The organism is Paenibacillus sp. JCM 18996 (assembly GCF_055392555.1).
This window is the reverse complement of record NZ_AP043884.1, coordinates 229517-459562: the sequence shown is the minus strand read 5'-3', so window position 1 is coordinate 459562 and position 230046 is coordinate 229517. Positions and strand designations below refer to the sequence as shown.

Here is a 230046-nt window from a genome sequence, read left to right as displayed (position 1 = left end):
AGGCTGCGCCTGGGTCTGCGTGTCTGGCGCGGGTACGGGTTTTGGCGGTTCGGCCGGTGCCGTTGCAGGAGTGGTAGTCTGTGAACCGCCGGTGACGGACTGCTTTTTTGGGATGTAGTAGTCTTCCGGAGTGTCGTTGCCGGAGTTTTTGGGCTGAAGCAGCACCGTCGTTTTCTCGCTTCCCGGGAGCTCGCGGGCCACCAGTGTCCTAGGGTCTTTCGGGTTCGTGTCGGTAAGCATCCGAAAAGCCAAATTGAACACATTGCGCTGGGAGAAAGTGAAGCTCTTCTTGTCCGACTGCAGGTGAGGCATTTCCATGCTCATCATGTCGAAAAAAAACTGGTTCGATACCGAAGCGGCGAGCCCTTTCATCGAAGAGACGGGAGCGCTGCGGGAACTATGGCCTTGGATGTATCCTATGAGGCCGAGTGCGAGAATAAAGAGAAAGGTGCTTATCGAAAGCACGACAAAGGTCCGGCTAAGGGAGCGCAAGGCATTGGCTACGCGTGTGATGCGGCTGACATTAATGGTTACTGCCGTCCATTTCATGATTACGATTTCCTCCTTCGGCGGGCGCGAATTCTGGCAGGATGGAGATCCCGGCGGGTTGGTCCGGCTCTCATCTAGTAATCAATCTATGAACTTTCGGCATTAGCTAGAACAGTATATTGAAACTTTCTGATAGATTTCTTTTCCCATCGATAGAAGCAGGGACTGACGGCGGGGTGAGCAGGGGATACGCCACTCAACGCAGGACTGGGATGCTCCGTTGGCCGTTGGAGACAGGGCATCGACACAGTGAGCATGTTAGAGCACTGGAAATACCGGGAAAATATGCTGATATTTGCTCAGTTTGATTGCCTTCCTATCTATATAAATCGAGAAGATCCCTGGTACGCAAAAATATCGCTGGAATTGGGGGACATCCCTGGAACTGACTCGATGCTGCATGACATAACTTCTGGGGTAACGCTGGGGCTAGGATGCTGCAATTTTCCCGCCCACCAAAAAAGCTGCCGCAAAGGACAGCTCCGCTTAATGCGTATATGCGGAGACGTTGTCGACGTCGACCGCTTCATGCAGTGCGGCATTCAGACCGCTGGCGATAATATTCGAGATGTCTTCGATGAACTGGTCGATTTCCTTGGGCGTCACGAGCAGATCGTGGCCCAACGGGTCCAACACTTCTTTGACCAGCGCGAGCCGCTCTTCTTCCCGCATCGAATCGAGCAGGCCAAGGATACGGTCCGTGTGCCTGGTTTCCTGCCGGAAGTGGTTTTGCATCATTTCAAAGCTGTTGCTGACGATCGTGGATGCATATACCACCGTCGGCACGCCGATAGCTATCACGGGGATGCCGAAAATTTCTTTCGTTATCCCTTTGCGCTTATTGCCGATGCCCGAACCGGGATGAATGCCTGTATCGGCAATTTGGATGGTCGTATTCACTCTTTCGAGCGCCTTCGAAGCCAGCGCATCCACCGCAATAATAAAGTCAGGTCTGGACTTCTCAACAATCCCCTGTACGATTTCGCTGCTCTCGATTCCTGTGATGCCGAGAACGCCTGGGGCTACTGCGCTGACCGGGCGGTAGCCGGGCGCCACCCGTTCCGGCATCAGCTCGAAATAATGGCGGGTGACCATAATATTCTCGACAACAATCGGCCCCAGCGCATCGGGAGTTACGTTCCAGTTGCCCAGACCAATCACCAGCGCCTTGGCTTCTGGAGGAATGTTCAGCTGAATAAGAAACTTTTCAAATTCCTGCGCGAACCTTGTAGCCACTTTGTTCTGCAGCCCGGTGTCCTTAGTCCGTATTCCGGGAACCTCAAAAGTAAGATAGCTGCCCGGCATTTTGCCTATTCTTCTCGCGCCTTCGTCGCTCCTGATCGATATTTTGGTGACTTTAATGCCCTCTTGCTCGTCAACGTCCGTATGTACGCCGGGAATCTCTTCTCCATTAGGCGACGCCAGTTCCCGCGCTTCGAGCGCAAGGTCGGTCCTCACGGAGTAGCGGCTTAAATCCAGTTCCATCGAAAAAACCCCTTTCTCCACTTATTTACTTATTGTGCGAAGGAAAGGAATTCCTTATTCAAAGAGGGACAATGGGTGTGCTATTGATTTTTGCATATTCGCATGGTAGAATACATAAAGTTGTGAAAAAAGAAACGTTGAACGGGAATGACCTTTTTACCTGCGTTTATGCAAACAACGTCTTCTGTGTACGTTCCATGTTTAGGAGGTGAACTTCATGCCAAACATTAAATCCGCGATCAAGAGAGTGAAAGTCAGCGAAAAGCGTCGTCTGCGCAACGCTTCCCAAAAGTCTGCTCTTCGTACAGCTGTAAAATCTTTCGAGACTGCTGCAGCAGGCAATGATGTGGAAACCGCCAAAGCGGCCCTCATCGCTGCAAGCAAGAAGCTGGACAAAGCTGCAACCAAAGGATTAATTCATAAAAATGCGGCTGCCCGCAAAAAATCCCGTCTGGCTAAACAGCTCAACACATTGAACGCTTAATACTTAACGGATAGAATCGATGAGTCCTTGACGAGGACACTGATGTTCGTTGGAGGTAACTGGAAACTGCCGAGAAATTGACGGCAGTTTCTTCTTTTTGTGCCCATATTTCATCGGATTGCCGAGCTGAAACGTGACGGGCTACATAGGCATAACGTACTTTTTTCCGCTAAAGCTATATTTCCCGGAAATTTGCCATGTATAAAGGAGTAGCGTTCCGCTATATCATGCTCATTGTAGGTAAACAGCATGAAAAAGCTGCTTCCGATGAACTTAGCGGAATACCGTTCCTTTATTTTTCTCGGCGCAGGCGAAATCTGGCTGCGGTGGATTTTTGTGTTTACAGCAGCTTCTTACACTCGTTTCGACGGGGTGTGGCCACCTCTGGTGAAACACCGCAAAGCGCTCCTGAGAAGCGCACCGCAGACAAAGCTTCTTCACACGGTGGGTATTACTCAACCTGCCAGACGAAGCAGGAACGCTGAAGCGCGCCCCACACAAAGCTTCTTCACACAGTGAGCATTATTCAACCTGCCAGTCGAAGAAGGAACATCTCGAGGCCGGCCACCTTATCGGTCTGTCCGGTTTTCATTCCGTAATCGAGATCCGCAATCTGGCTCAGAATCGTATAAAGCTTGTCCATTGTATACCTACCGCCCTGCGCCGCGGCCACCTTTACCCCATAAGGATGCACTCCCAGTTGGGATGCGATCTGCTGGTGCGAATAGCTCTGCGACAGCAGCTCCTTCACCTGCAGAATGATGCGGAACTGCCGAGCTATGAGGCTGACGATTTTGATCGGTTCTTCCTTCTGCTTCAGCAGGTCGTGGAATATACCGAACGCCCGGGTTAGGTTCATCTGCACGATATCCTCGATGAGAATAAACACATTCTGCTCCGTGCTGCGAACGACCAGATCATCGATCAGCCCGGGCGTAAGACGGCCGTTTTCTCCCACATATAGAAAGCATTTATCAAGCTCGCCGGCCAAAATCTGCAGACTGCCCCCAGTATACAGAATGATTTGTTCGACAGCTTCATCCGTCATCTCGACGTGTGCCTGATCGGCTTGCACTTTGACCCAATGGGTGAGCTGGTTCGGAGTCAGTGACAGAAAAGGAACGGTGGCATCAGCTTCCTTCAGCGATTTCACGATTTTTTTGCGCTCGTCCAGCTTCTCCGCATCCACCGTGAAAATGATGACGGAATAGTCGACAGGGGCTTTAAGATACTCAGCCAGTTTGTCGATCCGGTGCTCGACCTTGCTGGTATCCTTGGATCCCGTGAAAAACGCTGCCCCGCTCGCGATTACGATTTTGCGCGATACCAGAAAAGGCAGCGTCTCCGCATCCTCGATGACACCTTCCAGTGAGGTCTCCGCCAAATCATATCGGACCACGGCCATATCCTTCTGCTCCGGCTCAACCAGCGCCCCGCATACCGATTCGACAAACTGCCGCATGGTATATTTTTCGGGCCCGTAGCACAAATAAACCGGGGCAACCTTCCCCTTCCCAATCTCCTTCAATACGCTCTTGTAATCCATCCGCAGCTTCAAACCCCTTTATGTGAACTAACCCTTGTACTATACAAATTCCATATATCTACTTTGCCAATTTGTATCCTGTCAATTTCGACTCACCGATTCCTGTCTTCCCGATTTCAATTTACCGATTTCAATCTGACCGATTTCAATCTTGCCAATTACCATGCTGCCAACTTCTATCTTACCAAGGATGAAGAGAATTCGTCAAAGAACAAGCTGCCGTCAATGAAGCAGGCTTGGAAAAGATTAGCGGATTTTAAGTTAGCGTCAGGCAAAGGAGGCTTATGTATCTGACGACCCTTTCCGGGGCGGCATATATTAGCTACGAATAAACCTGAATTGAGGTGACGGTATAACATGCGGGCACGATTAGTACGAGGGAAATTAATAAAAGAAAAAGCTATGCAGAAGCATCGGGTTCTCCGGCGCCACTTGCCCGAAACCCACCCATTCAACACGGCAGTTCTGGCAAAGATGATGAAGCGTTATCGCCTGTTGTTTATCAAGCCTGACAAAGGAAAACAAGGCTACGGGATCGTCAGGTTGAGAAAGCTTCACAAACGAAAAGTGGAACTTTCATGGGACTTGCGGCACAGAATCGTCCACAAACAATCCGTGAGGCAGACTTTGCAAAAAATACTCCGTCCCAAAGGCAACTATCTGATCCAACAAGGCCTCCATTTAGCCAAATATAAAGATCGGCTTATCGATATCCGAGTATACATGCAGAAACCGAATTCCGACTGGCTGATTTCTGGTAAAGTTGTCCGGGTTGGGGCCGCACGGAGGTTTGTCACCAATTACCATCAAGGAGGAAAGCCGAAAACCCTGAAGACCGTGCTGGGTTCCATTTATAAAGATCAACCTGATACGGTGAAAACCATCATTCGTTCCATTGATAACACTTCCACCATCACAGCGAAGGTGCTGGATCGAAATTTTCCGGGAATCCGCCAATTGGGCATTGATATTGCAGTGGATACGGACGGGCGCATCTGGATTATCGAAGCCAATACAAGTCCGGCCTTCTTGACGTTTAAACACCTAAAGAACAAAACCATGTACCATCGCATTCTGAAAAGGTTTCGGTATATCCGTTCCAAATACCGGTGAGCAAGAAGCAAAGAAAAAAATCCAACGGAGGTGCAGAAGACCGTTATGAACATTTCCATCATTGACGCCGAGAATATCAGGCCGCTCCAGGAATGGGTCATCGTGTTGACCGACGAGGAGAGAGACGGGATTGGCCGGATTATTTCCCGGCTCCCACTGTTGGATGTGCGATCCATTGACGATGATACGCTAACGTTGATTCAGTTAGCCGGGCAGCAGCTGACCGAGCGGCTTGTGAAGGCGTTGATCAGTTTCCGCCGGACCCCCAATCCCTATGGCACCTTGTTAATCCGAAACTTGCCCACTGATCCGCAATTGCCTCCCACCCCCTTGGACGGCAGGTTTTGCGCTGAAAAGCATTCTTTTTTCAGTGAATATTGTCTGCTTCTGTTGATGCTGTATTTGGGCGACCCTATCTCTTATGAAGATGAGAAGGAAGGACTGCTCATCCAGAACATCTGTCCGGTGAAAGGCCATGAAAGCCGTCAGGAAAATACAAGCTCCAATTTTTTGAACTTCCACACAGAAGACGGGTTTCACCCGTACCCTCCGGATTATCTTGCGTTGACGGGACTGCGGCCGGACCATGAGAAAGCGGCCAAGACGCTGACGACTTCTATCCGTACCGCTTTGCACCATCTCCCGGGCACCTGCATTTCCTTGTTAAGGCAGCCATTGTACCGCCTCCGCCCTTCTTCATCTTTTCAGATCAACAAGGAAGGGGATTATTCGGTCCAAATGCCCGTTCTGTATGGCAGTTTACTGGAACCGGATATGTGCATCCATTTTACCTCGATGGAAGCGGAGACAGTCGACGCCCTATGGGCTTTGAACACCTTGAAACAGGCGCTGCTCAAGAATGTAGCGGCTTTCCATATACTGCCCGGCGATATGCTGATCATGGACAACAGGATGGCAGCGCATGCCAGAACCTTGTTCAAGCCCCAGTTTGACGGGAGCGACCGCTGGCTGCAGCGGATGTTTGCAATCGTTGATTTCAGGCGGTCGAGCTTCAGCCGCGGAAAGCACAAGCATGTCTGTTCGCCTCTCAGCGTGGAATATTCCAAATAAACTCTATTCGGCAAAGCAAAGGGACCTTATCTTTAAGATAAGGCCCCTTTGCTGCAATTTGATCGAAGTTTGCCTCTCAGCGAGACATCCATCTATATTAACACCGGGAGAAAGGCTCTAGAAACCTTCTTGCCCAGTGGTCTTACGGCATCACCGCGGGGCGGCGACCAGCGTTCCCTTTACTTTACTATACGGCGGACGGCTGCGAAGTGTGCTTGGCGTTTGAAAAAAATCAGGAAATTCTCGCTTCGGTATGCTTTTGCATGTCGATCATGAAAATCCGGGTCGCGGAATCCGAAGTTATAATATAGTACAGCTTAAAATCGTCCGTCCACAGGGATAAAGATACTTTTTCGCCGGCCGACCATTGAAATTTGGAAGAGTACAGTACGAAACCATCCTTGTTTTTGATCAATACCTTCTGGTTCTCCACCGCACCTACATAAAAGCCGTATGGAGAGATCAGTACCGGCTTTGCCGGTTCGGACTGCGAATTGGCCTGGAGCTGCGAACGGTAGGCCGGCGAGGCCAGATCCTTCACGCTGTTAGGCTCCGGCGGTGCTGCCTTCAATGACTGCGGTTCGTCCAAATTATTGAGAGTCTTAGGCGCGATTTCCTTGGAGCCCGCGGAAGGCCTGCCTTGGGCGGTTGCCGGCTCCTGCAGCCCTTGTGCCGGTCCCGCCGCGGCATCGCCCGAATCTCCCGCCGATTGCGTCAGCGGCCTCGACGCCCCTGTTCTCCCGGCAGCTCCTTGGTCGGCCGGTTTCGCAGTGCCCTTGGCGTCCCGTTTGCCGCTATCCGCAGCCGGCGTCCTGCCGCCCTCGGCAGCTGCGGACTTATCCGCTGCAGGAGGGTCGTTCGGTGCCGAACCGATGCCTGACTCGGCGGCAACCGCATTTTCCTGCTCATTGCTCTGCGCTGCCGGTGCTCCGGCACCTGCTGCTTGATTGGATTCAGAGTTTATCCGGACCCCGTCATCCGGTTTGTCCTTACTATGGGAGTCGGCCGACCCGCTCGCTGCGCTGTTGGCGGAACCCGTCAGTTTCGAAGCTTCTTGGGCACTAAAACCGTCCGGCCCCGCCCGTCCGATAATAAAGATACCGAATACGATTCCGGCGGCCACGACTGCGCCCGCTATTTTCCAGGAAATGGATCCCATCCATCTTTGGTGCCACGGCAGCGATGCGGTCGCGCTGTACGCATTTTGGCCGGAAATGCTATCCAAAGCCTCTAATTGAGGCATAATCGAGTCTACTATACTGAATGGCGGCACTACTTTCGGAAGTTCCTCCATATCCCGGGACAGTCGCTGAAGCCGTTCATACAGCTCCGTGCATTCGGGGCACTGCTGCATATGCCGGATCATGGCCAGATGCTCTGAATCCTGAATATCCTGATCCAGATTTCTGTTCATCAGCTCTATCACCTCTTCACAAGTCATCCCCTCACCCCACCTTTCTGATGATCTTGCAGCTTCAACTGTAACTGCTGCCTCCCTCTGAACAAATAAGACTTCACGGTGTTAATGGGCAGATTCAGCGATTCAGCAATCTCCGTATATGAAAAATCCTGAAGATAACGGAGAACAACCACAGCTCGGTGATGGTCAGGCAGGCCTTGTATCGCTTCTTTTATATCTTTAGCCAAAAAAGAGGACATGATCTCATCCTCGACATCCCTCGGCGCGGCAAATATATCATGCTGATCCAAAGAAACCGCCGGCTTATTCTTGCGGAATTTATCTATGCACAGATTGGTCACAATGCGCTGCACCCAGGTCTTAAAGAGAGCTTTTTCCTCGTAAGAGTTGATCTTTGTATATACTTTTATTAAAGCCTCCTGGGCGGCATCCATCGCATCTTGCTCGTGGCCAAGAAAATAGTATGCCGTTCTATAGACGTCCGTTTCAATTTCCCGCAAAAGGGTAATTAGAGCGTCGCGATCGCCCTTTTGAGCAGCTCTGATCAGTTCTTGCGCTACCACTGGGATCCCCCTCTCTTGCACACTCATAGACGGCCTTCAGGCGAAAAATGTTGCTGTTTTATGTAATCTTTTTAAAATTTAATAGTGTTAATAGAATACCAAAAATAAGAGCGACGGTACATACGTGCGATAAACCTGCGGCATTCAAGGCTGGCGGCCGTTTCTAACCTTTGACATCATCCATCCCCCTTGCAAAATTTGTCAACCGTTACTGCTCTACTATATCAAAAAAACCGGCACCCAGGACGGACAATCTGAAAGGAAGCACTGAGCAGTCATGGACCTGTACTATTTCTTTATTGAAAGACGTAAAATTTAAATAAAAAAGGAGTATAATAGAAACAAAAGCGAAAAGGAGGTAAAAAACCATGTACCCGCACAGTTATTCCGGTTCGAGAATTACGATGGGACGCATCTTTCCAGCCCTGTTTTTTAGCTTGATGTTCGCTGCCGCAGGACTGTATGCCGGTCAATATGTACCCCCGGCGTTATTTTTACCGCTCGTGGTCGTCGAACTGGTGATGATCATCGCCGCCGCCTTCATCCGCCGCAGCAGGAGGGTAGGTTACGGTTTTTTGTATGCATTCACGGTGATCTCCGGCATAACCTTATACCCGGCCATCTCGCATTATGTGTCTGCTATGGGCGCTTCCTTGGTGCTGCAGGCGTTTATCGTCACCGTGATCGCCTATGGCGGAGCGGCTCTGTACGCGACCTTCTCCAAAGCGGATTTCAGCTATCTGGGCGGTTTCCTTTTTATTGGGATGCTGGCGTTACTCGGTATGGGAATCGTCAATCTGTTTGTACCGTTCTCCACGGGAGCCCAGTGGGTTTACACATTGCTCGGGATTTTGATTTTTATAGGCTATACGTTATTTGACATATCTCGTGTCACCCGGCATGGCGTTTCGGAAGAAGAAATTCCTTTTATCGTATTGTCTTTGTATTTAAATTTCGTGAATCTGTTCTTGTTTATTTTGAGGCTGTTCGGGTTGAACCTGAAAAGGGATTAAAAAACCGGATAAACGAGCCAAAAGGCCCCTCCTTCGCGCGCCATCGGCAAGGAGGGGCTTTTTCACATTCTTCCTATCAACAACGACAGAAGACCTGCGGCAATCAGCGGACCGACGGGAACCCCGCGGAATAGAGCCACTCCCAGTATCGTCCCGATGAGCAAGCCCGTAGTCACCGTAGGCTGACTCGACATGAGTGAAGCTCCGCGGCCGCCCAGATAAGCGACCAAAATGCCGATCAGAACGGCAAGCAGCGATTTCCACTGAAGAAAGGATTGGCCTAACTCGTGCACACTGATTTTGCCGCTGGCGAGCGGAGCCATAATGCCGACGGTCAGGATGATGATCCCCAGCGTAAGACCGTGCTTTTCCAGCCAAGGAAAAAATTGATGCAGATTGGCGGATCTTAGCAGCAGCAGAAAGACCACGGCTATGGTAATGGACGCGTTGTGGCTCAATACGCCAAGCGCCGCGAACAGAAGCAGGATTAATGAAGCCGTATCGATGTTCGTCATAGGGGATTTCTCCTTAACCTTATTAAATAATCGCCTGTGCCAGCAGCTCGTAAGACCGCACCCGGCTCTCGTAATCGCCAAGCAGGGTGACCGCAAGAAACTCTTCGACGCCAAAAGCACTGCTGAATTCCTCCAGTCTTTACTTCACCTGCTGCGGATCGCCAATAATGGTCTTTTTGCCGGAAAAGGGGCTATTATCTTCTTCCCGCTCTTCCGGCTTGAAAAACGGATTTCCGGAGGAAGCCAGCCGGACCGCCTCTTCCTCTGTTTCTGCGCACACAATGCTTACAGCAATCATCATACGCGGCTCGGCGGTAAGAGGCGAGGGCGCGAACCCGCTTCTGTAGGAGTCCAGTACCTCCTCTCCATTCTTGTCGCTCATAAAATGCCCGAACACATAGCCCGTCCCGAACTGCGACGCGTAAGCGGCGCTTTTGAGATTGGTCCCAAGCATCCACACTTCCGGAGGGATCGGAGGAATCGGCCGCGCCAAGACAGGCTGGCCCTCCAGCTCGTAGCTATTGGCCAATAACTTCAACAGAGCCTGAAGCGAATCCGGCAGGTTTTTCACATTTTCCAGAAAATTGCCGCTGAGTGCCATACTAATATGGGCCGACCCGCCAGGGGCGCGGCCCATCCCCAAATCGATCCGCCCGGGATACAGGGAGGCCAGCAGATGAAACGATTCCGCAACCTTGACCGGCTTGTAATGCGGCAGCAGCACCGCACCCGACCCGAGGCGGATCCGCTCCGTGTGCGCGCCGATGTGGGCAAGCAGCACCTCCGGTGAAGTGCAGGCCAGTCCCGGCATATCGTGATGTTCCGCCACCCAATAGCGGGTATAGCCCAATCTTTCAGCCACTTGCGCCAGCCGGACCGCTTGCTGCAAAGCGGCGGAAGAGCCCGCTCCCTCGAGCACCGGAACAAGATCCAACACGCTTAGCTTCACGCTTGATCAACTCTTCTCTCTATGGAATTATCCCCCAAATGACGTCGCCGCAATCCATTTCTATTAATACCATACTTCTTCGCTTTTGTCCTCACAAGCTGCTTACTTCCACTATAGCAGGTTGCCTTCCGGTGATATAATGAAAAGGATTTCACTACTTTTTTTATTCCAGAAACTGCTATACAATTTAATATGTTCATCACAAAGCGAATCCTCATAGAGAACAGGTGCAGACCAAATCCAATAGGAAATCGGGAGGATGGAACATGAAGTCTACTTATTTGGGAAAATCCGGGCTTAAGGTAAGCCGGTTATGTTTGGGAACGATGAATTTCGGACCGGAGACCGAGGAAAAGGAAGCGTTTAGAATTATGGATGCCGCACTGGATGCGGGGATCAATTTTTTTGATACGGCAAACGTCTATGGCGGAAAAGAGCAAAACGGACGCACGGAAGAAATTATCGGACGTTGGTTCCAGCAGGGCGGAGGCCGCAGGGAGAAGGTTGTCCTGGCTACGAAAGTGTATGGAGATATGAATGACGCGAGTGACGGTCCGAATGCCGAAAGAGGATTGTCCGCTTATAAAATCAGGAGGCATCTCGAAGCTTCGCTCAAACGGCTGCAAACAGACCATATCGAGCTGTATCAAATGCATCACGTAGACCGTAACGTGAGCTGGGACGAGCTGTGGGGCGCGTTCGAGTCCATGGTGAATCAGGGCAAAGTCGGCTATATCGGCTCCAGCAACTTTGCGGGCTGGCATATTGCTGTTGCCCAAGCGGAAGCCAAAGCCCGTCATTTCCTTGGCCTTGTATCCGAGCAGCATCTGTATAATTTGACGGCAAGGCTGCCTGAACTGGAAGTGCTGCCTGCCGCGGAAAAACTCGGCCTTGGCGTCATTCCGTGGAGTCCGCTGGCGGGAGGGCTGCTCGGCCGCAACGCCTTGGCCGGTTCGGGCGCCCGGAGTGCACGTTCCGCCGAGCGGATCGAGAAGCACCGCAGCCAATTGGAGAGATTCGCTGGAGTGTGCAAGGAAATCGGCGAGAAAGAAGACGTCGTCGCCTTGGCATGGGTACTCTCCCATCCGGCCGTCACTGCGCCGATCATCGGACCGAGAACGATCGAGCAGCTGCAGGATTCGCTCCGCGTACCGGAAGTCACGCTTAGCGAAGATACGCTGAAGCAGCTGGACGAGATTTTTCCCGGACCTGGAAAACCCGCTCCTGAGGCCTATGCTTGGTAATCGATTGAAATCTAAGAACCCAAGGGACAACGTTCCCTTGGGTTCTTCTTACGCACGCATACCGTTCCGTTTCCAGGCAATTCTAACCACAGGAGGTGACAATAATGACAGGACGAGACAACAAACCTGATAATGACGGTTCCGCCAGCAACCCGTCTCGGTTGGATCAATTCGGAGACCGGCTTGCTTCCCGGAATGAAGAGGAATTTCTTTCGGCAGCTGAGCAGACATGCGAATCTGAAGACACAGACCGTTAAACCGAATTCTATCAACTGCCTCGCAGGAAAATAAATCCACCTGATAAAAAGTGGATTTATTTTTATTTCATAATATATTCATTGTTTACAATTTCTCATGCAACTTTGCTATAATGACTTAATATGACTATAGACGATAGGGATGGAAGAAAACCAAATGGCATTCGGGATCGACAGAGAAGAACTGACGCAGTGGAAGGACACAGTGACAAAGGGGGAAATCGCGTTTTTGACACACTATTGGCTGGACAAAAGGTTTCCCGGCATCAACACTGTGACAAAAGTCGGCTGCTCGGACCTGGGAAGGCTTTCCCAGTGGTGTGTCTCAAATGGCCTGGACCCCAAGTACATCCACAACCGCCGTCCATTCCCCCATTTTGACCTGATCGGTCCAAAACAAAAGGAAATCCTCATCAAAGAACAATTGTGGGAGCAGCTGCGCAGGTTTAAACTGGTCTAACCCTATTTGTATCTCCCGTATTGCTTGGCAATGGAAAGAATTCGTTTGTACACTCTTTTATCCTTCATCCACTTTATCGGATAAATTTGCGGTCTCGTATTCACTTCCAGAATCCATGTTCTTCCATTCCTATCCAAAGCCACGTCCACACCCAGCTCCCTGAATCCCTTTTTATGACGGTCAAAATTTTGCCCAATGGTGACTCCCAGCCGCTTCAGTGTTCTTTCCCTACGTTTGATCAAGGCGTCTTTAAATCCTGATTTTGACATTGTTGTATGAAAATAGCCAAGTTTACCGCCTTGATGATAGTTTGTAGTGACCTTCTTTGGCTTTCCGATTTTGGTGATAATAGCCGTGCTTACCCATCTTCCCTTATTCGTCTTCTGTACCATGACTCGAGTGTCGAACGGTTTTCCGTCCGTTCTGGCCAGTTGGATTCCCTGCTGGAGCAGAAAGGATCTTCCTTTGGAAAAACGATGCAGCTTCTGGTATAATCCAACCACGGTTGACAAGTGAGATTTTGTTGAATTCAATTGGGTTTGGTATCCTCGCGCTTGTCTCTTGATACGGATGATATCAACACCGCAAGTACCATCCGAAGGCTTAAAATAGATTGTGGAATAAGAGGAAAGCATCGATTTCAAGTTCTTTCTGTTGAACAGCATAGTTCGGGGCACATATTTGCTTAAATTCCTGTGCTTTATGAGCCATTTGGTTTTAACCCATTTGCTTTTCAATCTAGTACTGCTGTACCTGGCCATGAAACACCTCCCGTTTCTTTAAACATACGTAATGCTGCGGGAGCTTGTCACCGCATTTGCCTAAGCAAACCGGGATCCCTGTGATAACCTCCGAAATCATTCCAGCTTCGTTCTTGTTTCTATCCCGCTTCCGGTCACCCTCATCTGCACCCCGCCCTGCCGGTCCGTCCGAAATAGAGCCGCGCCATGCTTCTGAAGCCGATCCACCACTCCCTGACTTGGGTGCCCATAGGAGTTTTTTTCCCCGACGGATATCACGGCCGCAGCCGGATTCCAATATCGGAGCCACTCTTCAGTAGTTGAAGTTTTGGAGCCGTGGTGGGCTACTTTCAAAACATCTATACGGTGTTTAGCAGCAGCGGGTACAGGAGAAGCCACATCGGCGGTAACCCCGGCTTTTTCCCCTAACCCCCTCAAGAGCTCCATCTCCGCAGGTTTTTCCATATCACCAGTGAACAGAAATTTGCTTCCTTTCATTCCCAACAGAAACACGAGCGAAACATTATTTTGTTGATTCAGCGGCTTAATGCCGCCTTTCCCTTCTAACGGATAATAAAAATCAAGCACCGTCTCCGCGCCTTCAGCAAGCCGTATTCCTTTGCCTGCAGGCAGAAGCGGAATCCGCTTGTTCACAGCCGCAGTAAACAGTTTTTCAACGGGGGGAGAAGATTTCAGCGTGCCGTTAAAGACGAACCTGGTCACAGGAAACGTTTGGAGTACAGCCTGCAGCCCTCCCGCATGGTCGTTGTCCTCATGAGTGAGAATGACAGTGTCCAACCTGTGTATGCCGCGCTTTTTCAGCAAAGGTACCACGAGCTTGCGGCCTGCTTCATACGGATCCTTCCTTTGCTTCCACTCCTCGCCGGGCTTGCGGAATACCTGTGTGCCGCCGCCGTCAACAAGAATATGCCTGCCTTCCGGCGTCCGAATGAGTATGCAGTCCCCTTGCCCGACGTCAATAAATTCAACCGTTCCATCCGTATTCCACCGGTCCGGAGTATAGCCGTAAAACAGCAGCAGAAATGTGCACGACACAGAAACCGGCAGCAGCCAGGCACTGAAAAATCGCGACTCCCGGTCACAACCGGCGTAGATTAAGTATATAAAAACATAATACAGCGCGATCCACAAAACAGTGGGTGCAGGCCAAATGGAGGTAAACTCAGTCCAGCCGCTCAGCCGCTCCACGGCGTAGAATATGCCGGAATTCACCTGAGCGACGGCCCATCCCAGCCATTGGCCAACGGTGACGGAAACAAAACCTGTGAGCAGAGCCGCGGTTCCGGCAGGCAGAACAGCCGCGCTGAAAACGGGCACAAACAGCAGATTGGCGGGCAGTGAAAGCAGAGAGAAAGAGTTAAAATAATAAATCGTAATCGGAAAAGAAAGCAGCTGCGCCACAATCGTAACGGATAAAGCCCCGTTCAACGTGCGGTTGGCTACGGGCAGCAGCCTGCTCATCCTGGGGACGCCGATAATAATGCCGACGGTGACCAAGTAGGAGAGCTGGAACGAGATGTCCAGCCAATAGTAAGGATTCCAGACCAGCATCAGCAAAGCTACTGCGGCAGCGATACGGAGCACATCCTTCATCAACCCGCGCCTGGCCAAATAAAGCCCGAGCATAGCCATGATGCCAGCCCTGACGATCGATGGAGAGCCCCCTGTCAACGCAATATAAAACGGTATCGAGCAGATGGCAATCATCATATTGGTTTCTTTGGTCGCCCCCAGCCGACGTGCCACCCACATGAGAGAGCCGACAAACACCGCAACATTGAGCCCGGAGACCGCAAGAATATGGGTTAGACCTAACCGGGAAAACCGGTCAAACAGCGCGGGCTCCACTTCATCCTGCATGCCCAGAAGCATGCTCTTCATAAAGCCCCCCTGCTCCTTGGGGAATACCTGCTCCGTTTTCGCCGCCAAAAGGGTCCTGAAATCGTCATTCCATCTAAGCAGCCGGTTAGAGGAGAAGCTGTCTGAAGACTGGGAAGCTTTCACCTCCTGAGCGCCATTGACGGATAACGTCCAATGAATGCCCTTCAGCCTCAAGTAGCCCCTATAGTCAAAACCGCCAAAATTCCGCGCTTCGGAAGGAAGCTTCAGAGTACCGCCCACCACGGCTTGATCACCTCTTCCCCACTGCGCAGCTAGGGAAACCTCATCCTGGATAAGCAGGCGCACCGAAACCTGTACTTTTTCGTTTAGAGAGTGCATCGATGTCCCGCCCACGCCGGCAGATGTTACCTTCATCACGAACGACGCTTTATCGCCGTCTACACCGACCGGCGAGTCAATTGTGCCTTTTAACTGAACCGGGCTTTCATTGATACTGTTCGCTGCTCCGAAAACGGCGGTAAGCCGGGAAAAGTTGCGGCCGTCATACCAACGGTAGTACAGCAGCGAACTGGCAATGATCATCAAGCTGAGCGACAGGAACAGCAGCCTGCGGTTCATACGGTGACCGATAACAGCCATCAAAGCCGAGAATGCGAAAAAACTCCATGCCCAAATCCAGGGAACATATGCTGCAGCTGCATAACCGCACAACCAAAGAACCGCAGCGCTTACGATGGAAAGATTACGCAATGCAAAGAACCCCCTTTCTTCACGAAAAGAGGTTCTTCCTTCTTTATCCGCATCTAATGGAATTATATAGTATTCACAACATCCGTGCCAGCAGGCGGGCTGTAGCCCACAAGACTTCGGAACTTCATGCCCTTCTGCTCCATCAAGGCCATTACTTTATCGTTGTCTTTCAGATAAGGCCGGTGGTAGACAATTTCCCGGATCCCGCTGTTTGCGAGCATATTGGCGCATGTCCAGCAGGGCTGATCGGTGACATAGACGACAGAGCCTTCGCGGTCCTCTCGGTCGGTAAAAAGAAGCAGATTCTGCTCGGCATGAATGGTACGGATGCATCTCTGCTTCTTCACAATCTCCTCATGGCCGCCTCTGTGTACGATCTCGAATTCCTCCGCAATCATGCAGCCGGCTTCCAAGCAGTCGGGAACTCCCATTGGAGCTCCGTTGTAGGCCGAACCCAGAAGCTTTTTGCCCTGCACCAGCACCGCGCCTACGTGCCTTCGGCCGCATTGGGAGCGAGTGGAAGCCATATAGGCGATATCCATGAAGTAGGTGTCCCAGTCTTTGCGCTGTGTCATGACGAGTCTCCTTTGTGTAAGGAAGGTTTTGTCGAGTCATTTCATTGCTGGCTTGCTTCTATCGCTTGCTTCAAATCAAAAATAATATCGTCAATAGCTTCCGTGCCGATCGATAAACGGATCATGCCCGGCGATACACCGGCTGCGGTCTGCTCGTCTTCCGAAAGCTGCTGGTGCGTCGTGCTGGCCGGATGGATAATCAGCGATTTGGAATCGCCGACATTCGCCAAATGCGAGAACAGCTTCACGGAGTCGATCACTTTGCGTCCCGCTTCCAATCCGCCTTTGATGCCGAACGTCAGGATCGCTCCCTGCCCCTTGGGCATGTATTTCTGTCCCAGCTCAAAACTCGGATGGCTTTCCAGCCCGGCATAATTGACCCATTCCACGGCTTCGTGCCCTTCCAGAAAACGGGCCGTTGCAAGAGCATTGGAGCAGTGCCGTTCCATTCTTAAATGCAGCGTCTCCAGGCCTTGAAGCAGCAGAAACGAGTTAAAAGGCGAAATGGACGCCCCCATATCCCTTAACAGCTGCACGCGGGTTTTTATAATATAAGCGATGGGCCCGACAGCCTCCGTATACACGACGCCATGATAGCTCGGATCTGGCTCGACGAGGCCGGGGAATTTACCCGACGCCTTCCAGTCAAAAACGCCTCCGTCTACGATCACACCGCCAATGGAGGTCCCATGCCCGCCGATAAATTTGGTTGCGGAATGGACCACAATATCCGCTCCGTGCTCAATCGGGCGGCACAAATAGGGGCTTGGGAAGGTGTTGTCCACGATGAGCGGGATGCCGTTCTCATGCGCGATGGCGGCAACGGCGGCAATGTCGAGAACATCCCCCCGAGGGTTGCCGATCGTCTCCGCGTATACCGCTTTCGTCTTCTCATTGATGGCTGAGCGGAAATTTTCGGGATTGCTGGAATCCGCGAATCTCACCGTAATCCCAAGCTTGGGCAGCGTCGTGGAGAACAAATTATACGTACCGCCGTACAAGCTGGATGCGGACACAATTTCGTCTCCGGCACCGGCTATGTTCAGGATGGAATAAGTAATGGCAGCCTGGCCCGAGGCGGCAGCGAGCGCTGCCGGAGCGCCTTCCAAAGCGGCGACCCTTTTCTCGAACACGTCCGTCGTGGGATTCATCAAACGGGTGTAGATGTTGCCGAACTCTTTTAAAGCAAACAGATTGGCCGCATGGTCCGTGTCCCGGAACCCGTAAGATGTGGTCTGGTACAAAGGCACTGCCCTCGACAACGTCGTCGGATCAATTTCCTGTCCGGCGTGCACCGCCAAGGTTTCAAACGACAATTTGCGATCTTCTCCCATTCTGCAATCCTCCCATAACCGGTATATTAGATTGACAAAAGTAAAAATTTTATGTATCGAATACCCAGACAATTTCCATTGTCGCACATTTTTCCGAAAATTTAAAGGTACCGGACAGGTGTTTATGGTTCATTTCTTAAGGCTGTGCTACGGTTATAAAAGGGAGCAGCTTTTCCAGCATTTTGTCGCCGATGCCTTTCACTTCTTTCAGGTCTTCCACGTTGTGGAGCGGGCCGGCTTTAAGCCTGTATTCCACAATCGCTTTCGCTTTGCTTTCGCCGATGCCGGGCAGCTCCTGCAGCTGTTCCACGGTCGCCGTGTTCAGGTTCAGCTTGCGCCTTGGCGCCTCTTTGTTCTTGCTCAAGGGATGATAAGCTTGCTTATCTCCAAGGTAAGGCGGATTACGCACATTTTTCTGTGAATGCTGCGGGAGTTCTGTTTCTTGGGGGTTTGCGCTTCCTTCTGCGGTAACAGGATCCCCAATGACTTCCAGGCTGGCAGATTGGCGATCTTCACCTTGCCCGGCTTGCGGATACCCTGCTTCTGCGCGTTGTTCGGTCTGCGGTTGTCGGGCGCGTTGCACGGGCGGCTGCTTGCCAGTGGCATCTCGACCGTCTGCTGCGGCGGCTTTCGAATTTGTCCCGGCTTGCGTTTCCTCCTTGGCCCCTGCCGGTCCATTCGAATTCTCCAGCAGCTGTTTCATTTCCTGGTTGACGGATTTCCATCCTTTTTCGGGTTTCTCATGTCCCCAGACGCTGAAGCCCACACAACCGGCCAAAACAACCGCAGGCACAACTGCCGGCAGAATCAGTTTCCATTTTAAAGTCAAATTATTATTCTCCTCCTCATATGTTCAGTTTGTTAAAGCTGGTGCTGTGTTTGCTCCTTTTTTCAGCAAGGGTTAGGAATGGAGTGTCCCCTGCAGTCATATAGTTGAAAGAACATAGTTCGGGATTTTCCCGCAAGCAAAAGTATAAAGGAGGGATCATAATGAAGGTCGGATTTATCGGCACGGGCAGCATGGGCAGTATATTGATCGAAGCCTTCATCCAGTCCGGGGCTTTGAACCCCGAGGACATTATTGCAAGCAACAGGACTGCAAGCAAAGTGGAGCGTCTGGCTGCGGCCTATCCGGGCTTACGGACAGCCCCCTCGAATATAGAGATTGTGCCCCAGAGTGGCATCATTTTCCTTTGCGTAAAGCCGGTCGAATATAAAAATGTGCTGGACGAAATCCGCAGCGTTGTGCAGCCGTCCCAAATCGTCATCTCCATTACGAGCCCCGTCTTGATCGAACAGCTGGAGGACCAGCTTCCCTGTAAAATTGTCAAAATGATCCCAAGCATCACCAATTTCGTATTAAGCGGAGCGACCTTATGCATCCACGGCAGCCGGATGTCTGCCAAGGATATCGACCGGGTAGAGAACCTGCTCGGGTATATCAGCGCGCCGATCCGAATTGCGGAGCAGAACACCAGGATCAGTTCCGACCTGTCAAGCTGCGGTCCCGCTTTTCTCGCTTTCTTCCTGCAAAAATTCATCAGCGCAGCCGTGGAAGAAACCGGCATAAGCTATGAAGAAGCGACCCAGCTTGCCAGTGAGATGATCCTCGGAACAGGCAAACTGCTTACAACCGGAGGCTTTACCCCCGCCGCGCTGATGAGGCGTGTCGCCGTGCCCGGCGGCATTACAGCGGAAGGTCTCCGTATGATGGAGCATGAGCTTGACGGGGTTTTTAACCAGCTCGTACGCGCCACACACGCTAAATATGATGAAGAACTGGAAAAAGTGCGGATTAAGCTGTACGGCCATGAAACTAACCCCGCAAAGTAAAGCCTGCCCGGCAACAGAAAAGGGCCTAATTATTACATTAAGCCCTTTCCTGATGTCAGTTTATCCGACTACAATGTTGACCAGCTTGCCTTTGACCGCGATCACTTTGCGCACCGTTTTGCCGCCCATAGCTTCGCGCACCTTATCCAGCTCCAGGGCCAGCGCCTGCATATCCGCTTCATTCATCTCTTTGGACACCATGGCGCGGTCTGCGATTTTGCCGTTTACCTGCACGACGATTTCCACTTCATTATCCACTGTCCATGCTTCGTCGTAGTTTGGCCAAGGCTCGTAGGTGATCGACTCGTTATGGCCGAGCTTCTGCCAAAGCTCCTCAGCAATATGCGGAGCGATCGGGGACAGCATCTGCACGAAATTTTCCATTGCCGCCTTCGGCAGTTCATTTTGCTTATAGGCGTCGTTGACGAAAATCATCAGCTGCGAGATCGCCGTATTGAAGCGCTGCGCTTCGAAATCCTCGGTAATTTTCTTCACGCTGCGGTGCCAGGTCCTCTTGAAAGCATCGTCGCCTTTTGCATCGGCACTGATTTTCTCGTTCAGCCAGCCTTCCTCATTGACGAACAGCCGCCATATCCGGTTCAAGAAACGGTACGAGCCCTCGACGCCGTTCGTATTCCATGGCTTCGTCGCCTCCAGCGGCCCCATGAACATTTCGTACATCCGCAGCGTGTCCGCTCCGTATTCGTTTACGATTTCATCGGGATTCACGACGTTGCCGCGGGATTTGCTCATTTTCTCCATGTTCTCGCCGAGAATCATGCCTTGGTTCACCAGCTTGTGGAACGGCTCCTTCGTCTTGACGATGCCCATATCGTAGAGCACTTTATGCCAGAAACGCGCGTACAGCAGATGCAGCACCGCGTGCTCGGCGCCGCCGATGTAAAGGTCGACAGGCAGCCATTTCTCCTGCAGCTCCCTGGACACGAGCTCCTCCTCGTTGCGGGGGTCGATGAATCGCAGGTAGTACCAGCAGCTTCCCGCCCACTGCGGCATCGTGTTTGTCTCGCGCCGCGCTTTCATGCCGGTTTCCGGATCCACCGTGTTGACCCAGTCCGTCACATTGGCCAGCGGGGACTCGCCCGTTCCGGAAGGCTTGATGTGGTCTACGTCCGGCAGCAGAAGCGGCAGCTGATCTTCAGGCACCGGCTTCATCGTGCCGTCTTCCAGATGCAGGATCGGAATCGGCTCGCCCCAATATCTCTGGCGGCTGAACAGCCAATCTCTAAGGCGGTACGTGACTTTACCGTGCCCTTTGCCGGTTTCTTCAAGCCACTCGATCATCCTGGCGATCGCCGCTTCATTATTCAACCCGTTCACAGGTCCGGAGTTTACATGCTCCCCGTCGCCTGCATAAGCTTCTTCCTGCACATTGCCGCCCTGTACAACTTCCACAATCGGAAGGTCGAACTGCCTGGCGAACTCCCAGTCCCGCTGGTCGTGTCCCGGAACCGCCATAATCGCCCCCGTGCCGTAGCCGGCAAGCACATAATCCGCGATCCAGACCGGGATCCGGCTTCCGTTCACAGGGTTTACCGCATATGCTCCGGTGAATACGCCGGTTTTGTCCTTGGCCAAATCGGTGCGCTCCAGGTCGCTCTTGCGAGCCGCTTTCTCCTGGTAGTCCCGGACTGTGGCTTCCTGCCCGGCGGTTGTTATTTGCGCCACCAGTTCATGCTCCGGGGCCAATACGCAATAAGTCGCTCCGAACAGCGTATCCGGACGGGTAGTGAACACCGCGAGATGGGCGTCGTGGCCATCCAAGGCAAACTTCACTTCGGCGCCGGTCGACTTGCCGATCCAGTTGCGCTGCATATCCTTGATGCTTTCGGACCAGTCCACCTCTTCCAGATCCTCCAGCAGCCTTTCGGCATAATCCGTAATCTTCAGAATCCATTGGCGCATCGGCCTGCGGATGACGGGATGACCGCCGCGCTCGCTTTTTCCGTCGATGACCTCTTCATTCGCCAGAACCGTACCCAGCGCAGGGCACCAGTTGACCGCCACTTCGTCGACATAAGCCAGGCCGCGCTTATACAGCTGCAGAAAAATCCACTGCGTCCATTTGTAATATTCGGGATCGGTCGTGCTGATTTCACGGTCCCAATCGTAGGAGAAGCCCAGAGATTTGATCTGCCGGCGGAAGTTGTTGATGTTCTTCACGGTAATTTCCCGCGGATGCTCCCCGGTGTCCAGCGCATGCTGCTCGGCGGGCAGGCCGAACGCGTCCCAACCCATCGGATGAAGAACGTTGCAGCCTTTCATCCTTTTGTAACGGGAGACGATGTCCGTTGCCGTATACCCTTCCGGATGGCCTACATGCAGCCCTGCCCCGGATGGATAAGGGAACATATCCAAAGCGTAAAACTTCGGAAGGCTGTCGTTATCCAGCACCTTGAACGTCTTGTTCTCTTCCCAATGCTTCTGCCATTTCGGCTCCAATGCTTGCGGGTTATACCCCTGAGTTTCTTTCGCTTGTTGTTCGTGTGACATGTAAAAAGCCTCCTTGCGGCCCATTCTCCGCATCTTCGTATTTCCATGACAACAAAAAAACCCCGCATCGCTAGCGCAACGGCTAGGGACGAGAGGTTTGTTATTCCCGTGGTACCACCCTAGTTAACAGCAGGCGTACTTCGCCCCTGTTCACTCTTTCCCTTAACGCGGGTTTACGATCCGGCTAGCATCCGCTGCCTTCGCGGACGGTCACCTTCTGGCTCCAAGGCGAGTTCGCTTCTTTCGTCTGCCGGTTTCCACCCTTTCCGGCTCTCTGCAAGACGCTCCAAAAGCTACTAATCCTTTTCGTTGCCGTGGTTCATTTGTGTTTCGATTATATGCAAAATAACGGTGCCGTGTCAAGTGCCGTCCGCCTATGTCAGATTCGAATAGAAAAACGACAAGATCGTGCATATATTTTAACACGGCGGTTTCATATACTAGACTTGTGCAATGGAAATCAGGACAGGGGGAGCAACGCAATGTTGAATAAATTGAACGTTACGGTATGGAATGAGCACCGCCATGAAAAGAAGAACGAAAAAGTAAGAGCCGTTTACCCTAACGGGATCCACCAAGCGATCGGTGAAGGGCTGACAGGCGATGTCAATGTCCGCTACGCCACTTTGGACGAGCCCGAACACGGTCTGACCGAAGAGGTGCTGAACAGCACGGATGTGCTGGTCTGGTGGGGCCACACGGCCCACGGCGAAGTTCAGGACGAAATCGTGGAGAAAGTATTCAACCGCGTCATGCATGGAATGGGACTGATCGTGCTGCATTCGGGTCATTTTTCCAAAATTTTCAAAAGACTGATGGGTACTTCCTGCGACCTCAAGTGGAGGGAAGCCGGCGAGAAGGAACGGCTGTGGGTCGTATCCCCGGGCCATCCTATCGCGGAAGGCATAGGAGAATATATCGAGCTGGAGCATGAAGAAATGTACGGGGAGCACTTTGATATTCCGCAGCCGGACGAGCTTGTGTTCGTTTCCTGGTTCGAAGGCGGAGAAGTGTTCCGCAGCGGCTGCACCTACACCAGAGGCCAAGGCAAGATCTTCTACTTCCGTCCGGGCCACGAAACCTATCCGACTTATTTCAATGAGAGCGTTCGCCGCGTGATAGGCAATGCTGTTCAATGGGCCGCGCCCAGCACTCGGGAATATCCGAAGTATGGCAATGCTAAGCCTTTGGAAATCATCAGATCCGAAGATCCTGCAGCGGTGAAGTAAGAGCCAGTCCGATCTGACCGCAAACGTATTAACTCTTTATTTCACTTGAGCCATAATATCGGCCGGTGCGGCTGTTCAAGCTGCATCGGCTTTTCCGGTTTCTAAGGAGTCCGCCGCGTAACGGGATGATCTCAACCGCCTATCTGCGTTCCCGTGGTAGTTTGTCAGCCTATGCATCTAAATAAGTCCCGCTGACATAGCCGTGTAGAGTGTCAATCCATAGCTTCGTTCAAAAGCGCCATGTGGATATGGTCCTGCCATTTGCCGTTGATTTTCAAATATTTGCGCGCCAGCCCCTCCTGCTGGAATCCCAGCTTCTGCACCAGCCGCATAGAAGGCTCATTGCCCGGAATAATGTTCGCTTCAATCCGATGCAGCTTCAGCTCCTGGAAAGCATAATCTATAGCCGCTTGCAGCGCTTCCGTCATATACCCTTGATTGGCTTCGTTCTCATCGATTTTGTAACCCAGATGGCACGATTGAAAGACGCCGCGGACGATGTTCGAAAGTCCTATATTTCCGATCGCTCGGGACATCCCCTCTGCTTTTTTAAACAGCCACCAGCGAACCATCTGCCCGCGGATCATAGCTTCCATTTCCGTCTGCAGAATGTCGGCCTGCACCCCCGCACTAAAAAAGCTTTCTTCCCTCAAAGGTTCCCAGGGCTCCAGAAATTTGCGGTTCCGCCGGTAAAATTCAACCACGACCCGGGTCTCGCTTTCATCAACCGTTTTTAAAATCAGACGTTCCGTCTCCAGGTCCGCACCCTTAACAATCACCGGTATTCCTCCTTCTTTCATAGAAAAACAGGAAACCCTGCCCTTACGAGCAGAGTGAGCCTTCTTATGTACCAGGCTTGTGGCCAGCCATTCATCTTTTTATCGCCGCTACAAAGATGCGTCTGGTATCCTCCGTCGGCCGCTCCCATGTAAAATCCGAATAGCAGAAGGTATCCGTAAACCCTGCTTCCGACAGAGCCGATTTGACCCATTCAAGAGGATAAGCTCTTTGCTGATGGTACTCCACAAATTTGCGGTACCGCTCAGGGGCCGAGGCGTTATCCAACGCGAAAATGGTCAGTGCGTGCTCGATTTCGGTCCTATCCTCATCGTAATCGCAGGTCCATATGTAAGCCAGTCCATCCTCGTCATAGACGAAAGGCTGTTGTTCAAAGTATGACTCCAATTGGACGGCCGCATGCATATCGAACAAAAAAAGCCCTCCCGGCTTCAAGCCGGCATAGACTCGTTCAAAGGCGCTTTTCCAATCCTCTTCTTCCAGCAAATAGTTCAGGCAGTCGCAGAACGAAATAACGCAGTCGGCAGGCTCGCTCCATTCCCATTCTCTCATATCCTGATGCAGCCAGGTGACGGAGCCTTTGAAGGCTTTGCCTGTGAGCCCCCGCAGCCGCTCCGTCTTATCGTGCGCGATCGACAGCATGTCCTCGGAAAGGTCGATTCCGATCACCTGATACCCGGCTTGCGCCAAAGGGATCGCGAGGCTGCCCGTGCCGCATCCCAGATCCACTATGGTGCGGGGCTTTTCGAATTTCGCGAAGCTCTCTTCAGCAAATTTCAGCCACTCCCTGTAAGGCATATCAGCCATCAGACGGTCATAAACATAGGCGAATTGGCGGTACGACATCATTCATCGCCTCCGCCCGTACGCTCTTCTTTCTTCAGATAAGTCCAGCTTCCTTGTTGAGTAACCAGACCTTCCTTCATCAGCTTGCCTAAAGCTCTCTTGAAAGCGGACTTGCTGAAGCCGAACCGCTGCTTGATCAGATCGGCCGGCGTTTCGTCCGAATAAGGCATCGCCTGGTTAGGCCGATCCTTGAGGAAAGCAAGCAGCGTTTCCGCGTCTTCGCCCATGCTGAGCTGTTTGGCCGCCCTCATCGAAAGGTTGACTTTCCCGTCTTCACGTATAAAAATAACCCGGGCCCGCACCTGCTCACCCAAACGGAGCATCCGTGTACGTTCAGTGGAATGAATAAGTCCGATCACCCCGAACCCGACCACTCCTCCGTCGCATACGACGAAGCTGCCCATTTGCAGCGGCTTATAAACACGGCATTCGACCCATTGGTTCAACCAGGACGCAGGAGCTTCGAAACAAAGCGGCACCAGCTCCCGCTCACCGGCCCATCTAGCGATCAAGCGGCCTTGACGGTCATGGTCCATGGTCACGAATACTTTGTCGCCAATGACAGGACGCAATTCCTCGAACTCCGGAACTTCATTTTTTGGCAGCAGCAGGTTCCGTCCCAGCCCCATCTCCAAAAAACAGCCCAACCTGGAATTGACATCGACCACTTCCAGCAGCCCAACCTGTCCCAAGGTGAGAAGTGGCTTTTTCATTGTAGCGGCGAGCCGGTCCTGCGTATCATGGAACAGAAAAACTTCAACCGCGTCGCCCGGTTTGACCGAACCTTCCGCCTCGCTGTAGTGCAGCAGAACATCCTGGCTGCCGTTAGTGAGAAAGTAGCCGTTTGGAGGAACTTCCCTGTCGACTGTCAGCTGTGTTACGCGGCCCGCTTCCAGCTTCATACCCGCTCCACAACCTTCGCGTCGGACCACAAACGCTCGATATTGTAATATTCCCTTTCATCCCTATGGAATACATGAACAACCACGTCGCCGATATCCACAAGCACCCATCTAGCAGTATCGAAGCCTTCTACGCCCCGTACGGTGGCCCCGTTTTTTTCCGCTTGTTTCTTGGCTTCCGAAGCGATTGCCTGAACCTGGGTTTCCGAGTTCCCGTGGCAAATAATATAATAATCCGAGACCAGGGAAATTCCAGTCAGGTTCAGAGTCGTTACATTCATCGCTTTCTTGTCTTCTACCGCATTCACGACAACATTCATTAATTGTTCGGGAGATATGCTCATCAAATTCCTCCTTATAAAAAAATTATGATAGCCGTACACTTACTTTTCCTGCCGGATTTCCATTATAAGGCTGTTTCTCGCCAAAACCGTAAGCGGGTATATTCTTTTTCCATGCTGCAGTAAAAAGCGGATGGTATTATCGAAAGCTGCTATCAAAGCCTGGTTCAAGTCCGCTTCAGCCAGCTGTCTGACCTCGCCCACTCCTGGAAAGTCCCTGCCGGGCTCAATATAATCGGCGAGCCAGAGCACCTTGTCCAGCAGCGTCATGTTCTCGCGTCCGGAGGTGTGATAGCGGATGGCATCCAGCACTTCGCGGTCCTGGATCCCGAAGTCCCGCTCCGCTACAAAAGCGCCCGCTTGCGCATGCCAAAGCTCCTTATCGTATTCAAGCAAGTCAAGCTGCGCCCCGCTGTTTTTGACCGCCTCCGCTTGTTTGCCGACCGGCCAGTATTTGCAGGTATCATGCAGTACCGCGGCGACATCGGCTTTGGAGGGATCCGCTCCGAACCGTTTAGCCAGCTCGGCCGCCGACTCCATTACTCCCAGCGTATGCTGCCATCTTCGTTCCGGCATGTGCCGCTTTACAGCTTCCATCAGCTTTTCACGATTCATATAGACGGTGCTCCTTTATATATTGCCTCACGGGTTCCGAAACTAAATAACGGATTGAGAGACCTTGGGTTAACCGCTCTCTGATCTTCGTGGACGAAATGTCAATCATCGGCATGCCCACAATCGTCACCCGTTCTTCGATAGCTTCTGTGAGGTTGGTCATATCAATGGAATACCCGGGCCGCTGCAGTCCTATAAAATAAATATATTGTATGATTTCATTGATTTTAAACCAGTTCGGCAGAAACTCCACCATATCCGCACCGATTATATAAGCAAAATCGATACCCGGTTCCTGGCTGCACAGAAGCTTGACCGTATTCACCGTGTAGGATGTGCCGCCTTGCCGCAGTTCCAAATCGCATGCCCGGAAGCAAGGATGGTCCTCAATCGCTTTATTCACCATTTCCCAACGTCGGGCAGCAGATGCAGCCGGCAGATGGCTTTTGTGCGGGGGGACATGAGTGGGCATAAACCACACCTCGTCCAGCTTCGCTCCGACTCTCGCCTGCTCCGCGGCCACCAGGTGGCCGTAGTGGATCGGATCGAATGTGCCTCCCATAATCCCAACCTTCATATTACCCTCACCTCAAATCCCCCGAGCCCCGAAAAGCTCTAGCATCGGCAATACTTATTACCCGTAAATCAGGGGAGTTCAATCTGTTTATGGTCTTTTGACTCTTTGTACAGAATAATCGTCTTGCCGATGATCTGGACGAGCTCGGACCCCGAGCCTTCGGCGAGCTGCTCCGCCACTTCGGAACGGTCATCGTCATTATTGCTCAGAATCGACACTTTGATCAGCTCTCTCACTTCAATGGCTTCTTCGATGTGCCGGATCAGATTGTCGTTCACCCCGCCTTTGCCCACCTGGAAAATCGGATCCAAATGATGGGCCAGCGAACGAAGATGCCTTTTTTGCTTGCCTGTCAGACTCATTATGCTTGCTCCTCTGTAAAAGATTGTTCCACGGCTTGCCTCATCGCTTCCACGGGCGCAGGTACACCGGTCCAATACTCGAATGCGTAGGCGCCCTGATAGATGAACATGCCGAAGCCGCTGTGAATCATCGCTCCCCGTTCCTGCGCTTCCCTAAGGAATCGGGTCACCGGGGGATTATAGATAAGATCGCTGGCCGCCATGCCTTCGCGCAGAAGTGCAGTGTCCATTGGAAGCTCGTCAACGGCCGGGTGCATGCCCGCAGATGTTGTATTAATGACAAGGTCGACCCCCTGCATATTGTCTGCAATTTGGTCCAGCCCCATCCCGGCACAATCGCTCAACGATGACAGCTCGTCAGCCAGTTCCACTGCTCTGTCCCTGGTACGGTTGGCGATCCGGATGCAGGCCGGACCTTCTTTAGCCAGGGCGTACGTGATGCCTCTCGACGCTCCCCCGGCTCCGATCACCAGAATATGCTTTCCCGCGAGGGAAATGCCCGTCTCTTCCTTCAGCGAACGCACATATCCAATGCCGTCCGTGTTATATCCGATCAGCCGTCCGCCATCATTGACAATCGTATTGACGGCTCCAATGACGCGTGCTCCTTCGTCGATTTCGTCCAAATACTTCATCACTTCCTCTTTGTGGGGAATCGTGACGTTAATTCCGCGGAAATTCAGCGCCCTAACGCCTTTCACCGCAGCCTCTAAATTGGCGGGAAGCACGTGGAATGCAGCATACAGGCCGTTGATTCCCGTTTCCATAAAAGCCCGATTCAGCATAACCGGCGATTTCGAATGCTTGACCGGATCCCCAAAAACTCCATACATTACCGTGCGGGTGTCTACTTTCCCCATTTTCCCTCGGCTCCCCCCATAAGAAAACCTCTGCCCGAGCCCTTTAAAAAATGAGCGGCCGCGATTTAAAGGCCACCATTCCTGATAAAAAAAGTTTAACGTTAAGAATAACCTAAGCAAACAATTACCTTAGATCAGCGTATCCCTCACGGCTACCTTGATGCCTTTCGGCACATGGACGGCCAGTTCCGCTCCGGCAGTGCTGTTGATTTTGATCCATCCCAGGCCTGAAATAAGGATATCCCGGTTCTGTCCTTTCGGGATAGTAAAAGCGATTCTTATGAGCTTGGGCAGAAGCTCCAACTCCTCCTTGCCCGGCGGCGCCAGCAGCTCCCCCTTATGCTCGTCATACAGCTCGTCCGCCCGCTCCAGCTTGGTGCGGTGTATGGTTAACGCGGTAGCGGTGTAGCAGGTAAAAGACTGCCTTTCCCCTTTTATGAAATCGAAACGCGCCAGGCTCCCGAAGAACAGCGTCTGCCCCTCGTTCAGTTGAAAAACAACAGGCTTCATCTCGCGGTCCGGCATGATCGTGTTCAGGCTGCGTTTAGGAACAATCTCCGTCATCCTGTGGGAATAAACAATACCCGGCGTATCGATGATAAATTTGCCGTCGTCCAACGGAATTTTCACCAAATCCAGCGTCGTTCCCGGATAGGGTGAGGTCGTAAGCTCGGAATCAAGGTCGCTGTAGTCGCTGATCAGCCGGTTAATTAACGTCGATTTCCCCACATTCGTGGCGCCGACCACATACACGTCTTTGCCCCTGCGGTATCGGGCTATGTCATCGATCACCCGCTCGAATCCCATGTTTCGCTTTGCGCTGCACAGCACGATGTCCACAGGCTTCAGCCCGTTCTCTTTGGCCTGTTTCTGGGCCCAGTTCTTCAACCGGTTGAGGTTCGTCGATTTCGGCAGAAGGTCGATTTTGTTGACAACGAGCAGGACGGGATTGCTGCCGACGAATCTGGACAGCCCTGCGATCACGGACCCTTCGAAATCGAATATATCCAGGATATGGACCACTAGGCTGTCTGTGTGCCCCACATGAGTGAGCAGCTTTACGAAGTCCTCTCCGTCCAGCATAATGCCGGACACCTCGTTGTAATTTTTGATGCGGAAACACCTCTGGCAAATGATGGGATCCCGCTCCAGCGCCTTGGCCGGCACATAGCCCAGCCGGTCCGTGTGCTCCGTTTGCAGCTTGACGCCGCAGCCCGCGCAGTTCTGTTCTTGTATCTGTGGTTCCGTCATAAATTCCTCCAGGCTCACTTGTTCTGTTTCATCCACTGAAGCGCAAATTTCTCGATTTTGCGGTTGATTTTGGTCAAAAATCCTTCGTCCCCCAGCGAAATCGGCTGTACAAGAATCGTAAACAACCCCATCAAATTGCCGCCAAGGACGTCCGTCAGCATCTGGTCTCCTACAACGACGACTTGATGAGGCTGCAGATTCATTAATTTCAATGCTTTGTGAAAAGCCGCGTTGGTAGGCTTCCTGGCGCTGTAGATAAAAGCGATGGATAAAGGCGTCGCAAATGTGGATACGCGGCCGTGCCTGTTGTTGGATACGATCACGACTTCGTATTCGAGCTGCTGGACGACTTTCAGCCATTCGATGAGCTCTGGTGTGGCGTGCGGATCTTTCGCGCCTACCAGCGTGTTGTCGAGATCCGTTATAATGCCGCGGATTCCTTGCGCTTTCAAAGCATGCAAATCGATATCAAACACCGTATTGACCTGCTGACGAGGAATCAGCTTATTGAACACACCGTTCACCCCTGTACGTAAGGACATTTTTGACATAAATAGAAGAAAAGAAGCCCCAACCGGAGCCTTCTATTCTGGTTAATCTATAAACTCCAGTTTCACCGAAAAAGGCGCTTCATGCTCTGGCGCAATCCCCTGCCTACTGATGGTACTTCAGACAAACTATACCATACTGCCTCCTTCCTTGCAAAACGCTCCGGAAAAACACGCAAAGCGCTTTTCTCAGGAAGCCTGAAAGAAACGCCTTATGGCGCAGCAGATCGGGCTTATGGGGTCTGACCACCCGCCGTGCAACTCCGCTACATGTTCGTCTTCAATTTATCCACGATACGGGCTGCATGGAGCCAGTCCTGCTCCGTGATGGAAGCATTGCCGTATTTAGCTTTTTCGAACAAAGCGAGCATCTGCTCCAAATCCGCCCTGAGCTGCCTGTTCCCGGCAATCCAGCGCTTCACCGCTTCCCGTACCGTCTCATGCTCTTCGCGGATGTATCCCCTGCTTCGGCTCACGCGCAGCATCTTTTCGCATTCCACAATGACTTTCTGCCTGTAATTGAAAGCTTTTTTCGCGGTAAACCATGCGCCGACAGTGTGCGTGAAGCCGAAGTACCACACTGCCGCTGCCGCAAACGCCGCAAGCACTACCGCCGAAGCCGCATAAATCCAGCCATTGTAGTCGTCTTTCTTCTTCTCCGGGAGAGCGGGAGCGGCAGTGACAGGCTCGGTTTTCATGTCCGCGGCGGGCTCGGAAGGAGCGGTCGTGAGCGGAACCGTAAAACCGGCGGTGGGCTCAAACTGCAGCCAGCCGATGCCTGAGAAATATACCTCCGCCCAGGAATGCGCATCGGAGTTCCGTACCGTGTAATTACCCGGACCTGAGCCCACGGACGCCTGCGGATCCTGGAATTCTCTTGAGTATTGGTCCTGGATCCGCTCCCCAGGCGCGTAGCCCTTCACCCAGCGGGCCGGCAGGCCGACTGAACGTGCCATGACGACCATAGCCGAGGAATAATAATCACAGTAACCCTCCTTGATTTCAAACAGGAAACGGTCTACAAAATCCCTGGAGACTCCTTTGGACAAATCAGGCTTGTTATTGTATGGAAATTTGGTTTTCAAATACTGCTCAAGCGCCTTCGCTTTCTCGTAAGGCGTATCGTAAGGGGAGGTGATGTCCTCAGCCAGCTGTTTTACCCTGACGGGCAGGTCTTGAGGAAGCTGAAGAGCATCGTTGAACTCACCGCGGTTTAACGCATCCATCGGCACCGTCTTCAGGATGTCTTCGTCGATGACGGGAACTTTGGAAACAAGGGTATATTGGTTGATGGGCTCCTTCTTTCTCACCCTAATCTCAGCCTGCCGGGGTACCCACACAAAGCTGTCAAAATTGTCCGTCGTGCTGTTCACACTTTCCAGCCTGCTTATAGGCGACGCTCCGAACAAGACGGGATAAGGATAAGGCTCCTCCCCGGTAAACATAAATGTTTGCTTGACTTCTACCGTTTTCAGCCTTGAGCCTGGCGTGCGGTGATCTCCCGGAAGCACGTTATCCGGCATGATGCCCACGGAAGACGCCCGGCGGTCAAGCAGAGAAGGCTCCCATCCTCTACCAGTGTAGTTGGAACGGGTTTCACCCCGCCAATAGCTTTTATCCGAGGTGCTTACCGTCATTACCGGTGTGTAATCAAAATTAAAGCCGCCGCCGAGCGCCTGGTCGTTGCGGCTGTAACCGGAGCCGGTTTCCTGCTTGGACAGCGGGGCCACTTCATAGCCTTTTCCCGTCGTGAACGCAACTCCCTGGCCCTTCATCGCCCTCCATGCGGAATAGGGATCGGTCAGGAGCGGACGGATTTCGGGCGCCAGCGATCCTGCCACAATAGTAAAGGTGACCAGCGCGGCTACAGGCACGGCAATAGACAAAGGATATTCCGAGAGGGACTGCCAGCCCCGCGGCGCCTTGCGTTTAAGTCCCTGGAAATGGGATACGGCCACAAGGAACAATCCGGAGAACAGGATCATGGCCATCTGCTGCCACAGAATAAGAATGGAAAAAGAATCCCGGACCGCAAACGCCAGCACGCTGACAAGGATAAGGGTATAAATTCTCCATTTTACGCCGACCCACCAGATCGTCAGCAAATAAAGGACACAGGCCACAAGGCCAAACCACAAATAAGGGGTCAAGCCGAGCACATTGGCGGTGACAAAATCCAGGATAGATCGCCCGCTTGGAGAAATCCAGTGAAAATTCAGCAGAGCCGCGGAAATCCAGATCACGGAAGCGACATGAAGAATCCCTCGCAAGCTGTAATGGATAAAAGGGATAATATGAATCAAGAAGGTGATGAGGAGTGTATACTCTACGATCCTGACAGTTTCAGGCAGCCACAGTCCATCCTCTTTGGATATCCAATAAACGAACTGCAGCAGGAAAATGCCGGTGAACAAGGCGGTCAGCCTCCGCTCCCATTCGAAAATAAACAGCCGGCTCCACAGACTATTTCCTTCGTTCATGCGTAACGTCCCCCCAACACTATCGGCAGATCCTGCAGCGAGCGTATCGAATAGCCTGCGATGCCTCTTAAGGCGAGCACCTGCAGCCACTGTTTGTCGCTTGAACTTCCATGCGACAGCCATAAATGGCAAGGATTCATCTGCCGCTGCTTAATCCAGTTTAACGTTTGGAGCATCGCTTCTCCGCGCTGGGGAGAGACGATGGCGACGAACGTGCCCGGCTGCAGGAAAGGCGCCCGGTCTTTCAAAATTTGCAGCGGGGTGCGCGCTCCGTCGGCCTCCACTCCGATAAGGTGGTTCATTACCGTCATTTGACGGGATCCGTTCCTCCGCGGTTCGTGATAAAAATGATCAGAGCCCACCGACAGCAGCCCGAGCGCTAACTCCCTGTTCGTGCTGTATTGGAACATGGATGCAGTGACTGACACCGCAAGCTCAAAAATCTCTCCGTTCATATAGGAGGATTGGGCGCGGTCCAGCAGAAACACGGTTTTGGGCAGGGATTCCCTTTCGAATTCCTTCGATTTCCAGGTACCCGTCTTGGCCGTCGCATTCCAATGGATCCTCGACAACCGGTCGCCATAGATATATTCCCTAACTCCGTTAAGCTGGGTCGTTTCGCGATAAGCCCTTGTCGAGGCGGAATGGTGGCTCGTTCCATTAAGCAGCTGGTGGAGCTGCTTCCATTCCTTGATCGCAACGGTTTGAGGCAGCACGGCTACGGAATAAGGCAGCTCCAAGGCCGCTTTGTGCTGGAACAGTCCAAACACGTCCTCCGTAGAGCATTCCGTCCCCGCAAAATGATAAAATCCCCTGCGAAGCGGAGGAGTCGTATACTCCAGCTCGCCCCTTCTCTTCCAATCCGGGACCAGCGACGCTTCAAAAACACGGGCTTCGCCATTCTTGCGGACCAGACGGTCTTTTACAAAAATATAAGGAATCGGCCAAAAGCCGGGTACTTGCAGGCTCATCCTGACGGTCAGCGAAGTCCCCGCCTCAAGCGCCATCTCGTTATCCGGAAGAGCGATCTCCCTCACGGCCTGGGTCTTTTTGATGCCGCTCCATTTGCCCAGAAGCAGGTAGACGCTGAGGATGGTCACAATCGCAAACAGAACGGACGCCATTTTTCCACCCTGGAACAATAAAAAACAAAGCGAGCTAAAAAATACAGCCAGTACGATCCAAAACTGCGGGGTGAATTTTTCCCTCTCTGACAAAGAATCCAATATATAGCTTCTCATAGGATCACTTCTCCAATCGGACGGGCACTTTCACCTGCTGGAAGATCGATTGCAGAACAGAAGGAACGGTAGCTCCTTCCATACGCGCTTCGGAATGAAGCAGCATCCGATGGCCGAAGACGCTGGGCGCCAAAAATTTGATGTCGTCCGGAATGACGTAATCCCTGTTCTGGATGAAAGCATAGGCTTTTGCGGCGTGCACCAGAGCCAGAGTGGCCCGCGGGCTGACCCCGAGATAGATGGAAGTGTGTTCTCTAGTTCTTCGGGCTATGGATACAAGATAAGAGGCGATAGCGTCGTCCAGGTGAACTTCCTTCACTTTTTGCTGTGCGGCAAGAATTTCGCGCGTATCCGCGACGGGCTCGAGACTTTCCAGCGGATGCGCCTTTCTTTGCGAGAAAATCATCTCTTTCTCCGTGGCTTCATCGGGGTAGCCGAGACTTATCTTCATCATAAAACGGTCCAGCTGAGCCTCCGGCAGAGTGTAGGTTCCCTCAAAATCTATCGGATTCTGCGTCGCCAAAAGCAGAAACGGAGACGGCAGTACATGCGTCTCTCCGTCTACCGTAATATGGCTCTCTTCCATCGCTTCCAGCAGGGCGGATTGCGTCTTTGTCGTGGCCCTATTGATCTCGTCGGCGAGCAGTATATTGGTCATTACCGGACCCGGGCGGAAAATAAAGGCCTCCGTCTTGGGATGATATATGGAAACCCCGGTGATATCGGTAGGAAGCAGGTCAGGATTGCACTGTATACGGCGGTATTCGCCTTGGATCGATTTTGCAAGCGCTTTGATCAGGACGGTCTTCCCGGTTCCGGGTACATCTTCAAGCAGCACATGACCTCCGGCGAGCAGAGCGGTTAAAAGCAGGGTAATCTCTTCGGATTTGCCCAGAATGCACGATTGCAAATTATTTTTCAGCAGCTGTATCATTTGAAGTTCCTGTTTTACGGTGGCGGTCATTCCGTTCCCTCCTGTATATCCTGCTAAGTCTCTCAACCTGTAAAAAAGTTGGATAGACATAATACCATTTTACAAGAATGAAAAAAAGGAGTATAGATGTAAAAATTATCAAATTGTTTGTGAACTTCCACAGGTGGAATGATCAATTTCGCCGGGATGTAAAAAGGTCCCGTGGGCGGGTGGGGTTGGGCGGCGGCGGTAGGGACGGGGAGGAGGCGGAGCGCGGAAGCGATCATGGAGGAGACCAGGCAGTGGCATCGGTGGGGGGAAGCGAGGCCGGGGACGGGGCGGGGATTTGGGCGGGGATGTTTGCGTGGCGGAACCCGGCAGCGGCGGTGGATAAGGCGGGACGGTGGTAAATGGAGGAACTGGGAGCGTGACCTGCGGAAGCGGGGCCCGAGACAGCGACAAAAGAGCCTGAGCGCCGGTTTGAAAACGCTTTAGCGTGCAATAATGAGATCATTCAAACAAGCCTTCTCTCCCGGGAAATACCTCATTAGCGGCATTTTTTTCTTTATTCCCGGGAAATAATCCGAAATAGTCGGGAAATAACCGCGCTTTTGCGGTAATTGTTCACGAGTGACCAAGTGGCACTTTTTTCGCCTTCACACGAATTATTGGACCTTTCCTCCAGTATGAGCTTCCTGCTCATACAGTAAACTCAGGTGTTGCGAATGTACAAGCTCAGGTGCCACGAATATGATTGGCTTCAGCTCAATAAATTCCATGCTTCCTCCTACCGAGTGAGAAGGCCACAGGGTGCCGCTCTCTCAGCCCTTCGGCTTAGCAACCAGCGAAGCCAAAAAAGAGAAAATAATGGCCGCCGATATCCCCGCCGAGGTCACCTCGAAAATGCCGGTTATAATTCCGATCCATCCGTGCACCCTCAGCTCCGTCAGCGCACCGTGCACCAAAGAGCTGCCGAAGCTAGTAATCGGAACAGTTGCCCCGGCCCCTGCGAACTTCACCAACGGATCGTACAAACCGACCCCATCTAGGACCGCGCCGGTCACAACCAAAGCGCACATCGTATGGGCCGGCGTCATTTTTCCCACGTCCATCATGAGCTGGCCGATCACACAGATAACTCCTCCAACCAGAAACGCCCACAAAAAAATCATCCCAGTTCACCTCCAATGCCAATTTATACTCGTTCGCGCAACGGGCGTACTCTTCGCCAGCTGATCGCCTTGCCCTATAAATCCCTTGCGCAGTGCAGGGCATTCTCTCCCCTATCACATTGCCGGACAATCCCATGCGCAGTGCATGGCATGTTCTCCCCCGTCACCTTGCCCGACAATCCCATGCGCAGTGCACGGTACGCTTTCCCCTGCTGATCACCATTTGCCTGAATCACGTTAATGCCCGCCTCCGGCGAAGGAAACTCCTATAAGCGTAAGAATCAGGTGAATAATCCCGATGAAAAATGCCGCAACCGTCCCGAACACAATGACCGAACCCGCCAGCTTAAACATATTGCTTGCAGCTCCGAGCACAAGGCCCTCGCTTCGATGCTCAAGCGCCGCGGAACTCATGGAGTTGGCAAAGCCCGTAACCGGAACGGCCGTCCCCGCCCCCGCCCACTGCGCGATTTTATCGTAAACTCCCAAGGACGTTAACAGCACCGAAACGAACACGAGTACCGCCACTGTCGGGTTGCCTGCCGTTTTTTCAGTGAAATTGAAATACTTCATAAAAAACTCCATCAGCGCCTGGCCAACCAGGCAAATCGTCCCGCCAACCAGAAAAGCTATGGCGCAGTTGCGCAGTACCGGCCTTGCAGGCTCTCTTTCTTTGGCCAGCTCTTGATATTGCTGCTGTACAGGAGACATTTTTTTCGTTTTCGTTGCCATGCTGCCCATTCCTTTGCAAATTATTGGCGTCGCACTATAAACAACCGTGGCTCACTGGTGACGACGTGCCGCGTTGTTCGTGTTCCCAGTCGGGCCTTATATCCAGAAGCTTCCACAAGGCGCACGCCTGGCGGCGAGCTGAGGCCGGGAAGCCGACCTTGATTCCAAATCGCCGCAACTTCCCACGGTGCAAACAATAAGTAAAGTATCTGCCAAAAAGTGACGGGATATTTACACAGGAATATTGGCAAATATTAGTTTTTCGCATGCCGATGCAATGCGTACCGGTTAACCGGCCTGCCTACCCCGCCGTACAGAATATCCAGTACCACCTGGTCCGATTTCTCCAATTACTCCAGATATCTGCGGGACGGACAGGAGAATACGACATCCAACATCTATACGAAGCGGCTCTATCAGGTGCAAAAATATATGACAGTCTCCAACCACGGTTATTTGGGATATGCGGTCATCGTCAACAAAAAGTTCTGGCTCAGCCTGCCCCCGGATGTTCAAGCCGAGCTTCGCGCAGCAATGGACGAAACGACCGTCTGGATGAAAGAGCTGGCCACCTCGATGAACGAATCCCAATTAAACGAGCTGAAAAAAATTCCCGGCCTGCAGATTCACGTTCTGACTCCGGAAGAGCGGCGTGCTTGGATGAAGTCGCTCGATCCGATGTACGACCAGTATAAATCGGCAATAGGCGCTCCTTTGGTGGAGAAAATCAAGGAACTCCGCGCAAAGTATCTGGACAGCGGCAGCTGAGCGAGAGGAATTAAGACCAAAACAACCTAAAAGAACTTTATGACCTTATACTTGCGCTATCGAAAGCGTTTTCATATAATAGACACAATTAAATCCGATTTAAAGCGTTTACAAAATGAAAGAGGTGTCTTTATGAGAATCAATTTTCGAAATCTGACCGTGCAGGTCCTCACCGCCATTCTGCTGGGTATAGCCGTCGGGTATTTTTTTCCGGCTTTCGGAGAGCAGCTCAAGGTACTGGGAGATATTTTCGTCAAGCTGATTAAAATGCTCATTGCTCCGATCGTATTTTTTACTGTAGTGGGCGGGATCTCCGGGATGGGAGATATGAAAAAAGTAGGCCGGATCGGCGGAAAAGCTCTCATTTACTTTGAGCTCGTGACCACCTTCGCCCTGGCGATCGGAATCATCGTCGTTAACCTGGTGGGGCCCGGACACGGCATCAACACAGCGGGAGCCAAAGGCGACGTCACCAAATTCACCAAGGCGGCCGCGGAATCCAGCCACGGGTTCATCGACTTCGTGTCGGGCATTATACCGGACAACGTCGTGGGAGCTATGGCCAAGGGCGAGCTTCTGCCGATTCTTTTCTTTGCCGTGCTGTTCGGCCTGTCCATGGCCGCTATGGGGGAAAACGCCAAGCCGGTCGTTTCTTTCTTCGACAAGCTGACCGAGGCTTTCTTCGGCATCGTTAACATGATCATGAAAGTGTCTCCTGTCGCCGCATTCGGAGCAATGTCATACACGATCGGAAAATTTGGCATCGGCTCGCTGTTCTCGTTGGGAAAGCTGATGGGCTCCGTTTACCTGACCATGGCTTTGTTCATCTTCGTCGTACTGGGAACTATTGCCAAGATATACGGCTTCAGCATTATTAAATTCCTGAAATACATCAAGGAAGAAATTCTTCTAGTGCTGGGTACGTCTTCATCCGAATCCGCCCTCCCAAGATTAATGGAGAAGCTGGAAAAATACGGGTGTTCGAAATCCGTGGTCGGCTTGGTCGTTCCCACCGGCTACTCGTTCAACCTGGACGGCACATCGATTTATCTTTCCATGGCTGCAATGTTCATCGCCCAAGCATTCGGCATCGACCTTTCGATCGGGCAGCAGCTCACCCTGCTCGGCGCCCTGATGCTTACATCCAAAGGCGCTGCAGGCGTGACAGGTTCCGGTTTCATTACGCTGGCCGCAACGTTGGCCGCTTTCCCGATGATTCCGGTGGCGGGCATAGCACTTCTGCTGGGTGTCGACCGTTTCATGTCCGAAGCCCGCGCGATCACGAACCTGATCGGAAACGGAGTCGCTACGGTCGTCATCTCCAAGATGGAAAATGAATTCCATCCAGAGCGGCAGCCGCAAGCAGCAGGACAGAAAGGTGCGGTTTCCACAGGCTCGGCTAAGGGTGCAGCGGTGTAACGGTGTAACATAACGACCAGAAATCCACAGAATAAGTACCACAAACGGGGCTATTCGGTAAGATCCGAGCTTGACAGCGCATCAAGCTGTCTAGCTCCCTCTTGCAATCAACTCAATTAAGCGGGCCTCGCCCCTTCATCCAGCCTGACAGCATTCAGCGGCCCCCACGTCAAGCGGGCGAAGCCGCGTCAACCGTACCGCTGCCGCCCAGCTCATGGAACAGCTGAACGAGCTTGAGGTGCTTGCGGAGAGATTTTTCATGGATCAGGTTCAGCTTGCCGTTCTCCATCGCGCCGAACAGCGAGACCATCGTCTCGTCCTCATGGCTCCAATCGAAATTATCCAGCATCCACAGGCTCGAAGTCCAGCCCTCGTTGTAAATATCGTTGATGAACAGGAAGCCGTGCGCATACAGCGCCAGGCTCTCCTGCATGACCCGGCTCGCCGAAGTGTATTGTGCCAGTCCCGGCTGCTCCGGCATCGAAGGCAGAACCGTGTTGAAGAACTGGTGCAGCATTTCCACATACATGGAAGGGTCTTTGCGGATTTTGCGCATCAGCTCGTAGGATGGCTGCATTTTGCCTGAGAAAAGCATGCACGCCGTGGAATACAGCCAGCTGAAGCATGTAAAGTTGCGGTTGAACGACGTGAGGTTGCTGCGTTTTTCGACGCCGGCCGCTTTCAGGAAAATATTGTGCTCAACCACCTGCTGAATGACCAGATTGAGCGGGTCGGTAGAGTCGAACGAATGGCCCAGCTCTTTACTCACCAGCTGCACCTTCGAATTAATATCGCCGAACAGCTGCTTCTCTTCCTCTTCGCTTAGGCCGATGTAAATTTGCACCGCGAGCTTCGTTTCCATCACCTTCAGACGCCGCTTTTCCAGCTGCTCCAACATGCCGCTCACCTGCTCCAGCTCTTCGACAATGGCCATGCTGTCCGGAAATTTGCGTCTTTTGATCTTCAGCGTGGCGGCGGTCCTTTCGTACCGGCGCACTTCCTTCTGCAGCTGCTCGTTCACATAGCCCAGAGCCAGGATGCGGTGCTGCCCGTCGAGGATGCTGAGCTTGGAACCATGCCTCAAATAGAGGCGCTCGTCATCCCTGCCCAGGGAGCTCACATCCCGAAGAGAAAGAGTAACCGGCCCGAAGAACACATGGTCAAGCTCTCTTTCCTGCAAATATTTTGCAATCTTCCTGCGCTGGCCCGAGCTCAATTTGCGCTGAACCATCGGATCGATTTTCGTATAGTTGAGCAGGTCCTGCACTCTCAAAGAAACCGTAGTCAGGCCGAATTTTCCGCAGAAAGGATGAATGGCCATATTTAACTCCAAACCGTCCATCAACCGACATCCTCCTTATTGCCGATAAGCAGCATTTGATTTTCGTTATAAAATTCCTTCACGAACTGATAGGCTTTGGTGATTCTGGATCTTCTGGGCAGCCTGTCCTTCTCGTCCCCGGTGTAAATCGAATCCCAATCGATATGCTGCAAAATTTTCATCGTGTGGCCGAGGCTGTAGCGGTTGAACTTGCCTGTCTTGGTTGCTTCCTCATGGAAAAACAGCGCCAGCGCAATCTGCACATTTTCACTCCAGCACAGCTCGCCCTTCGCAGGTTCGGGCATATAAGCCAGCAGCTGGTCAAAGTAAAAGGAACCCAGCCGCACATGATCATCCACTTCCTCCTGGGTAAAATGAAACCCGTTGTTCCTTGCAGCGGACTTCATCCTGCCTTCGAACAGCGCCACCAGAATTTCCACAAGCAGATGATAAGAGAACAGAAATTCAGGCGATTTGCCCCGTTCGGAGTACATATCCACGGAAAGCAGTTTGACGGAAGGGTCGTTCTCTGCCAGCTGCGTGCCCATGACATGGTAGAATCTCCGCTGATCCCGCAGTACCGCCAGGTTGCCGCCGATTTTTCTCGGGAGTTTATTGATATCGGAGAACAGCTGCCGCTCCTGGCGCGCATCGATATCCAGATAAATCATGACGGACACCGGAAACTCATAAAGCATACGCAGCTTTTCCGTGATCTCTTCCATTTTGTCGTATTCCCTCCGGTCTTTGGCTCGTGCCATCAGGCTCTGGAACGTTTCCATCAAGCGCTGAAAAGCGGCCAAACGGTGCTGTCCGTCCACAACGTACAATTTCTCGATCGGCTGAAGGCGGAGGGTTCCCTTGTCCACGTCATACACGCCGGCGCCTCTGGCGGACAGGATGATCCCTGGAAAAAACACCGGCTGCTTATGCTCCAGATACAGCATGATGTAATCCATCAGCTTCGATAAATTCCGCGGAATAATCGCACGCTGCACCTCCAGGTCCACTTCGTACATGGTAAAAAGCTTGCTCATCGGCAGGGTGGCGGAAATGGTCTTTTGCCCGAAGGTGTCGGCTATCTCTCCCGGAATCTCTACGAAAGACGTGCTCTTCTGTTGAGACAACAGCTCGGATAAAGAGTTAACGGAGTCCATCTTTTATTCCCCTTTCGCTTATCAAAAATTGGAAAATGCTTTTTCACCTAGTACTGTCCGTTTCCAGAGTGAAACATACCTGCGGGGTGCGGGAGTTCCCAACGAAATTCATAGCTTTTGTAAAAAAATCTCATACTAGGGAAAAATGATTTTTCAGTCAGGAAGGGATCGAATGATTTGGCACAACTGGTCTTTGGACCGCATCGTTATTCTTTTTGTAGGATTGGCCTACGCTTTTATCGGGCTGCAGGTTTGGTTCTCCCACTATCGGCAAAATTTTCACCATAAAATCATGTACGTTCCGGTGATCGAAGCTCCTCTCTTTTGTTTGGCGGCGGTTTTGACAGCGTTGTCGAATGCCCCCTGGCTGTACTATACAACCCTTGTACTGCTTATTGTCGGGGTGTTCAGCGGCCTGGTGGGTTTTTACCGTCATTTCAAAGGCGTCGGAGTGCGTGTCGGAGGCTACGAGCTGAGGAATTTCCTCATCGGCCCCCCGGTGATCCTCCCGCTTATATTTAGTGCGATGGGCGTGCTGGGATTGATCGCATACTGTTGGAGGCAGCCATGAACCATTCGACGCATTATCCCAGCTACAATGTGTTAAAAGAGCAGGACGAGTGGGACCCTCATACCCGCCGAATTGTGCTTTCAAGGCTGATCGGCGGCCAGGAGATTCAACTGCAGCTTGTGACCTCGGATGAATTGAGGACTCTAAGGGCCGTATGCGAGCTTCTCGTGGATGACGACAGGCCGGAGGTGCTGGATTATGTGCTGTATCACATCGACAGGTCGCTCATTAATCCCGCAGGCGAGGGCCAGCGCAAGCCTGGTGTTCCCCCGGCCGCTGAACTGATCAGAACGGGCCTGCGCAGTATGGATCTGTGGGCGGCGAACCGTCACGGGTGCCATTTCAAAAACATGGAGCCCGAGCATCGCAAGCTTCTGCTTGAGCAGTTGAGCCAGGGCCAGGCGGAGCCCGCTTCCCTATGGAACGTTCCGCAGCAGGAGCTGTTCCGCAAGCTGGTGAGTCTTACATTGGAGAGCTACTGCTCCCACCCTGCAATCTGGTCCGAGATTGGCTATGGCGGGCCCGCCTATCCACGAGGATATATAAGGGAATCGGTGAAAGAGCCGGATCCCTGGGAGGCGAAAAAAGAATGATGAGATGGAAACGCATGGATGAAGAGGTCGACGTTGTCATCGTCGGAGCGGGCGCTGCAGGAGGCGTGCTGGCCAAAGAGCTGAGCGAGGCCGGCTTCAGTGTGGTGATTCTGGACGCGGGCCCGATGCGGGATCCGCAGAAGGATTTTGCCAGCGATGAATTGAGTATGAAGGAGCTCGGATGGCTGGACACCCGGATTGTCGACGGGAACGATCCGCTGACGATGGGGCATAACAACTCAGGACGAGGCATAGGCGGCGGGACGCTGCATTTCACGGGCGTATTTCTCCGTTTTCACGAAAATGATTTCCGTGTGCGCACCGTCGACGGAGTAGGCGAAGATTGGCCGATCACGTACCGGGACCTTGAACCTTACTACGATAAAATCGAGAAAGATATCGCCGTGTCCGGGCCAAAACATTTTCCGTGGGGCAGCTTCAACGGACCTTATCCGTATCCCGAAAGGCACCCGCTAAGCCCGAACGCCAATATGTTCCAGAAAGCGTGCGAGAAGCTCGGCATCCGCTCCGTTACTTCGCCGCTCGCCATTCTGTCGGCGCCTTTCGAGGACCGGCCTCCCTGCATCAACCGGGGATTTTGCAATCAGGGATGCATGCCAAACTCCAAGTACAGCTCCCTGATCGTCCATATACCCAAGGCTATAAAAGCGGGAGCGGTCGTACTACCGGACTGCATGGTGACGCAAATTGTGATGGGCAAGGACGGACGGGCCCGAGGTGTGGAATTCATCCATGGAGGCGTCACCTACAGCCAACAAGCGAAGCTGGTAATCGTGTCCGCCTACTGCGTAGAGACTCCAAGGCTGCTGCTCAATTCCGCTACGGCGCAGTTTCCCGACGGCCTGGCCAACTCCAGCGGCTGGGTAGGCAAAGCATTCATGACTCACAGCTCTCACGATGTCTATGCGAAATTCAACGAAGAAATTCGTTTGTATAAAGGAACCCCCGTGCTGGCGACCACGCAGGAGTTTTATGCGACGTCCAAGGATCGCGGCTTCGTTCGCGGATATACGCTTCATGCACATGGGACGCGCCCGGTCGCTTTTGCGGAAGGCATTTCCAAAGCGAAAGAAGGCCCGGTCTGGGGACCAAAGCTGCGCCAGACTCTAATCGACTATAACCATTATGGGCGGGTAACGATGGTCGGGGAAGTGCTGCCGAACGAGAACAACCGGGTAACGCTCGCGGACGAGAAGGACTCTTTCGGCCTCCCTCGTGCGAAGGTTACCTTCAGCTTCGGCGACAACGATCTGAAGCTGATCGATCATGCGGTCGAATCGATGCGTTCGATTCTTAAAGCAGGCGGCGGGACGCCTGAATTCACCGTGCCGGACACCGCCCATCTGATGGGCGGGTGCCGTATGGGCAGCGATCCGCAGGCGTCAGTGGTCAACTCGTACGGACAAACCCATGACATTGACAATTTGTTTGTCTGCGACGCCAGCATCTTCGTTACTTCCGGAGGCGGAAATCCAACCAACACCGTGATGGCCTTGGCGGCCAGAACAGCGGATTATATCAAGCAAAAGGCAAGACAGAAAGAGCTTTGAAGGTCGCAGCATGCCCACCATATGTCCACCGCCGGTTCGCCTGCATGCCCTCGGGTTTTGATGCAGCCGGCTGGTTTGTTCAAGATTACTGAGCCGTTCACCTGCCGGTTGCTATCATGTGACATTCCTGCCTTCCTCGTTGTCAACGCATACCCTTGCCCCGCCGCTTCAGCGGGATTAAAATAAGAGAGAAATTACCATCTGCTTCCTCACCAACCGGCAGCGCCGGCGCAAAAGGAGAATGGAATATGGCAATCGTTGAAATTACTGTAGTTCCCATCGGAACGGCTACTACCAGTTTGAGCGGCTATGTCGCAGATCTGGTCAAAGAACTCGAATCGGCCAAGGGGTCGATCAAATATGAATTGACCTCCATGAGTACTATAATTGAAGGTTCGTTGGACGACGTGTTCGCCGTCATACGCAGGCTGCATGAGGTTCCCTTCGCAAACGGCGCCGCCCGCGTCTCCACCTCGATCAAGATCGACGACCGAAGGGACAAATCCTCCTCCATGGAGCAGAAATTGAAGTCGGTATCGGACAAGCTGCATCAGTTAAGAGACAATTGACGCCCGCAACAGGCATATTTCGTTAATCCCTATGGACAATAATCGGGATCGTATTTCAGGTTTGGAGGGAATCGAATTGACGAAAAAGAATAACAACAATACCCAAAACACCGCGAATTCTACAAGGAATGCCGCTGAGACAGGTGAGCCCAACACTGCAAACGCAGTGGCCCACGGCGGCAAATTCGGAAGCGACCAGACTCTCTCCGAAAACTTGACCGAGTCCACCGAGGACAAGCAATAACCACACTCGATCTTCGGCGCCAAAGTGCAACAAGTGAAACAAAATGTACGACGTGCACCAAAGGCGCCAAGTGCACCACGCCACCAAGTGCACACGCAGACCACGCGCACCACCTACATTAAGTACACCACGTGACCACCTACATCGAGTGCACCACGTGCACCTCGCATAAAGACCCGATGGGGTCTTTATTGTGTTTAATCTCCCGTTATGACAGCTCCGCTGATCCTGCCTCCTTCTCTCACTAACCATTCACCTGTCTCCCAATCCGTTGGCCTCTGTTCATTGCGATAATAAAGGTCCACTCGAATTGATAGAGACTCGCGCCACGGGGAATCAATAGTCACACTCCGAAAAATTTTGTTCAACAACATGTCCGTTCACACGGACGTACAGATCAGTCATTGAAAAAACGTTTCCTGCCCAGACAGTATCCTCTGTGTCCAAACACTCTTTTTCCAAATACGGCACATTCTCCTCTAATACAATTTTATTTGAAATGGATAATCTTCCACATATCACTTCAATTGGCACCGGTGTGTTTAAAACAATTTGAGGATCGGCCACGTTGCCAGTTCGAAGGATTGCCGGAATGAACAGGAAACGTCTGGATGAGGCCGGGATAAACGATGAAGGTATTGATCACGATCGGCATGAGGAGTATGATGTATCTATTGTGTTTTTTTCTTTGAAAGGAGAATTGAAAACTTCATGAATGAACTGTCAAGGGCAAAATCATTTGGCCTCATATCCTTCCTTGTTGTAGTGTGGGGAGCTTGCTGGCCGATTTATAAAATAGCTCTGGATTACACACCGCCTCTTCTGTTCGCCGGAATGCGCACCGTGCTGGGGGGCTTGCTGCTCGCTGTTTTGTTGTTTCCGAGAAGAAACCTTATCCGCTGGAGACAAAACTGGCCGGTTTACGTGATCTCCTCCGTGTTCAATGTCATATTATTTTACGGGCTGCAGACGGTCGGTTTAATATCCATGCCCTCAGGCTTGTTCTCTGTTCTGGTCTACCTTCAACCCGTACTTGTCGGCATATTCGCCTGGATGTGGCTGGGAGAGCCGATGACGCCCGCCAAAATTATCGGGTTGATCATCGGCTTCCTCGGTGTCGCAACGGTCAGTGCAGGCGGCTTCACCGGCCACATTGCCGCTGCGGGAATCATACTTGCCTTGATCACCGGCATCAGTTGGGCGCTCGGCACCGTCTATGTCAAAAAAGTAAGCGGCCGCGTCGATTCCCTTTGGCTTGTGGCGTTTCAATGCTTCCTAGGGGGGATGGTGCTCACGGCGGCCGGATCCTTCTCGGAAAAATGGACAGCCATCGTCTGGAACGCTCCCTACTTATTCGGCCTTATTTTTGGCATAGTCGTCGGTATTTCGGCTTCCTGGGCAGTCTATTTCAAGCTTGTCAATTCAGGCGATGCCAGCAAGGTTGCATCCTATACTTTTCTCGTTCCGCTGATCGCTGTATTTACCGGTACCTTATTCCTCAAGGAGCCTTTTACGATCAACTTGGTGATAGGGCTTTTCCTGATCGGGTTCAGTATCTATCTGGTGAACCAGAAGTCCTCAGAGCAGAAGCAAATTGAAAAAATGATGAATTTAAAGAAAGAATACAGATAAGCTCGGGCTATCAACGTTCATGGAAAACGACTTTGCATTTTCAACTAAAAAGGTTATGCTTAATGCAAGGGGTGAATTCCAATGGCAAAAAGCGGCTCACGGAAAAAGCGGGATAAACAGGCGAGGCAAAAAGGATATAACATTGATGCAATGAAGCGTGGCGGCCAAAACCTTCAAATTGACATGTTGACCCGAATGACAAAAACAAAGATCGGCAAAGCCGCCCAAAACAAACACAAAAAGCGCATCTTCTCCGAGTTCGATAAGGAGACGGCGCTTTTTAATTTGGTTTTCATCCTGCCCGTAACATTCACCCGTCCAGCCCCCGGCGGTCCTCGCTGTGCGTGAAATTCCTATTCATGAGCCCAACCGCAAAGCGCCGTAACCAAACCAACTAATACTGTATACCTAGTTTTCCTCTTACAATTAGAATAACTGCCACAAAAAAATATTTTTTATTTTGTAAAAGGGACTATTTTACTAGTTCTATAGTCTATAATAAAAAATGTTGAAACATCTTTGGGAGGCAAAAATTGGCATGCTTATTTCCACTGGACATGAAAAAGATAATTTATTAGATTTTTTTCCAGCCTGGATGTCACAAGAAATGTACGATACTACTTTCTCTTTTATCGAGTCTCTTACTGAAAAAGATGTGTCTCTTCTAGCACATTCAAACAATGTAGCTAATTATGCGATGATGATTTCCTGTGAATTGGATGGATCGACGGAGGAATGCTTCAAATATTATTTGGGGGGCCTGCTGCACGATGTCGGGAAACTGGGAATACCGGAATCCATTTTATTCAAACCGTCCAGGCTGACTGAAGAAGAGTATGACATTATCAAGAAACACCCTCAAAGCGGCCATGACACTTTAAAGAACTGCGACGTGTTCAAGGAACATCATCAAATACTGGACATAGTTCTTTATCACCATGAAAGATTTGACGGCAGCGGCTATCCGATGAAACTCAAGGGTGAACAAATCCCGCTCGCCGCCAGAATATTGGCCATTGCCGATTCCTTTGACGCCATGACCACGCCGCGTATTTACCGTAAGGAAAGAGATATGGAGTACGCTGTGAATCAAATAAGCGAAAATATGGGAACCCAGTTTGATCCGGAAATTGCAGATGTGTTTTTGAATGTAATTGCCAGAGAAAAAAATAAACCTCCCGCTTTGCAATTCCAAACATTGGAGTGTATGAAAAATGGAAAAATGGAATGCCGTTCCTAGCCTGAAAGAACTTCATATTCAACCAGGTCATACAGTCGATGAGCAAGAATCATTAGGGGATTTTGTAGATAAGATAAAAGCGCAAAAATCGTCGAACCGCACATATGTTGTCATGAGCGGCACGAAGCCGGTCGGAATTATCCGCAGTGTGGATATGTTTCGTTTGTTAGGGACACTGTATGGCGTAGCATTGAATTATAAAAAGCGGTTAAACGAGGTGATGTATTCCAATATTCTCATAGTCGACTGGACTATGAAGGTAGATGAAATGTCAAGACAAGCCATGGCCAGAACCTATGAAGATATCTATGATGACATTGTAGTAACCCGGGACGAGCAGTTTATCGGTGTCATACCCGTGTATGAACTGCTGACTTTCATGACTGAATATAAGCTTAAAGAAGCAGTGCAGCAAAACCCTTTAACCGGGCTTCCGGGAAACGAGCGTATTCATGATTACCTCATTTTCAAAATTGAACAGAAAGAGCCGTTTTCCATCATTTATACAGATGTAGACCATTTTAAATCTTATAATGACGTATACGGATTCAAATACGGTGACGACGTTCTCAAATGGGTCGGCAGGATTCTTACCTCATTTCATTTTTCCGACCAGTTCGTTGGACATATCGGCGGAGATGATTTTGTCACATGTGTTTCCCCGAATCATTCAGAGCAATATTGTAAAAAGGTAATTGAAGTGTTCGAAATCGAGAAAAAGCATTTTTATTCCGCTGAAGATTATTCAAATAATTATATCCAATCTTTGGACAGGGACCATAAAATCAGGAACTTTCCGCTTATAAGTTTATCCATGGCGATTTTGAATATTTCCTCAGATAAAACCATAGAGCTTTCCGAGATTTCACGAACAGCCGCCAAATTTAAAAAGCACGCAAAGCAAATACAGGGAAGCAATTATATCAAGGTCCCGGAAACTTACACTGTCAGTCAATAAGGGCTCTTTCATATAAAATACACCTTAAGGCCGTCCGCAGCGCACTTAAGCCGCAGTATTTTTTATTGCGGCTTTTCGCTTGCAATTTCGCCCATATCTTCTGCCGTTACATTGCCGATATGAAACGCAGCAAGCTGCCGGCGAAAACGGCGGCAGCTTGCTGCGTCAATCTTATGCTAATCGCAATCCTTGTTGGCAAACAAAACGCTTATGAAACAACTACGGACGGCTTTAACCCATTTTAAAAGGGCAGCGTTAGATCCGGGAGGTAGCGCACCAAACGTTCCTGCCATGCTCCCTGGTGATAGGACTCGTGGGCGACCATTGAAAGCTCTTCCACCCATCCGAACGACCAAGCGTTCTTCGGCAAGTCGGGCCAATGCTGAGTCACCTTGGTGTCGCCGTCCATCAGCCGTCCGCGGTACAATGCGATATCCAGCAGCTTGGCAGCCTCATCACGCCGGATAAAACCGTCGGCATAGAATTTGCCGTCCTCCCGTCCTTCGAGGTAGCCGAGGGCTCTCGCGGTAGCGATATCCTCCCTCGCCCAGTGGTACCTGGTATCCTCGAAATTGTCCAGCTGAACCGCGTGGATTCCGCGAATCCGCAGCAGCAGCACGGACAACTCGGCGCGGGTGATCGGCGTATCGGGGCGGAACTGACCGTTGCTGCCGTTCATCCAGCCCGCTTGGGACACCTTTTGAATGTAAGATCGGGCCCAATGGTTTGACGGAACATCCGTGAAGGATCGGTCGGACGGCTTCTCGGCGAGATGCTCCAGGCGGGATACGATGGCCGCGGTCTCTGCGCGAGTCAACAGCCCGTTCGGATGAAAGCCTCCATCAGGATAACCGTTGAAGGCCGGCTGATGAATTTCCGTTCCCACTTTCACGCGCACCGCCGGCGTTTGCACGACTGCGCCATTGTTATCGCCGTCATCGCCCTCGCACGAGACATCGATCCAATTGCCGAATGCTGCGTCGCCTTTTACTTTCAGGTTAAAATGAATGACACCCGCGCTGCCGGCCGCAACCTCTTGTAAATTCCACTGCAGCACCCGCGCTTTAGCGTCCCACACTCCGCCCCCGCTTTCCTCAATGTCAACCTGCTCGGAAATTTTTACTTTCAGCCAAGCTTTATTCAAGCTTTTCTTTTTGACGTTGTGGTATAAAATGTGGTACGAGACGGTGCCCTTTGGGGTGGCGGCCTCCTGATCGGCAATACACTGCACGTCAAATTTGTCGTACTTGCCGGACCTGTCAGAATCGTCATCGTTCTTGTGGCTGCCTTCATGTTCGTTACGGTTTTCCTGCCTGTCACGGTAGCCATGATCATCATCGGCCAACGCGCGGCCAACGGGGGATGCGAGGAAGCAGGTGCCTGCAAGCAAAACCGCCAATCCGACAGACAGACCCTTTCGAAGCAAACTCACTATGCTCATCACTCCTTCATTTTCAGAGATACATGAACATACATATGAGCTTTGCCCGTGTTTTATGAGCCTGCAGTCAAGGGACCTCTTCCATTTAGCTCATAGCCCCGAAAATCCATTAGCCCGCTCCTCGGCTGCATGTTTGTGTTTACCATATAAAAGAGGCTGTCCGAAGACAGCCCCATAAGGATTAGTTCATTTTGCGGCGCATCCACATCAGAGAAGCACCCAGAAGAATAAAGAGCAGAGCTAATACATAAGTTCCGACCGGCATGGATTCGCCGGTTTGCGGCAGCGAGTTGACCGCGGATACCTGTTCGTTCAATGCGGGAGCTGCGGCATCGGAAGGGCTCATGTTCATATCGGCCGGGCCCATGACCGCGCTCACTGGAGCACTTGCTGTCTCTACCCCTGGAGTGACTCCCGTTTCGGTTGGGGTGCTGCTGTTGTCCTGAGGACCCATGACTCCGCTCACTGGAGCTGCAGCCGTTGACCCATTATTGGAACCGGTGTCATTATTCGTTGCAGGTCCAGGGATGGTCTCCAGGTTAGGTCCCGCCGTGCTGCTTGGAGCCATCACTGCGGGTAATACGCTAACCAGTGCAGGGCTTGAGCTGCCAGTGTTGTTCGTAGCGGGCAGGACAGTGTATCCGATGCTGCCTGTGTTACCACTGTTTCCGCTGTCGCTGGAACTAGAGCTGCTGTCACTTGGAGCTGACACGGAAGTGACAGGCGTTGGAGCCGGTGCCGGTGTTACAGGTGTGCTGCTGCCGGCGTTGTTTTGGTCTTTCTCCACCGTCTTCGATTCAATCAGGACGCCGTTCACATATAGTTCAATGACCGCACCTGCAGCCAGCTTGGTTGGGAAGTTCAGTTCTCCGTTAGCGTCTACAGTTACATTACCGGTCATTTCCGTGCCTTTGACCTTCCATATCAAACTGAATTTTTCGTTGGCTTTATTCTGCACGTGCCAGATTTGCTGACCTTTCTCGTCTAATTTCAGGAAAGCAAGAACCACAAGTTTGTTTGCCGTTGTGCATACCTCTTCGTTAGCCAAAGAGATCTTTTGGCCTCCCGGCAGGGTTGCGACCAGCATGTTGCTTCCTTCAACATTCGCTGTCACGAGAATCTCTTCACCGGCTTTAATCTTGCTTGTTCCTTTTTGCGCGGTTCCTTCGATTATCCAGTCCAATGTGATTTCAGCCTTCTCGTTGTTTTTCAGCTTCCAGGTTCTGTGAAGGGCCGGGAGATCGGAGCATACTTTACTGATTTCTACAGGAGCAGCCGCTGGAACTTTGCACTTCTCCATATTATCTACTTTGTATGCTTTTAGCAGATTGCCCGGATGTCCATAATCCTTATTCAGATGCTCGATGACAGCGCCTTTGTAGAAGTCCAATTGAAACGGGCCGCAGTCAGGGAGTTTAACGTAGACATCATGCTCGCCTTCGCCATAAAAAGCTGTCGTATTGTCAACAACCGTCTGCAAGTCGTAAGGCTTCCCGTCTTTCTGCACCTCAGTGCCTGCGGGATACTGATAGCTGGTGAAGCTCATCTGCACACATGACCCCTGGTCCACATTAAAATGAACTTTTGCTTTACCGCTCTGGTCTTTGTCTGTTACACTGATAGTGACACTGTTGACATGATCGAGTCCGTCGTTCTTGGGAACGGTGCACACCGCCGGTGCTTTGGGTCCTCCTGTTACTTGGCCGTTAGAGGAAGGCCCTGCCACCGCAAATTTTTTCTCCCAACCTGCCGCCTTGATCAAGGCATCGATTGTACCTGCTTTCCATTTCCCCTCTATTTCATACCATAATTCCAGCTCGCCCGAGTTATCCAGGCCATCGTAATCCAATTCGATTTCCTGTTCCTCGACATTGGATGCTTTGCTTGACTTAGGCAGCACAATGACGTTTCCTTTAGTGCTTCCTTTAGCTACCACCTTGGCGTCAGAGCACAAACCGAGATGGATTTTGCCAGCAGGACGGCTTTTATCAAGCTTTACAAAGTAGGCGAAACGCGTTTTATTCTCGGCTTCGATGTAATTGGAGTTCTTGAATTCAATCGAAGATTCGTTATCAAGCCCCCCGTAAGTAGCATCGGTTACGGATTTGTTTACCAATGCCGTGCCCTTGTTTTCCGCGAAGATGGTCGAAGCAAAGCTGAAGAAGGCCAGAATACAAGCAAGCAGCATCGAGAGGGGACGCCGGTACGATGTTTTCATACATACACCTCGTTTATCATATTTTATTTTGAAAGAACAGTACTGCAAAAGCAGACGGCGTCGCGGCACTTACAGGCCTACCAGCTAGGACCGGGCTTCTAATCCGCTCACATAGGTCCTTCCCCCTCTTCCCCAATGTATGTAACTGCAGATCCTGAAACAGGGACTAACCGCCCTGAATTCGAGCCTGCGTAGGAAGGTATTACCAATCTCCTGAGATTGTATTAAACACGATTACACTGTTTTAAACCATTCGTTTTTTTAAAATTTTTCCGGGATGAAGATTAAGGGCTATCTTACCAGAAGCAGCGGCTTTTAGTAGGATAGCCCTAAGGCCATGGCACCAATTTAACAATACCTCAACAATACCTTTGGATAATATTAACATCACTCCTTGGGTTCAAATGGTACGATGACGTCAGACGAGCTGCCCTGCTTGTCTGAGATTACTCATTTCTAAGGAGGTAGAAGACATGTTGTTGAGGTTAGGCATTCACAACAAGATCGCACGCATGATACTGTTGCTCACTCTCGTCCTTGGTCTTACACAATCCTGGTACATCTCGCCCACGGCAAAAGCGCAAGTAGCGAATTATGTAGTGGTAAGCGAAATTTACGGCGGTGGCGGCAACAGCGGCGCAACATTCAAAAATGACTTTGTCGAACTGTATAATCCTACCCTTCAATCCGTTTCATTGGCTGGCTGGTCAGTCCAGTATGCATCTGCGGCAGGAACGACATGGAGCGTCACCAAGCTCAGCGGAAACATCCCCGCCCACGGTTACTACTTGGTTCAACTGGCTGCAGGCAGCGGAGGAACAGCAAGCCTTCCGCAAGCGGACGCGACCGGAACCACCAACCTGTCGGCGACCGCCGGAAAGGTCGCCCTTGTCAACAAAACTACGGCGATATCAGGAAAAAGCGATCCCGGCGTTATCGATTTCGTCGGGTATGGAAGCACCGCCAGCGCCTTTGAAGGAACCGCTCCCGCAAAGGCCCCAAGCAATACCACAAGCGTCGAACGCAAAAATAATGAAGGCATGGACCCTAACGGAGCAGGCGCCGGCAAAGGCAACGGGTGGGACACGAACGATAACGCAAGCGACTTTGTAGTCAGCCCGCCAAATCCGCAAAACTCCAGCAGCCCGGCAGAACCGGTTTCCGGCACTCCGGCTCCGGCTCCAACCCCGGCTCCGACGGCTTCCTGTGTGAAGGGCTCTAACGGAATTTCACATATGATTTACGAAATACAGGGGACCGGGGATGTTTCTCCTGTGGTGAATCAGAATGTCGTAACGTGCGGAACGGTCTATGCGATCGAACAAAACGGATATTGGATGCAAAACCCTAATCCGGATCAAGATCCTCGCACTTCCGAAGGAATTTACGTTTACCGGGGCACATCCGGCACAGCCGGGGTACATCCGGGGGACATTGTCACTCAAGCCGGACAAGTGACCGAGTACTACGGTCTGACCGAGCTGTCGGCAACGGGCTCCAACCCGAATGTGCTGGGAACCGGGCCGCTGCCTGCGCCTTTTGAAATTACGCCCCAGTCCGTGCCGGATCTCGCTTCTTTAGAGCACTTGGAAGGTATGCGTGTGCTGGTGCCGTCGGCGACAGTGGTCGCAGGCAGTAACCAGTACGGCGAAACGTTTGCAGTTGCCGGCACAAATGTGACGAGCCGGGTGAGCCGAAAAGATACGACAACACCGTTGTTCAAGTTTAAAGATGCTTTCGGCAATAAAATTGACAACGCGTCCACCTTCGACCAAATAACCGGAAATCCCACAGGCCCTTTAAGCTACACATACGACAGCTATGCGGTTCTATGGCAGGACGGAGCGGCCACGGTGAAGGACACCGGCAACACGCAGAACTCCCTGGCAGCCGGCACCGCAGCTCAATTGACAACAGCTTCTTTCAATGTCGAGAATTATTTCAATGCCGGCTCCCTGGTTTCGCCGAACGATCCGAATTCGGTCGTAACACAGCAGCAGTTTGATACCAAAACGGCCAAGCTTTCTTTCGCCATCCGTCAATCGCTCGGCAGCCCTGATGTGGTGGCTCTGCAAGAGGTTGAAAATTTGACGGCACTGAATTCCCTGATCGCTAAAATCAAGGCTGACGGGGGTCCCGCTTACAGCGGCTATCTGATTGAAGGCAACGATTCACGCGGAATCAACGTCGCTTATATTGTAAAGCAAGGTCTTTCTGTGCTTGGCGCCGAACAATCCGGGAAAACAGCGACTACCGGCTTAAGCGGCTGCGGCCCTTCGGGCACCGACCTTCTTTTCAGCAGACCGCCGCTCACTCTGCACGTTCAAAGGGCGAATGGGGAACAAGTCTCATTGATCAACAACCATTTCAAATCCCGAGGCGGAACCGACCCTTTGAATAACGAATTCCGCGGCTGCCGGAACGAACAAGCCTCTTATGTTGCAAATCTGGCGAATCAGGAGGCTGCCCGTGCGGGATCTCCTAGCGTGATCGTGCTGGGGGACCTGAATTCCTTCGAGGATGAAGAGGACTTGGGCATTCTGCAAACTCAGGCAGGGCTGACCAACCTGGTTTCCAATATTCCCGCAGGCCGTGACTTTAGCTATATCTATAAAGGCAAAGCCCAATTCCTTGATCACATCCTGGTAAGAGGGGCATTATCCACCAAGCATTCCAGTACGGACTCAGCCAAAATCGATCCGGATTTTCCAATGATACATTTGAATGATGCAACCACGCCTCTCCACGTTTCGGACCATGATCCGATTCGCTCGACATTCAATTAGAGGACTACGGCAGTAACCGTTATCTCCGGCCCCTTAAGGCTGGTAAAAAAGGACCGTCAGGAACAGATCATCCTGACGGTCCTTTTTGGTGCTAAAGTTTGTGCTGGGAGGGAATGAGTATTCCCTGTTCTCTCTCACCTGTGCTAATCTTCTATTCTGGTCCCATCCTCGTTGTATAAATAAAAGCCCCTGCCCGTCTTCCTGCCCAATGTGCCGGCCTCTACCATCTTCACAAGCAGCGGACAGGGGCGATACTTGGAATCGTGGAAGCCATCATAGAGCCCATGCATCGTGGCGAGAAGCGTATCCAGACCGACAAAATCGGCTAAAGCGATCGGTCCCATCGGATGGTTGGAACCCATTTTCATCGCCGTATCAATATCGTCAGGCGCCACGCCTTCCATCACCAGAAAAATCGCTTCGTTCATCATAGGCACCAGCACGCGGTTCACGATAAACCCCGGGTAATCCTTGCATTGTACAGGGGTCTTTCCTATAGCTGCGGCGAATTCCATCATCGTTTCAAACGTCTGGTTGGAGGTAAGCAGTCCCGGTGTGACTTCCAGCAGCCTCATCCTCGGCACGGGATAAAAAAAATGGGCGCCTATCACCTGCTCGGGCCGGCGTGTGACCGCCCCTAATGCGGAAACCGACAGGCCTGAGGTGTTCGACGCCAGTATTGCTTCCGGTCCCGCGGCTTCGTCCAGCTGCTTGAAAACCTTCTTCTTCAGCTCCAAATTTTCCGGAACGGCTTCAATTACAAGATCGGCGCCAGCCAAGGCATACATATCGTCAGCTGCGCTTATCCTGCCTAATGCCGCGCCCGCCCGGTCCACCGTCATTGTTCCTTTTTCCACCCTCCGTGCCAGCAACCGTCTGATATTCGCGAGGCCTTTCTCCAGCTGTTCACCGGAAATGTCCACCCAGATTACTTCATAATCCGCCTCAGCAACGACCTGCGCGATTCCCGAACCCATCAATCCTGCGCCGACCACTCCCACTTTGCGTATTTGCATCTTTACAATCTCCTTCGTTATAGATAAAATAGCTCCCCTGACTCGGTTTATTGCAATCCAACCGCTTCAGCCAGCAATTCCACCAAATGCACCGCGCGAACCTTATCCTGCAGCCCTTCCCTTTGGATCCCCAAGTTCATCTGCATCAGACAGCCCGGGTTGGTCGTAACCACCAGAGAGGCTTTGGTGTCCTTCACATGGACCATTTTGCCGTCCAGAATTTTCATCGACTCGTCAAAATTGACGATATTATAGATTCCGGCGGAACCGCAGCACAATTCGGCATTTTGCATTTCCCTAAGCTGAATCCCGGCAATTTGCTTGATCAGTTGAAGAGGCGGCTGTTTCACCTTCTGAACATTACTTAGATGGCAGGAGCGCTGGTAAGTGACCGTGCAGTCCATCTCCTTCTTCCACTGCAGCCGTTCGCCGAACACCAAAATCTCGCTGATGTCCCTGGACCTGCCGACAAATTGGAGCGCCCGGCGGTGCCAATCGGGATCGCCCGCGAACAGGTGGGCATATTCCATAAGCATGGCACCGCAGCCGCCGGCGTTGTTCACGACAAAATCAAACGGTTCCCGCTCAAACGCTTCAATGTTCTGTTTGGCCAGGCGGACCGCCGTCTCCTTCTCTCCCGCATGCATGTGCAGCGCCCCGCAGCAGGTTTGGTTCGCGGCAACGACAACCTCGCATCCGGCCAAACTGAGCAGTTCCACAGAGAGCCTGTTGATCCGATGAAAAAAGGCATCCATCACGCAGCCCTGGAAAAAAGCCACCTTGTATTTTCTCCTTCCGGACGGCTGAAGTCTCGCAGGAGAAGCCTTTCGCTCCCGGGGCGAAGGCACATCCGGAAGAACCGCCTCAAAATCGCCCAAATGCCAGGGCAGCGCCTTCATGATTCCGGATTGGCGCGCCAGCCTGCGCAGTCCGCTTTTTTGGTAAGACCACATCAGATTCCCGATGCGCCGCATCCGCTTTGGCTGTGGAAACAGCTGCTCGAATACCATTTTTCGAATAAATTTCACAGGTTTGGAGTAGGTTTTGCGCTGTTCCAGCGTTTGCTTGGCTCCTTCGAGGATCGCGCCGTATTCCACCCCTGTCGGACAGGCCACCTCGCAGGCGCGGCATCCCAAGCACAGATCTATCGGTTCCTGCAGTTGGGAAAGATCGCTTAACTTTCCTTCGGCAGCCATTTTGACCAGGTTGATTCTTCCCCGGGGCGAGTGGGTTTCTTTTTCCATCGTAAGATAAGTGGGGCATACGGGGAGGCAGTAGCCGCACTGCACGCAGCTAAATGTTTTGTCGTAATTCAACGATTTCTGCAGCTGCTTCAGGTCGGCGCTCATTCCGTCAGCACCAGCCTTTGGCCGGGTTCAGGGAAAATTTTGCCCGGATTTAAAATGTTATTGGGATCCCACGCCTGTTTGATCCGCTTCATCATATCCAGTCCGGCGGCTCCGAGCTCCATCTCCATGAACGGCGCCTTCATCGTGCCGATCCCATGCTCGCCGGATAACGTTCCTCCCAACTCTACGGCGGCCTGGAAAATTTCCGCCACCGCCTGCTCCACCCGCTTCATTTCATCCGCATCCCGCTTATCCGCAATAATATTCGGATGCAGATTGCCGTCCCCTGCGTGTCCGAACACCACAAGATGGACATCGTATTTGTCCCTGATTTGCCGCAAACGCTCAAACATCGCCGGAATCCGGCTTCGCGGCACCGTGGCATCCTCCGATATTTTCGTAGGCTTGATCTTGACAATCGCCGGAGACACCAGCTTGCGGGCTTTCCATAACTCTTCCTTTTCCGCCGGCGATTTCGCGATGCGAATATCCCTGGCCCCCGCCTCGCGGCAGATTTCGCCGATCTGATGAATTTCATCAATGACCGCCTTGGGATGGCCATCCACCTCGATCAGCAGGATTGCCTCCGCGTCGACGGGCAGATTCGAAGGCTGGTAATTTTCGACGGCGACGATAGAGGCTTGATCCATCAGCTCCATTTTGGCAGGCAGAATCCCGGAAGTAAGCACCTTCGAAATGGCCCGGCCCGAGTCGAGCAAATCGTCGAAAATCGCCATCATCGTCTCGGAAGCCGGAGGCAGGGGAATCAACCTGAGGATGGCCTCCGTAATAACGGCCAATGTGCCCTCCGAGCCGACGATCAGCTTGGTCAAATCATAACCGGTCACATTTTTTACGGTACGCCCGCCGGTCCGGATGATTTCTCCCTCAGGAGTTACGACCTCAAGGCCAATCACATAATCCTTGGTCACGCCATACTTTAATCCGCGCGGTCCGCCGGAATTTTCGGCCAAATTGCCGCCAATCGTAGACACGTGGGAACTGCTCGGATCGGGCGGATACATCAGTCCCCGCTTCTCCGCCTCCCGGTGGATTTGAGAAGTCAGCACCCCGGGGGAGACGATAGCGATGAGATCATCCGTATCGATGACGAGCTTGTGGTTCATCTTCGAAAGGTCGAGCACAATGCCTCCCTTGACAGGCAGCGGACCACCGCTTAAACTGGTGGACTGCCCCCGCGGGCAAACGGGAATAAGCTCGCGGTTTGCCAATTTGACGATTTGGGATACCTCCTCCGTTGTACGCGGCTGCACCACAATGTCGGGCATATACGTGCCAAAGGAAGCGTCAAAAGAATAGCTGGCCAAATCTCTTTCTTCAGTCAGTACTCTGGAAGGTTCAAAGATCCCGCTGATTTGCTCGATGATCCGTTGGTCCAGCAACGGTAATCCCTCCTCTCGTTAAGCATTTTATAGTTCAAGCCGCCCCCCGGCTCCGAATGTGAGCTCCACGGATCCCTCCATGATTTCAATTTTGGAATCGTCTCGTATCTGCTGTAACACCGCTTCGGACACCCACATTTCATCGAGATGAAGCGTATTGTGTATGATAATGAGCTCCAGGGAGGAAGGTTCGGCTAATCTTAGCGTGGCCACAGCGTTCTCGATAAGCTCTTTATCGGTATCAAAAGTCATGGGAACCGCTGCACGGACAACCAGCCCGGAGGTCATGCAGTTTAAATAAGTAGCTTCGCGATCGATCCTGGAAACCAGGCGTTTCGTTGTAAAATCCGCCAGGCCGACCCCTGTCGCGTTACCATGGGAAGGCTCGGAAAGGTCGAGGACACCCAGATATTGGATGGCAGGTTCCGCAGGTTCAGGAACACCTTGTATGCGCAGCCGTCCGATGATATTCGTGTCCATTCCGGTGCCGCTGTAGTTTTTGCCCATTTCCTTCACGATGCACAAATGCAGCCTCTTCACCGGCAGCTTCGGCATGTAAGACTTGGCAAACGCAAGCAGCTCCTTTTCCCGCTCCCAAAGGTCGGGCTTGGGTATCCCTTCGATATGGGCGGTCTCCTCGTATTCATTCTCAACAATCGCGATACCGCCGATAATTGGGACTTGCTCCAGAATGACGCCGGCAATCGCCGGAATGGCCGCAGCCATTTGCCCGACTCCCAGGCTGTGGACCATCGAAGCTCCCTTCGCCCTTCCCATGCCTACGGCCATCATTTTCATGATCCCGCTCTCATAATCCCCGCGAAAAGAAGTATGGGGTTTAATGCGGTTAACGACAATGACCCCATCTGACGCCATGGCTTCCTCGGCACAAAACACCGGCAGTCCTTCAATTCCGTTGGTTGTACAGCCAAGCAGCCGGACCTCGTCTGAACAGGAGACGGGAACACCCACTCGGTCAGGGGTAATTCCCAGGCTCTCCAATATCTCCTGCTGCCCGTCAGGCTCGCCCCTTCCGTGGCTCCCCATGCAGGCGAACAGAAAGGGCTGCAGCTCACGGCTTTTGAGCTGGGCGACGAGCGACGCGAGAATAGGCACAATGTTGGTAATGCCGCGGCTTCCTGCCGTTATCCCTATCCTTGAGCCGGGCGCAAGATTGGCTCGGTCCGGAGGGAGCAGCCGGTTAACAGCCTGCTCGACCCCGGCTTCCACACTTGCCGGCTGCGACCTGGCAAACTTTTGCTTAATCCGATAGACCGGGGGTAAAACACCCAACTAACGTCCCCTCCTAGATCGTAATCGACATGAATTTCGTTTCCAGGAAGCATTCGATACCTTCTTTCCCGCCCTCGCGGCCTATGCCGCTTTCCTTGAATCCGCCGAACGGCGCCTGCGCCGTGGAAGGAGTTCCATCATTGATACCGACAATGCCGTATTCAAGCTTTTCCCCGACCCTTATTGCCCGTGACAGAGATTCGGTAAACAGATAGGCGGCTAACCCGTAAACTGAATCGTTGGCAAATCGAACGGCTTCTTCTTCTGTCTTGAATGTAACTACCGGCGCAACCGGACCGAAGGTCTCCTCCCGCATTATGCGCATTTCGGCAGTTACGCCGGCCAGGATCGTAGGCTGATAGAAATAGCCGGCATCCTCCTCATCCGAGCGATGGAACCCTTCTCCCCCGCAGACGAGCTGAGCTCCTTTGTTCAGGGCATCCCGGACATGCTCGTGTACTTTTTCATAACCGGCCTTGTCAATCAGCGGCCCGACATTCGTTCCAGCCTCCAAGCCGTTGCCCAGCTTCAATGCCTTAACTTCCTCATTAAATGCTTTGACAAACCGGTCAGCCACGCCTTCCTGCACGAAAATACGGTTGGCGCAAATGCAGGTTTGGCCAGCATTGCGAAATTTGGAGGCGATAACTCCCTTTACGGCGCTTTCAACGTCAGCATCATCGAAAACAAGGAACGGCGCGTGGCCGCCGAGCTCCAGAGATATATTTTTCACCGTGTCGGCCGCCTGCTTCATGAGCAGCTTTCCGACCTCCGTCGAACCCGTGAACGTAATCTTTCTGACCCGGGAATCCTGCATAAAAGCCCGCCCGATTTGAACCGCGTCGCCCGTCACTAGATTGGCTGCGCCTTTAGGAAAACCGGCTTGTTCCAGCAGTTCAAATAATTTCACCGCCGTCAAGGGAGTTTGCTCCGCAGGCTTCAGAATACATGTACAGCCTGCCGCAAGCGCCGGAGCAATCTTTCTCGTCACCATCGCCGCCGGAAAGTTCCAGGGCGTAATCGCGGCCACAACCCCAAGAGGCTGTCTCAATACAACAATTCGTTTGTTTCTGGCTGACGCCGGAATCGTGTCGCCGTATACCCGCTTCGCTTCTTCAGCATACCACTCGATAAATTTGGCTCCGTAGCTGATCTCTCCTTTGGCTTCGGCCAGCGGCTTCCCCTGCTCCATCGTCAGCGTTGCCGCCAATTCGTCCAAATTTTGCATAATCAACTGGTACCATCTCATCATATAACCGTAACGTTCCTCCGCAGTATATACGGACCATTCCGCAAAAGCATTGTGCGCAGCTCCAATCGCCCGCTCGGCTTCGGCAAATCCCCCATTCGGCACACTGCCCACAAGCTCTCCTGTGGCGGGATTGAGGACCGCAATATAATCTCCGTTATCCGGCTTCACCCAAGCACCGTCAATAAACATCAATGAATTCGCAATCCCGGTATTCGTTGCCATAAGCTCCTCACCCTTTTTCAATAAATTTGACGGTACAAAGCAGTGATATCCTCGATCCGTGTCATCCGCGGATTTACTTTGACGTTCCCGCTCTTCATGGCGTCTTCGGCCATGTCCGGAATGGCTCTTTCGTACTCTTCCTTATTGATTCCCAGCTCCGAGATCGACTTCGGAATTCCGATATCATGCGCAAGCTGTTTGACCAGGTCCACAGATTTGTAAGCTTTCTCGAGCGTATTTCCCGATACGGAAGGGTCCATTGCTTCGGCTATCCGGGCAAATTTATCGGGGCACGCAAGCAGATTGAATTCCATAATGACAGGAAGCAAGATGCCGTTAGCCACACCGTGGGCAATCCCAAAAAAGGCGCTCAGCGGATGGCTGATCGCATGGGCGTTGCCGAGCCGTGTATTGTTAAAAGCAAGTCCGGCGTTCAAACTGGCCAGCAGCATTTTCTCCCTGGCTTCCATGTTCTCCCCATGATAAACAGCCTGCCGCAGGTTTCCGCTAATCAGCTTCATCGCATCCAGGGCGAGAAGCTCCGAATAATGGAAGGCCGCAAGCGACGTATACGATTCGACCGCATGGACAAGCGCGTCGATACCTGTCGCTGCCGTAATTTTTGCCGGAGCCGTAACCGTAAGCTTCGGATCGACCACGGCCCATTTGGCCGCAACCCGTACCCCGCCAACTGTCAGCTTGTAATTTCGTTCCGTGTCCGTTATCACGGTAAAAGAAGTCACTTCGCTCCCAGTGCCGGAAGTAGTGGGAATGGCCAAAAGCGGGGTAACTGGCTTCGAAAAGGTGTCGATCCCCTCATACTGCACGATTGAGCCGCCATTCGCATGAATGACGCCAACGGCCTTAGCCACATCAATCGGGCTTCCGCCGCCTGCGCCGATAATGAGATCCGCGTTCAGATTGCGGCATATCTCCACTGCTTTATCCACTGTCCGAACGGACGGATTAGGCTCGACTTCGTCAAAAACTTCATAATTCACCTTGGACAATTGGTTTGTAACCGCATGGATCACTCCGGAGTTCACGATGCCTTTATCGGTAATGACCAATACATTTGCAGCCCCGTTGTCGGCCACAAGCTCGGAAACCTTCTCAACAGCGCCAATTCCCCATATAATTTCCGTCACATTCTTGATAACAGATAACATCGGCCCGCCAGCTCCCCCTCTATTTGCTTACAATCGAAATGGGTGTATGAAAAAATTCATTGGCTATCCCCATCGGCCCGTCCCGGAAAATTCTCGAATCCATTGTTTTCAAGTCGCCGCATATGACAGGTTCAAAGTCCATCAAGCGCAAAATATCCTGTTCCAGGTCGATTCCGGGTGCGATTTCGGTGAGCACCAAACCTTCCTTTCTCAGTTCAAATACGGCCCTCTCCGTAACAAAAATGACCGGCTGGCCCTTGTGCCTCGCATAGCGGCCGCTGAAGGTAATCTGGTTCACCCGGTTCAGAAACTTCTTCGCTTTCCCTTCCGTCACAATCCGCAGACGCCCGTTTTCGATCTCCGCTTCCAGCCCGCCCGCAGTAAAGGCTGCGCAGTAAACCACTTTTTTGGCCGGGTGCGTAATATCGATAAATCCGCCGCAGCCAACCGTCTTCGTGCCGAATTTACTGACGTTCACATTGCCTTCTTGATCCGCCTCGGCAAGCCCCATAAATGTGACGTCAACTCCGCTGCCGTTGTAGTAGTCAAACTGGCAGCCATGCTCGATGATGGCTTCCGCGTTTTTGGTAATGCCGAAATCGATGCCCCCTTGGGGGATCCCTCCGATGACCCCGGATTCGATCGTTAAGGTGATCGCCTGGTTTATCCCCTCTTCGTTCGCGATCGGGCCCACCACATCCCCGGGGATGCCCGTCCCCAAATTCACCACCGCCTCCGGGAACAGCTCCATCACCGCGCGGCGTCCAATGACCTTGCGGATGCTGAGAGGCAGCGGTTTGCTTGCGGATTCAGGGATCCTGGCATCACCGGAGAACACCGGATCGAAAAAGTAAGAAGCAGACTGCCGATGCTCTTCCTCCGCATTTTCCGCCACAATGATTCCGTCCACATAAATACCCGGAATGACAACTTGTTTCGGATGCAAGGTACCCTTTTCCGCCAAATATTTGACCTGCACGAACACTTTGCCGCCATTCGCCTTTGCCGCTTGGGCCATAGAGATGGCCTCCAGCTTGACGGCCTCCTCCTCCATCGTCACGTTCCCTTTTTCATCTGCCGTTGTACCCCGGATGACCGCTACATCCACCGGTTGGCTTTTATAAAACAGATACTCTTCGCCATGCAGCTGCAAAACTTCGACAATATCCCCGCTTTGCCTCGCGCGCTCGTTAATCTTGCCGCCCTCCACTCGTGGATCGATAAACGTACCAAGGCCGACTTTGGAGAAGTTGCCCGGTTTGCCTGACGCCATGGCGCGAAAAAGATGCACAAGCTGCCCCTGCGGAAGACAGTAAGCTTCCACTTCATTGCTGTGGATAAGCTCGCCCCACCTCGGAGCCAGCCCCCAGTGCGACCCGATGATCCGCTTGATCAGCCCCGGGCGGGCCAGACGCTGGATGCCGTTTATCCTGTCGCTTTGGCCGGCTCCGTGAAGCAGTGTCAAATTCCGCGGGTAGCCGGTTTCAAGGAAGCTGCGCTCGATTTCATTCAAAATCGTCCCGCAGGCTCCCATTAAAGTAAATCCTACGGTGGCGAGCGTCGCTCCTTCTTTTAAATACGGAAGTACATCCTTTGCCTTTACCGCTTTATGCATAGCCCTCACCACCCCTGCTGAACCGTTTTTCTTTTTACCATGATGGTTTGAATCCCTTCTTGTGTGACCGTACCGTCCTGATTGACCAATTGCACAAAAAAATGAATGATTCCGCGATCCGGCTTGCTTTTGCTTTCTATTTTCTCCTGTACCGAAACCATCCCGTGCACCGTATCCCCGAAAAAAATAGGGGCGGTGAATTTCCATTTATCTACGTTAAGCAAGGCAATTCCGGTGCCGTCAAACAATCCCAGGCGAAACATGAGACCATGACAGATAGACAATCCCAACAAGCCTTGGGCGAGCCGCTTGCCGAACGGGCTGTTCCTCGCAAACTCTTCGCTCGTATGCAGTTCATTCATATCCCCCGACATAGCGGAAAAATAAACGACATCCGTTTCCGTGACAGTGCGCGAAGGAGTGCGAAAGCTTTGTCCCACTTCATATTCATCGAAAAAAATTCCTGGCATCTGAACCGGACTCTCCTTCCATCACTTTAATGAAAGCCTAGATACGCGGCCTTAACTTCGGGATCCATCATTAACTCATTGCTCGAACCCGAAATGTTAATCGATCCGTTCTCCAGCACGTAGCCCCGATCGGCAATCGATAACGCGACAGGCACGTTCTGCTCGACGACCAGCATAGCCATATCTGTAGTTTTGTGAATTTCTCCAAGCTTTTCATACATCTGTTCCACAATAATGGGCGCAAGGCCTGACGAAGGCTCATCCAAAATAAGCAGCTTGGGCTTGAGCATTAATCCGCGGGCTACAGCCACCATTTGCTGCTCCCCGCCGGACATCGTTCCCGCCAGCTGGTCTTTTCGTTCCGCAAGACGCGGGAATAAGCTGAAGACATATTCGAGGCTCTCTTTGCGGTGGGCTTTGGCCTGCTTCCCGTAGGAACCCAGAACCAAATTATCCAGCACTGTCATTTCCGTGAACACTCTGCGTCCTTCCGGTACATGAGCGACAGCCATGTTGGCAATTTCGTATGCATGCCTGCCGGCCAGACTGTTTCCATCAAATTGAATACTACCCTGATGCGGGGCCAGCAGACCGCATATAGTTTTGAGCAGCGTGGTCTTTCCCGCCCCATTGCTGCCTACAATGGCGACGCATTCACCGCGTTTTACATTCAATGTGATTCCCTGGAGAGCTTTAATCGCGCCGTAAGATACATGCAGATTTTCAACTTTAAGCATGCTGTGCAAACCCCTTCCCCAAATAAGCCTCCATTACGGCAGGATTGCTCATGACCTCTTTCGGCACTCCTTCCGCCAGCTTGGAACCGAAGTTCAAGACGACGACTCTGTCGGAGATGGCGTTGATTACTTTCATGACGTGCTCTATGACCACGAGCGTTATCCCTGCATCTTTGACCTTCCAAATCAATTGGATCGCCTCTTCCACTTCAATGGAGTTTAGTCCGGCCAAAGCTTCGTCGAGCAATAGCAAAACCGGCTTCGTGGCCAGACTCCTGGCGAATTCCAGTCTCCGCTGGTCAATGATGGACAATGTCCGCGCCACAGAGTGAGCCTTACTGCCCAGGCCGACAAAATCCACCATTTCCATCGCTTCCCGCTCGGCGGCACGGGTGTTCGAAGTGTTCAAAAAGGCGCCGACCATCACGTTCTGCAGCACACTCATTTCCCCGAATGGGCGTGTCACCTGAAAGGTGCGGCTGAGCCCTTTTTTGCAGATCTCGTTCGGAGACAGTCCGGTGATGTTCCTGCCGTTTAGCTGGACTTGCCCTGTGTCCGGAATGTAGACGCCGGTGATGAGGTTGAAGGTCGTGGATTTGCCCGCTCCGTTAGGTCCGATGACGCCGAGAATCTCGCCTTTGTTCACATGAAAAGTCAAATCGTTGACGGCGAGGAGACCGCGAAACCGCTTGGTTAACTTGTTCACCTGCAAAATCGGCTGGCTCATTTACCGGTCGCCTCCTTTTGTCGATTTTCCGCCGGGGAGAATAGCAAGAAGCTTATTGTACAGTCTTGTCAGCGGTCCGATTAATCCGTTCGGTAGAAGAATGACCACCACCACCAAAATAATGCCGTACAGGATATAATTGATTCCTTGAACGGAGCCGAATCCCAATAAGTCGGTTATGGAAATCGCGATCTCAATGAAAGGCTTCATAATAATGGCGCCGATCACGGGGCCCATCACAGTACCCAGTCCGCCGATGATGGATACCATGGCAAACTCCACGGACATCGGAACGTCAAACACCGCTTTGGGTTCAATAAAATACATGTACTGCGCATACAGTGTCCCGGCCAGAGACATGGTAAAAGCGCTGATCGCCAGCGCGATATGCTTCACACGCGGGCTATTCACACCGACAGCCATAGCCGCCTGATCGTCCTGCCCCATGGCTACCATATAGTAACCCAGCCGCGAACGCTCGATTTTTTTCACAAGAAAGAGCATTCCTACCAGGAACGCGAGAAAAATATAAAAATAAGGCAGTTTATCGGAAAACTGGAGCATCAGGAAGGAGTCTGCAAAAGGAACCGAGATGCCTTCCGCCCCGCCGGTGAAGCCCCGGAATTTCGTAACCAGCAATAGAGCGACCTGAGAGAACACAATCGTAGCGATCGCAAAGTAATGTCCTCTTAATCTCATCAGACTCATTCCCATCACATAACCGACAATAACGGAAAAGATCCCTCCGACAAACATCCCGATCCATGGACTTATATGCAGCTTGGTCAGCAGCAGCGTTGAAGTGTAGGCGCCAATCCCGAAGAAGAGAGCGTGCCCGATGGAAACCTGCCTGGCGTATCCGCCAAAAATATTCCACGAAATTCCGGCAATCGAAAACAGCAGAATCATGTTGAGGATATTTTGGTAATATTCGTTCACGGCAAGCGGGGCCAAAGCGAATAAAGTCAGTGCGAAGACAGGCACATACACCTTGGGCTCAGTAAGAGAAAAAGCACCCAAACCGGCCGACTCGGCGAGCTTCACCGTCCCGCCTGGTTTCACCGGCATCGCATCATTTAACTGTTTTTGTTGGACATTCATATCAGGCCGCTCCCTTTGAAGAAAATAACCCGTTAGGCTTGATGATCAGTACAATAAGGAAAAGGATAAACGCTGCCAGAAGCCCGGAGTTTGCGCTAATATACTGGACGCCGAACGATTCGGCGACACCCAGGATCAGGCCGCCGACAAAAGCGCCCTTTAAATTCCCGAGCCCGCCAAGAATGACAACAATGTAGGCCATAAGTCCAAAGTGCGCCCCGGCGAGCGGCTGCACATACTGGAAAGTGGCTATCGCGGTACCCGCTGCGCCCGTGAGCGCCGCCGAGATGCCTGCTGCAATCAAAAAGATCCGGTTCGTATTTATGCCCATCAGCATTGCGGTTTCCCGGTCCAATCTGGCCGCCTTCATCGCTTTGCCCAAATCCGTCCTGGAAAGGAACAGGAACAGAAGCGCAGCGAGCACGATCGACAGGACGAAAGCTGCCAGCATATTCACCGGAATTACCAACTGCCCAAGCTTCAATACTTTTTCTCTCCAGCCAAAATTGATTGAACGCGTCGTGGATCCGAATACCATCAAGGCACCATTTTGCAGAACCAGCTGCATTCCTACGGTCAAAAATATTTGCGTCAGCGGAGGCGCTTTCATAATATGGGCGAATAAATATTTTTGGATGATTACCCCGACCAGGAACATTGCGGGAACAGATACCAATAACGTGATGAGCGGATCCATTCCGCTGAACACCCAGGCCCAGTAGGAAGTGTACATTCCCAGCATGACAAACTCGCCATGGGCAAAATTTACAATATCGACCACTCCGAACAGCAAGGTTAAACCGATACTGATCAGAGCGTAAATCCCGCCGATTAAAAGTCCGTTAATCAGCACCTGCAGGAATAAATCCATGACTTCACCGCCTATTGTTAGTTCGGATTGTAATAGGGAGCGGAGAAACTCCACTCCCGTTGCCAGCTTTCGGTTACTTGAATTCCGCCTTGGCGTCTTCCTTCGGGTACACGGTTTTAGGTATGCCGTCCTGCCACTGAATCATGACCGGATGCACATTCTTGTTCCAGCCGGTTTGGTCGAATTCAATATTGCCGCCAGGCATGATATTTCCCTTATCTCCTTCTTTTAATTGAAGGGAAGCCAATGCGTCACGGATTTTCTGAGGCTCCGCCGATGCGGCTTTTTCAATCGCCTGTGCGATCACCCATGTCGCCGAATAGGCTTCGCCGGAATGTTCAGTGATGAACTCGCCGTTCTTTTCCTTATAACGCTTGGCCACATCCTCGATCCCCGGCTTGTTCACGTCCAGGTTCCAGGAGGCCACGGATACTACCCCTTCCGCGTTTTTGCCTAATTCATTGTAAAACTCAGGCATCAAATACCCGGCTCCGCCGCCCACTGTCGTAATATTGACGCCAAGCTGCTTGATCGTCTTTTGAATCAGGATCGCGTCCTGCAGGTAGGATACCGGGAACAAAATTTCCGCTCCGGTTGATTTGATCTTATTTACAAGAGGGGAAGCGTCTGCGAAGTTGGCCTGGTACGGCTCGGAAAGCACAACATCAAGCCCGAGTTCCTTCGCGGTCTTGATCAGTCCTTCGGAAGTGGAAGTGCCGTAGCTGGTTTCCTCGAATACAATCGCCACTTTTGGCTTTTTGCCCAGCCTCTCCACAAGGTATTTCTTGGCGAATTCTACCTGGGTACGTCCGAACATAGAACCTTTGGGGGAGACCTGGAACAAGTACTTCATTCCACGGGAGGTTAAATTGTCTGAAATTGAAGCGGTTACAAAAGGAATTTTAGCTCTCTCGGCCACCTCGGATGTAACAAGGGACAGCGAGCTGTTGTAGTCTCCGGTTATAGCCGACACCTTTTTGTTCTGGATCAGACGCTCCGTTGCGGATTTCGCCGTTTCCGGCTTGTCGCTTGGATCAACGATTTCCAGTTTGATTTTGGCGCCGCCAAGCGATTTGATGCCTCCTGCGGCATTGATGTCATCAGCCGCCAATTGAACCGCTTTCAAAGCTGCGCCGCCCAGACGCGCCAAGCTGGCCGACGTAGGATAAAGAACGCCTACCACCACTTCATCCACTTTACTGCTTTTTCCTCCGGCCGTTTTCTCGCCTGCTCCCTGCTTGGCCGAACCTTTATCGCTGCATGCCGTGAGGCTGAGTGCCAGCACTCCGGAAAGCGCGGCCGCCGTAAATTTGTTAGCCCAACCTTTCATTTAGAACCCTCCCTGAATTGTGATCTATTTGATTTTTATTAGATTGGGACTCAAGATGCATAAGGCCCAAATAATAAATGCGTTCATCCATCAGCTTGAGATTGGGAGAAACCGCCGGAACGAATTCCATCTGCTCAAGCACATCCCTCTTCAAGTCGATCCCCGGTGCGATCTCAATTAATTCCAGGCCTTTATGCGTCAACTGCAGGACCGCTCTTTCCGTTACAAAAAGAACCGGTTGGTTACGCTCTGCCGCGAATTTTCCATTGAACGTTATCTGCTGGACGTTGCCGACAAATTTTTTAAATCTGCCCTCCTGCCTGATCCGCAACCTGCCGTTTTCAACCGCTATTTCGAGTCCGCCGGAGGTGAAGGTCGAGCAAAAAATCACTTTTTTGGCGGTTTGGGTAATATCGATAAAGCCTCCGCAGCCCGGGGCGCGATGCCCGAACTTGCTTACATTGACATTTCCTTCACAGTCGATTTCGGCGGCTCCCATAAAAGTGGCGTCCACTCCGCAGCCATTGTAATAGTCAAATTGGTACGCATTGTCGATGATCGCCTCGGCATTCCTGGTTACCCCGAAATCCCCGCCTCCGACTGCAATACCGCCTATGGCTCCCACCTCGATCGACAGCGACACCTTGCCGTCCATTCTTTCCTCGCCAATGATGGGGCCAATCGCATCCCCCGGAATCCCCACGCCGAGGTTCACAGTATCCCCTGTGTTCATTTCCATTACCGCTCTTCTGCCAATCAGCTTCCTCATATCCAGGCCGGTCATTTCGCGGACAACGCTTTGAGGCTGTTTGATTTTTCCCAAAATATGCGGATCATAATACACCGACGAGGTCATTCGATGATTTTCCGCCGGATTCTCACATACGACGACTTCGTCGACGAAGATCCTTGGGACCGCTACATCCTTCGCCTGCAAGGAATTCCCCCGCACAATCCTCTTCACTTGAAAAATGACTCTGCCGCCGCATGCTTTCACAGCCTGGACAGCGGACATGACCTCCAATTTCGCGCATTCGTCCTCCATTGTGATATTGCCGTATTCATCAGCCGCAGTTCCTCTGCCTATATATAAATCGAAGGAGAGGCTCGGATAAAAGAGATAGTCCTTACCATTGAGTTGATGATACTGAACCGTTTCGAAACCGCTGTCAATAGCCTTCTGGTTCATCTTCCCCCCTTCCAGCCTGGGATCCACAAAGGTCGAAAGTCCGATGGTGGAGAGAACTCCCGGCTTCCCGGAAGCGGCTGCCTTGTACATGGAGAGGATCTGGCCCATCGGAAGGCAGAAAGCTTCGACTTTATTCTGCTTTATTAAATTTTCCAGTTTGGGCGACAGCCCCCAGTGGGTTCCTATAATTCTCTTTAACAGCGGAACATGGGCAAAATGCTCCATCCCGCGCACAGTGTCGCTTTGGCCGGCTGAATGCACGAAAGTCAGATCTCTGGGCGTACCGGTTTCGAGAAAGCGCTCTTCGATTTTTTGATAAATTTCCTCCGCCACGCCGACCAAACTAAAGCCGGTTGTCAGCAGACTTGTGTTATCCTTTATGCTGGCCGCCACTTCCGATGCGGTAGAAATTTTTACCTTTTGAGTCAAAGCACCATGCCACCTCCAACATTGATCACTTCGCCGGTGATATAGGAAGCGGAATCCGATGCCAGGAAAGCGATCAGGTTGGCCACATCCTCGGGATCGCCGGCTCGGCCCATAGGAATTTTGGAAACCATCAAATCCCATACTTTTTCAGGCACTCCGCGCGTCATATCGGTATCGATAAATCCCGGACAAATGGCGTTTACGGTCACGTTATATTTTGCCAGCTCCCGGGCCGCCGTCTTCGTCAAACCGACAACGCCGGCTTTGGACGCCGCATAGTTTGCCTGCCCGATATTGCCCAGCCAGCTGGCCGAGGAAATGTTGATAATCCGTCCGCCTTTTTGTTCTCTCATTTTTATACTGGCAGGCTGCATCGTATTGAAAGTACCCGTCAGATTCACGCTGAGAACGTCATCCCACTGCTGGCGCTCCATTTTGTGCAGCATACCATCCCGATTGATTCCGGCGTTATTGACAAGAATGTCCAGCCTGCCGCGTTTTTCGGCGGTTTGTTCAATTAAGCTGCGGGCCGCATCGGTGTCGGCGACATTAAGGACGAAATAGTCGGCATCCAATCCTTTCTCTCGCAGTTCGTTCACCGTTGCGGCAGCGATTTCTTCACTGATATCGCAAATGGTTACCCCGGCACCGAGTTCGGCAAGCTTCGTCGCGATCGCTTTTCCTATTCCTCTGCCGGAACCCGTTACAATGGCTGACTTCCCGGATAAATTGATCATTGCGTTCATTCCTTCACTGGTTTGATTTAAGCCCTTTCAAAAATCGTCGCGATCCCTTGCCCGCCGCCAATGCACATTGTAACAACCCCGTATTTGGAAGCACGTCTCTCCATCTCGGCCAATAGCTTCACCGTAAGGATACAGCCTGTTGCTCCAATCGGGTGCCCCAACGCGATGGCGCCGCCGTTCACATTGACTTTGAGCGGGTCGATATCCAGATCCTTGATTACAGCCACCGACTGAGAAGCAAACGCCTCGTTAAGCTCCATCAAATCGATATCGTTCAAAGTAAGACCGGCTTTCTGCAGCACTTTCTTCACTGCCGGCGCAGGCGCGAAGCCCATAATTTCAGGGTCCACGCCAGCCACCGCCTGTTCACGCACATAGGCCAGCGGCTTTAAGCCTAACTCCCGTGCCTTGTCGGCGCTCATCACGACGACGGCTGCGGCGGCATCATTGATCCCGGATGAATTTCCCGCCGTCACCGTGCCTCCATCTTGAAAAGCCGGCTTGAGAGCCGCCAGCTTCTCTAAAGTGGTTCCTCTCCTCGGATGTTCATCGGTGTCAAACACAATCGTTTCGCCTCTGCGCTGCGGAATTTCAACCGGAACGATTTCGTACTTAAACTTTCCGCCGTCTATCGCTGCAATCGCTTTGTTCTGGCTTTCAAAGGCGAATCGGTCCTGTTCTTCCCGGGTTACGTTAAAGCGCTTACTAACGGTTTCTGCCGTAATGCCCATGGGATAATTGCCAAACGGGTCGGTAAGGGCGGTCAACAGTCCGTCTTCCAATTGGGAATGTCCGTATCTGTAGCCATATCGCGCTTTCCGGACGTAGTACGGAAGTTGATCCATATTTTCCGTGCCCGCGGCCACAATAATATCCGCTTCTCCGGCACGAATGGCTTGAGCGGCATTATTGATCGCCTGCAGGCCGGACCCGCATAAGCGGTTCACGCTGTAGGCATTGCTGTGGCTGGGCAATCCGGCTCGGAGCGCGCACATCCTGGCGATAAAAGCGCTTTCAGCAATCTGTCCGACACATCCGACGATGACATCCTCAACCAATTCCGGGGCAACCGCGGCTCGGTTTACGGCCTCCTTTATGGCGATTGCGCCCAAATCCGCCGCATGAATATCCTTCAACGCGCCGCCAAAAGTGCCTATCGCGGTACGAGCCGCGCCTGCGATCACAACATCCTTCATCCTTGTTCCCTCCACAAAGTTTAATTCGCTTTTTACAGTCTGCGACAGACCGGTTCAGGTTGGACTGCCGCAGCTTTCGCGTACTACCAGCGACGGAGTTAATATAATTTGCTTATGCTGGTCCTCATTGTTGTCCTCGATCATTTGCAAAAGAAACTCCATCGCATGCTTTCCCATCTCATAAGTGGGGTGTGAAATGGTAGACAAAGGCACGATAAAATTTTCCGAAAACGGGTTGTTATCGTTTCCCATCACGGCGATTTCATCAGGCACCCGGACACCGGACTCCCTTAACGCCTTGATCGCGCCGAACGCCACGAGGTCACTCGCAGCGCAAATCGCATCCGGCAGCTCCTTCACTCGGCTCAACAGCTGCCGCACAAGCGCATAACCGGATTCCTGGGAATAATCCCCGTGGAAAACTAACGAATCGTCGATCGTCAGCCCGTTTTGGTTCATTCCGCTGACGAAGCCTTCCCATCTTTCCTTCGCTGTGGAAATACGTTGATCCCCGGCAAAGTAGGCTATCCTCTTATGTCCCAGCGAAGCTAAATGCTTGACCGCCAGCTCGGTTGTAAGCGGATTGTTGATGCCGACGTAATTTTTATCGTAAGCAGGAGGCTTCCGGTTAAGCAGCACATATTTTAAACCGGTCTTTTCCACCTGCAGTAAATCCTCTTGATTCGAAATATTGGCTAAAAGCAGCCCATCCACCCGCTTCTCGACCATTAGGTCCAAATAATTGAGAAAGCGCCGATGTTCGTCTGAAGTATTGCAGAGAATAAGGCTGAAGTTATTTTTAATGGCGGCATCGTCCATACCTTTGACCATCGACGGATAGTACGGATTTAAAATATCTGTCATAATCAATCCCAAAGTATGGGTACTTTTCATTTTGAGGCTTCTCGCCACCGCATTGGGCCGGTAATTCAATTCCTCAATCGCTTTCCGGACCCGTTCAGTGAGCTCCGGGCTGACATAAGCGGATTTATTGATCACAGCCGATACTGTGGCGATGGAAGTGCCGGCTCTCTTGGAGATATCCTTCATCGTTACCATAGCTGACTCCTCCGTGAAACGCTTAGCTAAACGTTTAGCTGTAACGGCTAAAAAAATCGATCAGAAGCATCGAAAAGTAAAGTTTCCTCAAAAAGCAACCTGTGATTCTAATCGAAATTTCTTCAGCGAAACGTTTAGTTGTGCTTTGTTGTTAATTATAAAAAACAATTTCTTAATTAGCAACAATTTTTTCTAATCTTCAGAAATCTCTTCACTCACATCTGCAAGCTGTGCCTGGCTTGGCTTTTTTTAATACGATCGAAATTTTTGATAATTGGCTTATCCCCGGCATTTAGTTATTTATACAGGCAAGAATGCTGTTTTGAGATCATATCCTTAGGTAAAACAAAAGGAAGGGATGATTTACTTGTCTTATAGTTACAGCCATCCGCATCATCATCACTATCCTCACTACCCGTATTATCCTTATTATCCGTATTATCCTTATTATCCGTATCCTTATTATCCGTACTATCCGTATTACCCTCCTTACTATCCATACCCACCTTACTACGGCGGCTATCCTTATTCTCCATATCCTTACGGCGGAGCATCTCAATATGGCGCACAGCATCAAAGCGGACAACGGGAGCAATAGCAATTCTTTAAAGGAGATTGGGCTCTAAATCCGGTCTCCTTTTCTTTTTTTGACAAGTTTAAGTTTGAAAAAAGGTATACCTGTGAGCGCATCAAAAGCTGCCTCTACCCAATATCTCCGTGATGCTCTCATCAAAAGCTGCGTCTGCGCCTATGATTTGAAACGCTTACTTAATACTTATTTCATCTCTAACGTTTTAATTCTTCTACCAGATTAGGGGGAACCTCATCTTTGACAGCCTTCACTAAATTTTGCGCCGCGAGCATGGCCATATCAAATCGTGTCTTCTCCGTAGCAGACCCGATATGCGGGAGGGCCACAACGTTAGGCAGCTTTAAAAGAGGGTTATTCGGTTCCACAGGTTCGTGCTCGAAAACATCGAGACCGGCTCCGCCAATGTCCCCTTTTTTCAATGCGTCAATGAGTGCCTCCTCATCCACCGTTTGACCCCGGGAAGCATTGATAAAGATCGCTGTTTTTTTCATCAGCGCCAGTTCCTCTCGGCCAATTAAATGGACGGTTTCCGCTGTCAATGGGGTCATCAGCACGACAAAATCAGACTCCTGAAGGAGATCCTGCAAGGTTCGGTACTTCACACCCAGGCTTTGCTCTGCCGCCATTTTTCTTGTCCGGTTAAAGTAAGCGACATCCATACTAAAGCCAAATTTTGCGCGCCTTGCTACCGCCTCCCCGATCCTTCCCATGCCGATAATGCCGAGTCTAGTATGATGAACATCCATGCCAAACAGGTGATTGTCGCTTCCCGTCTGCCACTTTCCATCCTTCACATAACGGTCGAGCTCCGGTATCCTTCTTGCTGCAGCCAAGATCAGTCCAAAGACGAGATCCGCCACTGTTTCATCCAATACGGCAGGAGTATTCGTCCCGATAACCCCTCTGGCCTTCATGGCGGCTATGTCGAAATTATTGTAGCCAACAGACACATTGCTGACGATTTTTAACTTGGGCGCAAGATCTAAAAGTTCTTGATCGATTTTACCGCCAGAGATTAAAAGTCCATCCACATCTGAAAGTTCTGCCAACAACTGACTGCGAGGAATCGCTTCTTCCGAATCCCATTTTCGGTAATCACAATGCTCTCCTATGTAGTCTTCCACTTCCTTTGGAATTGGCTTTGCCAGGAAAACTTTAGGTTTCATCCTGAATTTGTCTCCTTTGCGCATAACAGGTTTTTGAAAAGCCATTATCCAAAGGAGAGGCAATGACCCTTCCTTTGGACAACAGAAGCAGGTGATCCGGTTATGCTTTTATAAACACAGTCTTGATCGAAGTGAAGAATTCGATGGCCGCCTGTCCCTGTTCGCGAGAATGGGAGCTCGATTGCTTCATCCCGCCGAATGGCGCTTGCAGTTCCACACCGGCGGATTCGGCATTAACGCGCACGAGGCCTGCGTCCATTTCATTGATAAAGGAAAGCATATGGCCGATATTCCGCGTAAAAATGGATGCGCTGAGTCCGTATTTTACATCGTTGGCTACGGCTAAGGCTTCCTCAAACGAATCGACCTTGATCAGTGCCAGCACAGGGCCGAAAATCTCTTCCTGGGCAATGGCCATATGAGGCTTCACGTCTTCAAACACTGTAGGGTTAACATAAAATCCATGTTCCAACCCGTCGCGCTGAGGTCTGTCCCCGCCATAAAGCAGTGTCGCTCCTTCGCTTCGTCCCTTTTCGATATAAGAGAGCACCGTGTTCAACTGGTTCTCACTCGCACATGGCCCCATCCATGTATCTCCGCCCAGTCCATCGCCCACTGTCAACGATTTCACTTTCGCCAGCAATTTTTGTTTAAATTGTTCATATACCTCGCTTTGCACAATGACACGGCTTGTAGCTGTGCATTTCTGGCCCGTTGAACGAAGGCCCCCGTTGATCGTTGCCTCCACAGCCAGATCCAGATCGGCGTCGGCCGCTACGATGACCGGATTTTTCCCTCCCATTTCAAGCTGGTACTTGGCTCCGCGGGCGAGAGCGCCCTGTCCGACCTGCTTGCCTACCGTATCGGATCCGGTAAACGTGATTCCGTTGATGCCCGGATGGTCTATAATGCCTTGGCCGATTACAGAGCCGTTGCCTGTTACCATATTGACCACGCCTGCAGGGAGTCCCGCCTCATTCATACATTCCACTACTTTTGCAGCGGTGACAGCCGTATCCTGTGCAGGTTTGAAAACGACGGTGTTCCCGTAAATGAGGGCAGGAGCCATTTTCCAGACGGGAATCGCGACAGGGAAGTTCCAGGGAGTAATGACGCCAACCACTCCGAGCGGGGCGCGGGCTGTAAACATCAGCGCTTCACTGTCGGAAGAAGGAATGACATCTCCCGTTTTACGCAGCCCTTCCCCCGCATAATACCGCAGAATAGCTACGCCCCGGGCGGTCTCTCCTTTCGATTCGGCGAAGGTTTTACCCATTTCCCTAGTCATCGACTCGGCAATTTCATCGAGACGCTTTTCCAGGACATTTGCGATTTTATACAGATACTCTCCTCTGGCAGCGCCGGACAATTTTTTCCACTGCATGTGGGCTTTTTTCGCGGCTGCAACCGCATGGTCCAGGTCTTCCTTGCCCGATTTCTGTATATAGCCGACAATTTCATTTTTGTTCGCCGGATTGATGCTGGCGTCCACTTTACCCGTTGAGGCAGCCATCCATTCTCCATTGATATAGTTCAAATAGGTTTTTACCGCTGTAGTTTGGTTCATCGTTTATCCGCTCCTTTTTCTGTAAGTTTTGATTTTGATTAAAACGTTGGGCCAATCCGCCAAATCCCAAAATCGTGCTGCTTCAGAATTTCCGCCTTTGTGAGCTTGCCTGATGAAACCAACGCAACCTCGTCAAAAATACGCCGGCCCACCGCCTCAATCGTTTCGACTCCTTGTATAATCGTTCCGGCGTTCAGGTCCATATTGTCATTCATTTTCTCAAACATAGCCGTATTCGTGGCGATCTTGATGACCGGCGCAATCGGCGAGCCCGTAGGGGTGCCTCTGCCGCTCGTAAACAGGACAACCTGGGCTCCTCCAGCAACCATTCCGGTTAACTGCTCGATATCGTGCCCGGGCGTATCCATCCAGACTAAACCTTTTTTGGTGGGAGGCTGCGAATAATCGATCAACTCCTGCAGAGGCCTGCTTCCGGCTTTGCCCACGGCGCCGAGGGATTTTTCCTCCAAAGAGCTGATTCCGCCTTTAATGTTGCCTGGACTCGGATTGCCTGTACGGATATCCACCCCCATTGAAAAAGCGCGGTTTTCCATCGCGTGGATGACCTCGTAAACCCGTTTGGCCACTTTCTCATCGGCGGCACGGTTGGCAAGCAGATGCTCGGCCCCAATCAGCTCGGTCGTCTCGGCCAGGATTGCCGTACCCCCGGCATCGACAATCATGTCGCTTACCACTCCTACGGCTGGATTGGCCGACAGGCCTGAACAAGCGTCCGACCCGCCGCATTCAGTACCAACGATCAATTCGCTGATATCGCAAATTTCTCTCATCTCTGCTGAAGCGTCCTGCACCATTCGGGCGGCGATTTTGGCTCCCTGTGCGATTGCCATCAGCGTCCCGCCATGGTCCTGAATCGAAACCAGCTCCACGGGTTTACCGGATTTTGCGATTTCTGCGGCCACGCTTCTTCCTTGGTGCGTTTCGCAGCCCAGCCCCAATACCACAACTCCGTACACATTCGGATTGTTCCCCAGCCCCACATAGGTCCGAAACGTTTGGTCATAATCGACCCCGACCTGTGCACAGCCATGCTGATGTATAAAGGACACCGTTCCGTGCACCAATTCCGTAATTTGCCTGGCCGCCTGGGTTGCGCAAATAATGGTAGGCAGGATCAAAACATGATTTCTGACACCCACACGTCCGTCGGACCGTCTATATCCCCAGAACTTGCCGCTACTTAGCTTGGACACCGAGATCACCTCTTCCTCTTTTTCCTTCAAGGTTGTGCACATGGACATGCTCACCTGGCGCAATATCCGTTACCGCAACTCCAATCACTTCGCCGTACTTGAGAATATCCTCACCCTGCCGTATGGGCCTGACCGCAAACTTGTGGCCGAAATCAATCGCATCCTGCAAAATAACTGTTAATTCCTGCTCCTGACAGGCGACCGTGAGCTCTGTGCCGGCCGGTATATTGATCAGCGCCGTGGCCACTTTATCCTGCGGCTTCATCATCACCGTTTTATAAACCGAATCCATTGGCTACAACCTCTTTCTTACAGGATTATTCAGCACTCCGATATCGGAGATCTCAATTTCAATCCGGTCGCCGTCAAGAAGTGTAAACTCGTTTGGCGGAACGATACATGTGCCCGTGAGCAGGACCGTGCCATCGAAAATTTCATTATCCCGCGTCAGATATGAAACGAGCTCATCGAATTTTCTTTTTAACTGGCTTGTGCTCGCCGTCCCTTCGACTACTTTTTCTTCATTGCGGTAAATACGGCAGGCGATTTGGAACCGGTACGGGTCCGCCACCGACTCCGCCAAACGAATAGCCGGTCCTATTGAGCAGGAATTTTTCCACATTTTTGCTTGTGGCAGATAAAGCGGATTCTCGCCCTCAATATCGCGGCAGCTCATATCATTGCCGGCGGTGTAGCCGACAATTTGCCCGTCTTTGCCGAGGACAAGGCCAAGCTCCGGCTCCGGAATCTGCCAGTTTGAATCGGATCGCAAATAAACCTCCTGATTCGGGCCTACCGTTCTTGCAGCAGTAGATTTGAAGAAAATCTCAGGCCGATCGGCGCTGTATACTTTATCGTAAAAGGTGGTCGCGTCCAGCTTGCCTTCTGTCGCCTCGTAATTTCTGGCATCCCTGCTTTTTTCATAGGTTACGCCTGCCGCCCATACTTCAGGAGCGTCAATCGGCGCAAGCAGGTTCAGGTCCTGCAGTGCCGCTTCGAGCGGAGCTGCCTTGTCAATGATGTCTTCAACCAAAGCTAAAGGAGTGGTCTTCTCCTCTTCCGCCTCATCAATGAGCTTCATAAAATCCCGCTGCGGCAGCGGATAAACCTTCTCGTCATCCGTTAAAGCCGCAAGCTGTGGAGCAGTGCCTTCGCTTGAAAATCGAATAATACGCATAATGGAAGCTCTCCTTTTCTAAAGCGCTGAATGTACTTCGGCTGATGATGGATTGACCGGAACGGCTAAACCCGGCGCCCCTTTTTCAGATGTTTTAAGATGCGGAGCATAGCGCTTGATCATATCCAGACCGATTCGCGCGCGCCGTACGCGTTCTTTGCATAAAGCGATTGAGGTTGCCTCCAGATGGGTTCCCGACGGATAAATGTTGGGGGAATTCCGCAGGCCGAATTTAATGTAAACCGGCGCAGCTACCCGGATGATTTCCGGAATTTCATAATGACGGATAAAACCGCCCACATCATCGGGAACTTCCACATAAATATCAATCGGGATATCCACCGCCTGTCGAATGGCAGCAAGACGCGAAAGGGTGAGATCCGTCGGCACATTATAGGTGCCCGCTCCGATGCTCTCCATTAAACGAATGGAAACCGGATTGGACTGAGCCATTTGGACCGAAATTTTCACCACCAAATCGTTTGGCAACTCGCCTGATTTTTTGAACTCATTCACAAGCCACAGCAGACCTTCATCCGCCACCAGGATGCTGCGGATCCCAAAGCTGCAGGCTCTCTTGACATCCTCAATCGAATAAACCAATTGATCCATACCCTGAACCCTTAGACCGGCAATCTTGCCTGCGCTTGCCCAGGGCATTGCGGTGACATCCCAGGTTCCGCGAGGACCGACAAATAAGCTGACCTCCAAATTCTCTCTTCTGCCGATGGCAGCCATCTGCTGCAGTTCTTCGTCGGTCAGCAGCATAATACCGCTGCCTTGGGAAATGCGGTGAATGTAAACCTCGTACTGCCCGCAGGCCTCCAGCAGAGCTTCAAAAGAGGCGGGCCCTTCTACGCTAGGCAGTTCTACACGATACTGGGCTCCATCGGGAAATGTTTTGTGAGAAGTCGGAAGATCATGGCAGTCCCCTCGCGGAAAACCTAATTTTTCTATTGCGTCACGCGTACTTTCCATACTGTTCCCCCCTAATTTATTTTGCTTGCTGCCGGAGAAAATTTTACATCTGTTTTATAATCATGGACCGCTTCTTCATAGACTGGCATCGGCACCACTCCGTTGGCTGCGTCCGTATGTCCCGCCAAACGGTTGCTCGCCGCCACCAGACGGACGCGTTGCCGAATCGTATGAAGTCTTGATTCGCCAAGGTTCTGTCTTTCCACCCTGACACAGTCAAAGCTGAACTGCAGTATCCCTTCGCGAAATGCGCTCTCATCCAGGAACTGGATCTCCCGTTCACGCAGGTTGAGATAAAGGAGGTCTCCTGTGAGCAAATAGAGAATTCCGCCCCCTTCTCTCGCTTCCGGTGTCATGTGCCCGACTGCGGCTCCATAGGTGACGCCCGAATAACGGCCGTCGCTGACCAAGGTGGCCAGCCGTTTCAGCTTGCGGTTGGCGTTGATATGCTGCATCGGCGTAAACATCTCGGGCATTCCAAAAGCGGCCGGTCCCTGGCCCGATACAACCACCGATATTTTCATCGCGCCCGTCTCCGCCATACGATCGAACAGCTCTTCATACTGCGCGTCTTTCCAAGCTTCGAAGTCGGCCGGCGCATTCTGCTTGAGAACCGCGAGCAGGTTTTCATGCTTGAAGCTTTTCCCCTGTTTCAGCTTCTCCAGCAGCTGCGAATCCAGCAAACCGCGATTGGCGTCATCTTCATTGTCATAATAGAGTACGAACGCCGCCTTTTTATCGAATTCATCCAATTGCTGCGACGTCATTCCGCTTATTTTGACCACTGCGCTTTCAAAGAAATTGCCTGTTATGACATCCACTCCACTGAAGGGCCGGCGAGGCCGCGAAAGAATAATCGGGTTTTCCGTCACAAGTTCAGCCGACAGCCGGTCCGGATCGACCAATCGTTCACGCCAGGCCGTTCCGGTCACTGTGGGCGCGTCGACATCCATCGGAACTCCATTTTGCATAAGCTCATAAAACAAGGTTTCCATCCCTCTGCTTGTGCTATTGCAGCACTGCATCGCAAGCGCAAAGATGTCCCGCCCTTCGGTAAGGCTGTAATTAAACAAATCGGGAATCGGATGCTCGCGCTGAATTTGGTTCACGTCCCACAAGCTAAATTTATAACCCCCATACAGCATGGCTGCCACCATGTGCATCATTAAGTTGGTGGAACCTCCCGAGGCGCTGTGAATCCGGATTGCGTTTTTGATATTGGCTGCCATTATGTTCGCTGCGCCGTAGACCGGATCGTTGATCATCCCGACCAGGCAGTCCAGCGCTTGATTGACCTGCTCCTGGTTCGGGGGTGAAGTCAAAAGCTCCATAGCGGGATGCACCAAACCCATCCCGGCGACCAGATGACGGGAGCTGTTCCCCGTACCGTTAAAAGCACAGACGCCGCCTTGCCCGTCACAGGTGGCAACCGCCAATCGTTTTTCATAGTCTTTATGTGCCGCCTTCGTGATGATTCCCCTTTCCGCCGCCCGTTCCAACACACCCTGAAAAGCCGTATTGGAAGAGCACTGCAGAATGTAAGCCATCGCATCCCTCAAATCATAGGCGATATCGGCGGCACCCTGCCGCTCGGCACTTATAGCCACATTTTCAAGCTCGGCAAACAAGGCTGCGGGAATGATTCCGCCCTGAAGTACATGAGCGGGAGCGAATGTCGCAAAAAAAGGCGCTTCTCCCCGGTACCGACGGATGCGGTCCAGATGAACCATGGCGCTGACGACGCCAAGCGGCTGCTTGTCGCAGCCTTGAATGACGAAAGCCCCGTGGTAGCTGTGCGCTTCGATCTGGTTGACCGCCATTTCGGCCACCGCGTTGCGGCTCTGCAGGGAATAGCTCATTCCCTGATTGCTTTGCGCCGTCCCGTCGCACATGACAGGTGTCGAGAAATAGAACGGGACTCCGCCGTTCTGCCAAATCCGGATGGCCGCCCGGGCCGAAGTTTGAAAATCCATAATATGGGCGGGATGGTCTGAAGATCCTCCGATAATCGCAATCCGCGGAGCGTTCTCTTCCAGACGGTTATATATTTCGTCAAGGGTCCAGTCCGGGGCCGGGCCTTCATAACCCGGACCTAAAATTTGCTTGGAACGATCGAGCAGGCCTGCCACACAAATCGGTTCATTGGCTTTCCCCTGCACGTTGTCCCGGTACGGATTGACCCTGTTTTCAATGGCCGGATACTTTATTGGCATTTTTCGATTTTCCCCTCTTAAATCAAGTCGGTTTTTACCATTTCACTACGCTTGACGGTTCCGACAAAATTTCAATGTACTTCCGGTCCTTCGCCTCCGGCAGCAAGCTTTCTGATATCCAAATTTCTTTCAGATGAAGCGTATTGTGAATGCGGACCAGACGGACATGATGCAGGTCGAATGCGTTGCAGGTTTTGATCGCCGCTTTCACCGCCAGCTCCGCTGTATCAAGAAACATCGGAACCTTCACAACCGACATGACCGTGCTGGTCAAAGCGTTCGCATAGCCTTTTTCCCAATCTATCGCTTCAAAAGCCTCTCTTGTCGTCACATCGGCCATGCCCAGTCCGTTCGCGTTCCCATGTGTTTTATCCGTTAATCCCAGGACAACGATCCTTGCGATTTCCGGGCCCCCGCTCGCATAAGGCGTCGCATAACGGCCCGTAATGTTCGGATCCATTCCATCGCCTGAAATGTCTTTGCCAATCTCATCGACAACCAATACATCAATGGGATCCAGCAATAATTTGGGCATCAAAGCCTTTGCTTCGAGCAGCAGCTGCGGTTCGGCCTCCTCAAGCTTCTCAGCGGGGACGGCGGCGATTTTCGCCGTCCGGTCATAAGCGTTCTCAAGTATCCCCAATCCGAAAATGACAGGCACCTTCGACAACACCGCTTTAGCCATCTCCGGTACATGTTCAGCCATGTATTTGAAGCTGTACGCGTGAGCGGCTTCCGCGCCCTTTTGCTTTCCGAGGCCGATGGTGATCATTTTCATCAGTCCGCTTTCCACCGGCCCGCGAAAAGCCGTATGAGGCTTGATCCGATTGATCACAATGACCTTATCCGCTTCATAGGCATGTTTGTCGGTGTAAACGGGAAGACCGTTCGGCAGCCTTCCGACTTCTGCCACTTCCATGCTGGAGAGGATCGGAGCCCCTGTAAAAGCTTCTGTCACACCGAGCTGCTCCAATACTTCCTTCTGCCCTTCCGCCGTTGCTCCGCCATGGCTGCCCATGGCCGGCACAATGAACGGCGCACCGCCCCTGGATTTCACAAGACCGGCTGCTTCCCTCGTTATGACCGCAATATCGGCAACACCGCGGCTTCCTACGGCAATCGCCACGCGGTCGCCTTCATTAATACGGGACAAAACATCCGCATCTCTGACGGCCTGATGGACGGCTCCGGCAACATCCTGTATTTCCGGCGCGTCGAATTTCTGGTGGACTTTAACCATACGCGGCAGCGGAACGCCTTGAAGCAATTCTTCAATAATATTCACCAGCGAACCTCCATTTCCGGTCTGTTTCTCCGTGGTATATATGCGGCTTAAGAATAGGCCGGTACAATATATCTTTTCTCGGGCTCATTCTCCTGCAGCTGCACTTTGTTCTTCACTTGTTTATTGACCAAATATTTAGGATACTCTCCGTGGAGCAGTACATCGGCAATACCCATAGCCGCCTTGAAGCGCATTTCTGCGGCGGATTCTTCCGAATACCAAGCAACATGCGGAGTAAGAATCACATTTTCCATGGAAAGCAGCGGATGATCCGGCCGGATCGGCTCTTTTTCCAGAACATCCAGGGCTGCGCCCGCAATAACTCCGTCAGTGAGCGCTTCGACCAACGCATGCTCGTCAATCACCGGTCCACGGGAGGTGTTAATGATAACCGCTTCTTTTTTCATCAGCGCGAATTGATCCCTGCCCATCATTCCCTGGGTCGATTTCGTCAGCGGGGCGTGAACGGAGATGATGTCCGACTGCATGCACAATTGTTCCAAACTGACAAGCTTGACCCCCTTTTGCTCGGCTGTATCTTCAGATACAAACGGATCATAGGCGATGACCTCCAGTCCTAACGGCTTGACCTTTTCGTTCAATGACTGTGGAATCATTCCGAATCCCACTAAGCCGAGAACCCGTCCTCTCAAACGATAAATGGGCCGCGTCACCTTGAAATCCCAACCTCCGTTCTTCACACAGCTGTTGGCCAGCGCGACTTTACGGGTCCAGCTAAGCAATAAAGCCAGCGCATGATCCGCCACTTCATCTTTACAGTAATCCGGTACGTTGGCCACGCAAATGCCTTTTTCCGTAGCCGCTTCCATATCCACAGTGTCGACGCCTACTCCATAACGTGTAATGACCTTGCAGTTTTCCAGTGCGGCAATCACTTTGCCGTTCAGCGGCGCGTACTGGTTAATTATGGCGTCAGCGTTGCGGCAGGCTGCAATGACTTCCTCTTCAGTGCGGCACTGTGCCGGTAGGAACTCGATTTCATCGTGTCGCAAAACCTCTTCTTCATAACGCAAATCCGGATATTCCCAATCGGTGACGACAACTTTCCACTTTTTCATCTAAGAAGCCTCCTGTGTCAAATATTCATATCGGCATAAAAGCATTTGCGCTGTTCCCGCTTTAACCGCCTAAATACGCGGCTTTCACTTCCGGGTTGGTGCTCAATCGTTCGGCAGTATCCTCCAGTACAATCCTTCCGTTTGCGAGCACATAGCCGCGGTCAGCAATCTCCAGAGCCATTGCCGCATTTTGTTCGACCAGAAGAATCGTCGTCCCCTGCCGTTTAATTTCTTCCAGGGCGGCGAACACCTGATCAACCAGCAGCGGAGACAAACCCAGAGAAGGTTCATCCAGCAGCAGCACTGTCGGACGAGCCATTAAAGCCCGGCCGATCGCTACCATCTGCTGTTCTCCGCCGCTCATACTCCAGCCGAGCTGTTGGTCTCTTGTACGCAGGACGGGAAAAAGCTCATAGACACGTTCAAGGTCCTGATCGAACTTTTCCCTCCTTCTTCGCCACGCCACCGTTCCCAGCTCGAGATTTTCCCGGACAGTCAGGCCCGGAAAAATTCTCCGTCCTTCCGGCACATGGGCAATCCCCATTCGAACAATCTCATCCGGAGGATTGTTCTCCAGGCCTTTGCTGCTGAGCTTGACCGATCCTTGATGCGCTTTATGCAGACCGGAGATCACGCGGAGCGTGGTGGTCTTACCGGCCCCATTGTTCCCGAGAAGAGTGACCAATTCGCCTTCCTTTACTTCCAGTGTAATCCGGTGTAAAACTTCCGTAGCTCCGTAGGAGGTCGTAACGTCAGTGAGCTGCAGCATGGCTTCTCCCCCTCCCTAAATACGCCTCGATAACAGTCGGATGATTCCTGATTTCGTCCGGCGTTCCTTCTGCGATTACGCGCCCAAAGTTCAGGACCGTTATCCGCTCCGCCAAACTCATGATGAGACGCATGTCATGCTCGATTAACAGCACTGTCACTCCCCGGCCCGGAAGAGATCTGATAAACCGTTCCAGCTCATCGCTTTCTGTGGCGTTGAGGCCGGCTGCAGGCTCGTCAAGCAGCAGTAATTTCGGTTTGGCAATAAGAGAACGGGCAACCTCAAGCCATTTTTGCTTGCCGTAAGGAAGCGTTCGAGCCGGCCGGTCGCGGAATTCCCATAATCCCACTTCCTGCAGCATCTGTTCCGCCGCTTCTTGAGCCTGTTTTTGCGCCGAGCGATGCCCGGATGTGCGGAATAAACAAGCAAGGAAGGAATCATTTATTTGGTTGTGTAATCCGATTAACACATTCTCCATCACGGTCAAATCGCGAAATAACCGTAAGTTTTGAAAAGTCCGGGAGATACCGAGCTGGGATAATTCCGCGGAACCTCTCCCCTGCACCTCTTGGTTCTCAAAGATCAAGCTGCCTGAGGTTGCCCGGTAAAATCCGCTGATGACATTGATAAGCGTTGATTTTCCCGCTCCGTTCGGTCCGATTAGTGCGTGGAGGCGGCCCTCCTCTATCTTCATCGAAACATCACCGACCGCGGTTAATCCTCCAAATTTCATGGTTATGCTTCGTGTCTCCAACAAATTCATGTAACCTCCTCCCCTTTCGAAGACAATACCGTTTTCGCCTTTTTCGTTTCAAAGGGACCGCGTCGTTTCTTATCTCGCCAGGTTTGCAGCATGGGCACGATGCCTCTAGGCATGAACAGCACCGCGAAAAATATTCCGAGACCGTAAATCGCCATATAATATTCCTTGATAAAACGCAGCCACTCCGGCAAAAATGTCAGCAAAGCGCCGCCCACCACAGGACCTAACAAAGTTCCCGAGCCCCCGATCAAGATCATGCTGAACAAGACGATCGATTGATCGAAGGAAAACGTGTCAGGGCTGATATAGTTGGAAAATTGAGCGTACAACGCGCCCGCAAGCCCCCCGTAAACTGCGCTCAGCACAAACGCAAACACCTTCGTACGCGTCAAATTCACCCCGGCGCTGCTTGCCGCGATTTCATCTTCGCGAATGGCCAAAAAGCTGCGTCCCAGCTTCGAGCGTAAAATATTTCGCTGGAACAAGAACAGCAGACCGGCTACCGCCATGGCGATATAATAGAAGGAAATGGGCTGATCGGCTTTCCATGATCCGATTTGAATGCCGGGAATTCCATTGATGCCTACGGCTCCATGGGTGACAGCATTCCAGTTCATCAATATCATTTGCAAAACGACCGTGAATCCGATCGTGGCCATAGCCAAATAGTGCCCTTTAAGCCTCAGGGAAGGAATTCCCAGAATAACCCCGAAAACCGCGGATATGACGATCACAGCAATCCATGTTAGTATAGGCGGCCAGCCGTAATCGACCGTCAATATAGCCGTTGTATAAGCTCCGATGCCTAAAAATGCCGCCTGCGCGAAAGAAATATAACCTGTAAATCCATAGATAAAGTTAATGCCCATCGCCGCGATAATATAGATAACAGCCAATACCAGTACCTGAATATAGTAGCTGTTGGGCATGATCCACGGTAAACAGAGAGAGACGGCAATCCCTGACAAAATAAGTGCAGTTCGACGATTCATTGCTTCCCCTCCCCCTATACCTTATCCGCAATCCGTTCCCGGAAGATGCCTTCGGGGCGAAACGCCAGGAATAGAATTAGAATGAAAAATGTGAAGGCGTCTTTGTACACCGAAGAAATGTACCCCGCTCCGACGGTTTCCAATACGCCGAGCATCAACCCGCCCAGAATCGCTCCCCGCACACTGTTGAATCCGCCGATGATGGCCGCCGCAAACGCCTTAAGTGACAAAGTGGCTCCCATATCCGCCGAAACAAAGTAAATCGGAGCTACCAAAACGCCAGCAATCGCCGTTAAAGCCGCACTATACATGAAGGTGAACGATACCATACGGTTAACCCGGATCCCCATTAAAGAGGAAGCTTCCTGGTCCTGCGCTGTAGCCCGCATCATTTTCCCAATCATGCTACGATTAAAAAATATTCCCTGGAGAACGACTAAAATCAGGGTGACGGTTAGGATCACAATGTTTTGCGGCAGAACATAAACTCCAAATATATTCAAAGCATTTTCACCGAATAGTGACGGAAATGTTGTAGGCTGCGGCCCCCAAATAATTCGCGCTATATTTTTCAGAAACAAACTAATCCCTATGGTAGCGATTACAATAGTGATGAACGGCTTGTCGCGCAGCGGATGAAAGACGGTTCGTTGAAAAAGCCAGCCAAACAAAATCATCACAGCGATGGCAATAAGATAAGCAAAAATGAGCGGAGTGTGAAAAGCGACTGAAGCGGTAACGGCAAAGTAAGCGCCAAGCATAACCCATTCCCCTTGCGAAAAATTGACGACGTTCACTGCATTGGAAACAAGCACGAAACCGAGGGCCACTAGCGCATAAATTGCGCCCATGGCCAACCCGTTTATCAATAATTGCGGCAGCATAGGATTTCCTCCTGTTCTTGTGGCCTTACTTTGATTTAATGGTATCTATCAATTTCAGATGATCGGCGTCTTCAAGCTGCACGATAACCACTTGCCGTGCGCCGTCTCCACTCTTGGAATAATCGAAATCATTGGCAACGCCATGATAGCCGGTAATCTTATGCATTTCGTCGGCAATGCTTTGAGGGGATATATCCTTGGACTTTTTCAACGCTTCAGCCAGCATATACACTCCATCGTATGAAGCCACTGCGTGAAAATCCGGTAAACGGTTAAATTTGCTCTTGTATTTCTTCACCCACTCTTGAGCTTTGGGATCCGGGTTTTCATTAGGCACCGTGTCAACGACGACATATACCCCTTTGACAGCATCCCCGGCAAGGGCGGTTGTGGCCGGCGCTGCCATTCCCGGTGAACCGACGAGGGGCAGATTCAGCCCAAGCTGACGATTTTGCTTCATCAGGGTGGCGGATTGTTGTGGATGTCCCCAGTCGATAATCGCTTCGGCCCCTTTGTTTTTCAAGTTGGTCAATTGAGCCGACAAATCTTTATCTTGCGAATTATAGGCTTCATTTCCAACTACGGTTGCTCCGAGCGAAGTGAGCGTGTCTTGAATAATCTTCGTCCCTCCTGTTCCGAACTCGTCCGTATCATGAGTAATCCCGATCTTCTTCTTATTAAGCTTTTCTACTGCGAATTTTGCCGCTGCCGAGGCGGCTATGGAATCGTCGGGACGCAATCTGAAGTACCAGGAGGATTCCGATGTGAGCTTGGGGTTGGTTCCTTCGACAAGTACAGGAATTTTGGCCTTGTTCACAATGGATGCGACTGCAAGAAGCTGTGTTGAAAGATCCGGGCCCATAATTGCGACTACTTTATCACTGTTCACCATTTTGTTGAAGGCATTCACCGCTGTCGGATTGGTATTGGCGGAATCTTCCTTCACAATTTCAATCTTACGTCCATTTATCCCTCCATTTGCGTTAATCTCCTCAACGGCCATGCCTGCCCCTTCCTGCAAATACTGGCCGACGATCGTATACTCGCCGGTCAAAGCCGTCACAAGACCGACACGGATGGGACCTCCCCCGCCTGATGACGAATTCGCACAACCTGATAGAGTGAGAGCAACTGCCAATGTGGCCGGAACGGCCCATTTTAACCACTTTTTCATTGAAAGACCTCCTGATTTTTGTTTTTATTTGGATTTTCCATAAAACCGTTTTCCAAAACAGGGAATTTCATTCATGGGGTGAGAAAAATTTTCGCCTTGTTCACATTACCTTTTACCAGATCCTGAAATGACTGTTGACCATCCTCGAGAGAGCGGATTTCCGACCATTCCGTTTCGTCAATTTTGCCGTCGATCAACAGCTGAAGCGCGCTGTGAAAATCTTCAGCCTCATAACAAAAGGAACCCAATATACTGATCTCACTGCGAATGCAGACATTAATCGGAATTTGAGTTTCGTTGATGCCCAGACCGATATTCATAATCGTGCCGCCCGGATTAACCAGCTCCAAAGCCGCCTGCCGTGTAGCTTGGTACCCCGCCGCGTCGATCACCACATCAATGCCCGATGGGCCCATAGATTCTTTGATCTTCTGTATGTATCCATCCCTCACCGGACTGATCGTTCCGTAAGCTCCCAAACGCTCCGGCGTCTTTAGCCGCTCTTCATTCAAATCTACCACTACCACCCGTGAGGCCCCCAAAATCCGGGCGACAAGGAAGCTTAAGAGACCGATAGTCCCCGCCCCGAAAACAACGACATTGGAAAAAGGATGGTTTGCCATTGCCCGTCGGACGGCTCTTAGAGAACAGGCCAGCGGCTCTGTCAGAGAAGCTCTGTAAGGGTTGAGCGAGTCAGGTATGATATGAATGGAGGATGCCGGAACGCTGACATAGTCAGCGAATGCTCCGGGACGATGGATGCCGATGATGGACCGTTCCTTGCAAAGCTGAACCAATCCTTTTCGGCAGAAGGCGCAAATTCCGCATGAAGATAAAGGATTCACTACCGTCTTTTGTCCTTTCAACAGACCTTCCACTTGTGAGCCGACACCTTCGATGGTTCCGCTAAATTCATGTCCCATTACAAGAGGCGGGAATCGAAGGCTGTTGTGGCCAAGGTAACCCTCAAGCTCTGAGCCGCAAATACCCGCCGCATCTACCTTGAGCAGCACTTCATCCTGCAAAATCTCCGGCTCAGCCGACTGTTGGATTTCCATCCATTCCGGTTTCGTCCATACCAAACTCTTCAATTCACTCATCCCTTCTTCACTCTCGAAAATGGTTGTTTCCTTCAAAATGTTACCGCTTTCATAACTTTGGGAGGAGTTGACCTCCGGCTTTCATTCTACAGCGTTTTTGTTGAAATACCACATGATATGGTCCCTGAATTCCGCCTTTGCCTCTTCCACATTCCCTTTTTCAAGCGCGATAATGAGCCTTTCATGGGTGCCGTAGGCGAGTCTTCCGTCTTCAGTGGTGCTTGGATGCATATAAGCGATAAAACGGCGAATGTGCCCATTCAGCATATGCCATATTCTGTTGTATACGGAAATTTGTCCCCACTCGATGATTTTCCAGTGAAATTCCACGTCAACAGCGGAGAGTGCCGCATAGTCCTGCGGCTCGCTGTTCGTCTTCATTCTTTCCGCTATATCGTACAGCTCACCAATGTGCCGCTTCGTTAATGTAGGTAAAATAATCCCGACTACATTGGCTTCAATTTCCGCTCTCAGCGAATACATGTGGAAAATCTCGGAATGATTGATATCCGCTGCAAAGGCTCCTTTGTATTTGATGGATTTGACCAGCCCCTCCTCTTCCAGCCCTCTCAGCGCTTCCCGCACGGGCACTTGACTGGTCCCGAAATTTTTGGCGATTTCCGTTTCGATGATTCGTTCTCCCGGTTTCAATTCATTCGAAATAATAGCGTTGCGGATCTCTTGTTTTACTTTGTCTTTCAAAGAAGATAAGGATGTGTGTTCCAAAATGTTCACTGTGTTCTCCTTCTCAGTTTTCAACTTGAGTTGTTGTATTATATATGATGCCTATGATTATATATTACTAAGTACATTATATATAACATGGAAACAGCCAGTCAATCTTAATTTTGGTAACGCATTCATTTTTTAGAAATCAGGCTTATGGTAACTTTATTAAAGCATTAATGCTCCCTCCAGGGATCTCATCGTATCATAGATGCTTATCATTCTTCTCTTTGAAAAATGGTTTATGCTACAATGGACACAGCAAATATCCGTTATACAGGAAGGTATCCGCTGATGAGCATAAGGTTAACAAAAAATTCGTTGAAACAATGGTGCGGCCCCTATGCTTATCAAAAAGGCGAACGATTATGCCGCACGAATAAGATTCATTTTACACGATTTGATGCCGAAACAAATGAATATACAGCCGAAGTGAACGGCACCGACGGTCATGAGGTTCAACTTACGTTTGACTGGGACGGCAAGCCAAAAGCGCAATGTACGTGCCCCAGCCTTAGTTCATTCGAAACCTTTTGCCAGCATATTGCCGCTGTTCTGATCCGTCTATATGACATACAACAAGCCGGCGAATCGCCCGCGCCATTGAATCCTGCCAACGTGCAGCCCGGAGAAACTCCCGAAAGTATTGAACATGTCCCCATCGCCGAGCGCATTCTCGGACTATTCGACGATAAGCCCATACGCCCCATCCACAATAGGACACTTGCGGAAACGAGAACGCCTCTTGCAGTGGAATTCATTCTTAAACTCCTGGCCTTCAACAAAAAGACCGCCCTGTTCGGCATAGAGGTTAAGGTCGGCCCCAAAGCATTATATTTTGTGCGCAATATCGCTTCCTTTTTGGATCAGCTTGTACGGGGGGAAGGCTACCCTCTCTCACCGAAGTTCAGCTACGATCCCGAACTCCACAGCTTTTCGAGAGAAAACGAAGCCGTCCTCCGAGCTTTATTCGAAATCGTTCAGGACCGTGCCGCCTATCGCCAAACGGATCGCTTGCAGCCGAATTACGCCTCCATTATGAGCGGCGACCGCACGCTGCTGGTTCCGCCGCAGGCATGGACAGGTCTGCTTCATTTGCTGACGCAAGCGCCGAAGGTTACTATTATGGATGGGGACAATAAATATGACGGCATTTGCCTATCCGATGAAACTTTGCCTCTGCGCTTCGAGTTCAATGAAACGAGCTTAGAAGGCTATTCTTTGCTTGTTCACGGTCTTGAGCAGATTACAGTTATGGAGTCTTATGGAATGGCGTTCCTTGAGGGGAGACTGCTCCCGCTTCCGGAGAAACAAGCCAAGCGGCTTTCAGAACTAAAGGCGATCCTCGACGAATCGGATGCGCAGGACATTCCAATTCATGGCGGTCAAATCGAATCTTTTATAGAAAAAGTAGTGCCCGGCTTCATGAAGCTGGGCAGCGTCAATATCGCCCCGGCCATCACCGAGCGTGTCACGCAATCCCCTCTTGAAGCGAAGCTGTATCTGGACCGGGTGGGCAATCGTCTTCTCGCCGCCATTGAATTTCAATATGATGAAGTCGTGATTAATCCTTTGGAGGACAGACGGAAGCAGCAGGGCTCTCATTGTATTATCATCCGGGACCTCGAGCAGGAACAGCGGATCATCGAAGCGATTGAACAAAACCCTTTTACAAAAACGGAATCAGGATACTTCATGGGGGACGAAGAAGCGGAGTTCGACTTCCTATATACGGCCCTCCCGCAGCTGGAGAAACTGATGAAGGTCTACGCAACGACGGCGGTAAAACTCCGGGTGCAAAAATCGGATACGATGCCGAAGGTCAGTGTGCAGGTATCTGCGGCTGAGCAAATGAACTGGCTCGAATTTCATTTCAACATGGGTTGGATTCCGGAAACCGAGATTCGCAATCTTATAAAATCGTTGGAGGAAAAGCGAAGATATTATCGCCTGCCGAACGGTTCCTTATTGCCGCTCGACAGCGCCGAGCTTCAGGACCTGTCCAGGTTCCTGGAGGACACCGGACTTCTCTACACGGATATTTTGGCATCGAAGATCAGTATCCCTTTGGTCCGCGGGCTTCATTTGGTCGATCACGATTTCAGTGTTTTGAAGCTCGACAAGCCAGTTCGCCAGCTCCTTGACAACCTGCGAAATCCGGACAATCTCGACTTTCCGATCCCTGCTCATCTCACGAATGTGCTGCGGGATTATCAAAAGCTTGGCTATCAATGGTTGAAGACGCTTGGTCATTACGGGTTCGGCGGCATTTTGGCGGATGACATGGGACTGGGAAAGACCCTGCAAAGCATTGCATTCATCTGTTCCGTGCTGCCGGAGATTCGGCAGCGGCGCATCCCTGCACTCGTGATCTCGCCGGGGTCGCTTGTGTACAATTGGCGCAATGAGCTGAGGAAATTTGCACCGGGCATTCGTGTACTGATTGCGGACGGCAGTCAAACCGAGCGTGCAGAGAAAATGCAAAGGCTGGCGGATGCTGACGTTGTGCTTACGTCATACCCGCTCTTGCTGCGGGATGTGGGCCTCTATGCCAAGCATTCGTTCCACACCCTCATCCTTGATGAGGCTCAAGCCTTCAAAAACCATACGACGCAGACAGCCCAGGCTGTCAAATCGATCCAAGCCGGTTACCGATTCGCTTTGACCGGAACCCCTGTCGAGAATCGTCTGGAAGAATTGTGGTCGATCTTCGACATCGTCTTCCCGGCATTATTCCAGGATCGCAAAACGTTCGGAAACTTGACGCGGAAAGAGGTGTCCAAACGGGCGCGGCCTTTTATGCTCCGCAGGTGGAAGAGCGATGTACTGCAAGATCTGCCGGACAAAATGGAGTCGATCAAGCCTACCGAGCTGCTTCCGGAACAAAAGAAATTGTATGTCGCTTATTTGGCCAAGCTTCAGCAGGAAACCTTAAAGCATCTAAGCGTAGACGGTTATCAAAAGAGCCGTATCAAAATCTTGGCCGGTCTCACCCGGCTTAGACAAATTTGCTGTCATCCCGCCCTGTTTATCGATGGATACCAGGGAAGCTCTGCGAAGCTTACGCAGCTGATGGAAATCGTGGAAGAGTGCCTGGCCAACCGGAAACGCATGCTGATCTTCTCTCAATTCACGCAGATGCTGCGCCTCATTGGTAAAGCACTGAGCGATCAAGGAATTCCATTTTTTTATCTGGACGGTTCCACCCCAACCCGCGAGCGCGTCGAGTTATGTGGCCGGTTTAACGAAGGCGAAATGGATGTTTTCCTCATTTCCTTGAAGGCAGGGGGAACCGGTTTGAATTTGACGGGAGCGGATACCGTTGTCCTATATGATTTGTGGTGGAACCCTGCAGTCGAGCAGCAAGCCGCCGACCGCGCCCATCGCATGGGGCAAAAAAACGTCGTCCAAGTGATCCGCCTCATTACCCAAGGGACAATGGAGGAAAAAATGTACGAGCTCCAGCACAAAAAGAAACACCTGATCGACGAAGTGATTGGCCCCGATCAGGAGACGGCGATATCTACCCTAACCGAACAAGAGCTTCGCGAAATCTTGATGATATAAACGGAACAGAATCACCCTTCGGGTGAGCGGATATCCTAGAAATGGAAACGGTCATATCTACATATTGGATTTATCAGGAAATTATCCCTGTATTTAGGTACGTTCACCAAGCAGGAGACATTTCCCACACATTAACGGGAGTTGTCGAGCCATCCCGCACAGATCGCACTTCATACGATAAACAACCGCTGCGGGCTCCGGGTCGGTTGTTTTATCGTATCAGGATGATTTGAAAGGTGCTATACCTCACTTCAGAGGCATTGAGTTGCATGATTGGCCATTTGTTAGCTGTTGATTTCGGAGACGATCAAAATTATGGGCAGTCCGGGGAGAGTACGTGTTCATATAGTAAAGGTATGGAGGTGAGCTCATTTCTATATGAAGCGATTTGGCATTTTACAGTCGGCTTTTCCCGCAAGCGGATCTAAATTATCCGCAGTCTCATCCTATGTCCCGGCAAAAACGTGGAGAATGTTTCATTTGGCGGGACGAAAAAGCGGTTTACAGGTTATTTTTTTTCGCTCGGAGGATGTGGCTTTCAGCAGACGCAGGGTACATGCTTGGTCCTGCTCTTCAAAGAACGGGATGTCTGGCTGGAAACGCGGCTGGCATCCGCTTCCCCATGTGTTATATGAGAATTACCCGGTAGGAGTGAAAGGGTCAGGCGCTGGAGCAAAAGCGGTCAAGCGGATGTTCAGCCGGCTTGGCATTCCGGTGTTTAACCCGGTTTTCTTCAATAAAGCGGACCTGCAGACTCTTTTGAGCCGTAGTGCGGCAGTACGTCCTTACCTGCCCGCAACCAAAATTGCCGCCAAGGTTTCGGATGTCGCCGGCTTCTTGAAAAAATACGGTGTCGTATATCTCAAACCCGTTGATGGATACCAAGGAAGCGGCATCTTGGAAATCCGCCTGCTTTCCCACGGCCGAATCCGGTTGAAATCTGACAAATTCAAGGCAAACCAACCTTTATTGCAGATTTATTCTCGAGCCAAGTTTAATTCTTTTACAGCCAAACTTCTTAAGAAGAGAAAGTACATCGTCCAGCGGGGCTTAATGCTATTGAAAAAAGGAGGCAGCAAAATCGACTTTCGAGTAGTTGTCCACAGGGGAGCCGACGGAAAGTGGCATTCTGCCGGAATCAGGCCCAAGCTGGGAAGGGCGGGATCCATAGTAACCAACAGCCATGCCGGAGGTTCAAAGACAACCTGGAGGAAGCTTGAGCGTTGGGCGCGTCAGACCCGGACTCCTTTGCCGACGGCCTCGCAGCTTGTGCGGCCGGCTATTATAGCGTCCAAGTATTTAACTAAGATCAGGCCTACACTCAGTCATCTCGGAATCGATGTCGCAGTAGACAGCAGGAAACGAATCTACCTGTTGGATTTAAACATCGTGCCGGGCCGCGATCTGCTGACACCCGCTATGCTTAGGCGCGTCACGGCTCTTACAACCGGTTTCGCCCGCTATTTGGCTGACAAGTATAACACTTAATTCCCTCCTGTTAACTAAATGGACTCATAGAAAGAATCGCCGGCGGGGCTGCTGTGAAACTTATCTTTTGATTCAGGCGCCGTGCTTTTATATATCAAGAAAAATACCGCCGCAGCGAAGCACAGCACAAACAACATAAAAAATCGTTTGGAAGGAAGCTTTGCTCTCCTTTCCGGCGAACTCTTCAACCATTTCCACGCACACACTGGCAAAGAAGGCGAATGAAATCCCGTCAAAAAGCTGAATGGCCAGCACGGCATATACATTGTGGCTCTAATAAATCACCAGGCATTTGATCGCGTAAAACAGAGCCGAAACAGACAAAATGTAAAATCTGCCTATTCTATCGCCCACCTTTGCCGCAATCCAGAACATCGGCACCTCGATAATTGCGGCTACCGAGTAAGCGATCCCGCTCCAGCTCTTTTCAAATCCCGACTCTTTGAAATAGAGTGGGCAGGGACGTAAAATTGATGGACGACGACATAGTGAGCAAAAAAAACAAATACCGACAAAAATCATGAACGGTTTGTTCCACAGCACCTGCCGGGTCTGGTCGAACAAGGTCAGCTTGGGCGGGGAAGCCTCTGTTTTCGAAAAAAAAAACAACGTGATCAGCACAAATACATTGATGATTAAATACGAAAAAAAGCTGGATGTAGCGCTTATTCCCTTTTCGGTCAAAAATAGGCTCATGTACGGAGAAAACGAGGATAACGCCAGGTAATACAAAAAATAATACACATTTAAATTTTTCATCCTGTAACTTTTTCCTTGGATAATCTCGTTTCCGTGTAAAGTATGGCAAGAATGACCGATAGTGCTGCGATGACAAGCGCTATAGGGATGAAAAAGATATCAGGGGAAATCCCCTGAATGAAAGTCGGCAGCAAATAACCGATCAAAGCCGCCGTTTGTGAGATAAAAACGTACAGACTGGCTCCGAATCCCGAATAATTGATAAACATGCGCTGCACGTATCCCATCGCAACTCCGTAAAGGATGGAAACAGACAAGGAATATACGGGCTGCACCGCAAAAAATAAAGGAATCGGAGAGGCTGCCGCATAAACCGAATAGGTGACGAGCGCGCAGATGCCTCCTATAACAATGACCCTTATACTGCCGTACTTCGCCGCCCAATAACCGGAAAGCGTCATAAACAGCAGCTCAAAGACAGCTTGGGCGCTCCATAGATAGGACATTAGCTGCGGCTTCCCAAACATCGCGTTGAACACAAGAGGCAAATATAATCCGCGAATCGCGTCCGCGCAAGAGAGCATGAGGAGCGCGATCAGCATAATCAATGAAAACGGTTCGCCTTTTTTGGCGGCCGCAGCTGCGGCGGTTCCCTTCACTTCCCTGTAAAACAGCAGGAGCAGAATCAATCCCGCGTACCCTATGAGATTCCCCCAAAGGACGCCATGAAATCCGGTTAACAGAAAAATATTCGCTCCAAGCAGCAGTCCTGTAAAAAAACCGACACTAAACCCGGCACGAAGCCAGAGCAGCGCGATTTCGAGAATGGATTCCGCCCATTTCGTGAAATGATTGCGGGCCATGGCGAAAATCTGCCCCATGATCAATCCGGAAGGGGCAGTTGCAATTGACATGCCGATAAGCGCACCGGCATAATCGCCGGCATGCATATAAACGATGAGCCCGGTGATGCAAAGCGCGGCCGCAGCGATGGGAAGCGTTTTCTTGTCCTTCATCCTGTCACTTATAATACCGACGGACAACGTAATTACCATATTCAAGAATAGCGAGACGGAGAAAATAGACGCGATTTGTCCCTTGGACAAATCAAGCTGGTCCCGCATATAAACCGCATTCATCGGCGCCAGTATGCCCGTGCCGATGCCATAGATAAACATGGCGAGCAGCAGAGTGCCCGCTCCCTTCACTCCCAAGAATACCTTGATATCCGCTGCTAATCGCATAACGCGCTGCCTTTCGACATGCTAGATTTCATTCCAAATCCGCTTTGCATTGTCCAGACTGATTTTTGTGCCTGTTTTGCAGTCTTCCATCCCCTCGAATTCAATGGAGATATATCCGTCGTAACCGGACTGCTTAACCTGCCTCACGACTTCCCATATATCTATGTCTCCCTGGCCGACAATAGCGCCTCTTAAATAATTGCCGCTCGCTGTAGGGAACCAGCCCTGCCCCGGATTCCGGTTAGACTTCCGGAGGTAGAAATCTTTAAAATGCACCATCGAGGCAATCGGCAGATTCTTCTTTACAGCGGAGACGGAATCTTCGTCGACGCACATAAAATTGCCGATATCAATTGTAGTGCGGTAGTTTGGCCGGTCCACCATGTGGACGAGTCTTTGGACACGGTCGCTTGCTTGTACGAGGTAGCCGTGATTCTCCACGCTCGTAGTGATCCCGTACTGCGCCGCATAATCGGCGATTCTCCTGCAGGCCTCAGCCATCCGTCCCAGGTCCGCCTCGAATTGAAGGATCGAGGTATCGGCAATGGGCCGGGAGCCCGCGTCATGACGCATCAGCTTTACACCCAATTGAGCGGCAATATCCACTTGCTTCATCACTCGGCTGATTTCGTTCTCGTATTCGGCTTCATCCTGCACAAGAAAATTGGCGCCTATAGCGTAATTGGAGATATCAAGGCCCACATCGGCTGCTTTTTGGCGGATCGCTTCGATCAGTTCCGGGTTTTCTACAAGATCGAAACCAAGCGGAACGATTTCCACATGTTCGCCGCCAATATCGGCAATCCATTGTACAACATCGACAATTGACATCTCGTTTGCTTTCAATGCCTGGTACAAACTGTAAGAACTGACTCCGAGCTTCATCTTCATTCACCATCTTTCAAATATTGTGCAAAGGTAAGGTGGATCCCCACATCATGCGCCGGGTGCGATGCTGCCCACGCCGCTGACTCTTTGGCCGATGCGCAGGGCATCATTTGTAGCGGATGAGATTACATTTTCGGCGAATAATGCTGAATTCCTTCACTCGTCGCGTGGCACATTCCAAAATCGTCGGCGTTGACCAGTATAATGCGGTCATTTGAACTGTATCCAAGCGCTTGCGAGAGTTAATGCAGGCTCCCCCCAATATTTATCCTTTTGAACCGGTGATTACGATGCCTTGAATAAAATACTTCTGCGCAAAGAAGAACAGCAGCAGCGGAGGCAGCACGGCTACAATGGAGGCGGCCATCAGCAGGTTCCAGGGTGTGGCCGAATAAGCTGCGGTAAAATTTGACAACCCTAGCGAAAGCGGGTATTTTTCTCCTGTGCTCAGATAAATAAGCGGTCCCATCAGGTCATTCCAGCGGTACATGAACTCCAGAATGGCTGCGGTTGCGAGAGATGGAATGGAAAGCGGAAGAATGATGCGAAAGAACAGCGTGAAGTAACTTCCTCCGTCGATTTTGACCGCCTCGTCCAGATCCTTCGACAACCCCATATAAAACTGCCTTAACAGAAAAATAATAAATGCGCTGCCCCCAAAAGCGGGAATAATCAGCGGCAAATAAGAATCGACCCAGTCAAACTTGTTGAAAAGCAAGTACTGCGGAATCATCGTCACCTGGGGAGGGATCATCATCGTACTCAGCACGAGAGCGAACAGGATAACACTTCCTCTGGCTCGCAGCCTTGCAAAACCGAAGGCCACGAGGGACGAGCTGAGAGTTACGGCAAAAACCGTAATGGCAGTGTAGCTGACTGTATTCCAAATGTAGCTTGCGAGCGGAACATCGTGAAAAACCTGAGCGTAGTTCGCCCATTTGAATGGTGAAGGAATCCACGTCATCGGCAGCTTATGGACATCGCCGAGATCTTTCAGCGAAGTCGTTATCATCCAGAACAGCGGGAAGGCAAACAGCAGCAATCCGATCAACAAAAAAGCGTATACGAAGATTTTCCCCACTGAACTCAGTTCTCCGTGAGAAACCCTGCCACTTTTAAACATACGAAATCCTCCTAACGTTTATTGTCGTACTCGTAGTAAACCAGCCTTCTGGAAATCCATAACGAAAACAGGGTTAAAGCAAACACGATGATGAACAGGATCCATGCCTGCGCTGAAGCGTAGCCCATCCTGAACTGGGCGAAGGCCGTATTAAACAGATAAAGGACATAGAAGTACGAATTCCAATCCGGCCCGCCTTTGGTAATAACGTAGGCCTGGGTGAACACCTGGAATGAAGAAATCAGCCCAATGATCGCATTGAACAAAATAACCGGGGAAATCAGCGGAACGGTAATGCTGAAAAACTTCTTCATCCTGCCCGCCCCGTCAATGGATGCGGACTCATAAAGATCCGTCGGCAAGCTCTGGAGACTGGCAAGGAAGATCACCATCGTTCCGCCGATAGAGGTCAGATGCATCAGCGTCATCGAAGGGACAACCGTTGAAGCTTTGGTGAACCAGCCCGGCCCCTTGATACCGAACCATTGGTACAATAACGAGTTAACAACGCCGAAGTCCGGATTCAACAGCCAGGACCACAGGAAGGAAACGGCGACACCGGATATAATGGAAGGAGTATAGTATAAGGTTCTGAAAAGCGCTTGACCTTTAATTTTCTGGTTCAGCAGAACCGCAAGCAAGAGCGAAGTAACGATGGTAAAAGGCACGGTAAGAACCGCATAATAAGAAGTGACGGAAAGCGATTTGTAAAACAGCTTGTCCTGGAACAAATCGGAGTAATTGCCCAACCCGATCCACTGAGGGCTGTCGACGACATTATAATTCGTGAAGCTTAAAAACAGGGAAGCCAGTATCGGTCCGCCCGTAAACAATAAAAACCCGATCACCCATGGCGATATGAAAATCCAGAACGCGCGTTCCTCCCGCACCGTCTCCCTGCTTCTTTTTTTTGTCTGCCGAACTGCCGTTGCTGCCGCCGTGTTTGGGGATACATTAACCATACTCAATTATTTCACCTCTCTTTTTAAAATGGTTTCCCTTGGAATGCACCAAGGGAAACGTCCGCAGTATCATATTGTTTACTTATTTAAGATTCAGGGACCGAAGGTTTTTGTCAATCTCCTTAAGCCCATCGTCCACGGATTTCTGTCCGTTCCATACGCCGCTTATTGTCTGGTTGATGGTGTTGCCGATGACCGCGAATTTATCGATCAGGTGGTTGTCCGCCTCGCGGCCGAGCTTCACCGCGCCTTCGTTCAGGCTCTTTATTTCTTCAACCTTCATCCCTGTCTTGTCCGACATCTGCTTGTACCACTGATCGGCGAGTGTAGTGTCCGCAGGGGTGGCTAAAGTTTTTTCCATAAATTTCTTGCCGCCGTTTTTCGGATCGACCAGGTATTTGATGAATTCCCAGGATTCCTTCGGATGCTTGCTCTTCGCGCTGATGTTCCAAGGGTCGACGAACAGCGGAACTTTACGTCCTTCGTGATAAGGAATCGGCGCCACGCCCCATTTGAACTTCGCCGATTGGTAAGTCCAGAAGCCCCATCCTCCGTTGATTACCATCGCCACTTTACCCGTCAGGAACGGATCTCCGATCGCCGCAACCGCGTCCACTGTAGTCTGGTTCGGAGACACTTTGTGTTTGTTGATCAGATCGGCGTTAAATTGAATCGCCTCTTTGTTGGCAGGGTTGGCGAGCACGGCCGGCTCGCCCATGACGGCTGATGTATACGCTTCCGGTTTGAAGAAGTCACCGCCGAATCCCCAGGATTGAAGGTTAGGGCTCATGCTGTTGCGGACGCCAAACACCTGTTTATCGGCGTCGCCGACATCGTGGGTTAATTTCTGGGCGATTCCCAGCATCTTCTGATAATCCCAGGATTGGTCGTTCCAGTCTGTCGTCGGATAAGGAATGCCCGCTTTATCGAAAAGCTCCTTGTTGTAGTAAAGGAAGCTGCCGATACTGAGCATTGGTATTCCGTAAGTTTTGCCTTCGATGGTATAGATATCCATAATGCGTTTATTTATCGTTCCAAGCGCAGCCGCATCCGATTGCACGAAGGAAGTCAAATCAAGCAAGGCGCCCATTTTCATGTAGCTCGCAAATCCGGAGTTAGCCCAGTTGGCCGACCACACGTCAGGGACTTTACCGCTTGAAATCATTGTAGTCAATCTCTGGTCGATCTCGGCCTGAGGAATTTGCTCCAACTTTACCGTTATATTCGGATTGGCCTCCTGGAAGCCCTTAATCATCTCTTTTTCCCAGTCGACCATGTTCGGGTCCGTCCTGACAAGCCACGTAAGCTCAACTTTCCCTTTGCTCTTGTTATCCTCACCTGTCACGCCGCCGCCGGATTTGTTGCCGGAACAACCATATAAAACTGTCGATAAAGTGAAAATCACCATCAAAATCAAGGCCGCTGTTCTTCTCGTTCTTGTCAAATTCAAGACCTCCATTTTTTATAAAATGATCCAGACAGATTGCCAACCGCTTTCCGTGCGAAAGAGATGCCCGCCCTCCTTTTATCACTTTACGGTAACAATTTTTTAATTGTAACCGCTTACTTTTTATTATATTTGTAAAATATTTCTTGCCTATACTGTAAAATTAATGGTTATCTAAAAAATTTAAACGAGTTTATTGAAATCCCGATATTCCGATGGGACGGTGCCTGTAATTTTTTTGAATAGATTCGAAAAATATTTGTACTCTTTGTAACCCACACGTTCCGCAATTTCATACACAAGATCGTTCGTTGTGACAAGCAGCTCTTTCGCTTTCTCGATCCGGTATTCATTTAAATATTCGTTATAGGTTTTACCGGTCTCCTGTTTAAAAATAAGGCTGAAGTAATTCGGAGTCACCTTGATCATCTCGGCAAGTTCGGAGGCTTTCAGTTCCTGGTCATAGTGCTCGTGTATATAATTCTTCACTCTCTCCATAATCCACCGGTTTTTTCCTATATTAAGCTGCTTGGAAAACTGGTGCAGCGCAAGCAGTTCCTCCACAAACAGCTGCTGCAAAGAAGCGAATGAATTATAAACCTGCAGATCGATCGTGGAAAAATAAGAGTCCCTTTCATCCAGGTCTTTCATATGGTCGCGGAGCCTTCGGTATACCAGCATCTTGATTTCATTACAGATTTGATAAGCATCGGACAGCATGAATTTCCTGCATCGGAATACCGCGAACAATTCCTCGACGGCCTGGCTTAATTCGTTAGCTTTTTGCTGAAAAAAACAATCAAGCAGCTTCTTTTCCTGCTCCTTGGGATATTTCCGGTCCGCAGCGTGTGCCTGCATATTTGTCTTTAAAATGAAGTTTTCTTCTGTGGCATGGCATTGCCGTTTCAGAAGCCCGACCAGACGGGGGAACGCCTCCCGAATGTGCCTGAGCTCAGTCAGCGTATCGGATACGACCCAATTCAAGCAAAATCCGCACTGCACGATCACCGGATTGCTGACATCTGTCAGCCCGATCTGGCCGTTTGAAACAGGGCTGCCGTCTTTGTGAAAGATGACCGTAAGCAGCATATTCTGGTGGATGAACGAAGACAGCACCGAAATTTGGCGTGTTCGTAAATTCTGCTCTATCCGCTGCTTCCAAAATGTCCTGATATTCTCCTTATCCGTGCGGTTTTTATTCTTCATAAGCAGGCCGTATTCCAGAATTTCGCTCAGCACAATTCGAAAGTTCGCGGCGCAGCTGATACACCGCAAATCCCGGAATATATCTTCGCCTAAGTCGATTCCCATCATTTGATTTGAAATCAGTTTCATTTCATATATGATTCTCTGTTCGTTTTCTTTCTCAATCTCCTGTCTAAGCTTGCTTACCAGCTCCATTAATTCATCGACTTCAACCGGCTTCAAAAGGTAATCCCGGACTCCGAACCTAAGCGCCTTCCGGACATAATCAAACTCTTCGTATCCGCTCATCATAATCATTCTCACGGGAGGCTTCCTTTGGGCCAGAACCTCAGCCAACTGGAGCCCGTCCATTGACGGCATACGAACGTCGGTTAGCACGATATCTACCGGAGTCTGCTCCATGAGCTGCAGTGCCTGCTCCCCGCCGTAGGCTTCCCCTACGATTTCGGCGCCTATCTCTTCCCAAGGGAGAGTAAACCTTAAACCTCTGGTTATGGTCGGTTCGTCGTCAACAATCAGGATCCTAACGTTCATGCAGTTCATTCTCCTTTTCGATGAAATGGCTGAGCTCCTGCTCCGAGCGAATAATGGGGACGGTAATCCGTACCCGTACTCCTTCGCCTTCCCGTGAGAAGATTTGCAAGCCGTATCCAGGCCCGAACAGCAAAGCTATCCGTTCCCGGATATTGCGTAAAGCAAACCCGCTTTGGGTGCTGCGGCTTATGTCAGTTTCAATCGTGTGCGGCGGTATGCCTTTTCCGTTGTCCGTCACATCGATGCATATGTTGCCGTCTTCCGTGCAGCAACGGATATCGATGAGGCCCGGTTGATCCATTCCCTGAAATCCATGCAGAATACTGTTCTCCACAATGGGCTGCAGTATTTTTTTCAGCACAAGCGCATCTCCGATTTTTTCATCCATGGATATGGTGTACTTTAAGCCGTGGCCCAAACGCTTTTCCTGCAGGATCAAGTAGCTCCTTACGTAATTGAGCTCTTCGCTCAAAGGGATGAGCAGCTTTCCTCTGCTTAAGCTGATACGGAACAGCCTGGATAACGCTTCGATCAGCCGGCTGGTTTCCGATGCCTTCTCCATCCTGGCGGTCCAGCGTATCATATCCAAAGTGTTATAAAGAAAATGGGGATCGATTTGGTTTTGCAGCGCTTTCAATTCAGATTCCCTTTGTTTGATTTCCAGCGTGTACTTCGTATCGATCAGCCGCCGGATCGTGGCAAGCATGCTGTTGAACCTCATGCCGAGTATTCCGATGTCATCTTTGTTCAATACGTTTACCTTGATATTAAAATTCCCCCGTTCGACCTGCCTTGTCAACCTTATCAATTCCAGAATAGGACGTATGATAAAATAGTAGAATCCGATTAACGCGGCCAATCCCAGGATCAGCGAAACAAGGATCATAGTCTTGACGGAGGTGCGGATGCTCTCCAGATTTTTGGAGATTGCATTCTCCTCGACCGTTGCCACTATGAACCAATCCGGACGCTCGATTTTGCGAATAACTGCAAGATAACCTCCGCTGCTGCCCGCATAAGTGAAATAATGGTTATTGGACACCACTTTCTGCAGTAAAGCAGGATCGTTGTAGTAAGTGCCCAGTAAAAATTTGTCTTTATGCGACAGGATCACACCTTTGCGATTTATTATGAATACCGACCCGCTTGAACGGGGAATGCCCTGCGCACTGATCGTGGAGGCGATAAAATCCTCGTTCAGACGGATCCTGACCAGCCCTATGTTCCTCGATATCTCATTGATGTCATTGATCTGGCGGAGCAGTGATATCACATGTTTCCGGTCTCCGGTCCATAAGCTTCTCATCGTATACGCTTCGCTCCACACTATCCCTCCGTACGCCTCGCCGGCGGCTTGTTTCCATGCGCTTTCGTCGCCTTCCATCTGCTCGCCGATGCTGGTGCTGACCCCGTTGATTCCCTGCAGCTCGATCGAATTAATGTATCTTTTGGAAACGGCATGGAACGCGCTGAAGGCGTTAACGTGGTCTTCCAGGCTTTTAACTTCCATAGGATTTTCTTTCGATTCATTGGAAGCGGTTAAAAATTTACGGAACTGTTCGTCATAAATCATAAAAGAGGAGATATCCTCGACATTCTGTATTACGGACGAAACGTTTTGTGAAAGCGTATCCAAAATTCTTTCTGTAGATACCACCGCCTGTTCCTTCAGAATATTGTTGATTTGCACTAAAACGGTTACGCCAAGCACGGGCACAGGGATGACTACCAGGATAAAAAATATAAAGAAGGATTTCCACTTTAAACTCCAGTCTTTGAAACGAAACCACCTTGTCATGGCTTTCTTTCCCCTTAACGACGGTGTACTATATCCATCCCATCTAGTTTTTGTTGAATTCTCTCAGCCACATGTTCCGCAGTTTCACCGGGATTCAAGGTCATCTCCTGCAGCGCATTATTGATGGCGTCCGCGAGCTCGGAAGGAAGGACAGCGTCATACACCGGAGAAATTCCGCCGCCGGCTATCGAAATCATTTTTTTAAAAGATTCGTTCGTGTCTTCCGGCACGGAGATTGTGGCAGGCACCAAAGTATTCCTCGTGATCAGTTCTTTATAAGTCTCTTCATTAGCCATGTGGCGGATAAATTGATAAGCAGCTTGCTTTTTTTCCCCGGTCAGATTCTCATTTAAAGCGATGCCCTGCCCTGTCACTCCCGAAACGCTCGCCGGATCTCCTTTTCCATCCTTCACAGAGGGGAAAATGGCGATTCCTAAGTGACGGTCTTTGGGAAAATGCTGCAAAAGCTTGGGAAGCGCCCAGGAGCCCTCGACAAACATGGCGGCCTTCCCTTTTATGAAAATTTCCTCCTGCTGTGTATTGTTTATACTGTTCATGTCCTGGTTGAAGGCTTGCAGATCGGTCAGCTCCCTAATTGTTGATAACGCTTTCACAAAATCGGCATCGGTGAACTTCTTTTCGCCTTGCAGTATCTTCGTCAAGAAGTCGTCCCCTGTATACCGGCTGGCGATGGTCGACAAATAGCAGGATTGAAGCACCCATTTCCCTGTATTGCCCAGCGCGATAGGGGTGACACCCATATTGTGAAGCGCCGATATCATCTTGATAAAGTGGTCGTATGTCGCAGGGAATTGATCGTAACCCGCTTTCTCGAGAATGTCTTTGTCGTAATAGATGAAGGAAGTATAGCTTATTACCTCGGGAATGGCGTACTGATTTCCGTTTACAGCGTAATCCGTCATATTCTGTTCCGGGATCAGCTTATCTCTGTACTCCATGGCAAGATCGTCAATAGGCTTCACGACTTTTCCATCCGCCAGCGGCCTCAGTTCCGCACCGGGCCAAACTACAAACAAATCGGGCAGCTGCTTCCCGGCACCCGCTGCCCTCACCTTCACCTTGTATTGGTCATGCGGTATGGCTTCGACATTAATGGTGACATTTTTATGCGTCTGCTCAAATTCCTTGATCCGTTTGTACATGACTTCCTGCCAAGGCTCATTGTGGACCCAGGTATTCCAAAAGGTCAGTCTGATTTGTCCCTCCTGGTTCCCGTCGATGTTTCCTGCCATACCGGCAGACTTATCATTTACGCTGAAAGTTTTAAAGCCTGCCGCCAGTCCGAGACCGAGGCCCAGGGATAACAGCGACAGCACAGCCAGCTTTGACATCCGCATCTTTTTCATGCAATCCCCACACCAGTCAGCTTTTTTAAAATTCAACGCGTCATTACAAAAAATTGCATTAATATGATATTTCCGGAACCCATTCGCTATAAAGTGATAGGTTTTGTTAAATTATAACATACCTTTCAACAAAATATGGTTAAATCTGTCACTCCGAGTGGTGAAAAACACTCATTCCGCGGTCTCTTGAGACAAGTCTCCAAGCCCTTCTTTAATTCCCTGACCGGCAAGGTCATCCTTTTCAAACAAACGCTAAAATCAAAACAGCCGCCGGCTTTCGAAGCCCGGCGGCCGTCCCATATTTCCTTACTTGACCTCGTTCAGACGCTCTTCCAGACGGTCCCAAGTTTCGGTGATGCCCTGCAGCATGCCCATGTCCATGACGGTTTTGAGGTCCTCCGCGGACACATATTCAGCACGGTTGACCAGCTTTGTCCTGCCGCCCAGATCAATGAATTCCAGCTTGATCCCGGTCGACGGCATGGTCTCGTTCGTATTGCCTTCTGCATCCGAGAAGTAATCGCTGTAAACGATCGTCTCAGGCTCTACAATTTCCTTATAAACGCCTTTGCCCCAAGATTCCATACCGTAAAATTCACCTTGGTTCTGATCGACGCACTTCATGCAGTAGTGCCAAACACCGCCAGGCCGGAAATCGACGCTGCAAACAGGAAGCTCCCAGCCCCTCGGTCCCCACCAACGCTTAAGATGCTCAGGCTCTTGAAACATCTTGAACACGAGATCGCGTGGGGCATCGAAAACGCGCTCCAGCACCAACACGCGATCGTCCTCTACCCTCGAAACCATTGCATTGTCTGACATTGTAATTCCTCCTTCAGCCATTTGAATGTTCTTGTAATTTCTTTTTGTTTTGCAGTTCCAGCAAGTAGTCATCCAGATTATCGAATCTGTCTTCCATGACGCGCCGGAAGCACTTCACCCAAGAACCCAGCGCTTGAAAGGGCTCGGGCCGGAGCTTGTAAATCCGGCGGGGTTACGACTTCCTATCAATGGGAATTCGCTTATCCGCAGCTTCGCGCTGCCGTAGGGCACAAGTTCCAATTCTGTCACCGGCTGTCCTTCCGTATTGGGATTAAGTGGCGGGGTGCCCGCATTGTTCCCCTCCATTCTCCAATCTCGAACCAGCTTGCCGGCTGCCTTCAGGCGAACGGGCGCATGGACTGCGTCAAACGGCTGGTAAGGCACTTCCGCCACTACCGGTTCAAATGCGGTATCGGACAGCAGACCATATTTCCATGGAGAGGCCGGATAGATCTCCCAGTCATGGAATTTGTCGCGCTGCTTTAACAGCTGCCAGTTCTCTTTCACCGGAAGCGCATAAACCAGCGGGCCCCGTTCTACGCTGACGGCAAATAAATTATGGGAGTTTGTGCGCACTTCCATTGGCAAATTAAGCAGAATGGCGTCACCGTTATTCCACTCGCGCTCGATTTTGGCGTAGCCATCCGCCGCTTCCAAAGCCGTGGTCTCCCCGTTTACCAATAAGCTCGGAGCAGCGCACCACTCAGGTATCCGCAGCGAAATCGCGAAACGCTCCTGACGATTCAGCGACACGCTTATGTTCACTTCATCGCGGAACGGATACTCGCCGCCTACCTGCAGCTCTGCCGCTGCGCCGGAACCGACCTTCGTCCGTACGGTGCAAGGAGCGTAGGAAACCGCCGCCAGACCCCCTTTTCCATCGCTCATCCACAGGTGTGAAGCGAGCTTCGGCCAGCCCTGGTGCATATTCGCCGTACAGCAGCCGAAGTTCGGCTCCAGGCCGAAGAGGTTCGCTTCCGGTCCGTTGCTCCAATTCCGCGGTGCGACATTGCACACGATCTGGTTGACCTGCTGGTCGTACTGATGGGATGTCCAATCCGCGGAGATAGCTGCCGGCAGCGCGTTAAACGCGACCTTCTCCAAAATATCGCCGAATCGTCCTTCGCCGAAGATCCGGACCAGGTTTTCCATTGTGAACATATATTCCACCACGGCACATAGTTCGACCCCTTGGCTCGGATGGGTGCCGGACAGCCATTCGTCGCCCGAGAACATGCCATGGGCCTGCCCATGATAGGTCATCAGGCTGTCGATGCCGCGATAAACGGCGTCCTTTTCCCTAGGGTCGCCGGACAGTTGAAACTTTACGCCCGGCGTTTTCAAACCCATCGCCACATTGACAACGTGGGTCCTCCAATCCCACTGTTCGACTTTGCGCCAGAAGGGGAAGTCATGGAAAATATCGGTCCAGTCGGTCGTTTGTTCCGCTATAATTTGCGCCAGTTCAAGCAAACAGCTTTCCTTTGTGCGGTTATACAGCCACATTACGCACAGCAGCATTTCCGCACCCCGCGCTTTCGCCCAGCCTGTTAGAGGCCGCTCCTCGATCATGGACGAGACAAAGCGGAAATATTTGCTCAGGAACGGAACAATCCGCTCGTCGCCTGTAGCTTCCTCGTACTGCATCAGCACTTTGAGCATGATCATGTAATGCCACCAGTCCTGATTCTTGTCGACATCGTTGTTGACGGTTTCAATCCGTACCGGTCCAAAGTTTCCGTTCTCCTGCTGGCTGGAAAGGCTCCACTCGATCCACCGGTTCGCCTTGGCGATTAACCGCTCGTCTTCCAGCAAATACGCGAGAGGCAGCAGCCCGTCCAGATAATAGGGCCCTCTTTCCCAGCTTTCTCCGCTGCCGCCGATCCACCCGTTATCCGGCCCTACATCCGCCCAATGCTCCTCCAAATGCCCGGTTAGTCCGTCCGCCTGGATACGGAGCTGGTTTTTCAGCCATCCGGCGGGCTTGATGCCCCCTAATGGAAGCGCTTCAAATACAGTTTGCTGCAGATTCATTTTCGTCACTCCTATACGGTTTTTATTATCTAACAACATAAGCTACCCTTTGATGCCAGTCAAGGTAATTCCTTCGACAAAGTATCTCGAATTTCACTATTTTCACAATACATTGTGCCTCGTAGTACCCCATCAGTGTCTTGCGCACACGCAAAATTACTCTATCCAACGGTGCTCCGCGTAAAGCAATCTCAAACCCTCCTGAAGCCATCTTTTCTGTTCGCGATTGAGCAGCGGGTAGGTATTTTGGAAATCCAGCTCATCTTTCGGCCGAGAATCTTTGGATTTATAAAGCAAAGCGATTTCCGGACTTAAAAAGGGGATGCCCTGGTCCGACCTCATGATGATTTGACCAACTGTCCTGCGGATTCTATGGTCTCTCCGGAACAGCCAATACTCGCCGTCAGATTCGTTCAGCAGAATCTCTAACTTTTCATACGATTTTTCCGCATAGGTTTCATGGATTGGAGGCTGCAATATTTGTCCTTTTTGCCACTGCTCTACGTTTCCGTTTATAACCTTCCCAAAGCTCCAGCCGTTTAAATATTCCTGCAGTTTACTCTGGTCTTTTCGAAATACCGCAATTTCGATATCATCGTGAGTCCTGGTGGTTTCGCCTATAAAAAGGTCTATAGACCATCCCCCGGCTATTGCCCAAGGTCTGTCAAAATCGTTCATTACTGCATGGACCGCACTGCACTTCTCCATAACGATCCCCTCCGCTGCAACAGTTTCAGTTCAAAGTTATTCTATCCCTGCGCTGCAATATCCTTCCCGTGCGTCGCAATGGCCAGCATAAAAAAAGCATCCATTTATGCCCATAAAGGGTTAAGGATGCTTTTTGTTGCAATATGGTGTCAGGATTTTATAAATGCCTGTGCAATCACGGCTTCACTCCGTAAACTTCCCAAAATAAACCGGATTTGTAAAAGCGATCATTGTAGAGCATTCATGGAAGGTACCATACAGCTGCGCCCTGAGCCACAACAGGCCTTTAGTGTCGATGAGGCAGCTAATAGCAGTGTCGTCTGCGGACAGGCTGCATTCTCCTATGACGCCTTTGTTGCTCACAAGCTCCACTCGAAGAGTCTGCTTGGGCATTGTCCAACTGCCTTTCCTCACGTTCGAATCCAGCTCAATAATGACGCTGGCGCTGCCGGATAACTCCTTGCCTGATACCGGAACGGTTTGGCCCAAGCCGTAGGTCTCGCCGGAAATTTGAATTGAGCAGAGCAGAAGCGGCCCCATGCTGAGGCTGACTCTCCCTTTACGGATGGCGTCCACCGCAGCCTGTTCCATATCCACAGCTGCCAGTTCCTCATCGATGCCAAGGAAGCTTGCCGCAGCCGGATCGTCGTTCGGTTTGGAATTATGCCAATCCCTCCCGGAAGAGGCGGGAATGCGGCAGCCTTGATTGAGCAAATCCGTCCACATGGCAAAAGTGGGAGCATTATGGTTGCGGATCGGCGGAAACAGCGAATGCCACACTTCTATATAGTCAATGTCGTTCCAATCGGAGATGGCATACTCCCAGTGGCAGCCCGTGCAGATCGGACTTCCCATTCTAAATGGATGTGCGATTCCGACAATGCCGCCTTGACGGTGGACCCGTTCAATCCCCTTATGTATGTCGTCAGGTCCCAAATCGCGCCACTCCGCATATTCCCGGAGCCCAAGCGTGACCATATGCCCGTAAAATGTAGTCCATTCCAGACCTCGGATAATGGCGATGCCGGTTTCCTGCTGCACCTCATCCCGGTCGGCCAATCCGGACATCGTATTGTGGTCGGTCAAAGCAATGCCTTGCAAACCAAGCTTCTTCGCCTCCAGCGCCATCTCCATCAGACTGTGGCGGCCGTCGCTGTGCGGTGTATGTGTATGCAGCTCATAAGGCAGCCATTTCATAGCGTTCCCTCCCCTTCCCACACCTGCAGCTCATAATCGCAAGTCTCGGTGACGATGCAGTGTACGCTGAGCGTTATTTTCCACATACCCGAAATAACCGGTCCACGTTCCAGACCCGGAGAAGCTTCCTGCTCGGACAGAATGTAGCGCTGATCGGGATTATGGCGATGGCCGGAGCCGCGAAATCCCTGAGGGTCATCTAAAGACAGCGTGATCAGATTGTTGAGCGGAAGATAGGACTCCCATTTATCCCGATAAACCGGCAAAAGATGCGGTTCGACGTAGGCCGCAAGACTTTCGAGCACAAGCTCCTTCGATTTCTCCGCATCCTCCAGCACCTTGGGCGAATATGCAAAATGCGCATGCAGCTCCGTGACTCCTTCCGGAATATAGAAGCTGTAGGTAATATGTGTTTTTGAGCAGACCGGAGACAGCTCGCCCTTTACCTTCAATAGAGTGTTCATGCAATCACCTCAAACCTCATCTGACGGCTTGATAAAGTCGTCGAATTCTTGATCGTCAAATTATTATACAGTTCGGTTTCGACGTGTCTTTCAGATTATGCTGAACCGGACACCCTATTGTCAATATCGTTTACCATTTCTTTAAACAGCTTCCCGGAAGGCCGGATCAATCATTGACCACTATCGCTTCTACTCAATTGTCGCAATTTTACACTCCTTTCGTCGTGTCTCTTGATTACGCCGGCTGGCCCAAGACTATATAATAGGGGCGTATGGCACTAAAATCTTTTCCCTTGCGGGATGGAGGTAAACACGGATGAAATCAACTGTAAAAGTGGGTATTATCGGCAGCGGGGGCATCGCCCGTTTCCATGCCAAAGCATACAAGGAGATTCCGGGTGTGGAGATTGCGGCGGTCGCGGATGTAGTGCCGGGTAAAGCGGCGCAGTTCATTGCGGAACAGGAGCTAACAGGAGCCCAAGCCTTCGAAGACCATAACAAATTATTGGAGCTTGATCTGGATGGTGTAAGCGTATGCACCCCTAATATCGCTCACCATCGGGCTAGCGTTGACGCGCTCCAGGCGGGTAAGCATGTGCTGGTGGAGAAGCCGCTCGCGGTGACGTTGGGCCAGGGACTCGAAATGGTACAAGCCTCCAAGCGTACGGGAAAAATGCTAAGCGTCGGCTTCCAGCCCCGCTATGACCCGAATATGGTCGCCATCAAAGAGATCGTCCAATCCGGCCAGCTGGGAAAAGTGTACTATGTCGAAACCGGAGGCGGACGGCGCAGAGGAATGCCGGGAGGCACCTTCATCCGTAAGGAGCTCGCAGGCGCGGGAGCAATTGCCGATATCGGCTGCTATTCGCTGGACATGGCTCTCAACGCTCTCGGCTACCCGAAGCCTCTGACCGTGTCGGCGGTCACCTCCAACCATTTCGGCACCAACCCGAAATACCATAAGGAAGCGGCAGGATTTGAGGTGGAAGATTTTGGGGCGGCTTTGATCCGTCTCGAGGGCGACATTACTCTTCATTTCAAAATATCCTGGGCCATGCATATGGACACACTCGGCGCAACTATGTTCCTCGGTACGGATGCAGGACTCAAGGTTACGACACCGGACACCGGAAGCCCGTGGAACGGGGTTTGGGACGGCGGCGTCGGTTCGATTACCCTGTTCCACGACGAGGAAGACAAGCACGCTCACCGAAGCATTCCGGTCATCGAGCATGAGGTGGACCGTTTCTTCGAGAAGGTCAAAGCTTTTGTGATTGCCATTCAGGAAGACCGGCCCGCTCCGATTCCGGCAGAGCAAATTTTGATCAACCAGGCGATCATCGACGGCATTCTCCGGTCTTCGGAAGCCCGGCGAGAGGTGGAAATCCTCATTCCCGACCTGCTGTAAACAGACCAAGGCGGTTCCGCTTATTGCGCGGAGCCGCCTTTATTTAGCTTGTTTGCCGTACAATGTTATCGTTCAGCTTAACCTTGAGCCCCTTTTTCTCGCCTAATTGTATTTGGTCAAGTGCCCTCTCCGCCCTTCCATGCATAACATGGGGTGTAGTTTGAAACAGAGAGGAGAAACAAAAATGACTCAACAACAAACTTCTATATTGGAAAACGCGGAGACTGCCGACTTTAACCGCTCGATGCAGATTTACACTTACCCGCAGTACGGATATCAAACTTACGGGTATCACCCTTACGGATATCACGCATACGGGTACCACCCTTACGGAGGATACCACACATATGGATATCATCCGTACTATCATCATTACCCTCACCATCATCACGGACACCACTACGGTCATCACTACGGATACCAGTACGGCCAGCGCTAAAAAATGAGACAGACGGCAAACATCCTGATACACAAAAAGTGTACAGGGATGTTTTTTGCCGTGCCGAGTCTCTAAACAATCTGATATTTCGGCTTCGCTTTGTCAAAATGGGGATTTTCACCGCAAACCATCAGTCCCATTCCCCAATCTATATGTGTGCTCACCGTTGGAAAATCGGAAGGGTCACGATATTGGAACAGCACATTTCTGCGGGTGCGGAGGCTTCGGTTGCTGGCTGATCCGTGCACCGTCAAATAGTTAAAGAACAGCACGTCTCCCGCCGATGCCGGACAAGGAGTGCCCATAGAAATAGGGTATTCCTTATGGTTTAAGTAGTGCGTTCCCACATGCGGCAGAGACCCTTGTTTGTGGGATTCCGGTATTACGCAGAGGCAGCCGTTTTCTTCATCCGCATCGTCCAAATGCACGCTGGCGGCCAGCATCGTATGATTCTCATGCGGAAAATACGGATAATCCTGGTGCATCGGGAACGCCGCCCCATTCTCCGGAGGCTTTACCAGCATTTTGGAATGATGCAGTTGAACGTTGGGTCCGATGATTTGAGAGAGCACCGCTGTCATGTTAGGATGCGCCAACGCTCTTGTAAATGCCGCATCGTGATAATGCACATCATGGAAGCCTTTGAGCACTAGTTTCTTCATTTCTTCCGGAGGAAGGTAGTCGCCCTGCCAGGTATGATTGTGGTCCATCTTTGCCCTGGCCGCGCGCTGAATGATTTTTTCGACCGCATTGCGCATCTCTTCCACCTCTTGCCGGTTAAAGACCCCTTTTACCAGCAAATAGCCTTGATCTTTGTAAAAAGCCGCATCTTCCGATGTAATCATGTGCCAAGCCTCCTGTCGATATTATTCTTTTCAACTCCATATGCCTTGATTATAATGGTACACAGAGTGATCCGTCTTTGGCCGGGAAGGCCAAGTTTTTGTCCGAATCCGCCACATGGAGCAGGAGGCTAGACGATGTACAGATTGGAAGAAAGCAAAGCGAGATTAAACCGCCACGCTGTTTTGCTGGAATCCGGCGGAATCACGTTCCGCGTCAATTATTGGGGAGGAATGCACAAGCTGACTTACAATCCGGTGCACAAACATTCATCGTTTGAGATTTGTTATGTGGTGGACGGAGACGGAACCTATTTGGACGATGGACGTGTGTACCATTTGCACAAAGGGACGCTGTTTTGCTCAAGGCCCGGGATTGCTCACCAAATCAGGAGCGGGGAAGGGTTGTTTTTGCTGTGGGTTGATTTTGAGGTCGATGAATCGAGGTCTTCACCTGAATATGTAGACCGGTTTGTGTCACTGGCAGGGCGCTCGAAAGTTTGCGTCAATGAAGGAGACGGCTCTTCCACTGCTTCTCTATGGCGGTCACTGCTTATACCCGAACAGGAAGGTTGGGCGGTGGACACGGAATTTTTGCCTGTACTCGCCCATACGCTGCTGGTTTCGTTCCTCGGTTTATTTTTAAATGAAAAACAATCCCTTACTACTGACCAGCTGCGCCCCAACCTGATTCTGCAGCGCGCGAAATCTTTTATAAGGGATAATTTCGACAAGCAACTGTCGCTGGGCATGATTGCGCAATACCTTAATGTGTCGGAGCGTCATCTTTCCCGATTGTTCTCGGAGGGCATCAACGAAAGCTTCATCACTTTTATCCGGAAAGAACGAGTACGGCAGGCGGCATTTCTGTTACAAACAACCGACCTTTCGATAAAAGAAATCGCCGAAGCCACAGGGTTTGGCACCGTGCATTATTTTACGCGAGTATTCGCCGCCGAAAAAAAGGTGCCTCCCGGCCGTTTCAGAGGCAGCCTGGATGCCTGACGCACTGCATACCCAAACTGCCTCAACCCCTGCCGACATCCCATCCAGCCGAAAACAAAACTCCGGGCCAAAAACAGGGATGCCTGTTTTCGGGCCGGAGCTTTTCGCTGCAAAGCTTATTGGTGCACGGTGACAATGCGCGCCAAAAGTGGCGAGTTTAAAACTGAAAGCACAGATAACTCAAAGTTCCTAAATCGTAGCTCCGATGGATAATTTTCGCCGTGCTGCTTGGGTCCCCGCTCCCCATGGCGATAAACAGCGGCACAAAATGCTCCTTGGTCGGCACCGCTTTTCGCGCGTCGGGAGCAAGCTCCTCGTAACGGAACAGGGAATTCAGATCCTTATTTTGGATTTTCTCAATCAGCCAATCGTCAAAACCTTCCGCCCAGGGCTCCGGCTTCGACCTCTCTCCCCAATTAAGCATACGCAAATTATGAACTGTCACACCGCTGCCGATGACGAGAATATCCTCTTCGCCCAGCCCCTGCAGGGAGGCCCCGATTTTGTACTGCTCGCTTGGAGCGAGAAAAGGATTCACCGAAATCTGCACAACCGGAATATCAGCACTGGGGAAAATTCTGCTCAGAAGTGTCCAGGATCCGTGGTCCAAACCTCTGGAAGTGTCCTCCCTCACCGTAATGCCGTTGTTCTCGAGCCGCTCTTTCACCAGCGATGCCACCCTTTTTGAACCTTTCACAGGGTATTTCTTAGCATACAGCTCGGGCGGGAAGCCTCCGAAGTCGTAGATCGTATCATAAATATCGTCCCTGGAAGAAATAGTAACCACGTCGCTCTCCCAATGGGCTGTAAAAATAACGATAGCGTTGGGATGCAGATGTTCTCCGAATTTTGCAAGAAAACGGGTATATTCTGTATCTTCGATCGCAATCATAGGAGATCCGTGAGCGAGAAATAACGATGGAATCATAATTTATATCACCCTTTTAAAATAATATATACTTACATTAAGTAAGCTAAATATAGCATTTATACGGCAGTCAAGTCAAGTGTTACGTTTGTGCTAGATTTTGTTCTCTTATGCAAAAAGCCGTATTCATAGGATGTCTCCTTTTTGTATACAGCATACGTGAAAACTGCTACAACGGCCCTTTGCCAACTTGTTAATCCCAGGCCATTTTTGAATAACAAAATCGGCAACAACCTTCGTAAAATAAGTTTTATTCTGGATCCCTTAAGAGAAACAGCGGCAGTCTGGGATGATAAAATAAAGTCCTAGACTGCCGCCGCTACGTATGAAGGTCTGCATTTCTCGCTGTTGTCACCAAGCTCTTCCTGCGGAGTAGCTCATCTTATGAGCGGAAGGTAAACTTTCCAGCGATACCTGCTCTTGCGAGCACAAGGTATACCTTACTCCAAACAAAAAAGCCACCTAACTGGCGGCTCGATGAACGGGGCTGTTCCTTCCCATTATTGTCTCGACTAATCGTGACTCTTCCCTCCCTCACAATCTCTCGACTCAATGGGACTCATCTAAGCGGCACTCTATTGCAGCATAAAACAATTCCACCCATTGCCGATACGACCATGTATTATCCCCGTTCGACCAACAAAGCGACTCCTTGTCCTCCCCCGATGCACAGCGCAGCCACGCCTAACCTGCCATCCCGTTTAGCGAGCTCGTGCAGCAGCGTAACGAGAATGCGTGCGCCGCTCGCTCCGATGGGATGGCCAAGAGCGATCGCGCCGCCGTTGACATTCAGCTTATGCTGCGGAATGCCGAGGTCCCGTCCCACGGCAAGCGATTGCGCCGCAAACGCTTCGTTTAACTCGAATAAGTCAATCTCATCGAGGGAAACACCGGTTTTCTGCAGCAGTTTGCGCACTGCATCGACGGGGCCGAGCCCCATAACCGCCGGATCCAATGCGGAGTTGGCGTAGCCTCGAATCCGGACGAGCGGCTTGATCCCAAGCTCGTCCGCCTTCTCCGCCTGCATGATAACAAGCGCCGCCGCCCCGTCATTGATGCCGGAGGAGTTGCCAGCTGTGACCGTTCCGTCCCCCCGGAAGGCTGAACGAAGCGTGCCTAACCCTTCCGCCGTTGTTCCGGCCCGCGGAAACTCGTCCGTGTCGAACAACAGCGGGTCGCCTTTCTTCTGCGGGATGGGCACCGGAACGATTTCATCCTTAAAACGGCTCGAAGCCGCAGCCTGCTCCGCTTTTTGCTGGCTCCAAGCCGCGAATTCATCCTGCTCGGACCGTGCAATATTGCAGCGTTCAGCCACATTCTCTGCCGTGACACCCATATGGATGCCGCACTCTGCGCACCATAACCCGTCGCGGATCATGGAATCCACCATTTTCGTATCTCCCATGCGCAGGCCCGAACGGGCGCCTTCAAGCAGATACGGCGCCCGGCTCATGTTTTCCATACCTCCGGCCACCACGATATCAGCGTCACCCAAACGTACGGCCTGCGCCGCGAGCATAACGGCTTTCAGCCCGGAGCCGCACACTTTATTGATGGTCATCGCGGGAACCGTGTGGCTAAAGCCGCTTTTCAGCCAAGATTGCCTTGCCGGATTTTGGCCCAAGCCCGCCTGCAGTACGTTGCCCATAATCACTTCATCCACTTGACCCTCTTTCACATTAGCCCGCTTCAAAGCTTCTTGAATCACAATGCTCCCCAGCTCTACAGCCGAGACTCCCGAAAGCGAGCCTTGAAAGCTTCCGATGGCGGTACGGGCGCCGCTCACAATAACAGCCTCCTTATTCATGGGAACCTCCTTATTTCGCGAATTTACTTGGGCATGCTTAACGCGCTGCTGACCGTGAACCGGGCCTCTGTTTTGTCCCGGACTTCTTCCACAGTAACCTCAGGCTGCAGTTCGATCAAAACCATTCCGCTTTCTGTAAAGTCAAAAACAGACAAATCGGTAATCAGCCGATGTACCACACCTTTACCGGTAAGCGGCAGGGTGCACTGTTTTTTTACTTTCGATTCGCCGTATTTGTTCATATGCTCCATAATCACGACAATGCGCTTGGCCCCGTTTACCAAATCCATGGCGCCTCCCATGCCTTTGACCATTTTGCCGGGGATCATCCAGTTGGCCAGGTCGCCGTTCTCCGCAACCTCCATGCCGCCGAGAATCGCCAGATCGATATGGCCGCCCCGGATCATGGCAAACGATTCTGCGCTGTCGAAGTAGCAGGCTCCTTGCACAGCCGTCACCGTCTCCTTGCCCGCGTTGATCAAATCCGGATCCTCCGATCCTTCATACGGATAAGGGCCGATGCCCAGCAAACCGTTCTCCGACTGCAGCATGACGTTCATATCATTGGAAATCTCATCCGCTACCAAGGTAGGCATTCCGATGCCCAGGTTGACATACATGCCGTCCCCAATTTCCTTCACAGCCCGTTTGACGATCTTTGTCCTGTAATCATTCATTGTCATCCCTCCTCAAACAGTGACGGGGCGCACCGTGCGTCGCTCTATCCGCTTCTGGTAGCTGACACCCTTTACAACCCGCTGTACATAGATGCCCGGTGTGTGGATTTCATCCGGATCAAGCTCCCCGGCTTGTACAATTTCCTCCGCTTCCGCAATCGTAATTTTGCCTGCGGTCGCGGCAAGCGGGTTGAAATTTCGCGAAGTTTTACGGTACACGAGATTGCCGAACGGGTCCGCCTTCCACGCTTTGACCAAAGCAAAATCGCCGGCAATCCCTCTTTCCATCACATAACTGCGGCCATCAAACGTCTTGTGTTCCTTTCCTTCAGCTACCGAAGTCCCCACCCCAGCAGCCGTGTAAAATGCCGGAATGCCCGCTCCGCCGGCACGGATCCTTTCCGCCAGCGTCCCTTGGGGCACGAGCTCCACTTCCAATTCACCGCTGAGAAACTGCTTCTCGAACGTTTTGTTTTCACCGACATAAGAGGAAATCATCTTTCTGATCTGTTTATTCGCAAGCAGCAGGCCAAGGCCACAGTCGTCGACGCCGCAATTATTGCTCACCACGGTCAATTCCTTTGTACCCCGGCTCCTAAGCGCAGCGATCAAATTCTCCGGAATGCCGCACAGCCCGAAGCCGCCGACGATAAGATCAGCTCCATCCCGGATATCGCTCACGGCTTCCTCCATCGAATGAAATACCTTGCTCATGCTCTTTCCCTCCTTCACCCTTTTAAAAAAGCGGAACACTCCGTGGTGGTGCGGCACGGCGGGTGGTCAGACGCCGTTGTTCTCCAAGCACACCCTCAATAGCCGCGTCCCGCCAAATACTTCCAAGAGCCCGCTTATTGAGCGGTGTACCCGCCGTCGATCATCAGCGACGCGCCAGTGACGCCCTTCAGCTTGTCGCTTGCTACCAGCATCGCGAATTCGGTGATCTCCTCTACAGAGAGGAGGCGCTTCTGCGGAACCATCGGATAAATCACTTCCTCCAGCACGCCTTCCAACGGCACATTGCGTGTTTTCGCCAAATCTTCCAATTGGCCTCGGACTAGAGGCGTATCGACATACCCCGGGCACAGTGCATTTACGGTGATCCCATGGGCCGCGCTTTCCAGCGCCGCAACTTTCGTCAAGCCGATCAGCCCGTGCTTCGCGCTGTTGTAAGCTGCTTTGCCGGCAAATCCGATCACTCCGTTGATCGACGCCATATTGATGATCCGCCCGTAATTTTGCCTTTTCATAATTGGAAAAGCGTGCTTGATGCCGATAAAAGCGCCCGTCAGCATCACCTTCAGCATGAACTCAAATTTATCGACCGGAAAATCCTCTATAGGCGAAACATGCTGCAGCCCCGCGTTATTGACCAATATATCCAGCTTCCCAAATCTCTCCACCGCCGTTTCAACGGCACCCGCGAATTGGCTTTCTTCAGTCACATCGCATTTGACTCCCAAGGCCTGCCAGCCTTCCTGTATCAACTGCTCCGCCGCACTCTTCGCCTTTTCCTCCTGTATATCCGAAATGACTACTTTGGCCCCTTCGCGCGCAAACGTGCGGGCCATTGCAAGGCCGATACCGCTGGCCGCTCCGGTCACCAAAGCTGCTTTGTTATCCAAAAATCCGCCCATAAGGAGAACCTCCGTTGTCAGAATTTAAAGCCACCCCACAAACTAACATGGCCTAGCGGTCACCAATGGGGATGAAAACGTGACACAGCCCTCCGAATCTTTATTCAGATACTTTGCGGGGAGCCCCAACACCTTAAAACAAGGACAGTACGACAGCCACCAATAGGACAGTTATAGTTTTGACTACGGTAATAGCGAAAATATCCTTGTAAGACTGGCGATGCGTCAATCCGGTGATGGCCAGCAGCGTGATGACCGCCCCGTTATGCGGAAGCGTATCCATTCCTCCGGATGCCATGGAAGCGATCCTGTGAAGCAGCTCCGGACTGATTCCAGCCGCCTGGGCCGCAGCCAAATACTGCTTCCCCATCACCTCCAGGGCGATCGACAGCCCTCCGGACGCGGACCCCGTCACTCCCGCGAGAATGTTCACCGAGATGGCTTCCGAGATAAGCGGATGGGAGCTTAAGCCCAGGATCCAGTTCTGGATCGCTTTGAATCCGGGTAAAGTCTTTACCACGTTACCGAATCCCACTTCGGAAGCGGTGTTGAAAATCGCCAGCAGCGATCCCATCGCAGCAGCCGTGAGCCCCGCCGCCAGCTTGTTCTGCACAAGCCGCACATTAATGCACAGTGCGGCAACGATCCCGATGCAAAGCGCAATGATCAGCGCCCAAGACGAGGAGACCGTTTTCACATTAGCGATGTTAAAAGATTTCAAAAGCTCCGCGCTGTACCAATTGTTTACTGTCAGGAAGCCCCTGCTGAGCAGATAGTTGAACACCAGGACCAACAGAAGCGGCAGGACGGATATCCACAGATTCGGATACATTTGGCCGTCCAGTGGTTCGGGTTCGTTCCTGTGCCCTGTTCCATATCCTTCTCCTTCAGCTTCGGCTTGCCTCCGGCGGCGCTCCAGCCACCAAAGCCCTCCGCCAAAAACGAGGATACTGCTGATGATTCCGACAATCGGAGCGGCATAGGAGTCCGTGCCGAAGTAAGCGGTAGGAATAATATTCTGAATTTGCGGAGTCCCGGGCAGGGCATCCATCGTAACGGTAAACGCCCCCAGCGCAATCGTGCCGGGTATCAACCGTTTGGGCACATTCGCTTCGCGAAAGATCGCCACGGCGAACGGGTACACCGCAAACGCTACCACAAACAGCGATACGCCCCCGTAAGTGAGCACCATACAGGCCAGAACGACGGAAAGGATCGCCTGCCTTGATCCAAGCGCCTTGACGATGCTTTGGGCGATCGAAGAAGCCGCGCCATTCATTTCCATGACTTTGCCGAAAATCGCTCCGAGCAAGAAGATCGGAAAGAAGCTTTTGATATAATTCGCCGCATTTACCATGTACGTTTCCGTATAGCTCGGCATTAAAGCGTTCCCTGAGATCACGACCGCCAGCAGAGTGAAAATAGGAGCAAACACAATCACCGGAAAACCCCGATAAGCAAAAAACATGAGCAATCCCAGCGCAATAACAATGGCTAACACTTGAATAACCATCATACACTTCTCCTCTTTTCCCCATGGAAGATGTTAAACCGAGAAAAAAATGTAAGCACTTTCAATTTTCAGTTTACAACGGGACCTCAGAGAGGTAAAATTCATTCATCGAATAGTTGATATGAAAAAATATTATGGTCTGGGGGTGGTATATTTTGGATTTACGAAACCTGCAGTACATGCTTGAGGTTGCCAAACAGAAAAATTTCACTAAAGCGGCCGAAATCCTGCACCTGACCCAACCCACTCTGAGCAAAATGGTCAAAAGTCTTGAAGACGAGCTGGGTATCACCATATTCGACCGTTCGGGAAAACAGGTGAAGCTGACCGATGCGGGTGCGGCCGCCGTCCAGCAAATCCAGCAGATCATACAGGCGGTCAATGACTTGTATATAACTCTCGATGACATTTCCAATTTAAAAACAGGAATGATCACCATCGGGCTTCCCCCGGTCATAAGTTCGGTCTTTTTCCCTCGTATGATTGCAAAGTTCCAAAAAGAATATCCCCACATCGATTTTCAAATCATCGAAGAGGGGGCGAAAAAAATTGAGCAATTAATTATGGACGGCAGCATCGATCTCGGTGTTGTCGTTTCTCCTGTGGAACAACCCTGCTTTGATACCCTGCCCTTCCTTCATCAAAGGCTTTTTCTCATAGTCCATCAATCGCATCGCTTGGCAAATGAGCAGTCGGTGCCGCTGCTTGAGCTTAAAGCTGAGCCGTTTATTTTGTTTGCCAAAGGCTTTGCCGTCCGCCATCATGTCCTGCAGACCTGCAGCGCATTGGGCTTTGAACCAGCCATCGCTTATGAAAGCTCTCAATGGGACCTTCTGGTGGAGATGGTCAGCGCCAATCTGGGCGTTTCCTTCCTGCCGGAGTCGATCTGCTCCAAAATCGTCAATTCGGATGTGACCATCGTGCCGGTGACGGATCCGTCTATTCCCTGGAGTTTAGCCGTAATATGGAACAAAGAAAGATATGTTTCCTACGCGATGCGCGAATTCCTCAGATTTGTGCGGCTCACTTCCGGCCTTTAAATCTCAAGAAATCCCCCCTGCGCCGCATTATCTCCTAGCGAAATCCGGATCCGGAGGCCGCTCCTTAATTACCTTCTTTTACAAACTGTTCGATGCGGTTTTTGATCGAGTCGCGCACCGCGCGGAACCGGGCCATAATTTCCTCTTCCGTTCCCGTTGCTTTTGCCGGATCATCGAAGCCCCAATGCCACTTGGTTACATACTTGCTGGAGATCACCGGACAGTGCTCATCTGCATGGCCGCAAAGCGTAATCACGTAATCGGCACGGTTTAGAATATCCGGATCGATCACATTGGACGTGTGGCTGCTGATATCGACACCAACTTCTTTCATAACTTGAACGGCGCGGGGATTTAAGCCGTGTGCCTCAAGACCGGCGCTTTTTACTTTATATTTGCCCCTTCCCAGCGCTTTTAAAAATCCGTCCGCAATCTGGCTTCTGCAGGAGTTTCCTGTGCACAAAAAATAAACTAAAGGCTTTTTTTCCATGTTCTCTCTCCATTCCATTTTATGAAATCATTTTCAGCCAAAGATAAAGCCCGATTAGCGTAATAAACAAAGTCGGTACGGTCAGCAAAATTCCGGTTTTAAAATAGCTGCCCCAGGTGATTTTGACATTCTTCCGGGAAAGCACGTGAAGCCACAGCAGCGTTGCGAGCGAGCCGATCGGCGTTATTTTGGGACCCAGATCGCTGCCGATGACATTCGCATAAACGAGCGCTTCGCGGATGGCGCCTTCGGTGTGTGCCCCTTTTATGGCTAAAGCGTCAATCATCACGGTAGGCATATTGTTCATGATCGAAGACAGGATCGCAGCGATATATCCCATGCCGATAGCCGAGGCAAACAATCCTTGGTCGGCGACCTTCCGGATGAGCGTACCCAACATATCTGTGAGCCCTACATTACGAAGCCCATAGACAACGACATACATCCCGATGGAAAACACGACAACCGCCCAAGGTGCTTCCTTTATAATCTTTCTTGTTTCAATGACATTGCTTCCACGAGCGGCGAGAATAAACACGATTGCTGCAGCACCGGCAATAAAGGACACAGGCACATGAATAAATTCACTCACCACGTAAGCCGCGAGCAGAACGGCCAAAATCACCCAAGACAAATTGAATAATTTGATGTCCTTGATCGCTTCGTGAGGTTTCTTGAGCTGGGAGAAGTCATAATGGCCCGGAATGCTTTTGCGGAAAAATAAATAAAGCACAAGCAAGCTCGCAGCCAGCGAAAACAGGTTTGGAATGATCATCCGGCTGGCGTATTGCACAAATCCGATGCCGAAATAATCGGCCGATACGATGTTAACCAGGTTGCTGACGATGAGCGGCAGAGAAGTGGTATCCGCAATAAAGCCGCTTGCCATAATAAAAGGCAAAATCATTCGGTCATCAAATTTCAGAGCGCGCACCATGGCAAGAACGATCGGCGTTAAAATTAACGCGGCCCCGTCGTTTGCGAAAAACGCGGCTACTGCGGCGCCGAGTAAAACGACGTACACAAACATCAGCCTGCCGTTTCCTCTTGCCAGACGGGCCATATGTAAAGCCGCCCATTCAAAAAATCCTACTTCATCAAGAATCAGAGAAATGAGGATAATGGCTACAAACGCGAGCGTTGCGTTCCATACAATACCGGTTACCGTTCCAACGTCTTGAAAAGACACTACACCAAAGATAAGGGCCAGAATGGCTCCGCCCATTGCCGGCCAGCCGATGTTCAGCCCTTTTGGCTGCCAGATTACAAACGTAAGTGTAATCAGAAAAATGATAAAAGCGATGATTGTCATACTTCCTCCTTAACTTAGCAGCAGCTTCCTTTTATCGCACCGATCTGTTCTTTCATTGATGGCAAATGCTCATAAATACATTGGATATAAGGCTTATCCGTTACATTCAGCGAATAATAGACCCACTGCCCTTTTCGTTTCTCGTTGACCAGCCCGGCTGATTTTAATTTGCGAAGATGCTGGCTGGCATTGGGCTGGGACATGCCTGTGATTTCTGTAATGTCGCAGACACACAGCTCCTGTTCCTTTAATAGAGCAATGATGGACAGCCTGGTTTTGTCCGCTAACAATTTAAACGCCTCAGCCATGTCTGGTATGCGGTCCTCCATATGTATTCACCTCCTTGCCATAATATCATAAAATAAATATATAACAATTCAATTATATAATCAATGGTTTATTCTTATAAAATATTTTATCTCCTGCTGGAACAATTCAGTATAACACACCAAATTTATTAATTATGACATAATATTTTGAGAAAAACATTTTATAAAACATACTATTTGTTGTATACTTATAAAAGCAGGTCCTATTATTTTCGGATGGGGGAATGTATGAATGGAAAGAGAATTGGCGTTGGAGATCGTACGGGTAACCGAAATAGCTGCTCTCGCATCCGCAAGATGGATGGGCCGAGGGGACAAGCATTCGGCTGATGGAGCGGCCACTGCGGCGATGAGAGCCATGTTCGACTCGGTGTCCGTAAAAGGCACCGTCGTGATCGGCGAAGGCGAAATGGACGAAGCACCCATGCTTTACATAGGCGAAGAGGTCGGCAATCTGCAGGGACCCGAGGTGGACATCGCCGTCGATCCGCTGGAAGGCACCGAATTGGTGGCCAAGGGACTGAACAACGCGCTCGCCGTCATCGCTGTCGCAGGCAAAGGCAATCTTCTGCACGCGCCCGATATGTATATGGAAAAGCTGGCCGTGGGTCCTGCGCTGGCAGGCAAGCTCAGTCTCACCGATCGGCTTGAAACCACGCTGCATAAAGCAGCAGAACATTTGAATAAAAACATCGCCGACCTTACCGTGATGATCCTAGACCGGGAAAGGCACCGTAATTCCATCGAAACACTCCGCCGCGTGGGTGTCCGCATCAAGTTCCTCAGCGACGGCGATGTGGCCGGCGCGATGGCCCCCGCGTTCCCCGAATCGGGGATCGATCTCTATGTCGGTTCCGGCGGGGCCCCGGAAGGCGTACTGGCCGCTGCGGCTTTATGCTGCCTGGGCGGCGAGCTGCAGGGCCGTCTGATGCCCACGGATGAGGCGGAGTTCAATCGCTGCCTCGGCATGGGCATCGACGATCCGCACAAAGTGCTTACGATGCGGGATATGATCGGCAGCGAAGATGTGATCTTCGCGGCAACCGGCATCACTCCCGGCGATTTTCTGGACGGCGTGATGTATTTGCCCGGCCAGAGAGCGGAGACGCATTCCATCGTCATGCGGGCGAAAACAAAGACGATCCGTTTTATCAAAACGAACCATTACCTGCCTAATAAAACTCTATTGATAAATTCCGAACAGAGAAAAGAAGAGTTAGTGAAAGTACCAGTGTAACGCAGAGCACATAACGGCTTTGCAATCATTCAAACGCGGCACGCCGGATTTCCTGGCGAGCCGCGTTGTTTTATAACTGTTTGCCGATCTCCGGATTAGCCGCGTTTTAGTCTGGCAGTGCCTGTGAAAGAAGGCCGGTTATCTGAGCACCTAAATTCCAACAGCGTTTTGCAGCCGTTCACTGAAAAGCATTGTCCCGTAATAAACTTGGCGCTTTCCGAAGCTTCCTTGGTAATGTCGAATCGTACCGCAAAAGCTTTCGCACAGGCATATTCAGGCCCCACGGCCAGAACAATTGGGACTATTGGGCGCTGCAGATCTGACATTATAAGTGGTCCAATATGATGCCTGCGGTCTCCTCTATCGCTTTGTCAGTGACGTTGATGGACGGGCAGCCGAGCTGCTTGATCAGATTCTGCGCATACTCAAGCTCTTCCACGATCCGCTCCAGTCTCGCATACTTCGCGCCATAGGGAAGCCCCACCGCTTTGATGCGTTCCGTTCGGATTCTGAGCAGCTGCTCGGCGTCCATCGTCAGGCCGATGATTTTGCGCGGGGATACCTGAAACAGCTCCTTGGGGAGCCTTACTTCCGGTACCAGCGGCAGATTGGCCACCTTGTAGCCTTTGTGCGCGAGAAAAATGCTGAGCGGCGTCTTGGAGGTGCGGGACACGCCGATGAGAATGATATGCGCCTGCAGCATCCCGCTGGTTTCCCTGCCGTCGTCGCATTTGACGGCGAATTCAATCGCCTCGACCCGGCGGAAATAGTCGTCGTCCATGCGGTGGAGAAGGCCCGGCTCCCGTTTGGGAAAATTATTGAACGTATCGATGACCGCCTGCATCATCGGACCCATGATGTCCACGGCACGAACGCCGAGGCGGACCGACTCCTCCTTCATCATTTCCCGCAGCTCGGGCTGCACAAGCGTGTAAGCGACAAAACCTCCCGCCCCTGCCACCTCTTCCATAATCAGCCGAATCTCATCCTCATTTTTGATATGCGCAATCCTTTTGATCCTGAACTGTTGCGCGTCGAACTGACGGATCGTTGCGCGGACGACGGATTCCGCCGTTTCGCCGACGGAGTCCGAACAGACCGTGATCGTATGCTGCTGCCCTTCAATCAACTGGATTCCTCCTAAACCTTCAAATCTGTGCATCGTTGCCAAGCTCAAGCAAAATTCTGGTCATAGTCGTCTTCGTGATTCGGCCCACTACTTCCGGGTGCCCGTCATCCGATGGCGACACGACGGGAAGACTGTCCACCTGATGCTGGATCATCCGGCGTCCGGCCTCAAGCACCGGATCGTCCGCAGTCACTGTGACAATATTCGGTTGGCGGGTCATCACGAAGCTGACCAGCATCGAAGATGCGGCCGGGTTGCCAAGCGTAACCTTAAGCAAATCCTTGCGGGATACGACGCCGACCAATCCGCCTTGCGCATCGGCTACGGTCAAGCTGCCGACATCCTCAAGAAAAAGAGCGACGACCGCATCGTTCACAGTCGCCGTCTCCCTGATTACAACCGGCATAGATTGGTAGTCCTTCACCTTAAGCTCCCTTAACGCGTCAAGCCTTTGTCCCCGGGAGGCCACCGCTTTTCCGAGAAAATAACCGACCTTCGGCTTGGCGTCTATATAACCCAACATAACCAGCACGGCCAAATCGGACCGGATGGTGGGCCGGCTCAGACCGAGAAATTCCGCGATCTGCTCGCCTGTCACCGGCGCATGGCGCTTGACCAATTCCACGATTTCCATCTGGCGGGGTGTCAATTCGATAGCCGTTCCCTCCCGTAAACATAATTGTCCATTTATCATATAATGTTTCGGACAAAAACGCCAGAATCCTGCTTGGATTAGGCCGGCTCAGCCTGCAACAGCCACATTGAAAAAGGTTCGGGCGCTCAGACAGCAGCTTTATCCGCTTCCAATCGGGCCGGCTCTGCCGTTCCGATCGCCAGCTGCGCCTGTGCCGCAGCGATTCGGGCGAGCGGCACGCGGTACGGGGAGCAGCTGACATAATCCAGGCCCGCCACATGGCAGAAAAAGATCGATTCCCTGTCGCCGCCGTGCTCGCCGCACACGCCGGTTTTTAGTCCCGGCTTCACCAGCCGCGCCCGCGTAACCGCCCACTCAATCAACAGTCCTACGCCATCGCTGTCCAGCACCTGGAACGGATTGGACGGCAGCAGCTTGCTGTCCACATAATGGCTCAGGAATTTGCCCTCCGCGTCGTCACGGCTGTACCCGTACGTCATCTGCGTCAAATCGTTGGTTCCGAAGGAGAAAAAGTCAGCGTGCTTCGCGATCCGGTCGGCGGTCAAAGCCGCCCGCGGCACCTCTATCATTGTCCCAACCTTGTAAGCAACCGAACCTTTCATACTGCCAAGCACCCTCTCCGCTGTCCGGTCAACGAGCTCACGCATGATCCTCAGCTCGTTCTCATGACCCACGAGCGGGATCATGATCTCCACAAATACCCGGATACCGTCCTGAATGCAGGTGAGAGCCGCATTGAAAATCGCTTCCGCCTGCATCTCGTAAATCTCGGGGAAGACGATGCCAAGCCGGCAGCCGCGCTGGCCGAGCATCGGATTCGCCTCATGGAGGGCACGCGCCTTGCGCAGCAGCTGCCCCACCGCCTCCCGCTCTTCGACGGGACTCTCGGGATTAAGGCCCAACCGGATATGCCGCTGCTGCAGCTCCTCCAAATTCGGGAGAAACTCATGCAGAGGAGGATCCAGCAGCCTGATCGTCACCGGCAGCCCGTCCATGGCTCTGAACATGCCCTCGAAGTCGGCCTGCTGCATCGGCAGCAGCTTGTGCAGGGCCTTCCGACGGTCTGTGTCGTTCTCGGCGAGAATCATCGCCTGCACCACCGGCAGCCGCTCGGCCGACATGAACATATGCTCCGTCCGGCACAGGCCGATACCCTGGGCGCCGAGCTCGCGGGCCTTCCGCGCGTCCTCCGGATTGTCGGCGTTCGCCATGACGCCGAGACGGCGCACGCCGTCTGCCCAGTCCAGCAGCTGCAGCAGCTCAGGCGACAGCTCGGCCTCCTTAAGCGGCACGACGCCGCGGATCACCCGGCCGGTCGCGCCGTCGATGGAGATCCAGTCGCCTTCGCGCACAGTCTCGCCGCGTGCGCTGAATTCGCGGCGCTCCTGCTGGACGCGCAGCTCCTCGCAGCCGCAGACGCACGGCTTTCCCATGCCGCGCGCCACCACCGCCGCGTGGCTGGTCATGCCGCCGCGGCTTGTGAGGACACCCTCGGCGGCAAACACGCCGTGGATGTCCTCCGGAGTCGTCTCCGCGCGCACGAGGATGACGCGTTTGCCCGCGCGGGCCCATTCCTCCGCGAGGTCGGCGGTGAACACAGCCTGCCCCGAGGCTGCGCCCGGCGAAGCCGGCAGTCCGGCCGCGAGCACGTCGAGCTCCGCCTCGGTGTCAATCGCAGGGTGCAGCAGCTGGTCGAGGTGGGTCACCTCCATCCTCTGCAGCGCCTCCTCCCTGCTTATCACTCCTTCCCGCACAAGCTCGACGGCGATTTTCATCGCGGCCTGGGCGGTGCGTTTGCCGCTGCGCGTTTGCAGGATATACAGTTTACCCCGCTCCACGGTGAATTCGATATCCTGCATATCCTTGTAGTGGACCTCAAGCTGTTCAGCCGTGTTGGCCAGGCTGCGGTAAACTTCAGGCATCTCCCCGCCCAGCTCCGAAACCGGAAGCGGCGTACGGACTCCCGCTACGACATCTTCTCCCTGGGCGTTCGTCAAATATTCGCCGAACAGCTTCTTTTCGCCAGTGGAAGGATTGCGCGTAAATACGACCCCCGTTCCGCAGTCGTCACCCATATTGCCGAACACCATCGACTGGATATTGACCGCGGTGCCCTGCTCATCCGGAATACGGTGAACCTTGCGGTACACCTTCGCCCGCTGGTTGTTCCAGGAACGGAATACCGCTTCCACCGCCAGCTCGAGCTGCTCGGAAACCTTTTGCGGAAATTCCTTGCCGGCCAGCCTGCGTGTCACGCTTTTATATTGAACGATCAGTTCCTCCCAGCCATCCGCCGGTACGTCCCTGTCCTGCGCCCAACCGTTCTCCGATTTCATTTTATGGAGGTGCTGTTCGTAATGCATCGAATCCACACCGAACACAACATTTGCGAACATTTGGATGAGCCTTCTGTAGCAGTCAAAAGCAAACCGGCGGTTGCCCGTCATCCGCGCCAAACCCTCCACCGTTTCGTCGTTCAGCCCCAGGTTAAGGATCGTATCCATCATACCGGGCATGGACGTCACGGAGCCGGAGCGGACAGACACGAGCAGAGGATCCTTTGTATCTCCGAAACGCTGTCCCTTGGCGGATTCAAGTCTACGCATCGCGTCCTCTACCTGTGCAAACAGACCGACCGGCAAGCTGCCTCCCGTGGCGTAGTAAGCGCGGCAGGCGTCCGTGGTCACTGTAAAACCCGGCGGCACAGGCAGCCTGGCTTTGGTCATCTCCGCCAGATTGGCCCCTTTTCCGCCCAGCAGTTCCTTCATCGTTTGATCGCCCTCTGAAAAATGAACCACCCATTGTTTTACGCTCATTTTATTCCGCCTCCGTCCGCTCAGTCTTGCCGCAGTTCTCTTGCCCGCAGCTGCTGTAAAAAACGATCACACGATTGGTATCAAGTTCATCTATAAAACCGCCACAGTCGCGGCAAAGGATGGTACCCAATTTCGGTAAACGGCTGTCTTGTTCCTTCATCACACTCGTTAGTTGAATAATGCTACTCTGTTCCATGCGGCATTCTCTCCTTTTTGAGTTTGACTCGCGACCAGGTTCATCAAATCCGCAACCCGGGAAGCATAAGCCCATTCATTGTCATACCACGCTAAAATTTTCACCTGGTCTCCCGATGCCATCAGCGATAATCCGTCCACAACGGCCGATTTGCTGTGGCCGATATAATCGGACGAAACAAGGGGTTCCTCGCTGTATCCCACGTAGCGGGCAAATTCGCCTGTCACGGCTTCCTGGAAAACCGCCTTCACCTCATCGGCCGTCACGCTGCGTCCCAGCTGCAGAGTCATATCGGCCAAAGACACGTCCGGTGTCGGCACCCGCAGCGATATTCCCTGCATCACCGGCGCCAAATGCGGAAGGATATCCCGCAGCGCTTTTCCTACCCCTGTCGTTGTCGGAATGATGGACTGCGTGCAGGAGCGGGCTCTCCGCAAATCGGCATGAGGATTATCGAGATGTTTCTGGTCGTTTGTATAAGCGTGCACAGTGGTCATCCAGCCGCTGCGGACGGTGAAAGCGTCGTCAATAATTTTCAGCACCGGCGCCACACAGTTGGTCGTACAAGAAGCGGCGGACAACAACTTGTGCCGCTCAGGGTCGTAACGGCCGTCGTTCACTCCCATCACGACCGTGAGATCCATCCCGCTGCCCGGCGCCGTTATGATGACGCTGGAAGCTCCGGCCTCCAAATGCTTTTCCGCGCCCTGCTTGTTGTTGAATTTGCCTGTGGCGTCAATGACAAGGTCTACGCCCAGTGCCTCCCACGGCAGTCTGGAGGGATCCCGCTCCGCCAATACGGCGATGCGGCGTCCATTTATCGTTAGAGAATCGATGCCGTCCTCGATATCCGCGTCCCACATTCCGTGAATCGTGTCGTATTTCAGCAAGTGCGCTATCGTAGACGCGGGGTAAGGGCTATTGACCGCTTTTATCTCCGCTTCGGCACTTCCGCCTGCACAAATGGACCTTATCAGCAGCCTGCCTATCCTTCCCAACCCGCTTATACCGACTGAGCAGCTCATACAAGACCTCCTTCGATGATTTTCTTCTCATATAATACATACCATATATTTTATTATGACACAATATATAATCGATATGATTTTATAATATACACTTTAATTGCCACAAAATCGTCAAAAATACGCATAATTCCAACCCGCCATCTCAGAGGTTCCTCACTACCTTAATGCCGCGGCAAAACGGCAGCTCACAGCAAAAATGACGCACAAATTGGCAGCAATTTGATACGTCATTTTGTTTTAATATGATGTTATTGTTATTCAGGATTGTTGGGATACTCTGTTTTGAGTAAAGACATAACATTTAGAGACTCGTACTTGTCACCGTTTTTTTATACAATCTCTCAGCGTACCTTCCAAAACAAATCCAACCGTTTCATACACATACAAACTACTGCCAAGCAGAGGTAACTTATCTGTTTTTAAATGAAAGAGATTTCAATGAAGGCAGGTAACTCTTCCCTGCTTCCCATACCCCTTAAGAAGATGAGGTTTTTGATTTGCGCTTTAACCTTAGTACGAGGATTTGTCTGATCACAAAATAACATAAGACAGCTAAAACCCCTCCGATAATAACTGCTCCTAGCAACAATTCAGCGTCTTTGTGTAACACTCCTCTAGCCCAAGCCCACTTATGCGCATGCGGATCGAAGTTTTCATGGAGCATACTCTTTCCAATTTTTAATTCCAATGGCGCTAATGGAATGTATACAATCTTAGTAAAGAAATAGCCTACTAATGCTGAGGTCAGACTAAATTTCAACCACTTGACTACAGCGATCATTAGTATAAAAGCAATTCCTGCCGTTGGTATGGTCAACATTTCCGAAATTACCCCGATAGCAAAGCTCATTGCTACTGAATGTGGTCCTGCAGGGTCATTGAGCAATTCGTGCCATTTACTTGCAATCTTTGTCTTCAACTTAATTATAAAATTCTTCATATGCCACCACTCTCATCGCTTTTTATATAAACATAGCATACCCAGACTAGTGCTCATTAAGTAATATCGGATTTCTGGGGATTGTAGTTATACTCTCTCATGGTTGATTCCATGGCTCTTCCGTTTCAGGATACAAAAAAGAGACCCACTTCAACGGGCTGCAGGTCTAAATTGTGGGTAACTTTGTTATATACCATTTTGAAAAATCGTTAAGTTTGAAAGTGGTATACTATAAAAAAAGTGGTGGAATACGAGCATAACCACGGCGTTTCCGTCGAAGCAGAACTAGGAACCGTCGGAGGGCAAGAAGATGATGTTGTAGGAAAAGGCATCATTTGCGCAAACCCGGGCGATTGCGCACGGGCTCGTCAAGCTCACAGGCATTGATTGCCTCGCTCCAGCTCTTGGCTCTGTGCACGGACCCTATAAAGGGGGGCCAAAGCTTGGATTTAAGGAAATGGAACAAAGCCATTAAAGAAGTCGTTACCGGAAAGATTCGGGAATTCGGATCAAACGGAAAAGCGTAACAAAAAAGGGCCTCAGTCGCAGAGAGCACTGCAAAAAAGATTTTTGAAAAATACTGCTGATTTAGGGAATACATAAATGTCTCCCTGACCTCCGAACGAGCCTTAGAATCAAAGAGGCTCGTTTCCTTTTGGTCATGTAGTTGTTCTTGCCAATCGGATTAGACTTTGCTTTCGAAGAAGTAACATAAGAATTCCTTGGATAATATGCACAGACATGGGAATAATTATATCGATATCAATTTATTTTTTAAGGAGCAGCTATCGATGATAAGCACCCGCGAATTGAAAGGACAGATCGATGAATTAGCGCAGCAACTCCAATTTATAACGGATCAGTTGGACCAAATTAAACAATCTCTTAAGAACCAAGAAAGCAACAATGATAACGAAAACCAATCATCGAGCGGAAATAATAATAATCAAAGCGGGAATAACGGCAACCAAATTTCTGGAATCGCTAATGATTTTTTAAAGTTAAAAGGTTTAACGAGTGAATTAGAAAAAAAATTGCAGCAGTATAAATCAAGTCAAACAGGTAAATCTTCCGGTTCAAACCTCACAGAGGATGATGTGATTCATTTAATCCTAGGTATGATGAATGGAATGATTGACTGGACTTTAGATTATGTATCCACGCAAGGTCAAAACCAAAATCAAAATCAAAACCAAAGTCAAAATCAAAACCAAAGTCAAAATCAAAACCAAAGTCAAAACCAAAGCCAAAGTCAAAACAATATTTTTATCAAAGCCATTAAACGCAAGAAATCCCAACAGTAAAACAAAAACACCATTATTCCTTTCTCAGGTGCGGTTATTTGTCATGCTCTTTTACCCGTATAGCACCCCCATCCGTTCATCAACAGATTCATCTTTGCTCTTTATTCAGTTGGAGAAAAGTGGGAGCAATTTTTCCAGAATGCTTCCTTGATCGATTTTATCGAGATGGTTCTTTATGGCAAAACGTATTACCATCTATATTTTATTTTCATCAACGCTCAGCTATATATCCTGTTTCCGGTTCTATTATGGTTCTTACAACGAAACCCTCGCATGACAAGGCATCTCTTCTGGATCGGTGTTATGCTGCAGTGGGCATTTGTACTCTATAATCATTACAGCTTGCATTACTCGGATAAAGGGCAGTTGGCCATCAGCTTTATTTCTTATTACTTTTTGGGCGCATTTGTCGGCATCTATTACCATACGCTTAAAGATTGGATTTTTGTTATGTAGAGTAAATTGTTTTCGCAAAAAGCGCGGCTCTGGATACCGCTTTGGATCTTATGGATCGCTTCAAGCTTAGGAGATGTGAACCTATGGTATCAAAGTCGTGTGAATGATGTAAGCGGAAACTCGTTAACATACGAGTGCTACTGGTTTTTTCATACATTTACTTCACCGTTGATTTTGCTTCAAATAGCGAGTGCGGCAAATGGGAAATTTACGACGTGGTGCTGGGGGACTGGCGACAAATTGGTGAGGATGAGCGAAGAAAGGCAGTGAAGATGTTGGACGCATATGACGCCATCGGGAAGCATGAGCCAAAAAAGAGAGCAGACGATTCGAAGGTGATCATTTTTCCAAACCGGTGATGAACTTGGTGGACAAGCTGAAGAATAATCCAATGGGTACGACGTTCGAAATTGAGCGTCGTTTCTTCTTGTATATCTTTTTAAACTTTGTTGCTGATAAGCTTGTTAATTTAGCAGGAGACTAAACTCAAAACCGCATGCCTAAAATCCAAGTAGTGTTCAAAATATCATTCACTTGTACCACTGCATACTCCTAGTTGCTTTTCTTATGGTAGGAAATAGGATAACATAAGACTACAAATAATTATCGCCGGGGGCTTCGTGATGAAACTTAGTCAAATTACCTTACACAACGTCAAAAGCTTCAAAGAATCGACTGTAGTTAACTTTAATGAACAATTTAACATTTTGATTGGTCCGAATGGCGGTGGTAAAAAGCAATTTGCTGGATATTGTAACGATCGTTATGAGGCATTTCTTGTTAAAAGGTTATATCATCGTTCCCAATAGCGATATAAGGGGAGCGTTTTTTTTCCTTCAGAACACGAAATTGTTGACGAACCAGAAGTGCATTTGCATCCAAAGTGGCAGTCGGTGTTGATTGAACTGTTTTTAGAGCTTGCAAGGGAGACGGGCAACCAATTCGTCATATCAACTCATTCTCCGGCATTCATTAATGAACGAACGCTAAATGACGTCATCAGAGTGTTTAGGGACGATCAGAATGCAAGTCATGTTGCTCATTTTCAAGCCGAGTCTGTCGTAGGAACGAAAGATTTGTTGCATATCATCAACAGTACGAACAATGAAAAAATGTTTTTCGCTGATAAGGTCGTTTTGGTTGAAGGAATTTCAGATCGGTTGATATTCCAGAAAATGATCAAAGTGTTGCTGAAAGAGTACAAAATAAATAAAATCATCGAAGTGATTGACGTAGCAGGTAAAATTAATTTGCAAAAATATCGGGATTTCCTTAATATGCTCGGCACCGAAAATTGGATCGTCACAGATCCTGATTATGTGAATCAGATCGGGGATAACACGCTCAAAAGCCTTTTTGTCACAAATGAACGTAAAATTGATGAGAACGTGCTTAAAGATGTTAGAAGCGTGGATGGTGCAACACTGACCGAAAAACTTGAACGAGCGCTTACAAGTGGTCAACTAGAAGAACTTCGGGTTCTTTGGGAGTACATTAAGAGCTTCCGTCGTAAACTTCAACCTGACATGACAGAGGGACAAAAAAACTTACTTCAATCATTCATAACAAGAGAGGAAGAGGATCGCATCTTCATTCTGGAGTATGGTGATATCGAGGACTATTTACCGGAACCTTATGGAAAAAAAGACGTAAATAACGTTATTCAATTAACACGAGATGATGATTTTCGAGCATGGATTTGTAATGAGGACGACATAAAGATGAGAGCAATTAAACGAATAGCGGAACGGATAATGCTCAGTGTAGAAAATCGTACAGTGGCAGAGGAGCCGCTGCAACCTGTTACTGTGGGAACAGCCAATTAAGCAACAAAGAAAATTATCGCATTTGAAGCCGAAATTGGTGAAAAATCGAAAAGGCGAACTTGAAAAAGTGCGACACGGTGTCAAAGCACAGATGCAGAAAGAAACGGTTCATCAATAAGAAAAGCAGGTGCTGTCGAAGCCACGTCCTTAGGGCAATCGTCAATGGCATCAATGACCGGAAGGAGAGCCGTGTCAAGCCGTTGATGGACGAACTAGGCGCAGTCCAGACCCGAGTCCAGGAGATTCAGGCAAAAAAGCTCAAGTACTTGGAACTATATGAATTGGACGATTTTGATCGAAAGCTCTTTTCCGATCGGCTTGCAGAACTTGAAGCCGAACTTGATCGGCTTTATGGCCGAAAGTCCGAACTGGAATACGAACTGAACATCGACCATTCGCAAACCGTCTCCTTCGAGCAAGTACAGTCATTGATTGGGCGCTTCGAGTACCTACTTCGATTTTCGTCCTTCGACCAGCGCAAGACGCTGCTGCACCTCATCATTCAGAATATCACCCTGAACGACAAGCGTCAGATTGACAAGATCGAGATGGTCTTCGACGAGACAACCGAACAGCATTTTTTAAGCCTAGCCCCTTCCGCTGAAAGCCAAGCGGAAGGGGCTTTCCCTTTTTGCGGGAAAGCCATGAGGCTCAATCATAGGCTCGTCGTCTGCATTTAACGGGGATAATCCATCCCTGCCGATCAAGTCAGTTGCCTCCGACTTGGGTGTTTACTCAGCTAACGTTATCCGTTAACAATATTTCGATAGTAAAATGGACAAAAACCCCAATTAACCGAATATTAATTTCTATTATGGAAACTATAAACTTAGTTGGGGGGGAATTTGTCATGCTTTATATCCTTCATATTGTTTTAGCATCAGCCTACGTCGGCTGGTTATTGAAATCAAAGAGATTAACATGGAGTTCTTTTGTAAATATCTTTGTTCTCGCTTTGCTGGTCGTAGATATTACCGAGATCATTTTTAATTTATTACTGGGCCTATATAAATTCCCAACGAGCCTTTTGTCCGACCCCGTTCGTGACAACTTTTTAGGCATTTTATTTACTGATTCCATCATTTTGCCGTTAACTGCTGTATTATTCTGTTATCATGTTATGAATCACCCTTGGAAAACAGCTCTGACTTGGGCATCCGTCATGACTTTCTTGGAATGGGTTTATCTAAGACTGGAATTCTTGAGATACTACAATTGGTCTGTTGTATATTCCGCTTTGTTTTATTTAGTGGGATTTGCATTCTTCTCACGTTTGGCCAATGTGTATATCCATAGCCCCTCGAAAGTACCCTACTTTATTAGATTGACTTGCTTTGCCTATACTGCATTAGCGCTGCCTGGTGCAATTCCCGATGTATTATTCAATCTTCACCAATGGCGCCCTGGACTTCTATCAAGTCCTTCTTCAGATGATAGAATCACGGATTTAGGTTCCAGCTTCATTCTTGCTCTAATTATAGGAATGGTAATATCCAGAATAGCTACCCCGTTTAAAATAATTTCGTTTGCACTGCTAGTTTGTTTGACCCTTTTATGTGCTTTCTACTCCTATAGTCAAGGTTGGTTAATCTACAACCAATGGAACCATACCCTTACCGTTATTAGATATTTAATTCCATACCTGGTCCTTTTCTGGTATGACAGATGGCAAGCAAATTTAAAATGAATGCGATTGAATGGTGGGAGTTGAATGGCACGGCTTGCTTGACTGTTCATTCTCTACAGCAATTTTAGACTAAGTTGTATAAACTGTTCCACATTACTGCCCGTTGAGCGATCAACGCATCTGTTCAAAAATTCCTGAATTTCGTGAAGAAGTAAAAGGAGCAGCAGCGGCAGCTCCTTTATTGTTTGTATGGGGTCAATGTAAACGTTAATAGCCCCAAACCTATCATTGTACTGGAGCTGTAATAGACTTATGCCGCTCTTCCGGCGTGGCATCCTTCAAGTCGCGTTCAATGGCGAAGAGCGCATTGCAATACGCCAGCCGCTGACCCGCCGCCGTATCCGATTGCCCTTTCGTCTCGGGCGAGGCTTTTAACGCTTCGTCGTACTTGCGCCGAGCATGCGCCCAGCATCCGACTAGTGTAACACCAGCAACTTTGTGGTAGCCTGGATAGCCGTCCACATGTAGATACCCCTTAAAGCCGGTTAAGAATTTCCGGGGATGTTCGCCGCCCCGTGTCATCTGGTAGTCATAAAGCACCGCCGGCGATACACATCGACCGGTCGGGTAGAGCCACAAATAGGATGTGGATTCTGCCGATCTTCCCGGTTCACGTAGCACCTGCAGCGTCGTCTCATCTGCATGCAGCGTCTCCTGCTTGAGCAAATACGCCTTTATGGCATCGACCATGGGAGACAGCCACTGCTCCGCTCCGTATATCATCCAGTTCGCCATCGTTTGCCGTGACAATGTAAAGCCCAAACGTGCAAACTGCTGCTCCTGTCGATAAAGCGGCAAGCTGTCCACGTACTTCTGGCACATGATATGCGCCAGAACTGACGGCGAAGCGATGCTTCCCGGATAGACGGGTTTCGGCATCGGAGCCGTAACGATAGGTGTCTGAATGTCTTCACGCTCACAATGGCGGCAGGAATAGATCTGCCGCACATGTCGGATGACCTTGACTTGAGGTGGCACGATGGCGATCTCGCTTCGAGTCTCGGTGCTCATCTCATGAAGTGCGCCGCCACAGCACGAGCAGACCTGATCCTTCTCACTGAGCTCATAGGTCACGGTCTCGATCGGCAAACGTTCCAGATCCGCTTCGCGCTTGCCGGTCGATTTTCTGCGTTCGTAAGTTACTTGCTCCGTCGGCGGCTCTTGCCCTTTAGGCGTTGCAAGTACCTCGGCTTCGTTGAATAGATTCAGCTCCAATTGATTGGGGCTCGTCTTCTCGCTTGATGCACCGAAGCGTTTTTGTTGCGCAAGACGGAACTGCTCCTCGTACCATTTGAGCTTGGCTGTAAGCTCTGCAATTTGCTGCGTCTGATTGGTTTCGCTATTCCAGTTGTTGGATTGTCGTTAAGGTATCCGCTCTATTTTCCATACCATATAGATTCGGTGAATGTCACTTTATCCCTGCCAGGAGGTATGGCGATACCGCGAACATTTGCTTTAAACGACCGTTTCAGCCGTAACTTTCGGGTGTGCCTGGCGCTGGCGAAGCGAAAGTCCATCGAGTAGCCAGCGAAGCTCGCGGGAGGAGATGGTTACTATGCCCGCGCTCGTGGTCGGCCATTGAAATGTACCGCGTTCAAGACGGCGGTAAAACAGCCAGAACCCGTTGTGCTCCCAATACAAAATCTTGAGTTTGTTCCACTCACGATTGCAAAACACGAACAAGCTCGGCGAATAGGGATTGAGCTCGAAGCCTTCCTGCACGATGGCAGCTAATCCGTCGATGGACTTGCGCAGATCGGTTGATCCAGATGCGAGATAGATGTGCTGGACGCTGGATAATGTTAGCATGGCGCTTCCAGAGCTTGCACGACTTCTCATAGCAGCCATGGGTCAAAGCCAGGATGGATCTCTATATGAACTGAACCGATACTAACGACAAGGGAAGAGGTGGGAATGGTAGATTGGATGGGATCGGTAACCGTTAGCGGCATCCAGTGATTAAAAAGAGTTCCAACCTCGGAAGGGATTGATTTTAGTTTGCGGAGCCAATACTTCAACTGCTCTTTTTTAACATGATGGACATCGCACCACGCTGACATTGTAAACCCGCTCGTTTTGTAATCCGCTATACGGGCTGTCCATTCTTGGTGATGCTGTTCTTTAGTAATCATAAGGCAACCTCCGATTGGATTAGGTTGCTCTCATTTTCTCATGTATATTTGAGGGCTTGATGTTTGACGCTTACCAAATAGCAAACTTATTGTATCGAAATCTACATGCGAAGATCGTCAATGCAATCATGAATCTTGGCGTTTCTTCTTTTGGAGTTTATATTATACATGCAGCGGTTCTCTTCTATTACTTCCGTTTACCAATCAACCACACGTCAGCCACTTACTATTCATACGATGCGGAAGGTTATGCCTTCACTCTTCTCTTGTGATGGGTAATTGTAGGATTGGCTCAGGTGCCTCGTCCAAATACATCTCTGCTTCTTTGAGTGTAAAGCCTCGTGAACCCATTTTAACGACTTGGTTTTCATCTTCCGTCAACGCCATAGTTCGGATATTTCCTGTCATTACTTAACCTCCTTGTGGCTAGGAATACCTTTGTTTACCCGAATAAGAGTAAACTGTAAAGGTAAAATTTCTTTTTCAGAGATATTTTTACAATCCGATTTAAACAGTCTATACATAACGCGTGGAGGGAATACATCATTTGTTTGTACAACTTAGTTCCTATCGCTTTTTTTATTCATGTTATTTCATGACTGATCAATAATTCTTCCTATCTGTGTTCCTTCGTTCGGAGCTCAACCGGCAAGCCAATCAATAGGACGTTTCGAAATGATGGCAAGTATAGTGGATTAAAATGGAATCCTGCCAAGTCTATGTCCTTTACTCTTCTCCCCTTATAAGCGGCAGTGTGCAGCAGCGGAAAGATCCTCCTGATTTAATGATTTCCGAAATATCCACTTCAATCACTTCGTAGCCTCTACGGTGAAGTTCTTTATTTACCTCTTCATTAACAGGCAAACTAAAAACTTTCTTGCTGCCTAATGACAATACATTCGTTCCCATTTTAAATTGTTCGGTCTTATTCACCTCAATTAGTTCATAACGTGCGGCTAATCGGTCTAAGTCTTCTTGGTGGAGAGCCGGCGAGAAGACGAGCGCTTCCGTTGGAGACAGCACATTAAACACACAATCCAGATGCAGGTAGGAACGTTCAATCGGTATAGTCACCACTTCGTACTCTGGTATGTATTGCATTAAATTATGTACCGCATTCTGCGAGGTTCGGCCGCTGATCCCGACAAAAACGGTATTCCGGTCAATCATCACGTCTCCGCCTTCGATACTGTCCCGTTGTAAGTTATAAAAAGGGTAATTATGTTCATTGAGCCATTTAATTAATATATTGTCTTCGCCTTGTCTGATTCCGCGGCCCATGTGAGACACAAATAACTTCTGTCCCAGTGTAAAACCAATATCTCTGGTAAACACCTGCTCGGGATATTCTTCTACATGAGGCAGGAGCAGGGCTTCGATGCCCTGGTCTGACAAAGCTTTGCGAAATTCACGATGCTGCTTTACCGCCAGCTTTTTATCTATATTGTCCTCCGCATAATGCCTTTGCGTTTCATTGATAATTTCACTTATTTCCATATACTGAGGTTCACACAAGAGTACTTTGTACAGCGAATGATATTCGGTGGCGCAGTACAGTCCGTTTCCTTGCTGCATTTTATATGCCATGATTCCGCCCCCAATTAAGGTTGTTTATGGGGAGTATTCCCATTCAAGCGGATCATATTAACAATATACATTGATTCGTTTTTCATTCCCTTAAATATGGAAATATCTGAAATTTATTAGTCGTGAGCAAAGGTCATAGGATGGCAATAGTTAAGGAATGGGGATCGACATCGCCCAAGAAAACCATGTGGCGCGAGCCGTGCATTTCCGCGGCATTGTGCTTGGTGAACCCCTCTTGTTTCCAAATGACGAGGACGGATTTCGCTCTCTTCTCCAATGGATCCGGAACCTGCATGCTATTTACCAACTAACCGACGCTGTTTTCGTCCATATCGATTACCACTACACACTTCTATTTCTTAATGCTTCCCTGTCAACATTTTGTGGCGGTTGTTCCATCCACCTGTTGTCAATCATCAATTTAACGCCATCATTTGCATACTGGAGTATTTCAGCAACAAGTCTTGTGTAATGTCCTCCTAAATCCTTTCTAAGGCTTGCCCCAATGGCGGTCCCATAACCCGCAACACTAAGGGCATTTAAACTATTGATTTGAAACATCATTAACTTATCTGAAAATGGGGCATCAATGGATTGTGAAATTGTTGAATCCCATGTGGTTGGCAATGGCACCCCATCTTCAATTAAAATCTGTCTAAACACTGTCTCATGCTTTGCAGCTATCTCCGTACCTCTCTCCAAATATCTTCTCACTTCAGATGATTTAGCTGTTTGGGAAAAGCCTGTGATAAAAGTTCTGCCAATGGAGTTTGTTTCCGTATTTTTCGAAATATGAGTTAGTTCAATAACAGTCAAAGGTCGGTGTTTGCCGATTAATCCTGATAAAAATGATTCACTTTGAAGGTATTCAGCTTTTTCCATTGGAGGTAAGGTAGGTGAACGGACAAATGCTCCCTTCTTTAGAAGTAAATCACAAGCATCATTGTAAAGTTTCATAAACATTTCTGAAGTTTTTGAAATCCAATCTCTTACATCTTTCCGTGCCAATACTTCGAGCAAAGCTGCCGCAGCCGCAGTTCCAGCAGCAGCCATGTATTTTATGTATCTAATGGTAAACAAATCTGAATATAATCGACCCGCTTTTAAGTTCACATCTTCTTGTGTGAATCCAAAAGGTATTGCATGATTTTCTTTTTCAAAGATTTGTTTTACTTCGTTTACAACAAAATTGCAATTTGTTAAAGCTGTTTGAATAATTTCTGTAGAATCTGCATCTTCATTAACAGTGGCAAAATGCTGAACTATACAATAAGCCATTGAATTTTGCATATATGCACTCCATAATGCTGCAATTTCTGATGATATAAGTTTTGGGTTATGTTCCATTTGTTGCTTAGTTCTCCTTATATGATTTTTTTTTAGTATTTACAGGAATAATTGAAAATATTATTCTCTATAGAGATCTTTATTTGGTAATAATCCTTTTTATAATCGTTATGTGCCACAACACTTTTTATAAAAGTTAATATCCAATCCAATCAAATCCATCTGATACCTTACTGCCCGATTATTGAACAAAATTCAAACTGTTCCATTTTAACCTGAATCGTTATTCTTTCGTATTCCTTCGGGTACGTTCTGCAAAACTCGTTATTTCAACAAATGAAAAAGGAGCCGTCGCAGAAAGCCCCTCAACTATCGTTTTCCGAAATAAGAATTAGAACTAACGCATTTACTTTACACGGCTTCCAGGAACTCCTAATCAATTACGCCAACCACATCTTCGGATATCAAACGGACTTGTTCCGTTGCTCTCGACAACTTCCCTGTTTATGGATAAAGCCATTGGCGCCAGTTCTTGCATACGATTTGCAATTCGATCAAAAAGGTGAGGATGCTCACAAATCAGCCGTTGAAGCAAGAATGTTCCATATCCTATATGCCGGGATTCGTCTTTCTTAAGATAATCGATTCCCTTCATTAGCCCTGGCATTTTTCCCATCTTATTCAGACCTTGATAAAAGGACCAATACCCAGTTTCAGCCAGAACTCCCTCTACGAACATATTGTATAAGACTGACGCATCGGCTAAAGCTTCTGGTGTATGGTCAACTAATAATCGGTTCATGGTTTCAGGCAATATCTCATAAAAAATCTTGCGGTACGTAGGTACATGATACTTAGAAATTTCATCGTTAATACCTAGGACATTCAAGACGATGCGGAAAAATTCCGTATGTTTCGCTTCTTCAAACAGGAATGTAGTGAGATACAGTTCTTCCTCGAGTCTTCCTTCTTTTGCAATAGTCATAACAAGCGGTAATAAATCGATGGTGACTGCTTCTTCTCCTGCTTGGAACTGGGATAACAGACGCAGCGTTCCTATACGCTGTGATTCAGTCAACGTTGTCCAATCCAAAACATCTTGTTTGAAATCTATGTCTTTCGGATCCCAGATCCCAAATTTTTTCGCCTTTTGAAACAAACGATAAGGCAAAGCATCCTCACGCAGTGAACGGGTTGTTGTTGTGAATTGTTCATGTTTCATATACTGTACCTCCATTGTTTGATCTAAATCGTTCGAGTCGTAAACTTTGTTAGAAGAATTGCTCGTTTAAAACATCCTTCGATTGAATATCCATATTATAACATTTACAGTTGACAAAGATACCTAATTTTAATAACATCTAATTAGACAATAATTTAATTAAAGGAGGACCAAAATGCCTGACCATCCCGCAAACACGCTGACCAAAAACGAAAAGCTGCAGAAATCCGTGCTGCGCAATTTTTTCACAGAGCATGGTCGTTTGAAGAACCTTCCTTCACAATTGAAAAAAAAGTTAATCGTCCTCGAGCATCTCACAAACCAACTGGAGCCCAACAAACCGTATGCAGAAAAAGAAATGAACGAATTTATCAAAGCCTTTCACGAAGACTACGCCACGATCCGCAGGGAACTGTTTATCCACCGGTTCGTCAACCGAGACAAGGAAATATATGAAGTGAATACCCGCAATGAATGGAGAGACTGGGCAAGCCTAAGATAAAATTCAGTTAAATTGAAACCTTCAATTGGCTCCACTCCCTGCACATTTTGACCGAAGTGAAAACTTATATTAAGCTATAATTAGACTGTTATATATTCATGTAATCAACGGAGGGTTTTGTATCCAACTCGATAAAATCGTAAATTACCATAAAGCACTGGCCGATCCGACACGCATACGGATACTGATTCTGCTTGCCGACGGAGAAATGCACGGACAGGCGTTAGCGGAAAAGCTAGGCGTGTCGCCCCCAACGATTACCCATCATGCGATGAAACTTAGAGAAGCGAGTCTAATCAACGAAAGAAGAGAAAAGAACACGATCTATTTCTCTCTTAATGACTATTTTTTGAAGCAGAATGCTAAAGCGACAGCCGATCTGATTTTCAAAGAAACGAGTGTCAAAGAAGAACAGCTGCAAACAGAGAACAACGAGAAGCTTAAACTGTCCGTATTGAATTCCTTCTTCTCTGCCGACGGCAAGTTGAAGCGCATTCCCAGCCAATATAAGAAAAAGCTGATGGTATTGGAACAGCTGGCCGCAAAGCTGGAAAAGGGAAAGCAGTACACGGAAAAAGAGATCAACGAATTTATCAAGCAGTACCACGAAGATTTTGCAACGATACGCCGTGAATTCATCATGCAGCATTACATGTACCGTGAGAAGGAAGTATATGAACTGAATCCGAAGGAAATGTGGGCAAAATGGGAAGAGCTGTAACTCGCGTTAAAATAGAGCTGCAACTATGACATAAATCAATCTCATTATTCTAAAAAAAAAAGCACACACTATCCGCGGAGGCATAATAACTCCTTGGATAATATGCACAGAAATGGGTAAACGGCATTTACGACTTCTTGAAGATGATCAAACGGATTCTTGTGCAACTGTGATGCGCAGGAGAAAAAAGGCAGCAAGCTGGCTGCCCTTTCGAGATGTTTATAACCATGCCAAGAACTACGTGAACCCAGCGCTAGATAACTTCGAGATCGTCTTGCTTGGGAAGTTCGGGATATACAGCGTGCGGCTCCGCCTGATACCAATAAGCAACCGAAGCAATGTCATCCTGAAGCGGCAAATATCTTCCCCCTGAGCGCCAGCCGAGCGCCTGAATCGTGACGCGTAAATCTTCCCCGAAACGGATCGGATCCATAATATGCCATCGGTACATGCCAAAGCGCTGCTGGCTCCTGTACAGACCATCCGGCTTTATCACCTGGTGTAACCCCAGGAAGGCTGTAGAATACAGACCGTATTCACCTTTAGGCTGTTCGAAGTTCCACGCACCGCCGAAATAGTCTTCCGTACCTGTGCCGGAAATCGTGGGAAATTCCTTATCCCCGTCCATGTAGAACTTGATTTCCCCTTCGCCCCACCAGCCGGTGCTGTTTACCTGCCAAGCCAGGTATGTACCGACGTAATGTCCCTTGCCCTTCACGCCGTCCAGGATAGTATGGACCTCCTTATACTGCACAGGATTGCTGCGCCGCCATTGGGCATGGAAATATGCAGTTTCTTCTACTGCATCAGTCAGTGAATAATCAATTTGGAAATACAGGACGGCATCGTCAGCAGAACGATTCTCTACGGTCACCTTCGCCTCTTGCCGGAAAGGCATCACCCAATAGCTGTTCATGCCGCCCGCGGGATTCACAGCAATCGGCAGCGAGTTTACATTGCTCCGCTCACACCATCCGTTACAGAAGAAGTCGCCGAGCGGCACCTCCACCGAAGGATCCGATTCCTTATCCCAATAAATACGTACAATCAAGCTTCTCCACTTATCGGGTTGGGTGGTCATCCAAATATGCTGAATAACACCCGGACCATCGATCTCGGCTAACGTGAAATTTGTGCCGGATTTAATCATTATGGAAGGCGATACCTTCCAGCCTATGCCGAGGTCGCGGGCGCAGGCTGCACCGGTTCCTTCGTTCGCCATCGCAGCCTTCCCCTTCTCGCCTGTAAAATTTTCTGCGCTGATCGATCTTGACCTCGCATTTGAAAGCTTTGTTAACGCACCGAGCCCCATGTCCAAACTATCAAAATTCGCCATCCTGTGTTCCGCCTCCTCACTTTTTCAAGCAACATAGAGGTTATTTTCGACATTTAACAAATATTTCCTCTTTACTTAATCTGGAAAATGATTGAAATTTTCAAAATTTTCAGTACGACAAAAGGATACTCCTTATCCGCTTTTTTCCAGAAAATCTGCTACAATTACATCAGAAAGGCTCTTGTCATTTAGTGTAGGAGGAATGCTCATGTCCGTGCTGCGTTGGGGAATTTTGGGATGCGCGCAGATTGCCGCTAAAGCGTTTATTCCGTCGGTTCGTGCATCGGACCTCAATGAGATCGTTGCTGTGGCAAGCCGAGATCAAGCGAAAGCCAGGACGTTCGCTGATGCCAATGGCATCCCGGCCGCCTATGGCAGCTATATGGAGCTGTTAACTGACACGAGCGTCGATGCGGTTTACATTCCGCTGCCGAACCACATGCATGAGGAGTGGACGATCCACGCTGCTTTCGCAGGCAAACATGTGCTTGTTGAGAAACCGATGGCGCTAACGGAGCGTCAAGCGGTACATATGGTACAGGCTTGCGAACAGTCCGGTGTCAAACTGCAGGAAAATGTTATGTACCGCCACCATCCACGCTATGACCGGGTGAAAGAGATTATCCGATCCGGCGACATCGGTACGGTTAGGGCCGTCAATGGCGTCTTTACGTCTGACCGTTCCGTCATGCAGGGGGACTTCCGCTTCCGGCAGGAAATGGGCGGCGGCAGCCTCTATGACATTGGCTGCTACTTGTTCAGCGCCGCCCGCTATGTGCTTGATGAGGAGCCGATTGCCGTCACAACGCAGGCTTTGTTTTCGTTAGAGCATGGCGGCGTCGATATGATGGCCTCGGGCATCCTGGAATTCCCTGGCGATGTGGGGATGACGTTCCAATGCGGCCTGTGGGCTGAATTCGCCAATAAGCTGGAAATCCGCGGCACGCATGGCGCGATCTGCTTGCCTTCGGCATTCTCGCTCCGAGGCGATCTGAGCCCCGACGTAGCGGTGACCGTGCGCGGCGAAACGAGGATCGAGCCGTTCGAGCGCGGCAACCAGCAGCTCCTGCTGTTAAACCGGTTCGCAAGGGCGGTGCTTTTTGGTGAAACGGAGCCGTTCAGCCCTTGGGACGGAGTGCGTAATATGAAAGTAATCGATGCCAGCCTGGACTCTGCGCGCGGGCGGAAACGGGTGGAAATCCTATCTCCTCACTGAGCTCAAATAGTGGTTAAAAACCGGGAATCCCCGCTTCGACCGCTTTGTTGATCGTAATGGACAATTCTTTCGGATTAATCGCTGAAAGCGCGATACCGGCGGGTTTTCTGGCGATAATCTGCTCCAGTACCGTAAATCAATTAAGCCGCCCGGCACTTGTGATCCAGGCAGCTTACTGAATAAATCAACCGGCTCTCTCTTAGCCTTCTTATTTCACAGCTTTCAAATGGAACCAGGTGCTTGCGTAATCGCCGCGCAGGGAAGGAACCGTCAGGCCGAGGTACATGAGACGGTCGCCGCCAAAACGGTCCGCGTCATCTCCCAGTGTGTAATCATAGTCCGGGTTCAATCCTTTCAAGCGAATCCGGCTGAACGGTGCGTTGGGCCCTGCCAATACCCGGAAATAGAAGACGAGAGCTTCCGCTTTGTCCTCAGAAACAAACATCCAGGCAGTTTCATTCCCGTCAAACGGGCTTTTCAGGCGGTACAGGTCGCCCTTCTGCACCAGCATGCGGAATTCCTTGTACACGGCGACCTGCGCCTTGACGATTTCCTTTTCTTCGTCGGTGAAACGGGTCAAATCCAGCTCATAGCCGAAGTTACCGGACATGGCGACATCCCCGCGCGTGGCAAGCGGCGTCATGCGATGCACTTGATGATTGGGCACAGCCGAGACATGGGCTCCCATAGTGCTGACCGGATACACCAGACTTGTGCCGTACTGTATCTTCAGCCGTTCGATGGCGTCCGTATCATCGCTTGTCCAGGTCTGAGGCATATAGTACAGCATGCCCGGATCAAACCGCCCGCCGCCGCCGGAGCAGCTTTCGAACAAAATATGCGGGAACTTCGCCGTCAGGCGTTCCAGCAGCTCATATAATCCCAGCATATAACGGTGCGCGGTCTCCGATTGACGCTCCGCCGGTGTTGCGGCTGACCCGATTTCCGTCATATTGCGGTTCATATCCCACTTCACATACGAGATCGGTGCGCTGGAAAACACGTCGCTCAGCTTCCGGAACAGGTAGTCGCGGACATCCTGTCTTGAATAATCGAGCACCAGCTGGTTGCGCGCTTCCGTGCGGCGCCTGTTCGGCACATGCAGGCACCAATCCGGATGCTCGCGGTATAAATCGCTGTCCGGAGAAATCATCTCCGGTTCAACCCACAGGCCGAACTGCAGGCCAAGCCGGTTGACCCGCTGCGCCAAATCTTCCAGCCCGTCAGGGAGCTTGCTGCGGTCAACCACCCAATCTCCCAGGGAGTTTGTGTCGTCGTCCCTTTTTCCAAACCAGCCGTCATCCAAAACGAACAACTCAATGCCCAAATCCGCCGCGGCCTTCGCGATCGCTTCGATTTTTTCCGCATTGAATTGAAAATAAGTCGCCTCCCAGTTGTTGACCAGGATAGGCCGCTCGCGGTCCCGGTGAATGCCTCTGCACAATCGGGTGCGGTACAAACGGTGATAAGTCCTCGACATTCCACCGAGTCCTTCCGGGGAGTACACGAGCACCGCTTCCGGGGTTTGAAAGCTTTCTCCGGGAGCAAGCTGCCAGGAAAAATCAAAAGGATTGATCCCGACGGACAGACGGGTGGAATCAAACTGGTCCACTTCCGCTTCCATCAGGAAGCTGCCGCTGTATACCAGACTAAATCCATACACCTCTCCCTGGTCCTCATCCGCGTTAGGACGGAGCAGCGCAGCGAACGGATTCAGCTGATGGCTGCTGGAGCCCCTTCTGCTTTCTATTCTTGTCCCTCCAGGTCCTAATGGCCTTCTCTGCACATGCCTCTCTCTAGCCCAGGCTCCCGACAGATATAGAAACTCGTAATCCGCATCGGGAAAATCAACAGTCGCGCTTAACGCACGCGCCAGACGGACAGGCTGTTTGCCCTTGTGGACAAAACGCGTCGAACGGGCGACAGCGCTGAAATCTTCAAATACCGTGTAGCTGAGGATGACCGTAAGACCGGTATAAGCATCCGTGAGCTCCAGTTCCAATGTCTGCGCTTCCCGGTCAGATTCAGCGTACACTGCAGGCAGCCCCTCAAGTTCGGGTTTCCCGTCTATAATTCGGTGGCCCGTATATTGCAGTTCGGTGATCCTGCTTCCGTCCTCCAACCGGACCTGATAAGCCGGGTGCCTGAAATCGCTGGTGCCATATTGCGGATATTCCTGCGGCAGCGTGTCCAGGGAGATGCTTTTGACGTCCGGCAGCGGGTTGGGGCAAAAGGAGGTGCGCTCGATAAATTGCAAGATGCTGCTCAAATTCCCGTCATGGCGGAGCTTTTTACCCCAATAAGCATGTGCCGGGAACCCTCTCACCAGTTGAATTACGTAGCTCATGTCTTTTGATTGAAGATGAAACAAGCCTTCTGCTTCTTCATAGTAAATCGCCATAATCGCAGCTCCTTTAAAGTTTTTATTTTAAAAATGTCCTCTTGGTTGTGAAGCGCTTTCATTCAAGGGACAACTGAATGCCCTTTCATTATGAAATTCCCGGTAAACTGCGTTTCAATTGTATTACCATCGGCCAACCCCTTTCAAGATCAAGTTACTTATTCGCCCACACACGTTACTCAGATGGAGAGGCGCTGCCGCCGCAGCTCTCACGGATCTCCAGGCTCGTATCGATCATGACATGAACAGACACTTCTCTCCCTTCAAAACGGTCCAGCAGCATGTTTACCGCCATCTTCCCCATATGCTCGGTGTAGACTTTCACAGTGGTAAGCGGCGGATTCATGTAAGCGGATACTTCAATATCGTCAAAACCGATTATGGCCATCTCTTCCGGGACCTTCACCCCATGCTCATGCAGAGCGCGTATCGCGCCGATGGCCATCGGGTCGCTGCCGATAAAACAGGCGGTAGGGCGATGCGTCTGGTTCAGCATTTTATTCATCATAAGATAACCGCTCGTCGTGGACCAATCCCCGGAATAAACGAATTCAGGTTGAAACAAACCTTTTTCCTGCATGATCCGTTCAAAATAAAATTTTCTGGCTTCAACGATCTCCTGCCCTCTCTTGTCGGGACCAAGTTTGTGAATATACTCTTGCGCGCCGATGAATCCTATTTCTTTATGGCCTAACCGGAAAAGATGTTCAAGCACATCCTCAACCGCCTGTTTAAAATGAATCTTCACAGAGTCGTAGTCTCGGTGAACCAACGGATGGTTTACTAAAACAATACGTTCTTTTTTACTAAATATATTGTCAATTTCCGATACATCGATGGATCCTACAATAATAAGACCGTCCAGCTGCCGAAATGCCGAGAGGTCCACTCTGCCGGCCCGGAACACATGGTCTATCGTAATGCCCAGCTCCTGACAATGCCTTTCAATGCCTTCACGTATAGATAAAAAGTATGGATCCAGCTTTTCTTCGTCCGGCGAGTTCAGTAAAAGCAGACCTATCTGCCTTTGGGACATATGATTCTCTCTCTTCAGCTTCTTCATCCGGGTGGGCTTATACTGCAGCTCTTCCGCTATCGTGAAAATTCTGTCTCTCGTATCCTCGCTGACCGATAATGTCGCGTCATTGTTCAATACCCGCGAGACCGTCGCCGAGGAAACGTTAGCCTGCCGGGCTATATCTTTAATCGTTGCCATCGTGCGATCACCCGATCTTATAGTTAATATATTAACTAAATATGTCCCTATCTTATCAGACGAGATTGGGTTTTACAATACAAAAACAGGATCCCCTTTTACGGCGATCCCGGCCATTTAGACCCCCTCTTGCTTCTTCACATTTCCCTTTTACACAGTCTCCGGCTTTGTGGCACTTTTTGTTTCCTTTTGCCTGTGATGAAGAAGATAATAAATGACCAGCGAGAGAGCGACAACGATTCCTCCGAAAAAATACATCGTATGGTAATCTGTGAGTGCTGCGATGATGCCCAAAACGTATGAGCCTACCCCGTAACCCGAATCAAAGAACGTAAAATAAGTTCCAGTGGCAAGGCCCCGCCGATGCGCAGGAGCAGATTGGACAGCAAGGGTCTGGAAGCTGGGAAGAATGGCGCCGTACCCCAGTCCGATAATCCCTCCCGTAATTAAAAAGACCGGAGCAGTATAAGCCTGGCTGAGCCATATCATACCGACGACGAACAGAATAATGCCGGGATACACGAGTATATGCTCTCCCCGGCGATCGAACAGCCTGCCCGTAAAAGGCCGCGATATGAGAATCATAGCCGCGAATACGATAAAAAAGTAGCTTGCGGTCTGTTCCAAACCGATCGATTTGGCGTAAACGGAAATAAATGTGGAAATCGCCCCGTAAGAAAAAGCCACCACAAAACCGGCCAAAGAAATAGGCACGGCTTTCGGCTCGATATACCTTTTTACGTCCCACGGGCTGAGACTGCTCTTTTTAGGGACATGCTTGGGGATCTCAGTCGAAATACCGCATATAAAGGACAGCAAAGAAAATATCGATACCGTCATGAAAAGCAGGTTAAAATTGGTATGCGCCATAAGTGAAAGACCGAGAAAAGGACCAACGACCATAGCAAGGCTCATGAATAAGCTGAAATAACCGATGCCTTCCCCTTTACGATTATCCGGAATGACTTCAAGCACAATGGCGGAGGTCGCGGTGGCCGCGATACCAAAAGCAATACCATGGATAAAACGCAGCGCCAGAAGCAAATAAAAATCATGGATGATCAGATATAAAACGCTGCAAACTGTAAATAAGACGAGGGAAATGTTCAACAATGCCTTTCTGTTCACTTCGTCCAGCCATTTACCGGTTAAGGGGCGGAATATAACGGCCGCGATTATAAATACTGTCGTGACCAGCCCGATTTCTTGTTTGCTGCCATGTAAATTGTCCAGTACAAAGGACGGCAATGTAACCGCCAATATGTAGAACGTCATAAAAATAAAAAAGCTGCTTATGCTGACCGTTAAAAAGTTGCGGCTCCATAGTGAATCATTCTCCACCCATATCTCTTCTTTCTGATTTAGTTGTTGGCATATAATTGTCGAGACAAATACTTATATTAAGATGTCGAGATAGCTATTCCAGATCCTCCGCTATATTTTCATTGATCCGGGACAAAACCTTTCTAAAAATTTCCAGCTCTTCGCCGGGTATCCCCCTAAGCAGACTTTGTTCGAACAGTTCCTGGATAAAAGGCTTGACTTGATCGTACTGCCTCCTGCCTTTGTCTGTGATGTAGATTAAGAACGATCTCCTGTCTTCACCGTTTAATTGTTTGCGGACCAGCTCTTTACGTTCCAAAATATCTAAAATACGAGTCACAGTAGGGGGGTCTTTATCCGTTCTTTGAGCTGTCTCTTTCTGGCTAATCCCGTCTTGCTCGCACAGCCGTTTCAGCACCGTCCACTGCTCCGGAGTAATATCGAACTGTTTGAGGTGAGCCGACAAAAAGCGGATTATATTGCGGTTCGTTATACTCGTCGGATAGCCGATGGAAGCGTCATGCGAAGCAGTCATTCGAGTCACCTTCCTTTATTTTAATTGCTATAACAATTATATATCTGACAATTTTTATCGTCAATTTAATTGTTATACTATCTATTATTAGACAAAATAATTCTAAATTGTATGCATAAAAAAACTCCTAAAGTCTAAATGCTTTAATGTGTAAAAAAAAGAGAGCAGACGAGAAACTCTCCCGTGTGCTCTCTTTATAGCTGAAGCAGTCTCTGTGAAAGATCAATAGGATGAGGCTGCTTACAAATGAGGACTCCATCATATTATACTTTTTCAAATCGACCTCGAGCTCTCCTCTTTAATCATGGTCCGGATGTAGAAATAACCCATTACAGAACAGAGAAGGAACGTGAAGAAGGCGGTCGCCGCGGCCAGCTGCTTGTCCTGGAATACACTGAAAATTTGCTCCATCGACACGCCCAGCATCTGCGGTGCGTTGGGGCCGATCAGGAAGGGAGCAGTAAACGAGCCGATGACCCCCATAAATGCAAAAGTGACCGCAACGAGCAGCGTTTTGTAAGTGAGGGGCAGAACGAAGCGGAAAAAGATTCTCAGTCCTCCGGCGCCTACGTCCTTCGCGCTTTCGATAATCGCATTAGGGACGGCGGACAGCGCTGAGCCGAGCAGCATCGTCGTAAATGGAATATTAAACCACAAATTGGCGATAATAATCCCTTTCATATCGAAAATAATGCGGGGCATCTCGCCCGCGTTAGCCGCAACCAAAAACCGGGATACCCAACCATGGTTGCCGAGCAGCTGGATCAAGCCGTAGGTGGCGATAACAGACGGAATAAAAATCGGGATCATGTATGTCCTGCGGATCCAGCGGACAGCCGGTCCGTCGTTGAACCTCATGTAAACGGCCAGGGCATAGCTGATGACCAGTACGAGAATGACGGAAATGACGGTTACTTCCAAAGTAAAAATAATGTTGGACCGCATCAGCTTATCGGTGAACAAGTACCTGTAATTGGACAAATCATAGCCGCCTGACTTGTTGGTCAAACTTTCTTTAAATGAAATGACAATCGGAATGACCACAATGACGAACAGTACTAAAAAAGAGGGGATAACCAGAAGCAATCCCAGTATCCCCATTTTCATCTGCTTGCTCATTGGGCGGCAACTTCACTTTGCCAACGTTTGGTCATATCTTTGTCCAGGTCGCCGATATTGAATGAGCGGAAGCCTTGAGCAGCGCCTTTGAATGCATCTTGAACTTCCTTCGGCATATTAGCCAGCTCGATGCCTGGGAAGCCGTGCATTTTATTAACGACAACCGCTTGAGCTTCAGGAGACACTACAAAGTTCAGGAACTTGTTTACCGCATCTTTCTTCTCGGACAGCTTCGGCACCATCAAGTACGTCGGACCTCCGTTGAAGCCCGGCTGTATTTGCTTCATTTTAATTGACTTAGGCAGCTGCCCTTTATCGGTTTGCTCAAGCACCATATCCGACCACGCAGGGATCATATCCACTTCGCCGCTTGCCAGCAGGTCCAGGGTTCCTTGGTTTTTCTTCGGATAAATACCTTTGCCGTAAACGGATTTTCCAAGATCCTTCAGAAGCGCGAAGCCTTGGTCCCACTGCTTCTCTATGCCAGGGTCGGAATTGTGGATCGCCTCTTCGGGCAGTGATTTATAAAGAGTGGTCATTACGAACGAATTTCCGGACCCGCCTGTGGAAGGATCATTGTATGCAAATTTTTGTGGATGCTTGCGGATCCAATCGTACAGCTCGTCCAATGTGTTAGGAACGTCCTTCACTTTGTCGCTGTTGTAAGCCAGTACTACGGCGGAAGAACGGTAAGGTACAGCCATATTGGAAATATCCTTCATCGTTTTCGGATCTACTTTGCTCAGATTTGGAATTTTGTCGGTGCTGAGCGGAGCCCAAATATCATCTTTTTGCCCTTTACTCACGGTAGATACCCCATCTTCATAGAGGTCGATATCCCCAGAGCCTTTGCCTGCTTGCTTGGCGGCCAAAATGCGGTCATAAGTCGGCTGGGCGCCTGTGCCGGAAGGAATGTACACCGGTTTCACCTTCACGTCCGGAGTTTGTTTCTCGAACATCGGGATGATGGTGTCCCACAAATCCTTTACGTTCTGCGAGCCGGTAAAATAAAACGAAAATTCTACAGGCTTGCCGGATGAAGCACTGCCAGCCGCGCTTCCGGAGGGATTGGCGGAATCAGCGCTCTTCCCGGAGTTGCCGCAGCCTGACAGGAAAGCTGCTGTAATGGTCATTACTGACATGAGCGTAATTGCGGTTTTCTTGCGAAACATGGGTAAATTCCTCCTTAAATTTGGTTAAACTTCCTGATATGCTAATGCTTTTGCAAAATTCACTTTAAGCTGCTGCCCTTGTTGCAAATCTTTCACCTGGTCGCGCGGCTGAAATGCCTTGATCGTGCCGTGCTCCTGCAAATCGACGGACACTTCGGCGTAATGCCCAAGAATCATGATTTGCTTGATCGTTCCTCCAAGACCTTGACCCTCTTCGCCATACAAAATGACATCTTCCGGCCGCACCGCAACGGTCACTCCGCCGGAAAGCTTCCTGGAATTCGGGAATGCCAGCTGCCCAACTGTCACCTGCCCGGCTGCCACCACCCCCTTTAAAAAGTTCATTTTGCCGATAAATTGAGCAACGTACAGAGATATCGGCTCATCGTATATTTCCTGGGGGGACGCAATCTGTTCGATATGCCCATGGTTCATAACCACGATGCGGTCGGAGATCGACAGCGCTTCCTCCTGGTCGTGAGTAACGAACACCATCGTCAGGCCGGTATTCGCCTGGATCTCGCGGAGTTCTTCCCTCATCTCGTGGCGAAGCTTGGCGTCCAATGCGGAGAATGGTTCATCCAGCAGCAGGACGGCAGGCTTGAGCAGCAGCGACCTGGCGACCGCGATCCGCTGCTGCTGGCCGCCGGACAGCTCGGTCGGGTATTTCTGCGCAGCAGCGGGCAGACGGACGAGCTCCAATACTTCGGAAACGGCTTTATCAATCTCGGGTTTCTTCATTTTGCGTATTTTCAAGCCGAACGCCAGGTTCTCGTAAACCGTCATATGCGGCCATAGATTATAGCCTTGGAACACCATCGAGGTCGGGCGCTTCTCCGGCGGAGACTTCAGTACACTCTTGCCCTCGATCAGGATATCCCCCGAATCCGGGTCGAGAAAACCGCCGATGCTGCGCAGCACCGTTGTTTTGCCGCATCCGGAAGGGCCAAGCAATGTGATCAGCTCGCCCTTTCGGACATCGAGAGAGATGTCGGAGACGCCATCCCCCGTTTTATAGCGTTTAGTCAGTTGTCGAATCGATAGTTGAATATCCATGCTGACCTCCTTTTTTGGCTGACCGATTACCGTGTTCATTTGATTTGGAACCCGCTCGACATAATATCCGCGCTGACAAAGCGCTGTGCGGCGAGCAGCAGAATAATGGTCGGGGCTGTCAAGATAATCGAAAACACAGCTCCCGCATAGGCCGGATAGTCGGCAATAATCGAGTACATGACGATCGGCATTGTTTTGAAGTTCGGAATGCCGACCAGGAACGTGCCCTGCGCTTCATCCAGCGAATTCAAAAACGTAAAGATGGAAGCCACAAGGATACCGGGCATCGCCATCGGCAGCGTGATGCTGCGGAACACTCGGAAGGGACTCGCTCCAACGTCACGGGCAGATTCTTCCTGCGCGGTATGGACGTTGCGGAACGCAGCCGTGGGGATCCAGGTCATGAACATAAGCACGTTAATGATATGGATCAACACGACCCCGGCCAAAGTGTTCATTAATCCGAGCTTATAGAACAGTACGGCGATCGAGACATACAGCCCCATTTTGGGAAAAGCATGCGTAAGCAGAAAAGAGAACAAGAAGAAGCGGCTGAGCGGAAAACGAATCCGTGCAAACGCGTAAGCGGCGGGAATGCAAAGCACGATCGACAATGCGGTTACTATCGTAGCGATGAGAAACGACAATCCGATCGATTTGGCGATATCCTGCTGCTGGAATACAAATTTCCACCATTTCAACGACCATTCATGCGGCAGCATATCCGGATAGTTCCATTTTCCGGTGAATGCCAATATGGTCAAGTTCAGCAGCGGGCCTAAAAAGAATACAATAAACACAACGAGCACGAGAAATTCGACGATTTTTCGGGGACCTATTGCTTTCAAATACCATCGCATGCGGACTATACGCTCCTTTCAGAAGAGATTATTGGCCTCCGGTCGACTGCCGGACAATCAATTTAGGCTCAAATTCTATTGCTGTGTCCGTGACCGATTCCTGCCGGATGAGCTTGTCCAACATCATAAAAGCGTTTCTGCCCATTTCCTCCATATTTACGCTAACCGTCGTCAAGGAGGGCGAGAACATAGCCGCAAAATCAATATTGTCAAAGCCCATCACTGCTACCTGCGCGGGTATCCGCACGGACCGTTCCAGCAAAAACTTCATCGCGCCGAGAGCTATCATATCATTGGTCGCGAATATGGCGGTATAATTACCCTTTCGAAAATGGTCCCAATGCAGGCTCATCATTGCGTAGCCTTCATCAAACGTAGATGCGGCAGTATACGCGATGGACGAGGACTGAAGCTGCGCCCCTTGCCGTTCCATGAAAAGCTTAAACCCTTTCAGCCTGAGATAATGGCTGCGATGCGTCTGCGGACCGGCGAGAATAAAGACGCCGCTGTGCCCTAACCCGATCAAATGCCCGGCGGCTGTCTGTCCCCCCTGTTCGTCCTTATTGACGATATGGACGACCCCGTCAACTTCTGTCGAGCCGTTCACCATCAGATAAGGGACTCCGAAGTTTTTGATATAATCGATGACATTTTGCTGCAGTCGGCTGATCAGGATCAGGCCGTCGACTCTTTTCTCCAGCATGAAATCCGCCGAACGAAGCGACATCTCATGGTCGGTAGTCACGAATACGGAGTAGTCCAACCCTGCGGCCGCGGTTAGAATCGCGTCGAGAATTTTGCCGTAAAACGGATGGGAAGCGATCGGATGATGCCGCCGGTAAATCAGCACACCGATATTGTGCGTCCGATGTGAAACCATTGCCCTTGCCACCGCGTTCGGCTTATACTGCAGTTCATGAATAATATGAAGCACTTTCTCCCGCGCTTCCGGACTTGTGTATCCTTTGCCGGAGATCACCCTGGAGACCGTCGACTTGGATACTCCGGCGCGGAGAGCGATTTCCTTGATTGTATAACTCATTTTTGTAACCCCATTTCTGGTATGGGACCGTTCCCACATAACTAAAATAACGGTCAAGTGTTATTTGCGTATTAACTCTGTATAAATTAAATGTAAATTCGCACCCATTAACGTCTGCCAGGATTCGACTCATACCTTGAGCGGCCATAAAGGGGTCCACGCCGGAGCGGCCAGCGGGGCAAGTTCGACAGGAGTCGCCTCAGGCGGCGCTGTGGCAAAGCCTTAACCTGAACATTCAAGTGTTTATCCGTGAACAACAAAAAGCCCCGAGCCAAACTGATTCGAGGCTTCAACTACACATTTGTCTTTTATTTAGGTTGTAACAATCGTTCGTTCAAAGAGACCTGATCTGATTCACATATTTGTTGGTTGTTGATTTTGTTTGCTCATCTGATACAATCCGAGCGACACGATCGACGACAGCACAATCGAACCGCCGTAATATGTTGAATTCCTAAAAACAAGTGCCACAACATATCCGCAAGTCCACCAATTAAAAAGACTAAGACCCCAAGAACTCCTATTCCATATCCCCTCGGTATGGACTCTCTCCAAACAATATAGTAATGAGATGATCGAGACGTTTTATTCGATCCAGCCTCCTTTATTAAACAAGACAGATTCCAATAAACCCGCCGGGCAGGCAGGCTCAATAAACCGCTATAGTCACCGCTTCGCCTTATAAAACTCATGGTACAGCTTCATCAGCGCCCGCTTCTCGATCCGCGACACATAGGAGCGCGAAATGCCAAGCTCCTTTGCAATCTCGCGCTGTGTACGCTCCTCGCCCCCGGCTTCGAGGCCGAACCGGCCGACAACGACTTCTTTTTCGCGGTCATCAAGGATATCAAGATTTTTATAGATCTTCGATTTTTCAATTTTAAGCTGCACTTTATCGACAACATCATCGGTTTCCGTGCCCAGAATATCGATTAATGTGATCTCGTTGCCCTCTTTGTCCGTACCGATGGGATCGTGGAGGGAAACGTCCTTGCGGGTCTTTTTCAACGAACGCAAATGCATCAAAATCTCGTTCTCGATACAACGGGCGGCGAAAGTGGCGAGCTTAGTCCCTTTATCGGGGCTGAACGACTCTATCGCCTTGATCAAACCGATCGTTCCGATGGAGATCAGGTCTTCCAGGTCCTCGCCTGTGTTATCGAACTTTTTGACGATATGCGCGACCAAACGAAGATTATGCTCTATAAGCAGGTTACGGGAATGTTGGTTGCCTTGAGCCATCAAATGCAGATGCTTCTCTTCTTCATCCTCGGCTAAAGGTTGGGGAAACGCGTTGTTCTTGACATAGGAGACGAGTAGCAACAGTTCTTTGAAGAATAAGGCGAACGCTGAGAAAAAACCAGGCACTTGTAGGTCACCCCCATGATGTGATTGATACCATTTTATGTGGGCGGGGGCCTAGAAGTGTCTGTACTTACAAAATTACTTTGACATGATATGCACTCATCTGGTCGCACGACGGTTGATTGTAAGCGGGATGCGTCTATTTTAAATTGCGAATTGTGCTTTTGGCGCTCCCGCTATTTCCTGCGAATACATACATCAATCTGGAGGCTCATTCATGAGTCACCCCTGGATCTTTACTGGCTTAATCTCACCATTAGCGTATTCTTTGACGATTTGACCTTTTTCCGTCTTATATATCCGCGATTTCGGTTCTCTACAAATAAGTAATATCTTAAATCCACCTTAATTGAGTGTGCAAATAATACAAATTATCGTGGAAGCCCCAGCCAATCCCCTCCGTATCCGAGACAATTGCGCTAATACGTTCCTCGTAATCGTCGAACAACTCGGCACTTTCATCATCGTTCACTATTTGAATTACATCGGCAAACATCGACTCCATACTGCCTGGAATTGTCTGAACTTGCAAAATTACGTTGGCGGAGTATGCACTTGCCTGGTCGCACGACGGATTACCTGCATAGAATTATTGCAGGAAAAGGAGGCAGCATAATGGATAAAATACATGTCAAAGGCTTCGTGCTTCACTCGCAAAACTCTGACAATGAGCATACCCATAGGGTATATATTACTTCCTGGGACGGCAGGCCGGTCTATCACGTCCATCAGTTCGGAGGGGTTACTTCCTATGACGACGGGCATGTCCATGAATATGCGGGGGTGACGGAAGCGGCTCCTACAGGGGTTCCCCATGTGCACCGTTATCATACGGCCACTTCGGTAAACCACGGGCATACGCATGTTATCCAAGGGGTAACGGGACCCGCCATTGACCTGCCTGAGGGGGGCCATATCCACTATTTTGAAGGATTCACAACTGTGAACGGAATGCGTCCGCATACCCACTACTACAAAGGCACCACGGGAAACGAGCAGTAACGAGCAGCAAAAAAAGCCGGGGAACCGTTTCTAACGGGTTCCGTTTTGAGGTGCAAAAACACTAAATGACATACCAAATGGCGTGCAAATTGACAAACAATTTGACACGCCATTTTTCTTTACATATCAAGGGATTCCGCGATTTTAGCGCTTCAATTGACAGCCAAATGTATAGGTTGATAAAATTATGGAAATAATTTATGTATAACGTCAATTTAGATGTCAATCTGAATGTCATTTGAGATGTCAATTTGTAAGAAAAAGGAGGAGTGCAGCCGATGGACGTGTTTCTAAAGCCCAAACCAAGGCTAGGTACTAAATCAACTTGGATAGTTTCTGAAAAAACAAAGGCTATCGTTAAGCATTATGCTCAATATACGGGTTACACCGAAGACGAAGTCGTCGATAAAGTTCTGTCAAAACTAAAGGACGACCCTGAGTTCATCAAATGGGTCAAAGATAAAAGACGAAACAAACGGGCAATGGCACAAATATTCACTGAATCTGATTCGGAGGAAAGCACTGTTGTCTAAATTAAAACGGCTCACAACTTTAGAGGACAACATAATCGTTGTCGAGCGACCATTATCGGATAGTGAGATAAATTCGCGGTCGAAGGATTATCTCCTGCTACCTCCTCTGAAATTTGCTCATAAATACCGTGATTTGCTGTTTAAGCCAGTTACCATTCATTCGAACGGGGTTTCACATCAAATTCAAATGAACGCTTGTACAAATCCATTTTGTAAGTGGATTGGGCTGCCACAGCAAAAATTTGAGACAATTCCGATGAAACCAAGCCGATATAAACTAAGCGGTAGTCTTAAACACGGTAGTCAGTCCATTGTCTGTAATCCTGATCCAATTCGCCCTGGGGTGGGTATGACATGGGACTGCACAACCCAGCCTTTGTCCAATTGGTCGGTCGCTGAGGAAATAGCTCGTCTTGCGACAATTGACAACGTGCAGGACATGGAACCAAACTACGAATTTCATCGGACTGGCTGCTCGAACAGTTCACTTACGCCCTTCACGTACCCCAATGAGTTCCATAAGAAAGGCAAGAGCAGCGGCAATTCCCAAAAATGGCGGTGCAAAGTCTGCAAAAAGATGACCAACGTGCTTCCTTCGCAGCGTGAATCGTTCGCGTATCATCAGAAACGCAACGATGTACTTTTATCCCTCGCACAATGCCTTGTAAATCGGACGCCCGTCAAGCGTACGTGTGAAATCTTGCAAATCGGTTCCGAAACGTACTATGCCAAGCTGGAGTGGCTTTACAAGAAGTGCTTAGAGTTTCTAGAGCGCCACGAAGCCAAAGCCTTCGCTTCAAAGAAATATGGTGTAATGTGGTTGAACACAGACAAGATGATTTATTTTCTGAATAATGTCCGCAAAAAGGGTCAGGGTTCGATTAGATACGATGATTTGGAGCAAAAACAGTTTGCGACGCACATTGTCGTCACGAGCGACTTGCATACTCGCTATATATTCAGGTCTGACGTTGCGTATGATTGGTTCGTCAATATGGACGACATCGAGAGGGACACAGCGTTATATAAGGACGACCATTTAAACGAATTCGTTCAAAAAAACGCAAGGCTCAGATTTTCTTATGCTCCGCAGCCGCCGACAAGCAACGACACGCAAACTGACGCCCAATACCGCGAAGAGTTGGGCGAATTCAACCGCAGGAAGAAGTACATTGACGGTTTACACGTGAATTCAACGTACACGACCATCGCCCATTTGTGGTGGATAAAACAAATGGTAAAAGCTGATGAATGGCGATTTGTGACCGATGAAGATTACTCCATCATGACCGCCATTAATCGGGTGTTCGCAAGAGAGATTAGGCTATTCGCGGCACATCATTTTCTTTGCAAAATTGACCGCAGCAAAAGTCGTCGAGATGCTTTTAGGGAGAGCCTTAAAGCTAGAAGTAACCTGGTTGCGTGGGGGCAAAGCAACGGATATCACAAGATGTCGCTCAGTAAAATGGCGTTCTTGAAGCTCCGAGAAATGTTCAAAACCCATACGTTTCATGAGCAAGTCAACGTCGGCGGCAAATTTCATTTGCGATGGGCGAAGAACCCGATAGAGCACCCGATGCCGACGCTTGATCAAGGGATTCGATTAGTCGATTGCACTACGGATTTGTCCTCCTATGACCCGAAAGACATTGCGAATATGGTGCTTCAGATTAACGATAAATCTGTAAACGCCTTCTTACAACAAATTCGTCGAAGGATTTCTGTATTGGAAAGACCGTTGGTAACGGCGAGAGGTGACGGCAAAAGCTATATTTACGCCAATTTCAATCCAAAGTATGCTCATTACGCCGAAACCATTCTTCGGACGTATTACAACTTTTGCATGCCATACAAATCGTATGACGGCGTTGAAGCGACTCCTGCACAACGCATCGGGATTGCAGACAGGCAATACACCCTGAAGGATATTGTTTATTTCAAATAGGACAATAACGCTTCTGCCCGAAGTTAACCAAACTTCGGGAAAATTTTAATATATAGGATAATTCCCACACCCTACGAATTAAATCGTAGTATTATCAAGTTATCTAAACTGAGGAGAAGGATGGGAAAGTCAATATGGAAATCAGAACAGAGAGATTAAGTGACTATGACGATGTGTTTGAATTGAATTATTTAGCTTTTGGAAATAGGGAGGATGAGTCTAGGCTTGTCCAAAGAATCAGAACATCCGAAGGATTTATTCCTGAATTGTCGCTAGTCGCAGAAGAAAGCGAGGAAGTAGTCGGTCATGCTTTATTTAGCAAAGCTGAAATTATTGAAAATGAAAAGCAATGCGAGGTTATTGTCCTTGCTCCTATCGCAGTAAAGCCTTCTCATCAGAAAACAGGGATAGGTGGCAAACTAATTCAAGAGGGTTTAAAAAGATGCGCAAATTTGGGGTATGACTTTGTGTTCTTAATCGGACATCCAACGTACTATCCAAAATTTGGATTTAAACCAGCGAGAGAATATGGATTTGACCTGAAGCAATTCAATGTTCCCGACAACGTTTTTATGGTGTTTGCGATATCGGAGAATAAAATTCATGAAATCAAAGGGGAGCTCAGATATCCGAATTCATTCTTTCAGTAACCCATAATTCACACAACCAACTTGTTCCATCATCGGATTGCAATTGCTCAAACGACCGCTGTTTTATAGTTTGTTCAAACGAAAACTACGTTGATAAAAAAGAGTGGCATTTGCCACCCTTTTTTGATTCAAAATCTTGTCAAACCCGTTGTCAATTTTGATGCCATTTCTCCCTCTTGCACCTCAAAACGGAACCCGTTAAACCGTTTCCCTGGCTTTTTTTCTATTGTCTGACTATCCCCAGTACCGTCTCGACAAACAGTGCTCGTTTGCCAGTTTGTAGCTTGCCAAATCCACTATCTCTACGCAGCTCTTCGATTCCGGCGAGTGGATCATCCGGTTGTCCCCGGCGTAAATGCCTACATGGTGGATAGAACCCTTCCCTTCTTCATAAGCAAAAAAAAGCAGATCGCCCGGTTGCAGGTGTTCCTTCTCGATAAGCGCTCCCTGCTTCGCCTGGTCTGAAGCGTCTCTCGGGATGGAGATACCGAAATATCTGTGCATGCTGTACGCAAACCCCGAGCAATCGTAACCATAAGAAGAGACGCCGCCCCACAGGTAAGGCAGGCCCAGAAATCTCGTGCCTTGCTCGACAATTCCATGCCCTATGTGTCTGACAGCAGGCGTGGGAGCAAGAGGGACATCGGTCAGCTCGAGTTCGTGGCTTCCGCGGTCGTTATGTCCTTCTGCAGGCATAGAAGCCAGAGGGCCTTCGCCCCCGATGATTCGGACATCTCCGGTTTGCAAAAAAGCTGCGCCATCCGGTGTTTGCACCTTCACCCAGCCAAGCGCTTCTTCCAGGACCGGCAGCGAGGTAAGGAAGCTCAATTCGATCAACGGCTCCGACGGGCTGCTGTACAACCACGCCTTCTTCGACACCACTTCGACCCGCTTCGCAGCGGATGGGTCAACGTTGGCTTCCGTCCGCTTGGAGCCTGGCGTATATTCCGCTGCTTCGACGAGCTGCCTTCTTGGCACCCAACCGGGATAGCCTGCAGCCTCTTTCCGGGTACCCTGCTCCGGTATAAGCACTTTAACCCAATCCTCCCGCTCTTCGGCGGCAATAACGGAAGTGCCGTACAAAATCTGCGTCTGAACCCGGTTCTCCTCGTACAAATTCAGCTTGTCGTCCACCGTCATCCGCTTCAGCCATTCCGCAATCTGCACCGGATTCAGCAGCGCAGGCACATCCATAGGCCGAGGCGATTCAGGATGGTTCCATACCGTAGCGACGGACACCGCTGCCGTCATGCGCTTGATTCCCCTCATGCTCCCACCCCCGCGTTTTGGCGCTGTGCCATTACGTGAATGCCCAGGACACCGCCCGACAGCTTGTTCAGCGCTGCCAACTGCCTCACTGCTTCCCTACGCTTCATACGCCGCCTCCTTATGCCTCTACACCGGGTTCAGTACATTCCAGCAATTTGTCACGCGTGCTTAATCTTGCTTTGATACCCATCGGAACCGCGATATTCGGGGAGCAGTGGCCGATCTTAAACCCCGCCAGCGTCGGCTTCCCCGCGGAAATAATGTGGTCCCCGATAATTTGCTCCAATGTAAGAGAGGCCCTGCGTTTGTTCGGCTCACAATTGTTAAAATCACAGACGAGAATCCCCGCTGCATCGGCAAATTTGCCCGCCAGGCGCAGTTGGTTCAGCATCCGGTCGAGCCGGTAAGGTTCTTCGTCGATTTCCTCTATAAAAAAGATTTTGCCTCTCGTATCCAGCTCGTACGGAGTTCCGAGAGTGCTTACGAGCAAGGAGAGGTTCCCGCCGACGATGGGGCCAAAGGCTTCTCCTTCCACTAAAGTATCAAGCGGCGATATTTCTTCCGTATAGCGCAGAACGGATGGCTGCATGAGCGTTTCGTAATTTTGAACGGTGAGCGGATGAGGGCTGTCTTGACCCAGATCGATCATCATCGGACCGTGGAAAGTAACCAATCCCGCGTACTTTCCAATCGACGCATGCAAAAAGGTAATGTCGCTATATCCCCAGAAAATTTTCGGGTTGGCCCGTATCATGCCATAGTCAAGCATGTCTGCGATTCTCCCTGTGCCGTAACCCCCGCGCGCGCAGATGATCGCTTTGATCTCGGGATCGGCAAACAAGCCGTTCAACTCCCGTGCTCTCTCCTCATCCGTTCCGGCCAAGTAGCCGTGCTGCTTCGACAAGCTCTCGCCCAGCCGCACCTGCAGCCCCAACTTTACCAAACAAGCTGCAGCCGCTTTCACCTGCTCCCTGTCACCCCAGCTGGCCGGTGCCGTAATGCCTACCGTATCCCCGGGATATAACCGCCGCGGTTTTATCCGTTCATTCATCCAAACCGCCCCTTTCCCGTTTGAAAAAAAGCTAGGAGTGCCCGCTGCGACTCACACCCTCAATTAATCCGGAACTATTTTAAATCGGGCTTGAAGTCCACGTGCATTTTGTACGTTTTCCCCCATCGGGTTCATTATATGCGTCTTTCATCTATTTATCATTTTTTGATTTCTATCTCTAGTATATGGAATATATAATAAGTAAAATTGGTTATCAGGGGAGGTTGAAAGGCAATGGAAAAGGATATCAGATGCCGCAGGATGCACAATAGTCGATGGTTTAGGAAGGATTCTGCCTATTTTGATTTGAATAAACCTGCCCCAACCAATGTCCAATAGCATAACAACATATAGGCCGCCAAAGATGGCAGCCATTTGCTTAACGCAGATAGTTTCTTATACAGCCACTACTTTGCAGCTCATTGATATTCCTTTCCTTCATAGATTACGTATCCGACGGGACTGTGAGTGAAATGAATAACGGGATCTCCTTCGCGGTTATCCGGTGTCAGATATACATGGTTCTCGTCCACATATTCACCTTGCAGTTCGATCGGTTGTCCGACCGCAAGGTCGGGAATTGGTTGTTTAATTCCAAGATGATCCCCGTACCGAATCGCAACGAAAGTTTCTTTCTGCATATCAATGATAGAGCTATCCGCGCCCCGGATCTGAAGTAAGTCCGTGATCTGTACGAATAGATGATGGTGCATGGCACCCTTGGCTTTGGCGTCGGGCAATACTTTTGTGATCTGGGCTTTCACGTGAACAACAGGAGCATGTAGGGATAATGGATGAAGTTGATGACCGTAGGAATCGTTGGTTATTGTGTGTCCGAAATGAGGGTGTTTTTCCAAATGGTGATCATGACGGGAGAGGAAAAATTGATGGTTCATGAGATTACCTCCGGAAATGGATTTCGTACATATTTAATCTTACTATCATGCAGATAAACAATTATAGTAAAATTTCTGTAAACAAGATGTGCAGAATACTCGACACGGCAAAACGTGAAGCAGCGGTGGTCAAAGACGATGTGCAGTTTGGATAATTATATTGGGCAGCTCCATTCAGATGGCGGTTGTGATTTGAAATGCTTTACGGTGTCTCCGACGGAAAGATTGATGTATACCAAGAACCTCTTATTCAACAAGCAGGCCGTTATATTTATAAAGCTTTTATTGATGATTACTTTTATGCCAACTTTGCTGACAGTCCGGCTAAGGTACATATCCCCGCCGAACTTACATACCGATATGGGCGCCGTATTGAAGATGCCAGGCTGTCCGGACTGGAAGCAATGGTGCTGAAGAAAAAGCGAGAGGAAGCAACCAATATAGAGTTCTCGTCAATGTCTCGCCTATTGCCGGCTTTATTTAATTATACCGAAATAGAGAATTATACCGGAGAATCTCCTTACATCAGGGATGCATGGCTTGACGGGATACAAGTGATGGTTGCACGGGAGCAGGAGGGCTCGTCCAAGGGGTTGTACCTGGCCGCTAAGGGAGGGCACAACGATGAAAGCCATAATCTTAAAGACATCGGTCAATTCATCATATATTGTGAAGGCTCCCCGATACGACAGCATCGTTATCGATGAACATCGCGGGAGCATACCCTGATTCTGCCGGGATTAAAAGCTGGATGCGTTCAATAAGTCTCATTCGTGATTCTTACCCATGTATTGAAATCAAGGATAACTTTCAATTGGAACGCGTGACACACGATATCACACTGAGTTTAATTACGCCGCACACACCGCAATTCGAAGGAACGGAAGGCATTGTCTTGCAAGATGAGAATCACCATAAGGTAATAATCCGATACAACGGAGAAATGTTTGTGGCTTCGATCAACAAAATACCGCTTGAGGACGAAAACATGAGAGCAGTTTGGGGAGATCATTTGTATAGAATTAGGCTTAAAACCATTACAGCTGTAGATCAGGGCGAATGTATAATAAAAATAAGCGAGTTTTAGTTGTACGACGGGAAACGATAGCAAAAATGGGTAATCTAATAGTAGCAGTAAAAGCAAAGAGAAAGAAAGGATGGGGAAAGAATGGAACCAAAAGATCTTGAGCAGGAGCTTGCGCAATCTTTAACCGAAGGAGAGCTGGAAAAGCAGGATACCGGAGAAGCTGCCAGACGGCAGCTCCCGGTCAGAACGGAAATCCGTATCCAGGCCAAAATCGATCCGATTGTCGAGGAAACCAGAAAATACCGCTCCATGGCAAAGGAAATCGACCAAAGATACGACCGGTATAAGGAGTGACAGCTCCGTATCCAGTCATCCATTGTACAGTATGCAATCGAACAAGGTTTACATTACGCCTAGGCCGTTTACACCATGTCGGATGCCTTCGCGCGGCCTTTTTTCCGTTCGGTCAGCTTGATCTTTCCCAAGAACAAAGACAGTACCGCACCCAACAGCACAAAGATCAGTCCGTAAAAGAACACGCTGTGCAGCGAGAGGATCATGGCATTTTTCAGCATCGGAACGATCTTCTCGGCAAATGCTGCAGGCATTTGCGAAAGAGTAGCCGGATTGTACAGCAAATTGTAAAGCGCTTGAGGGTTGGTATGAATCATGTCCGTTATCCGGGACGCGATGCCGCTCCCCTGGTCAGGGATTTGCTTTAACAGCGGCTCTATATCTCCTGTCAAGCTGACCGTTGATTTATGGTTAAAGACGGCTCCAAGCACGGTCATCCCGAAGGTTCCCCCGATTTGGCGGAAGAATTGGCTGGACGAAGTCACGATTCCAAGCTCTGATTTGGGGAAAGTTTCCTGCAGTGCAAGCGTCAGGATCGGCATGACGAGCCCCATTCCCGCACCGAGCACCATCATGATCCCGGAGGCCTGCAGTTTGGACGTTTCCATTCCCATAGTGAGCATAAGCAGGAAACCGCCGGCCATTACGGCCATGCCGACCAGCAGCTGAAGCCGGACACCCGCTTTGTATACCAGCAATCCGCCCGCAATACTGAAAACGATCATCGTAATCATGAGCGGCGTCATGACGGTTCCGGATTCGGTTGCACTGACGCCTAGAATGCCCTGCATGAAGAAAGGCACGAACATAATCGCCCCGAACATACCGATGCTCATCAGAAATCCGATCCCGTTGATAACGCTGAACGTCCTGTTCTTGAACAAGCGTACGGGCAGAATAGCTTCCTCCGCTTTCGATTCGATAAACACAAATGCGGTGAGAAAAATAACGGCTGCGGCAAAAAGAGAGACGATCTGCCACGAGTCCCAAGGAAAGTCCTTTCCGCCGAAAGTCAGCGCAAGAAGCAAGGTGACGACCCCGATGACCATAGTCAGCATACCTGCGATATCGAATTTCACCGGACCTGTGGCCTTGTGGGATTGCAATCCCAATGCGATCAGAACGGTGGCCAGAATTCCTACAGGCAGATTAATATAGAACACCCATCTCCAGTCCAGGCTGTCTACGATCCAGCCTCCGATTTGCGGACCGATAATGGAGGACAAGCCGTACAAACCGCCGAATACGCCCTGCCACTTCGCGCGTTCTTTTCCGGTGAACAAGTCCCCGATGATGATCATGGCCATCGGCATCATGACGCCGCCGCCAATTCCCTGCAGGCCGCGGAACAGAATCAATTCCGTCATATTCTGCGACATACCGCAAAGCGCCGAGCCTGCAATAAAAATGATCAGCCCTGTTACATAAACGACTTTACGCCCTATCAGGTCGGCAAGCTTTCCCGCAATGGGGACGACCGTTGTGGAAGCGAGCATATAAGCGGTGGTCAACCAGGTCATTAAGCTCAGTCCGCCCAGCTGTCCTACGATTCTTGGCATCGCCGTACCGACGATCGTCCCGTCCAGCGCGGCGAAAAGCATGGCGATAATAAGGCCGGTGATCAATAACCCTCTGTGCCTTGTGGACCCTTCCGCCTCTTCCCGTAAGTTTGTAAGTTCCTGCATTTTCTCCACTCTCTGCACCTCTTTTATTCTTTTAGTTGAAATTGGGCAATTTTTTCCAGTATCCCAAGAAATTCCTCAATCTGCTCCGGGCTAAATTGGGATAAATGCTGATGGATAGCCTGTTTTCTCATTTCCTGCAGTTTGTCCAGCGCTTCCCTGCCTTCACTGGTAAGCTTCACCAATACGACCCTGCGGTCATTCTCGTCATTCTTTCTTTCGACAAATCCGCGGGCGACCATTCGGTCGATCATAACGGTTATGGCGCTGGGTTTTACCTCGATCTTCTCGGCCAGCCTCGATACTTTGCAGCTTCCGTACTCAGAGATAAGGTAAAGGACATAGAACTGAGGCCCTGTTAAACCGGCATCCATCCTTTCAATCAATTCATGCCCTAGCTTTCGTGCGGTTTGAAACAATGCGTTTTGGAACCTGTCAATGTTCTGCTCCTCTTTGGCATCCATCGCCTTACACCTCTATTGTTATACTGTATAATATTTAAATTGTTTAACAATTAAATAATAACACTATTTTATAAAAAAGCAATATCGGCAAGCAAAAAAAAAAAAACGAATGGATTATCGTCACCAAACCAGTGAGCAATCCACACGTTGAGCAAATCCACACGTTTTTTTGGGCAGCGCTAAACATATTCCAGGATTTCGGGCACCTGCCGTTCCACGTGCTTTTTAATTTCCTCCGCATCACCGAACTGAAGGACAGCTGCAGCCAGTCCCTTCATTTGTTCCTGCTTCAAGCCGCTGATCAAGGCTCTCGTCCTGAGGATAGACCGGGAGCTCATGCTGAATTCATCCAATCCCATCCCTAGCAGAATCGGCACGGCGTGAGGCTGGCCGGCCATTTCGCCGCACATTCCAACCCATTTGCCGTTGTCATGCGCCGCCCGAATGACCCCTTGAATCAAACGCAGCACCGATGGGTTCAAAGCATCATTCAAATGCGACACCTTCTCGTTCATCCGGTCCGCCGCCATCGTATACTGTACCAGATCGTTGGTTCCTATAGAGAAAAAATCGACCTCTTTGGCAAATTGATCTGCGAGCAAAGCCGCAGCAGGGATTTCGATCATAATGCCGGTTTCTATATCGGGAGAGTACTTTATGCCTTCACGGTCTAGCTCCTCCCTGGCCTCCTGCAGCAGAGAGGCGGCTTTGCGCCATTCCGACAAAGTGGCGACCATCGGAAACATGATCTTTATATTCCCGAACGCGCTAGCCCGCAGAATCGCCCGCAGCTGGGTCTTGAACAGCTCCGGCTCTTCCAGGCAGATTCGAATGGCCCTGTAGCCCAGAAAAGGGTTGTCCTCCTTGGCCAGGTTAAGAATGGGCAGCTCCTTGTCTCCTCCTATATCCATCGTCCTGATTACAACCGGGGCTTCGGCTCCGAATTCTTTCACAACTTCAGCATAGCTGCTCAGCTGCTCCTCTTCGGTCGGCAGGGTGTCCCTGCCCATGTACAGAAACTCCGTCCTGAACAAGCCTACCCCTTCCGCCCCGTTCTTTTTGGCGGTTTGGGCGTCCTGACTAGAACCGATATTCGATACCAGCTCTACCTGTTTGCCGTCTGCGGACACCGTTTTCTTACCAAAAAATGGTTGGAATCTCTCGGTAGAGGCATTGTTTTTCGCAACCAGGCTCCGGAAGCGGGCGACCAGTTCCTGATCGGGGTTTACATAGACCTTCCCTTCGTTTCCGTCAATCGCCACGATCTGGCCGTCCGGAATGGAAGCAAGCGAATCGCCTATTCCCGAGACCGCCGGCACTCCCAAGGAGCGGGCCATAATGGCGGAGTGCGATGTTTTGCCCCCGACTTTGGTCACAAATCCCCCGAATACCTCGGGATCCAGCTGGGCGGTCTGGGAAGGCGTCAATTCCTCGGCGATCAGGATGATTTTCTCGTTCCCTGCAGACAATGTCTCCTCCGTCCCGCCGTCAAGATTCCTGATGATCCTTTGGCTCACATCCCGAATGTCGGCTGTCCGCTCGCGCAGGTAAGGATCATCGAGCCCTTCGAGCACTGCGACTACCTCGCCCATCGCTGCGGCCATCGCCGACGCGGCGTCCAGATGTTCCACGGCGATAAGCTCCTGGGCCCGGCCCACAAGCTCGTCATCCTCCAACAGCAGAAGATGTCCCTCCATAATTTCTGCCTCATCCCCGAGCCCTTTGGCGGTGAGGTCCGAAGCGATCCTGCCGATTTCTGCAGCGCTTCTGCTAATCGCCTTCTGAAGCCGTTCCGATTCCGCGCCTGCCTGATCCGCATCGATATATTGCTTCTCTTCTGTACGCACAGCGCTTCGCATCACCTTCGCAATGCCCAAAGCGTAACCGCCGGCGGCTCCGATTCCCTGCAGCAGCAATATCAATTCACTCCTTCAGGGGATTCTTCGGCAAGGGAGATCAGGATCTGCCCCACCGCCTTTTGTGCTTCGTTTTCCTGTTCCCCTTCCGTAACAAGCACAACGGTATCTTTATATTTGGCGGACAGCGCCAGAATACTGACCAGGCTTTTCGCGTTCAGCTGCTTGCCGTCCTTTTCGAAATATACTTTGCAAGGGTAGCTCTTCGCGGTCTCCACAATTTTTTTGGCCGGTCTCACGTGGATCCCCAGCCTGCTTTCAATCACATACTCATTTCTCAAAAAGATCACTCCTGTCGGAAAAAGCTTATTTTAGTTTGTTCATTTCGTCCTTGATCCGTTCGGCCTGCGGCCCGAATATCGCTTGGACCGCTCCGTTCCCTAGACGGATGACACCGGAAGCGCCCAGCTTCTTCAGCTTTGCGTCATCTACGGCCTTATCGTCCTTGACCACCATTCTGAGACGGGTGATGCAGGCGTCAAGGCTGACGATATTATCATGTCCTCCGACCGCCGTGAGTACCTGCTCCGCTTTCTCGGTCATGCCGGCCTTCCCCGCTGCTCCTGCCGCCCGCTTCGAACCTGTTGCTGCAGTTGCTTTCGGCGCATCATCCTGCGGCGCTTCGATCAGTTCATCGTCTTCCCTGCCCGGAGTTTTGATGTCCAGCTTTACAATGAGGAACCGGAACAGCGCGTAATAGACGACGAAGAAAACAAGGCCGACAGGGATGATCCAGAGCGGCTTCGTCGCCAAGGGATAGTTGAGCAAGTAGTCTATCAGCCCTGCGGAGAAGCCGAATCCGTGCCTTACTCCGAGAGCCGCCATAATAAACGCCGATACCCCGGACAGGACCGCATGAATACCGAACAGCAGCGGAGCGACAAACATAAACGCAAACTCCAAAGGCTCCGTAATTCCGGTCAGGAAAGAGGCGAACGCAGTGCCGAGGAAAACGGAGGCGATGGCTTTTCTTTTGTCCGGTTTGGCCGTATGTATTATGGCCAGCGCCGCGCCGGGCAAAGCGAACATCATGATCTGGAAGAATCCGGTCATGAACAGGCCTGCCGTTTTATCTCCGGCGAAGAAACGGGTAAGGTCCCCGTGTACGGTCTTTCCTGTGGCGTCCGTGAAGGAACCGATCTGGAACCAGGCGATGGAATTGAGAATATGATGGAGCCCGAACGGAAGCAGCAGCCTGTTGCCGATCGTATAAATGGCGGCCCCTATTCCGCCCAGCCCGACTATCCAGCGTCCGAATACGTCCAGCGCATTCTGGATAGGTCCCCAGATCAAGCCCAAGATGACGGCTAACACCACCATGCTCAAAGAGGTGATGATGGGCACGAACCTTTTGCCGCTGAAAAATCCCAACCAATCGGGCAGCTGGATATTGTGGTATTTTTTGTACAGATAAGCGGCGAGCAGACCGGCAATGATACCGCCGAGAACCCCCATATCCAGCTTCGCGTCTTTACCCACGAAGGTTGTGAAAGCCGCAGGCACCTTTGCCAGAACATTCACCAGGACCTGGTAGGCGATGACCGCTGCAAGTGCGGCCACCGCATCGCCCGCCAGTCCGATGGCGACCCCGACGGCGAAGATGAGCGGCAGAAAATCGAAAATCGCCGATCCGCCCGCGGCCAGAAACGGAGCGATATAACGGTTCAGAAAAGCGCCAAAAGCCCCTAAATGAAAATCTTTCACGTAGTCGATATTTCCGAACCGCAGCAGTATGGATGCGGCCGGCAGCGTAGCGACGGGAAGCATCAGCGCTTTTCCGATTTTCTGAAGAAAGCCCAACATTTCGCATCATTCCCCTCTAAGCTAATTTGAAGAACAAACTTGGCGATTGGATCAAGCTAGGCAACAAGCTTTGACGATTGGATCAAGCTTAGGCCAATGTCGCCTTCAGAACCACACTGTCTCCGGCCTTGACCGTACCGTAAGAATGTGCGAGTTCGGACACGACATCTTCGCTGGCTATCAATACGGGGGTAATGACCGGATAGCCCGCTTTCTTGATCAGCTCGATATCGAATTCGATCAGCGTCTGCCCTTTTTTCACGGTCTCACCGGTGGCGACGCGGGCGGTGAAGCCTTTTCCGTCCAACGCGACGGTGTTCACTCCGATGTGGATGAGCAACTGAAGCCCGCTTTCGTGCTCAATAATAATCGCATGGTTCGTATGGATCATATGTGCCACTGTCGCGTCAAAAGGAGCGATAACCGTGCCTTCCGCAGGCTCGATAGCCACCCCGTCCCCCATATATTTTTGGGAAAAAGCTTCGTCAGGCACTTTCTCCAGCTGCACGGATTCCCCGGTGATCGGTGCGGTAATTTCAATAACGTTAGCTTTCGTTTTTTTGCCAAACAATTTACCCAGCATCGTATTTTTCTCCTTTATTCTTAGTTGGCACCACGCGCGGCGAGGAACTTTTTGAATTGAGTATACCTGCTCCGCGTCACCGCCCTCGAATTGTCTTAAAATGTTATTATGAAGCAGTTAAGTATAACGTTTCCCCATTGCGCAGCTTTTTATTTTAGATTCTGTTGATCTTTTTGTTCACAAGACGCATGAATATCATTTTTTTTATTGAAAATAAAGCTGTTGTCTACTATGATGTTGATGAAATTGTTTTTTAGATATTAACGCATTTTTTGAAAATCATTTTCAGGAGGATCAGAGTGTCCAGCATTATTAACGCGATTGAAGAAAAATTAGGCACACTGTCCCAAAAGGAACGGAAGCTGGCCGCATCGATTATCGAGCACCCCCGCGAGGTTGTCAGGCTGAACATCACCGATCTGGCCCGGATTTCCGATACAAGTGCCTCTACAGTGTCGCGCTTTTGCAAAAACTTTCATTTTCAGAGCTTCGCCGATTTTAAAATGAAGCTGGCGTCCGAGCTGACTCAGACTCCCGCGCACCCTGCGTCCTATCAAGATATTGTTTCGGGGAATTCGCTGCAGAATATCATTTCCGCAGTCCGCGACAACCATCTCAGGTCCATTACGGAAACGACCGTGCACCTCGATCCGGATACGCTGCAGCAGGCTTTGGACGCGCTCCTGAGGGCCCGGCAGATTGACCTGTACGGCATCTCCGGCTCTGGAATCGCAGCGCGGGACTTCTACCTGAAGCTGGTGCGCATCGGGAAAAGATCCGCCGTTTTCACCGACCCTCACATGCAGATCACTTCGGCCTCAACTTTAACGGAACAGGATGTGGCCTTTGTCATCTCGTATTCGGGGGAAACGCCGGAAGTCATCGATGCAATGGTGTGTGCAAAGGAGCGCGGAGCCACCACCATATCTCTTACGAAATACGGTGCTAACAGGCTCGCCGGGATCGCCGATATCGCTCTCTTCAATTCTTCGTTGGAGGAAGGGATCCGCAGAGGGGATATGGCTTCGAGAATCGCGCAGCTTTATGTGATAGATATTTTGTTCACCGGCATGCTCAGCGGTCAATTCGAGCAATTCGTCCCCCGTCTGGAAGATTCGTTCCAGATGGTGCAGCTTTACCGCAAATCCACGAAGGGCAGGTAATATCCATGCAATTAAGGATTTTTCGAAGCAATCAGGAGCTCAATGAGGCTGGCGCGGACATTGTGTCGGGCCTCATCCAGTTGAGCCGACACTGCGTTCTTGGGTTGGCGACGGGCAGCTCGCCCGTTGGGCTGTATGAAGAGCTGGTGAAAAGCTGCAACCGGGGAATCGTCTCTTTCAAGAACACGACAACGTTTAATTTGGATGAGTATGTGGGGCTGCCGGAGGATCATCCCGAGAGCTACCACACTTATATGAGGGAGCATTTGTTCCGCCATGTGGATTTAGACCCGGAGAGAACCCATATTCCTAACGGCAACGCGCCTGACCTGGAAGCGGAATGCCGCCGGTACAACGAGCTTCTGGAGGCGGCCAGGCAGATTGACCTGCAGATTCTCGGCATAGGGCACAACGGTCATATCGGCTTCAATGAACCCGACCACGCGCTGCTCAGCGGCACGCACATCGTGGATTTGAAGGAGCAGACCCGTAAGGCCAATGCGCGGTTCTTCTCTTCCATCGACGAAGTGCCCAAGCAGGCGCTTACGATGGGAGTCGGCACGATTCTGAAGGCGAAGACGATTTTATTAATCGTCCGCGGGGAAGACAAAGCGGAAATCGTCCACCGGGCGCTGACCGGCCGGATTACGACGGAGATTCCCGCTTCGCTGCTGCAGACCCATCCGCAGCTCATCGTTTACCTAGATTCCGGTGCAGGGAGGTTGTTTAAGCAATGAGTATCCACGATAATACTGTCATCTATAACGCTAAAGTCGTAACCGAGTCCGGCGTGCTTGAGAATGCGTATATCCGGCTTCGCGGCGGGAAAATCTCGGAGATTGGCTCGGTGCAGGACGAGTTCAAGAGCGAAGGGCCCAGCGGCGTGCGCGATGAGCTATGGGATGAGGTGTTGGGCGGAACGCAGGAAGAACTGCATAACGAGGCCAGGATCGACGCCCATCAGGGCTGGGTCATCCCAGGCTTTATCGATGTTCATGTGCATGGCGGATTCGGCCACGATTTTATGAACGCCAATGAAGAAGCGTACGAGGCGATTACCAAGTATCACTCGAAGCATGGCACAACGGGAATAATGGCGACTACGGTGACTGCCTCGCGGGAGGCTATCGAACGGGTCGTTGTCGCCGCTGATTATTTTATGGATAAGGGGTCTCCTTACGCAACTCTGCTCGGAGTCCATTTGGAAGGGCCGTTCATCAGCCCCAAGTGGCCGGGAGCACAAAACCCCAATTATATCGTGCCAGCGCAAATTCCTTGGTTGGAAGATTGGTCGGAAAGATTTCCCGAGCTTATCCGCATTGTGACGTTAGCCCCTGAAACTCCCGGGGCTCTAGATTGCATCGAATGGCTTGATGCCCACGGCATTGTCGCTTCCTGCGGGCACACCGACGCCTCATACGAGGATATCGAACTTGCCGTGTCGAGAGGCTTGAAGCATGCCGTCCATACCTTTAACGCTATGACCGGACTGCATCACCGCAAGCCGGGAACCGCAGGCGCGGTACTTACGGATGACCGCATCAGCGCGGAAGTGATCGCGGACGGACATCACGTGCATTTTGCGGCCATCAAGCTGCTCGCCAGAATGAAGCCTGCGGACCGCATGCTGCTGATCACGGACGCGATGTCTGCGGCGGGACTCGGCGACGGCGAATACGACCTCGGCGGCCTTGCGGTCGCCGTGAAAGACGGCGTTGCGCGGCTGCAGCAAGGCGGCGCTCTGGCCGGCAGCACGCTGACGATGATCGACGCGTTCCGGTTCGTCGTGCGGCAGGTCGGGCTGTCCGTCGAGGAAGCGAGCCTGATGGCCAGCGGCAATCCGGCGCGCCTGATCGGCCTCGGCGGCTCAACCGGCTCCCTTGAAGCCGGAAAGCAAGCCGATGTGCTGCTGCTGTCTGAAGATCTGGAACTGCAGCACGTGTGGGTCAAAGGCAAGCGGCTGCAATGGGATTAAGCCGCTGCCCGGCTTCTGGTATGGATGCGTACTCGCGGCTCCAACGGTGTTGGCGGGGGCAGCCAGCCGGCGGAGTTTCGCGTGGACTAAAGCCAAAACTGTTCGCTGGAGCGGCGCAACTGCGCGGCTTGCTGCGGCGTAGCCCGCTTCGCGGAAGTGCGCGCTCCTTTTTATTTTATAAAGGATTATTTTTCCGTTATTCCCGAATTCACACTGTTCCGGCAAGACATAGCGGAACGGTGACCGATTCGCTTAAGCCGAGCTTCGTTTCACGATCACTCTTTCGTTTTAAACCAAGCTTCATTTCGATTACGTCTTTCACTTTAAGCCAGGGTTCGTTTCGCAATGACCGCTTTAATGGTAAAATAATCGATTTCCTCCGGAAGCGCCTCTTTAAGCGGCTTGAGTTTCTCGGCTCCCAGTTCGTTTACTTTGGCCAAGATGACCGTCTCCTGCTCGATCGGGATAATCACGGACCAGTCGATGTCGTTTCCTTCTATGCCATATCGGATGATGTGATCCTGGATCGTCAACGTACTCATGTTTCTTTCTTTCGCAATTTCTTTCACGGTCAAGCCGTCCTGGAAAAGCCGTGCGGAAATGTGGTGGCTGGGCGGTTGAGCGGAGCCGTGGTTCATTTTGGCAGCCGATCCTCTACGCTCGGGTTGAGGCAGCGCTTCGTGTCTTGACGATCCTCGCTCGGCTTGCCCCAGCGCGTCAAAACCCGCCGATCCCCGCTCCACTTGCCCCAGCGCTTCGAATCCCGCTCCATTTCGACCGTCCCCGATCGTCGGCACTGACCGCTCCCGGCCATTGCCCCCACCGCCGGAAGACTCCTCCCTGTACGCCGCAATCTCCTGCAAAAAAAGCAGCCCGTACTTCTTCCGCTTCACCTCGCCGATTCCCTTAACGTTCATCAATTCGCTTTCATTCGCGGGCAGCTTGACACAAAGCTCCTTCAACGTACTATCGGGAAATACCGCAAAAGGCGGTATCCGCTCCTTGTCGGCCAGCCTTTTTCTTAAGGTGCGCAGCGCTTCGAACAGCCCGTCCGCCGGTTCCCTCGTTTCGCTCACCGCTATCCTCCGGTGATAGACGGACTCATTTCCTTTCAGCACCTCTGCCGCACGCTGACTTAAGCTGAGCACGGGGAATTTGCTTTCGGACAGCTGCAAAAAACCATCCGCCGCCAAAGCGTTGATCAGGTTCGCGATTTCTTTTTCCTTGTAAGCCTTCATAACTCCGTAGGTAGAAAGCTGCTGAAAGCCGAACTGCTTCACTTTCGCGTCATTGGCGCCCCGCAGCACCTTGGCCGTCAACCCGACGCCGAACCGCTGCCCCATCCGGAAGACGCAGGAAAAAATCTTCTGGGCCTCCGTCGTGATATTGACCCGTTCTTTGTCATCCGTACAGTTGGAGCACTTGCCGCATTCGCCGTATTCAAAATCGCCGAAATATTGCACGATCACTTTCTGCAGGCACAGCGAAGTATGGCAGTAGTCTATCATTTTCTTCAAGTTGCCGTATTCCGCATTCTGCCGCCCGGGATCCGAGCCCGACTGCTCGATCAAAAATTTCTGCGTCATAATGTCCTGCGGCGCAAACATCAGTATGCACTCGCTCTCTTCCCCGTCCCTTCCGGCACGGCCCGCTTCCTGGTAGTAGGCTTCGAGATTTTTCGGCAGGTTAAGGTGGATAACATACCGTACATTCGACTTATCGATCCCCATCCCAAAAGCGTTAGTCGCAACCATCACCTTCAGATCGTCGAACAGAAACATTTCCTGATTGCGGCTTCTTTCCTCTTCCGGCATACCCGCGTGGTATTTGCCCGCCTGCACGCCCCATTTCAGCAGCTGCTGATGCCAAAGATCGACCTCTTTCCTGGTGGAGGCGTACAGTATGCCCGACTGGGATTTGTTGCCGAATATATACTGATGCAGGAACTCTTTCTTGCTTTCCCCTTTTACCACCGAAAATGCCAGGTTATCACGCGAGTAGCCCGTGCGTACGATCCTTGGGCTTTTCATACGCAGATTGGCCGCGATATCGTTCATGACCTTGTCCGTCGCCGTTGCGGTGAATGCGGCAATGATCGGCCTCTCGGCAAGATGCTGCACCATTCGGGAAATGTTCATGTAGCTCGGCCTGAAATCATGCCCCCACTGGGAAATGCAGTGAGCCTCGTCCACAGCGATGAGAGGAACCCTGATACGGCTGATCAGCTCGAGAAAACGTTCGGACTCCAGACGTTCCGGAGCGATATAGACGATCTTGTAGTCGCCATGCAGAATTTGGCCGCACCGCTTGTCGATCTGGGAGGAAGTCATTGTACTGTTTATAAAAGCGGCCGGAATGCCCATCGAATTGAGCACATCCACCTGGTCCTTAATCAGCGAAATGAGCGGCGAGACGACCAACGTCACCCCGTCCAGCAGCAGGGAAGGAAGCTGGTAGCAGATCGATTTCCCGCCCCCGGTCGGCATGATCCCCAGACAATCCCGGCCTTCAAGAATGCCGGCCACAAGCTCCTCCTGCCCTTTTTTGAATGAGGAATAGCCGTAGTATTGTTTTAAAAGCTTTAACGCTTCCTGAAGCAAAATATACACCTCTTGCATTCACCCCATTGCTCGGGGGCTTTTTCAATATTATATCATTTTGGGACATTTTTTCACCAACAGGCGGTTGGGCGAATACACTGCATCGTGATAAAAGCACAAATCGACAGGAGATGAGAGAACAATGACACCAATACAAGATGAGCTTGCAGTTTCTCCGTATGAAATTTCGGGTAATGCGGGCTTTAATCCTTTTGTTTCTTCCATTGAGCGATCCTACGGCATGTTCGGAGGAAGCGCTTATGGCGGATACGACATGGGCTACGGCGGTTATCCGACCGGCGGTGGTTACGCGGGAATGGGAATGTACGGCGGTTATCCGCATCAGGGCGTTTATGGCGGCGGCTATGCAGGAACGGGAATGTACGGCGGTTATCCGTTTGGAGGTTCGTATGGGGGTATGTACGGCGGCTACCCGCAGCAGGGAGTTTACGGCGGCGGCTATACAGGAACAGGAATGTACAGCGGGACTTATCCTTATTCCCAGTACCGGCCAATCTTCTGGTAATCAGGCTCCGCGCACAAAAACAAGACCAAAGCGGGGACGGAGCATACAGTCCGTTTCCTTCTTTGGTCTTTTCTCGTTTGCAGCATGCACGGGCTCCCGCTCAATGTCCAACCAGATAATCGTGCAAAAAACGGAGCCTCACGAGCAGCTGGCCTATAGTGTCTCTTCCGACAGAGCAGCGCAAGGCATTGTCGCTTCCGCCCGAAGCAGAGACGGCATTCAGGCGGAACGTATCGAAGCCGAAGCTGCCCCCGGAAACGAAATGCAGTTCAGGCGGCGCGGAAGCCGCCAAACGGTCGATCCACTGCTGATAGTCCGCCTCGGAGTAACCGTCATCCTTCCTGATATAAAATACGGAACCGATCCAGGGGCGGTCATCAATCACATACCGGGGCGACGGCTCGACAGAAAGGTAATACCGGCGGATATGCCCTCTTTCCTTCATATAATTGAGAAAAGCGTAAAACCAATGGGCGTTGCGGTTCAGCCGTCTTAATCTGGCCTTGACCCGGCCCTCGTGGGGAGCGGGGATCATCCGGACGAGCGTTGGATCCGGTGAAGCGCTCAGCATTCCCATTAGGTCGACCCAGCGTTTCACCGCTTCCCCGTCCTGCTGCAGCTGCCGCCCTGCTGCGGCCACAAACCCTATATTGGCCAAGTCCAGGCCGTATTGGTAATATTTGATGCCGCTTTCGACGGCAACCAGCACCACGTGGGCGGGCAGTTTGTCCCCGTACCGCTCGAACAGCGGATTGGCCAAGCTTGTGAGCGTGCGATCGACGATGACATACAGCGGTTCCTTTTGCCGGTGCCGCTGCAGTTTGACGAACAGAATTTCCAGGTCGACGGCAGGCCTCACAGGCCAGCATACAGCCGGATCGACCAGCAAGCAGCCGACAGGTTCCTGCGAGTCCAGCTTTCGATAGATTTCATCCGCTGTCAGCTCCTTGGGCTCTTTCATCAAAGCTCTTGCCAAGTCCGCTCCCTCGCAATAAAAACCGCTCTGGTAATAAAGCGGATACGCTTCACCGGTATGTGTTTTATAAGCGATTAAAGCCACTTCCAGCGCCTTCATCCCTGAGGTGGTCAGAAAGCCCACACTGCGCTGACGGCAATCGTAAGACATCGGAAAGAACTGCTCCGCAAACCGCCGCTCATACGATTTGACGAATTCACTGCCATAGCTTCGCATGTAAGTCCCCTGCTCCTCTTGCATGTAGCCTACCTCAGCGGACGCTTCAGGTTCTTGGTCGGACAGAAGCTTGCAGGGAGTCTGCCAATCGCTCCCGGACAGCATCGGGCCAAGCTGCTTCAATAAGGTGCGGATTTCATATTTTAGCGTAATGTACCGGTCAAAGCCGCATCCCATCGGATGGAGGTCATAGTGCGCCAGCTCCGCCAACAGCTGGTCCGCCCGGTGCCGGAAAGCGCCGCTTAACTCTTTTTCAAACCGGCGGTCCGGAAACTGCTCCCGATACGCGTTCAGCTCCTCATTCACTTCCTGCAAAAACCACCGCAGCTCGCCTAAATCAGCTTTTCTCTCCTTCACTTCCTGATGCTCGTCGGTGCCCGGTGAACTGCCGGAAAAGAAAGACTCCCAATCGAATGTCCGCGGTGTCGACCCGATCATGTGCATCACCATTTTCTCTCTCCATCGATTGATGTATTTATGTACTCATTTACCCTTTAGAGCCGCGAATAAAGCATATACGTCGCATCATATTGCAAGCTTTAACGACGTGAGACTGTGAAAAGGATACTATGTCCATGGAAGGAAAGGAGGATGATCATGCCCTGAAGGCGGAAATTCGAACACTATAACACTTCCAGCAATACGGTAATTCGTGCAATCAAGTTCAACCGAGCTTTTTCTTTCTAACCGCCGGCCTGCCTGCATCATCAAGAAACAACTGGTTGGAAGGGTCGTTCTTCAGCCTCACGTTGAACAGCTTCAGCTCTTTCTCGTCAATTTCCCAAATTTCCCAGTTGTCGGGTTCCGCTTCGTTCCGTTCCGTGAGAAAGCTCTCCCTCCCCGTTCGAGCTTCTTCTTCCGACTCCCAATATTTTGTCCCGTAATACTCCAAATTGTAGTGATTTACCAGCCTGCAGGTATAGATTCGCGACGTAAGACCATGTTTAAGTACAAAAGGCACAGCTTTTCCCCTCCGATACTTTTTTACTGCCACCGATAAAAGACAAATCTTCTATGTTTACTCCAAATTTATTGGCGCCGTCCAGAAGAATCCTTTCGTTGAATAACTCCTTAACTTCATTTTCCACAACGGCCATCCTCTTTCAACAAGCTTTGCTGCCTTAAACATCACCCAACAGCGCTTCCAACTCCTGATGATTTTCAGCAAGCCAAATCATTTCCTTCGCAAAACGGGCAGGAGGCACACTGTGCTCATCCATGTCGGGATTGATCCACCAAGTGCTTTCCATATACCACAATAGCCGCAGCGCACTTGTCAAAAAACCTCGCGCGATAGAACGCTCCTCTCTATATCCCTCCATGAAACCCAGAACAATAGACGCATTGATTTTATCGCCGTCCAACGCTCCGGACAGAACGGCGCGGGCCGCATCAAGCTGCGGATAATCGTACTTCAACCGGTCAAAATCGAGTACAGCGCTTACACGGTCTTCTGTAAACAAAAGATTGTCCGCCCAGAGATCGCGATGCGACCAACCGGTTGCATTTAAATCAAACACTTCCATATTAATCGTTTCGGTTGTTATGTATTGAGTTTCAATCGCAGGCAGCAGCCAAGTTTTACCCGCCTCATCCGCTTTGTTCCCTACTAATTTCCAATGGTCCAACCGTTCCTCGCGGCTCGGCGGAATAAATTGAGGGCTGCTCTTCCTCCCTGACGTTCCGTCGTTTAACAAACGGTGCATACGGCCAGTGACTCGTCCCAAGTCGTACATTTGATGACCATTTAATTTACCCGCAGGAATCATACTGCCTTCACAGTACTCCATTAGCACAAACTTCTCGCCATTGCCTGATTCAAGCAAAACGTCACCCTGATACGCAATGAGCTTAGGGCAAGGCAGGCCGTGACCGTGTAATCTTATCTGCTCTGAGAATGCGTACAAAAGATCCTCCGGATTATATAATCGGTACCTTTCCTTGTTATACTGCTTCAGCAGAAAGATACCCTTGTCCGTGGTGATTTTCCATTTTAAGTTTAACCATCCCCGTTTTATAGGTGCGGTGGCTGAGATATTCAGGCCCATTAAAGCTTGGCAGGTTTTTAAAAGATCAGCTAAAATGAATTCCATCGTTCATCTCCCCGTGTAAGACGCTCTTGGACAATTTTGTCTTATGTGAGTTACAATGTTAGAAAACCGCTGAAAGGATGCTGCAGTGCTGATGAGGACAGAAAGCCAGATCAAGAGAAAGCTGAACGAATTGGTTGTACAGAAGCAAACGCTGGAATTAAAAGGAGACGACGTCCCGCAAGATCAAATCGACCGGCTTGAGGATCAAATCTTCCTTCTCGAGTGGGTTTTGAATGAGCCCATTGGCAAGTATCATGCTTGATCGCCGGACCTCAATTTAACAGGCAGGCCGTCGACTCGGTAAATTTTTCCGCCCACTCACAAAAAGAAAGCTCGTTATCCCAAGTCACGCGATGAATAGCCTTGGCGCATCCCCAGTCTAACACCCGTTGATGAAGCATATGGACTCTAAAACGTTCTGTGAAGGCTTCTTTTGTTGCAGAACCATTCAAATAAACGGCCAGAAACGTCGTGCCAGCTCTTCTTCCCCGCTCTCCAAATACATAGCCGTCACTCTGGGCAAGTCCGCCGCTGCTTCTCCTAAATTACGTAGTTACTTCTTGAAGTTGTCGGTAAATCCCTTCTTCAATCAACTCTTCCATTGCTAAACAAAAAATTAATATACACGTTACTCTCAGTTTACACTTGGTGGGTAAGTATTTAAAAAGGAGGTAATCAAACATTGAAAAACTGGTTAAGTAAAGCGGCTATCGTTCTGCTGGCGGTGTCATTTGTACCCGCAACGGCGCAGGCGATCGGCGGCCCATTGAGTACTGCGGGCGATAAGGATGGCGGAATAGGCAACAGCACGAATTACCGGCTCGAGACGCCCAATATTTCACTGAGTCCGAAAGTAAATCAAATCATCTCTCCCCTTTTTGCTTCACCGGAAATAAAAAAGAAAGGCCAAACCCTTACGATCAAGCTGGACAGCATAGGAAAAGAAGCGGGCGGCTGGACTATAAAATTAAAGCAAACCAACCTATCCTCGTTGACAAGCGAGTATGAGCTTCCCGTGCAGACGGTTGCAGCCGGTAAATCCTACTGGAGGAACAGCCCGACGATCTATGACATTACCGTCCAGATTCCGGCCCAGGTTCCTGAAAAATTGTACGATCTGGAAGTGACCTATACTGCAAACGGCAAACGGGTGACCGATAAACAACCCCATTCAGTGAAAGTGGTAGATGAATTCAAAAAGGATTTTACATTCCTTCATATGACGGATATTCACGTAGGCTCTCCAAGAAATTTAGGGGACCCGTCAGACCCGTTGGCGGCCGATCCGGCACTTGCGACGGAAGCGGGCATATGGAATCCTGACCCGGATAAACGCTGGCTCTATCTTCAAAAGGCTATCAAAGAAGTGAATCTTAAAAACCCTGACTTTGTCGTTCTTACCGGCGATCTCATTTTTGGCCAAATGAACCCGCAAGAGTATTTGTATGAGTATGAGGAAGTTTATAAAGTTCTGCAAAAGCTCAACGTGCCGGTCTATATCATCCCTGGCAACCACGACGGTTACGCGCAAGATCTTACGCTCACAGACGGATTGGAATATTGGAAGAATTACTTTGGACCTCTTTATTTTTCGTTCAATTACGGCCCTTACGCTCACTTTGTCGCCCTTAATTCATTCGATTGGGACAAAATCGACCGGAGCGGCAGCGGAACGGTTTCCGTACCAACTTGGGGCGGACAAGTTCGGAGCGAGCAGCTGCAGTGGCTGAAGGAAGACCTGGCGAAAAACGCGGCAGCGGCCCAACCAGGGCAGTTGCGCGGACTGCTTGCCCATAACAACCCGATTTTCCGTGACCGTGATCAATGGCCGCAGAGCGATCCGGAAGTGCAGTTGTATTGGAAAGAGTATGACCGCCAGCACAATCCTCAGACACCTGCCAATCTCGCTCTGGGCGAGAAGCTCGGGCAAAAATATGACCAGCTGTGGCACGGAGAAGGCGCGCGGGAAATTGTCGATTTGATGAAGCAATATCATGTGCAGATTGGCCTGCATGGGCACACGCACATCGATAATGTGACCCAGCAGGACGGCATTCTCTATACAACGACCACTGCCATAGAGCTGACGGGAAAACCGTGGATCGGATTCAGGCATTTTACGGTGAATAAGGGACAACCCACTTCGTACAACTATGAAGAGCCTGGTCATTCCATTCCGGTTTACCAATACGGCGAAACACGGAACGGTATCATGTCATTCGAAGCTAACTACACCGCTGCCAACGATGGACAAGCTTCAGCTCAGAACGCGGCCGTGACCAATCGTCTTAATAAGCCGGTTAAAGTGACCGTTCCATTCTATATGGCAGCAGGAAATTACAAGGTTTCCAACGGAACGGTAAAACAGAACTACGGCGCAGACGGGAAACAGTATTTGGAAGTTGAAGCAACCATCCCTGCCAATAGTACGCAAAACATAGCCATCCAAAAGTAAAACAAAAGGACCGCCTAATCAGGCGGTGATCCATTTCTTACTTTCCGTTTCTTCACTCAGTTCACACTGGCTCCACAACAGACTAGACTTTGAACCTGGAAACGGAACTGTTCAGATCTTCAGCCAAATGCGCAAGAGATTGGCATGCTGCGGCGGTTTCTTCGGAGGCCGCCGCAGCTTCTTCACTAGCCGCTGCAATGGATTCGACCGAAATCATAACCTCCGTAGCCTGCGCTGCTTCTTCTTCACATGCGGCCGCGATCTCATTGACTTTCTCCGAGGAATGATTTACCATTCTGACAATTTCATCAAACGCTTCTCCTGTTTGAGTAGATTGAGCGACGCTGTCGATCACAGCTGCAACACTTTGTTTCGTGTTTCCCTGCATGGCTTTTATGATGGTAGTAATCTCTTTCGTTGCTTGGCTGCTGCGTTCCGCTAACTTTCTCACCTCATCGGCTACAACGGCGAATCCCCTGCCTTGGTCCCCGGCTCTGGCAGCTTCAATCGCCGCATTTAAGGCAAGCAGATTGGTTTGTTCGGCGATATCGTCGATCACTTCAATTATGTTGCCGATTTTGTAGGAATCTTCTTCCAGCTGGGTCATACTGTCATTCACTTTTTTCATGCCCGCTACGGATGCCTTAACGACTTTGCCGCCTTCTGTGGCTGTTTGGACCGTTTGATCGGAAAGCTCAGCCGCCTGTTCGGCGCTTTTGGCAACTGAATTAATGGCTGTTAAAAGCTCCTTAAAGAGTTCTGTAATGTCGCTTGCAGATTGCGCTTGGCTTGTGCTGCCGCTTGCCACTTCCTGTGTACTTGCAGAGATTTGTTCTGAGGATGCCGCTACGCTGTGAGATGACTGAATAATCCCTCCAACCACTGCGCGCAGATTATCTACCATGTGATTAATGGCGTGAGCGAGCATTCCAATCTCGTCTTTGCTTGCTATGTCTGATTTTTCCGTTAAGTCGCCGCTGGCCACCTTGGTAACAACGGATACGATTTTGTTCAGTGGGCGGCTTATGATTATGGATATCCATATTCCAAAAAGGATGCTTAAAGCTACGACCAGGACAACGAATGTGACCGTAAAGACACGCGATTTCTGGTAGTCATTGTTGCTTTCCCTGTTCACCTGCTCAGCTTGTTTGATGTTACTCGCAATTTGTTCATCCAACGATGCTTTTAACTCGTTCCCTATTTTTGCAAAATCTCCGGTCAAGAGAGCAATGTACTCATCGTTTTGGCCGGCTTTCTTCAATTGGAGAGCGTTGTCCATTGTTTTTTTATATGACGCCCAGGTTGCATCAATTTTTTGCAGAGCGGATTGTCTGGAGGCGGAGCTGTCGATCTTTCTGAACGAATTGAGGTTTTCTTCTACAGCTTTAACCATGCCCTCTATATCCTTAATCTTTTTACTTTGGTCATCTTCGTTTTTATAAATCGCTATATCGCGCACGGCAACCCGAATTCTCGTATAATTCACTGTCGCCTGATTCATATACTGTACGGAAAGCAGGTTATTGGAGTATATGAGGTTTAATCTTTCGTTGGATCTCTGCATGTTTAATAATCCGTTGAACCCGATAATACCCGCAAGGATTGCGGTCAGTATAAAAGCAGATAATAGTTTTGTAGTCGTCTTCAAATTAATATACCATTTCATGTGTTCTAACCCCCATTGTTATGTTCGTCACCCAATACTCAAATAATGAAACTTCGTATTAAAAATCAAGCGTCAATGCTTATTTGGAAAACATGCTTTACAGTTGATCCATAAAAATATACAGCTTCTCTCCTCCAGACGGCAACCCTGACTTGGATGAGGAAACTGCGACTTTATTCCAACCTCGAATAATGTTTTCCAACATTTAACGAATTCCAACTGTGAAGATAATAATAAAGCGCAACCGACATATTAGTCAACCAAAAAATTAGGTGCTTCCGCAAATAAGATTGTGTTCTCCGAAGAAGCACCCCAACGCAAAAAAAAGGCGATTCCCCAAACCGGAACCCGGGCTCTAACCCGTAATTTCGGAGTCATTGCGGGAAACGCCTCGCTTTTTAAAACATTACAAATAAGGACTCTCGTGTTTCGCTTTCAATATCTCCCAGCGCCGCTCTACCTCAGTCTCGAAAGAAGCCAGCGCCTCGGCATACTCCGGCTTCGTCATATGCTTTGTTTTGCCCATAGTCTTCAGCCAATCCGCCACCGCAATCTTCTTGCTCTTCTCTTCCGGATTGTAAGTCAGAGAAGTCACTCCATGCTCCACTTCGTACAGCGGGAAGAAGCAGGAATCCACTGCCGCGCCCACGATGTTGGAGCCCTGCTCATCCTCGGACAGCCAGTTCAGCGGGCACGCAATCAGGATTTTGCCGTACACCATGCCTTCATTCTGCGCGTACCATTGGGCTTTCGCCGCCTTTTTGACCAGGTCCTGCGGGAATGCCTCGGAGCCGGTGAACACGTATGGGATGTGGGTTGCAGCCATAATTTGCGCCGTATCCTTATGGTGGAACAACTTTCCTCCCTGATGCGAGCCCACGTTGGATGTGGACGTCCGGTGGCCGAGCGGGGTGGAATAAGACAGCTGGGCGCCCGTATTCATGTATCCTTCGTTGTCGTACTCGAGAATGATCATTTTATGGTTCCGCAGCGCCGCTCCGATTGCGGGGCCCATGCCGATGTCCATACCGCCGTCGCCGGTGATCATCACGAAAGTAAAGTCATCCTTCAGGTTGAGCTCGTCAAGCTCGCCTCTGCGCTTGCGCTCCCAGAACATCTCCACAACGCCGGACAGAGTGGCCGCCCCGTTCTGGAACAGGTTGTGGATGTAGGTCGCCTTGTGGGAGGAGTACGGGTAGCCGGTGGTCACAACCATTGCGCAGCCGGTATGGAACAGAGCCACGATATCCCCTTCGATGCCCTTGAAGAAAAGCTCCAGTCCGGAGAAAATGCCGCAGCCCGGACAAGCCCCGTGGCCCGGCGCGATGCGTTTCGGCTTCTTTGTCAAAGACCTCAAAGGAGGGATGCGCACATTCAATTTGCCGGAAGCTTCATCCTTCTTGACGGTGATCAGCCCTGTTTTCAAATCTTCGTACTTCATCGGGTTCAGCACACGCTTGGGCGCTTTCGCCGGATCACCGGGAGTATGTCCGTAGTAGTCGAACGGCACCTCCACTTTGCCTTTTTCCACGGCATCAATCGCAAACTGGAACAGGTTGTGGCCGTCCTCGGCGTAAAAATCTTTGCCCCCCAATCCGTAAATGCGGCTGATGACCATCGTGGAGTGGTTCCCGTACGTAAACAGCGCCGCTTTGATCTCGTTCACCATGTTCCCGCCGTGGCCGCCGTAAGAGTCGGCCCGGTCGCCGACCGTCAGCGCCTTTACGTTCTTCAATGCCTCTGCAATGGCCTGCTGTGGGAAAGGACGGATCATATTGGGCGCGATGGAGCCGGCTTTGATGCCTTTTGCCCTTAATTGGTCGACCACGTCCTTGATGATTTCCGAAGAGGAGTTCATCAGGAACACAGCAACCTCCGCGTCCTCCATCAGGTACAGATCCAGGACAGGATAGTCCCTGCCGGTCAGCTCGTAATATTCCTTGCGGATCCGGTCGAATACGCGCTCGGCGTTGTACATCGCAACCGACTGCTGATAGCAATTGTTGATGTAATCCGGCTCGTTCATATAAGGCCCTACGGTAATCGGATTATCGCGGTCGAGCGTCTGCGGATAGCCGGCTGGAGGCTTCTCCCCGATAAATGCGTGAACATCCGCCCGGTGGGCAAACGTCTGCACTCTCCGCTTCTGGTGGGAAGTGAAATAGCCGTCCGATGCGACCAGCACAGGCAGCCGCACTTCAGGATCTTCCGCAAGCTTCAGCGCCATAATGTTCATATCGTAAACGGCTTGGGGATCGCGGCACATCAGGATCGGCCAGCCGGTGTTCAAAGCGTAATACAGATCGGAGTGGTCTCCGTGGATATCCAAAGGTCCGGACACGGAACGGCAGACGAGGTTCATGACCATCGGAAAACGCGTTCCCGACTGCACCGGCATCTGCTCAAGCATATATAAATAACCGTTTGCGCTGGTTGCGTTAAATACCCGTCCGCCTGCTGTGGAAGCGCCGTAGCATACCCCCGCGGAGCCGTGTTCGCCGTCGGCCGGGATCAGCACAATGTCGTGCTTGCCGCCCGTTTTCATCAGGTCCAGGAACTGGGCGACCTCTGTGGAAGGGGAGATAGGGAAGTATCCCATGATATGGTAATTGATCTGGTGAGCGGCGTAAGCGGCCATTTCGTTGCCGGACTCATAGACGATTCTCTGCTCTATCTTAGCCTGCGCGGTTTCTTTACTAATCTCGATAGCCATTCAAGCAATCCACTCCTCTATATTTAGTTGATTCCAGGCTTCCCGCAAAAAAAGCTTCCGGAGTCCCGAAAAAGTACTTGCAGCAAGCCTCGAAGCATCCTGATTCACTTGTTCGGGTCCAGTCAATTGACCGCTAGGTCAAACCGGTGAGGCACCCTGTAGCGGTCGGCATACCCGTCTTCCTCCCTTGCGCTCGACAAAGCTTCCGTAGGACAGGCTTGTACGCATTTCAAACAGCCCTTGCAGTATTGATAATCGATTCCCTGCAGGAACATCTGGGGACGCCCTTTTTTATCCGCGGCCTCGTCCCATACGAAGCAGAAGTCGGGGCACACGTTATCGCAAGCCGCGCAGTGGATGCATTTGTCATCGTCAAAATGGGGCATCATACCGGCGCGCGAAATGCTGAGATTTTTCAAGATACTGTTGCCCGGGTTGGTAATGAGTCCCCCGATCGGCTGGGTGGCATAACCGAGCACAGGTGTATCCATCCGCACAAACGAAGGCATCTCGCTGCCCTCCGGCAGGGCAAAGGTCTGGAATTCGACCTCGTTGTATCCGCGGTCAAACGTATTCAACGCCGGCTGTACCGCCCCGGGATATTTCTTTTCCAGAGATTTCCGGATGACCTCTCTCATCGTATCCGGATCCAGGAACGGGCACAGGCGGAATAAAGCGCCCAGCATGGCCATATTCACTCTGTTCTTTTCCTGCAGAGCGATGCCTATGGCGTCGATGACAGCAATCGTCCCGCCCATGAGGTTCATATTCTGCTTCAACTGTTCCGGCGACTTAGTTGAATTCACCAGCACAAGGCTGTCTTCATATATACCGCTGATCACGTTGACAGTCTTGGTAAGCGCTTCATGGAATACCCCTACCACATGCGGGCGCTCCACGGGAGACGTGTCCCTGATGTTCGTATCCGGATCGCAAAACCGGATGTGTGCTTTCACAGCGGAGCCCTTCTTCTCCGAGCCGTAGGAAGAAAAACTGACGCCGTTCATGCCGGCGCCAACAACTCCCGCTTCAGCCAACATCTTGCCGGCCAGATTCGCTCCAAGGCCTCCGATCGACTCCAGCCTTATTTCAAAAAAACCAAGCTCGTTCACTTTGGGCAGCGCAGTTGCCATGTGAGTTCTCTCCTTCTATGTAGAGTGCAAATGGAGTAGTTCGAAATTTCAGTATATTTCAATTTTAGCAGGTTATTAACCGTCGGCAACCTTTTTTTGGAAAAAATACGTTAAATCTTAAAAAATAATTAAGCGTCTTCAAATGTTAGAGCAAATATTCCGGCAGCAAGCCGCATTGTTTTAAAAACAACATCGGACCTTTCCCCTCGTCCGAATGCGGTCCCTGTCCGGCGTCTTCCAAACATTCCGGACACACGTCGATGTGGCCTTCGGCAAACTGTGCAACCGGCGTGCAGCAGCTGCGGCAGCTGTTATCCCCGCCCGTGGTGATATTCGCTGACCCGTCCATAGCATCTTCCCTCCTCTACAACATTCCCTATCATTATCCTATTTCAAAAGAATGAAATTAGTATCGGTGATTTTTGATTGATTTTGTTAAATTTCGTGAGATAATATAGGAAAAAAGTCTTACTTGGGAGGAAGGATTGGTACTTTTTGCTTAAGGCGATCATTTCCCAGGAGGTCCACGGATTCCTCTACCTTGCCTGCGCCTGTTTGTTGTATATCTTTTTGACACCGGCCATCGTGGGAGCCGGCCTGAGGAAGAAGTTTTTTTTCGTGGCCATCTTGCTGATTCTAGCCTGCTTTTACTTCGGGATAGAAGAGCTGGATCCGTTGGTTTACATGGTCTACACCGTGCCGGTGTGCCTGGGGCTTGCCTCTGGGTTCGAAGGGTTCACTCCGGGAGTGGGCACTTGGATTTTATTCAATCTGTTCGGATATTACTTCCTCGGCAATTATTTTCTGCCTTGTTTTGCGGCTTCAGCCTGCATGTTCGCTCTCGGCATGGTTTTATACCTCAGGAAGGGCGGCAGCCAAACGATCCGCAGCAAGCTGATCTTAGCCTCTGGGATGCTTACGCTTTATCTGGCCGTATTTTGCGGTTTGGGAGGAGCGCATCTGCGCGAGAACTGGCAAGCTTTCGGGTACGCAGCTTCGGGGAGCTATCTGTTCACATGGATCGTCAATTGCTTATACTACAACGTCAAACACCAGGAAGCGATGAAAGAGCGGCTCATTTCAGCAGAGAAATATCAGTTGGTGGGCCAGATGGCGGCATCCGTCTCGCACGAAATCCGTAATCCTCTGACGACCACGCGCGGTTACCTGCAGTTGATGAAAGCGGACAAATTCGGCGCTGACGAGCGCAATCGTTTCATAAGTTCTGCCATCGAAGGCATTGACCAGGCCAACACGATCATCACCGATTATTTAAATTACGCCAAGCCGGATGCGGAGGGAATTGAAGAAATCGATTTGAAAAAAGAAATAGCGGACATCATCCCGCTCATCAGCTCTCTGCTGGTGATAGGGAATGTCGAGCTGAAAGTGAGCCATTCGTATGAGGGGCCGCTTCTCGTCAGGGGACAATCAAGGAAGCTGAAGCAGTGCCTGCTCAACCTGTTGAAGAATGCGATTGAAGCGATGCCAGACGGCGGAACGCTGACGATTGAAACCGAGCGTACGAACGGGTCGATATGGGTCTCGATTATAGACACGGGAGTGGGGATGACGGGCGCGCAGATCAAGCTGCTGGGAATGCCCTTCTTCACGACGAAGGATATGGGCACCGGGCTCGGCCTTATGGTGGTAAAAACCTTATTGAAATCAATGAACGGCAAGATCTCCTTCATCAGCAAACCTCAAAAGGGAACGACTTGCTTAATCGAATTCAAGGATGGCGTTTAGCTTGGCGGGCAAAGAACCCTTCATCAGGATGGAAAAAAGGTTCTTTGTCCGCGGCCTTTGACCAGCTTCCAAAAGAAATCATTGTTCCAGGCAGTATCGGGTTAACGCCTGATGCACACCGTCCTCGTTGTTCGATCCGGTGACAGCGTCAGCGGATTTCTTCACGAGCTCCGGCGAGTTCTCCATAGCAATGCCCATTCCGGCAAATTCGAGCATGTCGATATCGTTAAAATAATTGCCGATAGCCAGAACCCGCTCCCGTGGGATACCCATCTGCGCGGCCAGAGCCTTAAGGGCGTTGCCCTTCGTCGATTCAAAGTGCATCACGTCGATGAAATGCACGCCGCTCCGGATCATGCGGTGGGGGATATCCATCACCCTCCAATCCGCTTCCACCTTGTCCATCAATTCCTCGGTGCCGAAGGCTGTAAACTTCACGATCGGCTCATCCACTGACAGTGCGTCAGGCACCAGCACAGGATTCGCAAAAAATTTGTCGTACATCTCCTTCGTCCCCGATTGCAGACTCTCCACATACATTGTAAACGCCGAATTTACGTCAAAATGGACTTCATGCTTCCTGCAGTACTCCACCATCGGCAGAATCTCTTCCATATCGAAAGGAAAAAGGTAAAGCACCGACCGGTCCTCGGAGGAGACAGTCGCGGCTCCGTTGTGGGTGATCAATTTGCCTCTCAGGCCGAGCTCCTCCATCACCGGAATGCTGGAAATCGGGCTTCTTCCCGTGCACAGGACGATGGTGCAGCCAGCTTCGTGCACTTTGCGGATCGTCTCCTTGACAGGTTCCGTCAGCCGGTATTGGTCGTTCAGCAGGGTACCGTCCACATCTAGAGCAATCAGTTGATAGTTCATCATTCTTCCTTTTCTGTAGTTGTATTGGTCCTTTTGATTATGGATTTTACCTTATTCGACGGGCAGATTCAAATCCGAAAAATAAGACTGCCTAAACAATTCGGATAGTCAAATCCGGAACGCGGTGATAAAATGGAAGCTACATACCAATAACTCCCAAAAGTCCAAACCGAAGGTAGTGACGCGCAGGATGGAGCTTTCATGGAAAAGAAATTTGACTGTCTTATGGATCGGAGTCTTTTTCTGCAGTACCGCGTACTCGATTTCCATCCCTTTTCTCCCTATTTTTATCCATACGGAGCTGGGCGTCGAAAGGCATTTGGAAACGTGGTCCGGTTTCGCTTTCGGCATCACCTTTTTAGCAAGCGCTCTCATTTCGCCTTATTGGGGATCGCTCGCGGATAAATACGGCAGGAAGCCGATGCTGATCCGTTCCGGCTACAGTCTCGCCGCGCTTTATTTTCTTAATTATTTTGTCCAGAATCCCTACGAGCTCCTTGCGGTGCGGATTTTTCAAGGCCTGCTGGCGGGCTATGTCCCCGCTTCCACCGCCCTAGTCGCCACTAATACGCCGGACAAGCATGTAGGCTACGCTCTTGGCGTCATGTCGACGGCCGGAGCGACCGGGGGGATTGTCGGCCCCCTTATCGGCGGAGTGGTGAGCCATTGGTTCGGAAACCGGGCGGCGTTTCTTTTTTCAGGTGCGGTTGTGCTGATCGCAGCCTTGACAGCAACCTTCTTTGTACAAGAAAGCAAGCTGAGCAGGACGGGCGTACGCTCCAGTATCCGCGAGGATCTCAGGACCGCGGCGTCGAACCGCGCGTTCGTCGGTTTGATGTCTTTGGTTATGATGGCTACCTTCTCCGTCATGGTCCTGGAACCGCTGATTACCGTTTACGTGCTGCAGCTGGGCGCTTCAAAGCAGGATGCTTCGCTGCAATCGGGCATTATTTTCTCCGCGGTCGGCATCGCCGCGATTCTGGCCGCCCCCCGATGGGGCAAGCTCGGCGCGAAGCTCGGATACCCGAAGATTCTGTTCATCGGCTTGTTAGGCGGCGGAATCGGCAACCTTCTGCAATTCTTTGCGGTCCATCTGGTAGGATTCGGGCTGCTGCGCTTCTTGTACGGCATTTTTTTCGCCGGGGTGTACCCTGCGGTTAACGCAATGATCGTCAAAGTCACTCAGCCGGAGTTCCGGGGACGCGCTTTCTCTATCAACCAATCAGCCACTCAGCTTGCCATGATGCTGGGGCCTATCGTTGGAGGCTTCCTTGGCGGGTGGATACCGATCCGTATCGTTTTCATCCTTAACGGACTGGCGCTTGCAGCTACCGCTATTTTCATGAAGTTCCAAAGCCTCGAGATTCCGGCGCACGCTCCAGCCGCACCTGTACAGCAAGCGAATAAAAATGTGCCAAAAGATGCGTAGCTTGCACCTATACCAAGCACCACTCTATGAATATTATGGATTATCTTAATAGAGAGGGTGTGAGAGTATGGTAAGCAAGCATCATTCCAGAATGAAGGCCATCCTGGAATTAAAGCAGGCCATTGAAGAGCTCAATGAGGCAATCCGCTCCATCAAAAAAAACCGCCTGGAAACAGCGGAAAACGAAATCACTTCGGCTGTGAAGCTGGAAGCCAAAGCCATGCGCAACATCAACCGGGCAGAGAGCAAAAAGAAATAATTGCTGTCAGCGGCAGCCCTACAGTAAAACGGACAGCGCCAGGGCCGTACAGGCTTTGCCGCTGTTCTTTTACTATGATGACAGCTGCTTAGAATGCCAAAGTCAGAGTGTTCGGCCTGCTTCCGATACCTTGGCAGGAGCTTTGCTGCCGCTGTACAAAATTATTGCTCCCGCGAAGCCTGACAATCCTGCGATCACAAATACATAGAGAAAAGAGAATTGGTCTATCAGAAAGCTGCTGCCTATTGTCAGTAAAGAAGAAACGATAAGGGTAATCATCGTGTTAATGCTGATGCCCATCGGCAGCCGCGCTCGGGGAATCTGCTCGATAACCAGAATGCCGCTGCTCAAGTTGTATCCGTTCATACAGAAATTCGTCAAAGCAAACGCCGCATAAACCGTCCACAAGCCTGGGATTACGAGGATTAAAACTCCCGCCAATCCGCCGCACACGGAAGAAAGGACAAGCATGATCCTATGCCCGATGCGGTCGGATAAAATACCGAATACAACGCTGCTGACGATGTTAGCCAAAGCGGTAATGGCCGTAAACAACGCAATCTCAGCGCTGCCGGCATGATAGATCCGAACTGAATACAACGCGTAATAAGCCAGACTGGCCTGTGAGGCCACCATGAACGAAAACCCGATGACTGAACGCTTGAAAGGCTTGTGCTCGCGAAACATTTCCGGGATTTTTTTAAAATATTGTATGTAATTAAAATCAACTCTGGTCACTTCATCAGGCTGCCCCTCTTTCATTGACATGAAAGTCGCTACATCGAGGAGAAGCAGGAAGACACCCACAGCAAAAATGACAGTATAATTATAAGGATACGGTACATGCTTCAGGATTACACTGCACGCGGCAGCAGATCCGAGGGAAAGCACATTGGCCGCTCCTCCGCTGTATCCCCGCAGCCTGCCCCGCTTTTGCTCCGCCACGAATTTGGCAAACAAACTCATATAGAACGGCCCATACGATCCGACAAACACGCTGAAGACGGCCCAGCACAGCAGAAAAAGCAGGACCATAAGACGCGGATGCGACTCGGCAATCAAAGGGATCGTCAGCACGAAGGCAAGAAAAAAGACGCGTTGGATAAATAAAATTTTAACAAAAGCAGCCAGTTTGTGCGTTAAATTCATTACTTTTTTGGAAAAGACCGGCTGGCTCACAAACGAACCGATGGAAACCAGAGCATTGGCCAAACCTATCTCAAACGTGCTGGCTCCCAAATTGGCCAAAAAATATGTAATGACTGCGTTTACAGACAAGAACGTCATTGCATTCATAAATAAAATCGTGTCGGTAAAAAGCAACCAGTAATTCCGCCGCCCATGGTTCATAAATCCGTTTTCACTCTCGTTCCCTATATTTGGATAATCTCAAAATTCTATTCTTCATGAATTTGAAAAATCCTTCTTTCATTTGCCTGCTTCCCGCGCATAATTATGACGATTCATCCGCCAACTTTCCGGTCCAGAAGCCCTGCATAATCCTGTCCCGTTTGGAGAAAATTATTTACCGCTAGAGATGTCATCAAGAAGGGAGGATACGAGATGAAAAAAATTATTGCAGGAGTAATTTGCAGTTTTTTGGCGCTGTCGACTAGTGCAGTCGTTTTGGCCGAGCAGCCTTCCGGCGGTCAAGTCGGGGGTTCGATTGGCGGTTCCGTAAGCGGATCTGTCGGCCGCGGCGGAGCTGGCGTGAAAGTCGAAGGCGGAGCCGGAGCCGGTGCAGCCGGAGCTCGCGTCAGAGCACGAGGCGATGCAGGTGCGGGCACTACAGGCGGCCCAACTGGCGGCACTACAGGCGGCGGAGCTACTGCACCAGGCATGCCAAAAACAGGTATGGGCGGAGCCAGCGAATAATGCAAACCAGGGAATTGCAGAGGCACACCGCCTCTCTTTCCCTTTTTAAATTTGAGATGATCAGCGCTACCTTTATAACGATTTAATGCCGGGAAACCGGTTTTCCATAGTTCGAATGAATTCCGCGTAGGAATCGCGCAGTTCCTTGATTGTGAGCAGCTCCGGCGTCTCAGAAATCTCTTCCTCCGAATGATTGCACAGAACCCCGTGCAGCCCTTCATAATTGAACTTTAGCTCCTTATAGGTTTGGCCGAGCTTTTCCAGTACGACCCCTATCAGATTTTGATATGCTTCCATTTCCCGCTCCTTTCTTCCCTCATCCGGCATTTGTGGATACATTACTTCAGAAACGCGCTATCGGTCAAGCCAGATCTCTTGTCAAGACGCTCACACGCAATAGCGCACTGCCCGCACAATTTCACGGCATGAAAAAGACAGGGAAAGTATGGAAACTCTCCCTGTCCGATCGTTTTTAAGGATTAGTTGCTTGCGCCGCCCATTCCTGTTTTTGGCATGCCTGGTGTAGTAGCTCCGCCGCCTGTAGTACCGCCTTTTGCCCCTCCGGTAGTACCACCGCCTGCAGTTCCGCCTGTTGTTCCTCCAGAAGTAGTTCCACCACCGGATGTACCGCCTGTAGGCTGCTCAGCAAAAGCAAAGGAAGCTGCAGAGAACAGTACGCATGTTGCAATAGCCAGTGACAAAATCTTTTTCATTGATATGCACCTCCTTCGCCGTTGATTGCTCTACATATGTCTGAGAAGACAATTATAGATTATCCAGTTATTAGCTCTTTAATCGCCATATAAAATTTCCAATTTCAGGATAGTTCATTTCGGTGCGGTATCTTCGAGCAGTTCGGTGAAGACGACTAACCGCTTTTCATGTTCTTTAGTGGTTCTATTAAATTTGCCCGTACAGGTGATTAAATTCAAATTGACCTGCTCAGCTGCACCGAAAATGCGCTCAAGCGGCGACTCCTCCGTTTTGAAAGCCTCAACGGATTTTACCACAAATGTCAATTGTCTTTCTTCGTCGTTGGAGAGGAAAATTTTATCGCCTGGGGACAGCCTTTTCAGATAAAAAAACACTGCGGGACCCGTCTTATGATCAACATGGCCGGAAATCACCGCGTTCCCCTTGTCACCCGGCTTCGTCCACGGCACCAGAATACCTACCCGGTCAAAATTCTCAGGCACCCCCATGGCGCCGTTTTCCAATACGTGCACGGGTTCGACGATGGCGTCGATTTTCAGGGAAGGAATGCGCAGGCGTGCAGGCATGATGCCTGAATTGCCGCTTTTCGTTTGGGATGCTGCAGGCGGCATGTTTACCGCTTCGCCGGTTTTCGGCGTGTTGTCCGTCAGCACCTGCTCTTTATGGCTGTTTTCCTGCTTGGGAAGGATCTTCTGGCGGCCGAGGCGGCACCCTGACAAAACGATAACCAGACATAATAACATTAGAATCACTTTAGTGGGTCTTTTCATCTGCTGATCACCGGGGTTCTCCTTAATTTAATTCGCTTCCACCTTAGGTGTAGAGTAACCTTCCCGGTTTCTTTTATGATTTCATAATGCTGATAGAACGGCTAAAATCTGGCAGCGGCCGGCGCAATAATTGGCAGGTTAAAGAAATTTTATGATAAGATAATCAAATGAATCAGACCTACACCCTATCCCAAAAAATAAAGCAGCTTTTTGTTATCCTGCTGCCTATACTTGTTACTCAGCTGACGATGTTTGCGATGACTTTTTTTGACACCTTCATGTCCGGGCACGCCAGCGCTGCAGACCTGGCCGGAGTTGCGATCGGAACAAGCATCTGGGTGCCGGTCCAGACCGGACTTACGGGGATCCTGTTCGCGGTAACGCCGGTTGTAGCGAGGCTTGTCGGCGAGGGCCGCCGCGCGAAAGTGCCCTTTACGCTGTTCCAGGGAATTTATCTGGCTGCTGCCATCGCTGTTGTTGTAATGATTTTTTTGTTTTTCGCGCTGGATCCGCTCTTGAGCGGCATGCATTTGGAGCCTTCGGTGCGGCATACGGCCAAGGGCTTTTTGCTGGCGATTTCCGCGGGTACTGTGCCTCTGTTTATTTACACCGTTCTGCGGGGATTTATGGACGGACTGGGACAGACGCGGATGTCGATGCGGATTACACTAATTTCGCTTCCTGTAAACAGCTTGATGAATTATTTGTTTATTTTTGGGGCATACGGATTCCCAAGGCTGGGAGGCATCGGAGCGGGTGTCGCCTCCGCCATCACCTACTGGTGCATATGTATTCTGGCTATCGCCGTTATTGTTCGGGTGGAGCCCTTTACCGCATATGGGGCACCGAATAAATGGTACGGCGTTTCGTGGAAAGCCTGGAGCGATCTTCTGCGGGTTGGGCTGCCGATCGGATTTGCAATATTCTTCGAAACCAGCATCTTTTCGGCCGTTACGCTTCTCATGAGCGAATATAATACGTTTACTATCGCGGCGCACCAGGCCGCCATCAATTTCGCTTCGTTCCTGTATATGGTGCCCATGAGCATCTCGATGGCTCTGACGATACTGGTCGGCTTTGAAGCCGGCGCCAAGCGGTACAAGGATGCCCGGCAGTACAGCTACATTGGCTTGCAACTGGCTATCGCGATGGCGGCTTTGTGCGCGCTGTTTTTGATCACGTTCAGCGACCAGGTAGCGGCGATCTATACGAAAGAGCCGGCCGTCCTCGCTTTAACGAAGCATTTTTTATTGTACGCCGTCTTCTTCCAGTTATCCGACGCGCTGGCCGCCCCTATCCAGGGAGCGCTGCGCGGCTACAAGGATGTAAATGTTACCCTGTTCGTCGCCCTGGTCTCCTACTGGGTCATCGGGCTGCCGACCGGTTATTGGCTGGCCCACTCCTCATCGCTCGGCGCCTACGGTTATTGGATCGGCCTCATCACCGGTCTAGCCTTCGGCGCAGCCGGACTTTTCACGCGCCTGCTCCATGTGCAGCGGCATCCGAAGTAAAACATGGACACAGCAGCCCAAAAGAGGCTGCTGTGTCCATAACCTTCGGGCTAATCTCCGGCGTTACCTTTGGCGATACTTCCGGCGTTACTTTCGGCGATACTTCAGGGACTACCTTCGGCGATACCTCCGGTGCAACCCTCGGGCTAATCTCCGGCGTTACCTTTGGCGACACTTCCGGTTCTTCTTTTGGCATAGTCAACACCTCCATCTGTATTACCATTATTAACCCGGAACCTGAATGTTCTAATATTCCGATATCTGCTCAACCTACTCAAGACGAGAATGAAGCGAAGTTTGAAATCCGGGGTTGCCTGATGAAAGCTACTATATTACCCCCTATCGGTTCTAATCATCCGCCGCACAGCGCCGCAATGCCTCTATCATTTCCCGTTTCGTTATCTTCACATAGAGAACCATAAAAACCGTTTAGGTAAAAAGTTTGGCCTTATTCCGGATATTCCTATCAATTTTGTTGGTTTATTTCTTGATCTACAATATATTTTAATCGTTTTTCAAATCTAGACGTTTGTTTATTCCAAAATGAATTTAAGTATTGTATAATAAAGCTAGTTTATTAGAGACGGGGTGAGATTTCCATTGAAAGGAAAAACTCATGAAACGCATGACAAATGGAAGCTTCTTACCCAAATCTTATGGTCCTTTTTGAAAATCGGCCCTGTCTGCTTCGGTGGAGGGTATGCGATGATCCCTCTGATCCGGAAGGAAGCGGTGGAGAAGCGGGGCTGGGTGGAAGAAGAAGACATCGCCGACCTGCTTGCTCTGTCCCAGTCTGCGCCGGGCGCGATCGCAATCAATGCAGCCATACTGGTCGGATACCGCAAAGCGGGGATCCTTGGAGCGGCGGCAGCCTGTCTGGGAGTGACGCTGCCCGGCTTTCTCATTGTTATCGCCCTAAGCGTCGCGCTGGTGCACCTGCAGAGCTATCCGAAAATCAAGGCCGCATTCGAGGGCATCCGCATCGCCGTTGTCGCAATCATTGTCTACGCAGGAGTCCACATCGGCAAAACGGCCGTTTTTGACAAGGTGACACTGGCCGCTGCGGCAGGCAGCGTGGCCATTCTCATATTCGCTGATATCCATCCGGCGGTCCTGATTGGCTTGGGGCTTGCCGCAGGCATAGCCGCCACTTTTTACCGAAAGAAGCAGGGCCTCAAGACTCACTATGCTAAACGAAAAGAAGCCGGATATAAATACAAAGATTATTACATCGGAGACGGTATCTAGGGGGTGTGTCCATGGTGATCCTGCAGTTGTTCGCCGTTTTTTTTGTGGTCGGCCTGGTGTCCTTCGGCGGCGGCTACGCGATGATCCCCGTCATAGAGCGGGAAGTGACATCGCATCATTGGCTCACTACTCAACAGCTTACAGACGTAATCGCCCTGGCGGGGATGGCTCCGGGTCCTATCGCTACCAACAGCGCCATTATAATAGGCTACCGCACATCCGGATGGCTTGGAGCTTGCGCCGCGGCGGCCGGGATCGTCCTGCCCTCGCTGCTCATCCTCATAGTTGTGGCCGCTTTTTTGCAAAAATATCATGACAATTTATGGGTCAAATCCGCTTTTTACGGGCTCCGTCCCGTCGTTGCCGTTCTTATTTTCTATGGTGCGTACAGGTTTGCCTCTTCCAACGGATTGATCGCGGCAATCTCGCTGCATACCGCCGTTGCCGGACTTATTTTTGCCGCAGCTCTGTACGCTTTGTTTGTAAAGAGGATGCATCCGTTGTATGTCATTATGCTTTCCGGCTTGCTGGGCGCAGCCATCTATGGTTAATCGCCCGCCGCTCATGTATAATAAACCCTTGTAGCCAGCTCTTTTTGTGACAAGAGAGCTCGATGACGGGGGTTTTTTTATGGATAAGCTTTTGCCGCAGAACCGGCTGCCAAACCGGAAAAGCAAAGAAGTATACGAATTGATCCGCAAACAGGATATTATGTCGAAGATAGATCTTCTGGAGCAAAGTTCGATGACGGGCAGCACGCTCACCCGAACGCTGGAGGAAATGACCGCTCAGGGCTTGCTTGTGGAAGCAGGGCTGGGAGAATCCACCGGAGGGAGAAGGCCCATCCTGTACCGGACGAATCCCCTGTATGCTTATGTGGTCGGCATCGAAATTTCCAGGCTTAGCTCCAAACTCATCCTTTGCGATCTGCATATGAACAAGCTGGAAACGAAACGGTGGCTGATGACGGAAAAAATGACGCCAGATGCACTGCTGACCGAACTGGTCTCTTCCATGGAATCCATGCTGTCCGGGCATGCCATCGAAGCCTCGGCGATACTGGGCATCGGAATCGGCGCCGTAGGACCTTTGGATTTTGCCGCCGGGATGATCTTGAGCCCGCTGCATTTTCCCGCTCCGGGCTGGAGCAACGTGCCTATAGTGCAGCTTCTGGAGGACCGGCTAAACATCCCCGTCTTTCTGGATAATGGAGCGAACACGGCGATCATAGGCGAATATTGGGCGGACCGCCGGCGGGATTACCGCCACCTGCTGTACATCCATCTCGGGGTCGGCCTTCGTTCTTCGATGACCGCGGGCGGAAAGGTGGTTTACGGGGCGGTGGATATGGAGGGCTCGATCGGCCAAATGATTATTCAAACCGACGGACCCCGGCTGAACGCATCCGGAAATTACGGATCCCTGGAATCCTTCGCGTCCGTCCACGCTTTGGAGCAGGCGGCTGTTTCCAGGCTTAAGCAAGGGCGTGAAAGCGCGCTGCGCAGCATCACGGGCGCCCCGGAGAAAATCACATTCACCGATTTGACCGCGGCTTTAAAGCAGAACGACCCCTTGACGGTCGAATTGTTCACACAGTCCGCAGCATACTTCGGCATCGGGCTGGCCAACCTCCTTAACATTCTTCATCCCGAGAAAGTCATCCTGGGCGGCCCGCTTATTAATGCGCACCCTTTGTTCTTCCGGGTTTCCACCAAAGTGGCCATCCAGAACACGTATTATTATCCGATTTATCAGGTTGTTTTCAGCCAGGGCCGTCTTGGAGAAGAAGCTCTGGTGACGGGTGCGGCGGTAATGGTAATCAATAAGCTGACGGAATAAAAATGTGAGAGTCCCCGCTTTGACGTCAAAACGAAAAAGGCCCGTACTCATAAAGTGCAGGGACCTTTTCCATATCTATCTCTATTATAGTACATATATTTTGACGTTCTGAATGCCGAACGAGGAAATTTGATCATTCGATCCGGGCAGGAATATATCGATACGGTTCCCTTTAATGGCTCCCCCGGTATCCGTAGCTTTAAAGGTCATACCTTTTACCGGCAGCCCATTGTGGTTATAACCGGTTACGTACACCGTGGAACCCAGCGGAATCACTCGGGGGTCGACAGCGATCGTTCCGAGCTCAAGTTTATTTCCCATGGCATCCATACCGGCATACCCTCCGTTTTCTTCCGCAGAACCGGAATAGGCTGTGGCTTTAGCCTCGATCTCTTTTTTAAAATTGGCAGGCGCGTCGGCTTTAGCCTTGACCGGGACTGCTTTAGTGGCATCAGATTGAGCAACGGCTGCTTTGTTGGCATCAGGTTCAGCCGGAGCAGACACTGTCTTTTCATTGACTGGCGCGGGTGCCGGTGCAGCGGCAACTACCACGGGTTGGGGTGCGACAGCCACGGGCGCAGCGGCGGGCTTGAGGTTGGCGAGCAGCGGGGCTGACACATCAGCCGGTGCCTTCTCCGACGCGTCAACGGCTGCAGCAGCCGGGGCGCCAGTAGCTGCCGCTTCAGCATTGGGCTTTACAAAACGTTCCACCTGCTTTGGTCCGAAAATCGGCCACTCCACAGTAAAATTCACAGCCTGCGCTTTCGTTTTTACTGCAGCGGTTTCTGCCTGTAGAGGCAGCGGAGTTTTCGCCGCAAAAGAAATAGGACCGCTTACGCCAAGAAGCCCCACGGCAATCCCCATTACAGGCATTGTTTTTTTCAAAGAAAAAAGGTTCATCTGGTATCGTCTCCTTTTCTATTCGCCTACGAGGTTAGTTGACGGGTTCGGGCCCAAGGATACAGCCCTAACGAAAAAAGCTCGATTCACCCCTGCAGCGCAAGTTACAAAAGAACAGCGCCTCGATATATCGTCCCCCGCACTTCAATTGAAATATAACGTCCCTGAAGTCTCGGCTCCTACCAAACTACCATACTGAAACATCTATAGAAACACCCAAAAACTGCAAATAAGCACAGCGAAATTAACGTTAAAAAAAATTCATATCCCTGCAAACGGGTTAACTGTGGGGCGCCACAATGTTTACACTGCGTAAACAATTCAAATAAACGAGGAATTTTTTAATGTTTCTTTCTCCCCATTCTCATCATACTTTAATATAAAATTAACTTGACAATGCCATTTCACTGCGCTTTTATGTACAAAAAAAAGCCTGCGGATTACACTTCCACTCTGATTTTGCAGGCTGTTAAACCACATATGCGCTATACCACAATATCTCTCGACATAAATCGACAACTGTTAACAATTATTTTACATCCCGCTAACTTGCGAAAAACATTCCTTCTCTATAATGAGACAAGTCAATTAAAGAAGGAGGTCAGCCTATGGGCATGGCAAAAAATAATATAGATATATCACAACCAGCCCGGATTGCTTCACCAAAAACCCAGTCCCGCCGGCTAGCCGTATGGAAAGAAACCGGCCTCGCCTACTTGTTCCTTGCTCCTTCTCTGGTTTTATTCAGCATCTTTCTATTCTATCCGCTGCTGAGAACCGTGTATCTTAGCCTGCATATTACGGATCCAAGGGGTAGAGTCGCGGCCTTTGTGGGAACGGACAATTTCAAGGAGTTGCTAGTTTCCGATAAATTTTGGACAAGTCTGCAAGTCACGGGTTTGTTTGCGTTATTCACAATCCCGCTCGGCATCGTGGCCTCGCTGTTATTGGCCTGGTTAACAGTAAACCGGCTGCGCGGCATAAAGGTGTTTCAATTTTTCTTTGCCCTCCCAATGGCCATTTCGGCCGGTACCGGCGCCGTAATCTGGATGGCGCTGTTCCATCCGACCGTAGGGATACTCAATTATTTTGTGCAATCGATCGGGCTCCATCCTGTTTCTTGGCTTGCCGACCCCGCATGGGCGCTGATTTCTGTCTCCATAATGACGATATGGATGAACCTGGGCTTCAATTATCTTGTACTGCTCAGCGGAATGCAGGGAATTTCCCAGGAAATTTACGAGAGCGCGAAAATAGACGGTTCTTCTCCGTACCATACTTTTCGCAAACTCACCCTGCCGCTGATCTCTCCGACCATATTTTTTGTGTCGATCGTATCCATCATCAACATACTGCAGACCTTCGGCCAGATTCATATTATGACCAAGGGAGGCCCGATCAATAGTACGCGAGTGCTCGTTTACGCGATTTATCAGGAAGCGTTCGTCAACTTCCAATTTGGTGCGGGCAGCGCCGCAGCCCTTATCCTGTTTGCCATCATTATGGTGCTGACGGTCATCCAGTTCACATTTTTCGAAAAGAAGGTACATTACCAATGATAACTAAACCGAAAGCAGCATTAATGTACGCTCTGCTCGTTTTACTGTCGCTGGTAGTCATGTTTCCTGTCCTGTATACTTTCTGGAGCGCGCTGCTGACCCCCGCGGAAGCTTCCAAGTACCCGCCGCCGCTCCTGCCCTCTTCCTTTTATATGGGAAATTTTATTGGTGTTCTGGCAGCCGTGCCGATCATCGATTTTATCAAGAACAGCTTTATTACCGCGGCGAGCATTACAATAGGACAGCTGATTACCGCCTCTTTGGCCGGTTACGCATTCGGGCTGCTGCAATTTAAAGGAAAAAAGCTGCTGTTCGCCCTGTTCCTCTCTACGATGATGGTTCCTTCGGAAGTCACGATGATTCCTAACTATTTAACCGTTAAAGCCTGGGGTTGGATGGATAGCTACGAGGGATTAACGGTGCCTTTCATGGCTACTGCCTTCGGCACCTTTCTTTTAAGGCAATTTTTCATGCAGCTTCCCAGGGAGCTGTTCGAAGCGGCCAAGATTGACGGCAGCGGCCAGATCAGAATTTATTTCTCCATTGCGCTTCCTTTGAGCAGGCCGGGTTTAGCCACCCTTGGCGTATATGCGTTCCTGCACGCCTGGAATCTGTATTTATGGCCCTTGCTCATCACAAACCGCGATACGATGAGAACGGTGCAAATAGGTATTTCCATGCTGCAGTGGGAAGAGTTCACTTCTTGGAACCTGGTGCTGGCCGGCGTCACGCTGGTGCTGCTCCCTTCCCTGATTCTGTTGATGCTTGGATTGAAACAGCTTGTACGAAGTATAAGCGCCGGAGCAGTAAAAGGATAGATATGTCCCTCTAGAAGGTTCATATATAAATTAAAACCAAGGAGAGAATCCGATGAAAAGCAGTTTTAGAAGTTTTTTTCTGGTTATAATGGCTGCATTGATGTTATTCAGCACCGCTTGTTCCAAAGGAAACACAGGTGATAACGCAGCAAGCCCTGCCCCAGCGGCTAAGGAAAGTCAGCCGGTTAAAGTCGTATGGTGGCACTCGATGGGCGGAGAGCTCACTAAAGCGGTGGACAAGCTTGTTGCGGATTTTAACGCGTCTCACAAGGATATTAAAGTAGAAGCGATTTACCAGGGAAACTATGACGAGAGCCTGAACAAAATGAAAGCCTCTATGGATTCCAAGAGCGGACCGTCCCTGATCCAGGTTTACGAAATCGGCAGCCGCTTTATGATCGACTCCAAGGCTATCACTCCGATGCAGAAGTTTATTGACGCCGATAAATTCGACGTTTCCCAATTGGAAGAGAACATTCTGGGCTACTATACACTCGACGGCAAGCTGAACTCGATGCCGTTCAACACTTCCAACCCGGTTCTTTATTACAACAAAGACATGTTCAAAGCGGCGGGCCTGGATCCTGAGAAGCCTCCTGTAACTTACGAAGAAGTGGCTGATGCCGCGAAAAAGCTGACTAAAGACGGAAAATATGGCGCTTCCTTCGCCCTTTACAGCTGGTTTATGGAGCAGTTCTTCGCAAACCAGGGCGCGGAGCTCCTGAACAACGGAAACGGAAGAACGGCCCCTGCTACGGAGTCTCTTGTTAACGCAGAAGCTGGCGTTAAGACTCTGACTTGGCTGAAGAGTATGGTCGACGACAAGTCGGCATTAAATCTCGGCCGTAAAACCGACGATACGAAAAAAGCTTTCACTGCAGGCCAGGTGGCTATGACGCTTGATTCCACGGCTTCCTTGAAAGGAATTGTAAGCTCGGTCGGAGACAAGTTCCAAGTCGGCACCGCGTTCCTTCCAAAGCCGCAAGGGGCTAAGGATGGCGGAGTGATCGTAGGCGGCGCTTCCCTGTATATCTTGAACAACCGTCCCGAGGCGGAGCAAAAGGCCGCGTGGGAATTTATCAAATATCTCGTTGCTCCGGAACAGCAAGCTTATTGGCACATCAATTCAGGATATTTCCCGATCACAAAGAAAGCTTATGATCAGCCGAGCGTAAAAGAAAATATGACGAAATACCCGCAGTTTAAAACTGCTGTCGACCAGCTTCACAGCACCAAGCTGAACAAAGCTACCCAAGGCGCTGTAATGGGCGTATTCCCGGAAGCAAGACAAATCACGGAGACGGCGATGGAAGAGGCGGTCAACGGCAAGAAACAGCCTAAAGAGGCACTCGACGCCGCAGCCAAGGAAATTACTAGCAAAATCGCGACTTACAACAAAACCGTCAAGCAATAACTGTCAATCCAGTTGCACTGATTTCCCCCGATTATCCCCTTGTAACAGCAAAGAGCAGAGGCGCCCGCCTCTGCTCTTTGTTTGTATATTTGCTATATTATATGTGGATAGGATGCCCCAAAGTCACGTCAGCCGCTTCCATCACGATCTCTCCCAGTGTCGGGTGAGCATGGATGGTCATCGCAATGTCTTCCACCGTAGTGCCCATCTCAATCGCGAGGCCCAATTCGGCAATGAGGTTGGATGCTTCATGCCCTACGATTTGAGCGCCAAGCACCAGGCCGGTTTCTTTATCGGCTACAAGCTTGACAAAGCCGTCTGTCGCGTTCACGGACAAGGCGCGTCCGTTAGCCGCATAAGGGAATTTACCGGCTTGTACGGTGTATCCTGCCGCTTTCGCTTCGGTTTCGTTCAAACCGACGCTGGCGATTTCCGGATCGGAGAACACAACTGCCGGAATCGCTTTGTAATCGATTTGGCTGGCCATCCCTGCAATGACTTCCGCCGCTACTTTGCCTTCGTAAGAAGCCTTATGCGCGAGTGCAGGGCCTGCTACGATGTCGCCGATCGCATAGATATGCGGTATGTTGGTTTGGCATTTCTCGTTGATCTTGATCAAGCCTCTCTCGGCCATCTCGATATTGATCAGGTCGAGCCCCAGCTCTCCGTCGGTGTTCGGACGGCGTCCCACAGTAACCAGGACATAATCTGCAGTTACTTTCTTCTCTTCGTCTTTCACGGTAAACGTTACAGTTACGTCTTTCTCCGTCGCTTCGGAGGATTTGGCCATAGCTTCGGTAAACACCTCTACGCCGGCTTTATCCAGATTCTTGGCGACCAATTTGGACATTTCCTTCTCGAATCCCGGCAGGATTGTGTCCGAGCCTTCCAGAACGGTCACTTTCGTTCCGAACTTCGCAAACGTCTGGCCAAGCTCGATCCCGATATAACCGCCGCCGATAACTACCATGCTCTTCGGAATTTCACTCAGAGAAAGCGCCTCGGTGGAGGACAGGATTCTCTTGCCGAACGGGAACGGCTTAAGCTCAATCGGACGGGAACCGGTAGCGATAATGCAGTGCTGGAAACGGTAGCGCGGAGATTCCTGCTCATTGAACAAACGCGCTTCATGCTCATTGATAAACATCGCTTCGCCGCGGAACACCTGGATCTTGTGCTTCTTGAACAGCATGCCGACACCGCCGGTCAGCTGTTTGACGATTTTGCCTTTCCACTCCTGGGTTTTGGCAAAATCGATTTTGATATTATCCGCGGAAATCCCTTGAGAGGAAGAATGAGTCATCGTTTCATAATTGTGTGCAGCCGAGATCAAAGCTTTGGAGGGGATACATCCCACGTTAAGGCATACCCCGCCGAGTTCGTTTTTCTCTACCACCATTACACTCTTGCCAAGCTGGGCGGCGCGGATGGCGGCCACATAGCCGCCGGGTCCGGCACCGATAACCAGTACGTCAATATCTATAGAAGCGTCTCCTACTACCATAGTCTTATACCTCCATTACTAACAGCTCTGGGTCGGCCAGCAGCTGCTTGATGTAGTTCATGAAGTTTTGCGCCGTAGCACCGTCGATGATGCGGTGGTCAAAGCTTAGGGACAGCGCCATTACAGGCGCGGCAACGATCTCGCCGTTTCTTACTACCGGTTTCTCGGAAATGCGGCCGGTACCCAAGATCGCCACCTCAGGGAAGTTGATGACCGGAGTAAAGAACATGCCGCCGGCGGAACCGATGTTGGTGATGGAAATCGTGCTGCCTCTCATCTCTTGAGGGGCCAATTTGCCCTCGCGTCCGCGGGAAGCAAGGTCGCGGATTTCATTCGCGATCATCCAGATGTTTTTGCGGTCGGCGTCGGCTACGACAGGAACGATCAATCCGTTGTCCGTGTCGGTTGCGATTCCGATGTTGTAATACTTTTTGTAGACAATCTCGTTAGCCTGTTCGTCGATCATTGCGTTCATGACCGGGAACTGGCGGCAGGCCGCTACCAAAGCTTTGACAATGAAAGGGAGATAAGTAAGCTTTACGCCTTTTTTCTCAGCGGTCGGCTTGGCTTTCGTACGAAGCGCGACCAGCTGCGTTACATCGACCTCATCCATGATCGTCACGTGAGGAGCGGTGTATACCGATTTCACCATCGCATTGGCAATTACTTTGCGGATTCCTTTGAACGCTACACGTTCTTCCGCACGGTCGCCAGCTGCAGGAGCCGGAGCCGCGGCCGCAGGAGCTGCAGCCGTTTCAGCCGCTTCGGGTGCGGCGGCCGATTGACCAGGGGTGAACCCGGTGATGTCTTCCCTCGTAATGCGGCCGTTTTTGCCGGTGCCGTTAAGTTGCGATAAATCCACGCCCTTTTCTCTCGCAAACTTGCGCACACTCGGGGTGGCCAGCACTTCTTTGGCATTGGCTGCGGGAGCCTCTTGCCCCTTGCCCGGCGCTGGAGCTGCCGCGGCAGGAGGAGCAGCAGCGGCGCCTTCTTTGCCTGCTGCTTCAGGCTTCTCTTCCGCTGAGCCTTGGGCTTGAGCCGCCGTAGTATCGGAACCGCCCGCAGCCGGCCCTTCGCTTCCTTCTATTTCGCCTTCGACTTCAATGACCGCCACCAGCTCGTCGACATGGCACACCTGGCCCTCTTTCACTTTGACTTCCTTCACGGTGCCTTCTACCGGACAAGGGACTTCTACGACCGCTTTATCGTTCTGAACCTCCATCAGGATACTCTCGTCATTCACTTTGTCGCCCGGTTTAATGAGCAGCTTTACGATTTCGCCTTCATGTATCCCTTCGCCAAGTTCAGGAAACTTGTACTGAAACATACCCACGAGTCATGACCTCCTAAGGCTTACGGTTAATTTAGTGTCTAAACTTCGCTTATTAAAATTCCATCACTTTCTTCACGCCGGCCATCACTCTTGCGGGGTTTGGAAGCCACGCGTCCTCGATCATGGCATAAGGATATACAGTGTCCGGGCCGGCTACGCGCAGAACGGGAGCTTCCAAATGAAGAATCGCTTTCTCATTGATTTGGGCTATCACTTCTGCCGCAGCTCCGGAAGTCTTCTGTGCCTCCTGAACTACAATAGCGCGATTCGTTTTCTTGATGGATTCCACAAGTGTATCGATGTCCAGAGGGATCAAGGTGCGCAAATCGATCACTTCCGCACTGATGCCTTCCTTCTCCAGCTCTTCGGCCGCTTTCAAGGAAGTGTGCACCATGGCGCCGTAGCTGATGATGGTGACGTCCTTGCCTTCCTTCACTACACTGGCTTTGCCGATCGGCACAGTGTACTCTCCTTCCGGAACTTCCGCGCGGAAAGAACGGTACAGATTAAGATGCTCCATGAAGAATACAGGGTCGTTGTCCCGGATCGCGGAGATCAATAACCCTTTCGCGTCGTAGGGGTTCGAAGGGATCACTACTTTAATACCCGGAGTTTGCATGAGCAAACCTTCCAGGGAGTCCGTATGCAGCTCCGCAGCCTTTACCCCGCCGCCAAACGGGGTTCGGAACACGATCGGAGCGTTGTACCGGCCTCCGGAACGGTAGCGCATGCGGGCCGCTTGAACCGCGATCTGGTCCAGGGCTTCAAAAATAAACCCGACAAACTGGATTTCCGCTACGGGGCGGAAGCCCTGTATGCCCATTCCCACGGCCAGTCCGCCGATTGCAGACTCGGCCAGCGGAGTATCGAACACCCTGTCTTCGCCAAATTCGTTCTGCAAACCTTCGGTGGCGCGGAACACGCCCCCCACTTTACCTACGTCTTCGCCGAACAGCAGCACGCTCGGATCACGTTGCAGTTCCACGCGCATTGCGTCTTTTATCGCTTGAATCATAGTCATTTGTGCCATGACGGTTGTTTTCCTCCTTATATAAACGGTGCTCGGGATTAGCAGCTCTGTACCGGGCCTGGCAGGCCCACCGGATGCTTGGCTTAATTAAGCGAAGTCCGCTTTCTGTTCTTCCAGGTATTTCGGTGTTTCCTCGTACATCGAATCGATCAGGCCGGCAACCGTCATTTTCTCTGTTTGTTCGGCTTTCTTGATGTTCTCGGCCACCCATGCTTTAGCTTCGTCTCTCCAGGCGTTCTCCTGCTCTTCCGTAACCAGGCCTTTATTGGTTAAGAAAGCGCGGAAGCGGGTAATCGGATCTTTGGGCTCCCATTCGCCCTCTTCGTCTTTCGTTCTGTATTTGGTAGTGTCGTCCGCCATGGAATGCGGCCTGAAGCGGTACGTAAGAGCCTCGATCAGCGTCGCCCCTCCGCCGTTTCTTGCATGCTCCGCGGCTTCCTGCACCGCTTTGACCACGGCCAGAACGTCCATGCCGTCTACTTGGACTCCACGGATCCCCGCCGCCAAAGCCTTGTGGGCAATGGATTGGGCGCCTGTCTGTTTGGCAAAAGGAGTCGTGATCGCGTAACCGTTGTTCTGTACAAAATAAATGGCGGGCAGCTTGAATGCGCCGGCAAAGTTCAAGCCTTCGTAGAAATCTCCTTCGGAGCTTCCGCCGTCACCCGTATAAGTGATCGCTACGCGCTTCTCGTTCCTTTTCTTGAAAGCCATTGCTACGCCGGTCGCATGAAGGATCTGCGCACCGATGATGATTTGCGGCATGAGAACATGGACATCTTGGGGAATTTGCCCTCCGTGCTGATGCCCTCTTGAATAAAGGAACGCTTGATATAAAGGAAGCCCGTGCCATACGATCTGCGGCATGTCGCGGTATCCGGGGCAGATGAAATCGTCTTTGTTAAGCGCGAACTCACTGCCCACCATGGAAGCTTCCTGCCCGGAGACCGGAGCATAAAAGCCGAGACGCCCTTGGCGTCCCAAATTGACGGCGCGCTCATCCCACACCCGGGTGTACACCATTCTTTTCATAACCTCGACCAGCTGCTCGTCTGTTAGCTCAGGCATCGCTTCTTTATTGATAACCGAACCGTCGGGCGCGAGAACCGACAGCGCTTCGACATTCTCTGAACTGACTTCGTAACGTGGCTTGCTCATCCAATTCACCTCATTATTGATTTTCATACCCACATTCATTTTCTTCTGTTATAGTGATATTATAAACCTGTTTTTTTAAAAAGTACACCATTTCGTTGAATAACCATGACTAATTTTGCAACATCATATATAACAGATGCAAAAATGATATAGTACAGAAACCGTATTTTTAGCCCGCTATTATAATACACCTGCTAAAAATACCCAAATATCACAATACTCAAACAGGAGAAGATGCCGCTATGGATTCCAAATATTATAAAAGGACAATCGTGAAGGAAGACCTTCATTCGACCTTTCTCGAGGAGCGGCGCTCCCTTCGCGTCTATTTGCCGCCCGGGTATAGCGAGCTGCTTACTTATCCTGTCATTTACTGCCAAGACGGAGAGCAGTTTTTTAACTTCGGGCGGATCGCGACTTTAATGACCCAGCTCGTCCTGGACGAAGACCGGGAACCCGCCATTATTGTAGGGGCAGACGTCAACATGGCAACCCGTACCTCCGAGTATTCTCCGGATGGGGAGCGGTTCCGCAGCTACTGCCGCTTCTTCGCGGAAGAGATGCTTCCTTTTATCGAGAACAAATACGCCGTACGCCGGGACAAGGGGCAACGGATTTTGGCCGGGGATTCCTTGGGCGGCACTGTTTCGCTCCATCTCGCCTTAGATTATCGTGACCTATTTTGCCAAGTAATATCCTTATCCGGGGCTTTTTATGGAAATACCCGGGAGCGGCTTGCACAAGAAACCGATTTATCCTGGCTGAAGATGTACATGCTGATCGGGCTGCAGGAAACGGAGGTGAAAACGGAGAGGGGAACGCACGATTTCCTTGAACATAACCGGTTGACCAAACCGCTGTTGGAGGAAAAAGGAGCCAGAGTGTGCTATCTGGAGCGGGATGGGGTGCACCTTTGGGGATTCTGGCAGAAGGAGCTTCCGGAAGCTTTGCGTTACTTCGGCGAATAAGCGTTAATTTTCTACTGTGGCCCCCGTTTTCCGATTTGGTAAAATTTAGTTGTCCCCTATGGAGTGCAATCGAGAAGAAACCGCCCGGGGAGAAAGAGGGAACGCGACGGGATGAGGGGGATGTACATTACAAAGTGCGCGGCAAGCTGACCAAAGAGGAAATCCTTAAAGTAGCGGACTCTTTATGTGGATATGCCGTAGCGGGAATGAAGCGTATCGATCATTTGATTGATTTCTGCCTGGGCGAGCAGGTCCGTCAAAGCCCATGGCTCAATAGTGGATATCCGCCCTAGAACCTGAAGCACAGCCTCCGTGAATTGCTCGGAGCTAAAGGTCCCCGCAAGCTCGGACAAGCTCGCCATACTGTATGGGGTAACCAGCGGATAGTCCGCTGCCCCGGCCCCGCCGGAGGCGATGGCATAGAACTGCCGAGCCAGCTCGGCTTTGTCGGCTCCGATCCCCTCAACGACCACAAACGCCTGCACGATCAGGCCATTCAGGTGCCGCCTTTGAGCGATGCCGCAGAATTTGCGCCCCTGCACGCTCAAGTCAAAATCCCCCGGGCAGTAAGAGCCTTGAATTTCACCCTTGTCCACTACAATTCCGGAAAGCTGCAGAGCGTCCCTCACCAGTCCGTACATCCGTTCAAAATCTTTCCGGTGTGCGACGTCCCCTTGAATTTTGGGCAGAATGAGCGACACGTTAACCACACCGAGATCCAGCGGCACGGCGGCCCCGCCGGAGTTTCGTACAGCTGCCTGGTAGCCTTGGGCCTCAAGCCACTTCTGCGCCTCCGCAGCTTTAGGCAGCCGGCTGTCCCGCAGGCCCATCACCAGAGCGCGCGGGTGCCTCCATAAATGAACGACCGGAGGAAATCCTCCGGCAACCTTTCTGCATAACAGCTCTTCCACAGCAAAGGGAAGCAGTACGGGAAAAGGCTCCGTATGCCCGCTGCGGTCGAGGAGTACAATCCGCTCGGGCCGGTTGAACAATGATTGCGACATAATAATCCTCTCTCTCGCATAAAAATGGTATTTCCCATTCTAACGCTATCGCTATGAGGAGACAAGGGCTCTACTTGAATTTCACCTTGTCCGCGTTTTTCATGACGGCCTCCAGCTGTTTTTTCATGCTTCCCAGATCCTTGAACATCTGCTGCAATTTTTTATTTCCCGCCACAAAATCGATTCCTTCTTTCAGCATTCTTGCTTTCATGGACATCTTCCGCCTTTCTTTTTGCTTTTACCATACAATATGCAATGCGGAGAAACCATGCACCACCTCGCTCGGCGGACTGCGCCCCATTCCGCTACGACAGGCTTCGCTGTTTGCCCGATTGCTCCAGAATATCCATCACCTCTTTGAAAAGGGCGGTGGATTGACCGCTTTGTCCAGGCTGCACATTTTTCACAAGCACCGCTACGGCATATTTTGGCGCCTTGACCGGCCCGTAGCCCACAAACCATTGATGGGTCGCAGACCGGGCTTCATCCTTGACTTCCGCGGTTCCGGATTTACCTGCCAGCTCCCATTTCGCGTGCAGCAGCTCCCTGCCTGTCCCTTTTTTTACGACGAGCTCCATCATATTCAGCAGTTCCTCGGCCGTTTTAGCGGATATTGACTTCTTTTCTGAAAATAAAGCCTTTACCGGAAAATCCGCCTCCGTCCGTCCATTGGCAAATTGAATTTCGCTGACCACCCTGGGAGAGAGCACCGTCCCTTTATGCAGCAGGGTAACGATCAGATTCGCCGCCTGCAGAGGTGTAATCTGCACATCCCGCTGGCCTATCGCCGTCTGCACCCGCACTCCGTCATCGTTGCGGGAGGTGCCCTGGGAGAAAAGCTGCCCTCCTTCTTCATTGTCCAGCTGCGCAAAATGCTTATACGGCCCAACGGACCCAGTCCAACCGACAGGATCCATAAGCCCAAGCTTACGGGCATATTGCTCGACTTCATCGGATGTCAGCCTTTCCATCACTTTGGCAAAAGTTATATTGCAGGATTCCGCAAAAGCTTGTTCAAAATCGATGACGCCATGCCCCTCTTTCTTCCAGCAGGTAAATCCGTATTTGCCGAGCGCTCCTTCACAGTCAAACGTTTCATGCGGGCCAACGACCCCTTTTTCCAATGCGGCCGCAGCGATCAATGTCTTGTAAACCGACCCGGGGGCCGCTGCTTTGATCGCCCTGTTGCCCCAATCCCCGCTCTGCAAATCGATATGCGCCGGATCGTACCCGGGCCTGCTCGCCATAGCTGCGACATCGGCGCTGTCGGCGTTCAGCACGACTACAGCTGCTTCCTTAATATGAAGGCGATCCATTGCCGACTCGATTTTCTGCTGTACCGGCAGATCCAGCGTGGTCATAATTTTGAGGGGATAATACACGGGATCCGGTGCGATGATTCGCGCTTCCAAACCGGGCAGCGGCCTTTCCTTTGCGTCTGTAAAATAGGACAAGGACGTTTCCCCGATGCCCATCAGCCATGGTTGAAACGTCCTCTCAAGCCCCGCGCTGCCGATTTCGCTGTTGACGGACAGTTTGCCCTGCTGAATGAACCGGGAATATTGTCCCGCCACCCGTTCCGGATCCTGGCTCGTAAAGCCGAGCAGATGTCTTGCCGTGGAATCCTGCCTGATCCTGGTTTTATATTCCGCTACCTTAAGCTGCGGCAAAGCCAGCCTGTTAATCAGCGCCGACTGCTGCGGCGACAACGCAATTGGCCGGCTCGAATCCGCGTCCTTCCAAATTGCGGGCTTTTTGATCCCGTTTATAAAAACGTCCACACTGTGCTGATCCGTGTTCAGAATGTCGGCCAAAGCACGAATCTGCTGTAGATTTCCCCGGAAATCCTTGGCCGGAAAAGCCGGCTTTACCGGGAAAACGATCAGCACCTGCCTGGACTCACCGGTGAGCGGCATGCCATTCCTGTCATAAAAATCGCCTCTCCCCGTGTTGAGCACGATCCCTTTTTGCCTCTGGTATACGGAATTTTGGGCAAGGTCCACCTTATGGCTGGAAAAACTTCGCGGGCTGATCAACTGAATCCAGAACAGCCTGCCTAAAATAAGCGCAAATGCGGTTGTTAAAGCCAGCCAGCTCAGAAAAAGCCTTCTTTTGTCCAAAGCGCCCTCCACCTTGTCTTGTGTGTTAATACCATTATGAGCATCGGACCTCAGGGACAAACTTGGCGAAAAGAAAAAACGCCTGGCGGCGTCCTTTAGATCTTTGCAGTAAACCAAGCTATTTGCGCGTAAGGAAGAAAAGGGTATGGGGTTCCAGCCGCTGCTGGTTGGCCTTCAGCCACCGTTGATTTGGGGTTCCTCGATCAGGCTAAGCGGCGGGAACACGACACCAAAGGAGGAACGTGAACTTTCCACCCCATACCCTTTTTTAGATCTGCTCCAAAATGTCTTCCCGTTTCCCGGACATTTCCCGGAATAGACTGAATGTCAGGCGGGGAGCATGAAATCTGTACTAGCCTTTCATTGGATGCCCGAGACTCCGCTATCGTCGCATGCGCTGCACACTAGAGTTTAAATCTCATCAATGAATCGGAAAGGCCGTTGGACAGGCTCTCCAGCTTATGCGACAAGTCCACCAGGTTCTGGGAGACGCTCAGCTGCTCCGAGCTTAAGGAGGCCACTTCTTCAGAGGTCGCGGAGGACTGCTGCGCTACAGCGCTGACATTGGTCATCGCTTCAGACAAGACAACCTGTGCGCGACCGAGCTCGTTGATGGATTCCGTCACGTCGACAAGCTGCTCCGAGAAACCGTTCATCTGCCGCTTCACCTGGGCGAAGATCGCATCCGTCTCTTTCACTGAAACAATCTGCTCCTGAAAGATCGGATACGCAGCGGAGAGCACCTTTACCGTTTCATCAATCTCGCCTTGAATCGTTTCCGTGATCTCTGCTACAACGGCTATGGACTGCCGGGATTGATCGGCCAGCTTGCGGATTTCATCAGCAACCACCATAAATCCTTTCCCTGCGGCACCCGCCCGGGCAGCTTCAATCGTAGCGTTAAGCGATAAAATATTGGTCTGCTTCACTACATCATTCAACAGCTCAAGAATTTGGCGGATTGACCGGGTGCTTTCTTTCAGGTGATTGACTTTTTCCGCCATCGATCGGATCATTTGTTCCGTTGCGTTAGTTTTACTCGTCAATTCCGCCATATAATCGGCACCCTGCTGGCTCGATTCCTGCACTTGCGCAGCTGCGGCCCTCATTTGATCGTTAGCGCTGACGACACCTTGGGTTTTTTGCCCTATATGGCCGGTCAGTTCGTTCCCTTTCTCTGATTCCACCGCCAGGCTTGAGGCACCCGACGCAATCTCTTCCGTGGCAACCGCGATCTCCCTCGCGGAAAGCGCTGTTTTCTTGGACGCCTCCGTAAGTTCGCCCGCTGTGTGCAGCACATCTGCCGCGGATTGGTTCGTTTGCTTGACGAGGCTCGTGATTCTCTCCATCATCTCGTTAAAGCCGGCGCCGAGCATCCCGATCTCATCCCGGCTTTTAAAATTTGTCCTTACCTGCAGGTCCCCTTCCGCTCCTCTTTGCATCAGCCGCTCCATCAATTTCAGCGGTCCTCCGATGGAACGGGCGATCGCATATCCGATCAGTGCCGCGATTACAGCGGCAACGGCGGCGATTCCCAACGTCCAGTTCAATATTTTCCTGGTGTCTTTCACCAGAAACTCTACCGGAATCGCACCGAGCAAATACCATCCGGTATAGGCGGATTTGTAGAATACAAGTTTGGATTTTTTATCAGCGGACAGCAGTGAGCCGCTCGTCAGGCTATCGTTTTTGTAAGCGTCAGGCATCGGATTTTTAGAGGCGGAGCCGGGCACGCTGTGATCCGTGCTGTAGATTACCTTGCTGTCCGCAGTGACAATGCTCGCCTCGCTTCCCGCTCCAAGGCCGATTTTATCCGCGTCTTTGCCGATCACATCCAGGTTGAGTTCTATTAACATAACCGCGCTGACCGCATTTGTGTTCAAATTTTTGATCAATCGTCCTACGGCAAAGGCGGGCATGCTGTTCGAATACCCTTTCTCTCTGCTCTCCAGCCATGTTGCCTTGCCGCCGCTGTCAACAATTTTCTTAAACCACTCATCTTTGTTTTGGGAAAATTCGTTTCCACTGCCGGAATAAATCTCCTGACCGTTCGGACTGAGCAGATGGATCGCTTTAATCCCTTTGCTTGTAAACATAAACGAGTTCAGCCTGTCTGAAATTTTTTGGCGCATTTGCACCGTTTCATACAAGCTCTTGTCCCCGGTCTGAAGCTGCTGCAGCTGCTGCTGAAGTTCGGCGTCCAGCATGATCTGCATCGAAATATCTTCATATACGCCGTAAATGTAATCGATTTTTTCTCCGGCTTGGGTAATTGTTCCGATAGACGCTTCCGAAACTTTGTTTTCCACCACGGTTCTTGAGATTTCATAAGAAATAAGGCCTGCGGCAAACACAAAGACAAGGATGCTCACGAAAAAAATAAAAAACAATTTCATGCCTACCGATTTCATCGGGTTCTGGAAGCGCCTTCTTTTCACGTCGAAAGCCTCGTTTTCTTTATTTCCCTCCCCCTCCGTTTGCACTGTTTGGCCTCCTCGGGCCGACCTGATCTTCGCTGCTTTCATTTTCTCTGTGACTGAAGCAAGGATGTTTTTCATAAGGGACCACCCACCTGACCTGATAGAATGTAGCAAACCTCTTTAACCTAGTAAAAAATACCTATACTACAATGTTTTCGGTTTTAGCCATGTTAATTGTTAGAGCAAAAACAAAAAAAAAAAGAAACAGCTACAATCATCGTAGTGTTTCTTCTTCGTCAAAGCCGGTTTATTTCGACCTGCCGCTCTTTTTGCGCATCATATCCATCGCTTGGACAGGCCCGGCCGTTTGCATGCGGATTTTCTGCATAGGATGGCGGGCCGCATCGAGTTCAGTGCCTTCTTCATCATAAATTTTTCCTACCTTTTGCTTGAAAAAGGTTCCTCCCGGACCGAAAAATTCAACTTCCTGGCCCGGTTTATAATGGTTCCTCTGCTGGATCAGGGCCATGCCGGCCGCTGCGTCATAATCAAGCACCAAGCCCGCAAAATCGTACCCGGGACCTTCCTCATCAGGACTGAAGATCTGGTCCTCCTGATCTGGAACATCCCAATAGAAACCGGGATTCGTAGGACGATTGGCCGCCTTGTTGATCTCATCGACCCATTCCTGCTTTAGTTCGTAATTCTCAGGATCGGCAAAATACGAGTCAATCGCCTGCCGATAGACGTTCACTACCGTAGCGACATAGTGAATGCTCTTCATCCGCCCCTCGATCTTGAAGGAATCCACCCCGGATTGAACCAGCTCGGGAATATGCTGGATCATGCACATATCTTTGGAGCCCATAGAGAACTGGTCGTCCTCCTCCTGGAACAGAGGAACTTCCTTCATGCCGATGCGGAAATCTTTCAGCACGCGGTCTTCAGCGGCTTCCTCTGCGGAAACGATGGCATCCACATCCACTTTGCCGTCCTCGAACAGATCGTACTTCCAGCGGCATGACTGGCAGCAGCCGCCGCGGTTCGAGTCCCGGTCCGTAAAATGGTTCGAAAGCACGCACCGTCCAGAATAGGAGCTGCACATCGCCCCGTGGATGAAGGTTTCGATCTCGATATCGACATGGCTCTTGATTTCGAGAATATCCTTCATGCTGACTTCACGCGCCAGAACGACACGGTCAACGCCTTCTTCCTTCCAGAACTGTACGGCCTGCCAGTTCATGACGGACTGCTGGGTGCTCAGATGCACCTCCAGCTTCGGTGCGGCGCGTTTGCAGATTTCGATAATCGCCGGGTCGGCTACGATGATCGCGGCGATGCCGGCATCCTCCAAGCCGCGCAGATATTCCTCAATCCCCTCGATATCCTCATTGTGGGCGTAAATGTTAGCCGCTACGAACACCTTGGCTCCGTAACGTTTGGCGAATTCGACACCTTCGCGCATTTCCTCAAAGGAAAAGTTATCCGCATTAGAACGCAGACCGTACTTTTGACCGCCGATATAGACTGCATCCGCGCCGTAATGCACGGCGAATTTCAATTTTTCCAGGCTTCCCGCGGGAGCAAGCAGCTCGGGCTTTTCCAACCGGACCCTTTTGCCGAGTCCTCTTGGCATCACTTGCGTTGCCATAAATGATTCCCCTCCTTAATACACTTGTTCTTTATAGAAAAATCCGTAGGTTAACTCGCGGTCAGGATTCTGCAGCTTGCGGATGTCTTCCAGCCATTCTTCTTGAAAAGGCCGGCCTTCAGCGGCAGCGTCAATCGCTTTGCGGTAGCTTCGGACCACCGTTTCGTTATATGCAGCCGGCTTGAGCAGGCTTTCGATCTTTAAAGAATCTATCCCTGCCTGGATGAACTCGTCCAGAGTATCCAACATGCAAATATCTTCGGAGCTCATAATATGAGTGCCATTGGCATCCTCGTAGACCGGGTACTGCTCATCCTGTCTTTCCGTCTCCACCAGGTACATTCCCCGCTGAATCCCCGTTTCTTCCTTATCGGTATCCTTCCCCTGGTGCTTCATATAGTTTGCCACCAACGACCGTTTGGAATGATATATATTTGTCATGCCGTGCACCTGCACCTGCACTTCTATCTTGACCTGGCCCTTCACTTCAATGACCTGTTCCATATTGAGCTCTCTGGCCAACACGACGCGGCTTGCCCCTTTTTTTGCCCAGTAATTGGCTGTAGCATAGTTCGTCGAGGTCATCTCCGTATTCCAGTGGAGCTTCAACGAAGGAGCATGCTGCCTGCAGACGATCAGCACTGAGGGATCCCCGAAGACCGCTGCGTCCGCGCCTGAAGCGTTAATAGCCTCCAAATAGGCCGGCAGCTCGCCCAGCACCTCATTCTCCATAATGTTGTTTACCTGGACGTAAACCTTGGCGCCCTTGCTGTGGGCATTATCAACGACCTGCTTCATCTGTTCCAGCTTGATTTCACCGGGCAGACGCATGCCGAATTTCTGTTCGCCAACCAGGATGGCAGTCGCTCCCGCATCGATATATCTTGACGCTTCCTCCGGCGTTCCCGCCGGGATTAAAAGCTCCGGTACCGTAAACATTCCTTCACCCTCTGTTTTAGTTGATCATTGCGGAGCTTATTATTGCACAGCGCTTGCCGCACCGCCGGACATATGGCCGCTTCCCGCATCCGGCGGCTTCCTGGCTTGGGCCGTTTTCTTGCTTTCTTCAATGTTCTTTAAATGCTGCTCATACGTTTCCGCAAAAAAGTGTCCGGCCGAGCCGTCCTTTTTCGTTACATAATACAAATAATTTGTGCCTGCCGGATACAGGGCCGCCTTGATGGATTCAATGCCTGGGCTCGCAATGGGGCCTGGCGGAAGTCCAATATTCAGGTAGGTATTGTACGGGCCTTCCAGCAGCAAATCTTTCTCCATCAACCGTTCCTTTGGCTTGTCGAGCATATATTGAACCGTCGCGTCGATCTGCAGCTTCATATTTTTATTGATACGATTGTAAATGACGCTTGCCACCAAGGGCCTTTCCTCGTCGCGGACGACTTCTTTTTCAATCAATGAGGCCAAAGTAAGGATTTGGTGGAGAGTCAAGTTTTTGGACTTCATCTGGTCTTCCCAGCCTGCGGGCAGCGCAGCCAGCTTTTTGTCCGTTTCCTGCAGCATCCGCTCGATCATGTCGCTTTCCGAGGCACCTTTTCTGAATTCATACGTAGACGGAAAAAGATAGCCCTCCAACCGGTGTTTCAGAGCCGGCAGCTCCGGTATTTGCTTGTAAGCCGCCGCTTGAAAGTCGCGGCCGCTCTGCGCTTTATCCAAAAAAACGGCCGGATTCCCCAATCCGGATTCCTTGAGCTTCTCGGATATTTGAACCGCGTTATAGCCTTCCGGCACGGTAAATCGGCTGCCTTTGGCGGTCTCTCCCTGATTTAATTTCCTGATAATCTCCTGAGGGGTAACGCCGGGCTTCATCGCATATTCCCCAGCCTGAAACCTGCCGCCCTCCTGCTTCCATCTCAAATAGCAAGTAAAAATCCGGGCGCTGCGGATCAGCCCATTTTGCTCCAATGTTTTGGCAATTCGTGCGGGATCCGACCCCGGTTCGACCGTGAATTGCACTTCCTTGCCGGATGAAGCAGGCGGGCGGAACTGGGAATAGCCATATGCCGCCAATCCCCCTGCACAGGCAGCCAGTACGGTGAAGATTACAAGAACGGCACGGAGATAGGCTCTCCCGCCGCGGTAAGGTCCCTTTTGCATAGTTGCCACGGTATCCTCCTTGCTTGCTGAGTCTGAACCCGGATGCTGTCCGGCAAAAAGGCAAAAACCCCACAAAGAAACGTGGAGCGTCGAAGCTTATTGCAGACTGTAACAAAAAGGGCGAACCGCAGTCCGCCCCATGGTTGTAAGCTTCACTTATTTCTCGGGAAAAGTCATCTCGTCGTAAATCTCGGAAACGGTCTCCCATTCGTCATCGTCCTCGATTGTTTCCAGCCCGATCTCGCCATCGATTTGATGCATGCGGAAGAGAGCGACTTCGTCGTCTTTCTTTAATTGCTCGGATTGCAGAACCGCGTAGCCCTGCCCTTCCAAGATGAACTCCTTCAGAATCCTGTAAACGACGGACTCATCCTGTTCATCATAAAGAATGATATCATCTCCGAACTCTTTACGCAATAGATCGGTCTCTTTCACGTTTTTTAACAGTTCGCTCATCATCGCTCCTCAGGCCTCTTCTTCATCCGCTTCCGCCATCAGCGTATTGAAGGTTTCTTCCACGATCTGCCACTCTTCTTCGTCGTCGATCGTATAGAGCTTCAAATCTTCTCCGCCTTCGTCTTCCTCGTAGCGAAACGCATATACTTCATCGGATTCTTCATCCTCATCCACAGGGACAACCATCATGTATTTCTTGTCGCTACCATCCACCTCGAACTTCATGATGACTTCGAATTCTTCCTCGTTGCCTTCCTCATCGGGAATGTAAATCAGCTCTGGCTCTTCGAATTCTTGGATTTCATTCTGCGATTCGTTTTGTTTGGTCATTGTCCCTTTCACCTCTTCTGATTGGAATCTAAAAATCCTTGAAGGATAATGGCGGCGGCCATCTTGTCGATGACTTGCTTGCGCTTCTTGCGGCTGACATCGGCTTCGATCAACGTACGCTGGGCGGCAACCGTGGTGAGCCTCTCATCCCATAAATGAACCGGTAAATGCAGTGTTTCCTTTAACAGGTCCGCGTATTCCTTGCAAATTTCCCCACGCGGACCGATGGTTCCATTCATGTTCTTCGGCAGGCCGACTACAATTTCCGTAACCTCATATTGCTTGATGATCTCCCGCAATCTGTCCAAATCCTGATCCGGCGACTTTCGCCGAATCGTCTCCAGCCCCTGGGCGGTCCAGCGGAATTCATCGCTGACAGCCACCCCGATGGTCTTGTCTCCGTAATCCAAACCCATACATCTCATCAGAATTCCCCGTTACTTGTTGTCACTTAAATAACTGCGCACCAGTTCTTCGATCAGTTCGTCCCGCTCGCGTTTGCGGATCAAACTTCTGGCGTTGTTGTGGCGGGGGATATAGGCGGGATCACCTGACAGCAAATATCCTACAATTTGATTGATGGGATTATACCCTTTTTCCTGAAGAGCGTCATACACGGTGAGCAGCACCTCTTTGGGAGATACTTCAACTTCCTCCGCTTTGACATTAAATTTCATCGTCCTATCCATGGAACTCATTGAAATCCACCCCCGTTCGGTTGACCGTCTACCGCCTGTCGAATAAACGGACGAAGATCTGTCTCCAATTTTCTGCAAGGCCGGGAGTGATTACCCATACCCTCTAGGAAGAAGCCGCTTGCGCAACCAAACCCTGCACGACCGATAAAGCCTCCTGCAGCTTCGCAGGTTCTTTACCGCCCGCTTGTGCCATATCTGGACGGCCGCCGCCGCTGCCTCCACACCGGGATGCCACTTCCTTGATCAATTTGCCGGCGTGAAAACCTTTGGCGACAAGATCCGGGGTTACAGCTGCGACAAGATTAACTTTTTCTTCCATTGAAGCCCCTAATACTATTATAGCGGAGCCAAGCTTGGATTTCATCTCATCTACGATATTTCTTAAAGAATCCATGTCCGGGGCGCTGACCTGAGCCGTCAGTACAGGCACTCCGGCGATGGTTTGCACTGAATCCGCCAGCGATCCGGCTTCGATGCTGCTTAACTTTCCTTTCAGCGACTCGTTCTCGCGGGAAAGCTCTTTTATCTGCCCCATCAAGCCGTCAATCCGCTTGGGCACGTCGCCGATACCCGACTTAAGCAGCGACGCGGCGTCTCTTAGCAACTGCAGCTGCCCCTCCAGGTGCAGGTAGGCTCCGCGTCCGGTGACCGCCTCGATCCGGCGGATACCGGAGCCGATGCCGGATTCGCTGACGATTTTGAAGGAGCCGATCTGTCCTGTGCTCTCCACGTGGCAGCCGCCGCAAAGCTCCAGACTGTAATCTCCCACACGCACTACGCGGACCGTCTCGC

At 50.7% G+C, this 230046-nt stretch carries 218 protein-coding genes, 5 pseudogenes, 1 riboswitch and 1 other annotated feature (2 of these 225 only partly in view); of the genes and pseudogenes, 66 read left to right on the top strand and 157 right to left on the bottom strand.

The window, feature by feature from the left end:
• Window positions 1–549, bottom strand: partial view of a stage II sporulation protein P gene (gene spoIIP, locus ACZ5N7_RS02230; RefSeq protein WP_464657013.1) — the 5' end (the start) only. Its footprint begins 675 nt before the window's first position; the window shows 549 of its 1224 coding nt (coding positions 1–549); it begins with the start codon at window positions 547–549; its stop codon lies beyond the left edge, outside the window.
• Between the two features lie 486 nt (window positions 550–1035).
• Window positions 1036–2034 (bottom strand): GPR endopeptidase, encoded by a 999-nt coding sequence (gpr, locus tag ACZ5N7_RS02225; protein ID WP_464657011.1) that lies wholly within the window; start codon window positions 2032–2034, stop codon window positions 1036–1038.
• A gap of 217 nt (window positions 2035–2251) precedes the next feature.
• Between gpr and rpsT the strand changes: the two genes are divergently transcribed.
• Both rpsT and ACZ5N7_RS02215 read left to right on the top strand, forming a co-directional pair.
• Window positions 2252–2518, top strand: a complete 267-nt coding sequence (gene rpsT, locus ACZ5N7_RS02220; protein WP_464657009.1) for a 30S ribosomal protein S20 — start codon at window positions 2252–2254, stop codon at window positions 2516–2518.
• A gap of 249 nt (window positions 2519–2767) precedes the next feature.
• Window positions 2768–3037: a hypothetical protein gene (locus ACZ5N7_RS02215; RefSeq protein WP_464657007.1), complete on the top strand. Its 270-nt coding sequence runs from the start codon at window positions 2768–2770 to the stop codon at window positions 3035–3037.
• A gap of 7 nt (window positions 3038–3044) precedes the next feature.
• Here the strand turns inward: ACZ5N7_RS02215 and holA are convergent, their stop codons facing one another.
• Window positions 3045–4064, bottom strand: a complete 1020-nt coding sequence (gene holA / locus ACZ5N7_RS02210) for a DNA polymerase III subunit delta (RefSeq protein ID WP_464657005.1) — start codon at window positions 4062–4064, stop codon at window positions 3045–3047.
• Window positions 4065–4421: 357 nt separating this feature from the next.
• Between holA and ACZ5N7_RS02205 the strand changes: the two genes are divergently transcribed.
• On the top strand, window positions 4422–5177 hold the full coding sequence (locus tag ACZ5N7_RS02205) for a YheC/YheD family protein (protein ID WP_464657003.1): 756 nt from the start codon (window positions 4422–4424) through the stop codon (window positions 5175–5177).
• A 45-nt stretch (window positions 5178–5222) separates the two neighbouring features.
• Complete coding sequence (locus tag ACZ5N7_RS02200) at window positions 5223–6248, top strand: TauD/TfdA family dioxygenase (RefSeq protein ID WP_464657001.1); 1026 nt, start codon at window positions 5223–5225, stop codon at window positions 6246–6248.
• A 232-nt stretch (window positions 6249–6480) separates the two neighbouring features.
• Here ACZ5N7_RS02200 and ACZ5N7_RS02195 read toward each other — a convergent pair whose 3' ends face one another.
• Together ACZ5N7_RS02195 and ACZ5N7_RS02190 are read right to left on the bottom strand one after the other, a co-directional pair.
• Window positions 6481–7689, bottom strand: coding sequence for an anti-sigma factor (locus ACZ5N7_RS02195; protein ID WP_464656999.1), 1209 nt, complete (start codon window positions 7687–7689; stop codon window positions 6481–6483).
• On the bottom strand, window positions 7686–8231 hold the full coding sequence (locus tag ACZ5N7_RS02190; protein WP_464656997.1) for an RNA polymerase sigma factor: 546 nt from the start codon (window positions 8229–8231) through the stop codon (window positions 7686–7688). Before ACZ5N7_RS02190 ends, ACZ5N7_RS02195 begins: the two co-directional genes overlap by 4 nt.
• A 368-nt stretch (window positions 8232–8599) precedes the next feature.
• Here ACZ5N7_RS02190 and ACZ5N7_RS02185 point away from each other — a divergent pair, with 368 nt between their 5' ends.
• Window positions 8600–9244, top strand: a complete 645-nt coding sequence (locus ACZ5N7_RS02185; protein WP_464656995.1) for a Bax inhibitor-1/YccA family protein — start codon at window positions 8600–8602, stop codon at window positions 9242–9244.
• A gap of 62 nt (window positions 9245–9306) precedes the next feature.
• Here the strand turns inward: ACZ5N7_RS02185 and ACZ5N7_RS02180 are convergent, their stop codons facing one another.
• Both ACZ5N7_RS02180 and ACZ5N7_RS02175 read right to left on the bottom strand, forming a co-directional pair.
• The gene (locus ACZ5N7_RS02180) at window positions 9307–9750 is read right to left on the bottom strand and encodes a DUF441 domain-containing protein (RefSeq protein ID WP_464659111.1); all 444 of its coding nucleotides are present in this window, start codon (window positions 9748–9750) and stop codon (window positions 9307–9309) included.
• A gap of 148 nt (window positions 9751–9898) precedes the next feature.
• Window positions 9899–10708, bottom strand: a complete 810-nt coding sequence (locus ACZ5N7_RS02175; protein WP_464656993.1) for an MsnO8 family LLM class oxidoreductase — start codon at window positions 10706–10708, stop codon at window positions 9899–9901.
• 266 nt (window positions 10709–10974) lie between these two features.
• On the opposite strand from ACZ5N7_RS02175, the gene ACZ5N7_RS02170 reads away from it, so the two are divergent.
• The 3 genes from ACZ5N7_RS02170 (at window position 10975) to ACZ5N7_RS02160 (ending at window position 12669) form a co-directional block, all read left to right on the top strand.
• The gene (locus tag ACZ5N7_RS02170; RefSeq protein WP_464656991.1) at window positions 10975–11952 is read left to right on the top strand and encodes an aldo/keto reductase; all 978 of its coding nucleotides are present in this window, start codon (window positions 10975–10977) and stop codon (window positions 11950–11952) included.
• A 104-nt stretch (window positions 11953–12056) separates the two neighbouring features.
• Window positions 12057–12209: a hypothetical protein gene (locus ACZ5N7_RS02165; protein WP_464656989.1), complete on the top strand. Its 153-nt coding sequence runs from the start codon at window positions 12057–12059 to the stop codon at window positions 12207–12209.
• A 157-nt stretch (window positions 12210–12366) separates the two neighbouring features.
• Window positions 12367–12669, top strand: coding sequence for a hypothetical protein (locus ACZ5N7_RS02160; RefSeq protein WP_464656987.1), 303 nt, complete (start codon window positions 12367–12369; stop codon window positions 12667–12669).
• 2 nt (window positions 12670–12671) lie between these two features.
• Here the strand turns inward: ACZ5N7_RS02160 and ACZ5N7_RS02155 are convergent, their stop codons facing one another.
• The 5 genes from ACZ5N7_RS02155 to ACZ5N7_RS02135 all read right to left on the bottom strand — a co-directional run bounded on the left by ACZ5N7_RS02155 (window position 12672) and on the right by ACZ5N7_RS02135 (window position 18760).
• The gene (locus ACZ5N7_RS02155) at window positions 12672–13430 is read right to left on the bottom strand and encodes a YheC/YheD family protein (RefSeq protein WP_464656985.1); all 759 of its coding nucleotides are present in this window, start codon (window positions 13428–13430) and stop codon (window positions 12672–12674) included.
• Window positions 13431–13526: 96 nt separating this feature from the next.
• Window positions 13527–16022 (bottom strand): DNA internalization-related competence protein ComEC/Rec2, encoded by a 2496-nt coding sequence (locus ACZ5N7_RS02150; protein ID WP_464656983.1) that lies wholly within the window; start codon window positions 16020–16022, stop codon window positions 13527–13529.
• A gap of 62 nt (window positions 16023–16084) precedes the next feature.
• Window positions 16085–16597 (bottom strand): deoxycytidylate deaminase, encoded by a 513-nt coding sequence (locus ACZ5N7_RS02145; protein ID WP_464656982.1) that lies wholly within the window; start codon window positions 16595–16597, stop codon window positions 16085–16087.
• 41 nt (window positions 16598–16638) lie between these two features.
• Complete coding sequence (locus ACZ5N7_RS02140) at window positions 16639–17931, bottom strand: homocysteine synthase (RefSeq protein ID WP_464656980.1); 1293 nt, start codon at window positions 17929–17931, stop codon at window positions 16639–16641.
• Window positions 17932–18067: 136 nt separating this feature from the next.
• A complete protein-coding gene (locus ACZ5N7_RS02135) occupies window positions 18068–18760 on the bottom strand; it encodes a ComEA family DNA-binding protein (RefSeq protein WP_464656979.1) in 693 nt (230 codons plus the stop codon).
• A 161-nt stretch (window positions 18761–18921) separates the two neighbouring features.
• Between ACZ5N7_RS02135 and comER the strand changes: the two genes are divergently transcribed.
• Window positions 18922–19764, top strand: coding sequence for a late competence protein ComER (gene comER / locus ACZ5N7_RS02130; protein ID WP_464656977.1), 843 nt, complete (start codon window positions 18922–18924; stop codon window positions 19762–19764).
• Between the two features lie 60 nt (window positions 19765–19824).
• Here comER and leuS read toward each other — a convergent pair whose 3' ends face one another.
• Window positions 19825–22275 (bottom strand): leucine--tRNA ligase, encoded by a 2451-nt coding sequence (gene leuS / locus ACZ5N7_RS02125; protein WP_464656976.1) that lies wholly within the window; start codon window positions 22273–22275, stop codon window positions 19825–19827.
• An 81-nt stretch (window positions 22276–22356) separates the two neighbouring features.
• Window positions 22357–22594 (bottom strand) — a binding site (T-box leader).
• Between the two features lie 163 nt (window positions 22595–22757).
• On the opposite strand from leuS, the gene ACZ5N7_RS02120 reads away from it, so the two are divergent.
• Window positions 22758–23504 carry a ThuA domain-containing protein gene (locus ACZ5N7_RS02120; protein ID WP_464656974.1) on the top strand — a complete coding sequence of 249 codons (747 nt, stop codon included), beginning with the start codon at window positions 22758–22760 and terminating at the stop codon, window positions 23502–23504.
• A gap of 212 nt (window positions 23505–23716) precedes the next feature.
• Here the strand turns inward: ACZ5N7_RS02120 and ACZ5N7_RS02115 are convergent, their stop codons facing one another.
• The 13 genes from ACZ5N7_RS02115 to ACZ5N7_RS02055 form a co-directional block, all read right to left on the bottom strand.
• Window positions 23717–24283: a GNAT family N-acetyltransferase gene (locus ACZ5N7_RS02115; protein WP_464656972.1), complete on the bottom strand. Its 567-nt coding sequence runs from the start codon at window positions 24281–24283 to the stop codon at window positions 23717–23719.
• A gap of 91 nt (window positions 24284–24374) precedes the next feature.
• A complete protein-coding gene (locus tag ACZ5N7_RS02110) occupies window positions 24375–25151 on the bottom strand; it encodes a class I SAM-dependent DNA methyltransferase (RefSeq protein ID WP_464656970.1) in 777 nt (258 codons plus the stop codon).
• Window positions 25148–26050, bottom strand: coding sequence for a CvfB family protein (locus ACZ5N7_RS02105; RefSeq protein WP_464656968.1), 903 nt, complete (start codon window positions 26048–26050; stop codon window positions 25148–25150). Before ACZ5N7_RS02105 ends, ACZ5N7_RS02110 begins: the two co-directional genes overlap by 4 nt.
• The gene (rsfS, locus tag ACZ5N7_RS02100) at window positions 26047–26394 is read right to left on the bottom strand and encodes a ribosome silencing factor (RefSeq protein ID WP_464656966.1); all 348 of its coding nucleotides are present in this window, start codon (window positions 26392–26394) and stop codon (window positions 26047–26049) included. Before rsfS ends, ACZ5N7_RS02105 begins: the two co-directional genes overlap by 4 nt.
• Window positions 26395–26433: 39 nt before the next feature.
• Window positions 26434–27006, bottom strand: coding sequence for a bis(5'-nucleosyl)-tetraphosphatase (symmetrical) YqeK (gene yqeK, locus ACZ5N7_RS02095; protein ID WP_464656964.1), 573 nt, complete (start codon window positions 27004–27006; stop codon window positions 26434–26436).
• Window positions 26996–27583 (bottom strand): nicotinate-nucleotide adenylyltransferase, encoded by a 588-nt coding sequence (locus ACZ5N7_RS02090; RefSeq protein WP_464656962.1) that lies wholly within the window; start codon window positions 27581–27583, stop codon window positions 26996–26998. Before ACZ5N7_RS02090 ends, yqeK begins: the two co-directional genes overlap by 11 nt.
• A 68-nt stretch (window positions 27584–27651) precedes the next feature.
• On the bottom strand, window positions 27652–27945 hold the full coding sequence (gene yhbY, locus ACZ5N7_RS02085; RefSeq protein ID WP_464656960.1) for a ribosome assembly RNA-binding protein YhbY: 294 nt from the start codon (window positions 27943–27945) through the stop codon (window positions 27652–27654).
• A complete protein-coding gene (aroE, locus tag ACZ5N7_RS02080) occupies window positions 27945–28805 on the bottom strand; it encodes a shikimate dehydrogenase (RefSeq protein ID WP_464656958.1) in 861 nt (286 codons plus the stop codon). Before aroE ends, yhbY begins: the two co-directional genes overlap by 1 nt.
• A gap of 129 nt (window positions 28806–28934) precedes the next feature.
• A complete protein-coding gene (gene yqeH / locus ACZ5N7_RS02075; RefSeq protein ID WP_464656956.1) occupies window positions 28935–30056 on the bottom strand; it encodes a ribosome biogenesis GTPase YqeH in 1122 nt (373 codons plus the stop codon).
• A 14-nt stretch (window positions 30057–30070) separates the two neighbouring features.
• Window positions 30071–30571 (bottom strand): YqeG family HAD IIIA-type phosphatase, encoded by a 501-nt coding sequence (locus tag ACZ5N7_RS02070; protein ID WP_464656954.1) that lies wholly within the window; start codon window positions 30569–30571, stop codon window positions 30071–30073.
• 299 nt (window positions 30572–30870) lie between these two features.
• Window positions 30871–33084 carry a transglutaminase TgpA family protein gene (locus ACZ5N7_RS02065; protein WP_464656952.1) on the bottom strand — a complete coding sequence of 738 codons (2214 nt, stop codon included), beginning with the start codon at window positions 33082–33084 and terminating at the stop codon, window positions 30871–30873.
• The gene (locus ACZ5N7_RS02060) at window positions 33081–34325 is read right to left on the bottom strand and encodes a DUF58 domain-containing protein (RefSeq protein WP_464656950.1); all 1245 of its coding nucleotides are present in this window, start codon (window positions 34323–34325) and stop codon (window positions 33081–33083) included. Before ACZ5N7_RS02060 ends, ACZ5N7_RS02065 begins: the two co-directional genes overlap by 4 nt.
• A 4-nt stretch (window positions 34326–34329) precedes the next feature.
• Window positions 34330–35289, bottom strand: a complete 960-nt coding sequence (locus tag ACZ5N7_RS02055) for an AAA family ATPase (RefSeq protein WP_464656948.1) — start codon at window positions 35287–35289, stop codon at window positions 34330–34332.
• 185 nt (window positions 35290–35474) lie between these two features.
• Between ACZ5N7_RS02055 and ACZ5N7_RS02050 the strand changes: the two genes are divergently transcribed.
• On the top strand, window positions 35475–35648 hold the full coding sequence (locus ACZ5N7_RS02050) for a hypothetical protein (RefSeq protein WP_464656946.1): 174 nt from the start codon (window positions 35475–35477) through the stop codon (window positions 35646–35648).
• A gap of 411 nt (window positions 35649–36059) precedes the next feature.
• On the opposite strand, the gene spoVAE is transcribed toward ACZ5N7_RS02050, so the two are convergent.
• The 3 genes and pseudogenes from spoVAE to ACZ5N7_RS02035 form a co-directional block, all read right to left on the bottom strand.
• Window positions 36060–36410 carry a stage V sporulation protein AE gene (spoVAE, locus tag ACZ5N7_RS02045; protein WP_464656944.1) on the bottom strand — a complete coding sequence of 117 codons (351 nt, stop codon included), beginning with the start codon at window positions 36408–36410 and terminating at the stop codon, window positions 36060–36062.
• 237 nt (window positions 36411–36647) lie between these two features.
• Window positions 36648–37142: a stage V sporulation protein AC gene (spoVAC, locus tag ACZ5N7_RS02040; protein WP_464656942.1), complete on the bottom strand. Its 495-nt coding sequence runs from the start codon at window positions 37140–37142 to the stop codon at window positions 36648–36650.
• 254 nt (window positions 37143–37396) lie between these two features.
• A pseudogene (locus ACZ5N7_RS02035) lies at window positions 37397–37513 on the bottom strand (two-component system response regulator); the annotation flags it as partial.
• A 49-nt stretch (window positions 37514–37562) separates the two neighbouring features.
• Here ACZ5N7_RS02035 and dctP point away from each other — a divergent pair.
• Window positions 37563–37910 carry a TRAP transporter substrate-binding protein DctP gene (gene dctP / locus ACZ5N7_RS02030; protein ID WP_464656940.1) on the top strand — a complete coding sequence of 116 codons (348 nt, stop codon included), beginning with the start codon at window positions 37563–37565 and terminating at the stop codon, window positions 37908–37910.
• 132 nt (window positions 37911–38042) lie between these two features.
• Window positions 38043–39329 (top strand): dicarboxylate/amino acid:cation symporter, encoded by a 1287-nt coding sequence (locus tag ACZ5N7_RS02025; RefSeq protein WP_464656938.1) that lies wholly within the window; start codon window positions 38043–38045, stop codon window positions 39327–39329.
• A 169-nt stretch (window positions 39330–39498) separates the two neighbouring features.
• On the opposite strand, the gene ACZ5N7_RS02020 is transcribed toward ACZ5N7_RS02025, so the two are convergent.
• Together ACZ5N7_RS02020 and ACZ5N7_RS02015 are read right to left on the bottom strand one after the other, a co-directional pair.
• On the bottom strand, window positions 39499–40671 hold the full coding sequence (locus ACZ5N7_RS02020; RefSeq protein ID WP_464656936.1) for a DNA sulfur modification protein DndB: 1173 nt from the start codon (window positions 40669–40671) through the stop codon (window positions 39499–39501).
• On the bottom strand, window positions 40671–41807 hold the full coding sequence (locus ACZ5N7_RS02015) for a DNA sulfur modification protein DndB (protein ID WP_464656934.1): 1137 nt from the start codon (window positions 41805–41807) through the stop codon (window positions 40671–40673). The genes ACZ5N7_RS02020 and ACZ5N7_RS02015 overlap by 1 nt, the downstream gene beginning before the upstream one ends.
• A 172-nt stretch (window positions 41808–41979) precedes the next feature.
• On the opposite strand from ACZ5N7_RS02015, the gene ACZ5N7_RS02010 reads away from it, so the two are divergent.
• The 9 genes from ACZ5N7_RS02010 to ACZ5N7_RS01970 all read left to right on the top strand — a co-directional run bounded on the left by ACZ5N7_RS02010 (window position 41980) and on the right by ACZ5N7_RS01970 (window position 49185).
• The gene (locus tag ACZ5N7_RS02010; protein ID WP_464656932.1) at window positions 41980–42378 is read left to right on the top strand and encodes a hypothetical protein; all 399 of its coding nucleotides are present in this window, start codon (window positions 41980–41982) and stop codon (window positions 42376–42378) included.
• The gene (locus tag ACZ5N7_RS02005; protein ID WP_464656930.1) at window positions 42375–42971 is read left to right on the top strand and encodes a gluconate 2-dehydrogenase subunit 3 family protein; all 597 of its coding nucleotides are present in this window, start codon (window positions 42375–42377) and stop codon (window positions 42969–42971) included. The genes ACZ5N7_RS02010 and ACZ5N7_RS02005 overlap by 4 nt, the downstream gene beginning before the upstream one ends.
• On the top strand, window positions 42971–44542 hold the full coding sequence (locus ACZ5N7_RS02000) for a GMC family oxidoreductase (protein WP_464659109.1): 1572 nt from the start codon (window positions 42971–42973) through the stop codon (window positions 44540–44542). The genes ACZ5N7_RS02005 and ACZ5N7_RS02000 overlap by 1 nt, the downstream gene beginning before the upstream one ends.
• A 248-nt stretch (window positions 44543–44790) precedes the next feature.
• A complete protein-coding gene (locus ACZ5N7_RS01995; protein ID WP_464656928.1) occupies window positions 44791–45111 on the top strand; it encodes an MTH1187 family thiamine-binding protein in 321 nt (106 codons plus the stop codon).
• A gap of 76 nt (window positions 45112–45187) precedes the next feature.
• Window positions 45188–45355: a hypothetical protein gene (locus ACZ5N7_RS01990; protein ID WP_464656926.1), complete on the top strand. Its 168-nt coding sequence runs from the start codon at window positions 45188–45190 to the stop codon at window positions 45353–45355.
• Window positions 45356–46066: 711 nt separating this feature from the next.
• Window positions 46067–46987, top strand: a complete 921-nt coding sequence (locus ACZ5N7_RS01985) for a DMT family transporter (protein WP_464656924.1) — start codon at window positions 46067–46069, stop codon at window positions 46985–46987.
• 81 nt (window positions 46988–47068) lie between these two features.
• A complete protein-coding gene (locus tag ACZ5N7_RS01980; protein ID WP_464656922.1) occupies window positions 47069–47335 on the top strand; it encodes a hypothetical protein in 267 nt (88 codons plus the stop codon).
• Window positions 47336–47525: 190 nt separating this feature from the next.
• Entirely contained in the window at window positions 47526–48227 is a 702-nt protein-coding gene (locus ACZ5N7_RS01975; protein WP_464656920.1) for an HD-GYP domain-containing protein, read from the top strand.
• Window positions 48202–49185 carry a GGDEF domain-containing protein gene (locus ACZ5N7_RS01970; protein WP_464656918.1) on the top strand — a complete coding sequence of 328 codons (984 nt, stop codon included), beginning with the start codon at window positions 48202–48204 and terminating at the stop codon, window positions 49183–49185. Before ACZ5N7_RS01975 ends, ACZ5N7_RS01970 begins: the two co-directional genes overlap by 26 nt.
• Before the next feature lie 241 nt (window positions 49186–49426).
• Here the strand turns inward: ACZ5N7_RS01970 and ACZ5N7_RS01965 are convergent, their stop codons facing one another.
• The gene (locus ACZ5N7_RS01965) at window positions 49427–50617 is read right to left on the bottom strand and encodes an S-layer homology domain-containing protein (protein WP_464656916.1); all 1191 of its coding nucleotides are present in this window, start codon (window positions 50615–50617) and stop codon (window positions 49427–49429) included.
• Between the two features lie 190 nt (window positions 50618–50807).
• Complete coding sequence (locus ACZ5N7_RS01960) at window positions 50808–52844, bottom strand: LPXTG cell wall anchor domain-containing protein (RefSeq protein ID WP_464656914.1); 2037 nt, start codon at window positions 52842–52844, stop codon at window positions 50808–50810.
• Window positions 52845–53317: 473 nt separating this feature from the next.
• On the opposite strand from ACZ5N7_RS01960, the gene ACZ5N7_RS01955 reads away from it, so the two are divergent.
• A complete protein-coding gene (locus ACZ5N7_RS01955; RefSeq protein WP_464656912.1) occupies window positions 53318–55630 on the top strand; it encodes a lamin tail domain-containing protein in 2313 nt (770 codons plus the stop codon).
• A 143-nt stretch (window positions 55631–55773) separates the two neighbouring features.
• On the opposite strand, the gene ACZ5N7_RS01950 is transcribed toward ACZ5N7_RS01955, so the two are convergent.
• From ACZ5N7_RS01950 to ACZ5N7_RS01790, 33 genes are all read right to left on the bottom strand, one after another.
• Window positions 55774–56646 (bottom strand): 3-hydroxyacyl-CoA dehydrogenase family protein, encoded by an 873-nt coding sequence (locus ACZ5N7_RS01950; RefSeq protein ID WP_464656910.1) that lies wholly within the window; start codon window positions 56644–56646, stop codon window positions 55774–55776.
• 47 nt (window positions 56647–56693) lie between these two features.
• Window positions 56694–57995 (bottom strand): (Fe-S)-binding protein, encoded by a 1302-nt coding sequence (locus ACZ5N7_RS01945; RefSeq protein WP_464656908.1) that lies wholly within the window; start codon window positions 57993–57995, stop codon window positions 56694–56696.
• Complete coding sequence (locus ACZ5N7_RS01940) at window positions 57992–59395, bottom strand: FAD-binding oxidoreductase (RefSeq protein WP_464659108.1); 1404 nt, start codon at window positions 59393–59395, stop codon at window positions 57992–57994. The genes ACZ5N7_RS01945 and ACZ5N7_RS01940 overlap by 4 nt, the downstream gene beginning before the upstream one ends.
• A gap of 30 nt (window positions 59396–59425) precedes the next feature.
• Entirely contained in the window at window positions 59426–60691 is a 1266-nt protein-coding gene (locus tag ACZ5N7_RS01935; protein WP_464656907.1) for a nickel pincer cofactor-dependent isomerase, group 22, read from the bottom strand.
• 13 nt (window positions 60692–60704) lie between these two features.
• On the bottom strand, window positions 60705–62165 hold the full coding sequence (locus ACZ5N7_RS01930; RefSeq protein WP_464656905.1) for an NAD-dependent succinate-semialdehyde dehydrogenase: 1461 nt from the start codon (window positions 62163–62165) through the stop codon (window positions 60705–60707).
• A gap of 17 nt (window positions 62166–62182) precedes the next feature.
• The gene (locus ACZ5N7_RS01925; protein ID WP_464656903.1) at window positions 62183–63334 is read right to left on the bottom strand and encodes an iron-containing alcohol dehydrogenase; all 1152 of its coding nucleotides are present in this window, start codon (window positions 63332–63334) and stop codon (window positions 62183–62185) included.
• 19 nt (window positions 63335–63353) lie between these two features.
• Complete coding sequence (locus tag ACZ5N7_RS01920) at window positions 63354–64949, bottom strand: acyl CoA:acetate/3-ketoacid CoA transferase (protein WP_464656901.1); 1596 nt, start codon at window positions 64947–64949, stop codon at window positions 63354–63356.
• Between the two features lie 5 nt (window positions 64950–64954).
• Window positions 64955–65419, bottom strand: coding sequence for a MaoC/PaaZ C-terminal domain-containing protein (locus ACZ5N7_RS01915; RefSeq protein ID WP_464656899.1), 465 nt, complete (start codon window positions 65417–65419; stop codon window positions 64955–64957).
• 26 nt (window positions 65420–65445) lie between these two features.
• Window positions 65446–66156, bottom strand: coding sequence for an ABC transporter ATP-binding protein (locus ACZ5N7_RS01910; RefSeq protein ID WP_464656897.1), 711 nt, complete (start codon window positions 66154–66156; stop codon window positions 65446–65448).
• Window positions 66149–66883, bottom strand: a complete 735-nt coding sequence (locus tag ACZ5N7_RS01905; RefSeq protein ID WP_464656895.1) for an ABC transporter ATP-binding protein — start codon at window positions 66881–66883, stop codon at window positions 66149–66151. The genes ACZ5N7_RS01910 and ACZ5N7_RS01905 overlap by 8 nt, the downstream gene beginning before the upstream one ends.
• Window positions 66884–67984, bottom strand: a complete 1101-nt coding sequence (locus tag ACZ5N7_RS01900; protein WP_464656894.1) for a branched-chain amino acid ABC transporter permease — start codon at window positions 67982–67984, stop codon at window positions 66884–66886.
• Window position 67985: 1 nt separating this feature from the next.
• Entirely contained in the window at window positions 67986–68855 is an 870-nt protein-coding gene (locus ACZ5N7_RS01895) for a branched-chain amino acid ABC transporter permease (RefSeq protein ID WP_464656892.1), read from the bottom strand.
• A 73-nt stretch (window positions 68856–68928) separates the two neighbouring features.
• Window positions 68929–70185 (bottom strand): ABC transporter substrate-binding protein, encoded by a 1257-nt coding sequence (locus ACZ5N7_RS01890; protein WP_464656890.1) that lies wholly within the window; start codon window positions 70183–70185, stop codon window positions 68929–68931.
• Window positions 70169–71803 carry an acyl CoA:acetate/3-ketoacid CoA transferase gene (locus ACZ5N7_RS01885; RefSeq protein WP_464656888.1) on the bottom strand — a complete coding sequence of 545 codons (1635 nt, stop codon included), beginning with the start codon at window positions 71801–71803 and terminating at the stop codon, window positions 70169–70171. Before ACZ5N7_RS01885 ends, ACZ5N7_RS01890 begins: the two co-directional genes overlap by 17 nt.
• Complete coding sequence (gene fabG / locus ACZ5N7_RS01880) at window positions 71800–72540, bottom strand: 3-oxoacyl-ACP reductase FabG (protein ID WP_464656886.1); 741 nt, start codon at window positions 72538–72540, stop codon at window positions 71800–71802. Before fabG ends, ACZ5N7_RS01885 begins: the two co-directional genes overlap by 4 nt.
• Before the next feature lie 26 nt (window positions 72541–72566).
• Window positions 72567–73745: a thiolase family protein gene (locus tag ACZ5N7_RS01875; RefSeq protein ID WP_464656884.1), complete on the bottom strand. Its 1179-nt coding sequence runs from the start codon at window positions 73743–73745 to the stop codon at window positions 72567–72569.
• A 54-nt stretch (window positions 73746–73799) separates the two neighbouring features.
• Window positions 73800–74804 carry a LacI family DNA-binding transcriptional regulator gene (locus ACZ5N7_RS01870; RefSeq protein WP_464656882.1) on the bottom strand — a complete coding sequence of 335 codons (1005 nt, stop codon included), beginning with the start codon at window positions 74802–74804 and terminating at the stop codon, window positions 73800–73802.
• Between the two features lie 786 nt (window positions 74805–75590).
• Window positions 75591–76562, bottom strand: coding sequence for a 2-hydroxyacid dehydrogenase (locus ACZ5N7_RS01865; RefSeq protein ID WP_464656880.1), 972 nt, complete (start codon window positions 76560–76562; stop codon window positions 75591–75593).
• 100 nt (window positions 76563–76662) lie between these two features.
• Window positions 76663–78129 carry an alpha-ketoglutaric semialdehyde dehydrogenase GucD gene (gene gucD, locus ACZ5N7_RS01860; RefSeq protein WP_464656878.1) on the bottom strand — a complete coding sequence of 489 codons (1467 nt, stop codon included), beginning with the start codon at window positions 78127–78129 and terminating at the stop codon, window positions 76663–76665.
• A 38-nt stretch (window positions 78130–78167) separates the two neighbouring features.
• Entirely contained in the window at window positions 78168–79343 is a 1176-nt protein-coding gene (locus ACZ5N7_RS01855) for a UxaA family hydrolase (protein WP_464656876.1), read from the bottom strand.
• Entirely contained in the window at window positions 79327–79635 is a 309-nt protein-coding gene (locus ACZ5N7_RS01850) for a UxaA family hydrolase (protein ID WP_464656874.1), read from the bottom strand. Before ACZ5N7_RS01850 ends, ACZ5N7_RS01855 begins: the two co-directional genes overlap by 17 nt.
• A gap of 3 nt (window positions 79636–79638) precedes the next feature.
• Window positions 79639–80520 carry a fumarylacetoacetate hydrolase family protein gene (locus ACZ5N7_RS01845; RefSeq protein ID WP_464656872.1) on the bottom strand — a complete coding sequence of 294 codons (882 nt, stop codon included), beginning with the start codon at window positions 80518–80520 and terminating at the stop codon, window positions 79639–79641.
• An 18-nt stretch (window positions 80521–80538) separates the two neighbouring features.
• Window positions 80539–81498: a U32 family peptidase gene (locus tag ACZ5N7_RS01840; RefSeq protein WP_464656870.1), complete on the bottom strand. Its 960-nt coding sequence runs from the start codon at window positions 81496–81498 to the stop codon at window positions 80539–80541.
• A gap of 11 nt (window positions 81499–81509) precedes the next feature.
• Window positions 81510–83711, bottom strand: a complete 2202-nt coding sequence (locus tag ACZ5N7_RS01835) for a dihydroxy-acid dehydratase domain-containing protein (protein ID WP_464656868.1) — start codon at window positions 83709–83711, stop codon at window positions 81510–81512.
• A gap of 34 nt (window positions 83712–83745) precedes the next feature.
• Window positions 83746–84996: a nickel pincer cofactor-dependent isomerase, group 22 gene (locus tag ACZ5N7_RS01830; RefSeq protein ID WP_464656866.1), complete on the bottom strand. Its 1251-nt coding sequence runs from the start codon at window positions 84994–84996 to the stop codon at window positions 83746–83748.
• A gap of 47 nt (window positions 84997–85043) precedes the next feature.
• Complete coding sequence (locus tag ACZ5N7_RS01825; protein ID WP_464656864.1) at window positions 85044–86075, bottom strand: C-terminal binding protein; 1032 nt, start codon at window positions 86073–86075, stop codon at window positions 85044–85046.
• Between the two features lie 61 nt (window positions 86076–86136).
• On the bottom strand, window positions 86137–86844 hold the full coding sequence (locus ACZ5N7_RS01820) for an ABC transporter ATP-binding protein (RefSeq protein WP_464656862.1): 708 nt from the start codon (window positions 86842–86844) through the stop codon (window positions 86137–86139).
• Complete coding sequence (locus ACZ5N7_RS01815; protein ID WP_464656860.1) at window positions 86828–87607, bottom strand: ABC transporter ATP-binding protein; 780 nt, start codon at window positions 87605–87607, stop codon at window positions 86828–86830. Before ACZ5N7_RS01815 ends, ACZ5N7_RS01820 begins: the two co-directional genes overlap by 17 nt.
• A complete protein-coding gene (locus ACZ5N7_RS01810; RefSeq protein ID WP_464656858.1) occupies window positions 87604–88599 on the bottom strand; it encodes a branched-chain amino acid ABC transporter permease in 996 nt (331 codons plus the stop codon). Before ACZ5N7_RS01810 ends, ACZ5N7_RS01815 begins: the two co-directional genes overlap by 4 nt.
• 14 nt (window positions 88600–88613) lie before the next feature.
• Window positions 88614–89483: a branched-chain amino acid ABC transporter permease gene (locus ACZ5N7_RS01805; protein WP_464656856.1), complete on the bottom strand. Its 870-nt coding sequence runs from the start codon at window positions 89481–89483 to the stop codon at window positions 88614–88616.
• A gap of 25 nt (window positions 89484–89508) precedes the next feature.
• The gene (locus ACZ5N7_RS01800) at window positions 89509–90657 is read right to left on the bottom strand and encodes an ABC transporter substrate-binding protein (protein ID WP_464656854.1); all 1149 of its coding nucleotides are present in this window, start codon (window positions 90655–90657) and stop codon (window positions 89509–89511) included.
• Between the two features lie 71 nt (window positions 90658–90728).
• Complete coding sequence (locus ACZ5N7_RS01795; protein ID WP_464656852.1) at window positions 90729–91793, bottom strand: galactitol-1-phosphate 5-dehydrogenase; 1065 nt, start codon at window positions 91791–91793, stop codon at window positions 90729–90731.
• A gap of 45 nt (window positions 91794–91838) precedes the next feature.
• Window positions 91839–92492: a GntR family transcriptional regulator gene (locus ACZ5N7_RS01790; protein ID WP_464656851.1), complete on the bottom strand. Its 654-nt coding sequence runs from the start codon at window positions 92490–92492 to the stop codon at window positions 91839–91841.
• Window positions 92493–92777: 285 nt separating this feature from the next.
• Between ACZ5N7_RS01790 and ACZ5N7_RS01785 the strand changes: the two genes are divergently transcribed.
• Window positions 92778–96050, top strand: a complete 3273-nt coding sequence (locus tag ACZ5N7_RS01785; protein ID WP_464656849.1) for a DEAD/DEAH box helicase — start codon at window positions 92778–92780, stop codon at window positions 96048–96050.
• Window positions 96051–96530: 480 nt separating this feature from the next.
• Window positions 96531–97538 (top strand): YheC/YheD family endospore coat-associated protein, encoded by a 1008-nt coding sequence (locus ACZ5N7_RS01780; RefSeq protein WP_464656847.1) that lies wholly within the window; start codon window positions 96531–96533, stop codon window positions 97536–97538.
• Window positions 97539–97811: 273 nt separating this feature from the next.
• Here ACZ5N7_RS01780 and ACZ5N7_RS01775 read toward each other — a convergent pair whose 3' ends face one another.
• The 14 genes from ACZ5N7_RS01775 to ACZ5N7_RS01710 form a co-directional block, all read right to left on the bottom strand.
• On the bottom strand, window positions 97812–98297 hold the full coding sequence (locus ACZ5N7_RS01775) for a hypothetical protein (protein WP_464656845.1): 486 nt from the start codon (window positions 98295–98297) through the stop codon (window positions 97812–97814).
• Window positions 98294–99481, bottom strand: a complete 1188-nt coding sequence (locus ACZ5N7_RS01770) for an MFS transporter (RefSeq protein WP_464656843.1) — start codon at window positions 99479–99481, stop codon at window positions 98294–98296. The genes ACZ5N7_RS01775 and ACZ5N7_RS01770 overlap by 4 nt, the downstream gene beginning before the upstream one ends.
• 21 nt (window positions 99482–99502) lie before the next feature.
• Window positions 99503–100366, bottom strand: coding sequence for a sugar phosphate isomerase/epimerase family protein (locus tag ACZ5N7_RS01765; RefSeq protein WP_464659106.1), 864 nt, complete (start codon window positions 100364–100366; stop codon window positions 99503–99505).
• A gap of 268 nt (window positions 100367–100634) precedes the next feature.
• On the bottom strand, window positions 100635–101492 hold the full coding sequence (locus ACZ5N7_RS01760) for a carbohydrate ABC transporter permease (protein ID WP_464656841.1): 858 nt from the start codon (window positions 101490–101492) through the stop codon (window positions 100635–100637).
• Between the two features lie 11 nt (window positions 101493–101503).
• Window positions 101504–102454, bottom strand: a complete 951-nt coding sequence (locus ACZ5N7_RS01755; RefSeq protein ID WP_464659105.1) for a carbohydrate ABC transporter permease — start codon at window positions 102452–102454, stop codon at window positions 101504–101506.
• A gap of 82 nt (window positions 102455–102536) precedes the next feature.
• Window positions 102537–103898, bottom strand: coding sequence for an ABC transporter substrate-binding protein (locus ACZ5N7_RS01750; protein ID WP_464656839.1), 1362 nt, complete (start codon window positions 103896–103898; stop codon window positions 102537–102539).
• Between the two features lie 186 nt (window positions 103899–104084).
• Window positions 104085–105641: a response regulator transcription factor gene (locus ACZ5N7_RS01745; protein WP_464656837.1), complete on the bottom strand. Its 1557-nt coding sequence runs from the start codon at window positions 105639–105641 to the stop codon at window positions 104085–104087.
• Window positions 105631–107439, bottom strand: a complete 1809-nt coding sequence (locus ACZ5N7_RS01740) for a cache domain-containing sensor histidine kinase (protein WP_464656835.1) — start codon at window positions 107437–107439, stop codon at window positions 105631–105633. Before ACZ5N7_RS01740 ends, ACZ5N7_RS01745 begins: the two co-directional genes overlap by 11 nt.
• A gap of 14 nt (window positions 107440–107453) precedes the next feature.
• Window positions 107454–108806: an extracellular solute-binding protein gene (locus ACZ5N7_RS01735; RefSeq protein ID WP_464656833.1), complete on the bottom strand. Its 1353-nt coding sequence runs from the start codon at window positions 108804–108806 to the stop codon at window positions 107454–107456.
• Window positions 108807–109112: 306 nt separating this feature from the next.
• Window positions 109113–109628 carry an SRPBCC domain-containing protein gene (locus tag ACZ5N7_RS01730; protein ID WP_464656831.1) on the bottom strand — a complete coding sequence of 172 codons (516 nt, stop codon included), beginning with the start codon at window positions 109626–109628 and terminating at the stop codon, window positions 109113–109115.
• A gap of 114 nt (window positions 109629–109742) precedes the next feature.
• Window positions 109743–111662, bottom strand: coding sequence for a beta-L-arabinofuranosidase domain-containing protein (locus ACZ5N7_RS01725; RefSeq protein ID WP_464656830.1), 1920 nt, complete (start codon window positions 111660–111662; stop codon window positions 109743–109745).
• Between the two features lie 156 nt (window positions 111663–111818).
• Window positions 111819–112370 (bottom strand): nucleotidyltransferase domain-containing protein, encoded by a 552-nt coding sequence (locus ACZ5N7_RS01720; RefSeq protein ID WP_464656828.1) that lies wholly within the window; start codon window positions 112368–112370, stop codon window positions 111819–111821.
• 183 nt (window positions 112371–112553) lie between these two features.
• A complete protein-coding gene (locus tag ACZ5N7_RS01715) occupies window positions 112554–113567 on the bottom strand; it encodes a CehA/McbA family metallohydrolase (RefSeq protein ID WP_464656826.1) in 1014 nt (337 codons plus the stop codon).
• Window positions 113564–114031, bottom strand: a complete 468-nt coding sequence (locus tag ACZ5N7_RS01710) for a hypothetical protein (RefSeq protein WP_464656824.1) — start codon at window positions 114029–114031, stop codon at window positions 113564–113566. The genes ACZ5N7_RS01715 and ACZ5N7_RS01710 overlap by 4 nt, the downstream gene beginning before the upstream one ends.
• A 316-nt stretch (window positions 114032–114347) precedes the next feature.
• Here ACZ5N7_RS01710 and ACZ5N7_RS01705 point away from each other — a divergent pair, with 316 nt between their 5' ends.
• Together ACZ5N7_RS01705 and ACZ5N7_RS01700 are read left to right on the top strand one after the other, a co-directional pair.
• On the top strand, window positions 114348–115439 hold the full coding sequence (locus ACZ5N7_RS01705; protein WP_464656822.1) for a Gfo/Idh/MocA family protein: 1092 nt from the start codon (window positions 114348–114350) through the stop codon (window positions 115437–115439).
• A gap of 184 nt (window positions 115440–115623) precedes the next feature.
• A complete protein-coding gene (locus ACZ5N7_RS01700; protein WP_464656820.1) occupies window positions 115624–115878 on the top strand; it encodes a hypothetical protein in 255 nt (84 codons plus the stop codon).
• A gap of 71 nt (window positions 115879–115949) precedes the next feature.
• On the opposite strand, the gene ACZ5N7_RS01695 is transcribed toward ACZ5N7_RS01700, so the two are convergent.
• A complete protein-coding gene (locus ACZ5N7_RS01695; RefSeq protein WP_464656818.1) occupies window positions 115950–116723 on the bottom strand; it encodes a phytanoyl-CoA dioxygenase family protein in 774 nt (257 codons plus the stop codon).
• Between the two features lie 135 nt (window positions 116724–116858).
• Between ACZ5N7_RS01695 and ACZ5N7_RS01690 the strand changes: the two genes are divergently transcribed.
• Window positions 116859–117725: a helix-turn-helix domain-containing protein gene (locus ACZ5N7_RS01690; protein ID WP_464656816.1), complete on the top strand. Its 867-nt coding sequence runs from the start codon at window positions 116859–116861 to the stop codon at window positions 117723–117725.
• 157 nt (window positions 117726–117882) lie between these two features.
• Here ACZ5N7_RS01690 and ACZ5N7_RS01685 read toward each other — a convergent pair whose 3' ends face one another.
• The 6 genes from ACZ5N7_RS01685 to ACZ5N7_RS01660 all read right to left on the bottom strand — a co-directional run bounded on the left by ACZ5N7_RS01685 (window position 117883) and on the right by ACZ5N7_RS01660 (window position 124284).
• Entirely contained in the window at window positions 117883–118653 is a 771-nt protein-coding gene (locus ACZ5N7_RS01685) for a DODA-type extradiol aromatic ring-opening family dioxygenase (protein WP_464656814.1), read from the bottom strand.
• A gap of 622 nt (window positions 118654–119275) precedes the next feature.
• Window positions 119276–120460 carry an acetyl-CoA C-acetyltransferase gene (locus ACZ5N7_RS01680; RefSeq protein ID WP_464656812.1) on the bottom strand — a complete coding sequence of 395 codons (1185 nt, stop codon included), beginning with the start codon at window positions 120458–120460 and terminating at the stop codon, window positions 119276–119278.
• Between the two features lie 23 nt (window positions 120461–120483).
• A complete protein-coding gene (locus ACZ5N7_RS01675; RefSeq protein ID WP_464656810.1) occupies window positions 120484–121137 on the bottom strand; it encodes a CoA transferase subunit B in 654 nt (217 codons plus the stop codon).
• A 12-nt stretch (window positions 121138–121149) separates the two neighbouring features.
• Window positions 121150–121851: a CoA transferase subunit A gene (locus tag ACZ5N7_RS01670; protein WP_464656809.1), complete on the bottom strand. Its 702-nt coding sequence runs from the start codon at window positions 121849–121851 to the stop codon at window positions 121150–121152.
• A 134-nt stretch (window positions 121852–121985) separates the two neighbouring features.
• Window positions 121986–122771 carry a 3-hydroxybutyrate dehydrogenase gene (locus tag ACZ5N7_RS01665; protein ID WP_464656807.1) on the bottom strand — a complete coding sequence of 262 codons (786 nt, stop codon included), beginning with the start codon at window positions 122769–122771 and terminating at the stop codon, window positions 121986–121988.
• 133 nt (window positions 122772–122904) lie between these two features.
• Window positions 122905–124284, bottom strand: a complete 1380-nt coding sequence (locus ACZ5N7_RS01660) for a GntP family permease (protein ID WP_464659104.1) — start codon at window positions 124282–124284, stop codon at window positions 122905–122907.
• Between the two features lie 155 nt (window positions 124285–124439).
• On the opposite strand from ACZ5N7_RS01660, the gene ACZ5N7_RS01655 reads away from it, so the two are divergent.
• Window positions 124440–125324 carry a LysR family transcriptional regulator gene (locus ACZ5N7_RS01655; protein ID WP_464656805.1) on the top strand — a complete coding sequence of 295 codons (885 nt, stop codon included), beginning with the start codon at window positions 124440–124442 and terminating at the stop codon, window positions 125322–125324.
• A gap of 64 nt (window positions 125325–125388) precedes the next feature.
• Here the strand turns inward: ACZ5N7_RS01655 and arsC are convergent, their stop codons facing one another.
• The 3 genes from arsC to ACZ5N7_RS01640 are packed head-to-tail and all read right to left on the bottom strand — an operon-like array spanning window position 125389 to window position 127455.
• On the bottom strand, window positions 125389–125814 hold the full coding sequence (gene arsC, locus ACZ5N7_RS01650) for an arsenate reductase (thioredoxin) (RefSeq protein ID WP_464656803.1): 426 nt from the start codon (window positions 125812–125814) through the stop codon (window positions 125389–125391).
• A gap of 19 nt (window positions 125815–125833) precedes the next feature.
• The gene (locus ACZ5N7_RS01645) at window positions 125834–127126 is read right to left on the bottom strand and encodes an arsenic transporter (protein ID WP_464656801.1); all 1293 of its coding nucleotides are present in this window, start codon (window positions 127124–127126) and stop codon (window positions 125834–125836) included.
• Window positions 127127–127140: 14 nt separating this feature from the next.
• Window positions 127141–127455, bottom strand: a complete 315-nt coding sequence (locus ACZ5N7_RS01640) for an ArsR/SmtB family transcription factor (protein WP_464656799.1) — start codon at window positions 127453–127455, stop codon at window positions 127141–127143.
• Between the two features lie 232 nt (window positions 127456–127687).
• Here ACZ5N7_RS01640 and glpX point away from each other — a divergent pair, with 232 nt between their 5' ends.
• On the top strand, window positions 127688–128692 hold the full coding sequence (gene glpX / locus ACZ5N7_RS01635; protein WP_464656797.1) for a class II fructose-bisphosphatase: 1005 nt from the start codon (window positions 127688–127690) through the stop codon (window positions 128690–128692).
• A gap of 325 nt (window positions 128693–129017) precedes the next feature.
• Here glpX and ACZ5N7_RS01630 read toward each other — a convergent pair whose 3' ends face one another.
• From ACZ5N7_RS01630 to ACZ5N7_RS01605, 6 genes are all read right to left on the bottom strand, one after another.
• Window positions 129018–129854, bottom strand: coding sequence for a pyruvate, water dikinase regulatory protein (locus ACZ5N7_RS01630; RefSeq protein WP_464656795.1), 837 nt, complete (start codon window positions 129852–129854; stop codon window positions 129018–129020).
• Complete coding sequence (locus tag ACZ5N7_RS01625; RefSeq protein ID WP_464656793.1) at window positions 129841–130515, bottom strand: helix-turn-helix transcriptional regulator; 675 nt, start codon at window positions 130513–130515, stop codon at window positions 129841–129843. The genes ACZ5N7_RS01630 and ACZ5N7_RS01625 overlap by 14 nt, the downstream gene beginning before the upstream one ends.
• An 86-nt stretch (window positions 130516–130601) precedes the next feature.
• Window positions 130602–133292: a pyruvate, phosphate dikinase gene (gene ppdK / locus ACZ5N7_RS01620; RefSeq protein ID WP_464656791.1), complete on the bottom strand. Its 2691-nt coding sequence runs from the start codon at window positions 133290–133292 to the stop codon at window positions 130602–130604.
• Between the two features lies 1 nt (window position 133293).
• Window positions 133294–133488: a GapA-binding peptide SR1P gene (locus tag ACZ5N7_RS01615; RefSeq protein ID WP_464656789.1), complete on the bottom strand. Its 195-nt coding sequence runs from the start codon at window positions 133486–133488 to the stop codon at window positions 133294–133296.
• Window positions 133461–134513, bottom strand: coding sequence for a type I glyceraldehyde-3-phosphate dehydrogenase (gene gap / locus ACZ5N7_RS01610; RefSeq protein ID WP_464656787.1), 1053 nt, complete (start codon window positions 134511–134513; stop codon window positions 133461–133463). The genes ACZ5N7_RS01615 and gap overlap by 28 nt, the downstream gene beginning before the upstream one ends.
• 478 nt (window positions 134514–134991) lie before the next feature.
• Complete coding sequence (locus ACZ5N7_RS01605) at window positions 134992–135456, bottom strand: DUF2062 domain-containing protein (protein ID WP_464656785.1); 465 nt, start codon at window positions 135454–135456, stop codon at window positions 134992–134994.
• A gap of 228 nt (window positions 135457–135684) precedes the next feature.
• Here ACZ5N7_RS01605 and ACZ5N7_RS01600 point away from each other — a divergent pair.
• The 7 genes and pseudogenes from ACZ5N7_RS01600 to ACZ5N7_RS01570 form a co-directional block, all read left to right on the top strand.
• Window positions 135685–135922 (top strand): annotated as a pseudogene (locus tag ACZ5N7_RS01600) (class II fructose-bisphosphate aldolase); the annotation flags it as partial.
• Between the two features lie 325 nt (window positions 135923–136247).
• Window positions 136248–136760 carry a hypothetical protein gene (locus tag ACZ5N7_RS01595; RefSeq protein WP_464656784.1) on the top strand — a complete coding sequence of 171 codons (513 nt, stop codon included), beginning with the start codon at window positions 136248–136250 and terminating at the stop codon, window positions 136758–136760.
• Window positions 136761–137033: 273 nt separating this feature from the next.
• Window positions 137034–137216: a hypothetical protein gene (locus ACZ5N7_RS01590; RefSeq protein ID WP_464656782.1), complete on the top strand. Its 183-nt coding sequence runs from the start codon at window positions 137034–137036 to the stop codon at window positions 137214–137216.
• Between the two features lie 623 nt (window positions 137217–137839).
• Window positions 137840–138025: an AAA family ATPase gene (locus ACZ5N7_RS01585; protein ID WP_464656780.1), complete on the top strand. Its 186-nt coding sequence runs from the start codon at window positions 137840–137842 to the stop codon at window positions 138023–138025.
• Between the two features lie 39 nt (window positions 138026–138064).
• Complete coding sequence (locus ACZ5N7_RS01580) at window positions 138065–139042, top strand: ATP-dependent nuclease (protein WP_464659102.1); 978 nt, start codon at window positions 138065–138067, stop codon at window positions 139040–139042.
• 200 nt (window positions 139043–139242) lie between these two features.
• A complete protein-coding gene (locus ACZ5N7_RS01575; RefSeq protein ID WP_464656778.1) occupies window positions 139243–139722 on the top strand; it encodes a hypothetical protein in 480 nt (159 codons plus the stop codon).
• A 170-nt stretch (window positions 139723–139892) separates the two neighbouring features.
• Window positions 139893–140729 (top strand): hypothetical protein, encoded by an 837-nt coding sequence (locus tag ACZ5N7_RS01570; RefSeq protein ID WP_464656776.1) that lies wholly within the window; start codon window positions 139893–139895, stop codon window positions 140727–140729.
• A gap of 252 nt (window positions 140730–140981) precedes the next feature.
• Here the strand turns inward: ACZ5N7_RS01570 and tnpC are convergent.
• From tnpC to ACZ5N7_RS01545, 5 genes and pseudogenes are all read right to left on the bottom strand, one after another.
• Window positions 140982–142058 (bottom strand): annotated as a pseudogene (gene tnpC / locus ACZ5N7_RS01565) (IS66 family transposase); the annotation flags it as partial.
• Window positions 142059–142184: 126 nt separating this feature from the next.
• On the bottom strand, window positions 142185–142538 hold the full coding sequence (gene tnpB / locus ACZ5N7_RS01560; protein WP_464656774.1) for an IS66 family insertion sequence element accessory protein TnpB: 354 nt from the start codon (window positions 142536–142538) through the stop codon (window positions 142185–142187).
• Between the two features lie 26 nt (window positions 142539–142564).
• A complete protein-coding gene (gene tnpA, locus ACZ5N7_RS01555; protein WP_464656772.1) occupies window positions 142565–142861 on the bottom strand; it encodes an IS66 family insertion sequence element accessory protein TnpA in 297 nt (98 codons plus the stop codon).
• A 255-nt stretch (window positions 142862–143116) separates the two neighbouring features.
• Window positions 143117–143269 (bottom strand): hypothetical protein, encoded by a 153-nt coding sequence (locus ACZ5N7_RS01550; protein WP_464656771.1) that lies wholly within the window; start codon window positions 143267–143269, stop codon window positions 143117–143119.
• A gap of 318 nt (window positions 143270–143587) precedes the next feature.
• On the bottom strand, window positions 143588–144448 hold the full coding sequence (locus tag ACZ5N7_RS01545; protein WP_464656769.1) for a dimethylarginine dimethylaminohydrolase family protein: 861 nt from the start codon (window positions 144446–144448) through the stop codon (window positions 143588–143590).
• A 157-nt stretch (window positions 144449–144605) separates the two neighbouring features.
• On the opposite strand from ACZ5N7_RS01545, the pseudogene ACZ5N7_RS01540 reads away from it, so the two are divergent.
• Window positions 144606–144752: pseudogene (locus ACZ5N7_RS01540) on the top strand (IS110 family transposase); the annotation flags it as partial.
• Between the two features lie 38 nt (window positions 144753–144790).
• On the opposite strand, the gene ACZ5N7_RS01535 reads toward ACZ5N7_RS01540, so the two are convergent.
• Complete coding sequence (locus tag ACZ5N7_RS01535) at window positions 144791–145795, bottom strand: DUF3231 family protein (protein WP_464656767.1); 1005 nt, start codon at window positions 145793–145795, stop codon at window positions 144791–144793.
• A 376-nt stretch (window positions 145796–146171) separates the two neighbouring features.
• On the bottom strand, window positions 146172–146957 hold the full coding sequence (locus ACZ5N7_RS01530; RefSeq protein ID WP_464656765.1) for a R2-like ligand-binding oxidase: 786 nt from the start codon (window positions 146955–146957) through the stop codon (window positions 146172–146174).
• 175 nt (window positions 146958–147132) lie between these two features.
• Here ACZ5N7_RS01530 and ACZ5N7_RS01525 point away from each other — a divergent pair, with 175 nt between their 5' ends.
• Together ACZ5N7_RS01525 and ACZ5N7_RS01520 are read left to right on the top strand one after the other, a co-directional pair.
• Entirely contained in the window at window positions 147133–147459 is a 327-nt protein-coding gene (locus ACZ5N7_RS01525) for a DUF2087 domain-containing protein (RefSeq protein ID WP_464656763.1), read from the top strand.
• A gap of 121 nt (window positions 147460–147580) precedes the next feature.
• Window positions 147581–148180 carry a DUF2087 domain-containing protein gene (locus tag ACZ5N7_RS01520; RefSeq protein ID WP_464659101.1) on the top strand — a complete coding sequence of 200 codons (600 nt, stop codon included), beginning with the start codon at window positions 147581–147583 and terminating at the stop codon, window positions 148178–148180.
• A 253-nt stretch (window positions 148181–148433) separates the two neighbouring features.
• On the opposite strand, the gene ACZ5N7_RS01515 is transcribed toward ACZ5N7_RS01520, so the two are convergent.
• Window positions 148434–149516 carry a glycoside hydrolase family 172 protein gene (locus ACZ5N7_RS01515; RefSeq protein ID WP_464656761.1) on the bottom strand — a complete coding sequence of 361 codons (1083 nt, stop codon included), beginning with the start codon at window positions 149514–149516 and terminating at the stop codon, window positions 148434–148436.
• A 208-nt stretch (window positions 149517–149724) separates the two neighbouring features.
• On the opposite strand from ACZ5N7_RS01515, the gene ACZ5N7_RS01510 reads away from it, so the two are divergent.
• Window positions 149725–150732 carry a Gfo/Idh/MocA family protein gene (locus tag ACZ5N7_RS01510; protein ID WP_464656759.1) on the top strand — a complete coding sequence of 336 codons (1008 nt, stop codon included), beginning with the start codon at window positions 149725–149727 and terminating at the stop codon, window positions 150730–150732.
• A gap of 22 nt (window positions 150733–150754) precedes the next feature.
• Here ACZ5N7_RS01510 and ACZ5N7_RS01505 read toward each other — a convergent pair.
• From ACZ5N7_RS01505 to ACZ5N7_RS01450, 12 genes and pseudogenes are all read right to left on the bottom strand, one after another.
• Window positions 150755–150865: pseudogene (locus tag ACZ5N7_RS01505) on the bottom strand (substrate-binding domain-containing protein); the annotation flags it as partial.
• Window positions 150866–150940: 75 nt separating this feature from the next.
• Window positions 150941–153133, bottom strand: coding sequence for an alpha-galactosidase (locus ACZ5N7_RS01500; protein WP_464656757.1), 2193 nt, complete (start codon window positions 153131–153133; stop codon window positions 150941–150943).
• 175 nt (window positions 153134–153308) lie between these two features.
• The gene (locus ACZ5N7_RS01495; RefSeq protein ID WP_464656755.1) at window positions 153309–154349 is read right to left on the bottom strand and encodes a LacI family DNA-binding transcriptional regulator; all 1041 of its coding nucleotides are present in this window, start codon (window positions 154347–154349) and stop codon (window positions 153309–153311) included.
• 150 nt (window positions 154350–154499) lie between these two features.
• Window positions 154500–155690 (bottom strand): MFS transporter, encoded by a 1191-nt coding sequence (locus ACZ5N7_RS01490; protein ID WP_464656754.1) that lies wholly within the window; start codon window positions 155688–155690, stop codon window positions 154500–154502.
• 76 nt (window positions 155691–155766) lie between these two features.
• Window positions 155767–156207 (bottom strand): MarR family winged helix-turn-helix transcriptional regulator, encoded by a 441-nt coding sequence (locus tag ACZ5N7_RS01485; RefSeq protein WP_464656752.1) that lies wholly within the window; start codon window positions 156205–156207, stop codon window positions 155767–155769.
• Between the two features lie 273 nt (window positions 156208–156480).
• Complete coding sequence (locus tag ACZ5N7_RS01480) at window positions 156481–157326, bottom strand: ABC transporter permease (RefSeq protein ID WP_464656750.1); 846 nt, start codon at window positions 157324–157326, stop codon at window positions 156481–156483.
• Window positions 157323–158498, bottom strand: coding sequence for an extracellular solute-binding protein (locus ACZ5N7_RS01475; protein WP_464656748.1), 1176 nt, complete (start codon window positions 158496–158498; stop codon window positions 157323–157325). Before ACZ5N7_RS01475 ends, ACZ5N7_RS01480 begins: the two co-directional genes overlap by 4 nt.
• Before the next feature lie 24 nt (window positions 158499–158522).
• Entirely contained in the window at window positions 158523–159554 is a 1032-nt protein-coding gene (locus ACZ5N7_RS01470; RefSeq protein WP_464656746.1) for an ABC transporter ATP-binding protein, read from the bottom strand.
• Between the two features lie 35 nt (window positions 159555–159589).
• Complete coding sequence (locus ACZ5N7_RS01465) at window positions 159590–160414, bottom strand: ABC transporter permease (RefSeq protein ID WP_464656744.1); 825 nt, start codon at window positions 160412–160414, stop codon at window positions 159590–159592.
• A 28-nt stretch (window positions 160415–160442) separates the two neighbouring features.
• Window positions 160443–161456, bottom strand: a complete 1014-nt coding sequence (locus tag ACZ5N7_RS01460; RefSeq protein ID WP_464656742.1) for a LacI family DNA-binding transcriptional regulator — start codon at window positions 161454–161456, stop codon at window positions 160443–160445.
• Window positions 161457–162122: 666 nt separating this feature from the next.
• The gene (sigK, locus tag ACZ5N7_RS01455) at window positions 162123–162824 is read right to left on the bottom strand and encodes an RNA polymerase sporulation sigma factor SigK (RefSeq protein WP_464656741.1); all 702 of its coding nucleotides are present in this window, start codon (window positions 162822–162824) and stop codon (window positions 162123–162125) included.
• 331 nt (window positions 162825–163155) lie between these two features.
• Window positions 163156–163317, bottom strand: coding sequence for a hypothetical protein (locus tag ACZ5N7_RS01450; RefSeq protein ID WP_464656739.1), 162 nt, complete (start codon window positions 163315–163317; stop codon window positions 163156–163158).
• Between the two features lie 119 nt (window positions 163318–163436).
• Here ACZ5N7_RS01450 and ACZ5N7_RS01445 point away from each other — a divergent pair, with 119 nt between their 5' ends.
• From ACZ5N7_RS01445 to ACZ5N7_RS01430, 4 genes are all read left to right on the top strand, one after another.
• On the top strand, window positions 163437–163823 hold the full coding sequence (locus tag ACZ5N7_RS01445) for a YmaF family protein (RefSeq protein WP_464656737.1): 387 nt from the start codon (window positions 163437–163439) through the stop codon (window positions 163821–163823).
• Between the two features lie 278 nt (window positions 163824–164101).
• Window positions 164102–164356, top strand: a complete 255-nt coding sequence (locus ACZ5N7_RS01440) for a hypothetical protein (RefSeq protein WP_464656736.1) — start codon at window positions 164102–164104, stop codon at window positions 164354–164356.
• Window positions 164349–166301, top strand: coding sequence for an insertion element protein (locus tag ACZ5N7_RS01435; protein ID WP_464656735.1), 1953 nt, complete (start codon window positions 164349–164351; stop codon window positions 166299–166301). Before ACZ5N7_RS01440 ends, ACZ5N7_RS01435 begins: the two co-directional genes overlap by 8 nt.
• Window positions 166302–166435: 134 nt before the next feature.
• On the top strand, window positions 166436–166951 hold the full coding sequence (locus ACZ5N7_RS01430) for a GNAT family N-acetyltransferase (RefSeq protein ID WP_464656733.1): 516 nt from the start codon (window positions 166436–166438) through the stop codon (window positions 166949–166951).
• Between the two features lie 234 nt (window positions 166952–167185).
• Here ACZ5N7_RS01430 and ACZ5N7_RS01425 read toward each other — a convergent pair whose 3' ends face one another.
• The 3 genes from ACZ5N7_RS01425 to ACZ5N7_RS01415 all read right to left on the bottom strand — a co-directional run bounded on the left by ACZ5N7_RS01425 (window position 167186) and on the right by ACZ5N7_RS01415 (window position 170167).
• Window positions 167186–168220 (bottom strand): C40 family peptidase, encoded by a 1035-nt coding sequence (locus ACZ5N7_RS01425; protein WP_464656731.1) that lies wholly within the window; start codon window positions 168218–168220, stop codon window positions 167186–167188.
• A 118-nt stretch (window positions 168221–168338) separates the two neighbouring features.
• Window positions 168339–169271 (bottom strand): S66 peptidase family protein, encoded by a 933-nt coding sequence (locus tag ACZ5N7_RS01420; RefSeq protein WP_464656729.1) that lies wholly within the window; start codon window positions 169269–169271, stop codon window positions 168339–168341.
• Between the two features lie 419 nt (window positions 169272–169690).
• The gene (locus ACZ5N7_RS01415) at window positions 169691–170167 is read right to left on the bottom strand and encodes a hypothetical protein (RefSeq protein WP_464656727.1); all 477 of its coding nucleotides are present in this window, start codon (window positions 170165–170167) and stop codon (window positions 169691–169693) included.
• 197 nt (window positions 170168–170364) lie between these two features.
• On the opposite strand from ACZ5N7_RS01415, the gene ACZ5N7_RS01410 reads away from it, so the two are divergent.
• The 3 genes from ACZ5N7_RS01410 (at window position 170365) to ACZ5N7_RS01400 (ending at window position 171548) form a co-directional block, all read left to right on the top strand.
• Window positions 170365–170874, top strand: a complete 510-nt coding sequence (locus ACZ5N7_RS01410) for a hypothetical protein (protein WP_464656725.1) — start codon at window positions 170365–170367, stop codon at window positions 170872–170874.
• Complete coding sequence (locus ACZ5N7_RS01405; RefSeq protein WP_464656723.1) at window positions 170871–171254, top strand: hypothetical protein; 384 nt, start codon at window positions 170871–170873, stop codon at window positions 171252–171254. The genes ACZ5N7_RS01410 and ACZ5N7_RS01405 overlap by 4 nt, the downstream gene beginning before the upstream one ends.
• A gap of 81 nt (window positions 171255–171335) precedes the next feature.
• On the top strand, window positions 171336–171548 hold the full coding sequence (locus tag ACZ5N7_RS01400; RefSeq protein WP_464656721.1) for a hypothetical protein: 213 nt from the start codon (window positions 171336–171338) through the stop codon (window positions 171546–171548).
• A 68-nt stretch (window positions 171549–171616) separates the two neighbouring features.
• Here ACZ5N7_RS01400 and ACZ5N7_RS01395 read toward each other — a convergent pair whose 3' ends face one another.
• From ACZ5N7_RS01395 to ACZ5N7_RS01370, 6 genes are all read right to left on the bottom strand, one after another.
• Window positions 171617–173233 (bottom strand): MDR family MFS transporter, encoded by a 1617-nt coding sequence (locus ACZ5N7_RS01395; RefSeq protein WP_464659100.1) that lies wholly within the window; start codon window positions 173231–173233, stop codon window positions 171617–171619.
• Between the two features lie 23 nt (window positions 173234–173256).
• The gene (locus tag ACZ5N7_RS01390) at window positions 173257–173694 is read right to left on the bottom strand and encodes a MarR family winged helix-turn-helix transcriptional regulator (protein WP_464656719.1); all 438 of its coding nucleotides are present in this window, start codon (window positions 173692–173694) and stop codon (window positions 173257–173259) included.
• A 179-nt stretch (window positions 173695–173873) separates the two neighbouring features.
• Complete coding sequence (gene ptsP / locus ACZ5N7_RS01385) at window positions 173874–175610, bottom strand: phosphoenolpyruvate--protein phosphotransferase (RefSeq protein ID WP_464656717.1); 1737 nt, start codon at window positions 175608–175610, stop codon at window positions 173874–173876.
• A 2-nt stretch (window positions 175611–175612) separates the two neighbouring features.
• On the bottom strand, window positions 175613–175891 hold the full coding sequence (locus tag ACZ5N7_RS01380; RefSeq protein ID WP_464656715.1) for an HPr family phosphocarrier protein: 279 nt from the start codon (window positions 175889–175891) through the stop codon (window positions 175613–175615).
• Between the two features lie 25 nt (window positions 175892–175916).
• Window positions 175917–177413: an N-acetylglucosamine-specific PTS transporter subunit IIBC gene (gene nagE, locus ACZ5N7_RS01375; RefSeq protein ID WP_464656713.1), complete on the bottom strand. Its 1497-nt coding sequence runs from the start codon at window positions 177411–177413 to the stop codon at window positions 175917–175919.
• Between the two features lie 88 nt (window positions 177414–177501).
• Window positions 177502–177996: a PTS sugar transporter subunit IIA gene (locus tag ACZ5N7_RS01370; RefSeq protein ID WP_464656711.1), complete on the bottom strand. Its 495-nt coding sequence runs from the start codon at window positions 177994–177996 to the stop codon at window positions 177502–177504.
• A gap of 299 nt (window positions 177997–178295) precedes the next feature.
• Between ACZ5N7_RS01370 and ACZ5N7_RS01365 the strand changes: the two genes are divergently transcribed.
• Genes ACZ5N7_RS01365 through nagA form a run of 3 tightly spaced genes read left to right on the top strand, consistent with a single transcriptional unit; the run spans window position 178296 to window position 181134 of the window.
• The gene (locus ACZ5N7_RS01365; RefSeq protein ID WP_464656709.1) at window positions 178296–179159 is read left to right on the top strand and encodes a MurR/RpiR family transcriptional regulator; all 864 of its coding nucleotides are present in this window, start codon (window positions 178296–178298) and stop codon (window positions 179157–179159) included.
• 5 nt (window positions 179160–179164) lie between these two features.
• On the top strand, window positions 179165–179896 hold the full coding sequence (nagB, locus tag ACZ5N7_RS01360; RefSeq protein WP_464656707.1) for a glucosamine-6-phosphate deaminase: 732 nt from the start codon (window positions 179165–179167) through the stop codon (window positions 179894–179896).
• Window positions 179893–181134 carry an N-acetylglucosamine-6-phosphate deacetylase gene (nagA, locus tag ACZ5N7_RS01355; RefSeq protein ID WP_464656705.1) on the top strand — a complete coding sequence of 414 codons (1242 nt, stop codon included), beginning with the start codon at window positions 179893–179895 and terminating at the stop codon, window positions 181132–181134. The genes nagB and nagA overlap by 4 nt, the downstream gene beginning before the upstream one ends.
• Window positions 181135–181457: 323 nt before the next feature.
• Here nagA and recQ read toward each other — a convergent pair whose 3' ends face one another.
• Entirely contained in the window at window positions 181458–183743 is a 2286-nt protein-coding gene (recQ, locus tag ACZ5N7_RS01350) for a DNA helicase RecQ (protein ID WP_464656703.1), read from the bottom strand.
• 133 nt (window positions 183744–183876) lie between these two features.
• Between recQ and ACZ5N7_RS01345 the strand changes: the two genes are divergently transcribed.
• On the top strand, window positions 183877–184260 hold the full coding sequence (locus ACZ5N7_RS01345; RefSeq protein ID WP_464656701.1) for a hypothetical protein: 384 nt from the start codon (window positions 183877–183879) through the stop codon (window positions 184258–184260).
• A 100-nt stretch (window positions 184261–184360) separates the two neighbouring features.
• On the opposite strand, the gene ACZ5N7_RS01340 is transcribed toward ACZ5N7_RS01345, so the two are convergent.
• From ACZ5N7_RS01340 to ACZ5N7_RS01325, 4 genes are all read right to left on the bottom strand, one after another.
• The gene (locus ACZ5N7_RS01340) at window positions 184361–185902 is read right to left on the bottom strand and encodes a hypothetical protein (RefSeq protein WP_464656699.1); all 1542 of its coding nucleotides are present in this window, start codon (window positions 185900–185902) and stop codon (window positions 184361–184363) included.
• 214 nt (window positions 185903–186116) lie between these two features.
• Window positions 186117–186413, bottom strand: coding sequence for a hypothetical protein (locus ACZ5N7_RS01335; protein ID WP_464656697.1), 297 nt, complete (start codon window positions 186411–186413; stop codon window positions 186117–186119).
• Window positions 186397–186540, bottom strand: coding sequence for a hypothetical protein (locus ACZ5N7_RS01330; protein WP_464656695.1), 144 nt, complete (start codon window positions 186538–186540; stop codon window positions 186397–186399). Before ACZ5N7_RS01330 ends, ACZ5N7_RS01335 begins: the two co-directional genes overlap by 17 nt.
• A gap of 33 nt (window positions 186541–186573) precedes the next feature.
• A complete protein-coding gene (locus tag ACZ5N7_RS01325; protein ID WP_464656693.1) occupies window positions 186574–187545 on the bottom strand; it encodes a phosphotransferase in 972 nt (323 codons plus the stop codon).
• Between the two features lie 91 nt (window positions 187546–187636).
• Here ACZ5N7_RS01325 and ACZ5N7_RS01320 point away from each other — a divergent pair, with 91 nt between their 5' ends.
• Both ACZ5N7_RS01320 and ACZ5N7_RS01315 read left to right on the top strand, forming a co-directional pair.
• Window positions 187637–187807: a hypothetical protein gene (locus ACZ5N7_RS01320; protein WP_464656691.1), complete on the top strand. Its 171-nt coding sequence runs from the start codon at window positions 187637–187639 to the stop codon at window positions 187805–187807.
• Window positions 187808–188227: 420 nt separating this feature from the next.
• On the top strand, window positions 188228–190000 hold the full coding sequence (locus ACZ5N7_RS01315; RefSeq protein WP_464656689.1) for a metallophosphoesterase family protein: 1773 nt from the start codon (window positions 188228–188230) through the stop codon (window positions 189998–190000).
• 82 nt (window positions 190001–190082) lie between these two features.
• Here ACZ5N7_RS01315 and ACZ5N7_RS01310 read toward each other — a convergent pair whose 3' ends face one another.
• The 4 genes from ACZ5N7_RS01310 to ACZ5N7_RS01295 all read right to left on the bottom strand — a co-directional run bounded on the left by ACZ5N7_RS01310 (window position 190083) and on the right by ACZ5N7_RS01295 (window position 195864).
• Window positions 190083–191669, bottom strand: coding sequence for a methyl-accepting chemotaxis protein (locus ACZ5N7_RS01310; RefSeq protein WP_464656687.1), 1587 nt, complete (start codon window positions 191667–191669; stop codon window positions 190083–190085).
• 406 nt (window positions 191670–192075) lie between these two features.
• Complete coding sequence (locus ACZ5N7_RS01305; RefSeq protein WP_464656686.1) at window positions 192076–194382, bottom strand: thiamine pyrophosphate-dependent enzyme; 2307 nt, start codon at window positions 194380–194382, stop codon at window positions 192076–192078.
• Between the two features lie 122 nt (window positions 194383–194504).
• Complete coding sequence (locus tag ACZ5N7_RS01300; protein WP_464656684.1) at window positions 194505–195515, bottom strand: 2-oxoacid:acceptor oxidoreductase family protein; 1011 nt, start codon at window positions 195513–195515, stop codon at window positions 194505–194507.
• Window positions 195516–195660: 145 nt separating this feature from the next.
• A complete protein-coding gene (locus ACZ5N7_RS01295) occupies window positions 195661–195864 on the bottom strand; it encodes a hypothetical protein (RefSeq protein WP_464656682.1) in 204 nt (67 codons plus the stop codon).
• 146 nt (window positions 195865–196010) lie between these two features.
• Between ACZ5N7_RS01295 and ACZ5N7_RS01290 the strand changes: the two genes are divergently transcribed.
• The gene (locus tag ACZ5N7_RS01290) at window positions 196011–197264 is read left to right on the top strand and encodes an ATP-binding protein (protein WP_464656680.1); all 1254 of its coding nucleotides are present in this window, start codon (window positions 196011–196013) and stop codon (window positions 197262–197264) included.
• 78 nt (window positions 197265–197342) lie between these two features.
• Here ACZ5N7_RS01290 and ACZ5N7_RS01285 read toward each other — a convergent pair whose 3' ends face one another.
• Entirely contained in the window at window positions 197343–198140 is a 798-nt protein-coding gene (locus ACZ5N7_RS01285) for a Cof-type HAD-IIB family hydrolase (protein ID WP_464656678.1), read from the bottom strand.
• A gap of 187 nt (window positions 198141–198327) precedes the next feature.
• Here ACZ5N7_RS01285 and ACZ5N7_RS01280 point away from each other — a divergent pair, with 187 nt between their 5' ends.
• Together ACZ5N7_RS01280 and ACZ5N7_RS01275 are read left to right on the top strand one after the other, a co-directional pair.
• Window positions 198328–199566 carry an MFS transporter gene (locus tag ACZ5N7_RS01280; RefSeq protein WP_464656676.1) on the top strand — a complete coding sequence of 413 codons (1239 nt, stop codon included), beginning with the start codon at window positions 198328–198330 and terminating at the stop codon, window positions 199564–199566.
• A 67-nt stretch (window positions 199567–199633) separates the two neighbouring features.
• Window positions 199634–199825 carry a hypothetical protein gene (locus ACZ5N7_RS01275; protein WP_464656675.1) on the top strand — a complete coding sequence of 64 codons (192 nt, stop codon included), beginning with the start codon at window positions 199634–199636 and terminating at the stop codon, window positions 199823–199825.
• Between the two features lie 102 nt (window positions 199826–199927).
• Here the strand turns inward: ACZ5N7_RS01275 and ACZ5N7_RS01270 are convergent, their stop codons facing one another.
• Window positions 199928–201175: an MFS transporter gene (locus ACZ5N7_RS01270; protein WP_464656674.1), complete on the bottom strand. Its 1248-nt coding sequence runs from the start codon at window positions 201173–201175 to the stop codon at window positions 199928–199930.
• 213 nt (window positions 201176–201388) lie between these two features.
• On the opposite strand from ACZ5N7_RS01270, the gene ACZ5N7_RS01265 reads away from it, so the two are divergent.
• Window positions 201389–201700, top strand: a complete 312-nt coding sequence (locus tag ACZ5N7_RS01265) for a hypothetical protein (RefSeq protein ID WP_464656673.1) — start codon at window positions 201389–201391, stop codon at window positions 201698–201700.
• 72 nt (window positions 201701–201772) lie between these two features.
• Here ACZ5N7_RS01265 and ACZ5N7_RS01260 read toward each other — a convergent pair whose 3' ends face one another.
• The 3 genes from ACZ5N7_RS01260 to ACZ5N7_RS01250 form a co-directional block, all read right to left on the bottom strand.
• The gene (locus ACZ5N7_RS01260) at window positions 201773–201997 is read right to left on the bottom strand and encodes a hypothetical protein (protein WP_464656671.1); all 225 of its coding nucleotides are present in this window, start codon (window positions 201995–201997) and stop codon (window positions 201773–201775) included.
• A 182-nt stretch (window positions 201998–202179) separates the two neighbouring features.
• Complete coding sequence (locus ACZ5N7_RS01255) at window positions 202180–202413, bottom strand: hypothetical protein (RefSeq protein WP_464656669.1); 234 nt, start codon at window positions 202411–202413, stop codon at window positions 202180–202182.
• 114 nt (window positions 202414–202527) lie between these two features.
• The gene (locus tag ACZ5N7_RS01250; RefSeq protein ID WP_464656667.1) at window positions 202528–203184 is read right to left on the bottom strand and encodes a class F sortase; all 657 of its coding nucleotides are present in this window, start codon (window positions 203182–203184) and stop codon (window positions 202528–202530) included.
• A gap of 167 nt (window positions 203185–203351) precedes the next feature.
• On the opposite strand from ACZ5N7_RS01250, the gene ACZ5N7_RS01245 reads away from it, so the two are divergent.
• The gene (locus ACZ5N7_RS01245; protein WP_464656665.1) at window positions 203352–204695 is read left to right on the top strand and encodes an MATE family efflux transporter; all 1344 of its coding nucleotides are present in this window, start codon (window positions 203352–203354) and stop codon (window positions 204693–204695) included.
• Here ACZ5N7_RS01245 and ACZ5N7_RS01240 read toward each other — a convergent pair.
• Window positions 204658–204891, bottom strand: a complete 234-nt coding sequence (locus ACZ5N7_RS01240) for a hypothetical protein (RefSeq protein ID WP_464656663.1) — start codon at window positions 204889–204891, stop codon at window positions 204658–204660. The two genes, ACZ5N7_RS01245 and ACZ5N7_RS01240, sit on opposite strands and share 38 nt — an antisense overlap.
• Before the next feature lie 404 nt (window positions 204892–205295).
• On the opposite strand from ACZ5N7_RS01240, the gene ACZ5N7_RS01235 reads away from it, so the two are divergent.
• The 3 genes from ACZ5N7_RS01235 to ACZ5N7_RS01225 all read left to right on the top strand — a co-directional run bounded on the left by ACZ5N7_RS01235 (window position 205296) and on the right by ACZ5N7_RS01225 (window position 207782).
• Window positions 205296–205943 (top strand): chromate transporter, encoded by a 648-nt coding sequence (locus ACZ5N7_RS01235; RefSeq protein ID WP_464656661.1) that lies wholly within the window; start codon window positions 205296–205298, stop codon window positions 205941–205943.
• Window positions 205944–205954: 11 nt separating this feature from the next.
• Window positions 205955–206494: a chromate transporter gene (locus ACZ5N7_RS01230; RefSeq protein ID WP_464656659.1), complete on the top strand. Its 540-nt coding sequence runs from the start codon at window positions 205955–205957 to the stop codon at window positions 206492–206494.
• A gap of 79 nt (window positions 206495–206573) precedes the next feature.
• A complete protein-coding gene (locus tag ACZ5N7_RS01225; protein WP_464656658.1) occupies window positions 206574–207782 on the top strand; it encodes an ROK family protein in 1209 nt (402 codons plus the stop codon).
• Window positions 207783–207866: 84 nt separating this feature from the next.
• On the opposite strand, the gene ACZ5N7_RS01220 is transcribed toward ACZ5N7_RS01225, so the two are convergent.
• Window positions 207867–208682 (bottom strand): 3D domain-containing protein, encoded by an 816-nt coding sequence (locus tag ACZ5N7_RS01220; RefSeq protein WP_464656657.1) that lies wholly within the window; start codon window positions 208680–208682, stop codon window positions 207867–207869.
• A gap of 8 nt (window positions 208683–208690) precedes the next feature.
• Window positions 208691–208870, bottom strand: a riboswitch (cyclic di-AMP (ydaO/yuaA leader).
• A gap of 420 nt (window positions 208871–209290) precedes the next feature.
• Between ACZ5N7_RS01220 and ACZ5N7_RS01215 the strand changes: the two genes are divergently transcribed.
• From ACZ5N7_RS01215 to ACZ5N7_RS01205, 3 genes are read left to right on the top strand one after another with little or no spacing between them, the layout of a single operon-like run.
• Entirely contained in the window at window positions 209291–210241 is a 951-nt protein-coding gene (locus ACZ5N7_RS01215) for a carbohydrate ABC transporter permease (RefSeq protein WP_464656655.1), read from the top strand.
• Complete coding sequence (locus tag ACZ5N7_RS01210; protein ID WP_464656653.1) at window positions 210238–211059, top strand: carbohydrate ABC transporter permease; 822 nt, start codon at window positions 210238–210240, stop codon at window positions 211057–211059. The genes ACZ5N7_RS01215 and ACZ5N7_RS01210 overlap by 4 nt, the downstream gene beginning before the upstream one ends.
• 52 nt (window positions 211060–211111) lie before the next feature.
• A complete protein-coding gene (locus ACZ5N7_RS01205) occupies window positions 211112–212473 on the top strand; it encodes an ABC transporter substrate-binding protein (protein WP_464656651.1) in 1362 nt (453 codons plus the stop codon).
• Between the two features lie 97 nt (window positions 212474–212570).
• On the opposite strand, the gene lpdA is transcribed toward ACZ5N7_RS01205, so the two are convergent.
• The 4 genes from lpdA to pdhA form a co-directional block, all read right to left on the bottom strand.
• The gene (gene lpdA, locus ACZ5N7_RS01200) at window positions 212571–213977 is read right to left on the bottom strand and encodes a dihydrolipoyl dehydrogenase (protein ID WP_464656649.1); all 1407 of its coding nucleotides are present in this window, start codon (window positions 213975–213977) and stop codon (window positions 212571–212573) included.
• A gap of 4 nt (window positions 213978–213981) precedes the next feature.
• Window positions 213982–215304, bottom strand: coding sequence for a dihydrolipoamide acetyltransferase family protein (locus ACZ5N7_RS01195; RefSeq protein WP_464659098.1), 1323 nt, complete (start codon window positions 215302–215304; stop codon window positions 213982–213984).
• Window positions 215305–215362: 58 nt separating this feature from the next.
• Window positions 215363–216340: an alpha-ketoacid dehydrogenase subunit beta gene (locus ACZ5N7_RS01190; protein ID WP_464656647.1), complete on the bottom strand. Its 978-nt coding sequence runs from the start codon at window positions 216338–216340 to the stop codon at window positions 215363–215365.
• An 87-nt stretch (window positions 216341–216427) separates the two neighbouring features.
• The gene (gene pdhA / locus ACZ5N7_RS01185; protein WP_464656645.1) at window positions 216428–217495 is read right to left on the bottom strand and encodes a pyruvate dehydrogenase (acetyl-transferring) E1 component subunit alpha; all 1068 of its coding nucleotides are present in this window, start codon (window positions 217493–217495) and stop codon (window positions 216428–216430) included.
• Window positions 217496–217737: 242 nt separating this feature from the next.
• Here pdhA and ACZ5N7_RS01180 point away from each other — a divergent pair, with 242 nt between their 5' ends.
• Window positions 217738–218463 (top strand): alpha/beta hydrolase, encoded by a 726-nt coding sequence (locus tag ACZ5N7_RS01180; RefSeq protein ID WP_464656643.1) that lies wholly within the window; start codon window positions 217738–217740, stop codon window positions 218461–218463.
• 182 nt (window positions 218464–218645) lie between these two features.
• Here ACZ5N7_RS01180 and ACZ5N7_RS01175 read toward each other — a convergent pair whose 3' ends face one another.
• The 12 genes from ACZ5N7_RS01175 to alaS form a co-directional block, all read right to left on the bottom strand.
• A complete protein-coding gene (locus ACZ5N7_RS01175; protein WP_464656641.1) occupies window positions 218646–219467 on the bottom strand; it encodes a lipoate--protein ligase family protein in 822 nt (273 codons plus the stop codon).
• Between the two features lie 70 nt (window positions 219468–219537).
• A complete protein-coding gene (locus ACZ5N7_RS01170) occupies window positions 219538–219678 on the bottom strand; it encodes a hypothetical protein (RefSeq protein WP_464656639.1) in 141 nt (46 codons plus the stop codon).
• Between the two features lie 94 nt (window positions 219679–219772).
• Window positions 219773–221587: a peptidoglycan D,D-transpeptidase FtsI family protein gene (locus ACZ5N7_RS01165; protein WP_464656637.1), complete on the bottom strand. Its 1815-nt coding sequence runs from the start codon at window positions 221585–221587 to the stop codon at window positions 219773–219775.
• A gap of 404 nt (window positions 221588–221991) precedes the next feature.
• Window positions 221992–224145, bottom strand: a complete 2154-nt coding sequence (locus ACZ5N7_RS01160) for a methyl-accepting chemotaxis protein (RefSeq protein ID WP_464656635.1) — start codon at window positions 224143–224145, stop codon at window positions 221992–221994.
• A gap of 169 nt (window positions 224146–224314) precedes the next feature.
• Window positions 224315–225658, bottom strand: a complete 1344-nt coding sequence (locus ACZ5N7_RS01155; RefSeq protein WP_464656634.1) for a peptidase U32 family protein — start codon at window positions 225656–225658, stop codon at window positions 224315–224317.
• A gap of 15 nt (window positions 225659–225673) precedes the next feature.
• On the bottom strand, window positions 225674–226597 hold the full coding sequence (locus ACZ5N7_RS01150; protein WP_464656633.1) for a peptidase U32 family protein: 924 nt from the start codon (window positions 226595–226597) through the stop codon (window positions 225674–225676).
• 39 nt (window positions 226598–226636) lie between these two features.
• Window positions 226637–227770: an endolytic transglycosylase MltG gene (gene mltG, locus ACZ5N7_RS01145; protein WP_464659096.1), complete on the bottom strand. Its 1134-nt coding sequence runs from the start codon at window positions 227768–227770 to the stop codon at window positions 226637–226639.
• A 156-nt stretch (window positions 227771–227926) separates the two neighbouring features.
• The gene (locus ACZ5N7_RS01140; protein ID WP_464656631.1) at window positions 227927–228229 is read right to left on the bottom strand and encodes a DUF1292 domain-containing protein; all 303 of its coding nucleotides are present in this window, start codon (window positions 228227–228229) and stop codon (window positions 227927–227929) included.
• Window positions 228230–228235: 6 nt separating this feature from the next.
• A complete protein-coding gene (locus tag ACZ5N7_RS01135; protein WP_464656629.1) occupies window positions 228236–228556 on the bottom strand; it encodes a DUF1292 domain-containing protein in 321 nt (106 codons plus the stop codon).
• Between the two features lie 8 nt (window positions 228557–228564).
• The gene (ruvX, locus tag ACZ5N7_RS01130; protein WP_464656627.1) at window positions 228565–228981 is read right to left on the bottom strand and encodes a Holliday junction resolvase RuvX; all 417 of its coding nucleotides are present in this window, start codon (window positions 228979–228981) and stop codon (window positions 228565–228567) included.
• A gap of 12 nt (window positions 228982–228993) precedes the next feature.
• On the bottom strand, window positions 228994–229254 hold the full coding sequence (locus tag ACZ5N7_RS01125; RefSeq protein ID WP_464656625.1) for an IreB family regulatory phosphoprotein: 261 nt from the start codon (window positions 229252–229254) through the stop codon (window positions 228994–228996).
• 103 nt (window positions 229255–229357) lie between these two features.
• Window positions 229358–230046 carry the 3' portion of an alanine--tRNA ligase gene (alaS, locus tag ACZ5N7_RS01120; protein ID WP_464659094.1) on the bottom strand. The gene runs 1942 nt beyond the window's last position, so 689 of the gene's 2631 nt are visible here — the last part of the coding sequence; its start codon lies beyond the right edge, outside the window; it ends in the stop codon at window positions 229358–229360.

Bases quoted from the DNA above. Each gene is read 5' to 3' on its own strand.
- ACZ5N7_RS01680 (WP_464656812.1), bottom strand. From the start codon at position 120,460: ATGAATAAGGAGGCTGTTATTGTGAGCGGCGCCCGTACCGCCATCGGA.
- ACZ5N7_RS01980 (WP_464656922.1), top strand. From the start codon at position 47,069: ATGGCAAAAAGCGGCTCACGGAAAAAGCGGGATAAACAGGCGAGGCAA.
- ACZ5N7_RS01815 (WP_464656860.1), bottom strand. From the start codon at position 87,607: ATGAATTTGTTGGAGACACGAAGCATAACCATGAAATTTGGAGGATTA.
- ACZ5N7_RS01155 (WP_464656634.1), bottom strand. From the start codon at position 225,658: ATGGCAACGCAAGTGATGCCAAGAGGACTCGGCAAAAGGGTCCGGTTG.
- ACZ5N7_RS01345 (WP_464656701.1), top strand. From the start codon at position 183,877: ATGACACCAATACAAGATGAGCTTGCAGTTTCTCCGTATGAAATTTCG.
- ACZ5N7_RS01170 (WP_464656639.1), bottom strand. From the start codon at position 219,678: ATGAAAGCAAGAATGCTGAAAGAAGGAATCGATTTTGTGGCGGGAAAT.
- ACZ5N7_RS01595 (WP_464656784.1), top strand. From the start codon at position 136,248: ATGATAAGCACCCGCGAATTGAAAGGACAGATCGATGAATTAGCGCAG.
- ACZ5N7_RS01225 (WP_464656658.1), top strand. From the start codon at position 206,574: ATGGATAAGCTTTTGCCGCAGAACCGGCTGCCAAACCGGAAAAGCAAA.
- ACZ5N7_RS01180 (WP_464656643.1), top strand. From the start codon at position 217,738: ATGGATTCCAAATATTATAAAAGGACAATCGTGAAGGAAGACCTTCAT.
- ACZ5N7_RS01450 (WP_464656739.1), bottom strand. From the start codon at position 163,317: ATGTTTGCCGATGTAATTCAAATAGTGAACGATGATGAAAGTGCCGAG.
- ACZ5N7_RS01220 (WP_464656657.1), bottom strand. From the start codon at position 208,682: ATGAACCTTTTTTCTTTGAAAAAAACAATGCCTGTAATGGGGATTGCC.
- ACZ5N7_RS01775 (WP_464656845.1), bottom strand. From the start codon at position 98,297: ATGAAAAATTTAAATGTGTATTATTTTTTGTATTACCTGGCGTTATCC.
- ACZ5N7_RS02195 (WP_464656999.1), bottom strand. From the start codon at position 7,689: ATGACTTGTGAAGAGGTGATAGAGCTGATGAACAGAAATCTGGATCAG.
- ACZ5N7_RS02025 (WP_464656938.1), top strand. From the start codon at position 38,043: ATGAGAATCAATTTTCGAAATCTGACCGTGCAGGTCCTCACCGCCATT.
- yqeK (WP_464656964.1), bottom strand. From the start codon at position 27,006: ATGAATCGTGAAAAGCTGATGGAAGCTGTAAAGCGGCACATGCCGGAA.
- ACZ5N7_RS01510 (WP_464656759.1), top strand. From the start codon at position 149,725: ATGTCCGTGCTGCGTTGGGGAATTTTGGGATGCGCGCAGATTGCCGCT.
- ACZ5N7_RS02060 (WP_464656950.1), bottom strand. From the start codon at position 34,325: ATGAGAAGCTATATATTGGATTCTTTGTCAGAGAGGGAAAAATTCACC.
- ACZ5N7_RS01415 (WP_464656727.1), bottom strand. From the start codon at position 170,167: ATGAACCATCAATTTTTCCTCTCCCGTCATGATCACCATTTGGAAAAA.
- ACZ5N7_RS01260 (WP_464656671.1), bottom strand. From the start codon at position 201,997: ATGGAAGCATATCAAAATCTGATAGGGGTCGTACTGGAAAAGCTCGGC.
- ACZ5N7_RS01525 (WP_464656763.1), top strand. From the start codon at position 147,133: ATGCCTGACCATCCCGCAAACACGCTGACCAAAAACGAAAAGCTGCAG.
- lpdA (WP_464656649.1), bottom strand. From the start codon at position 213,977: ATGGTAGTAGGAGACGCTTCTATAGATATTGACGTACTGGTTATCGGT.
- ACZ5N7_RS01755 (WP_464659105.1), bottom strand. From the start codon at position 102,454: ATGGTTAATGTATCCCCAAACACGGCGGCAGCAACGGCAGTTCGGCAG.
- ACZ5N7_RS01485 (WP_464656752.1), bottom strand. From the start codon at position 156,207: ATGACTGCTTCGCATGACGCTTCCATCGGCTATCCGACGAGTATAACG.
- ACZ5N7_RS01195 (WP_464659098.1), bottom strand. From the start codon at position 215,304: ATGTTTCAGTACAAGTTTCCTGAACTTGGCGAAGGGATACATGAAGGC.
- ACZ5N7_RS02065 (WP_464656952.1), bottom strand. From the start codon at position 33,084: ATGAACGAAGGAAATAGTCTGTGGAGCCGGCTGTTTATTTTCGAATGG.
- leuS (WP_464656976.1), bottom strand. From the start codon at position 22,275: ATGTCACACGAACAACAAGCGAAAGAAACTCAGGGGTATAACCCGCAA.
- gap (WP_464656787.1), bottom strand. From the start codon at position 134,513: ATGAGCTGCTCAGTCGGTATAAGCGGGTTGGGAAGGATAGGCAGGCTG.
- ACZ5N7_RS01150 (WP_464656633.1), bottom strand. From the start codon at position 226,597: ATGTTTACGGTACCGGAGCTTTTAATCCCGGCGGGAACGCCGGAGGAA.
- ACZ5N7_RS01405 (WP_464656723.1), top strand. From the start codon at position 170,871: ATGAACATCGCGGGAGCATACCCTGATTCTGCCGGGATTAAAAGCTGG.
- ACZ5N7_RS01430 (WP_464656733.1), top strand. From the start codon at position 166,436: ATGGAAATCAGAACAGAGAGATTAAGTGACTATGACGATGTGTTTGAA.
- ruvX (WP_464656627.1), bottom strand. From the start codon at position 228,981: ATGAGATGTATGGGTTTGGATTACGGAGACAAGACCATCGGGGTGGCT.
- ACZ5N7_RS01820 (WP_464656862.1), bottom strand. From the start codon at position 86,844: ATGCTGCAGCTCACTGACGTTACGACCTCCTACGGAGCTACGGAAGTT.
- ACZ5N7_RS02020 (WP_464656936.1), bottom strand. From the start codon at position 40,671: ATGGACGGTTTGGAGTTAAATATGGCCATTCATCCTTTCTGCGGAAAA.
- rpsT (WP_464657009.1), top strand. From the start codon at position 2,252: ATGCCAAACATTAAATCCGCGATCAAGAGAGTGAAAGTCAGCGAAAAG.
- gucD (WP_464656878.1), bottom strand. From the start codon at position 78,129: ATGAACCAAACTACAGCGGTAAAAACCTATTTGAACTATATCAATGGA.
- ACZ5N7_RS01480 (WP_464656750.1), bottom strand. From the start codon at position 157,326: ATGAGCAAGCAGATGAAAATGGGGATACTGGGATTGCTTCTGGTTATC.
- ACZ5N7_RS01840 (WP_464656870.1), bottom strand. From the start codon at position 81,498: ATGGAAAGTACGCGTGACGCAATAGAAAAATTAGGTTTTCCGCGAGGG.
- ACZ5N7_RS02055 (WP_464656948.1), bottom strand. From the start codon at position 35,289: ATGACCGCCACCGTAAAACAGGAACTTCAAATGATACAGCTGCTGAAA.
- ACZ5N7_RS01270 (WP_464656674.1), bottom strand. From the start codon at position 201,175: ATGAACCATGGGCGGCGGAATTACTGGTTGCTTTTTACCGACACGATT.
- ACZ5N7_RS01770 (WP_464656843.1), bottom strand. From the start codon at position 99,481: ATGCGATTAGCAGCGGATATCAAGGTATTCTTGGGAGTGAAGGGAGCG.
- gpr (WP_464657011.1), bottom strand. From the start codon at position 2,034: ATGGAACTGGATTTAAGCCGCTACTCCGTGAGGACCGACCTTGCGCTC.
- ACZ5N7_RS01970 (WP_464656918.1), top strand. From the start codon at position 48,202: ATGGAAAAATGGAATGCCGTTCCTAGCCTGAAAGAACTTCATATTCAA.
- ACZ5N7_RS01675 (WP_464656810.1), bottom strand. From the start codon at position 121,137: ATGAATGATTACAGGACAAAGATCGTCAAACGGGCTGTGAAGGAAATT.
- ACZ5N7_RS02170 (WP_464656991.1), top strand. From the start codon at position 10,975: ATGAAGTCTACTTATTTGGGAAAATCCGGGCTTAAGGTAAGCCGGTTA.
- ACZ5N7_RS01390 (WP_464656719.1), bottom strand. From the start codon at position 173,694: ATGGATGCCAAAGAGGAGCAGAACATTGACAGGTTCCAAAACGCATTG.
- ACZ5N7_RS02120 (WP_464656974.1), top strand. From the start codon at position 22,758: ATGTTGAATAAATTGAACGTTACGGTATGGAATGAGCACCGCCATGAA.
- glpX (WP_464656797.1), top strand. From the start codon at position 127,688: ATGGAAAGAGAATTGGCGTTGGAGATCGTACGGGTAACCGAAATAGCT.
- nagB (WP_464656707.1), top strand. From the start codon at position 179,165: ATGCAATTAAGGATTTTTCGAAGCAATCAGGAGCTCAATGAGGCTGGC.
- ACZ5N7_RS01925 (WP_464656903.1), bottom strand. From the start codon at position 63,334: ATGTTATCTGTTATCAAGAATGTGACGGAAATTATATGGGGAATTGGC.
- ACZ5N7_RS02090 (WP_464656962.1), bottom strand. From the start codon at position 27,583: ATGAAGGTTGGGATTATGGGAGGCACATTCGATCCGATCCACTACGGC.
- ACZ5N7_RS01695 (WP_464656818.1), bottom strand. From the start codon at position 116,723: ATGATTACATCGGAAGATGCGGCTTTTTACAAAGATCAAGGCTATTTG.
- ACZ5N7_RS01265 (WP_464656673.1), top strand. From the start codon at position 201,389: ATGAAAAAAATTATTGCAGGAGTAATTTGCAGTTTTTTGGCGCTGTCG.
- ACZ5N7_RS01870 (WP_464656882.1), bottom strand. From the start codon at position 74,804: ATGGTAACGATGAAGGATATCTCCAAGAGAGCCGGCACTTCCATCGCC.
- ACZ5N7_RS01930 (WP_464656905.1), bottom strand. From the start codon at position 62,165: ATGGCAACGAATACCGGGATTGCGAATTCATTGATGTTTATTGACGGT.
- ACZ5N7_RS01895 (WP_464656892.1), bottom strand. From the start codon at position 68,855: ATGGATTTATTCCTGCAGGTGCTGATTAACGGACTTTTAATCGGCGGG.
- ACZ5N7_RS01465 (WP_464656744.1), bottom strand. From the start codon at position 160,414: ATGCGATGGTATTTGAAAGCAATAGGTCCCCGAAAAATCGTCGAATTT.
- ACZ5N7_RS01400 (WP_464656721.1), top strand. From the start codon at position 171,336: ATGGAACCAAAAGATCTTGAGCAGGAGCTTGCGCAATCTTTAACCGAA.
- ACZ5N7_RS02155 (WP_464656985.1), bottom strand. From the start codon at position 13,430: ATGGCCAGGTACAGCAGTACTAGATTGAAAAGCAAATGGGTTAAAACC.
- ACZ5N7_RS01210 (WP_464656653.1), top strand. From the start codon at position 210,238: ATGATAACTAAACCGAAAGCAGCATTAATGTACGCTCTGCTCGTTTTA.
- ACZ5N7_RS01810 (WP_464656858.1), bottom strand. From the start codon at position 88,599: ATGAATCGTCGAACTGCACTTATTTTGTCAGGGATTGCCGTCTCTCTC.
- ACZ5N7_RS01955 (WP_464656912.1), top strand. From the start codon at position 53,318: ATGTTGTTGAGGTTAGGCATTCACAACAAGATCGCACGCATGATACTG.
- ACZ5N7_RS02140 (WP_464656980.1), bottom strand. From the start codon at position 17,931: ATGGGAGAAGATCGCAAATTGTCGTTTGAAACCTTGGCGGTGCACGCC.
- fabG (WP_464656886.1), bottom strand. From the start codon at position 72,540: ATGATCAATTTATCCGGGAAGTCAGCCATTGTAACGGGTTCCGGCAGA.
- spoVAC (WP_464656942.1), bottom strand. From the start codon at position 37,142: ATGGCAACGAAAACGAAAAAAATGTCTCCTGTACAGCAGCAATATCAA.
- ACZ5N7_RS01710 (WP_464656824.1), bottom strand. From the start codon at position 114,031: ATGAACACTCTATTGAAGGTAAAGGGCGAGCTGTCTCCGGTCTGCTCA.
- ACZ5N7_RS01245 (WP_464656665.1), top strand. From the start codon at position 203,352: ATGAATCAGACCTACACCCTATCCCAAAAAATAAAGCAGCTTTTTGTT.
- ACZ5N7_RS01960 (WP_464656914.1), bottom strand. From the start codon at position 52,844: ATGAAAACATCGTACCGGCGTCCCCTCTCGATGCTGCTTGCTTGTATT.
- ACZ5N7_RS01760 (WP_464656841.1), bottom strand. From the start codon at position 101,492: ATGTTTAAAAGTGGCAGGGTTTCTCACGGAGAACTGAGTTCAGTGGGG.
- ACZ5N7_RS01310 (WP_464656687.1), bottom strand. From the start codon at position 191,669: ATGAAATGGTATATTAATTTGAAGACGACTACAAAACTATTATCTGCT.
- nagE (WP_464656713.1), bottom strand. From the start codon at position 177,413: ATGTTGGGCTTTCTTCAGAAAATCGGAAAAGCGCTGATGCTTCCCGTC.
- ACZ5N7_RS01125 (WP_464656625.1), bottom strand. From the start codon at position 229,254: ATGAGTTCCATGGATAGGACGATGAAATTTAATGTCAAAGCGGAGGAA.
- aroE (WP_464656958.1), bottom strand. From the start codon at position 28,805: ATGGGGAAAGTAGACACCCGCACGGTAATGTATGGAGTTTTTGGGGAT.
- yqeH (WP_464656956.1), bottom strand. From the start codon at position 30,056: ATGACGGAACCACAGATACAAGAACAGAACTGCGCGGGCTGCGGCGTC.
- ACZ5N7_RS02110 (WP_464656970.1), bottom strand. From the start codon at position 25,151: ATGATGTCGTACCGCCAATTCGCCTATGTTTATGACCGTCTGATGGCT.
- ACZ5N7_RS01720 (WP_464656828.1), bottom strand. From the start codon at position 112,370: ATGGAGAAGTGCAGTGCGGTCCATGCAGTAATGAACGATTTTGACAGA.
- ACZ5N7_RS01300 (WP_464656684.1), bottom strand. From the start codon at position 195,515: ATGGCAACTGCGCTGCCCAAAGTGAACGAGCTTGGTTTTTTTGAAATA.
- ACZ5N7_RS01915 (WP_464656899.1), bottom strand. From the start codon at position 65,419: ATGCCAGGAATTTTTTTCGATGAATATGAAGTGGGACAAAGCTTTCGC.
- ACZ5N7_RS01475 (WP_464656748.1), bottom strand. From the start codon at position 158,498: ATGTTTCGCAAGAAAACCGCAATTACGCTCATGTCAGTAATGACCATT.
- ACZ5N7_RS01605 (WP_464656785.1), bottom strand. From the start codon at position 135,456: ATGAAGAATTTTATAATTAAGTTGAAGACAAAGATTGCAAGTAAATGG.
- ACZ5N7_RS01535 (WP_464656767.1), bottom strand. From the start codon at position 145,795: ATGGAACATAACCCAAAACTTATATCATCAGAAATTGCAGCATTATGG.
- ACZ5N7_RS01975 (WP_464656920.1), top strand. From the start codon at position 47,526: ATGCTTATTTCCACTGGACATGAAAAAGATAATTTATTAGATTTTTTT.
- ACZ5N7_RS01445 (WP_464656737.1), top strand. From the start codon at position 163,437: ATGGATAAAATACATGTCAAAGGCTTCGTGCTTCACTCGCAAAACTCT.
- ACZ5N7_RS01425 (WP_464656731.1), bottom strand. From the start codon at position 168,220: ATGAGGGGAATCAAGCGCATGACGGCAGCGGTGTCCGTCGCTACGGTA.
- ACZ5N7_RS01295 (WP_464656682.1), bottom strand. From the start codon at position 195,864: ATGGACGGGTCAGCGAATATCACCACGGGCGGGGATAACAGCTGCCGC.
- ACZ5N7_RS02200 (WP_464657001.1), top strand. From the start codon at position 5,223: ATGAACATTTCCATCATTGACGCCGAGAATATCAGGCCGCTCCAGGAA.
- ACZ5N7_RS02205 (WP_464657003.1), top strand. From the start codon at position 4,422: ATGCGGGCACGATTAGTACGAGGGAAATTAATAAAAGAAAAAGCTATG.
- ACZ5N7_RS01625 (WP_464656793.1), bottom strand. From the start codon at position 130,515: ATGATAAATGGACAATTATGTTTACGGGAGGGAACGGCTATCGAATTG.
- ACZ5N7_RS01920 (WP_464656901.1), bottom strand. From the start codon at position 64,949: ATGCATAAAGCGGTAAAGGCAAAGGATGTACTTCCGTATTTAAAAGAA.
- ACZ5N7_RS01630 (WP_464656795.1), bottom strand. From the start codon at position 129,854: ATGCACAGATTTGAAGGTTTAGGAGGAATCCAGTTGATTGAAGGGCAG.
- pdhA (WP_464656645.1), bottom strand. From the start codon at position 217,495: ATGAGCAAGCCACGTTACGAAGTCAGTTCAGAGAATGTCGAAGCGCTG.
- ACZ5N7_RS01730 (WP_464656831.1), bottom strand. From the start codon at position 109,628: ATGTCAGACAATGCAATGGTTTCGAGGGTAGAGGACGATCGCGTGTTG.
- ACZ5N7_RS01550 (WP_464656771.1), bottom strand. From the start codon at position 143,269: ATGACAGGAAATATCCGAACTATGGCGTTGACGGAAGATGAAAACCAA.
- ACZ5N7_RS01985 (WP_464656924.1), top strand. From the start codon at position 46,067: ATGAATGAACTGTCAAGGGCAAAATCATTTGGCCTCATATCCTTCCTT.
- ACZ5N7_RS01800 (WP_464656854.1), bottom strand. From the start codon at position 90,657: ATGAAAAAGTGGTTAAAATGGGCCGTTCCGGCCACATTGGCAGTTGCT.
- ACZ5N7_RS01890 (WP_464656890.1), bottom strand. From the start codon at position 70,185: ATGAAAGGTTGGGCTAACAAATTTACGGCGGCCGCGCTTTCCGGAGTG.
- ACZ5N7_RS01950 (WP_464656910.1), bottom strand. From the start codon at position 56,646: ATGCAAATACGCAAAGTGGGAGTGGTCGGCGCAGGATTGATGGGTTCG.
- ACZ5N7_RS02105 (WP_464656968.1), bottom strand. From the start codon at position 26,050: ATGAAGCTGGAAGCGGGCCGCGTAACACAGCTGACAGTCGACAGGGAA.
- ACZ5N7_RS01945 (WP_464656908.1), bottom strand. From the start codon at position 57,995: ATGAGCGCCGACCTGAAGCAGCTGCAGAAATCGTTGAATTACGACAAA.
- ACZ5N7_RS01615 (WP_464656789.1), bottom strand. From the start codon at position 133,488: ATGGAACAGAGTAGCATTATTCAACTAACGAGTGTGATGAAGGAACAA.
- ACZ5N7_RS01835 (WP_464656868.1), bottom strand. From the start codon at position 83,711: ATGCCAATAAAGTATCCGGCCATTGAAAACAGGGTCAATCCGTACCGG.
- ppdK (WP_464656791.1), bottom strand. From the start codon at position 133,292: ATGAGCGTAAAACAATGGGTGGTTCATTTTTCAGAGGGCGATCAAACG.
- ACZ5N7_RS01845 (WP_464656872.1), bottom strand. From the start codon at position 80,520: ATGCGTATTATTCGATTTTCAAGCGAAGGCACTGCTCCACAGCTTGCG.
- ACZ5N7_RS01275 (WP_464656675.1), top strand. From the start codon at position 199,634: ATGGTAAGCAAGCATCATTCCAGAATGAAGGCCATCCTGGAATTAAAG.
- ACZ5N7_RS01305 (WP_464656686.1), bottom strand. From the start codon at position 194,382: ATGGCTATCGAGATTAGTAAAGAAACCGCGCAGGCTAAGATAGAGCAG.
- tnpB (WP_464656774.1), bottom strand. From the start codon at position 142,538: ATGCTAACATTATCCAGCGTCCAGCACATCTATCTCGCATCTGGATCA.
- ACZ5N7_RS01500 (WP_464656757.1), bottom strand. From the start codon at position 153,133: ATGGCGATTTACTATGAAGAAGCAGAAGGCTTGTTTCATCTTCAATCA.
- ACZ5N7_RS01670 (WP_464656809.1), bottom strand. From the start codon at position 121,851: ATGAGCAAGGTATTTCATTCGATGGAGGAAGCCGTGAGCGATATCCGG.
- ACZ5N7_RS01440 (WP_464656736.1), top strand. From the start codon at position 164,102: ATGGACGTGTTTCTAAAGCCCAAACCAAGGCTAGGTACTAAATCAACT.
- spoVAE (WP_464656944.1), bottom strand. From the start codon at position 36,410: ATGATTTTTTTGTGGGCGTTTCTGGTTGGAGGAGTTATCTGTGTGATC.
- ACZ5N7_RS01735 (WP_464656833.1), bottom strand. From the start codon at position 108,806: ATGAAAAAGATGCGGATGTCAAAGCTGGCTGTGCTGTCGCTGTTATCC.
- ACZ5N7_RS01685 (WP_464656814.1), bottom strand. From the start codon at position 118,653: ATGATTCCATCGTTATTTCTCGCTCACGGATCTCCTATGATTGCGATC.
- ACZ5N7_RS01700 (WP_464656820.1), top strand. From the start codon at position 115,624: ATGACTCAACAACAAACTTCTATATTGGAAAACGCGGAGACTGCCGAC.
- ACZ5N7_RS01215 (WP_464656655.1), top strand. From the start codon at position 209,291: ATGGGCATGGCAAAAAATAATATAGATATATCACAACCAGCCCGGATT.
- ACZ5N7_RS02005 (WP_464656930.1), top strand. From the start codon at position 42,375: ATGAACCATTCGACGCATTATCCCAGCTACAATGTGTTAAAAGAGCAG.
- ACZ5N7_RS01460 (WP_464656742.1), bottom strand. From the start codon at position 161,456: ATGAGTTATACAATCAAGGAAATCGCTCTCCGCGCCGGAGTATCCAAG.
- ACZ5N7_RS01825 (WP_464656864.1), bottom strand. From the start codon at position 86,075: ATGAAAAAGTGGAAAGTTGTCGTCACCGATTGGGAATATCCGGATTTG.
- ACZ5N7_RS01725 (WP_464656830.1), bottom strand. From the start codon at position 111,662: ATGAATCTGCAGCAAACTGTATTTGAAGCGCTTCCATTAGGGGGCATC.
- ACZ5N7_RS01320 (WP_464656691.1), top strand. From the start codon at position 187,637: ATGAGGACAGAAAGCCAGATCAAGAGAAAGCTGAACGAATTGGTTGTA.
- tnpA (WP_464656772.1), bottom strand. From the start codon at position 142,861: ATGATTACTAAAGAACAGCATCACCAAGAATGGACAGCCCGTATAGCG.
- ACZ5N7_RS01140 (WP_464656631.1), bottom strand. From the start codon at position 228,229: ATGATGAGCGAACTGTTAAAAAACGTGAAAGAGACCGATCTATTGCGT.
- ACZ5N7_RS01395 (WP_464659100.1), bottom strand. From the start codon at position 173,233: ATGCAGGAACTTACAAACTTACGGGAAGAGGCGGAAGGGTCCACAAGG.
- ACZ5N7_RS01280 (WP_464656676.1), top strand. From the start codon at position 198,328: ATGGAGCTTTCATGGAAAAGAAATTTGACTGTCTTATGGATCGGAGTC.
- ACZ5N7_RS01250 (WP_464656667.1), bottom strand. From the start codon at position 203,184: ATGAAAAGACCCACTAAAGTGATTCTAATGTTATTATGTCTGGTTATC.
- ACZ5N7_RS01230 (WP_464656659.1), top strand. From the start codon at position 205,955: ATGGTGATCCTGCAGTTGTTCGCCGTTTTTTTTGTGGTCGGCCTGGTG.
- ACZ5N7_RS01640 (WP_464656799.1), bottom strand. From the start codon at position 127,455: ATGGAGGACCGCATACCAGACATGGCTGAGGCGTTTAAATTGTTAGCG.
- ACZ5N7_RS01590 (WP_464656782.1), top strand. From the start codon at position 137,034: ATGACAAGGCATCTCTTCTGGATCGGTGTTATGCTGCAGTGGGCATTT.
- ACZ5N7_RS01240 (WP_464656663.1), bottom strand. From the start codon at position 204,891: ATGCCAAAAGAAGAACCGGAAGTGTCGCCAAAGGTAACGCCGGAGATT.
- ACZ5N7_RS01285 (WP_464656678.1), bottom strand. From the start codon at position 198,140: ATGATGAACTATCAACTGATTGCTCTAGATGTGGACGGTACCCTGCTG.
- ACZ5N7_RS01410 (WP_464656725.1), top strand. From the start codon at position 170,365: ATGCTTTACGGTGTCTCCGACGGAAAGATTGATGTATACCAAGAACCT.
- ACZ5N7_RS02010 (WP_464656932.1), top strand. From the start codon at position 41,980: ATGATTTGGCACAACTGGTCTTTGGACCGCATCGTTATTCTTTTTGTA.
- ACZ5N7_RS01470 (WP_464656746.1), bottom strand. From the start codon at position 159,554: ATGGATATTCAACTATCGATTCGACAACTGACTAAACGCTATAAAACG.
- ACZ5N7_RS01495 (WP_464656755.1), bottom strand. From the start codon at position 154,349: ATGGCAACGATTAAAGATATAGCCCGGCAGGCTAACGTTTCCTCGGCG.
- ACZ5N7_RS01370 (WP_464656711.1), bottom strand. From the start codon at position 177,996: ATGCTGGGTAAATTGTTTGGCAAAAAAACGAAAGCTAACGTTATTGAA.
- ACZ5N7_RS01645 (WP_464656801.1), bottom strand. From the start codon at position 127,126: ATGACAATCATCGCTTTTATCATTTTTCTGATTACACTTACGTTTGTA.
- ACZ5N7_RS01805 (WP_464656856.1), bottom strand. From the start codon at position 89,483: ATGCTGCCGCAATTATTGATAAACGGGTTGGCCATGGGCGCAATTTAT.
- ACZ5N7_RS01910 (WP_464656897.1), bottom strand. From the start codon at position 66,156: ATGCTTAAAGTTGAAAATCTGCATGTATCTTACGGCGCGATTAAAGCT.
- ACZ5N7_RS02165 (WP_464656989.1), top strand. From the start codon at position 12,057: ATGACAGGACGAGACAACAAACCTGATAATGACGGTTCCGCCAGCAAC.
- ACZ5N7_RS01545 (WP_464656769.1), bottom strand. From the start codon at position 144,448: ATGGCATATAAAATGCAGCAAGGAAACGGACTGTACTGCGCCACCGAA.
- ACZ5N7_RS02000 (WP_464659109.1), top strand. From the start codon at position 42,971: ATGAGATGGAAACGCATGGATGAAGAGGTCGACGTTGTCATCGTCGGA.
- ACZ5N7_RS02015 (WP_464656934.1), bottom strand. From the start codon at position 41,807: ATGGACTCCGTTAACTCTTTATCCGAGCTGTTGTCTCAACAGAAGAGC.
- yhbY (WP_464656960.1), bottom strand. From the start codon at position 27,945: ATGAGTCTGACAGGCAAGCAAAAAAGGCATCTTCGTTCGCTGGCCCAT.
- ACZ5N7_RS01175 (WP_464656641.1), bottom strand. From the start codon at position 219,467: ATGTCGCAATCATTGTTCAACCGGCCCGAGCGGATTGTACTCCTCGAC.
- ACZ5N7_RS01905 (WP_464656895.1), bottom strand. From the start codon at position 66,883: ATGAGCCAGCCGATTTTGCAGGTGAACAAGTTAACCAAGCGGTTTCGC.
- ACZ5N7_RS01690 (WP_464656816.1), top strand. From the start codon at position 116,859: ATGTACAGATTGGAAGAAAGCAAAGCGAGATTAAACCGCCACGCTGTT.
- ACZ5N7_RS01585 (WP_464656780.1), top strand. From the start codon at position 137,840: ATGAAACTTAGTCAAATTACCTTACACAACGTCAAAAGCTTCAAAGAA.
- mltG (WP_464659096.1), bottom strand. From the start codon at position 227,770: ATGCAAAAGGGACCTTACCGCGGCGGGAGAGCCTATCTCCGTGCCGTT.
- ACZ5N7_RS01875 (WP_464656884.1), bottom strand. From the start codon at position 73,745: ATGAAGGATGTTGTGATCGCAGGCGCGGCTCGTACCGCGATAGGCACT.
- holA (WP_464657005.1), bottom strand. From the start codon at position 4,064: ATGGATTACAAGAGCGTATTGAAGGAGATTGGGAAGGGGAAGGTTGCC.
- ACZ5N7_RS01900 (WP_464656894.1), bottom strand. From the start codon at position 67,984: ATGAATGTCCAACAAAAACAGTTAAATGATGCGATGCCGGTGAAACCA.
- ACZ5N7_RS01715 (WP_464656826.1), bottom strand. From the start codon at position 113,567: ATGAAATGGCTGCCTTATGAGCTGCATACACATACACCGCACAGCGAC.
- ACZ5N7_RS01995 (WP_464656928.1), top strand. From the start codon at position 44,791: ATGGCAATCGTTGAAATTACTGTAGTTCCCATCGGAACGGCTACTACC.
- ACZ5N7_RS01340 (WP_464656699.1), bottom strand. From the start codon at position 185,902: ATGGTGATGCACATGATCGGGTCGACACCGCGGACATTCGATTGGGAG.
- ACZ5N7_RS02145 (WP_464656982.1), bottom strand. From the start codon at position 16,597: ATGACACAGCGCAAAGACTGGGACACCTACTTCATGGATATCGCCTAT.
- ACZ5N7_RS02160 (WP_464656987.1), top strand. From the start codon at position 12,367: ATGGCATTCGGGATCGACAGAGAAGAACTGACGCAGTGGAAGGACACA.
- ACZ5N7_RS01765 (WP_464659106.1), bottom strand. From the start codon at position 100,366: ATGAAGCTCGGAGTCAGTTCTTACAGTTTGTACCAGGCATTGAAAGCA.
- ACZ5N7_RS01325 (WP_464656693.1), bottom strand. From the start codon at position 187,545: ATGGAATTCATTTTAGCTGATCTTTTAAAAACCTGCCAAGCTTTAATG.
- ACZ5N7_RS01740 (WP_464656835.1), bottom strand. From the start codon at position 107,439: ATGACAAGGTGGTTTCGTTTCAAAGACTGGAGTTTAAAGTGGAAATCC.
- ACZ5N7_RS01190 (WP_464656647.1), bottom strand. From the start codon at position 216,340: ATGGCACAAATGACTATGATTCAAGCGATAAAAGACGCAATGCGCGTG.
- ACZ5N7_RS01570 (WP_464656776.1), top strand. From the start codon at position 139,893: ATGCTTTATATCCTTCATATTGTTTTAGCATCAGCCTACGTCGGCTGG.
- ACZ5N7_RS01660 (WP_464659104.1), bottom strand. From the start codon at position 124,284: ATGGTTATTCAAGTGTTAGCCATTGTTATTGCGCTGGGATTGCTCATG.
- arsC (WP_464656803.1), bottom strand. From the start codon at position 125,814: ATGGAAAAAAAGCCTTTAGTTTATTTTTTGTGCACAGGAAACTCCTGC.
- ACZ5N7_RS01865 (WP_464656880.1), bottom strand. From the start codon at position 76,562: ATGAAACCTAAAGTTTTCCTGGCAAAGCCAATTCCAAAGGAAGTGGAA.
- ACZ5N7_RS01420 (WP_464656729.1), bottom strand. From the start codon at position 169,271: ATGAATGAACGGATAAAACCGCGGCGGTTATATCCCGGGGATACGGTA.
- ACZ5N7_RS01745 (WP_464656837.1), bottom strand. From the start codon at position 105,641: ATGAACGTTAGGATCCTGATTGTTGACGACGAACCGACCATAACCAGA.
- ACZ5N7_RS01705 (WP_464656822.1), top strand. From the start codon at position 114,348: ATGAAATCAACTGTAAAAGTGGGTATTATCGGCAGCGGGGGCATCGCC.
- ACZ5N7_RS02185 (WP_464656995.1), top strand. From the start codon at position 8,600: ATGTACCCGCACAGTTATTCCGGTTCGAGAATTACGATGGGACGCATC.
- rsfS (WP_464656966.1), bottom strand. From the start codon at position 26,394: ATGAGCATATCTCCCGAACAATTAATGAATGTTGTCGTGAATGCGGTA.
- ACZ5N7_RS01850 (WP_464656874.1), bottom strand. From the start codon at position 79,635: ATGGATTCGGTTTATAAAACGGTGATGATGAAGCCGCAGGATAAAGTG.
- ACZ5N7_RS01515 (WP_464656761.1), bottom strand. From the start codon at position 149,516: ATGGCGAATTTTGATAGTTTGGACATGGGGCTCGGTGCGTTAACAAAG.
- ACZ5N7_RS02215 (WP_464657007.1), top strand. From the start codon at position 2,768: ATGAAAAAGCTGCTTCCGATGAACTTAGCGGAATACCGTTCCTTTATT.
- ACZ5N7_RS01785 (WP_464656849.1), top strand. From the start codon at position 92,778: ATGAGCATAAGGTTAACAAAAAATTCGTTGAAACAATGGTGCGGCCCC.
- comER (WP_464656977.1), top strand. From the start codon at position 18,922: ATGAAGGTCGGATTTATCGGCACGGGCAGCATGGGCAGTATATTGATC.
- ACZ5N7_RS01160 (WP_464656635.1), bottom strand. From the start codon at position 224,145: ATGAAAAACATCCTTGCTTCAGTCACAGAGAAAATGAAAGCAGCGAAG.
- nagA (WP_464656705.1), top strand. From the start codon at position 179,893: ATGAGTATCCACGATAATACTGTCATCTATAACGCTAAAGTCGTAACC.
- ACZ5N7_RS01530 (WP_464656765.1), bottom strand. From the start codon at position 146,957: ATGAAACATGAACAATTCACAACAACAACCCGTTCACTGCGTGAGGAT.
- ACZ5N7_RS01135 (WP_464656629.1), bottom strand. From the start codon at position 228,556: ATGACCAAACAAAACGAATCGCAGAATGAAATCCAAGAATTCGAAGAG.
- ACZ5N7_RS01255 (WP_464656669.1), bottom strand. From the start codon at position 202,413: ATGAAAAAGATTTTGTCACTGGCTATTGCAACATGCGTACTGTTCTCT.
- ACZ5N7_RS01205 (WP_464656651.1), top strand. From the start codon at position 211,112: ATGAAAAGCAGTTTTAGAAGTTTTTTTCTGGTTATAATGGCTGCATTG.
- ACZ5N7_RS01665 (WP_464656807.1), bottom strand. From the start codon at position 122,771: ATGGGCGGATTTTTGGATAACAAAGCAGCTTTGGTGACCGGAGCGGCC.